The sequence below is a fragment of the Paenibacillus riograndensis SBR5 genome, assembly GCF_000981585.1.
Taxonomy (GTDB): Bacteria; Bacillota; Bacilli; order Paenibacillales; family Paenibacillaceae; genus Paenibacillus_AQ; species Paenibacillus_AQ riograndensis.
Genome location: NZ_LN831776.1, coordinates 72672 through 303357, shown reverse-complemented (window position 1 = coordinate 303357; position 230686 = coordinate 72672). Strand labels below are relative to the sequence as shown.

208 protein-coding genes, 13 tRNA genes, 6 rRNA genes, 3 other RNA genes, 1 pseudogene and 3 riboswitches (2 of these 234 only partly in view) are annotated in these 230686 nt (G+C 50.2%); of the genes and pseudogenes, 54 read left to right on the top strand and 177 right to left on the bottom strand.

Features of this window, described 5'->3' with window-relative positions; all coding sequences use genetic code 11:
* Both PRIO_RS01475 and PRIO_RS01470 read right to left on the bottom strand, forming a co-directional pair.
* On the bottom strand, positions 1 to 350 hold the beginning of the coding sequence (locus PRIO_RS01475) for a sensor histidine kinase (RefSeq protein WP_144412080.1). 1426 nt of this gene lie to the left of the window's left edge; the window shows 350 of its 1776 coding nt (coding positions 1-350); its start codon is at positions 348 to 350; its stop codon lies off the left edge, out of view.
* Between the two features lie 500 nt (positions 351 to 850).
* Positions 851 to 2194 (bottom strand): ABC transporter substrate-binding protein, encoded by a 1344-nt coding sequence (locus PRIO_RS01470; protein WP_020427546.1) that lies wholly within the window; start codon positions 2192 to 2194, stop codon positions 851 to 853.
* Between the two features lie 246 nt (positions 2195 to 2440).
* Here PRIO_RS01470 and PRIO_RS01465 point away from each other — a divergent pair, with 246 nt between their 5' ends.
* The 3 genes from PRIO_RS01465 (at position 2441) to PRIO_RS01455 (ending at position 6843) form a co-directional block, all read left to right on the top strand.
* On the top strand, positions 2441 to 3163 hold the full coding sequence (locus tag PRIO_RS01465; protein WP_020427547.1) for a GntR family transcriptional regulator: 723 nt from the start codon (positions 2441 to 2443) through the stop codon (positions 3161 to 3163).
* A gap of 267 nt (positions 3164 to 3430) precedes the next feature.
* Positions 3431 to 5815 carry a phosphoketolase family protein gene (locus PRIO_RS01460; RefSeq protein ID WP_020427548.1) on the top strand — a complete coding sequence of 795 codons (2385 nt, stop codon included), beginning with the start codon at positions 3431 to 3433 and terminating at the stop codon, positions 5813 to 5815.
* Between the two features lie 143 nt (positions 5816 to 5958).
* On the top strand, positions 5959 to 6843 hold the full coding sequence (locus PRIO_RS01455) for an Rpn family recombination-promoting nuclease/putative transposase (RefSeq protein ID WP_046506292.1): 885 nt from the start codon (positions 5959 to 5961) through the stop codon (positions 6841 to 6843).
* Positions 6844 to 7045: 202 nt separating this feature from the next.
* Here PRIO_RS01455 and PRIO_RS01450 read toward each other — a convergent pair whose 3' ends face one another.
* Entirely contained in the window at positions 7046 to 7894 is an 849-nt protein-coding gene (locus PRIO_RS01450) for a TIGR03915 family putative DNA repair protein (protein ID WP_020427551.1), read from the bottom strand.
* Positions 7894 to 9213, bottom strand: coding sequence for a putative DNA modification/repair radical SAM protein (locus PRIO_RS01445; protein WP_020427552.1), 1320 nt, complete (start codon positions 9211 to 9213; stop codon positions 7894 to 7896). The genes PRIO_RS01450 and PRIO_RS01445 overlap by 1 nt, the downstream gene beginning before the upstream one ends.
* Positions 9214 to 9400: 187 nt before the next feature.
* Here PRIO_RS01445 and PRIO_RS01440 point away from each other — a divergent pair, with 187 nt between their 5' ends.
* The 4 genes from PRIO_RS01440 to PRIO_RS01425 all read left to right on the top strand — a co-directional run bounded on the left by PRIO_RS01440 (position 9401) and on the right by PRIO_RS01425 (position 15018).
* A complete protein-coding gene (locus tag PRIO_RS01440) occupies positions 9401 to 9589 on the top strand; it encodes a hypothetical protein (protein ID WP_020427553.1) in 189 nt (62 codons plus the stop codon).
* Positions 9590 to 9812: 223 nt separating this feature from the next.
* The gene (locus PRIO_RS01435; RefSeq protein WP_020427554.1) at positions 9813 to 12602 is read left to right on the top strand and encodes a glycoside hydrolase family 3 C-terminal domain-containing protein; all 2790 of its coding nucleotides are present in this window, start codon (positions 9813 to 9815) and stop codon (positions 12600 to 12602) included.
* Positions 12603 to 12709: 107 nt separating this feature from the next.
* Positions 12710 to 13414 carry a guanylate kinase gene (locus PRIO_RS01430; RefSeq protein WP_231869802.1) on the top strand — a complete coding sequence of 235 codons (705 nt, stop codon included), beginning with the start codon at positions 12710 to 12712 and terminating at the stop codon, positions 13412 to 13414.
* Between the two features lie 320 nt (positions 13415 to 13734).
* Complete coding sequence (locus PRIO_RS01425; RefSeq protein ID WP_020427556.1) at positions 13735 to 15018, top strand: glycoside hydrolase family 18 protein; 1284 nt, start codon at positions 13735 to 13737, stop codon at positions 15016 to 15018.
* An 85-nt stretch (positions 15019 to 15103) separates the two neighbouring features.
* On the opposite strand, the gene PRIO_RS01420 is transcribed toward PRIO_RS01425, so the two are convergent.
* Complete coding sequence (locus tag PRIO_RS01420; RefSeq protein WP_020427557.1) at positions 15104 to 15511, bottom strand: LSm family protein; 408 nt, start codon at positions 15509 to 15511, stop codon at positions 15104 to 15106.
* 196 nt (positions 15512 to 15707) lie between these two features.
* Between PRIO_RS01420 and PRIO_RS01415 the strand changes: the two genes are divergently transcribed.
* Positions 15708 to 16613 (top strand): AraC family transcriptional regulator, encoded by a 906-nt coding sequence (locus PRIO_RS01415; RefSeq protein ID WP_020427558.1) that lies wholly within the window; start codon positions 15708 to 15710, stop codon positions 16611 to 16613.
* A gap of 83 nt (positions 16614 to 16696) precedes the next feature.
* Here PRIO_RS01415 and PRIO_RS33615 read toward each other — a convergent pair whose 3' ends face one another.
* Entirely contained in the window at positions 16697 to 18472 is a 1776-nt protein-coding gene (locus PRIO_RS33615) for a helix-turn-helix domain-containing protein (protein ID WP_020427559.1), read from the bottom strand.
* Between the two features lie 197 nt (positions 18473 to 18669).
* Between PRIO_RS33615 and PRIO_RS01405 the strand changes: the two genes are divergently transcribed.
* Positions 18670 to 18753, top strand: a tRNA-Leu gene (locus PRIO_RS01405).
* A gap of 291 nt (positions 18754 to 19044) precedes the next feature.
* Entirely contained in the window at positions 19045 to 20436 is a 1392-nt protein-coding gene (locus PRIO_RS01400) for an MATE family efflux transporter (protein ID WP_020427560.1), read from the top strand.
* A gap of 18 nt (positions 20437 to 20454) precedes the next feature.
* Here PRIO_RS01400 and PRIO_RS01395 read toward each other — a convergent pair whose 3' ends face one another.
* A complete protein-coding gene (locus PRIO_RS01395) occupies positions 20455 to 21660 on the bottom strand; it encodes an MFS transporter (protein ID WP_020427561.1) in 1206 nt (401 codons plus the stop codon).
* 282 nt (positions 21661 to 21942) lie between these two features.
* Between PRIO_RS01395 and PRIO_RS01390 the strand changes: the two genes are divergently transcribed.
* The gene (locus PRIO_RS01390; RefSeq protein WP_020427562.1) at positions 21943 to 22482 is read left to right on the top strand and encodes a PadR family transcriptional regulator; all 540 of its coding nucleotides are present in this window, start codon (positions 21943 to 21945) and stop codon (positions 22480 to 22482) included.
* Positions 22483 to 22573: 91 nt separating this feature from the next.
* Here PRIO_RS01390 and PRIO_RS01385 read toward each other — a convergent pair whose 3' ends face one another.
* The gene (locus tag PRIO_RS01385) at positions 22574 to 23860 is read right to left on the bottom strand and encodes a Gfo/Idh/MocA family oxidoreductase (RefSeq protein ID WP_020427563.1); all 1287 of its coding nucleotides are present in this window, start codon (positions 23858 to 23860) and stop codon (positions 22574 to 22576) included.
* A 174-nt stretch (positions 23861 to 24034) separates the two neighbouring features.
* Between PRIO_RS01385 and PRIO_RS01380 the strand changes: the two genes are divergently transcribed.
* A complete protein-coding gene (locus PRIO_RS01380; RefSeq protein ID WP_046506288.1) occupies positions 24035 to 24802 on the top strand; it encodes a helix-turn-helix transcriptional regulator in 768 nt (255 codons plus the stop codon).
* Positions 24803 to 24863: 61 nt separating this feature from the next.
* A complete protein-coding gene (locus PRIO_RS01375) occupies positions 24864 to 25289 on the top strand; it encodes a MaoC family dehydratase (RefSeq protein ID WP_020427565.1) in 426 nt (141 codons plus the stop codon).
* 169 nt (positions 25290 to 25458) lie between these two features.
* Here PRIO_RS01375 and PRIO_RS01370 read toward each other — a convergent pair whose 3' ends face one another.
* Positions 25459 to 26703: a SpoVR family protein gene (locus PRIO_RS01370; RefSeq protein WP_046500912.1), complete on the bottom strand. Its 1245-nt coding sequence runs from the start codon at positions 26701 to 26703 to the stop codon at positions 25459 to 25461.
* Positions 26704 to 26776: 73 nt separating this feature from the next.
* Positions 26777 to 28009: a sporulation protein YhbH gene (yhbH, locus tag PRIO_RS01365; RefSeq protein ID WP_020427568.1), complete on the bottom strand. Its 1233-nt coding sequence runs from the start codon at positions 28007 to 28009 to the stop codon at positions 26777 to 26779.
* 163 nt (positions 28010 to 28172) lie between these two features.
* Here yhbH and tnpB point away from each other — a divergent pair, with 163 nt between their 5' ends.
* Positions 28173 to 29252, top strand: a complete 1080-nt coding sequence (tnpB, locus tag PRIO_RS01360) for an IS200/IS605 family element RNA-guided endonuclease TnpB (protein ID WP_046500910.1) — start codon at positions 28173 to 28175, stop codon at positions 29250 to 29252.
* An 85-nt stretch (positions 29253 to 29337) separates the two neighbouring features.
* Here the strand turns inward: tnpB and PRIO_RS01355 are convergent, their stop codons facing one another.
* From PRIO_RS01355 to PRIO_RS01290, 14 genes are all read right to left on the bottom strand, one after another.
* Positions 29338 to 29733: an ATP-binding cassette domain-containing protein gene (locus PRIO_RS01355; RefSeq protein ID WP_020426491.1), complete on the bottom strand. Its 396-nt coding sequence runs from the start codon at positions 29731 to 29733 to the stop codon at positions 29338 to 29340.
* A gap of 81 nt (positions 29734 to 29814) precedes the next feature.
* The gene (locus PRIO_RS01350) at positions 29815 to 30168 is read right to left on the bottom strand and encodes a nitrous oxide-stimulated promoter family protein (protein ID WP_020426490.1); all 354 of its coding nucleotides are present in this window, start codon (positions 30166 to 30168) and stop codon (positions 29815 to 29817) included.
* 48 nt (positions 30169 to 30216) lie between these two features.
* Positions 30217 to 31179, bottom strand: a complete 963-nt coding sequence (locus PRIO_RS01345) for an amidohydrolase family protein (protein ID WP_020426489.1) — start codon at positions 31177 to 31179, stop codon at positions 30217 to 30219.
* A gap of 489 nt (positions 31180 to 31668) precedes the next feature.
* Positions 31669 to 33255 carry a glycoside hydrolase family 3 protein gene (locus PRIO_RS33610; protein ID WP_020426488.1) on the bottom strand — a complete coding sequence of 529 codons (1587 nt, stop codon included), beginning with the start codon at positions 33253 to 33255 and terminating at the stop codon, positions 31669 to 31671.
* Complete coding sequence (locus tag PRIO_RS01335) at positions 33252 to 34856, bottom strand: response regulator (RefSeq protein ID WP_020426487.1); 1605 nt, start codon at positions 34854 to 34856, stop codon at positions 33252 to 33254. The genes PRIO_RS33610 and PRIO_RS01335 overlap by 4 nt, the downstream gene beginning before the upstream one ends.
* Positions 34853 to 36655 (bottom strand): sensor histidine kinase, encoded by a 1803-nt coding sequence (locus PRIO_RS01330; protein ID WP_167345570.1) that lies wholly within the window; start codon positions 36653 to 36655, stop codon positions 34853 to 34855. The genes PRIO_RS01335 and PRIO_RS01330 overlap by 4 nt, the downstream gene beginning before the upstream one ends.
* Before the next feature lie 220 nt (positions 36656 to 36875).
* Positions 36876 to 38540, bottom strand: a complete 1665-nt coding sequence (locus PRIO_RS01325; RefSeq protein ID WP_046500902.1) for a type 2 periplasmic-binding domain-containing protein — start codon at positions 38538 to 38540, stop codon at positions 36876 to 36878.
* Positions 38541 to 38586: 46 nt separating this feature from the next.
* A complete protein-coding gene (locus PRIO_RS01320) occupies positions 38587 to 39474 on the bottom strand; it encodes a carbohydrate ABC transporter permease (RefSeq protein ID WP_020426484.1) in 888 nt (295 codons plus the stop codon).
* 24 nt (positions 39475 to 39498) lie between these two features.
* Complete coding sequence (locus tag PRIO_RS01315) at positions 39499 to 40455, bottom strand: ABC transporter permease (RefSeq protein ID WP_020426483.1); 957 nt, start codon at positions 40453 to 40455, stop codon at positions 39499 to 39501.
* A gap of 231 nt (positions 40456 to 40686) precedes the next feature.
* On the bottom strand, positions 40687 to 45474 hold the full coding sequence (locus tag PRIO_RS33605) for a polysaccharide lyase family 8 super-sandwich domain-containing protein (protein ID WP_231869801.1): 4788 nt from the start codon (positions 45472 to 45474) through the stop codon (positions 40687 to 40689).
* Between the two features lie 157 nt (positions 45475 to 45631).
* Positions 45632 to 46678, bottom strand: a complete 1047-nt coding sequence (locus tag PRIO_RS01305; RefSeq protein ID WP_020426481.1) for a glycoside hydrolase family 130 protein — start codon at positions 46676 to 46678, stop codon at positions 45632 to 45634.
* 32 nt (positions 46679 to 46710) lie between these two features.
* Positions 46711 to 48246, bottom strand: a complete 1536-nt coding sequence (locus PRIO_RS01300; RefSeq protein WP_020426480.1) for an extracellular solute-binding protein — start codon at positions 48244 to 48246, stop codon at positions 46711 to 46713.
* Between the two features lie 75 nt (positions 48247 to 48321).
* Positions 48322 to 49206: a carbohydrate ABC transporter permease gene (locus tag PRIO_RS01295; protein ID WP_020426479.1), complete on the bottom strand. Its 885-nt coding sequence runs from the start codon at positions 49204 to 49206 to the stop codon at positions 48322 to 48324.
* Between the two features lie 10 nt (positions 49207 to 49216).
* A complete protein-coding gene (locus PRIO_RS01290) occupies positions 49217 to 50155 on the bottom strand; it encodes an ABC transporter permease (protein WP_046500897.1) in 939 nt (312 codons plus the stop codon).
* Positions 50156 to 50410: 255 nt separating this feature from the next.
* Between PRIO_RS01290 and PRIO_RS01285 the strand changes: the two genes are divergently transcribed.
* The 6 genes from PRIO_RS01285 (at position 50411) to PRIO_RS01260 (ending at position 57581) form a co-directional block, all read left to right on the top strand.
* The gene (locus PRIO_RS01285; protein ID WP_081487097.1) at positions 50411 to 52741 is read left to right on the top strand and encodes an AraC family transcriptional regulator; all 2331 of its coding nucleotides are present in this window, start codon (positions 50411 to 50413) and stop codon (positions 52739 to 52741) included.
* 159 nt (positions 52742 to 52900) lie between these two features.
* Positions 52901 to 53206, top strand: a complete 306-nt coding sequence (locus PRIO_RS01280) for a hypothetical protein (RefSeq protein ID WP_020426476.1) — start codon at positions 52901 to 52903, stop codon at positions 53204 to 53206.
* Between the two features lie 494 nt (positions 53207 to 53700).
* The gene (locus PRIO_RS01275; RefSeq protein WP_020426475.1) at positions 53701 to 54096 is read left to right on the top strand and encodes a VOC family protein; all 396 of its coding nucleotides are present in this window, start codon (positions 53701 to 53703) and stop codon (positions 54094 to 54096) included.
* Between the two features lie 135 nt (positions 54097 to 54231).
* On the top strand, positions 54232 to 56676 hold the full coding sequence (locus PRIO_RS01270; protein ID WP_020426474.1) for a TOTE conflict system archaeo-eukaryotic primase domain-containing protein: 2445 nt from the start codon (positions 54232 to 54234) through the stop codon (positions 56674 to 56676).
* Between the two features lie 105 nt (positions 56677 to 56781).
* Positions 56782 to 56973 carry a hypothetical protein gene (locus PRIO_RS35305; protein ID WP_141639048.1) on the top strand — a complete coding sequence of 64 codons (192 nt, stop codon included), beginning with the start codon at positions 56782 to 56784 and terminating at the stop codon, positions 56971 to 56973.
* Positions 56974 to 57164: 191 nt separating this feature from the next.
* The gene (locus PRIO_RS01260; RefSeq protein WP_020426472.1) at positions 57165 to 57581 is read left to right on the top strand and encodes a VOC family protein; all 417 of its coding nucleotides are present in this window, start codon (positions 57165 to 57167) and stop codon (positions 57579 to 57581) included.
* Between the two features lie 18 nt (positions 57582 to 57599).
* On the opposite strand, the gene PRIO_RS37395 is transcribed toward PRIO_RS01260, so the two are convergent.
* The 3 genes from PRIO_RS37395 to PRIO_RS01250 all read right to left on the bottom strand — a co-directional run bounded on the left by PRIO_RS37395 (position 57600) and on the right by PRIO_RS01250 (position 58569).
* Entirely contained in the window at positions 57600 to 57758 is a 159-nt protein-coding gene (locus PRIO_RS37395) for an SRPBCC family protein (RefSeq protein ID WP_197545488.1), read from the bottom strand.
* 125 nt (positions 57759 to 57883) lie between these two features.
* Entirely contained in the window at positions 57884 to 58141 is a 258-nt protein-coding gene (locus PRIO_RS01255) for a hypothetical protein (RefSeq protein WP_020426471.1), read from the bottom strand.
* 56 nt (positions 58142 to 58197) lie between these two features.
* A complete protein-coding gene (locus tag PRIO_RS01250) occupies positions 58198 to 58569 on the bottom strand; it encodes a DUF6809 family protein (RefSeq protein WP_167345569.1) in 372 nt (123 codons plus the stop codon).
* Between the two features lie 207 nt (positions 58570 to 58776).
* Here PRIO_RS01250 and PRIO_RS01245 point away from each other — a divergent pair, with 207 nt between their 5' ends.
* Complete coding sequence (locus PRIO_RS01245; protein WP_046500889.1) at positions 58777 to 58959, top strand: hypothetical protein; 183 nt, start codon at positions 58777 to 58779, stop codon at positions 58957 to 58959.
* 277 nt (positions 58960 to 59236) lie between these two features.
* Here PRIO_RS01245 and PRIO_RS01240 read toward each other — a convergent pair whose 3' ends face one another.
* Together PRIO_RS01240 and PRIO_RS01235 are read right to left on the bottom strand one after the other, a co-directional pair.
* Positions 59237 to 59809, bottom strand: coding sequence for an ATPase (locus tag PRIO_RS01240; protein ID WP_020430877.1), 573 nt, complete (start codon positions 59807 to 59809; stop codon positions 59237 to 59239).
* Positions 59802 to 59999 (bottom strand): hypothetical protein, encoded by a 198-nt coding sequence (locus PRIO_RS01235; RefSeq protein WP_020430878.1) that lies wholly within the window; start codon positions 59997 to 59999, stop codon positions 59802 to 59804. Before PRIO_RS01235 ends, PRIO_RS01240 begins: the two co-directional genes overlap by 8 nt.
* A gap of 366 nt (positions 60000 to 60365) precedes the next feature.
* On the opposite strand from PRIO_RS01235, the gene PRIO_RS01230 reads away from it, so the two are divergent.
* The 3 genes from PRIO_RS01230 (at position 60366) to PRIO_RS36495 (ending at position 63532) form a co-directional block, all read left to right on the top strand.
* Positions 60366 to 61250, top strand: a complete 885-nt coding sequence (locus tag PRIO_RS01230) for a hypothetical protein (RefSeq protein WP_167345568.1) — start codon at positions 60366 to 60368, stop codon at positions 61248 to 61250.
* A gap of 14 nt (positions 61251 to 61264) precedes the next feature.
* Positions 61265 to 62308, top strand: a complete 1044-nt coding sequence (locus tag PRIO_RS01225) for a hypothetical protein (RefSeq protein ID WP_046500884.1) — start codon at positions 61265 to 61267, stop codon at positions 62306 to 62308.
* Between the two features lie 639 nt (positions 62309 to 62947).
* Positions 62948 to 63532, top strand: coding sequence for a hypothetical protein (locus PRIO_RS36495; protein WP_020425754.1), 585 nt, complete (start codon positions 62948 to 62950; stop codon positions 63530 to 63532).
* A 200-nt stretch (positions 63533 to 63732) separates the two neighbouring features.
* Here the strand turns inward: PRIO_RS36495 and ssrA (PRIO_RS34320) are convergent.
* Positions 63733 to 64039: a transfer-messenger RNA gene (ssrA, locus tag PRIO_RS34320) on the bottom strand.
* Between the two features lie 714 nt (positions 64040 to 64753).
* Positions 64754 to 65115, bottom strand: a pseudogene (locus tag PRIO_RS37575) (PD-(D/E)XK nuclease family transposase); the annotation flags it as partial.
* 97 nt (positions 65116 to 65212) lie between these two features.
* Here PRIO_RS37575 and PRIO_RS01205 point away from each other — a divergent pair.
* Together PRIO_RS01205 and PRIO_RS01200 are read left to right on the top strand one after the other, a co-directional pair.
* Positions 65213 to 65779, top strand: a complete 567-nt coding sequence (locus PRIO_RS01205; RefSeq protein WP_020425756.1) for a TetR/AcrR family transcriptional regulator — start codon at positions 65213 to 65215, stop codon at positions 65777 to 65779.
* A gap of 61 nt (positions 65780 to 65840) precedes the next feature.
* Positions 65841 to 67676, top strand: coding sequence for an alpha/beta fold hydrolase (locus PRIO_RS01200; RefSeq protein WP_020425757.1), 1836 nt, complete (start codon positions 65841 to 65843; stop codon positions 67674 to 67676).
* A 478-nt stretch (positions 67677 to 68154) separates the two neighbouring features.
* On the opposite strand, the gene PRIO_RS01195 is transcribed toward PRIO_RS01200, so the two are convergent.
* Positions 68155 to 68361 carry a hypothetical protein gene (locus PRIO_RS01195; RefSeq protein ID WP_020425758.1) on the bottom strand — a complete coding sequence of 69 codons (207 nt, stop codon included), beginning with the start codon at positions 68359 to 68361 and terminating at the stop codon, positions 68155 to 68157.
* Positions 68362 to 68531: 170 nt separating this feature from the next.
* Between PRIO_RS01195 and PRIO_RS01190 the strand changes: the two genes are divergently transcribed.
* On the top strand, positions 68532 to 68747 hold the full coding sequence (locus tag PRIO_RS01190) for a helix-turn-helix domain-containing protein (protein WP_020425759.1): 216 nt from the start codon (positions 68532 to 68534) through the stop codon (positions 68745 to 68747).
* 107 nt (positions 68748 to 68854) lie between these two features.
* On the opposite strand, the gene PRIO_RS01185 is transcribed toward PRIO_RS01190, so the two are convergent.
* Positions 68855 to 69073: a helix-turn-helix domain-containing protein gene (locus PRIO_RS01185; protein WP_020425760.1), complete on the bottom strand. Its 219-nt coding sequence runs from the start codon at positions 69071 to 69073 to the stop codon at positions 68855 to 68857.
* Between the two features lie 449 nt (positions 69074 to 69522).
* Here PRIO_RS01185 and PRIO_RS01180 point away from each other — a divergent pair, with 449 nt between their 5' ends.
* The 3 genes from PRIO_RS01180 to PRIO_RS01170 all read left to right on the top strand — a co-directional run bounded on the left by PRIO_RS01180 (position 69523) and on the right by PRIO_RS01170 (position 70864).
* Positions 69523 to 69756 (top strand): DUF7667 family protein, encoded by a 234-nt coding sequence (locus PRIO_RS01180; RefSeq protein WP_020425763.1) that lies wholly within the window; start codon positions 69523 to 69525, stop codon positions 69754 to 69756.
* On the top strand, positions 69753 to 69989 hold the full coding sequence (locus tag PRIO_RS01175) for a hypothetical protein (protein WP_020425764.1): 237 nt from the start codon (positions 69753 to 69755) through the stop codon (positions 69987 to 69989). Before PRIO_RS01180 ends, PRIO_RS01175 begins: the two co-directional genes overlap by 4 nt.
* A 134-nt stretch (positions 69990 to 70123) precedes the next feature.
* Positions 70124 to 70864 carry a stalk domain-containing protein gene (locus PRIO_RS01170; protein WP_020425765.1) on the top strand — a complete coding sequence of 247 codons (741 nt, stop codon included), beginning with the start codon at positions 70124 to 70126 and terminating at the stop codon, positions 70862 to 70864.
* A gap of 62 nt (positions 70865 to 70926) precedes the next feature.
* Here the strand turns inward: PRIO_RS01170 and PRIO_RS01165 are convergent, their stop codons facing one another.
* The 25 genes from PRIO_RS01165 to PRIO_RS01040 all read right to left on the bottom strand — a co-directional run bounded on the left by PRIO_RS01165 (position 70927) and on the right by PRIO_RS01040 (position 90840).
* Positions 70927 to 71781, bottom strand: coding sequence for a M15 family metallopeptidase (locus PRIO_RS01165; protein ID WP_052741401.1), 855 nt, complete (start codon positions 71779 to 71781; stop codon positions 70927 to 70929).
* On the bottom strand, positions 71781 to 72014 hold the full coding sequence (locus PRIO_RS01160; protein WP_020425752.1) for a hypothetical protein: 234 nt from the start codon (positions 72012 to 72014) through the stop codon (positions 71781 to 71783). The genes PRIO_RS01165 and PRIO_RS01160 overlap by 1 nt, the downstream gene beginning before the upstream one ends.
* Complete coding sequence (locus tag PRIO_RS01155; protein WP_020425751.1) at positions 72014 to 72400, bottom strand: hypothetical protein; 387 nt, start codon at positions 72398 to 72400, stop codon at positions 72014 to 72016. Before PRIO_RS01155 ends, PRIO_RS01160 begins: the two co-directional genes overlap by 1 nt.
* A gap of 7 nt (positions 72401 to 72407) precedes the next feature.
* Complete coding sequence (locus PRIO_RS01150) at positions 72408 to 73853, bottom strand: hypothetical protein (protein ID WP_020425750.1); 1446 nt, start codon at positions 73851 to 73853, stop codon at positions 72408 to 72410.
* 11 nt (positions 73854 to 73864) lie between these two features.
* Positions 73865 to 74212: a hypothetical protein gene (locus tag PRIO_RS01145; RefSeq protein ID WP_020425749.1), complete on the bottom strand. Its 348-nt coding sequence runs from the start codon at positions 74210 to 74212 to the stop codon at positions 73865 to 73867.
* 13 nt (positions 74213 to 74225) lie between these two features.
* Positions 74226 to 75335 carry a hypothetical protein gene (locus PRIO_RS01140; RefSeq protein WP_020425748.1) on the bottom strand — a complete coding sequence of 370 codons (1110 nt, stop codon included), beginning with the start codon at positions 75333 to 75335 and terminating at the stop codon, positions 74226 to 74228.
* A complete protein-coding gene (locus PRIO_RS01135) occupies positions 75336 to 77198 on the bottom strand; it encodes a hypothetical protein (protein WP_020425747.1) in 1863 nt (620 codons plus the stop codon). It abuts the gene before it with no gap.
* Positions 77199 to 77208: 10 nt separating this feature from the next.
* Entirely contained in the window at positions 77209 to 77553 is a 345-nt protein-coding gene (locus PRIO_RS01130; protein ID WP_020425746.1) for a DUF6711 family protein, read from the bottom strand.
* A gap of 10 nt (positions 77554 to 77563) precedes the next feature.
* Entirely contained in the window at positions 77564 to 80596 is a 3033-nt protein-coding gene (locus PRIO_RS33595; protein ID WP_020425745.1) for a phage tail protein, read from the bottom strand.
* Positions 80597 to 80899, bottom strand: a complete 303-nt coding sequence (locus PRIO_RS01120; RefSeq protein ID WP_231869920.1) for a Gp15 family bacteriophage protein — start codon at positions 80897 to 80899, stop codon at positions 80597 to 80599.
* Positions 80900 to 80942: 43 nt separating this feature from the next.
* Positions 80943 to 81251, bottom strand: a complete 309-nt coding sequence (locus PRIO_RS01115) for a hypothetical protein (protein ID WP_020425743.1) — start codon at positions 81249 to 81251, stop codon at positions 80943 to 80945.
* A 3-nt stretch (positions 81252 to 81254) separates the two neighbouring features.
* Positions 81255 to 81713: a phage tail tube protein gene (locus tag PRIO_RS01110; RefSeq protein ID WP_020425742.1), complete on the bottom strand. Its 459-nt coding sequence runs from the start codon at positions 81711 to 81713 to the stop codon at positions 81255 to 81257.
* A 7-nt stretch (positions 81714 to 81720) separates the two neighbouring features.
* Positions 81721 to 82110, bottom strand: a complete 390-nt coding sequence (locus PRIO_RS01105) for a minor capsid protein (RefSeq protein WP_020425741.1) — start codon at positions 82108 to 82110, stop codon at positions 81721 to 81723.
* Entirely contained in the window at positions 82107 to 82499 is a 393-nt protein-coding gene (locus tag PRIO_RS01100; RefSeq protein ID WP_020425740.1) for a hypothetical protein, read from the bottom strand. The genes PRIO_RS01105 and PRIO_RS01100 overlap by 4 nt, the downstream gene beginning before the upstream one ends.
* Entirely contained in the window at positions 82499 to 82828 is a 330-nt protein-coding gene (locus PRIO_RS01095; RefSeq protein WP_020425739.1) for a hypothetical protein, read from the bottom strand. Before PRIO_RS01095 ends, PRIO_RS01100 begins: the two co-directional genes overlap by 1 nt.
* Positions 82828 to 83193 (bottom strand): head-tail connector protein, encoded by a 366-nt coding sequence (locus tag PRIO_RS01090; RefSeq protein WP_020425738.1) that lies wholly within the window; start codon positions 83191 to 83193, stop codon positions 82828 to 82830. The genes PRIO_RS01095 and PRIO_RS01090 overlap by 1 nt, the downstream gene beginning before the upstream one ends.
* A 12-nt stretch (positions 83194 to 83205) precedes the next feature.
* A complete protein-coding gene (locus PRIO_RS34505; RefSeq protein ID WP_331709841.1) occupies positions 83206 to 83520 on the bottom strand; it encodes a head fiber protein in 315 nt (104 codons plus the stop codon).
* 39 nt (positions 83521 to 83559) lie between these two features.
* Complete coding sequence (locus PRIO_RS01075) at positions 83560 to 83793, bottom strand: hypothetical protein (RefSeq protein ID WP_020425998.1); 234 nt, start codon at positions 83791 to 83793, stop codon at positions 83560 to 83562.
* An 18-nt stretch (positions 83794 to 83811) separates the two neighbouring features.
* Positions 83812 to 84687: a hypothetical protein gene (locus PRIO_RS01070; RefSeq protein ID WP_020425997.1), complete on the bottom strand. Its 876-nt coding sequence runs from the start codon at positions 84685 to 84687 to the stop codon at positions 83812 to 83814.
* Positions 84688 to 84708: 21 nt separating this feature from the next.
* On the bottom strand, positions 84709 to 85305 hold the full coding sequence (locus PRIO_RS01065; RefSeq protein WP_020425996.1) for a phage scaffolding protein: 597 nt from the start codon (positions 85303 to 85305) through the stop codon (positions 84709 to 84711).
* Between the two features lie 142 nt (positions 85306 to 85447).
* Positions 85448 to 85651, bottom strand: a complete 204-nt coding sequence (locus tag PRIO_RS01060; RefSeq protein ID WP_141639038.1) for a hypothetical protein — start codon at positions 85649 to 85651, stop codon at positions 85448 to 85450.
* Complete coding sequence (locus PRIO_RS01055) at positions 85635 to 87203, bottom strand: phage minor capsid protein (protein ID WP_046500875.1); 1569 nt, start codon at positions 87201 to 87203, stop codon at positions 85635 to 85637. Before PRIO_RS01055 ends, PRIO_RS01060 begins: the two co-directional genes overlap by 17 nt.
* Positions 87200 to 88708 (bottom strand): phage capsid protein, encoded by a 1509-nt coding sequence (locus PRIO_RS01050; protein ID WP_020425905.1) that lies wholly within the window; start codon positions 88706 to 88708, stop codon positions 87200 to 87202. Before PRIO_RS01050 ends, PRIO_RS01055 begins: the two co-directional genes overlap by 4 nt.
* A gap of 4 nt (positions 88709 to 88712) precedes the next feature.
* Entirely contained in the window at positions 88713 to 90107 is a 1395-nt protein-coding gene (gene terL, locus PRIO_RS01045; protein ID WP_020425904.1) for a phage terminase large subunit, read from the bottom strand.
* Entirely contained in the window at positions 90100 to 90840 is a 741-nt protein-coding gene (locus PRIO_RS01040) for a terminase small subunit (RefSeq protein ID WP_020425903.1), read from the bottom strand. Before PRIO_RS01040 ends, terL begins: the two co-directional genes overlap by 8 nt.
* 102 nt (positions 90841 to 90942) lie before the next feature.
* Here PRIO_RS01040 and PRIO_RS01035 point away from each other — a divergent pair, with 102 nt between their 5' ends.
* Positions 90943 to 91452 (top strand): hypothetical protein, encoded by a 510-nt coding sequence (locus PRIO_RS01035; protein ID WP_046500873.1) that lies wholly within the window; start codon positions 90943 to 90945, stop codon positions 91450 to 91452.
* A gap of 221 nt (positions 91453 to 91673) precedes the next feature.
* Here PRIO_RS01035 and PRIO_RS01030 read toward each other — a convergent pair whose 3' ends face one another.
* The 5 genes from PRIO_RS01030 to PRIO_RS01010 form a co-directional block, all read right to left on the bottom strand.
* Complete coding sequence (locus PRIO_RS01030; RefSeq protein WP_020425902.1) at positions 91674 to 92276, bottom strand: hypothetical protein; 603 nt, start codon at positions 92274 to 92276, stop codon at positions 91674 to 91676.
* Positions 92277 to 92297: 21 nt separating this feature from the next.
* A complete protein-coding gene (locus PRIO_RS01025; protein ID WP_020425901.1) occupies positions 92298 to 93332 on the bottom strand; it encodes a hypothetical protein in 1035 nt (344 codons plus the stop codon).
* A 278-nt stretch (positions 93333 to 93610) separates the two neighbouring features.
* A complete protein-coding gene (locus tag PRIO_RS01020) occupies positions 93611 to 93835 on the bottom strand; it encodes a hypothetical protein (RefSeq protein ID WP_020425898.1) in 225 nt (74 codons plus the stop codon).
* 3 nt (positions 93836 to 93838) lie between these two features.
* A complete protein-coding gene (locus PRIO_RS01015) occupies positions 93839 to 94243 on the bottom strand; it encodes a RusA family crossover junction endodeoxyribonuclease (protein WP_020425897.1) in 405 nt (134 codons plus the stop codon).
* Positions 94244 to 94513: 270 nt separating this feature from the next.
* The gene (locus tag PRIO_RS01010) at positions 94514 to 96766 is read right to left on the bottom strand and encodes an AAA family ATPase (RefSeq protein ID WP_020425896.1); all 2253 of its coding nucleotides are present in this window, start codon (positions 96764 to 96766) and stop codon (positions 94514 to 94516) included.
* Between the two features lie 99 nt (positions 96767 to 96865).
* Between PRIO_RS01010 and PRIO_RS01005 the strand changes: the two genes are divergently transcribed.
* Positions 96866 to 97165 carry a hypothetical protein gene (locus PRIO_RS01005; protein WP_046500869.1) on the top strand — a complete coding sequence of 100 codons (300 nt, stop codon included), beginning with the start codon at positions 96866 to 96868 and terminating at the stop codon, positions 97163 to 97165.
* A 46-nt stretch (positions 97166 to 97211) separates the two neighbouring features.
* Here PRIO_RS01005 and PRIO_RS01000 read toward each other — a convergent pair whose 3' ends face one another.
* From PRIO_RS01000 to PRIO_RS36490, 12 genes are all read right to left on the bottom strand, one after another.
* Positions 97212 to 98792 carry a DEAD/DEAH box helicase gene (locus PRIO_RS01000; RefSeq protein WP_020426096.1) on the bottom strand — a complete coding sequence of 527 codons (1581 nt, stop codon included), beginning with the start codon at positions 98790 to 98792 and terminating at the stop codon, positions 97212 to 97214.
* A gap of 9 nt (positions 98793 to 98801) precedes the next feature.
* Complete coding sequence (locus PRIO_RS00995; protein WP_046500867.1) at positions 98802 to 99416, bottom strand: hypothetical protein; 615 nt, start codon at positions 99414 to 99416, stop codon at positions 98802 to 98804.
* A gap of 22 nt (positions 99417 to 99438) precedes the next feature.
* Positions 99439 to 100521, bottom strand: coding sequence for an ATP-binding protein (locus PRIO_RS00990; RefSeq protein WP_046500864.1), 1083 nt, complete (start codon positions 100519 to 100521; stop codon positions 99439 to 99441).
* Positions 100521 to 101858 (bottom strand): AAA family ATPase, encoded by a 1338-nt coding sequence (locus PRIO_RS00985; RefSeq protein ID WP_020426303.1) that lies wholly within the window; start codon positions 101856 to 101858, stop codon positions 100521 to 100523. The genes PRIO_RS00990 and PRIO_RS00985 overlap by 1 nt, the downstream gene beginning before the upstream one ends.
* A complete protein-coding gene (locus PRIO_RS00980; protein WP_020426304.1) occupies positions 101851 to 102213 on the bottom strand; it encodes a hypothetical protein in 363 nt (120 codons plus the stop codon). The genes PRIO_RS00985 and PRIO_RS00980 overlap by 8 nt, the downstream gene beginning before the upstream one ends.
* The gene (locus PRIO_RS00975) at positions 102210 to 102461 is read right to left on the bottom strand and encodes a hypothetical protein (protein ID WP_020426305.1); all 252 of its coding nucleotides are present in this window, start codon (positions 102459 to 102461) and stop codon (positions 102210 to 102212) included. The genes PRIO_RS00980 and PRIO_RS00975 overlap by 4 nt, the downstream gene beginning before the upstream one ends.
* A 15-nt stretch (positions 102462 to 102476) precedes the next feature.
* Entirely contained in the window at positions 102477 to 103175 is a 699-nt protein-coding gene (locus PRIO_RS33590) for a hypothetical protein (protein WP_020426306.1), read from the bottom strand.
* Between the two features lie 64 nt (positions 103176 to 103239).
* Positions 103240 to 103512 carry a hypothetical protein gene (locus PRIO_RS00965; RefSeq protein WP_020426307.1) on the bottom strand — a complete coding sequence of 91 codons (273 nt, stop codon included), beginning with the start codon at positions 103510 to 103512 and terminating at the stop codon, positions 103240 to 103242.
* Between the two features lie 26 nt (positions 103513 to 103538).
* The gene (locus PRIO_RS00960) at positions 103539 to 104090 is read right to left on the bottom strand and encodes a hypothetical protein (protein WP_020426308.1); all 552 of its coding nucleotides are present in this window, start codon (positions 104088 to 104090) and stop codon (positions 103539 to 103541) included.
* Positions 104087 to 104251 carry a hypothetical protein gene (locus PRIO_RS35860; RefSeq protein WP_020426309.1) on the bottom strand — a complete coding sequence of 55 codons (165 nt, stop codon included), beginning with the start codon at positions 104249 to 104251 and terminating at the stop codon, positions 104087 to 104089. The genes PRIO_RS00960 and PRIO_RS35860 overlap by 4 nt, the downstream gene beginning before the upstream one ends.
* A complete protein-coding gene (locus tag PRIO_RS37160) occupies positions 104248 to 104382 on the bottom strand; it encodes a hypothetical protein (protein WP_020426310.1) in 135 nt (44 codons plus the stop codon). Before PRIO_RS37160 ends, PRIO_RS35860 begins: the two co-directional genes overlap by 4 nt.
* Positions 104372 to 104743 (bottom strand): helix-turn-helix domain-containing protein, encoded by a 372-nt coding sequence (locus tag PRIO_RS36490; RefSeq protein ID WP_231869799.1) that lies wholly within the window; start codon positions 104741 to 104743, stop codon positions 104372 to 104374. Before PRIO_RS36490 ends, PRIO_RS37160 begins: the two co-directional genes overlap by 11 nt.
* A gap of 109 nt (positions 104744 to 104852) precedes the next feature.
* Here PRIO_RS36490 and PRIO_RS33585 point away from each other — a divergent pair, with 109 nt between their 5' ends.
* Entirely contained in the window at positions 104853 to 105443 is a 591-nt protein-coding gene (locus PRIO_RS33585) for a helix-turn-helix domain-containing protein (RefSeq protein ID WP_052741400.1), read from the top strand.
* A 23-nt stretch (positions 105444 to 105466) separates the two neighbouring features.
* Positions 105467 to 107011 (top strand): recombinase family protein, encoded by a 1545-nt coding sequence (locus PRIO_RS35855; protein ID WP_020427772.1) that lies wholly within the window; start codon positions 105467 to 105469, stop codon positions 107009 to 107011.
* Here the strand turns inward: PRIO_RS35855 and ssrA (PRIO_RS34305) are convergent.
* From ssrA (PRIO_RS34305) to PRIO_RS00895, 11 genes are all read right to left on the bottom strand, one after another.
* Positions 106972 to 107336, bottom strand: a transfer-messenger RNA (tmRNA) gene (gene ssrA, locus PRIO_RS34305). The genes PRIO_RS35855 and ssrA (PRIO_RS34305) overlap by 40 nt on opposite strands.
* 190 nt (positions 107337 to 107526) lie before the next feature.
* Complete coding sequence (gene smpB, locus PRIO_RS00940; protein ID WP_020427771.1) at positions 107527 to 108006, bottom strand: SsrA-binding protein SmpB; 480 nt, start codon at positions 108004 to 108006, stop codon at positions 107527 to 107529.
* Positions 108007 to 108731: 725 nt separating this feature from the next.
* Positions 108732 to 111581, bottom strand: coding sequence for a ribonuclease R (gene rnr / locus PRIO_RS00935; protein WP_046506247.1), 2850 nt, complete (start codon positions 111579 to 111581; stop codon positions 108732 to 108734).
* A gap of 251 nt (positions 111582 to 111832) precedes the next feature.
* Positions 111833 to 112066: a preprotein translocase subunit SecG gene (gene secG / locus PRIO_RS00930; RefSeq protein ID WP_020425581.1), complete on the bottom strand. Its 234-nt coding sequence runs from the start codon at positions 112064 to 112066 to the stop codon at positions 111833 to 111835.
* Between the two features lie 142 nt (positions 112067 to 112208).
* On the bottom strand, positions 112209 to 112475 hold the full coding sequence (locus PRIO_RS00925) for a YesK family protein (protein WP_081487068.1): 267 nt from the start codon (positions 112473 to 112475) through the stop codon (positions 112209 to 112211).
* Between the two features lie 110 nt (positions 112476 to 112585).
* Positions 112586 to 113872: a phosphopyruvate hydratase gene (gene eno, locus PRIO_RS00920; protein WP_020425583.1), complete on the bottom strand. Its 1287-nt coding sequence runs from the start codon at positions 113870 to 113872 to the stop codon at positions 112586 to 112588.
* Positions 113873 to 113919: 47 nt separating this feature from the next.
* Entirely contained in the window at positions 113920 to 115464 is a 1545-nt protein-coding gene (gpmI, locus tag PRIO_RS00915) for a 2,3-bisphosphoglycerate-independent phosphoglycerate mutase (protein ID WP_020425584.1), read from the bottom strand.
* Positions 115465 to 115466: 2 nt separating this feature from the next.
* A complete protein-coding gene (tpiA, locus tag PRIO_RS00910) occupies positions 115467 to 116222 on the bottom strand; it encodes a triose-phosphate isomerase (protein ID WP_020425585.1) in 756 nt (251 codons plus the stop codon).
* A 33-nt stretch (positions 116223 to 116255) separates the two neighbouring features.
* Complete coding sequence (locus tag PRIO_RS00905; protein WP_020425586.1) at positions 116256 to 117437, bottom strand: phosphoglycerate kinase; 1182 nt, start codon at positions 117435 to 117437, stop codon at positions 116256 to 116258.
* A 111-nt stretch (positions 117438 to 117548) separates the two neighbouring features.
* Positions 117549 to 118559: a type I glyceraldehyde-3-phosphate dehydrogenase gene (gene gap, locus PRIO_RS00900; RefSeq protein WP_020425587.1), complete on the bottom strand. Its 1011-nt coding sequence runs from the start codon at positions 118557 to 118559 to the stop codon at positions 117549 to 117551.
* A 116-nt stretch (positions 118560 to 118675) separates the two neighbouring features.
* Positions 118676 to 119728, bottom strand: a complete 1053-nt coding sequence (locus tag PRIO_RS00895; RefSeq protein ID WP_020425588.1) for a sugar-binding transcriptional regulator — start codon at positions 119726 to 119728, stop codon at positions 118676 to 118678.
* A 332-nt stretch (positions 119729 to 120060) separates the two neighbouring features.
* Here PRIO_RS00895 and PRIO_RS00890 point away from each other — a divergent pair.
* Both PRIO_RS00890 and clpP read left to right on the top strand, forming a co-directional pair.
* A tRNA-Arg gene (locus PRIO_RS00890) sits at positions 120061 to 120135 on the top strand.
* Positions 120136 to 120328: 193 nt separating this feature from the next.
* On the top strand, positions 120329 to 120925 hold the full coding sequence (clpP, locus tag PRIO_RS00885; RefSeq protein WP_020425589.1) for an ATP-dependent Clp endopeptidase proteolytic subunit ClpP: 597 nt from the start codon (positions 120329 to 120331) through the stop codon (positions 120923 to 120925).
* A 79-nt stretch (positions 120926 to 121004) separates the two neighbouring features.
* Here clpP and PRIO_RS00880 read toward each other — a convergent pair whose 3' ends face one another.
* From PRIO_RS00880 to PRIO_RS00770, 23 genes are all read right to left on the bottom strand, one after another.
* Positions 121005 to 121643 (bottom strand): GDSL-type esterase/lipase family protein, encoded by a 639-nt coding sequence (locus PRIO_RS00880; RefSeq protein WP_020425590.1) that lies wholly within the window; start codon positions 121641 to 121643, stop codon positions 121005 to 121007.
* 115 nt (positions 121644 to 121758) lie between these two features.
* Positions 121759 to 122871 (bottom strand): PdaC/SigV domain-containing protein, encoded by a 1113-nt coding sequence (locus tag PRIO_RS00875; RefSeq protein WP_020425591.1) that lies wholly within the window; start codon positions 122869 to 122871, stop codon positions 121759 to 121761.
* 288 nt (positions 122872 to 123159) lie between these two features.
* On the bottom strand, positions 123160 to 123918 hold the full coding sequence (locus PRIO_RS00870; RefSeq protein WP_020425592.1) for an SIMPL domain-containing protein: 759 nt from the start codon (positions 123916 to 123918) through the stop codon (positions 123160 to 123162).
* Between the two features lie 162 nt (positions 123919 to 124080).
* On the bottom strand, positions 124081 to 124350 hold the full coding sequence (locus tag PRIO_RS00865) for an HPr family phosphocarrier protein (protein ID WP_020425593.1): 270 nt from the start codon (positions 124348 to 124350) through the stop codon (positions 124081 to 124083).
* Positions 124351 to 124447: 97 nt separating this feature from the next.
* Positions 124448 to 125377, bottom strand: coding sequence for a DNA-binding protein WhiA (gene whiA, locus PRIO_RS00860; RefSeq protein WP_020425594.1), 930 nt, complete (start codon positions 125375 to 125377; stop codon positions 124448 to 124450).
* A gap of 32 nt (positions 125378 to 125409) precedes the next feature.
* A complete protein-coding gene (locus tag PRIO_RS00855; protein ID WP_167330785.1) occupies positions 125410 to 126345 on the bottom strand; it encodes a gluconeogenesis factor YvcK family protein in 936 nt (311 codons plus the stop codon).
* 56 nt (positions 126346 to 126401) lie between these two features.
* Positions 126402 to 127301 carry an RNase adapter RapZ gene (rapZ, locus tag PRIO_RS00850; protein WP_020425596.1) on the bottom strand — a complete coding sequence of 300 codons (900 nt, stop codon included), beginning with the start codon at positions 127299 to 127301 and terminating at the stop codon, positions 126402 to 126404.
* Positions 127302 to 127347: 46 nt separating this feature from the next.
* Positions 127348 to 128298: an ROK family glucokinase gene (locus tag PRIO_RS00845; protein ID WP_020425597.1), complete on the bottom strand. Its 951-nt coding sequence runs from the start codon at positions 128296 to 128298 to the stop codon at positions 127348 to 127350.
* 193 nt (positions 128299 to 128491) lie between these two features.
* Positions 128492 to 129751: a DUF438 domain-containing protein gene (locus PRIO_RS00840; RefSeq protein ID WP_020425598.1), complete on the bottom strand. Its 1260-nt coding sequence runs from the start codon at positions 129749 to 129751 to the stop codon at positions 128492 to 128494.
* Positions 129752 to 129768: 17 nt separating this feature from the next.
* Complete coding sequence (locus tag PRIO_RS00835) at positions 129769 to 129993, bottom strand: DUF1858 domain-containing protein (protein ID WP_020425599.1); 225 nt, start codon at positions 129991 to 129993, stop codon at positions 129769 to 129771.
* 232 nt (positions 129994 to 130225) lie between these two features.
* Entirely contained in the window at positions 130226 to 131920 is a 1695-nt protein-coding gene (thiC, locus tag PRIO_RS00830) for a phosphomethylpyrimidine synthase ThiC (protein WP_020425600.1), read from the bottom strand.
* Between the two features lie 216 nt (positions 131921 to 132136).
* A riboswitch (TPP riboswitch) is annotated at positions 132137 to 132242 on the bottom strand.
* Between the two features lie 74 nt (positions 132243 to 132316).
* On the bottom strand, positions 132317 to 133270 hold the full coding sequence (gene trxB, locus PRIO_RS00825) for a thioredoxin-disulfide reductase (RefSeq protein WP_020425601.1): 954 nt from the start codon (positions 133268 to 133270) through the stop codon (positions 132317 to 132319).
* Positions 133271 to 133289: 19 nt separating this feature from the next.
* Positions 133290 to 135023, bottom strand: a complete 1734-nt coding sequence (locus PRIO_RS00820; RefSeq protein ID WP_020425602.1) for a tetratricopeptide repeat protein — start codon at positions 135021 to 135023, stop codon at positions 133290 to 133292.
* Positions 135024 to 135294: 271 nt separating this feature from the next.
* Positions 135295 to 136239, bottom strand: coding sequence for a ribose-phosphate diphosphokinase (locus PRIO_RS00815; RefSeq protein WP_020425603.1), 945 nt, complete (start codon positions 136237 to 136239; stop codon positions 135295 to 135297).
* A 23-nt stretch (positions 136240 to 136262) separates the two neighbouring features.
* Entirely contained in the window at positions 136263 to 137090 is an 828-nt protein-coding gene (hisJ, locus tag PRIO_RS00810; RefSeq protein WP_020425604.1) for a histidinol-phosphatase HisJ, read from the bottom strand.
* Between the two features lie 15 nt (positions 137091 to 137105).
* Complete coding sequence (hisIE, locus tag PRIO_RS00805) at positions 137106 to 137837, bottom strand: bifunctional phosphoribosyl-AMP cyclohydrolase/phosphoribosyl-ATP diphosphatase HisIE (RefSeq protein WP_020425605.1); 732 nt, start codon at positions 137835 to 137837, stop codon at positions 137106 to 137108.
* A complete protein-coding gene (gene hisF / locus PRIO_RS00800; protein ID WP_020425606.1) occupies positions 137834 to 138592 on the bottom strand; it encodes an imidazole glycerol phosphate synthase subunit HisF in 759 nt (252 codons plus the stop codon). Before hisF ends, hisIE begins: the two co-directional genes overlap by 4 nt.
* A gap of 1482 nt (positions 138593 to 140074) precedes the next feature.
* On the bottom strand, positions 140075 to 140812 hold the full coding sequence (hisA, locus tag PRIO_RS00795; protein WP_020425608.1) for a 1-(5-phosphoribosyl)-5-[(5-phosphoribosylamino)methylideneamino]imidazole-4-carboxamide isomerase: 738 nt from the start codon (positions 140810 to 140812) through the stop codon (positions 140075 to 140077).
* Positions 140813 to 140852: 40 nt separating this feature from the next.
* Positions 140853 to 141476, bottom strand: a complete 624-nt coding sequence (gene hisH, locus PRIO_RS00790) for an imidazole glycerol phosphate synthase subunit HisH (protein WP_020425609.1) — start codon at positions 141474 to 141476, stop codon at positions 140853 to 140855.
* Complete coding sequence (gene hisB, locus PRIO_RS00785; RefSeq protein ID WP_020425610.1) at positions 141477 to 142088, bottom strand: imidazoleglycerol-phosphate dehydratase HisB; 612 nt, start codon at positions 142086 to 142088, stop codon at positions 141477 to 141479.
* Positions 142078 to 143385 (bottom strand): histidinol dehydrogenase, encoded by a 1308-nt coding sequence (hisD, locus tag PRIO_RS00780; RefSeq protein ID WP_020425611.1) that lies wholly within the window; start codon positions 143383 to 143385, stop codon positions 142078 to 142080. The genes hisB and hisD overlap by 11 nt, the downstream gene beginning before the upstream one ends.
* 22 nt (positions 143386 to 143407) lie before the next feature.
* Positions 143408 to 144064, bottom strand: coding sequence for an ATP phosphoribosyltransferase (gene hisG, locus PRIO_RS00775; RefSeq protein ID WP_020425612.1), 657 nt, complete (start codon positions 144062 to 144064; stop codon positions 143408 to 143410).
* A 384-nt stretch (positions 144065 to 144448) separates the two neighbouring features.
* Positions 144449 to 145666: an ATP phosphoribosyltransferase regulatory subunit gene (locus PRIO_RS00770; RefSeq protein ID WP_039785001.1), complete on the bottom strand. Its 1218-nt coding sequence runs from the start codon at positions 145664 to 145666 to the stop codon at positions 144449 to 144451.
* 321 nt (positions 145667 to 145987) lie between these two features.
* Between PRIO_RS00770 and gnd the strand changes: the two genes are divergently transcribed.
* The 4 genes from gnd (at position 145988) to gntK (ending at position 150875) form a co-directional block, all read left to right on the top strand.
* Positions 145988 to 146890 (top strand): phosphogluconate dehydrogenase (NAD(+)-dependent, decarboxylating), encoded by a 903-nt coding sequence (gene gnd, locus PRIO_RS00765; RefSeq protein ID WP_020425538.1) that lies wholly within the window; start codon positions 145988 to 145990, stop codon positions 146888 to 146890.
* A 136-nt stretch (positions 146891 to 147026) separates the two neighbouring features.
* Entirely contained in the window at positions 147027 to 147698 is a 672-nt protein-coding gene (locus tag PRIO_RS00760) for a GntR family transcriptional regulator (RefSeq protein ID WP_020425537.1), read from the top strand.
* A 153-nt stretch (positions 147699 to 147851) separates the two neighbouring features.
* Positions 147852 to 149213 (top strand): GntT/GntP/DsdX family permease, encoded by a 1362-nt coding sequence (locus PRIO_RS00755; protein WP_020425536.1) that lies wholly within the window; start codon positions 147852 to 147854, stop codon positions 149211 to 149213.
* 132 nt (positions 149214 to 149345) lie between these two features.
* The gene (gntK, locus tag PRIO_RS00750; RefSeq protein ID WP_039784999.1) at positions 149346 to 150875 is read left to right on the top strand and encodes a gluconokinase; all 1530 of its coding nucleotides are present in this window, start codon (positions 149346 to 149348) and stop codon (positions 150873 to 150875) included.
* Positions 150876 to 151085: 210 nt separating this feature from the next.
* On the opposite strand, the gene PRIO_RS00745 is transcribed toward gntK, so the two are convergent.
* From PRIO_RS00745 to rpoE, 36 genes are all read right to left on the bottom strand, one after another.
* Positions 151086 to 152237 carry an acyltransferase gene (locus PRIO_RS00745; RefSeq protein WP_020425534.1) on the bottom strand — a complete coding sequence of 384 codons (1152 nt, stop codon included), beginning with the start codon at positions 152235 to 152237 and terminating at the stop codon, positions 151086 to 151088.
* A 222-nt stretch (positions 152238 to 152459) separates the two neighbouring features.
* Complete coding sequence (locus PRIO_RS00740) at positions 152460 to 152984, bottom strand: acyltransferase (protein ID WP_020425533.1); 525 nt, start codon at positions 152982 to 152984, stop codon at positions 152460 to 152462.
* Positions 152981 to 153634, bottom strand: a complete 654-nt coding sequence (ppaX, locus tag PRIO_RS00735; RefSeq protein WP_020425532.1) for a pyrophosphatase PpaX — start codon at positions 153632 to 153634, stop codon at positions 152981 to 152983. The genes PRIO_RS00740 and ppaX overlap by 4 nt, the downstream gene beginning before the upstream one ends.
* A 7-nt stretch (positions 153635 to 153641) precedes the next feature.
* Complete coding sequence (gene lgt, locus PRIO_RS00730; protein ID WP_020425531.1) at positions 153642 to 154673, bottom strand: prolipoprotein diacylglyceryl transferase; 1032 nt, start codon at positions 154671 to 154673, stop codon at positions 153642 to 153644.
* Positions 154674 to 154685: 12 nt separating this feature from the next.
* Entirely contained in the window at positions 154686 to 155624 is a 939-nt protein-coding gene (hprK, locus tag PRIO_RS00725; protein WP_020425530.1) for an HPr(Ser) kinase/phosphatase, read from the bottom strand.
* A 332-nt stretch (positions 155625 to 155956) separates the two neighbouring features.
* A complete protein-coding gene (locus tag PRIO_RS00720; RefSeq protein ID WP_025709140.1) occupies positions 155957 to 157078 on the bottom strand; it encodes an ABC transporter ATP-binding protein in 1122 nt (373 codons plus the stop codon).
* 109 nt (positions 157079 to 157187) lie between these two features.
* A complete protein-coding gene (locus PRIO_RS00715; protein ID WP_020426165.1) occupies positions 157188 to 158282 on the bottom strand; it encodes a PucR family transcriptional regulator in 1095 nt (364 codons plus the stop codon).
* A gap of 391 nt (positions 158283 to 158673) precedes the next feature.
* Positions 158674 to 160074 (bottom strand): IS91 family transposase, encoded by a 1401-nt coding sequence (locus PRIO_RS00710; RefSeq protein WP_082118058.1) that lies wholly within the window; start codon positions 160072 to 160074, stop codon positions 158674 to 158676.
* A 37-nt stretch (positions 160075 to 160111) separates the two neighbouring features.
* The gene (gene ltrA / locus PRIO_RS00705; protein ID WP_020425999.1) at positions 160112 to 161404 is read right to left on the bottom strand and encodes a group II intron reverse transcriptase/maturase; all 1293 of its coding nucleotides are present in this window, start codon (positions 161402 to 161404) and stop codon (positions 160112 to 160114) included.
* Between the two features lie 584 nt (positions 161405 to 161988).
* Positions 161989 to 162061: transfer RNA gene (locus PRIO_RS00700), tRNA-Lys, on the bottom strand.
* Between the two features lie 7 nt (positions 162062 to 162068).
* Positions 162069 to 162154, bottom strand: a tRNA-Tyr gene (locus PRIO_RS00695).
* 6 nt (positions 162155 to 162160) lie between these two features.
* Positions 162161 to 162236 (bottom strand) — tRNA-Phe (locus PRIO_RS00690).
* Between the two features lie 26 nt (positions 162237 to 162262).
* A tRNA-Asp gene (locus tag PRIO_RS00685) sits at positions 162263 to 162340 on the bottom strand.
* Positions 162341 to 162355: 15 nt separating this feature from the next.
* A tRNA-Thr gene (locus PRIO_RS00680) sits at positions 162356 to 162431 on the bottom strand.
* 31 nt (positions 162432 to 162462) lie between these two features.
* Positions 162463 to 162538, bottom strand: a tRNA-Val gene (locus PRIO_RS00675).
* Positions 162539 to 162547: 9 nt separating this feature from the next.
* A tRNA-Met gene (locus PRIO_RS00670) sits at positions 162548 to 162624 on the bottom strand.
* 27 nt (positions 162625 to 162651) lie between these two features.
* Positions 162652 to 162743 (bottom strand) — tRNA-Ser (locus PRIO_RS00665).
* Positions 162744 to 162824: 81 nt separating this feature from the next.
* Positions 162825 to 165752, bottom strand: a 23S ribosomal RNA gene (locus PRIO_RS00660).
* A 246-nt stretch (positions 165753 to 165998) separates the two neighbouring features.
* Positions 165999 to 166074, bottom strand: a tRNA-Ala gene (locus tag PRIO_RS00655).
* A gap of 85 nt (positions 166075 to 166159) precedes the next feature.
* Positions 166160 to 166236 (bottom strand) — tRNA-Ile (locus PRIO_RS00650).
* A 47-nt stretch (positions 166237 to 166283) separates the two neighbouring features.
* Positions 166284 to 166400 (bottom strand): 5S ribosomal RNA (gene rrf, locus PRIO_RS00645).
* A gap of 123 nt (positions 166401 to 166523) precedes the next feature.
* A 16S ribosomal RNA gene (locus PRIO_RS00640) occupies positions 166524 to 168074 on the bottom strand.
* The 16S, 23S and 5S rRNA genes sit together here with 10 tRNA genes alongside, the layout of an rRNA operon.
* A 298-nt stretch (positions 168075 to 168372) precedes the next feature.
* On the bottom strand, positions 168373 to 168639 hold the full coding sequence (locus PRIO_RS00635; protein WP_020426332.1) for a pro-sigmaK processing inhibitor BofA family protein: 267 nt from the start codon (positions 168637 to 168639) through the stop codon (positions 168373 to 168375).
* Positions 168640 to 168670: 31 nt separating this feature from the next.
* Entirely contained in the window at positions 168671 to 168919 is a 249-nt protein-coding gene (locus PRIO_RS00630) for a hypothetical protein (protein ID WP_020426333.1), read from the bottom strand.
* Positions 168920 to 169812: 893 nt separating this feature from the next.
* The gene (gene recR / locus PRIO_RS00625; protein ID WP_020426416.1) at positions 169813 to 170412 is read right to left on the bottom strand and encodes a recombination mediator RecR; all 600 of its coding nucleotides are present in this window, start codon (positions 170410 to 170412) and stop codon (positions 169813 to 169815) included.
* Between the two features lie 36 nt (positions 170413 to 170448).
* Entirely contained in the window at positions 170449 to 170760 is a 312-nt protein-coding gene (locus tag PRIO_RS00620) for a YbaB/EbfC family nucleoid-associated protein (protein WP_020426415.1), read from the bottom strand.
* 46 nt (positions 170761 to 170806) lie between these two features.
* Positions 170807 to 172582 (bottom strand): DNA polymerase III subunit gamma/tau, encoded by a 1776-nt coding sequence (dnaX, locus tag PRIO_RS00615; RefSeq protein ID WP_020426414.1) that lies wholly within the window; start codon positions 172580 to 172582, stop codon positions 170807 to 170809.
* 137 nt (positions 172583 to 172719) lie between these two features.
* Positions 172720 to 172988: signal recognition particle sRNA large type (gene ffs / locus PRIO_RS34300), an RNA gene on the bottom strand.
* Positions 172989 to 173100: 112 nt separating this feature from the next.
* Positions 173101 to 173298: a 50S ribosomal protein L31 gene (gene rpmE / locus PRIO_RS00610; protein ID WP_020426413.1), complete on the bottom strand. Its 198-nt coding sequence runs from the start codon at positions 173296 to 173298 to the stop codon at positions 173101 to 173103.
* A gap of 119 nt (positions 173299 to 173417) precedes the next feature.
* Entirely contained in the window at positions 173418 to 174695 is a 1278-nt protein-coding gene (locus tag PRIO_RS00605) for a radical SAM family protein (protein WP_020426412.1), read from the bottom strand.
* Between the two features lie 24 nt (positions 174696 to 174719).
* Complete coding sequence (gene rho / locus PRIO_RS00600) at positions 174720 to 176078, bottom strand: transcription termination factor Rho (protein ID WP_046500839.1); 1359 nt, start codon at positions 176076 to 176078, stop codon at positions 174720 to 174722.
* 168 nt (positions 176079 to 176246) lie between these two features.
* The gene (locus tag PRIO_RS00595; protein WP_020428185.1) at positions 176247 to 177500 is read right to left on the bottom strand and encodes a UDP-N-acetylglucosamine 1-carboxyvinyltransferase; all 1254 of its coding nucleotides are present in this window, start codon (positions 177498 to 177500) and stop codon (positions 176247 to 176249) included.
* A gap of 315 nt (positions 177501 to 177815) precedes the next feature.
* Complete coding sequence (gene fba / locus PRIO_RS00590; protein WP_020428184.1) at positions 177816 to 178670, bottom strand: class II fructose-1,6-bisphosphate aldolase; 855 nt, start codon at positions 178668 to 178670, stop codon at positions 177816 to 177818.
* A 194-nt stretch (positions 178671 to 178864) separates the two neighbouring features.
* Positions 178865 to 179251 carry a response regulator gene (locus PRIO_RS00585; protein ID WP_020428183.1) on the bottom strand — a complete coding sequence of 129 codons (387 nt, stop codon included), beginning with the start codon at positions 179249 to 179251 and terminating at the stop codon, positions 178865 to 178867.
* 307 nt (positions 179252 to 179558) lie between these two features.
* The gene (locus PRIO_RS00580; RefSeq protein ID WP_020428182.1) at positions 179559 to 181166 is read right to left on the bottom strand and encodes a CTP synthase; all 1608 of its coding nucleotides are present in this window, start codon (positions 181164 to 181166) and stop codon (positions 179559 to 179561) included.
* 273 nt (positions 181167 to 181439) lie between these two features.
* Positions 181440 to 182003: a DNA-directed RNA polymerase subunit delta gene (rpoE, locus tag PRIO_RS00575; protein WP_020428181.1), complete on the bottom strand. Its 564-nt coding sequence runs from the start codon at positions 182001 to 182003 to the stop codon at positions 181440 to 181442.
* 402 nt (positions 182004 to 182405) lie between these two features.
* Between rpoE and PRIO_RS00570 the strand changes: the two genes are divergently transcribed.
* Positions 182406 to 183575 carry a S8 family peptidase gene (locus PRIO_RS00570; protein WP_046500837.1) on the top strand — a complete coding sequence of 390 codons (1170 nt, stop codon included), beginning with the start codon at positions 182406 to 182408 and terminating at the stop codon, positions 183573 to 183575.
* 519 nt (positions 183576 to 184094) lie between these two features.
* Here the strand turns inward: PRIO_RS00570 and argS are convergent.
* The 7 genes from argS to PRIO_RS00530 form a co-directional block, all read right to left on the bottom strand.
* The gene (gene argS / locus PRIO_RS00560; protein WP_020425575.1) at positions 184095 to 185780 is read right to left on the bottom strand and encodes an arginine--tRNA ligase; all 1686 of its coding nucleotides are present in this window, start codon (positions 185778 to 185780) and stop codon (positions 184095 to 184097) included.
* On the bottom strand, positions 185777 to 186220 hold the full coding sequence (locus tag PRIO_RS00555; RefSeq protein ID WP_020425576.1) for a YwiB family protein: 444 nt from the start codon (positions 186218 to 186220) through the stop codon (positions 185777 to 185779). Before PRIO_RS00555 ends, argS begins: the two co-directional genes overlap by 4 nt.
* 113 nt (positions 186221 to 186333) lie before the next feature.
* The gene (locus tag PRIO_RS00550) at positions 186334 to 187002 is read right to left on the bottom strand and encodes a hypothetical protein (RefSeq protein WP_020425577.1); all 669 of its coding nucleotides are present in this window, start codon (positions 187000 to 187002) and stop codon (positions 186334 to 186336) included.
* Positions 187003 to 187044: 42 nt separating this feature from the next.
* Positions 187045 to 187713: a GNAT family N-acetyltransferase gene (locus tag PRIO_RS00545; protein WP_046500833.1), complete on the bottom strand. Its 669-nt coding sequence runs from the start codon at positions 187711 to 187713 to the stop codon at positions 187045 to 187047.
* 15 nt (positions 187714 to 187728) lie between these two features.
* Positions 187729 to 188586, bottom strand: coding sequence for a carbon-nitrogen hydrolase family protein (locus tag PRIO_RS00540; RefSeq protein ID WP_020425579.1), 858 nt, complete (start codon positions 188584 to 188586; stop codon positions 187729 to 187731).
* Positions 188587 to 189394: 808 nt separating this feature from the next.
* The gene (gene ltrA, locus PRIO_RS00535; RefSeq protein WP_020425999.1) at positions 189395 to 190687 is read right to left on the bottom strand and encodes a group II intron reverse transcriptase/maturase; all 1293 of its coding nucleotides are present in this window, start codon (positions 190685 to 190687) and stop codon (positions 189395 to 189397) included.
* Between the two features lie 630 nt (positions 190688 to 191317).
* Complete coding sequence (locus tag PRIO_RS00530) at positions 191318 to 192505, bottom strand: beta propeller repeat protein (RefSeq protein ID WP_020425647.1); 1188 nt, start codon at positions 192503 to 192505, stop codon at positions 191318 to 191320.
* Between the two features lie 245 nt (positions 192506 to 192750).
* On the opposite strand from PRIO_RS00530, the gene PRIO_RS00525 reads away from it, so the two are divergent.
* From PRIO_RS00525 to PRIO_RS00515, 3 genes are all read left to right on the top strand, one after another.
* Positions 192751 to 194823 carry a transglycosylase domain-containing protein gene (locus PRIO_RS00525; RefSeq protein ID WP_020425646.1) on the top strand — a complete coding sequence of 691 codons (2073 nt, stop codon included), beginning with the start codon at positions 192751 to 192753 and terminating at the stop codon, positions 194821 to 194823.
* A gap of 102 nt (positions 194824 to 194925) precedes the next feature.
* Complete coding sequence (locus tag PRIO_RS00520) at positions 194926 to 195609, top strand: DNA-3-methyladenine glycosylase (protein WP_020425645.1); 684 nt, start codon at positions 194926 to 194928, stop codon at positions 195607 to 195609.
* A gap of 237 nt (positions 195610 to 195846) precedes the next feature.
* Positions 195847 to 196320 carry an AbrB/MazE/SpoVT family DNA-binding domain-containing protein gene (locus PRIO_RS00515; RefSeq protein WP_020425644.1) on the top strand — a complete coding sequence of 158 codons (474 nt, stop codon included), beginning with the start codon at positions 195847 to 195849 and terminating at the stop codon, positions 196318 to 196320.
* A 126-nt stretch (positions 196321 to 196446) separates the two neighbouring features.
* Here PRIO_RS00515 and PRIO_RS00510 read toward each other — a convergent pair whose 3' ends face one another.
* Entirely contained in the window at positions 196447 to 196953 is a 507-nt protein-coding gene (locus PRIO_RS00510) for a YwhD family protein (RefSeq protein ID WP_020425643.1), read from the bottom strand.
* Positions 196954 to 197057: 104 nt separating this feature from the next.
* Here PRIO_RS00510 and PRIO_RS00505 point away from each other — a divergent pair, with 104 nt between their 5' ends.
* From PRIO_RS00505 to PRIO_RS00480, 6 genes are all read left to right on the top strand, one after another.
* Positions 197058 to 199070 carry a M1 family metallopeptidase gene (locus tag PRIO_RS00505; RefSeq protein ID WP_020425642.1) on the top strand — a complete coding sequence of 671 codons (2013 nt, stop codon included), beginning with the start codon at positions 197058 to 197060 and terminating at the stop codon, positions 199068 to 199070.
* Positions 199071 to 199114: 44 nt separating this feature from the next.
* Positions 199115 to 199909, top strand: a complete 795-nt coding sequence (locus tag PRIO_RS00500; protein WP_020425641.1) for a hypothetical protein — start codon at positions 199115 to 199117, stop codon at positions 199907 to 199909.
* A gap of 219 nt (positions 199910 to 200128) precedes the next feature.
* Positions 200129 to 200266: riboswitch (cyclic di-AMP (ydaO/yuaA leader) on the top strand.
* A gap of 57 nt (positions 200267 to 200323) precedes the next feature.
* Positions 200324 to 200752: a C40 family peptidase gene (locus tag PRIO_RS00495; RefSeq protein ID WP_046506230.1), complete on the top strand. Its 429-nt coding sequence runs from the start codon at positions 200324 to 200326 to the stop codon at positions 200750 to 200752.
* A 385-nt stretch (positions 200753 to 201137) separates the two neighbouring features.
* Positions 201138 to 201280: riboswitch (cyclic di-AMP (ydaO/yuaA leader) on the top strand.
* A 5-nt stretch (positions 201281 to 201285) separates the two neighbouring features.
* A complete protein-coding gene (locus PRIO_RS00490; protein WP_020425639.1) occupies positions 201286 to 201777 on the top strand; it encodes a C40 family peptidase in 492 nt (163 codons plus the stop codon).
* Positions 201778 to 202035: 258 nt separating this feature from the next.
* Positions 202036 to 202521 (top strand): GNAT family N-acetyltransferase, encoded by a 486-nt coding sequence (locus PRIO_RS00485; protein ID WP_020425637.1) that lies wholly within the window; start codon positions 202036 to 202038, stop codon positions 202519 to 202521.
* A gap of 95 nt (positions 202522 to 202616) precedes the next feature.
* A complete protein-coding gene (locus tag PRIO_RS00480; protein ID WP_020425636.1) occupies positions 202617 to 202973 on the top strand; it encodes a c-type cytochrome in 357 nt (118 codons plus the stop codon).
* 129 nt (positions 202974 to 203102) lie between these two features.
* Here the strand turns inward: PRIO_RS00480 and PRIO_RS00475 are convergent, their stop codons facing one another.
* Together PRIO_RS00475 and PRIO_RS00470 are read right to left on the bottom strand one after the other, a co-directional pair.
* Complete coding sequence (locus tag PRIO_RS00475; protein WP_020425635.1) at positions 203103 to 203390, bottom strand: 4a-hydroxytetrahydrobiopterin dehydratase; 288 nt, start codon at positions 203388 to 203390, stop codon at positions 203103 to 203105.
* Between the two features lie 232 nt (positions 203391 to 203622).
* A complete protein-coding gene (locus PRIO_RS00470; protein ID WP_039785052.1) occupies positions 203623 to 203916 on the bottom strand; it encodes a hypothetical protein in 294 nt (97 codons plus the stop codon).
* 201 nt (positions 203917 to 204117) lie between these two features.
* On the opposite strand from PRIO_RS00470, the gene motA reads away from it, so the two are divergent.
* Both motA and motB read left to right on the top strand, forming a co-directional pair.
* Positions 204118 to 204918: a flagellar motor stator protein MotA gene (gene motA / locus PRIO_RS00465; protein WP_020425633.1), complete on the top strand. Its 801-nt coding sequence runs from the start codon at positions 204118 to 204120 to the stop codon at positions 204916 to 204918.
* Positions 204902 to 205714 carry a flagellar motor protein MotB gene (gene motB / locus PRIO_RS00460; RefSeq protein ID WP_020425632.1) on the top strand — a complete coding sequence of 271 codons (813 nt, stop codon included), beginning with the start codon at positions 204902 to 204904 and terminating at the stop codon, positions 205712 to 205714. The genes motA and motB overlap by 17 nt, the downstream gene beginning before the upstream one ends.
* Before the next feature lie 94 nt (positions 205715 to 205808).
* On the opposite strand, the gene rluF is transcribed toward motB, so the two are convergent.
* Both rluF and PRIO_RS00450 read right to left on the bottom strand, forming a co-directional pair.
* The gene (rluF, locus tag PRIO_RS00455; protein WP_039785048.1) at positions 205809 to 206510 is read right to left on the bottom strand and encodes a 23S rRNA pseudouridine(2604) synthase RluF; all 702 of its coding nucleotides are present in this window, start codon (positions 206508 to 206510) and stop codon (positions 205809 to 205811) included.
* A gap of 1 nt (position 206511) precedes the next feature.
* Positions 206512 to 208827 (bottom strand): ATP-binding protein, encoded by a 2316-nt coding sequence (locus PRIO_RS00450; RefSeq protein ID WP_020425630.1) that lies wholly within the window; start codon positions 208825 to 208827, stop codon positions 206512 to 206514.
* 304 nt (positions 208828 to 209131) lie between these two features.
* Between PRIO_RS00450 and tadA the strand changes: the two genes are divergently transcribed.
* Both tadA and PRIO_RS00440 read left to right on the top strand, forming a co-directional pair.
* Entirely contained in the window at positions 209132 to 209638 is a 507-nt protein-coding gene (gene tadA, locus PRIO_RS00445; RefSeq protein WP_020425629.1) for a tRNA adenosine(34) deaminase TadA, read from the top strand.
* An 11-nt stretch (positions 209639 to 209649) separates the two neighbouring features.
* Positions 209650 to 210213 carry a GNAT family N-acetyltransferase gene (locus PRIO_RS00440; RefSeq protein WP_020425628.1) on the top strand — a complete coding sequence of 188 codons (564 nt, stop codon included), beginning with the start codon at positions 209650 to 209652 and terminating at the stop codon, positions 210211 to 210213.
* Positions 210214 to 210324: 111 nt separating this feature from the next.
* Here the strand turns inward: PRIO_RS00440 and PRIO_RS00435 are convergent, their stop codons facing one another.
* The 20 genes from PRIO_RS00435 to PRIO_RS00340 all read right to left on the bottom strand — a co-directional run.
* Positions 210325 to 211422 (bottom strand): DUF6612 family protein, encoded by a 1098-nt coding sequence (locus tag PRIO_RS00435; RefSeq protein ID WP_046500821.1) that lies wholly within the window; start codon positions 211420 to 211422, stop codon positions 210325 to 210327.
* A 101-nt stretch (positions 211423 to 211523) separates the two neighbouring features.
* Positions 211524 to 211676 carry a small acid-soluble spore protein P gene (locus tag PRIO_RS00430; protein ID WP_020428195.1) on the bottom strand — a complete coding sequence of 51 codons (153 nt, stop codon included), beginning with the start codon at positions 211674 to 211676 and terminating at the stop codon, positions 211524 to 211526.
* A 15-nt stretch (positions 211677 to 211691) separates the two neighbouring features.
* Positions 211692 to 212033 (bottom strand): hypothetical protein, encoded by a 342-nt coding sequence (locus tag PRIO_RS00425; protein WP_020428196.1) that lies wholly within the window; start codon positions 212031 to 212033, stop codon positions 211692 to 211694.
* Between the two features lie 208 nt (positions 212034 to 212241).
* A tRNA-Ser gene (locus tag PRIO_RS00420) sits at positions 212242 to 212330 on the bottom strand.
* 64 nt (positions 212331 to 212394) lie between these two features.
* Positions 212395 to 213684, bottom strand: coding sequence for a serine--tRNA ligase (gene serS, locus PRIO_RS00415; RefSeq protein ID WP_020426077.1), 1290 nt, complete (start codon positions 213682 to 213684; stop codon positions 212395 to 212397).
* A gap of 85 nt (positions 213685 to 213769) precedes the next feature.
* Positions 213770 to 214354 carry a pyridoxal 5'-phosphate synthase glutaminase subunit PdxT gene (gene pdxT, locus PRIO_RS00410; protein WP_020426078.1) on the bottom strand — a complete coding sequence of 195 codons (585 nt, stop codon included), beginning with the start codon at positions 214352 to 214354 and terminating at the stop codon, positions 213770 to 213772.
* Positions 214355 to 214375: 21 nt separating this feature from the next.
* Positions 214376 to 215257, bottom strand: a complete 882-nt coding sequence (pdxS, locus tag PRIO_RS00405) for a pyridoxal 5'-phosphate synthase lyase subunit PdxS (RefSeq protein ID WP_039832652.1) — start codon at positions 215255 to 215257, stop codon at positions 214376 to 214378.
* Positions 215258 to 215368: 111 nt separating this feature from the next.
* Positions 215369 to 216727 carry a D-alanyl-D-alanine carboxypeptidase family protein gene (locus PRIO_RS00400; RefSeq protein ID WP_046506226.1) on the bottom strand — a complete coding sequence of 453 codons (1359 nt, stop codon included), beginning with the start codon at positions 216725 to 216727 and terminating at the stop codon, positions 215369 to 215371.
* Positions 216728 to 216889: 162 nt separating this feature from the next.
* Positions 216890 to 218347 (bottom strand): IMP dehydrogenase, encoded by a 1458-nt coding sequence (gene guaB, locus PRIO_RS00395; RefSeq protein WP_039785434.1) that lies wholly within the window; start codon positions 218345 to 218347, stop codon positions 216890 to 216892.
* An 881-nt stretch (positions 218348 to 219228) separates the two neighbouring features.
* Positions 219229 to 219345: ribosomal RNA gene (rrf, locus tag PRIO_RS00390) — 5S ribosomal RNA — on the bottom strand.
* 79 nt (positions 219346 to 219424) lie between these two features.
* A 23S ribosomal RNA gene (locus tag PRIO_RS00385) occupies positions 219425 to 222352 on the bottom strand.
* A gap of 327 nt (positions 222353 to 222679) precedes the next feature.
* A 16S ribosomal RNA gene (locus tag PRIO_RS00380) occupies positions 222680 to 224230 on the bottom strand.
* Between the two features lie 392 nt (positions 224231 to 224622).
* The gene (gene lysS / locus PRIO_RS00375; RefSeq protein WP_020425625.1) at positions 224623 to 226140 is read right to left on the bottom strand and encodes a lysine--tRNA ligase; all 1518 of its coding nucleotides are present in this window, start codon (positions 226138 to 226140) and stop codon (positions 224623 to 224625) included.
* A gap of 161 nt (positions 226141 to 226301) precedes the next feature.
* Positions 226302 to 226781, bottom strand: a complete 480-nt coding sequence (greA, locus tag PRIO_RS00370) for a transcription elongation factor GreA (protein ID WP_020425624.1) — start codon at positions 226779 to 226781, stop codon at positions 226302 to 226304.
* Between the two features lie 201 nt (positions 226782 to 226982).
* Positions 226983 to 227999 carry a tRNA dihydrouridine synthase DusB gene (gene dusB / locus PRIO_RS00365; RefSeq protein WP_020425623.1) on the bottom strand — a complete coding sequence of 339 codons (1017 nt, stop codon included), beginning with the start codon at positions 227997 to 227999 and terminating at the stop codon, positions 226983 to 226985.
* Positions 228000 to 228047: 48 nt separating this feature from the next.
* Positions 228048 to 228257: a helix-turn-helix domain-containing protein gene (locus tag PRIO_RS00360; protein WP_039785042.1), complete on the bottom strand. Its 210-nt coding sequence runs from the start codon at positions 228255 to 228257 to the stop codon at positions 228048 to 228050.
* Complete coding sequence (gene folK, locus PRIO_RS00355; RefSeq protein WP_020425621.1) at positions 228209 to 228760, bottom strand: 2-amino-4-hydroxy-6-hydroxymethyldihydropteridine diphosphokinase; 552 nt, start codon at positions 228758 to 228760, stop codon at positions 228209 to 228211. The genes PRIO_RS00360 and folK overlap by 49 nt, the downstream gene beginning before the upstream one ends.
* A gap of 10 nt (positions 228761 to 228770) precedes the next feature.
* A complete protein-coding gene (folB, locus tag PRIO_RS00350) occupies positions 228771 to 229133 on the bottom strand; it encodes a dihydroneopterin aldolase (protein ID WP_020425620.1) in 363 nt (120 codons plus the stop codon).
* Positions 229134 to 229183: 50 nt separating this feature from the next.
* On the bottom strand, positions 229184 to 230041 hold the full coding sequence (gene folP, locus PRIO_RS00345) for a dihydropteroate synthase (protein WP_020425619.1): 858 nt from the start codon (positions 230039 to 230041) through the stop codon (positions 229184 to 229186).
* Positions 230038 to 230686 carry the 3' portion of an aminotransferase class IV gene (locus PRIO_RS00340; protein ID WP_046500811.1) on the bottom strand. Its footprint extends 233 nt past the window's final position, so only the last 649 of its 882 coding nucleotides appear in the window; the start codon falls outside the window, past its right edge; it ends in the stop codon at positions 230038 to 230040. Before PRIO_RS00340 ends, folP begins: the two co-directional genes overlap by 4 nt.

Sequence of the window (230686 nt, the reverse complement as noted above, 5' to 3'; positions counted from 1 at the left end):
TTATAGAGAAAGAAGCTGTTATTCAGATTTTTGAAAATGTTCTCGATCCGCCTTTTATTTTCAAGCCCGCTTTGCTGTTCGGGATGGGTCAATACGGATTTTACCGTCTCATCCTGCTTGAGGAAGATTAGGGTTTTGAAGGCGATGCTGATCTGATCCTCCAGTGTCCGGTACATCTGCTCCAGCTGATAGTGGCTCTGCTGGCTGATTTTTTTCTGAACCAGGCTTTCAATACGCTGATAGTTGTATAAATTCAGAGCACAGAAGGGCAGCAGAATCAAAAAAACAAAGGCCGCGAACAAGCGGTATTTCAGCTTTTGGGGAATCAGTAAACGCATTAGTTTTGACACACGGATGCGACCTCCAATACGTTGTGGGTGTTGCCTAGATTATAGCATATTAAAAAAGCTGCAAACGCAATATTTAAAATTGTATGGTTTTGTTTCAGGAAAGGGGAGGTTGGGGAGGGGAAATACAAAGATTTGTTCTATTCGAAGCTGCCCTGCGGAACTTATTTTTCCGGAAAATCAACTATCGGGGACCCAAGCAAATTAGCTAACCTTTTTCCAACTAATGCTATATAGAGTGAACTCAAGATATTTACATTAGGGACTTCGTCGGGACTACGGAGAATGTTTGGACTTCCGGCCGCTGTTGTCTGCAGATTTCTTCAATTGATACCGCTGTTCGCGGTGGAAATCCGCAGACAAAGGCGGACGCATTCGCTCCTACAGTTCCAAACTTCCCCTCCATCCCTTTTCCCTATTGTTAGTTTTTTCAAGTTCGCTTTAAATAGAATCGGAAACGGCTGCACTGCACAGTTACAAAACGGCGGACAAACATTTCCTCTTTATTTCTTTTGCTTCAAAAAATTATTATGCCGTGCCACCATGGCGTCGATGGTCTGATTCAGCGACTGTGAACCAAGGAAGTATTTCTCGTACTCCTGGGAACGCAGATCCATGACTTCCTGCGGCAGACTGCGGACATAAGTCGGCGTCTTGTCATCGAACATGACATACATGAGTGAATCCAGGTCATAAGTATCGCGTTTATCACCGAGGAGGCTGTTCAGGGCATCGTCCTGGTTCGCATCCTTGGATGCCGGCAGTCTTCCCCCGGCAGCCATTGGCGCCATACCGCCATCGGAGTACCATTTCAGGAATTCCCAGGCTGCCTCTTGTTTTTTGGAATTGGCGTTAATGGAGATATAGTCTCCTAAGCCTCCGCGGGTCACATATTGGTCTGCACTGTCTGCAAGCCGGGGAACCTGGGCAAAGGCAATCTTGAAATCACGCGGGAAATCCGTGAAATTGTTCGAACTGCGCAGCAGCCAGGCCCCGATGTTGAGCATAGGCACTTCTCCGCTCAGGAATACCTGTTCAACCGGCATTTTGGAAGTCAATTGTTCTCCAAGCGGCGGTGTGGTCTTGTCCTCCTGCATCATTCCATTCAGCGTTTCCAGCCATTTCCGGACGAGGGGATGATCCAGATTAGAAGTACCGTCCGCTTTGGTGTAGCCCTCCTGCGACAGCACAGAATCAATAGGGTCCACGAACGGTTCCATATTCTGAATGAATCCGTATTTGTCGCCTACCTTCAGCTTTTTCGCGTATTCACGCAGCTCGTCCCAGGTCCAGTCCTTCGGAACCGGCAGGCCCGCAGCGTCAAGGGCATCTTTGTTCAGTGCAATGAAGAACGCGCTTTTTGTCGTGGGAACACCGTAATATTTGCCGTTAATCTTCCAGCCTTCAGCGTCACTGCCCATTTTTTCATCAATATTGTAATCAGTGAATGAGCTGAGGTCGAGCGCAAGATTGGATTCTACCCGTTTGGCCGCATGGGACACCGTATAGTTCACGAATAAATCTACATCCTGCCCGGTAACCATGGCTGTGTCGAGCTTGAGATTTCCGTCATCATCATTGACGAAGCGGACATATTCCACCTGAGTTTCGGGATGCGCCTTATTCCAATTATCGATAACCTCCTGCGGTCCCGACTCAGGCGGAACTCCGCCCCACATTTTTAGCGTAACCGTGCCTTTGGATGATCCAGAAGCATTTGTGCCAGCGCTTTCATTATTGGGAGCAGAAGAGCTGCTATTGCTGTTACCGTTGCCGGAACATCCTGCCAGCAGCCCTGTGAGAAGAACGAGCGATGTCATCCCCGCAAGCCATGTTTTCTTTTTCAAAAGCGACAACCTCCCTTATAAACTTTGTAGTACCGCTTACAAATCCAGAATAGCAGATCAGGAAAACGGCCAGAAGTAACAAAATAACAGAGTATATGGAACATAACTTTACAATAAAGACGCTTACACGAGCCACATTTGTAGGAAAACGTTCTATTTCGTCCGTCCGGTATGAACCCTGTCCTAATTATGATATATTTAATCGTGAATGTTTAGTTCTGTATAGATTTCAAAAAGGAGTACCCCATGAGCCAATTTGTCTATAAGCAAATTATTGATGACCTCAAAATGAAGATCTTTGCGGGACAGTTTGCCGATATGAGGTTGCCGGATGAACGCAGTCTCAGCGAAACTTACCAGGTGAGCCGCAGTTCGATCAAACGTGCGCTGATGAAGATGGAGAATTCGGGAATTATTTTCAAAAAAAGGGGCTCAGGCACCTTTATCAACCCGTTATACATAAAAAATGAATCGATCTTTAACTACGAGGGTACTAATCTGGGGGTTACCGACAACTTTCAGATGGATGGCAAAAAGCCTAAGGTCAAAGTGCTGAATTTCGAGGTGATCCGGCCTACGGAAGAGCTGCAGCGGGATTTGTTTTTGCAGCCCCATGATTTTGTATACAAAATTATCCGCCTGCGCCTGTTCGATGACGAGCCGTTTATGATCGAAACGGGCTATATTCCGATCAAAATTGTCCAGAATCTGGACCAGACGATTATCGAAGGCTCGATCTTTCATTATTTGGAGGAGTCGCGGAATCTGGCGGTGACCAAATCCTTTTTATCCATTTTTGCCGAGCCGTCCGGGACCCATGATCAAGAGCTGCTCCATCTGCAGGACAATGAACCTGTGGGGATTATGGAGGGAATATTCTTCCTGGATAATGGCACGCCCTTCGAATTTTCGCATATGCGGTTTCATTACAAATATCTGAAATTCAATACATTTGTATCGGTTCAATAACGTTCTGACGATCAGGCCGGGGAGGATTCCCTGGTCTTTTTTTGTATTTTTTAGGATACATAGATTCATACATTTAGTCACATATTTATAAAAATAAAGATTTTTTTACAAATAATTAGCTCCGTATTTTATACTATGTTCAAAATTTCACAAAATTGGACCGTATCAATTGTTAAAATGATTGAATTTTATAAACCCAGAGGTATGATGTACTTGTGGAAGTAATTAGGTTCAGAAAAAAGAAAAATGGATTAGGAGTGGATTGAAATGGGATTGTCAACTCTGCCTGTGGATTATTCATCAAAAACGTACTTGGCCAAACTCGACGCTTACTGGCGTGCAACTAACTACATATCGGTAGGACAGCTGTATTTGAAGGATAACCCGTTGTTAAGAGAACCATTGAAGGATGCAGATGTCAAGGTTAAGCCTATTGGACACTGGGGAACCATTCCCGGCCAGAACTTTATTTATGCCCATCTGAACCGCGTGATTTGCAAATATGATCTGGATATGTTCTATGTTGAAGGTCCGGGCCATGGCGGCCAGGTCATGGTATCCAACTCCTATCTGGATGGAAGCTACACCGAAATCTACCCGGAAATCACGCAGGATATCCCTGGTCTCAAAAAATTGTTCAAGCAATTCTCCTTCCCTGGCGGTGTGGCATCACATGCGGCTCCGGAAACTCCAGGGTCGATTCATGAAGGCGGAGAGCTCGGCTACTCCCTGTCCCACAGCGTGGGTGCGATTCTGGATAACCCGGATCTGATCTCTGCCGTGGTTGTGGGTGATGGTGAAGCTGAAACCGGACCGCTGGCGGCTTCCTGGCTCTCCAACCGGTTCATCAATCCGATTACAGACGGCGCAGTGCTGCCGATTCTGCATTTGAACGGCTTCAAGATCAGCAACCCGACTGTTCTGTCCCGGATGTCGAAAGAGGAGTTAACCGCTTATTTTACAGGCATGGGCTGGGAGCCTTTTTTTGTAGAAGGTGAAAATCCTGAACTGATGCATCCGGAAATGGCGAAGGTTCTGGACACCATCATCGAGCGAATTGCAGCAATCCAGAAGAACGCGCGTGAAAACAATGACACCACCCGCCCGGTATGGCCGATGCTTGTGTTCCGTACCCCTAAAGGCTGGACCGGCCCGAAAGAATGGGATAAAGTGCCGAACGAAGGCTCGTTCCGTGCCCACCAGGTTCCGATTCCAGTGGATCAGAAGAACATGAAGCACGCTCCTGCACTGCTCGATTGGCTGAACAGCTACAGACCGGAAGAATTATTCGACCAGAATGGCCGTTTGAATGCAGAGCTTGCTGAAATCCTGCCTACTGGCGACAGACGTATGGGAATGAATCCTGTAACGAACGCCGGCCACCTGATTAAAGACCTGCACAAACCCAATTTCCGCAACTATACACTCGATAACTCCGTTCCTGGGCAAGTGATTGCACAAGATATGGCAGTGCTGGGCAAATACCTGAAAGAGGTTGTAACGCTCAACGAAGAGAACCGCAACTTCAGAATTTTCGGACCGGATGAAACGATGTCGAACCGCCTGGGTCCTGTGTTTGAAGTGACCAAACGCCAATGGATGGATGAAATCAAGGAACCGCACGATGAATTCCTCGCTCCTTATGGCCGGGTGATTGATTCGCAGTTATCCGAGCATCAGGCTGAAGGATTCCTGGAAGGTTACGTATTGACAGGCCGCCACGGTTTCTTCGCAAGCTATGAAGCGTTCCTGCGTGTAGTGGACTCGATGATTACCCAGCACTTCAAATGGCTGCGCAAAGCGACAGACCAAAGCTGGCGTGCGGATATTCCGTCCCTGAATGTCATCGCAACATCGACAGTGTTCCAGCAGGACCATAATGGCTACACTCACCAGGACCCGGGGTTGCTCGGCCACTTGGCAGACAAGAAACCGGAATTTATCCGTGAATATTTGCCGGCGGATGCCAATACCCTGCTGGCTGTCTTCGATACGATCTTAAATGACCGTCAAAAGATCAACCTGATTGTGTCCTCCAAACATCCGCGCCCGCAATGGTTCTCGGCTGACGAAGCCCAAGAACTGGTGGACAAAGGACTGAAAATCATCGACTGGGCAAGCACAGACAAGGGTGGAGAGCCTGATGTGGTTATTGCTTCGTCCGGTACTGAGCCTACCATGGAGAGCCTGGCTGCCATTTCCATCCTGCATGAAAAGCTGCCTGGCCTGAAAATCCGCTACATCAACGTGGTTGATCTTCTGAAGCTGAGAAGCCAGAAGCTGGACCCGCGCGGTTTATCTGACGCTGAGTTTGATCGATTTTTCACAAAGGATAAACCTGTCATCTTCGCATTCCATGGCTATGAAGGTTTGATCAAGGATCTGTTCTTTGACCGCCACAACCATAACCTGCATGTGCACGGGTACCGTGAGAACGGCGATATTACCACACCATTTGATATGCGTGTACTGAATCAGATGGACCGCTTCGACCTGGCGAAGGAAGCTGTACTGAGCCTGCCGGATGCCGGTAAATATCAAGCGATTGCGGACGAAATGGATGCTATGGTGAAGAAGCACAACCAATATATCCGTGAAGAAGGCATCGACCTGCCAGAGGTAGAGAACTGGGTATGGAAGGCTTTGAACTAAAGGCATAAGGTTTGATCATCTTCATAGAAGACACTCTTCGGAGTGTCTTTTGTTTATGTCTGTGGCAACTTGTATGTAAAGGTCTGTCAGTGTATACAATGAATCTAGGAAGAATGATATAATTGCTGTATAAGATTGGAGTGATGACGGTGGAATTACTCGACGCACGGAACGACTTTATTTTTAAACGAATATTTGGCAGTGAGAATAATAAGGATGTCCTGCTGGCTTTTCTAAACAGTACGTTTATGGAAGCTGGGGAGTCCCCGCTTACTGAAATCACAATAATGAATCCATATACAGACAAAGATACTCCTGCAGAAAAACAGTCAATTCTAGATATTAAGGCTAAAACTGCGGAAGGCAAACGTATTAACATCGAGATGCAGTTGTTTAATCCCTATAATATGGAGAAACGTACTCTTTTTTATTGGAGTGAAATGTACTACCACCAGATTCAAAAGGGAGACAATTACAGCCAGTTGAAGAAGTGTGTAACGATCAATATTCTAAATTACTCTTGTTTGCCTAATGATCGCTATCATAACGTTTTTCACCTTCGTGAGGATCAGACTGGAATTTCTTTGATCGATGATTTGGAGATTCATGTTATGGAGCTAACGAAGTTGGAAGAACAGGCTGTTCCGGTTGCAGGTGGTTTAGTGAATTGGCTGCTGTTCTTGAAGGGTGTTGAACAACCCAATTGGGAGGTGTTGACCTTGAATGAACCGATGTTGAAAAAGGCAATGGACACACTGGAGTTCCTGAGTCAGGATGCCGCTACACGTATGGAATACGAAGCCCGGATGAAATATCTGCGTGATGAGGTTTCACGGATGGAAGGGGCTAAGTCAGAGGGTAGAGCAGAAGGTAGAGCAGAAGGTAGAGCAGAAGGTGCGCGAAAGAAGGCGGAGGATATGGCTCTTGAACTCCTAACCCTCGGAGTGGAGATTTCGGTTATCGTTAAAGCCTCGGGGCTTTCGGAACAGGAAATTCAAAGCTTGAGGTCGCAAACGGGGAGACACTAACCTTGAATGAACCGATGTTGAAAAAGGCGATGGGAAACGATGTGGACTTTGTAGTTCAGCTCACCGAATTACCGGAACAGGAAGTTAAGGCGTTAAGTAAAGAGATCAAGCCAAATAAAATATCCTTTAGTTTAAAGCGAAGCCTCCTGGATTTACGGGAGCTTCGCTTTTTTAGCTGTTATTTTTGTAGAAAAAAGGATTTCTACTGTGAGTTATCAACTTCCCCATGTTCCAGCCGTGGGGCACCTTCTTCCAGCTTCTTGCTGCTGCCTGTTGGCTTGCTGCCATTTGCTGCTGTTGTGCTGCCCTTCATCTCCGTAAGGTGCTTCCAGTACCGCTTGGGCATCAGCGAGGACCGCAGCCGGTCGTTCTTGCGCTCGCGGATGCCGATGGCGTTATAGAACCCCTTCCATAGGCGGCGGTATTCTTCCTCCGCAGCATCCGGCTCCGGCGGTATCCATTCCTCGAGCGGAATAATGGCCTGCTGTCCGGGCTGGTGGATAAGGGCCACGCGGTGGGTTTTGTCGTAAATCATGAAGCTTTCGCCGTAGTAGCGGTCGCAGAAATGATCCTGAATGACGGGCAGTACGAATCCCTTGGGCTCAATGACCGCCGCCATAACCGGACCGTACACGGAAAAGCGCACAAAACCCAGGTACAGATGTGCCTCCCGCCGAAGCTGCTGAACCGCCTTATGCAGGGTATTCACCGTATCGTCAGCAAGCATGTTCATTACCTTGCGGCCATGGGTGAAGCCAAGGTATAGAAAATTTAGCAGCAGCAGCTCCTTGTCCGGCGTGCATGACCAGAATCCCAGGCGCACGAGTTCCTCTGCCTCAGGGCAGATGCGCAGCGGGAGCGATTTCAGCACCCGGTCTGCTCTGCTGCTGTCGGTAGCAATCCATTTCGATTCCAGCAGCAGTCCTTGTTCTTCCCCGTCCGAATGGATGGCAAGCGGGGTTTCCTTCCATTGATAGCTCTCGAACACGCAGCACAGCAGGCCTTCAAAGCTGCCGTCATAAGTATAGGCCAACGCAGCCGGCTTAAACATTAAGGCCAGTCTCCTCTCTTATGCACCGCGGCCCCTGCCGCCGGCAATGCTGCCAGATCGGAGTCGTCGAAGAGGGTAAGCTGCTCGTACTGCGGCGGCTCTAACGCAGCAAGCTCCTGTCCGGACATCAGTGAACGCAGCAGAGTGTGTTCACTTACCTTCAGGCCCTCCAGCATTTTTCCTTTGCAGGTAATGAAAAATTGTGCGCGTTTGAGTACCACGCCAAGCTTCTTCAGGGCTGCGAAATCCAGTGCCCCGGCCCGGCGCGCCTTAACAATCCGCTGTGCGCTCCTTACACCGATTCCAGGCACCCGCAGCAGCTGTTCATACGCAGCACGGTTGATTTCAACCGGGAATTGTTCCCGGTGGTTCACCGCCCAGCTGCATTTGGGGTCCAGCAGGGGATTAAAGTTAGGCGCAGCTTCATCCAGCAACTCCCCCGCCTGAAAGCCGTAGAAGCGCAGCAGCCAATCGGCCTGATAGAGGCGGTGCTCCCGCAGGAGCGGCGGTTTGGTGTCTAGAGCGGGTAGGAGAGAATGCTCCACAACAGGGGTATAGGCAGAGAAAAAAACGCGCTTCAAGCCATACTTCCGGTAGAGCCCTTCGGTGAGGGTCAGGATACGGAAGTCCGTGTCAGGCGTAGCCCCTACAATCATCTGGGTGCTCTGGCCGGCGGGAGCGAAGCGGGGGGCGTGGTTATATTTGACGAGATCCGAGCGGTTCTCGTTAATCTTTTCCTTAATCAGGGACATAGGCTTCAGAATAGAGCTCTTACTTTTGTCGGGAGCCAGCCGGCCGAGGCTTTCCTGGGAAGGCAGCTCGATATTGACGCTCATGCGGTCAGCCAGCAAGCCAAGTCTGGACAGCAGCACATCATCTGCGCCGGGAATCGCCTTCACATGGATATAACCCCGGAAGTGGTAAGTGTTCCTCAGGAGCTCAAGAGCGGCAATCATTTGCTCGGTTGTATAATCGGGACTCCGCATAATCCCGGAGCTAAGAAACAGGCCTTCTATGTAATTGCGGCGGTAAAATTGCATGGTCAGATCTGCGAGTTCCTCCGGTGTCAATGCAGCCCGGCGTGTCTGGTTCGATTTACGGTTCACACAATAAGCGCAGTCGTATATGCAGCCGTTGGTCATCAGCACCTTAAGCAGTGAAATGCAGCGCCCATCTGCAGCAAAGCTGTGGCAAATCCCCATGCTGACCGCATTGCCCAGGCCGCCGGCCTGGTTTTTACGCTCGGAGCCGCTGGAGGTGCAGGCGACATCATATTTGGCCGAAGCCGTTAAAATTTCCAGTTTCTCCATCATATCCATACAGAATCCCCCTCATATTGGGAATTATATACCGAACATGTGTTCCTGTCAAAGGTAGATGGAGTGGATGATGCCGGGCTTTTTTGCGAAAATGTATGCGCATTCCTTCTTATGCTATAATAGCAACTAATAGCTAGGAGAAAAAATGATTAGTTGTCATAAATAATAGATTGGGAGTGTTAAGGGGATGAGAGGGTATAATATTTGGCGTCCGTTGATGCTGATTATGGTTGCGCTGCTTACGAGAACTTTGGTGAATAGCGTATGTCTCATGTTTGGGATGTCGCCGGATTCAGCTAGCAGTGTTGCGATGATCGGGATGATTATTGCCGCGCTGGTGATGTATAACCGGATGATGAAGCAGAGGAGGAAATAAAAAAATCTGGTCCGCAGCAGCGGTCAGATTTCCGGCAGCGGCAGTAGTAATAGCTTATTTGATATATTTAAATGGTCATACCGCCCCTTTGATTCTTGAAAGGGGATTCTTTATAGTAGTAGATATGCACGGGTTCGGGAAATCTTAGAAATTTCGGAAGGGACAAGCCCCTTTCTAAAGAACCTGCACTGGATAGGGAAATGACAATCAGGAGGAAACGAAATTGACTACACAGAATTTAGGAGTTCCATTAGAGGGTTTTGCAGAATTCAGCCGGACTGTAGGTGCAGAAGGCGCGGTGCTGCTGAGCAATGAAGGCCAGGTGCTTCCGCTGCGGAACGGGGAAACCGTTTCGGTGTTTGGCAGAACCCAGGTGAATTATTACCGCAGCGGCACAGGTTCGGGCGGGAGTGTGCGTGTCTCCTACACAACCAACCTGCTGGATGGGCTGCGCAGCAAAAAGAACCTAGCTGTCAACGAAGAGCTGGCGGCGGTCTATGAGAAGTGGATTGAGCACAATCCTTTTGACAACGGCGGCGGAGCCTGGGCGGCAGAGCCGTGGCACCAGAAGGAAATGCCTCTGACCGATGAGCTGGTAGCCCAGGCCAGAAGCAAGTCGGATAAGGCGATTATTATCATCGGACGCACAGCAGGGGAAGATCAGGATAATGCCGATGCGCCGGGAAGCTACCAGTTAACCGCGGACGAGCAGACGATGCTGAAGCAGGTAACGGCTTATTTTGAGCAGACCATCGTCGTGCTGAATGTGTCGAATATTATGGATATGAGCTGGCTGAACGATACCAGCTATGCGCATCCTATTCCTTGTGTGCTTTACTCCTGGCACGGCGGGATGGAGGGGGGCAATGCCATTGCCGACGTGCTGTCCGGGGAAGTGACGCCAAGCGGTAAATTAACCGATACCATCGCGCATTCCATCAACGATTATCCTTCAACTGCAAATTACGGCAATGAGTTCAAAAACTTCTATCAGGAAGATATCTATGTAGGCTACCGTTATTTTGAAACCTTCTGTCCGGAAAAAGTTCACTTCGAGTTCGGCTACGGGATATCTTATACCACCTTCAATATCGAGCCGGAAGAAGCCAGGCTGGTCAGCCGGGACGGTAAAAAATATGCTGAAATCGCGGTGAACGTAACCAATACAGGAACCGTTTATGCCGGGAAAGAGGTTGTCCAGGTCTATTACGAAGCACCGCAAGGCAAGCTGGGACAACCGGCCAAAGTGCTGGCGGCATTCGGCAAAACGGGGGTCCTCCAGCCGGGTGAGTCGCAGCGCCTCCTTGTGAGCTTCCCGGTTCATTCGATGGCCTCTTATGATGATGCCGGTGTGACCGGGCATCCTTCTGCTTATGTGCTGGAAGCGGGGACCTATCGTATTTATGCGGGAAGCAGCATCAAGAAACTGGCGGAAGTGCAGGTAGAGGGACGCAGCGGTTATGTGCTGGAAGCTCTGGAGGTGGTCGAACAGCTGCAGGAAGCGCTGGCGCCAACCGAAAGCTTTATGCGGATGAAGCCGGGCGCCCGGAAGGAAGACGGTTCCTATGAACTGCTCTATGTTGACGTACCGACGCGCAAGGTTTCGCTGAAAGAGCGGATTGAGCAGAATCTGCCCGCAACGCTTGAACAGACCGGCAATCAAGGTTATACCTTAAGAGATGTGCATGATGGAAAAGTAGACATGACCACCTTCATCGCCCAACTGAGCGACCAGGATCTGGCAGTCATCGTCAGAGGGGAAGGGATGAGCAGTCCGCTGGTTACACCGGGGACGGCTTCCGCTTTTGGCGGAGTCAGCGACCAATTGTTCAACTACGGCATTCCGGTAGCTTGTACGGCAGACGGCCCTTCGGGGATCCGGATGGACAGCGGACACAAGGCGACTCAGGTTCCAATCGGTACACTGCTTGCAGCCACCTGGAATGCAGAGCTGGTTGAAGAGCTGTATGTCATGGAAGGCCGGGAACTGGTCAGAAACGGTGTGGACACTTTGCTCGGACCGGGACTGAATATCCGCCGCAGTCCGCTTAATGGACGCAACTTTGAGTATTTTTCGGAGGACCCGCTGATTTCCGGAGTATTTGCAGCAGCGTGCACGCGCGGGATTATGAAAGGCGGCTCGAATGCCACCCTCAAGCACTTTGCCTGCAACAACCAGGAGAAGCACCGCAGCAAGGTGGATGCTATCGTATCTGAACGCGCGGTCCGTGAGATTTATCTGAAGGGCTTTGAGATTGCGGTAAAAGAGGGCGGCGCGAACTCGGTCATGACCTCCTATAATCCGGTTAACGGACATTGGGCTGCTTCGAACTATGACCTGAACACTACGATTCTTCGCGGCGAATGGGGGTTTCAGGGCATTGTGATGACCGACTGGTGGGCTATTATGAATGATGTTGTGGATGGAGGTCCCGCAGACCGCAAGAACACGAACTGGATGGTCCGTGCGCAAAATGACCTGTACATGGTGGTAAGCAACTATGGCTCCGAAGTCAACGCCTATGATGACAATACCCTGGACTCGCTGGACAATGGCACGCTGACCCGGGGCGAACTTCAGCGCTCTGCCATGAATATCTGCCGGTTCATCATGAATGCGCCGGTATTCTCAAGACCGCATGTGAGTGAGGAAACCGTCGAGAGCTTCAAGGCGAATCCCGCCCTTTCGGCTGAGCAGGCACAGTCGCTGGCCGGGAATGCACAGGTGAAGCCTGCCCCAGCCGGAACGACCGTTATCAAAGTGGAACAAGCGGGCGAGTACCGGATGATCGTAGGCATCATGAGCACCGAAACGGAATTGGCACAAAGTGCATGCAATGTGACCTTGAACGGTCAGATGCTGGCCACTATTCAGACGAACGGTACGGACGGCAGATGGATCAGACAGAAGCTGGTGAAGTTCCGGCTGGAAGCGGGCCTGTATGAAATGAAACTGGATTTCGTAAAGCCGGGCCTGCAGATCGACTGGATTGAATTCAAAGAGTTAAGATAATCAGCATGGATAAAAAGACGGCCGCGCTCTTACAGTGCGGCCGTCTTTATTTTTGGAGCCGGAGGGATTTGGGGATATTTGTCGAATTAGCTAGGTATAGCTTGCATGTGAAGGAGGTGAATCCCGGTGCCGCTGGTGAATTCTCCGGCAGGCATACGGGAGAGGCAATGTGGAACTGGCTGAGAACATCCAAAGCATCGGTGGCCAAGCTGGAGAATGTGGACCAGCATGCAGAGACGCCGGCAGAAACCTTCGGTCCCAAAATCATTATCATAACCGGAACAAGCGGTGCAGGGCGGAAGCGCACGGCCAAACAGCTTAGTGCCGCTCTTGGAATCCCCTATGTCATCCCCTATACTACACGTGCGATTCGTTCTCAAGAGCGGGACGGGGAGCATTATCATTTCATCTCTGAGGGTGACTTTCAGGCAATGGCCGATAAGCATGCGTTCATCCAGTCCGTCCATTTGGAGCGTGGGCGCTATGGCATTGCAGAGCTTGAGCTCGTGAAAGGGCTTGAACAGCATAATGCTGTCATTATTGTGGTGAATCATGAAGGCGCCCGGGCATTCCGGGAAAAATACGGCGAGAATGCCTTGCGGGTTTTTATATACGTGACGAAGAAGGATATCCAGCTGCGGCTGGAACGGGAAGCAGCTCCGTTTGATCTGATAGATGAATACTTGGGAAATTATACGGAGCAAGTAGTCTATAAAAGGGAAGCGGAGTTTTTAATTCAAAATATGGACCCGGAAGTCACGGTCCAGAGAATCAAGGAGTTTGTGGAAGCGAGAATATCGAGGCAGACGTAGAGTGCAGCAACCATATATAGACTGGAATGAAGGCACCCTTGAGGGGGTGTCTTCTTGCCGTTTATGGAGTGGCAGGAGAGAAAAGCTATGTTTAGAGCGGAAACAACGGCGGGCCAGGGCGGCTCCGGCCTGTCTTAGGCTGGATGTACCCATCTGCAGACAACGGGAATAGTGTGTATGTGTAGACCGCCCCTTGAAGAGGGGCGGTTTTTTTGGGGAGAGGGCCGTATGGTCTGGTCACTCGGCCCTAGCCGCATACCCTCCCGTTCAGCCGAATAAAATGTAATACGGTTATTCAAGGATTCGGAGAGGGTGGTACTATGCAAATTCATGTTGTGCAAGCAGGCCAATCGCTGTACGGCATCGCACAGGCCTATGGGGTAAACGCAGATGAGATTAGTGAAGCGAATAAGCTGTCCGCACCCGGCAGACTGGTGGTTGGACAAACGCTGGTGATTCCTATAACAGGTATGTATTACTGGGTCCAGCCAGGGGACAGCTTGTATACTATCGCCCGCAGGTTTGGTGTAGGCATGAGTGATTTGGCTGCAAGCAACCAGTTGTCGTTGAATCAGCCATTGCAGATAGGGTTTCGCTTATATATTCCGCCTGGACCGAAGCGGAAGGCCGAAATCAACGCCTACATAGAGCCAAGAGGGGAAGTGTCCCAAAGCCTGCAGAATGCTGCCGCAGAAGCTGCACCACATCTCACCTATCTGGCTCCTTTCAGTTTCCGGGTGCAGCGGGACGGCTCGCTTGAGGCGCCGCCTCTAGATGATCTGGTTTCGACTGCCGCACAACACCGCGTGACCATGATGATGGTCGTCACCAACCTGGAGAATGCCCGGTTCAGCTCCGGGCTGGGGCGGATCATTTTAAATGACCAGGCTGTTCAGAGCCGTTTGCTGGAAAACATCATCAGCACCGCGAAGAAGCTGGGCTTCCGGGACATCCACTTTGACTTTGAATTTCTCCGTCCGGAGGACCGCGAGGCGTATAATGCTTTTCTGCGCAAAGCAGCGGACCGGATTCATCAGGAGGGGTTCCTGCTGTCAACCGCTCTGGCCCCTAAGACCAGCAGGACCCAGACAGGTGCCTGGTACACTGCCCACGATTATAAGGTGCATGGCGAGGTCGCTGATTTTGTGATCATTATGACGTATGAGTGGGGGTATAGCGGAGGGCCGCCGATGCCGGTCTCGCCGATCGGACCTGTACGCAAGGTACTGGAATATGCCTTGAGTGAAATGCCGGGCTCCAAAATCATGATGGGACAGAACCTCTACGGCTATGACTGGACGTTGCCTTATGTTGCGGGCGGACCCTATGCCAAGGCAATAAGTCCCCAGGCGGCGATTGATCTGGCCAGAACCAGGAACGCTGCGATCCAGTACGACTATAAGGATCAGGCGCCGCATTTTGACTATACCGACGATGCCGGCAAGCCCCACAAGGTCTGGTTCGAGGATGCCCGGTCGATTCAGGCCAAATTCACGCTGCTGAAGGAGCTGGGCCTCCGGGGAATCAGCTACTGGAAGCTGGGGCTTCCATTTCCGCAGAACTGGCTGCTGATTGAGGATAACTTTCAGGTGGTCAAAAGATAAGCGGACCGGTTCATAGTTACAGACCCAGACCAAAAAGACACCTGCAGGGGTGTCTTTTGTGTTTTTGTTCATCTGGGCTACAAGCTTATCCGCCGGTTCCCATAAGCCCCTTCAGACCGTTAAAAAAGGGCCGGATGGTTTTGATCATACCGTAGCCCATCTTCATCACCGGCATCGCCTTTTGGATAAATCCCAGGAAGCGCAAGCCGCCGCTAAGCCCCGACGCTAAGCCTCCGCCTGCACCTGCTCCCGAACCTCCCAAGAGTGAACCGAGAAGCGGCATGAACGAGGAAACTTCAGCTTTTTGCTTACGGTTGGACGGTTTCCTGCCGGATTTCCGGGCTGTAGTTGTATAGGGTCTGGAGAGAATCAGCGCTTCCTTTTCCACCCCGGTGATATAACCTACATACGAACGTCCGTCATGAAGTGTAATGCAGACTGGCCGGCCCTTCAGCGCCTTGGCCCGCTTGCGGATCTTAGTTGGCTGTCCCATTTGCTATTCACCTCGTTGTACTATTTACTCCTATATTACTCAGGGAATGAGGTGCGGCTTGTGCGAATGGGAAAATTTTTTAGGGGGAAGGGGAGGAGAGGCCCTGTATAGAATTAAGGGCTAAAGCATTGCAATTCAAGTCAAAACTGCAACAGCCGGCTCTGCTAAGATCAATAGAGAAAGGAGGGAACACGACATGTACGAATGGAATGAGATGGTTCAGCTCATGGTGGATTGGGTCGACAGGGATCTTGCCACAGTGCCTTCGCTTCTGAAAATGTCAGAGCAGCTTGGCTACTCGCCATATTACTGCACGAAGCAGTTTCACTCGCTGACCGGGATGACGCTGCGGGACTACATCTGGCAGCGGAGAATCAGCCGCGCCGCTCTCGAACTGCGGGACACGGATGCCCGGATTCTGGACATTGCCTTGAAGTTCGGCTTTTCGTCACAGGAAGCGTTCTCACGGGCGTTTGTGAAAGCTTTTAAGATTTCGCCTCATGCTTACCGGAAGGCACCCAGGCCCATTCCGCTCGCGATTCGCCCGGAAGTGTTCTCCCCTTATCACTATCTAATCAAGGAGCGGGATAAGATGAGACAGGTGCATTTGCAGGAAGCGGAAATCAAGGTCGAGTTCATACCGGCCCATAAGTTCATTGGGATCTGGGATGCGGAGGTGAACAATTACGGCCAGTTCTGGGAGCACGGTCATGATTGTGACGAGGTGCCGGGAACGCTGGAAAGTATGTCCCATCATACGCTGCCCGGACAAATTGGCCAAACGGCGGGCTGGTTCTACCAGAACGGACGAAAAGGGTACCTGTATGGAATCCCTGTGGCGGCTGACTATAACGGGGAGATCCCGGAGGGAATGGAGGTCAGGGATATCCCTGAATCTGAGTATCTGGTCTTCTTCCACCCGCCGTTCGATTATCTGAAGGACAACGGAAAAGTGATGCAGACCGTGGAGCAGGTGGCCTGGAATTACAATCCGGAAAGCATGGGCTATCAGTGGGATGAGGATACTAAGCAGGATTATCAGCGTCATTTTCCGGAGGGATACGGGTATGCGGTGCTGCGGCCGGTGAAGAAGCTGGGGTAGGGTGCAGAGCCCATCAGGAAGTATTGCTTGAAAAAAAGAGAAGCGCTCCTGCGCTTCTCTTTAATTACCCTACATTTTTTCGGCTAATGTTGCAAGACTGCCTGTGTAAGCGCCTCTCCCCGAAGCTCCAAGGCTGCAACTGTCTGAAGCAGTTTGGCTTGCTGTTCCCGCTGTCCTCGGGTCCATAACTGTCTGGAAATGTCCGAATTAACGGAAGCCGGGTCAGTCATGCAATTATAATATCCTGCAAGTAACGCAGCGATCTGTGCGTATAATTCCGCCAGTTCGGACAGAGCTGTATATCCAGGACGGTTCCCCAGCAGCGGTAGAGATTCTTGCAGATAAGCCGCAGCGCTTCTTCGGGCATCGGTCAATCCCATCATGCAGAAGTGGTTCACCCCCAGCCTGCGCGCAAAGTCCTTGTCGCTTGCGTTCTTATACCAGGCATCATCCAAAAGCCCATCCTGCCAGACCTCAAAAGCCCTGTAACCAAGGCTGTAGTCTCCATTCCCGGCGGTATTCATCGAATCCACCCTAAAACTGAGCGAAGCATACAGATTATCCAATGCTGACGGGATATGCTCCTGGTTGCCTATACGAACAAGCATGTAAGGCCAATTGTCCACGTTCAGATAACCCTTGCTGACTTTCATGTATTCCAGAAACTCCGGATCATTGCGAAGCTTCTCAAAGGTTTCATCGTCAAAATAACTGCGGCACAGCAGAGTGCCGCCACCATCCAAATAGCCGGTGATCACTCCCCACTCGGGGGCGACCCGCAGGTTGATGGCTATAGGAAGCTGATGATTGCGGATGCTCTCCAAGATGTTGTGCTTTTCCAATTTGCGCTCCTCGGGATTCAGATTGTTGGCCCAAATGGCGGTTAGCCCATAGGCGTTAAACGCCGGATCGGAGTAGTTATAGGCCACAAGTGCATCGGTCGAGCTGTAGTCCCACATAGCTGTAAAAGCAATTCTCCAGCACGCTCCAGACACTCCCATAATCTGCTCATAGGTGGTATCCACTCCTCTTGCTGTCAGTGCCAGAAGAAGAGCCCCAGCCCAGGAGCAGTCCATTTCTCTGCCAAAGCCCAGCCGGCCTACCCCCTCTACAATGAAATGCTCATGGGGAGATTCTGTTCGGAAGAGCCGAGTCCGATCTGGAGTATAGTGAATCTGTTCACCTTCCGCGCAGCTTACCGCATGAATGCCCTCCTCATTCAAATATAGGAGCAGCAGATAATCGTTACCCTTATTGTCGATCAGACTTGGAAAAAGCTTATGACTGGCGGTGAGCTGTTTCCATTGAAAAAACTCATAATGTTTTATTTTGTTTAATACATTGCGGTTTGCCTGTTCATTGCCATAGGCGGCGAATATGATATCAAGCTCGCTTGGGCTGGAAGCATAGCCTGTGGAATGAAGATCAATGGTAAGCGGATCGTCATTAAGCACATAAGTGGCATAGACTCCAGAAGGAGTCTCATATTTCAGGAGCAGCAGCTTTAGGCGATCGCTCTTAATGGACTCTGGAAAAGTTGACTTATTGACTACAAGATTCAATCTGTTGCCGACAATAAGCTGATTCACAAAATGGGTGACATCATATGCCGCCTGACCATCGGTATAAACTGCGCTAAGAACGACCAGCTTCTGGGGCAGCAATATGCTGTCTATAGAGTGGCCCAATAAGCTGGACAATAGTGGAAGACTGGAGGTTTCAGGCAATGATTTACCGGTTTCCCATTTGGAAACCGCCTGGGCGCTGACATTTAACTGTTCCGCCAGTTGTTCCTGTGACATGTGTTTTTCTTTCCGGAGTCTGGCAATCCGCTTGCCCACTTGTTCGCTGTTGATCATATTACATCTCCCAAGATTCAATTCGACGTCGTAAGTCCATTATAATTTCATCCTCTTGAAAAAACAGGGATTAAAAGTTGGGTAGACGTATAAAGAAGCAACCACAGGTTGAACCAGGAATTCATGATCTTTATAAAAACACTTGCCCTCAATCCGAAATCATGATATATTACTTCTTGCGTTGCATTTCTTAATTTGCGGTCGTGGCGGAATTGGCAGACGCGCACGGTTCAGGTCCGTGTGGTAGCAATACCGTGGAGGTTCGAGTCCTCTCGACCGCATCATAACAAAGAAAGCTTCTGTACTGCTCATCCGGGCGGTGCAGAAGCTTTTTTTCGGTTCAATAAGACAGCACCGTTGAAGCTGTACGGGAGGAGGCCTGCTGCTTGCGGAAGCCGGAGGGAGATATGCCGCTTAGCTTATAAAATACCCTGTTAAACTGGGAGTCGCTGTTGAATCCGCGTTGCCCGGCGATCACGGAAATCTTGAGCCAAAAATATGATTCGCCTTGACTTATGCAGCTCATATGTTAGAATAGCGAGGCCCAAATTCTAATATAAAGAAGTGAAACTATGCTAGAGCCAAAGGTGAATGTGAAGCAGGGCCGCCTGTTTCTCGACAAGTATTTTTCCGGAGAATCCATTGACTACCGTCAAATCATATCGTTATTTCTTCCTATATTAGTAGACCAGGCCTTTGTGGTAGGGCTGAACGTCGTGAATACAGCGATGATCAGCTCTTCCGGAGTGGCGGCGATCAGTGCGGTGAATATGATAGATTCGCTGAATATTTTTCTGATCAGTGTGTTTATTGCCGTGTCAACAGGAGGTACGGTTGTAGTAGCGCAATACAAAGGCAGCGGAAACGAGCTAATGGTCTCCAAAGCCGCTGCAGGAGCCGTATCCTCCGTGTCGCTGATGGCCTTTGCCATCGGCTTGTTTGGCATTGTGTTCCACGGCCCCCTGCTGCATTTGCTGTTCGGCGCGGCTTCGCCGGAGGTCATGTCGAACGCCCGCACGTATCTGATCGGGAGCAGCCTGTCCTATCTGGGGATTGCTGTGATGGAGGCAGTATGCGGCGCGCTGCGCGGCATCGGACGGACCCGGGTCTCGCTCGTACTCTCACTGATTATGAACTTTTCGTATGTGCTGCTGAACTTTGTGTTCATCAACGGCTTGCATATGGGGGTGTTCGGGATGACCATTGCGATCAATGCCTCCCGGTATCTGGCGGCGGTCTGCTCGCTGATCTACCTGTTCCGGCTGGATAGCAGCCTGCGGGTGAAGATCCGGGACCTGCTGGCCCTCAACTGGACCATGATCAAAAGAATCATGTTCATCGGCCTGCCGTTTGCGGCGGAGCAGATGTTCTTCAACGGCGGCAAGATTCTGACGCAAATCTTCATTGTCAGCCTCGGCACCTATGCGATTGCCACGAATGCAATCTCTTCCTCACTCGCCGGGGTGATGCAGATTCCGGCCAATGCGTTGTCGCTGACCCTGATTACCGTTGTCGGCCAATGTATGGGCAGCCGGAATACGAAGGATGCGCGCAAATTCGTCAAATCCTTTCTATGGCTGTCTTCCGCCTCCTTTGCACTGATGGCGCTGCTGATCTTCCCGGTATTTAATCCCCTGGTATCGCTGTTTCATCCGCCGGAGGAGATTGTCCGGGATATCTTCATTGTTTTTCTCATTAACTCTATTGCCCAGATCCCGCTGTGGTCGGTCAGCTTTATTACTCCTTCCGCGCTTAGGGCGGCGGGTGATTCCAAGTTCACCTCCGTTGTATCCATGCTGTCCATGTGGCTGTTCCGCGTTGTGCTGGGCTACATTCTCGGCATCGTGCTGAATATGGGCATCATCGGGGTATGGCTGGCCATGAACTGTGAATGGGGCGTACGCGGCTTCATTTTCCTCCGGCGTTTTCTCGGGGAGAAGTGGGTTCAGCATAAGGTTATTTAAGGCAAGGGTTAAATTCCATTACCGGTCCTGAGCTTTGCTGTTTAACCGGGTAACCTCAGTTCTTCGGAAACTTGGAAGCATGATGAACATATACAAAAGTGCGGCACAACCTACAGAGAGATAGGAAAGCTTCAGCCCGAGGGCATCGGTCAGCACGCCGCTGGTCACTGGTCCTACAATCATTCCGAACGAGTAGGCTGTGTTATAGATGGCAAAGGTAATCCCATAGGAAGGAAGTCCGCTTTGTTCTGAAATGTCTGCAAGTGCAGGAAGACAAGGCGCAAGAACCATACCCATACTGATTCCCAGCAGTACCAGAGAAGCGGCCTGCATCCACATGGAATCGGGCAGAGCGGAGAGCGGCAGACTTATGGCAACTACTGCAAGTCCGATCAGCACAGCTTTTTTATACCCAATCCTGCTGGATAACTTGCCGATCCAAGGGGTGGCGAGCGCATAGGATAATGTAGGAATAGCGAATAACATTCCGATAAAACCCGGCTCCGCGTTGAATTTCTCCTGCAAATGCAGCGGCAGGGTAGGCTCCAATACACTGGGTATAGCCGAACCAATTATAACGACACCACTGATTAGCAGCAGACTGCGGTTGCGCAGCAAACCGAAAGATGAGAGGAACGTCCCCGATTTTCTTTCAGGTAAATCACGTAACAGAAAGATTCTAAGCACTCCATCAGCTATGGCCAGAACTGCAGCAAAGAGGAAAGGAAGTTTGTAACCGCCTAACTGATACATCCAGCCCCCTAAGCTAGGCCCAAGAAGGATTCCGGCAGCCTGACCTGACAAGGCGAGCCCCATGGCTTTGCCGCGCTCTTCGGAAGGATAAAGATCGGCAAGTATGGCTAATCCGGATGTCCAGGTAATCGCTGCGGCAAGTCCCTGCAGGGCTCTTGCTGCTATAAGCATCCAATATTCTTCGGCAAATGCAAACAATAGTGTAGCTGCAGCCAATCCAAGCAATCCCCACAGCATAGGGCCGCGTCGCCCAATCCGGTCTGATAACGCTCCAAATACAGGTGTTGCGATGAACAATGCGATTGCGTAGCTCCCAAAGAGCAAGCCGATTTCGGTCTGGGAGGCCCCAAGGGCGCTTGCATATTTCGGAAGAATGGGCACCACCAGCCCATAAATCAGCATATCCAAAAAAATCGCTATCCCGACGACGAACAGAGCTGATTTTTGTTTGGTTGGGGTAATCGTGTTCATAATAAGACCTTCTTTCGCTTTGTTGGTTGAAAATGTGATTAAACTATTCCCGTCTGCCCAATTGTTACTAAATGTATAATAATAAATATAGAATACTAAACATTTAGTATTGGATTTACGATTGTATTATAGCAACTAACCCATATTGTGTAAAGTGGGGCGAATGGGCGGATCCGTAATGAATTTTCTTTACAGATGAAAAGTTCAAATATAGAATTGAATGTAACAATTAATACTATATTTTTAGTACTATGAATTTACTATTTGAGCGGAGCGAAGATCATGACAGATGTAATGGTACTTGGACTATTATTAAAATATGGATCAATGTCCGGCTATGAGATTCAACAAAAGATGATATCTGCACAAACAGATAAATGGGCATACGTGCAGCCTGCGTCTATCTACCATGCCCTAAGAAAACTGGACAAAGATGAATTAGTCCGTCTGGAAAAGCTTGAGCAAACGGGCAATCGCTCAAAAGCCATTTATTCCATCACCTCCAAGGGGAAGCATGAATTTAACAGCATGTTGATCAGCTCGTTTAAGAAAGCTTCCGTTGTTTTCCCGTCCGCTTTGTATACAGTTCTTACGTTCATGGATGAAGCGCCGAAAGAAGAGATCATTGGAGCGCTGGAGGTACAGCAGCAGGCGATCCAGACTATATACGATGAAATGAAGGCGGGACAAAAGGAAAAGGAGAAGTATTCCGAGGTTTCAAAGAATGTACTGTTGATTTTCGAGAATATGTATGAGCAATGTGAAGTGCAATTGCAATTTTTACAGAAGCTTAAGCAGGATCTATTGAGTGATTTGCTGTAGCGGTAATCTGTATGCTCCATAAAAAAAGGCGTGCTCTCCGCTCTTGGCAGGAAGGCACGTCTTTGTGTGTTTTTTTAGACCGTTTTTGTTCTTACATCTTCCAGAGGTCATCCACCTTTACCGGCTGGCCGGTACGCATGGAGCGGTTGGCCGCAATCCCGGTCATGATCGACATGGCCCCATCCTTGTGCGAGGCTGCGCGGCCAAAGCGATCCTCCTGTTTCTTGTCGAAAATGTCGCGCAGCAACACCGGATCACCGCCCCCGTGGCCGCCTGCACTGCTTTCGAACTGGACGCGGTAAGGCTCCTTGAAGTGCGGGTAGATGGTAATGTTGACCCCCTCCAATGCGCCTTCATTTTCTTTTTTGCCGCCGGAATTGACGTAGGATTGTTCAGTGATGCGAACCTCCATACGGCCTTCCGTACCGTTGAAGACGATAATGAAGCCTTCCCAAGGCATATAAGCGTTCAGCGAATAATTCATAACGGTCTTATTCTTGTATTTGACCATTACATTCATGGTATCCTCGATGCTGATATTGTCGCCGAACACACTTTGGTCGCGCTGATACCCGTCTTCATGCTCGGCATCCAGATACATGCTTTTCAGGTGCTCGTTGCGGTCCAGATGGAGCGCGAAGGGATCATTCTCGGCAGCCTTGCTGCCATAAGCACGCTGATAGAATTCGGTGATGCCTCTTTTCTCTGCATTTTCCTTGCCGTAGAACCGCAGATCACCCATAGCGAAGACCGTATCCGGCCGGGAAGCCAGCCAGAAGTTCATCAGGTCGAAGTGATGCGTCGATTTATGCACCAGCAGGCCGCCGCTGTTCCGTTTGTCCCGGTGCCATCTGCGGAAATAATCCGCTCCATGCTGGGTGTTCAGCAGCCACTCGAAATTGACGGACAGGATTTCGCCCAGCACGCCGTCCATAATAATCTCGCGGATTTTTGTGTTATGCGGTGCGTAACGGTAGTTGAAGGTTACCCGCAGGTTCTTGCCGGTGCGCTCTATGGCATCAAAAATCTGCTGGCATTTCTCCTCGTCAATGGTCATCGGCTTCTCGGAAATGACATCACAGCCCAGCTCCATGGCCCGGATAATATACTTGTGATGCGTGCGGTCAATGGTCGTTACCAGTACGAAGTCAGGCCGGGTCTCTTCAATCATCAGGTCGAAATCCTCAGCCTTGTAGGTAGGCACCTCATGGTAGCCGTACTTGTCTGTCAGCATATGGTTAGCGAAATTCATCCGCGTCTGATTGACATCACAGAAGGCTGCCAGCTCGGAGGTTTCGTTGTAAACGGTAACAAGCGCGCCGTAAAAAAACTCGGCCCGGCCGCCGGTGCCGACGATTACATATTTCTTTTTGGACAAGGGGATCACTCCATTTACTTGGATTTGATTCTATTTTATAGTATAGAAAATGCGAAAAGTGAGCATTATTTAGTCCGATATAGATCAAAGTATGCATATTTTATCCTCGGTGGGTGGTGCAGTGTGGAGCCTTTTTTTCAGGTGGAGCAGCTTAGGCGGTCCGGTAATTTCAATATGGATACCGATCATTTCCATGATTCCTATGAAATCTATTATTTGCTGTCCGGGGAGCGGCATTATTATATCCATAACCGGATTTATGCCCTGCAGGCAGGCGACTTGGTCTTCATCAACAAAAATCAGCTGCACCGTACAACCAGCCGCAACCGCTCGCGGCATGAGCGGATTCTGGTCAATTTTGACGACCTGTTCCTGGAGCCTGCGGCAGGTCTTGTGCCGGATTTGGCGGAGATGTTCCAGGGAGAGAGCTTTTTACTCCGGCCCAACGCCCATGAGCAGGGGGAGATTGCGGATCTGTTCCAGGCGATGCTACAGGAGCAGCGGGAGGAAGCGCTGTGGAGCAGGCCGTATCTGCAGACTCTACTGCTTCAACTGCTGATCCGGCTGGACCGCATCCGTAAAGCGAAGCCGGCGGTGGTGATTCCCGAGCAAAGTGAGGCGCAGCGCCGGGTCTATGGTATCATTGAATATCTGGATGCCCATTATGGCGACAAGCTGACGCTTGGAGGCATTGCCGAGCATTTTTTCATCAGCTCTACGTATTTGTGCCGGACGTTCAAGCAGACGACAGGGTTTACAGTGATCGAATATCTGAATTATGTCCGCATCCGCGAGACGAAAACCCTGCTCCGGACAACGGATTGGCCTATGACCCGGATCGCCCGGGAGACGGGGTTCGACAGCATCGCCCATTTCGGGCGGGTATTTAAGGGACTCACCGGACGTTCGCCGCTGCAATACCGGAAGCAGAACCGGGGATAGTCCCCGAGGTGTAATCCAAAGCCGGTTATCTGGCATATCAAATCAGCTAAGAGGTGTTTTAATGAAGTTTCATGAATTTTATGCCGGACAGGTGTTTACAACCAAGTCTATAACCATAACTAAAGAGAGCATTACGGGTTTTGCAGCAGAGTTTGACCCGCAGTATATGCATTTGGATGAGGAAAAGGCGAAGCAAGGGAGATTCAATGGAATTATCGCTTCAGGAATACAAACGATGGCGGTCTCCTTTAAGCTCTGGGTTGAAACCGGTAGTTATGGGGATGATATTATTGCCGGAACGGCTATGAATCATCTGAAATTTATAAAACCCGTGTATCCAGAGGATGAATTGCATACCGTTGTTGAAGTGACTGGGCTAAAAGAAAAAAAGAACGGAACAGGGAGCGTTACTGTATGGCTGTCAACGTTCAACCAGAAGGATGAGAAGGTGTTTGAAGGCGAATTAACCGTTCTGGTTAAGCAGTGAAGTATAAATTTGCAATCCATCCGTTTGTGATGGCCGCACAACAACAAAAAGGTATCCCTTTCCCCTGGCGGGTAAGGAATACCTTTTTTAGATTTGTAATCACCGGTGGCTCTCCGGGGGAGGGAGGCCCCTTTTTTCTGCTGGTCAAAAAACAATGCTGTCCAACGTATCAGGCAAGCTGCTTGCCGTCATACATATACGTTTTTTCCTTGCCGCCTACCATGGTGCGCAGGTGCACTGTCCGGCCCCACAGCCGGTGGACCATTGGCAGGGTGCGTTCGATATATTTCCGGTCCAGCTCCAGCCCCTCATAGCGGTTGTACAGCAGCAGCTCGCCCCGGCCATGCAGGTCGTCGTCTTTGACGGTGAGATAAGGGAAGCCGCCATTGGTACGCGAACGGATCAGATTATCCTTAATTTCCTCCAGGTTTGTGGCTGTGACCTTGTAGTGCTGCTGTTCCTTCTTGAATACGAAAAGATCCATCTCCTCCGCCAGCTCGCGGGTCAGATAGTTGCGGATAAAGGACACATCCGATTCGATCTCGCGGATCTCGAAGAGCGCCTGCAGCCCTTCCCGCTTCTCGATATGCCGCAGCAACATCAGACCGAGATAGTAGGGATTGATTCGTCCCGGCGAGGGCTGAATGACGCCGGAATTCATTTTGGAAAATTCAATAATCTCTGAATCGCTGAGGTCCAGCTCCCGGACGAGCTTCAGATGCCAGTAGCTGGCCCAGCCCTCATTCATAATCTTCGTCTCCATCTGCGGCCAGAAGTACAGCATTTCGGCGCGGAGCATGTAGAGAATTTCCCGCTGCCATTCTTCCAGGTAGCGGCTCTCCGCAGCGATATAGCCGATCACATCCTTGACTTCGCCGCCGATCTCCCGGAAGCCGCCCGGCCGCCCGGAGCGGGCGGAGAATGGATCGATATGCTCCTGAATGGCGATCCCCGCATCCAGGAACCGCTCCACCTCATCGGTGCCGTACTCCTGTCCGAACCGGTCAATCCGTTCGGCAAATATCGCCATCCGGTTAATCATATTGCGGTCGGTGCCGCCGAACATGGCGTTGTTCTTGAAGAAATCACTGTGCCCCAGCACGTGGGCTACAATCAGCTTGTTCTGCAGCAGCGTGTTGCTGTCGAGCAGAAAGGCGTAGCAGGGGTCGGAATTGATCACCAGCTCATAGATTTTGCTGAGCCCGTGATCATACTCGGACTTCATGCGGTGATAGGCCTTGCCGAAGCTCCAGTGCGCGAACCGGGTAGGCATGCCGTAAGCGCCGATGGAGTAGAGCACCTCGGGCGGGCACATCTGATACCGCATGGAGAAGAAGTCTAGTCCGTGTTCAAGCGCCAGCCCGGTCAGATGCTCTACAGATTCCTCCAGCTGCCCGGTTTCATTGTCGGTCATCGCGCGGTGCCTCCTTTACGATAAGTTACGTGCGAGTCGGATGAATCTTGAATCCCTGAATCCCATAACCCCTTCAGCTCGCCAGCTCCTCCCCGAAGAAGGCTTGCAGGGTCTTGAGCACATCCTCCTTCTCCTTCAGGATCGAGCGGCTGAAGGCGGGGGAGGCGATGCCGGACATCGACTCCCACAGCTGCCTGCCCCCGTATACATGCTGGCGGATCTCGCCGTAGCCGAGCATATTCACGCGCTCCAGCAGCTCTTCTGCCAGACGGACGGTAACGGGGTTGTCGCTGTCCAGATTGTCGCCGTCCGAGAAATGAAAGGCGTAGGCATTATGCTGGCCCGGTGGATAGTCGGCCTCCAGAATGCGCAGCGCCAGCTCGTATACAGAGGAGCATTTGGTGCCGCCGCTTTCGCCTTTGTGGAAGAAGGACTCTTCGTCCACCTCCTTGGCGTCGGTGCTGTGTGACAGAAACCGGATCTGCACGTTCTCATATTTGGTCCGCAGAAAGCGGGTCATCCAGAAGAAAAAACTGCGCGCCACGTATTTCTCGAAGATCCCCATGGAGCCGGAGGTATCCATCATCGCCAGTACGACAGCGGAGGATTGGGGCTTCCGGATATCCTCCCAGGTCTTATAACGCAGGTCATCGCCGGTAATCGGCCCCAGCATGGTCCCGGAGCTGACGTACTGCGGCTCCGGCGGCGGATTCCAGTCCGACCTCACCGCTGCTGCATGCGACATGTACTGCCCGCCGCCCAGCGCCTGGCGTTTGATCGCTTCGAACAAGGTGCGCCGCTTGTCGACATTCGACATCATGCCCTGCTTGCGCACATCGTCGAAGCGGATGTCCTCTATGCTCAGATCCGGCGCAGCCTTCGGTTTCAGCCGGGGCAGCTTCAGATCCTCGAACACCAGCTCGGCCAGCTCGTCAATCGTCAGCTCCGCCTCATAGTAATCCTCACCGGGCTGCTCCCCAGCTTCATGTCCGCCTTTTCCTGGTCCGTCTGCACCATCAGCTCCGGCTTGGCCGATCACATCGCCGACCTGCGTGCCGCCTTGGCCTTGTCCGACCTGCGGCTCGTTCTGATAGTTGTAGCGGAACTTGGGTTCATCCAGACTGCGGATCGGCACTTTGATGATTTTATCGCCCTGGGGCATAATAATCGACTCTTCGCTGACCAGATCGGCGAGATTATGCCGGATGGCCTCTTTTACCTTGCGCTTATGACGTTCCTGGTCAATCTCTCCCTTGCGGTGCAGTGACCAGTCGTCGCGCGCGATCATGAACAAGCGGTTGTTCATGTCGTCCACCTCCCGCTTTAACCATCAGTCGCCAGAATTCCTAATTTCTAAAATTGTGGGATGAATGGTAACAGTCTTTCTTATCTAAAGGAAATTATCTTCCATAAATACGAACATTTGTGCTATGATGGATTCGTAAATTCCTGGAAAGGAGTTGCGAGGCATGTTCGTACTTAAAGCGTATAAGTATCGGATCTACCCCACCCATGAGCAACAACAATATCTGGCAAGGGTGTTCGGATGTGTCCGTTTTATCTACAACAAAATGCTTGCGGATAAGATCGAACACTATAAACAAACGGAGAAAATGCTCCATAATACACCTGCCAGGTACAAAAAAGAATACCCGTGGCTGAAAGAAGTGGACAGCCTGGCATTAGCAAACGTTCAGCTCAACCTGGAGAAAGCCTATAGGCATTTTTTTCGGGATAAGAACGTGGGTTTCCCTACATTCAAAAGCAAGAAAACGAACAACAATAGCTTCACAACGAACAATCAAAACGGAACGATAGCCATTGAAGCTGGAACGATTAAAATTCCGAAACTAAAGACAAGAATCCGAATCAAGGTACATCGTCCATTCTGGGGGCGAATCAAATCCTGCACCCTATCCAAAACACCATCAGGAAAATATTTTGCCTCCGTACGGGTAGAAACAGATATCGCTCCTTTGCCAAAAACAGAAAAGAAGATTGGCGTAGATCTGGGACTAAGAAACTTTGCGATTACTTCGTGTGGCGAAGTGATCGCAAATCCGAAACATTTTCGTCAATCTGAACAACGATTAGCCAAACTGCAAAAGGACTTGTCGAGAAAGAAGAAAGGAAGCCATAACCGAAATAAAGCACGTTTGAAGGTCGCCAAGCTTCATGAAAAAATAGCGAATCAGCGTAAAGACTTCTTGCACCAAACGTCAACCCAAATGATACGCGAAAACCAAGTGATCGTGATGGAAGACTTGCGTGTAAAGAACATGATGCAGAATCATAAATTAGCTAAAGCCATATCCGAAGTATCTTGGAGCATGTTTCGAGCGATGCTCGAATACAAGGCGAAGTGGTACGGGAGAACATTGATGATTGCCCCAAAACACTTTGCGAGCAGCCAAAGATGTTCCTGCTGCGGCTATAAAAACGCAGAAGTGAAGAACCTTGCGGTACGTGAATGGACTTGTCCTGAATGTAGTGTACAACACGACAGAGATGTAAACGCAGCTAAAAACTTACTACAATTAGCCATATAAAATGGCAACGATTGGGCTAGGAACTAGCCTCTAAGCTTGGGTAAACTTGGAGCAGTAGCTCTATTGACCAAGAAGCACCCACCTCTTAGGTGGTGTGTAGTTCACCTGGTTGCTGCTTCTTATCTGCCAACCCAAAGGTTTGTAGTAAAGCAGGTAAGTCCGCCGTTTTTTTATAGAGTGATTGCCACTGTGCACATGCGTCGGAAACGGTTAGTTTATCCTGGAAATGGGTTTCTTGAAACTGCACCCCTACTTGTTCAAATATCTCCTTCCGGTTGCGTATTGGCGATTTACCCACGATAACAAGCTCATCATAAGTGCTCTTTTCAATACCAAGCACTGCAGCAATGGTTGAAGACTTTCCTGCCCCGTTCGCCCCTAGTAATCCAAATGCTTGTCCCGGCTTTACTTCAAAGCTAATGAGATCGACAGCCTTTTTCTGACCGTATGTAACCGTCAAATTCCCAACCTTTAATACCATGCTCTAACCTCCTAAATAAATCTTAGGACGTCAGTATAACAAATGATCTATAGGGTGGTGTCTTACTGGAGGGTTTGATAGCTATCGTGAAATTGATTTTCTTAACCTATTGGGTATTGGGATATGCCTTATGGACTCCAAGGGATGATATAACAGCATCCACGGGCCTGAGAACCGCATAACTCCCTTGATTTTTTGACGGTAATCCGGTTTATAACAATGAATAGGACACTTCGCACAAGCCGTCTTCCCTTCACCGAATTTGCAGTGGGATAGTCTTTTCATAGCATACTCATTTAAGTTCCGGCATTCCTCACAGAGCTCTTTTTCACGATGTTTTTTCTTACAATATAGACGAATCATTTTTGCGACAATCTCTTTTTCCTTCCGAATTTTAGGGCCATCGTTCAACTGCTGATCCGCATCTGTTCTCATATAATGAAGCCTCCCTGCTCAATTGCACTTGAATCTGCCTTCGCTCAGTTACTCTTTAAGACCTGTCAGACGGATTTCATTTAGTTCCTCTGCGGTTATTGATCCGGATTTGTACAGATTCATATACTCCCGAGAAACGCTTTGATTAAAAATCAACAGATCATCCGTATTAATTGTCACCGGAATTCCAAAATCATATAGCTTGCGAATTGGATGTCTGCCGTAATTCTCCGCCACACCAAGCATAATATTGCTTGTTGGACAGACATTCAATTGAATATTATGATCGGACAGCCACCTCATAATCTGAGGTGAGCGGGCTGCCGCGATCCCATGGTGGACCTCTTGAAGCCCCAGCTCCTCAACAGCCTCCCTGACATCATCAGCAGCCCCAAATTCCCCCACGTGAGCTTTTAGAATCAGGCCCGCTGAATTTGCGGCTCTGTAGATGGATTTGAAGCATGCAATGGGCTGAGCAAGTTCATCACCGCAGATATCTATAGACCGAAACCACCGGAAAGCCAATAGTTCATCCATCCGTCCGTAGACTTCATCAATATCGCAGGCCCGATCCAAGGCCAGTTCCGGCAGAAATCGAGTTTTGGGCGCAAAACTTCGATGAAGATCATCAATTATCCGCGTAAAATGTTCCATCCCTCCCAATGAATCAATCTCATCGATCCCGAAGCTTAACGCCAATTTCTCTATGTGATCCCCGGCCGCCTGAACAAAGGAAGCCTCGATACGTTTCAAATAGCCATGAATACCGGGACAATGGCATTTTATATGTTCATCAAACCACTTCTGCATTCCATGCAAAGATTGAAAGGGTTTTGAAGGCGGCTGAATTTGAATGTTCGCCCATTCACCAATATATTGAATGGTCCCACCGCGTCCGGCGTGGTTGTGCAAATCGCTTTTCGGAATGGTTTGCAGATTCGTAAGAGAATCATTTATCAAGCTGTCCATAAATGCTTGTTTTATAGAGAACTCCTCCAGGCCGGCTGACACCCTAACAACTCCTTTAAGAGATATAAGAATAATATATAGCAATACTCCCACGCCACGAAATCACTGTCAAAGCATTTTGTCAGACAGGCGTTTCTGCGGGAAATATAAGGATGCTTTGTGGCGTGAAACATGAAAAGGGGAAAATTACGCCTATCTGGAAAAGGAAGAGATTCAGGCGGTCGTAAAATACAGCAGTTACCATAAAGAGAAGAGCAAAGCTTGGAAAGCGAATGTGAGTAAAATCGAGAATTGGACGTAAGTGAAGAAGGTTATGCCTTGGCCGTACGTCGAAATGAAGCAAGCTGCAATTGACCAAAAACAAAGAGCAACCTTTCTCCAATGACGGGAGAATAGTTGCTCTTTTGACCTTCTGCGGTTTAAAAATGAGAAGGATTTGTCTTTACTCATAGAAAGACTACTTTTGGGACATTATCATAAAATTTCCCATAAGTACATCCCGCTACTTGTTACGCCCTTTGTCCACCGGTATCAGTCGTGAGCAGCCAGTTCTCGGCGGATGGGTCTCTCCCCTGCAATGGTAGCGACGAGCAAGGAGGCGGTGCACTCAATATCTCCGTAAGTATTAATCAGTGTATCAATGGACGCGGTGTATTCTTTATGAATAAACGGATGGAAGTGAGATACAAAGATAACCGGGGTACCAAGCTTCGTCCAGCCTCCCATCATATTACGGGCAACCTCTCCGTGCAATCGGGTGACATTCAGGCCGTAATCCTGCCGGCTGCCGATCGAACAGAGAATGAGGTCATAGGTTCCGGGCAGCGCTGCGGTGAACAATCTTTCCGGGCCGGGATCAATCCACTGATCCACATGATCTGAATATTTTTCAAGCTCGGTTCTGATCCGGTCGTACATGCCAGTATAACGGTCAGCATAGTTCATGATAATGACATGCAGCACTCGTGTCTCACTCTTCAGCGGAAAAGGAACCCCGCCGGCGCGGTCTTTCACCAGTGTCAGACTCTCCGCCACGGCACGCTCAGCCAAACGCGTAATAGCATCGCGATCAGGTTGCTCCCGTTCCCGTACCGGTGCGGAATCTGCCGCGAGCAGCCCCATCTGCTCCTTCAGCGACAGTACACGGCAAGCGCGATCGATCAATGATTCCCGTGTCAGCTTGCCTTCGCTGTAACAGCGCTCCATTTCAAGGTAGAAGCGCTCCTCGATCCTGGGGAACAGCAGCATGTCGCAGCCATTCTCAAGCGCTGCCGCACAGGCATCGTAGTAATTCATGAAGCCTGCAATCCCGCCCATTTCCATCGCATCGGTCACAATCAGCCCCCGGAAGCCTAGTTCTCCGCGCAGCAAATCCTGGAGCAAGGCGCGAGATACTGTGGCAGGAGGATAGATTCCCCGCTCATCAGGGCTGTCAAATGCCGGCAAAGCGATATGCCCCGGCATCACCGCCATAGCGCCGGACTCAATCAACTCCCTAAAAACCCGTCCCGGTCCCTTGATCCATTCATCCGGTGACAGACGATTGACAGGCGTCGTCAAATGCTGGTCAAGCGTGTCGTAACCATCCCCCGGAAAATGCTTGATCGTAGCCATCATCCCGTTGTCCTGCAGCCCCCGCAAATATGCCCCGGCTATCTTGATGATCTGCTCCGGTCTCTGTCCGGCACTGCGGCTGGAAACAACCGGACTGTCAGGAACGATTGCCTGATCCACCACAGGAGAGAAGGTCCAGTTATAGCCTATTTGCCCGGCCTCCAGTGCGGCTGCGCGGCCGATTTCATACGCCAGCTCCGAAGAATCCGTCTGGCTTATCCCCATCATATGGGGAAAACGCTGCGCGCCCTGTATCATCTCGCCGGGGCCATTTTCCAGATCAGTGACAATAAATGGCGGGATTCCACAAGCCGAGCGAAACGACGCAATTTCCTCATTCAAGGCATCCTTCTCTCCCGAGAAGAAGAACATCGCTCCAAATTCAGACATTTGCTTCCCTATCCGCGCGTTGGTCGGACAACATACCTGATTCAACAGCCTGCGAAAGTCCCACTCTTCCGCCATCTCACGCAGTCGTGAAGAAGGCTCGATAATATATTTCATTCCTGAATATCCTCCTTTAGCTTTACCAGCAAGGTCGGGTTCTGCTTCAAACCGGCAGCCATCCGGTATTCAAGCGGAGATATTCCCTCTGCTTCCCGGAACACCTTATTGAAATGCTTCGGGTTCTCGAAACCAACCTTTGCGCTAACCTCGTATACTTTATATGCGCTGTTCTCCAGCAGCTCCTTCGCCTTAACGAGTCTTAACTTTTTTATATACTGGCTAAAGCTCATCCCCATATATTCCTTGAAGGCCGAACTGAAATAGGAGTAATTGAATGAGACATGGTTGGAAACCATCGCCAGGTTGAAATCGCTGCGATTATAATTTTGTTCAATGAAAAGAAGAGCTGCCTTCATTTCTCTCTGGTTGAGATGAGCCGATTTGATCCCCTTGATAAAATCATTCATTCGATTTAGAAGATTCTCCACCCCGTGATAGTAATCTTGAAAATGCGGCGAGTTGTACAAGTACCCAATCTGCCGGTACACTTTGATAATTTCTACCGCTTCCTTACCATAGACATTAAACGCCTTGTCGAAGATCAGCTCGTTGATCGCCGTACTAATTTCCTCCATATAAGAAATGTCATATAGAAGCATTTTCCGGTAATCCAACACCTGCGACAGCAGCGCCTGCATTTCCTGTTCGCGGCCGGTGCCAAGCATATTGCCGATTTTTACGATTTCCTCTGTCGGGATCTCGAAGTTTCGGGGCTTATCCTTGATTTGACTGTAACGGATAAGGCCTGTTGAGGACTTAAGGAAAAAATACCGCAGCGCCTTCAACGCCTGAGCATATGCGGTCTTGAATTGTTCCGCTTTGTCCATACGCTCGCTGCTTCCTATCTGACAAGCCAGAAGCCGGTCTTGTCCAAGATACTCCAAGAGCTTCCCCAGCCGCTGCTCGTCACGAATAACTACTAGGGATCTCCCCTCTTTGTCCAGAAAGTGGTACTCCTCTGCCAGCGCTTCCGTATGCAAAAATTCGTGAATGCGCGAATACAGCACGCCGCCCCCTTCGGTTCTGCCATTCGCTTCGGCCTCCTGAATTAGCCCTATGACATATCCCGCCTGCAGATCTTCGAGTCCGGCCCGATCCAGTCTTTCACTCAATTCTGGGCCTGCAATCTCAATATTCATCAGAATATAGTACATTTCATTTTGCCGGTAATCCTGCTCTCTCTGTGTTGCCTTGCTCAGCATGCCGTTAATGTCTTGCTCCCGTTTCAGCGCCTGTTCCAGCCGGGAAAAAGTCCCGCGCAGCTCGCTACGCACAATTGGCTTCAATAAATAATCCCTGACCCCGAAGCGGATCGCTTGCTTGGCGTATTCAAAATCATCGTAGCCGCTGATAATGACCACGACCGGCCGGTGTTCAAGCTGTTGGACGCGCCCGATCAAGGTGATACCGTCCATGACCGGCATCCGGATGTCGGTCATCATGATATCGAAGGCGGCCTGGTTCAACTGCTGCAGCGCTTCCTCCCCGTCTTCAGCAAAGAAATACCGATACATGCCAGGATACTCCCGCTCCAGCATAGCCCGAATCCCGAGGCGGATATTCTCCTCGTCATCTACGATTAGCAAGTTACGTGTCATTCCGCCAGCCCTCCCGAAAGAATCAAATAAGGAACTTTAATCGTAACCTTCGTATACTCCCCTTCGACACTCTCCAGCCATAACCCGCTGGTCTTCCCGTAATGCAATTGGATACGCAAATGAACATTTCGCAGCCCGATGCCACTTCCCGAAGTGTCATATGCAGAGTCCCCGTTGACAGGGGGCGCGTACATAGCCGCAGCAGCGGGATCCAACTGGAGAGCCAGATTGATGTTATACAGGCGTTCGGCGGAGATTCCCGCCCCGTTATCCCGGATCTCTATATACATGAAGTCATCCTGCTCGTAGGCATGAATCACGATCATTAAACCGCGTTTTCGCAATCCGGGGGCATTCATTCCGTATTTGAGCGCATTTTCCACAATCGGCTGCAGCGACATCTTCAGGATTTCCTGCTGACGGTATTGCTGACGAACGTCAAGGCGCAGCTCCAGTTTGCCGCCGTAACGGATATTCATGACCGCAATATAATTCTGAATATGCTGGATCTCTTCGTATAACCGCACATAGTGCGTCGTCCAGTGCAAATTATAGCGCAGCATCGCCCCAAGGGAGGTTAACGTATCCGAAATTACAAGCTGTCCCTCGATTTCCGCCAGCATTTTCAAATTTTCCAGCGTATTGTACAAAAAATGCGCATCGATCTGATTCTTGAGGGAATTCAGCTCCGCCTCCTTTGAAGAGGCCTGCTTGTTGACAGCCTCCGCAATCAGCTCATTGATTTTGCTCAACATTTGGCGGATGTGATTGCCGAGTTCGCCCACTTCATCGCCGCCAAGTTGAGGAATCTCAACATTGAAGTCACCCTGGCGGACCTTCTTCATTGAATCACGCAATAGATGCAGCCGTTTCAAAATCACGGATAGCAGCTTATACGTAATCAGGGAGAGGATCAGCACCAGCATTAGTGTAGCCCCGCCAATAGCCAGCCGGGTTTTATTCATGTCATTGTAGGACGATTCCAGCGAAACGACGCTCAGCAGCTTACTATCCAGCCTTTCGATGCTGGTATAGAGACATAAATACGGAATCCCCTCATGGGTGAACTGAAAATTCCCCTCACTTCCCTGAGTATGAAGCGCAAACTCGCTTCTGATGTCTTCCGGGGCTATTTTCTCGTAAAAGGAGGAGGTCCCGTTATAATACAGATGGGAATTACGGTCGATCGCAAGCAGCTGTGTGGAAGCCTCCTGCAGATTTCCGTAAATATTCGAGAAAAATACATCCAGCCGCATATTGACCTGCAAAAGCGCTAAATGCTGATCGAGCGGGTATTTGACTTCCCGAACCAGACTGGCGAAGTTCAAATAATCCTGACGTTCCCCTTCTGTACTGCCGCGCAGTTCTTCGGGGCCCCGATAGATCGTCCACCATACCGCCTCCGGCTGCGCATAAAATTCGTTTGCCCAGTTTTCCCCGGCGATGCGGCGCTCGTTATAAATAATCGGCCAGATTTCGCGGGCATACTTATTGCTTGTAAAGAATCGCAAATTGCTGATGTTAGGATTGTTGTACATAATATATTGCAAGTTATGGAACGAATGGGTGTTAAAATTAATCAGCTCTTCGGCTGTAAAATCCCGGTTGCTGAGCATGTAGTCCAACACTTCCCGGTCAGACAGAGCGAGCTGCGAAGTCAGCTCCATTGCCTCCATATTATTGAGAATATTGGCCTTTTCCGTATTAAGAAAATACTCGTTTTTATTAATGATACTCGTGATGCTATTTTGGTAGTTGACGCCGAGAATATAACCGGAAAACACCGTTGTCGGGATCAAAATAACGAGAATATATGTCAAAATCAGCTTGGCCTGAATGGAAAGACGCCCAATAAAACCGCTGAGAAAACGGAGCTTACTATTGATGTAATTTCTCAGTTGTCATCACTCCCGTTTCCCGGTGTTGTAAGGATCAGACAGGAATCAACAGGACGAAACCCGGGGAGCCGGCATTATGCCGATCTCCCCAGGTATAGGCTATCCTATTAGCTCAGGTCTGTTATTTCTTGAGCTTGGCAGCGTTTTGTTCAAACGCAGCCTGCTGGAAGGCTTGGATTTTATCCAAATCATGATCCTTGCGGTATTGCTGGAATTCGTTCCATGCTGCATCGAATTCGGCTTCTGACTTGGACAGAATGAGCTTAGGGAGTGTTTTGCCCCACTGGGTGTTAATCTTTCCGAGTGCAATCCCTTCCGGAGAAGATACTGCCGGATCCAGATTCGCATATACGGAATTGTCAGCCACTTTTCCGCGGGTCCAGTCCTCCGGTTGCTTAATCGGTTCCACCGATGCAGGAGCCCACTTCAGATTGAGTGCAGGATCCATCATCATCCAGAACGTATAGGAAGCACCGTATGTTTTGGCGAAGCCGGAACGGTCATTGTTATACATGTTGAGGACTTCCGGCAAAAATTGATCCTTCCCGTCAATCGTATCATAAGTAACGCCCTTCTCACCAAAGAACAAATCCTTGTTGCCTTCTTCACTGATGAGATACGTCAAGAAGTCGATCGCTCTTTCCTTGTCCTTCACTTTCTTGGAAATTAGAGTCAGCGCCCAGCCCGCAATGGACGGTCCGCCCAGCTTCGGCTGATCCAGCTTGGAGTTTCCCGGCCCGTCAACGGCAATATACACCGAATTCGGATCCTGCTGATAACGGGTAATATTCTGGTTCTGCAGATCGGAACGCGGGAACATCATCGAAAAATAACGGCCTTGCACGATCTTCTCTTCCATTTGCGGACGCTTGTCAATGAAGATATCCTTCGCGATCAACCCCTGATCATTGGCCTCACGGAACGTTTTCAGCCAGCGGATGTATTCCGGATCGGTAGAGCGATCGTACAGCTTGCCGTCTTTTTCATACGGAATGGCCAGGAAGTCCATCAGATTCGTTCCGAACGAGCCATTTCCAATATCCGTAAATTCTTGCGTCCCGAATGGAATGAGTGGCTGGCCGTTTACTTCCGGGAATTTCTCTTTGGCGGCCTTAAGGGCATTCAGAAAGCCTTCCGGTGTTCTCATATCCGGTTTGCCAATAGCTTCATAAATATCCTTGCGTACAAGGAATGTGTTGGAGGAGGTGAAGTTATCGCCATACTCCTTGAAATTGGATGGAGAACTGGACTGGTTCGGATAGCCATATACATTTCCGTCCTTCTCCGTGTACCATTTCAACTTGTCCGGATCGGCAACTTTGAAGAAATAAGGATCGTATTGATCCGCAAGCTCATTCAACGGCAGCACCAAGCCGCCTTGAACCATTTTATCAATCGCATCGGAGTTCCAATCCAACGTAATAAAGTCGGGCAGATTATTGGAGGCGATCATCGTATTCATCTTTTCATTTTCATTCCCGGCCGGAACGATAAAGTTAATATTAACACCGGTTTTTTTGGTGATGTACTGGGTAGTCTTGTCAACGCCCCATTTGTCGGCAAACCAGGAGTAGTTGAGATACCAATCGAATGTAATCGGTTTCGTTGAGCTCTTCCAGCCCGGCTCGTCAGCGTTGACCGTCTTTGCACCGTCGGAAGGTGCTGCCGTATCATTGGCGGATTTCGCTGTATTGCCGGTGTTGTTCCCGCCGCCTCCACAAGCGGTCAGGCCGACCGTAAGTGCCAGTGCTACTAGTGATGAGAGCCATTTTTTCGTTTTAACCATGGATGAATTCCCCTTTTCATATATTGTATTATGTTACCCAGCTGTCTTAGCCCTTGATCGAACCAATCATCATTCCCTTGACAAAGTACTTCTGCAGGAACGGATATACGATGACGATCGGAACGGTCGTAATCACCATGGTCGCCAGCTTAACCGACTGGGAGGTGACCGACTTTTGAATCGTGCCAGCCATCGCTGACACCATCTGGTTGGAACTGGATTCCGCAACAACCCTGTACAAGTAGGTCTGAATCGGCTGCAGACTGGAATTGTTGATATAAATCACGCCGGCAAAATAATCATTCCATTGATAAACCCCATGAAACAGGGCAATCGTGGCGACAACCGGCATCGATATGGGAATGATAACCCGGAAGAAAATTTTAAGCTCATTCGCTCCGTCAATCTTGGCCGCTTCCTCCAGCCCTTTAGGAATTTCCCGGAAAAAGGACATGAAAATAATCAGATCGTAGAAGCTGAAAGCAGCCGGCAAGATGTATACCCAGAAATTGTCCAGCAACCCAAGATCACGGATCAGCAGATAGGTTGGAATGAGACCGCCTCCAAAGAAAAGCGTAATCGTCCCCATTATCATGTACACCTTGCGCCCGATCAGTTCTTGACTGCACAAGGCATAGGCAACCATGGCAGTGAAGAAAACGTGAATGAGAGTACCAACCACGGTTTTGGCCACTGTGACCCCCATGGCCATCATAATACCATTATTGTTAAAAACCGCCCTGTAGTTGTCGAGACTGAATACCCTGGGCCACCAGTAAATATTGCCCAGCATGGCATCCATCCCCTCATTGAAGGAATTGACCAGTACATACCATACGGGATACAGAGTGGCGAAGCAGACAAGCAGCATTAGCAGGTTATTGAATATATCGAACGCCATTTCAGTGCCAGTTCTTCGTTGTAGCCGGAACATATTTGAATCTCCCCCTTGCCTGATTTAGAACAGCGACGTATTGTTGATCCGCTTTGTGACGCTGTTGCTTATCAGCAGCAGTAAAAGCGCAATGACCGACTTAACCAAACCTACCGCTGTAGAGTAAGAGAAACGGGCATTTTGCAGACCAGTCTGATAAATATAAATATCAATGACACTACTCGCACTTTCATTGAGTGAATTGCGAAGGACCATGATCTGATCAAAGTTGGAATTCAGTATTCCGCTGACTGCCAGAATGAACAGAATGGATACCGTTCCGGCGATGGATGGAAGCGTAATACTTTTGATGCGCTGAAAACGTCCTGCCCCGTCAATCTTGGCTGCTTCATACAACTCTGGTGAGATTCCCGAGATAGCCGCAAGATAGATAATCGCCGACCAGCCGAGCTCCTTCCAAATACTCGAAATTACGGCGATGCCCCAGAAATGCTTTGGCTCGGCGAGGAAGTTGACCGGTTCATGAATAAGATGCAGCTTCATTAGCAAGTGATTTATAATGCCTACATCCGCCAACCAAGTCGTTAGAATTCCGCCAAGAATGACCCAGGATAAAAAATACGGCAAATATGAAATGGTCTGAACGCTTTTTTTGAAGCGGACGGATCGCATCTCATTAAGCAGAATGGCAAACAGAATCGGTAAAGGAAACCCGATCAAAAGACGCAGCGCGCTGATACCCAGTGTGTTCTTGACCACATATCCCAAATTCTCATCTTCAAAGAACTCTCGAAAATGCTCCAGTCCCGCCCAGGGGGCGCTGCCTATCGAACCGATGATGTCATAATTTTTGAAAGCGATGACAATTCCGTACATGGGAAAATAGTTGAATACGATCATCCAGGCCACGCCAAGCAAGGCCATGATCTGCAAATAACGTTGTCTGTACATTCTGCGCAGGATTCCCCATTTTTTCTGGTTTATTCCGGGGTCCGCTGCGGCCTCCACTCCAGCCTTCATCCCAACCACACCCTCCTGTTTTATTTATTTAACTTCCAGCTGTAACCCCATTGTAGAGCAAGCTCGAATTCGACATAAGGCGTCATATTTTACGTTTGGTTTCTTTTTTTTGGACGTTTTAAACCGCTGATCCAGCCTTTTTCAAACTATTTAAATCTTAAAATGAAAAAAGAGACACCGGTTAAGGTGTCTCTGCTGAACCTCCATATGGGAACCAGCCACATCCATTTTTTATTCTTGATCCTTGGCTTCCAGCATCCTGAGCAGAACCGTGACTGTTTCCCCTCTCGTCGCGGCACTTTTCGGGAAGAAGCTGTTGTTGCCCTTACCCTGCATGATCCCCAGCTTCTTCATCTCGGCTGCCGCTCCGACAGCCCAGGCCGGTATGTCACGGTCATCCGCGAATCCGGCGGAACGGGCATCGGGTACGAGGTTTAATGCTCTCGCCAGCATTACGGCCATTTCCGATCTCGTCATAGGCGCATCTGGACGGAAGTTACTGTTCTTATCGCCCTGGATAAGCCCCAAGCTTACGGCTCGCGCAACGGCTGTCCGGGCCCACTGCCCGATCCGGTCCGCGTCCTTGAAGGACAGGACTGCTTCTTCGTTCTGAAGCTTCAGCGCTTTTGCCAGCATCACCGCGAATTCAGCGCGCGTCACCGTGCGATCGGGCCGGAACGAACCGTCCGTATAACCTGTGATAATTCCCTTCTTTTCTGCTTCCAGGATATTGGCTTCGGCCCAATGACCGCCAATATCCGCGAAGACATGACCGGGGACCGGAACGGCCGGCGTTACCGGACCATCTTTTGGATCATCCTTCGGAACATTAGGTGTTACCGGCGGGGTCACGGGAGCTCCTCCTCCCGAATTGCCTCCGCTTTCCCCGCTTCCGCCGTTTGAACGCTCGTTTACGGAAACGTTTATTTTCCCTGTAACGGACGGATTCGCAGTCAAGACGGCCGTAATCGTCACTTCTCCGGCTGCGGACGGTGCCGTCAAGACCGTGCTGAACCGGCCATTCGCGTCCGTTACTGCTTTAGCAGTCTGGATGCTGCCCGACGAAGCCGCGACTGCGACCTCCACGCCGGAGACCGGAAGATTGTCGCCGTCGTAGACGATTCCACCAATGGACACGTCGTCTCCGACCGTCACAGCAGACGGCGTCGCCTGAAGTTCAATTAGAACGGGTACTTGTATGGCCTTAATTACGGAAACGGTAATCGTATCCGTCACGGCTGGACTCGCGGTCAAGGCTGCCGTAATCGTCACTTCTCCGGCAGCAGACGGCGCTGTAAAGACCGTGCTGAACCGGCCGTTCGCGTCCGTTACAACTTTAGCAGTTTTGATGCTACCTGACGAAGCCGCGATTTCGACTTCCACGCCCGGGACCGGTAGATCGCCGCTGTCGTAGACGACTCCCGTCACGGACACGTTGTCTCCGACCGTCACGGCAGACGGTGTCTCCTGAAGTTCGATCCGGGCGGGCACTTGTACGACCCCATCTACGTAAACGGCAGTCGTCCCTCTCACGGACGGATTCGCGGTCAAGGCTGCCGTAATCGTCACTTCTCCGGCAGCAGACGGCGCTGTAAAGACCGTGCTGAACCGGCCGTTCGCATCCGTTACCGCAATGGAGTCATTGACGCTCCCCGATGCAGCCGCGATCTCGACCCCTACGCCGGATACCGGAAGATCGTCACTGTCGTAGACAGCTCCCGTCACGGACACTTTACCTCCGGATGTCACGGAAGACGGCGTTGCTTGAAGTTCGATTCGAGCGGGCACTTGTACGACCGGGTTCACGGACACGGTAACCGTACCCGTCACGGACGGACTTGCAGGGAGGACGACCGCAATCGTCACGTCTCCGGCTGCGGACGGCGCCGTAAAGACCGTGCTGAACCGGCCGTTCGTGTCCGTTACTGCTTTAGCAGTTTCGATGCTGCCCGATGCAGCCGCGATTTCGACCTCCACACCGGGGACCGGAAGGTCGCCGCCGTCGTAGACGACTCCCGTCACGGATACTTTGCCTTGGGCCGTCACGGAAGACGGTGTTGCTTGAAGTTCGATCCGGGCGGGAACCTTTTGTACGTTCTCTGTACCATACACTTTAAATTCCCAGAGCGAGTAGCCGTACGTGGTCGCTCTTTTCGTGCCATACATCCGAACATATCTTGCATTCACCGGTTCGAAGGAGATATCGTCGATGTCGCCGTCTCCGGTTGCGGTGCTGTAGACTGTCGTCCAGTCCGCCGTGTTGTCGGAAACCTGGATTTGGTACTCCTTCCCATAGGCACTTTCCCAATGCAGCATGACCTTCGCGATGGGCTGGCTGGAGCCAAGATCGACGTAAATCCACTGCGGATCGGCATAGTTAGATCCCCAACGGGTCGTCAATGAGCCATCGACCGCATTCCCGGGCGGCACGTCGGCGGCTTTGGCTGAGCTCGCCATCACCGGCTTGCCTTCGGCGAGATTGGGTGCCAACGCTTCATATACGTTAAATTCAGCGAGCGAGTAGCCGTCTCCGGTCCCCTGCTGTACACCAAGCATCCGGACGAACCTGGCACTGACCTTACCGAAAGAAATGTCGTCAATTCCGCCGTCCCCCATCGAAGTTGTATATACGTCCGTCCAGGTGACAGCATCGTCGGATACTTGAATTTTATAGCTTTTCCCGTACGCCTTCTCCCAATTTAGCCTAACTTTATTGATCGTATATTGATCCTGCAGATCAACATAAATCCATTCTTTGTCTGAAGCGTTCGAACTCCAATAGGAACTTCTGTATAGATCCGTAGCATTCGAGGCAAATTGCTTGCCTTGGCTGGAGGAAGCGGTCGCGCCTTTACTGTAAGCGAGATCGAACCCGCTGTCGTCACTAGCGGCACCCTCGTTTAGGGTCATGCTTCGGCCGGTAAACGTATCCTTGCCCAGTCTATAGGTTGTCGTGGTCTTTTCTCCGTCCCGGTTCAGCGTTACGTTCACTGTAATCCCCGGAGTTTCGGGATTAGCGACCGAGATACGGGCAGGTGTCACGGATTCGTCAATGATCACCATAGACGGATTATCAACGGTGACCGTCAAGCCGTCTCTTACCGTCACCGTCCCGGGCTGATAGAACAGCAATTCCGCAATGCCAAGAGAATTATGCCGGACAGCCTGAACCGATGGTGTATTCGAAAGAATACGGATCGGGTTCTCGCTCGCGTAGCTGCCGACCTCTTCGGGGGTTTTGTTTGGCAATACGATGTACTGATAGGAAGCGTCTGCCGGTTTCACGCCATGATCGAGCCAAATCGAAAAAATCGGCTTCGTGATCGGCTCCGTTGAACTTCCCGTGATGACGTCGCTCCATTGTCCGGTCTTCGTCTCCCGCTTCACTTGAAAATCCGTCGGATTCGGGAAAACATAGCCGACCTTATCATTATAGGCCCAGCGCCCGTTAGCTTGCTTCGTTCCGTCCGCGATTACCTCGCCGTCTACGAGCACATCGCCTACCGCCAGACTTTGGTTCAATGTCGTGTGGACCGGTGCGGCATTCGTCGAAGCGATGCCTGCGCCTAGCGCCACCATCTCATCATCGAAAAAAAAGTAGCCTTTTTTGCCGCTCGTACTCAGCTTGTTAAAATCAAACGCGGTGGCTCCATAACGCTCATTGGTCACGCCGCCTACAAACGTTTTGGGATTGTTGAAATTTCCATCCTTCGTGAGTACATATGGGGCCGTCGTGCCAGGAACATGAGCCCAGTCCATCAGCGGGTAAACGGGTCTGTATTCGTCGCCGGTTCTCTGAATGGCAGTGGCTCCCTGCGGCGTCCAGTACAACAGGTTATATCCGCTGGGATTAATGGTTCTCCATTCGCCGCCTTTGACCGTTTTGGAAGACATCTTGACCGTAATTCCATAATCATTTCGCATATGGGAGGAGACCAGCGTCTGCCATTGCGTTATGTTGTTGGCGTCCAGTCCGTTGCTCGTGCTCGTGCCGAAGCTGCGGATATTGTCAAGAAAACTCTTAAACTCCCCAGCCCGCTTCGGATTGGCCACCTGCATCCACTGCAGCGGATCTTCATAGAAGGTCAAAGCCGCGCTCGCATAATCCGGCCAATCGGGTCCATTCATCCCCATACCCAGATCGGCAACATCGCCTCTTACGAGGTACCTGGTGCCGTCCAGCAGGTAGGACGATAAGGAATCAATCGCCGCCTCACTGTAAGAGAAAGCGGTATCCGAGGTAATGTACGCCCAGAATGACATATCTCTGGCAAAGCTTCTTCCATAGCCCGTCGTATAATTCGTTTTGCCATGCATGAAAAAGGACATATCCGACTGGATTCCCGTCACAGTCGTCGTCACATTCGACAGCACGTTAAACGCTTCCACAGCGTTCCGGACGTTCTGGACATCCTCCAGCAATAAGCCGCGGATCATATAATTTTGGTTGTACCAGGACGAGTTGGCCCCATCGACAGTGTGCGGGCTGCTGTCTAACGTGCCGATAATATTGGAAACTTGCGCTGCAGTTAAATAGCCTTCACATAAAAGCGCGATTTTTCCCAATCTTAATTGTTTGCCGATTCCGGTCTCCCACCAGTTGGTTGAAGTCGGCTTTACCGTAAACCAATAGTCCAGCCCCTTTTGAATCCCCCCTAACAGGGTTTCATTATGATAGTATGGACCTTTCGGGTCAGCAAACGCCTGGGCCATCGATTGCATCCGGTCTAATGCAAGGTAAGGCGACCAGGCTCTCCCATTGGCGCTGGAGGTAGTACTCGCGTAATCTACATCCCCCCAGCTTCCATTAGCGTTTTGACTGGATAAGTAAGTGCCGGCCTGTGATTTGAAGGTCCATTCGACCCGGCCGTTCGTTCCGTCGTTTATGATATCTTTGGAGACGTAAAAATCAACAATCCGGTTTTTCATCAATTTCATCTCAGCGATCTCTTGCGAAGCATCCGCCGTCCCGGAAGTGCTCGCCGATGCAGGCGAATATAGCCATATGGACGATATCATTGAACAAACCATAACAAGACATGTCCACCTCATTACAAACCTTTGCTTTTTGTCAGCCATGCACATGCGCTCCTTTGCTTATCTAAACTCAAATCGTTGTTGATAGCGCTTTCCTTTTTACGGATTGAAGAAGGCAGTTCACACTGCCTCCAACCTTTTACAAAAGCGTATTATATATATCCTCTAGCGGTATGTCCGCCACTGCCATTACTTCGTCCGCAGCACCATAATACATGCGGACCGTTTGATCCAGCAGCAGGGCTCCGCACGAAAACACGACCTTACCGAAAAATCCATTCACCTCATATGCAGCTTCCGGCTCCAATACGGGTACACGGGATCTTGCGATCACCTTGGCAGGGTCATCCAAATCGAGCAGCACCGCGCCCATACAATAGCGATGCTTGCTGTCCGCTCCGTGGTACAGCGCAAGCCAGCCGCGTTCGGTTCGAATCGGAACCGCCCCGCCGCCCATTCGGGCCGAATCCCAGCCTTGTTCACTTAGCCCCATCAGGAAGCGATGGTTCCCCCAATGGTCGAGATCGGGCGATTCGGCGATCCACATCTCGGGAGAGCCAAACGATTTCGGTACCGGACGGTGTAAAGCGTAGTATTTGCCGTTAATTTTATCCGGGAATATCATGACATCCTTATTTTCGGGAGCCAGCATAAGTCCCCGGCGCTTGAATGTCCGAAAATCCCGGGTCTCCGCCAGCCCGGCGCCAACGCCCCGGGCGGAGGCGGAGCTGTAAGTGATATAATAGATGTCTCCGATTTGGGTCACGCGCGGATCTTCAATTCCCCACGCTTCCAGCGCGTGTTCCGGAAACAAGGCCGGCTGCGGCTCGATGTCGAAATGAATGCCGTCTTTGCTTCGCGCCACCCGCAGATGGGATAAGGATGTGAGCATGACCGTTTGTCCGTCCCTTGCTATGAAGCGCGAGTCGGAGAAATCATAGCCCGGATCGGTCTTGTCGTAGCGCTCTACAAGGACATCGGTGCCCGCTTCATTCAGCCGGGGGACGAGCACTTCGTCCGCCCGGTCCGATAACGGCGCTTCCGCAATGCGCAGTAAAAGGATAATTTCATCCCCAAACTGCGCAACGCCTGCATTAAACACACCCAGCACTCGAAAGTCGGGGCGGGAGGGGGCAACGTCCTCGATCCGTATAACAGGATTTTGCGCGCTGCGTTTTATGTTCATGTGAAATACCTCTTTCAGTATTTTTAGTGCTGTTATTTACCGGATGTGACGGCGTCGATTTGCGCCTGAATTTCATCGATCACTTTTTGTCCGCCGAGGCCCGCTATTTTTTTCTCCAGCGTCTTCTTGCCTTGATCGGCAGGCAGCACGCCTTGGCTAAGCGGCAGGAAGATTGAATCGTGAAGCGGAGTAATTTTGGCATATTCCGTCTTCACCTTTTCAGCGTTAAAGTTGAAGCCCGCCGTTGGACTAAGCGTGAAATTGGCCGGGTTGGTGGAGAAGTCGAACCACTTCTTGTCATCCTTCATCATCGTGTCCGGCGTGCGGTTCAACGTTGGCCGCCAGGTCAGCACATAGCCCGGGAATGAATATTTGGACAGCACCTTATAGCTCGAATCGCCGACAGGTTCCCAGTCCTTCCCTTGAATGCCGTATTCCATCAAATCGTGGTTTTCCTTAATGGACATCCAATTGACTACGTCCAGAGCTAAATCGGCATGCTCGGATGAAGCGGGGATGCACAGGAAATTCCATTGCTGGAAAGCGGTATACGGCTTGGCCTTATCACCGTTTGGAATGAAAATCTCAAGCTTGTCGCTGCCGTTCTGCAGCATTTCCGAATATTTCAATCCTTCCACACCATCCGCCGCATAATAGGTGGCCGCATATTTGCCTTGCTTGAACAGTGTTTCTGCATTTTGCTCCTGCGCGATATTTTTGGAAATGATGCCGTCCTTGTAGTATTTGGTGACGCGTTCATAACCATCGGCAATCATCGGACTTGCCCATTGACCGACTACTTTCTTGTCCTTAGTTGAATATGCGAACATGTTGACACCGATTTCGAGCACTTCATCGAGCGCCAGATTAGCGGAGTCGCTCAGGATAAACGGAAGTTTATCGGCTTTGATGCCGTTAAGGACGAAGGGCTTGACATCCTTCTCGTTTTCCTTGACCTTATACAAAAATTTCTCCAGATCGTCGAGCGTTTTCAACTCGGGAAGTCCGTATTTCTCGCGCAAATCTTTGCGGATCAGAAGGCCATATAGCTGGCCCTGGGTGGTACCAAGCGGAATCCCCATAATTTTTCCTTTGAATTTGTTATATTCCCACATTTCATCGGGAATGGATGCTTTTAGCTCCGGACGTTTGGCCACCTCGGCATCCAGTTCCTTTAAAGAATTGCCGTCGATCATCTGATTCATGGATAACCACGGGGCATCCAAATACATATCGAAGTCTTCCCCGGCAGACATCTTCACGGATACCGCATTCCCGTAATCGGACCACGGCAGGAAATTGATATTCAAGGCCGCCCCAACGTTGTCCTTTTTCAATTTGTCGTTGACCGCCTGCAGCACATCGTCAAAGCCCGCCGGTTTATCCCCCGGAAAATAAGCTTTCAACGTCACCGTTTCCTTCGATGCAGGTGCAGCGCTTTCCGCATTCGCTCCAGAACTCCCCTCATTGCCGCCAGTCTTCGTATTGCCTCCGCCGCAGCCGGCCAACATCAGTGACGATACCAATACCGCTGTCGTCGTCGTGCCAAACCATTTTTTTAACCTCATTCCGTTACCCTCCCATATCTATGGAAAAAATCTATGATTAACCGGGCTGATCCGGTTAATGCCGAAAATCCTCGTTTACCCTTTTACAGCTCCTACCGTTAGACCTTTGACGAAATACTTCTGAAGCATAGGATACAGCAAGACAATCGGGCCGATCGTCAGCACGGTTGTCGCCATGCGCACGCCATAGGTCGGCGGCGTCACAGCAATGGCTGCTGAGGCGGGAATGAGATTTTTGGCGGCTTCCATATTGGATACCATCCGGCGCAGAATCAGCTGCAGCGGGAATAACTTCTCATTATCCACGAACATCAACCCCATAAACCAGTCATTCCAGTAGTTCAGAGCATAGAAGAGACCCACAGAAGCCAGAATCGGCTTCGAGATCGGGATCATAATTTGAAAGAAAACTCTCATTTCATTCGCTCCGTCTATTCTTGCGGCTTCCTCCAATTCCTCGGGAATGGTGCGGAAGAAACTGACAAGCAAAAAGACAAGGAACGGCTGGCATAACATGGTTAAAACGAGCACCCAGATGGTATTCTGCAAATGCAGCCACTGACTGACTACAATATAAAATGGAATGATACCTCCGGAAAACAGCATAGGCAAGTAGCAAAAAAACAGAAAAGGTGTTTGCAGGACATTCCGTTTGTTAGCCAGAGAATAGCCGAGCATTGCGGAAATGCACAACGCGCTTAATGCGCCTACGACGGTGATAAAAATCGTGACCGCATAGCCGTTGAACAGCACATCCGATTGCAAAACTGCCTTATAAGCGTCCAGCGATAATTTTTGCGGAAATAAAGTATAGCCGTGCGCAATCAATTCCCCCTCGTCTGTAAAAGAGCCGATAATCATCAGCAGAAAAGGAAACAGACAAAATAAGGTGAACAACAAAATGAACGTATGGGCAGATACCGTAAAAGTTCGATCCGCAGCGCTCTGTTTCTGTCTCATAATTATTCTCCTAGAATAAAGCAGATTCTTTAGACACCCTTCGGGTTATCCAGTTGGCGGTAATGACGAAGATCAGACCCATGATCGACTGGAACAGGCCCACCGCCGAAGACATGCCGAAGTCATGCAGCTGTCTCATGGAACGGAATACGAAGGTGTCAATAACGTCGGTAGTCGGATACAGCATGGAGTTATCTCCAATGATGGCATAGATCATGGCAAAATCCCCGTTGAAAATCTTACCTACGGCCAGCAAAGTCATAATCATGATGGTAGGAACGAGCAGCGGCAGCGTAATGCGCAGCACAATCTGCAGCTTGGATGCCCCGTCAATCCGGGCAGCCTCGTACAAATCCTCCGATATGCCGGTAATCGCGGCCAGAAAAATAATCGAAAGATAACCGGCTCCTTGCCACACACGGATAACCGTCAGAATGTACGGCCAAAGCTTCGACTCAAACATCCAGTTGACCGGTTCCAAGCCGATATATTGCAGCCAGGTATTGATCATCGGCTCTTCCCCGCCGAATAAGGATTGGACAATCATTCCTACCACAATCCAGGACATAAAATAAGGAAGGAAAATGAGAGATTGCGAAATTCGTTTGAAATACTTATTGCGGATTTCATTGAACATAAGAGCAATTAAAATTGCAGCCACTGTAGTAAACAAAATGAACAGTATGTTCAACACCAGCGTGTTGCGCAGAATGACCCAGAAATCATCCGAAGTAAAAAAATAATCGAAGTTTTTAAAACCGACCCAATCGCTTCCCGTAATTCCTTTGGCAAAATTATAGTCCTTGAAGGCGATCATAATCCCGTATATGGGAAAATAACTGAACACGAGAAAAAACAGCAGCCCCGGCACGGCCATAGCATAAAGAAAAGGATTTTGAACAATATGCTTCAGCTTGGACCGTTTACTTGCGTTAAGTTGGTATTGCATCTTTTTATCTCCCCCCTTTCATCAAGACCGGCAATCGCATCAGCGTCCCGTTATCTATGCCGTTAACTTACCAAGCCCTTGCTGCAACGGCAATTCCGAAAAGCTCCAATTTCTCCTGCAAGCGCAGTTTTACGAACTTCCTAAAAACAACACTATTTCGAAAATAAACGATTCTGAAGACGGAAATGCCCGGTATGCTATAATTAATCTACATTTTATGAGCTCGACAGTTATGATTACGGAGGTTCCAGACCAATGAAATTCAGACATCCACTCCTCGCATCGCTGAAGAGGCATCCTACTTATATGAAGCTCATTTTTTATTTTGTCAGTGCAAACGTTCTGGTGCTGGGCATATCTTTTGCGCTGCTCTATTGGCAGTCTTCCAAAACGCTTCTGGAAGAGATCGGCGATCATTCCGAATCCCTGCTGGTGAACAGCGCCCAAAACACGGCGCGACTGATGGAATGGGCGCTGGAATTCAGCTTCTCCTCCAGCAATGACAGCACCCTTAAGGTATATGCCCTTTCGGATCAATACAGCGATTTTGAAACGTTCGAGGTGTGGAGCCGGCTTATGGACATTAAGAACGCCAATCCGGCTATCGATTCGGTATACCTCATCAACGATTACACGAATACGGTAGTCGATTCCAGACTTGGATTAAATGATGCGGAAGCTTTCTACGATCAGGACATTATTAAGCGCTTACGGAATCCAGTTACAGCGAACCACAGCGTTCTCATTCCAAGAACCTTGTCCCTCCCTCTTACCGGGAATAAGCCCAAAGAGGTGACGACCATCATCAGATTTTACGAAAAGGGCAGTTCCATCTCCGCTTTCGTTATGAATGTAGATACTGATAATCTCATGACCCTGCTTCAGAATAATTCGAATTATGCCAACAGGTCGGTTACGGTTCTGAATGACCGGGATGAGACGGTGTATAGCAGTACTCCTTTGAATCAGGAACAAATTGCGGAGCTCAGAAACCACGGGAGTAAGGGAGCAAGCGGATGGAAGCTCTTTCAGCCCCGGACTCAGGGAGAACAGCTAATGGTTTACGCAAGCGCCTCCATCAAAGGAATCCAGGATTGGACCTTTATCGAAACGATACCGAAGTCTGTCATTTTGGGAAAAATCACTGTTCTTCGCAACACAAGCCTGTTCTTGTTCTTCGCCCTGTTCGTAGCATCCTTAACCGTTATCGTTCTGATTTCCAAACGGGTGTACTCGCCTATTCAAGAACTGATTAGCCGAGTGATGCGGCAGCATCAAGCTGAAAAGCCCGGTCTAGGATATAGCACAAATGAACTTGACTACTTATCCAATGTGTTTATAGACCAACGTAATCAGATTAATGAACTGACCGAGCAATGGCGGCTTAATAAATTTTTGGGCAGAGAGAGGTTTTTACGGGATTTTCTGGGGGAGACCTACCATTCAGCAGAGGAAATAGGTTCTCAATTTCTAGAATGGGGAATCGATCTGCCCAAAGATCAGCTGTCGGTGGCCATCTTCCGGATTGACCACTTCTCGGAATTTTCGGAGACCTACCCGGAGAAGGACCGGCGTCTGCTCCGATTTGCGATGTCCAATATTATCCAAGAGTCGCTGCAATCGTCCAAGCACAAGCTGCAAACGGTGGACATGGGGGACGATCACGTGGCAGTTGTCTTATCCGCTCCATTGTCCGAAGAATATGCGAAGAAGCTGCAGGTATCCCAACAGTTAATAGAACAGTATTTGTCAGTGGGAACAACTGCCGCTTGGGGCAGGATACTGCCCAGCCTGACCGACATGCATGAGATATATATGGAGACGTATGAACTGACGCAGGAGCGGTTCCGGTTCGGACACAGAGCGCTCATCGTGAAAGCATGGCTGCCCGACGCGCCCGGAGAACTGTATCATCTGCCAGTGAACAAAGAGCGGCAGATCGCTCAGGCTCTTCCCAAGGGGAATGCGGATACGGTTCTGGAAGTTATACGCTCAGCCGTAGGCAAGCTGCGAGGCATGCCCTATTTTGAATGTAAAATGTCGTTGATTACCTTGTTTATGGATATACGCCGGCTCATGCAAGAGCACTCCGGCCAGCCGCTGCCCAGTTCATGGGGGCTGACTTCCATCGAGAAACAGATCACTCAGCAGGAGACGATGGAAAACGTGGTGCCATGGATAGAAGCATTGGTAACCAAGACGCTCGAAGACATTGTGGCTGCCCGCAGTCTGTCCAAAAACGTGGCCCTGATCGAGCAGGCGGACCGGTTCATTGAAGAACAATTAACCGATCCGAACCTGTCCGCAAAAATGCTGGCCGATCATTTGGGATTGTCCGTAAATTATTTCCGCAGTTTGTATAAAGCGGAGACAAACCAGTCCATTACGGACAAGATATCGGAGAAGCGCCTAAATTTCATATGTCAGGAGTTACTTGCCTCCGACTCGCCGATTGAGCCCATCGTTCAAAATTCCGGATTTTCGTCGCTGAACACGTTTTATTCCATCTTCAAAAAGATGTATGGAATGACACCGGCCCAATACCGGAAGAAGCATAGAAATGGCGATACTATGGAGAATATATAGATAATCTGATGCTCTAGTTTGGAGCGACCTGTCATGATATGGTCTATGAATTTGTTAGTGAGATCAAGCTGCTGGAAAGGAAGGATTCCCCATCGTCACTTCCATATAGGCTTCTGCATAGAATGGAGAAAACGCATGAATCAAAAGGAGGTAACGACCATGAGCTTGCAACAGCAGGGACAACAGGAACAAACACTGTTTCGAATGGATCCAACTACTAGGCAGAACTTAAAATCCATTCAAGATCATGTAGCCAATATAGCCAAAACCCATGGTAATTCACTTGTTCGAGTGGAGACGGTAGATGGTGATGTTTTTGAAGGACTACTTATCCTCTGCGAAAGAGGAATTCTATACTTAAGACTACCAAACCATATGACTGGTCGAGGTTTCTTTCCTGGTTTTCAAAGTGATGTTGTTTTACCCCTGGTGCTGTTCAATTTGCTCGCCATTTCATTAATATAGGCCTCCTCAAGCCTAATCCTCTAATTAAGGAGTGAAATCTTATGGCATTTATGCCGCCTCAAGGACCACAAGGAACAGTGCAGCCACCGTCCTCCCCTCCTCCACAATTCACACCAGCACAACCCGCTGCTACAGCGTTCGCCATCGACCCCGGAGCTATTTCCGGTTGTTTATTCCGTAACACATTTGTGTGGCTGAGAAATGGGGACGCGTTCTGGTTATTCCCAACTTTTGTAGGGCGTACATCCGTTGCAGGTTTTAGATGGACCGGCCGGATATGGGTGTTTACTGGAGTCGATCTCAGAAGCATTGTGTCATTTACATGTTTTTAAAAAAGAAAATAGTGACCCAGCACCTTACCGGTGCTGGGCTGGTGCTTGAAGCACTAACCCATTACTCGGTGTCTTTTAATTTTGATTAAATTTTATATATTTAGCGAAAAAGGAAAGTATAATAAAGGCATGATATTGGAAGTCAAAACACAGGAGGAGATCATGGGCCGATTAGTTCATTTCGAAATTCATGTAGATGATATGGAACGTGCTAAGAAGTTTTATGGTGAGGTATTCGGATGGACCTTTGAGGATTGGAGTGAATATGCTGGAATGCCCTATTTCGGAGCTACTACGGGAGATGCGGGTGAACTCGGCATCAATGGGGCTTTGATGCAGCGCCGGGGTGCGTCTCCAGAACCCGGACAAGCTATGAATGGTTATGCTTGTACTATGGGCGTGGAGGATTACGACTCTACTGAAGCAATAATTTTGAAACTTGGCGGCAAGCTCGCATTGCCGAAGTATGCATTACCTGGGATGGCGTGGCAGGGCTATTACCTGGACACCGAAGGGAATACATTCGGTATTCATCAGCCAGATAAGCATGCTAAATGAGGTTCCACTATCGTGTAGATCAAAGCCCAACCTCTCGGTTGGGCTTTTCAGATATGGAGCTAACCTGATGCCCGTCGTAAAACGGTCCGTTTTTTTACTGGTATAATAAAAAAAACAAATCACGAGGGCTTATCAATGGATAATATTGAAGATAAATATAGTGCAGCTCTGACGCAGATTAAAGAACTTAAGCAGGAAATCGCCCGGTTAAGAAGTCTGCTGGGGCTTGTAGATGATGACAATATAACAAGTACGAATGAGCAAATAACTTCTTATTTCACCTCTCCGGCAAAAGTACGCAAAGAACCAACTGTAGGAGAAACCAATGTTCACCAATACTCCACCGTAGGGGACAAGCTTGCCCTTTATAGAAGTTATTTTCGTGGCAGAGATGATGTATATCCGATTCGCTGGAGCAATAAGCAGGGAAAATCCGGATACTCGCCCGCCTGTTCCAATGAGTGGACTTCCGTTTGTGAGAAACCCCGAGTGAAATGCTCCGTTTGCAAACACCAGAGCTTCATGCCTCTTACAAGTGAAGTGCTGTCCGCCCACTTAGATGCAAGGCAGGACCGAACGATTGGTATATATCCCATGCTGCCGGATGAGACCTGCTGGTTTTTGGCCATGGATTTTGACAAGCATGATTGGAAGCAGGACGTTGCCGCTGTGATGCAGCTATGTAAAAGTCATGAAATCCCCGCGCTCTTAGAGCGCTCGCGTTCCGGCAATGGGGGGCACATCTGGATTTTCTTCCGTCAAAATATTGAGGCAGCGATCGCCAGAAGATTTGGAATGACTTTGCTGAGTTTAGCTATGAACAAAAGATATCAGATCGGCATGGAATCCTATGACCGCCTGTTTCCCAATCAGGATACGCTGCCCAAAGGCGGATTTGGCAACCTTATTGCTCTACCGCTTCAAGGCGGGCCGCGTAAACAGGGAAACAGCGTCTTTGTTGATGAACGCTTTGAGCCCTATGCTGACCAATGGGGTATATTATCCGAACTTGGCAGGATGGGCGAAGACGAGGTAAAGCAATTTATATACAAGCACGGGGAGCGCGGGCTTTTTAATAATGACGCCCTGATAGCAGCATCTGGCGATGAGGGGATCGGACTAGCAGAGGTACGGGAGAGCTGCGTTCAGGATGAGCCGGTGTTGATGGAAGCTTTGCCTGCTGAAATACAGATTCTATACTCAGACCGTCTGTATATCCTCAAGTCTGGACTTCCCTCAAGTGCGATTCATGCTCTGATCAAATTGGCGTCGTTCTCCAATCCCGATTTTTACAAAGCACAAGCGATGCGGCTCTCCACCTATGGTAAACCCCGGGTGATCTCATGCGCAGAGGATCTAGAGAGTTACATAGTTCTTCCAAGAGGATGCTTGCCGGAATTGTTATCCTTTTTCGAGCATAATCATGTGAAAGTATCCCTTGACGATCGGCGTTCCTCAGGAACTCCAATAGAAGCAGAATTCACCGGCACACTGACCACTCTTCAGGATACAGCAGCCAGAGCGATCCTTAACCGGGATATGGGCGTTCTCTCGGCGGCAACCGCATTCGGTAAAACCGTCGTAGCCGCCAGCATCATCGCTTCAAGAAAAACAAACACCCTTATTCTGGTGCACCGCCGGGAGCTTATGGAACAATGGCAGGAACGTTTGCAGACTTTTCTCGAAGTTCCTAAACATTCTATCGGTATGATCGGCGGCGGCAAAAACAAACGGACCGGCATTATCGACATTGCTGTCATTCAGAGCCTCAACTATAAAGGGAATGTTAAACCCTTCGTAAGTGAATACGGCCAAGTCATTGTGGATGAATGCCATCACGTATCAGCCTACAGCTTCGAACAGGTTCTGCGGGAAGTCAAAGCAAGATATGTATTTGGCCTAACTGCCACCCCTAAACGCCAGGACGGACAAGAAGCAATCGTACGATTCCAGCTTGGACCGGTGCTAATGAAGATAGACGCCAAAACCTTAAGCAGTTCCAGAGGATTTTCATTAAGAGTTGTGCCCCGGTATACCCATTTTCAAATCAAGCCGGAAGAAAAAGTGTCCGGTATTCAGGACATCTATCAGCTGCTTGTAGATAACGAAGAACGCAACACCCTTATTTTTGACGATTTGCTTACCTGCCTGGATGAAGGCCGCTCTCCGCTGCTGCTGGTTGAACGTACCGCCCATGCTGAATATTTTGCAAAGAGATTGCAGGCATTTGCCAAGAATGTGATTGTACTTAGCGGCAGAATGGGGAAAAAACAGAGAGAGGCCCTACGCGCCCAAATCGCTTCTATTCCAGACGATCAAGAACGTGTAGTTATCGCTACCGGCAAGCTGATCGGCGAAGGCTTCGACGATGCCAGACTGGACACCTTATTCCTTGTCCATCCTATCTCATGGTCAGGCACCTTGCAGCAATATGCAGGCCGTCTGCACCGAAGTCACGCGAATAAAGAAGAAGTAAAAATATATGATTATATCGACCTTCAGGTCCCTATGTTAATGGCGATGTTCAGGAAGAGAGTGAAGGGTTACCGGAAGATGGGGTATAAGGGGGCGGAGTTGTAGGAGCCACATTAGAATACTTCGCTTATTTGATTGGAGTAGGCGGGGATGAAAAGAGTGCAGCGTTTTATTTTGATGCAGAAAGAAATGTTGTAGGTGTGCCCTTTCTTGATCGCAAAGTCATCCACGCCAAGCACCAATCCGGTCATCGTTTTGGCTGCTGCCCAAGCTTTGGCTTGCATCTGCTCGCTAATCTGTGGAACGGCTTCCGCAGATCGGGCAGCTTTGAAGATGGGCGACGGAAGTGGCGTCGATATGAAGTTCATTGTGATCGACAAACAGAATCTGGCTTACGTGTAACTCTGGTATGTTGAGAAGTTCGTTGATATACTGGGTTTGCATTCGCTTACTCCTTTTGTTGTGGTTGGGGAATTACAACAATACAGGAGTGTCAGGAATCAAGTAGACCTATGGATTCCCGGATCGGCTTTCGTCTAAATAAACGAAGGCATCAATGACAACAAACCAATCTGACGATGAGGTGTTTAAAAATGGCATTAATGTCCACATTCACGAGCTTCAATCTGCCTGTAAACAACGTAGAACAATCTAAGGCGTTCTTCACCGGACTCGGATTCGAGCTCAACCCGCAATTCCCCGATAATGAGAAGTCGGTAGCCATCGTGATCGGCGACAACCTGCAGGTCATGCTGCTCACCAAAGAACTTTTAAAGTCGCTCACGCAGAAGGAAACCGTTGATACGGAAAAGTATGCGCAAATGACGATCGCATTGGCCTTCGAGAGCCGAGAAAAAGTGAATGAAATCGTGAATACTGCTGTCTCCTTGGGCGGGAAATCGTACGAAGAACCTGAGGATTATGGATTCATGTATCATTGGGCCTTCGAGGACTTGGACGGCCATATGTGGGCAATCAACTACATGAACACGGATGCAGCTCAAGGTTAAGGATAACGGAGAGCGCACTCATACTTGGATTAACAATGGAAGACGCCGGGCACCTTCCCCGGCGTCTTCTTCGCGATGATTAGTTTTGTTCGGTACAGGCTTTGAAATATTGTCCATAATCGCTTGCCAGCCTGCTTGCTGGAACTCGACGGGGTTGGAGCTTTCCGCGTCGAACATTTCAATGACCTTCGTCTCATTCCCTTGATCGACGAAAGTAATGCCTCGGTATCAAATTTATTTCCTGATAATGAAAATATTTATTTGTATCAAGGTTATCAGTCAATAAGAGGAAAATGTTATATTCATCTTGGACCTCTAATCCCCACATACCGTTCTCGCGCTACAACCTCAGGACGGGAGGTGTGAAAGAAACAATACTCTCTGTGAGGGTCTTCCTGGTGCAGTTCACTATACCGCTTCAATGCTTTGGTAGAGTCCTCATAGGAGTCGATCACGGACATCTCTTCAATAAAACGCTGGCCTTCCTTAGAATAGGCATTAGTCGCCTCAAGAACGACCCATTCATTCGGAAACCTCTCCTGAACTTCATCCCATCGCATCTTGGACACCTCCGGTTGAATAATTACTATTATTATAGCATGTCGGGTGCTAAATTCTAAACCAGAGTCTGACCTCCGCCCGATCTTTGGAGCTCTTTTATAAAGCGGTATCCTTCCAAAAATCCAATCACAAAAGCTTCCTCTTCTTCAAGACCCTGTTCTGTGCTCATAGCCTCCTCCATTAATCCGTACAATTCACATTGAGTCTCGTTCAAGCTACTGCGTAAGCGGTCAATTGCATAAGATGACTCTTCGCTAGCTTTTCTGATATGAGGATTGTTAGAACGCATTCCCCATATTTCAAGATGTCTTCTAGCAGCTACCTCGCTCAATATTTCTCTCATTCCATCAAGATAGGCATTTTCTAGTGCTGTATATTCAGACAACGTTTCTCTTTTCTTCGGAAAATGCTTTCCCACTGTGTCCATCCTTACCATTGATATACGACAAGCTCCCATTCCTATTCCCCCTTTCAAATCTACAATACTAGTGTTCCCTGTTTACTAGATTTAAAACAACGAACAGTGACAGATCAGCTAATAATTATACATAACAAGGTGAACAATAAAAAAGGAACAAATGTTCTTGTTTTATGTATCTATATACAGTAAAATACATTTAAAAGGAGGTGTGCTATGGCGACTTATATAGTAAATACGAATACAAAGGAAGTTCACAAAACCGCTAAAGTAGAGTCACGTTGCAGAATTGAAGAAATTAAACCATATCATAGAATTGATACTGATAATGCCCAAACTTACTTTACTCAAGGCTATAATGGCTGTAAATGGTGCTATCCAGAAAAGAATACTGGGTAAGCTATATAAATTAAATGAACCCGTATCTTGAAACCATATGGTTTGAGATTACGGGTTTATTTTCATTTTCCTTAGATTCTGAACCTTGCAAAGATGTATACACCTTTTTAGTTGAACCAGATTAGTCTTGCACTAAATAGCCACATAACGAAAAAAGACACCAGATAAGGTGTCTTCTACTTTACTCCATATGGAGCCGAGGGGAGTCGAACCCCTGTCCGAAGATAACGGCACATAAGTTTCTACGAGTGTAGTTACAGTTTTGATGTCAAATTGACTAATATCCAGAGACAATCGCTGCAGACCAGGCAGGTACATTCTCCACACAATAAACCATGTTGTTATGCTTTATTTCTGCAACAATTGTAGGTTCATAAGTATTATCAATGATAATAACTTGATCTGCAATGGCCAAAGCTGGCGTTAGATTCTGTAAAGATTGACCGTACCTCCAACGGATATCTTCTTCAGCAATCCAATGACCCCCCTGCTCCACACGTGAGGCAACACGATCTATATGCATTTGCACATCCTGAAGCCCAATATAATACATAACAATCTCATAACCGTTTTCTTTAGCAATTTGCATATGCTTCAGCACAAATGTACCTGACAACGTCGTTTCGATAGCAAAAGGTTGAGCTTGTTTAATGAGCGAGCGAATTCTTCTCACTGCTTCTCTTCCGGCAGAGAGGTCGGCACCTCTCGGGTTATCCGGCTTTAGTTCCCGGGCTATTTGATCAGGATCAACCAATTCACCTAACCAGCTCTTCATCTGCATGCTGAGCGTACTTTTTCCAGCCCCGTTAGTGCCGGCAAATACCGTCATTACGGGTCTTGTCTCAATCATGGTAGGCAAACTCTTGTCTCTTGCCGGCCGAGTCATAAACAATTTCGAACTTATTGCCTTCCGCATCCTCACGAACCCTTTTGTTGTTCTTTATATAGTAAATGGATGCTCCCGACTCTTTGGCTTGCTTACGTGCATATTGATTAGCCTTTTTGAGTATTTCTTGGAGTTGCTTGCGATCCACAGTCATTAGGACTAACCTCCGATTCGAATTTGGCTTTATTATAACATACCAAAAAGCCACCAACCAGAATACTGGTTAATGGCTTCTTTACTTACTCCATATGGAGCCGAGGGGAGTTGAACCCCTGTCCGAAGATAACGGCACATAAGCTTCTACGAGTGTAGTCACGGATTTGATGTCACCCTAGAAGCCCCCCGTAAAATGGAGCTTCTTTGGGCTAGCTAAATATCATTATATTTACAGTTTTTCTGTTACATTAGTGTTATAATTTATAATTAAACTATGCTTTCTAAGCCTTTATTATCTGGAATTTAACATTTAAAAATAAGGATTGAATAAAAGATGCAAAGATACTTATTAACTCCACCATTTTTGACTATAAATGAAGAAAACAATTTTTCCGATATTTGGGAATCTTTCTGTCTAAAATTACTTAAATTAAATTATAGAACTGATGAAATTGAGAGACGGCGGCCTCCTGAGCAGGGGATTGACCTGTACTACAAGAAAAACAAAACAGCTTTTCAATGTAAAAGTACATTAAAAGGAAGCAAATTCAACATTACAAATGCTTGTTCTTCTTTACGAGGTGCCATTCAATTAAAAAACATACTTCCTTGGTCAAATTATATAATCTGCTCTAACGAAAACTTAACAGGCGATCAGTTCACAAAACTCCAGTCCATTCATCCTGATATAGATATATATGGAAAAGATTATTGGATTGGTTTGTGTCAAAGATTTCCTGAACAAGTTAAAGCAAACTTTCGAGTATTATGCGAAATACCCGAAAACAGAATTTATTATGACTATCTATTGCAAATAAACGGGGAATTAGATGCTATTCAAGAAAAATTAAAGGGCAAACCAATCAATGTGTTATTTTATTATCACGGGCATGATCGAATATACAATTTGAAAATATCTAAAGAATTAAACGTTTCCATGTTGTTATTATTAGTCAGACGACTATTTAAACTTCACGAGATTACAAAGGAACATAAGGGAACTGTACAAATAAAACCTTATTTTTTAATTAACAATAATAGATTTGATGAAAAAACAGAACACGATTTAACAATGGAAGAGTTGGGATTAATAGATGGAAGTTGTATAACCTTGGGTTTAGATTTTCTTTTTCAAGGTAATCAGATTACTAGAAGTATAATGTATTTAAACAAAGATTTAAGTCCGCAGCTTCCCGATCAAAAAAGCATCATTAAAAATGTTTTTGTACGGTTCGATTCAACAATTTAGAAGGAGCTAATTGGATGGACTTCATGTTTGGCATCACAGAATTTTCAATTTTTAACGTTAGTACATCTCCCGAACACACTGGGTTCCAATATTTTAAAAACTATGCTATCAACTTAGTTGAGGAAATTAATAATGATCTGTCTTTAGAAAAAAAGTATCCATTTAGTTTCAATTTCCAAACATTATTTTTCTTTGATGGCGAAGCTTTCCACAAAGATGAAACTGATTATATTTCTATAAATGATGGCGTCGTATTTTCTACATTTGAAGTTTTTTATGAAATGCTTTGTCATTGTTCAGTATTACCTTATCTCCCTCCTAATGAGCTTATCTTTAATACTAATCTATACTATCATTTTGATAATGAACAATACGACTATACAATTAAGTATCCCTTTAATAAAGAAAGGAGGATAATAGCCGAGTATATGGCTATGTTTGCAATAAAGTTTATTATACTTCATGAAATTGGCCACCATTATAATGGACATATAATGTATCTTAATTCTTCAAATCACAAAACAAATGCATTAAATCATGAAAATTCATGTGTGAGCCTCTTAGATTTGCAGACTTTAGAAATGGATGCCGATGCTTTTGCCATTTCTAGATTAATATATGAGATATTAGTTTTACTTTCTGAAGATAACCGTATATGCCAGATTCTTAAGAGTATCGATGATATATTCACTTTATTTGTTATTTCCATACATACTTTATTTTTAATTTTCAAAAAGGAGGGGCAGGGGACTACTAATAGTCACTTTTCTCCTTACCTCCCTTCTTTTATAAGGAGTGCAATTAATATAGATTGTGCAAAGACTAACATTTTCTTCAAAGCGCAAGGAATCATTACCTCCGAAAAATTCTTGGAAATAGCAAAAAAATCTGTTTGTGATGCTGAGGAATACTTTTACTCTTTATATGGCATTAGTCATATCGATGATGCAAAAGATTTACTAGAGAGAGATACCTCACCTCAAATAAATATATTTAATAATTGGTCTGTATTGAGGAAAAAATTAGAGCCTTTTGCTCGTCTAAGACTTGCGGATTGATTTAGTTTTTTTCCAACTAATACACATTATTAGATAAGTTCATTATTAATAAGAACAGAATTAAGCACTAAAAGACACCCCTAAGGGTGTCTTTTAGGTATTCCTTATGGAGCCGAGGGGAGTCAAACCCCTGTCTGAAGATAACGGCACATAAGCCTCTACGAGTGTAGTTACAGTTTTGATGTCACCCTAGAAGCCCCCCGTAAAGGGGTATAAGTTGGTTCAGCCTGATCATCCAGACGGAGACCAAGTTTAGTACCCTACCCCTTTGCAGGTTGGATAAAGAGCGTGTCGAAGAGATTGTCGCAATTCTCCCTACACTGGTATTAGAAGGTGTCTGGAGAATACATCTCCACCATATAGCATGTATCCAAACGTTTATAGGTCTACTGGATCAGTTTAGTACCCAATGTTCAACTATTAAATACTCTCGACAGCAAGTTCATCTCCAAGTTGTTTATTCACAGAGATACAAAAAAACTCTACCTCACCCTGCGTTCAGCTTATGGAAACCAAAAATATATTTGAAAAGACTCTCGTATCAATTGGTTATAAATCCGTTTAGTATGCTTTAATACAGTACCTCCCTCCGCATTTTGGTATAGTTGGGTTAATAGCTTGTCAGCGGGGGGAGAACCTATGGATGAAGTCGTTCAGGTCATATATTCGCCAAGCGAAATATATAAGGTAGAAATCATTAAGCGTAACCGAGATGGCCTATTTACCTTTCTAATCTATAAGTGGATTGAGCATGATCCTGATGTAAAGGAAATCATGAATGAAGAGGGATTCTGGGGTCCTCTTTTCAGTCAGAAATCCTTATCAGATACTGCTGAACGGGCTATCCAAACAGCTATAGAGGCTCTGCAGAATGTATCAAGTGAGGATATCATTCTCACCGCAGAGAAGGAAGTACGCATGCATTCAACACTCAAAGAGCCATGGCACATACTAGAGGATCAATTTAAAGGAATGCTGGAGAAGGAGTTGGAAAGCGAACTGAGCGCAATGCATCGTTTGTTTCAAAAAGATCTAACAGCATTTGCTCGAAGTTATGCATCCGATGATGTATTATTCCATGAAATCAGCACAGGTCAATATTACCTTGTGCATCTGACTTGGAATCAGAACAAAAATGAGAGATTCCCGTCGTTCAGTGTCTTTTCCTCGTTTGATGATTTTATTAAATACTGCGAAGATACCTTTCAGTTCATTGAAGATTGATTAAAGCTTAGAGGATGATCACCCTGCAAACTCCAGAAGAAATTGAGCTATTAACCTTGTTGGGGTCGGAGCCAGAACTATTGTAACTGACTTTGGAATAAGATGAACTCATCCAGAACTTACAGCCAACCTCTATGAATAGAGAACAAAACAAAAAGACACCCATCAAGATGTCTTTCGCTGTTACTCCATATGGAGCCGAGGGGAGTCGAACCCCTGTCCGAAGATAACGCACATAAGTTTCTACGAGTGTAGTCACAGTTTTGATGTCACCCGAGTATCGCCCCGTAACCGGCTATAGGGTCAGCCTGATTATCTTCTTCTGCTGACCCCAGGCGGAGATCAGACAGCGTATCCCACTACTTGTTAGCCCCTATCCCTGTCACATGGGCGATGCAGGGTAGAAGCACGCACACAGGTTATTAAGCTGCGAAAGCGTAGTTGTTTTGTTGTTTGCCGTGTGTACGAGTCTTACCTGACGATGATTGACTCATGGATGTTATCCCCTCATAAGTAAGATAGATTATGCTTTGTTAAGCTTTTGAAGATGTCTCTGCAACTGTTGAGCGAAGTACTTTTCAAAGTAACGCCGCATATAGTACGTTGCATGTTCATCATCCAACTTCCAGCACCGGATAAAGTACGTGTACAGCACAGTGCCAGCCATACGAATGTGGCTGTTCATGACTAGTTGTCGCATCAGCACGGTTATGTCTTCAGGTAATCCTCACTTTTGGACCATTGTTATCCCCCCCCTTTTTGCCAAATGCTCGCTTGCCATTTTCGGCAAATGAGCTCATTCATGATTAATTATTGAGACACTATAGAAAAGTATGCTTCTGGTAAACCAAGATTCTAATCCATTGTTCACTTCGATAAATAGTTCTTAGTAGAACCCTTTTTTTAAATATCCAGGATAACGCAGTAAGTTTACATATTTTCAAAATACACATCCGCTATTTTAAGCAGGTATATTTTTTTAAAAAAACAGCACAAAAATATTTTATTTTAATTTTTGGAATCCTATAATAGCAAGCAATAACTGGTACAGGTCTACAATCGCATGGACATTCTTGTGTACTACGGAGTATTAAACGGTAATATACTCGCAGCAGTCCTCGAACACACTGCCTTCGGAGAGTTGCTATAAACGAAGCAAGGACCTGGGTGAGCCCTCCAGAATCCTTGTTTTCAATATGATCGGCTTAAAGAATAGGAATGTTACAACTTTATAGACTGGATTTCATCCTCACTAAGCCCGGTAGCCTTAGCTACAGCCGCATGATCCATCCCCATAGCTAACAAATTCCGTGCAACTTCTATTTTCCCTTTTTTTATACCCGCCATTTCCGCACTACCCAGCATGGACGCTTCATCGCCTTTTCTAATCCTGGTTCATTCATCTTCAGCACCTCCCAGTGTGATGTATCGGCACCTTTTAGAAACAACAGCCAATTGATGAGTCCGCCTTCAGACGAAACACTACGTTCATCCAGCTTCGGCAGCTCCAGGAAATGCACCTCAATGTCATCAATTAAGGATATCCCTGTACGGTTTTCCCGTAGATCAAATACGTTATGATATTAATCAAGAGTGGATCGTAAATGATCGAATTTATCTTCTTACTTGCAATGTTCGAATTAGTACTGTATAGTTCTAGTCATGACAAAGGTAAAATTAATGAATCAAAAACGTGTGATTGAAGTAGCGGCAACATTATTTTTAGAAAAGGGATTTGCTTATACAAGCATGGATGAATTAGTACGTGTAAGCAAAGTATCAAAATCTAATGTGTATTATCACTTCGCTGATAAGGAAGAATTGTTAGCAGGGGTCGTTGATTATTGGATTGAAACGTATGAGCGTGCAATGGATCAAATCCTTTCTCAGAACCAATTATCAGTTGAAGATCGTGTCCAGATGTTTCTAAAGCATTTATCGCAGGGAGTTCAGTCCAGAGAGTATAAGGGTAGCTGTCCATTTATTACGCTTTATATTCAAACTCCGGCACAAGCTACGCACATCAAAGAAAAAATAGGTCTCTTTTTCACAGGATTACAAATGAAAATCTCTCTATTACTACAACAAGGAGCAGAAAAAGGCGAGTTTAGAGATACGATTCATATTGACGAGGTAGCGGCACTTTTTATAACGAATCTTGAAGGAGCACTGTTTCTTGCAGAGACATTGAAGGATGCAACGGTGATCACGAAAACAGCCAGCCACTTTTTCAACTTGCTTCGATAAGAGAAGCATTTTTTTTACACAAAATTAGTACCATTCAGTACTAAAAAGGAGAGCGGATGTAGTGAGAACAATATTTTTAACAGGTGGAACAGGCTTTATTGGGAGGCAACTTGTGGAGGAGCTTCTTAAAGAGGAGGTTATGATTTTTCTTTTAGTGCGGTCAAAAAGTAAAGCAACACATGTTTTTCAGGAAAATGGTATTTTCAACGAGTCAGCCATGCACTTTATTGAAGGTGATTTGACGAAAACAGATTTAGGTTTAAGCGAGGAAGATAAGGAGAGGGTACTGAACACAGATGTTATTATTCACGCAGGCGGACAAATGGATATTCAAGCGACAACGCAAGAGGCAACCTCTGTATTTTTAAACGGTGCCAAGCATATCAGTGAACTCGCTAAACGTATCCATCAATTGAAGGGTTTGCAGCAATTCATTCATGTCGTTGGATATATGAGCCCCTTTGATGATCATAATAGCAAGGTTGCGATTGATGTGTTTAAAGAAGGGCACGACTATTTGAAAATAAAAAACCCTTATGAAAAAACCAAATTTTTAGCAGATCTGTATATTCGCCAGCAGGCATCCGCAATCGGCTATCCGCTGTCTGTGATTAATCCGCCAACCGTAGTCGGCAGCAGTACAACAGGGAGTACGGAGCAGATAGCAGGCTTAGGCTTGCTTGTGGAGAGTATGCGAAGAGGGCTGATGCCAGTTATTCCTGGAGGCAAGGGGTATAAATTACCACTTATTTCAAACGATGAGCTAGCGAAGTTTATTGTTCAGGTTGTTAAGCTGGAGACATCGTCTATTCAAACCTATACACTTGTTCCAGACAAACCGCTTGATCCGGATATATCTGAATTATTAGGCGTTATGTCAGAAAGTATGAATATGGCAGCACCTAAAATCTCTGTGCCCCTTCGCTTCATGAAGGCACTTATGAAAAGCGGGCTAAGTAAAATCACACAAATTCCATCGGATGGACTGAACTTTATTACAAATAGAAAGTTTTCAAATGATTTACCGAAAAAAATCATGGGGGAAGATTGGTTTAATAAGACGAGTGTTATGAATTTTTTCCCGGCCGTAGTAGCAGATTTGGATTATCGCTTGATGTACCCAAAAGTCCAGCATAATCATGCATTTGAACGAACCTTAATCGGAAACACTGTGATTTATCAAATACAAGGAGAGGGTAGGCCATTTATTTTATTCCACGGTTTGTTGAGTGATGGAGAGGATTTATTTCCTTTAGGACTAGAGCTTCATGAAAAAACGGGTCGACCCGTATGGATTCCGGATCTTCCAGGTTTAGGACGGTCCCCTTTTAAGCGGGAGACACCTCTTCTGGATCTCTATTTGAATGTAGTGAATGATTTATTAGGAAAAGCTACTCATGGCGCACATTGGATCGGCCATTCCTTCGGAGCGGTTATTCTGCTGGAAGCGTTAGGGCGAGAGTATATAGATACGAAGAATACTATTACTTTACTTCAGCCGCCTGTTGCGAAAAAAAATTCTAAATCGTTTAATGCTCCTCCATTTATGAACAAATGGGCATTGAAGTTAGCAACAGCTAATTCATTAGAACGTTATTTAATTGGTAATGGTCTGTTTGAAAATACGGAGAGCATTCCGAAACATTATATTGCAAAAATACGCAGCAGCTTTACTTCGCCTAGAATTTTAAATACAACTCTTCAGCTCAACCGGGTTCTATCGAAAGACTATCAGGGTGATTTCACCAAAGTACCAGGGTATAATCTTCATATTATTTGGGGAGATCAAGATAGACGCTATTCTGCTCCATTACATCTTGGTAAGGTTGATGTTGTTCCATATGGTCATCATTTTCCTCTTAACCATCCAAGGGAAACAGCTTCCTATATACTATGAAATATTATGATATTTAGAGGAGTGGTCTAGTATGCTCATTTCAGTACAACATATTCGGCACAAATGTCGAAGAGTTACTGTTGGAATAAGTCTATTTAAGTAAAAGTAATGCGAAGCAGCGAGCAAGTGAATACCTGTGTAACCCCGCAATTGAGCTGACGGAAAACGATAAATTTAAAACAGTGGTAGTCTGGGACTTCTTTTCTCCTCCTGGGCTGCCGCTTTTTTTATTATTGAGTCAGTCTATTACTGATCTAAGCCCCTGATACCGCGGCATAGCAAGCTCTTTAACTATCACGTATAGTCCAAAACAGCCACAGAAATGAAAAAAGACACCCGACAAGGTGTCTTCTACTTTACTCCATATGGAGCCGAAGTTACACTGTTGAAAACCCTGCAAGCTACATATAGAAGATAAAAGAGCCGCCCAGGTCATTCCTGTGGCGGTCCTTTAATGTTTTGCTCAAATGTCGGTTAATCATGACTTAATCCGTGTCTTAAGATCATCAACTATTCCGCTAGACAGAGTGTTTTCAAATTCTACGATATTGATCAACAACTCCTTCAATTCAGCTCCCAAATCTTTTCCTTCATATAAGTTCTGATCCACCTTCCACGCGATAAACATGCAGGCGGATTTTATATCTGCCGCCTGAGATAGATCCCCCAAATCAATGGCTCGCATCTATCGGCACCTCCGTTGTTATGAATTATGTATTAGGATTATATCATAGATTTACAAACAGGAACATGAGTTCGCTATTTCTAAACATTTTACCATATATGATTATTGGTATTCTTAACGTAATATGGTATAATTCGCTCGAAACCGACCTCTAAAAAGGAGGACCGTGAGTGAAGCTCTCCCGAGGGAGATGCCGACTAAGATACCTATTAGCCAGAGCCAAAATGACGCAAGCCGAATTATCACGTAGGGCTGAATATTCTCCAAAGCAAATCTCCAATTGGGTTAACGATAGGGAGATGATGTCTTATGACGCTGCCGCCACAGTAGCCCACGTTCTAGGGTGTCAAATGGAGGACTTATATGAGCTAATGTTATTGCCTTGAGCCGGTCGGCTCTCTCCCGGGATTTTGTATAGACATAGCTATACATTGTGAAACCTTTTTGTCGAAATCTACATACTTTTCCTGAGCAGCAAAAGAGCCGTCCAGGATCACTCCTGTGGCGGCTCTTCTACATACTCAATCAATTCTGAAATGTCTTTCAGTCCTAAAGCAATCATAATCTTATTGAGATTTTCGGGGGACCATGCTTTTGATTTGTTATCAGCCATATCTGAGATAGTGGGGTACCGTATTCCTGTCATTTTAGATAGTTGGTTTGCATTGAGCCTTTTTTCATAAAGTAGCTTGTCCAGTTTGAGTCTTAACATATGCTCACCTCGACTATAATATACCTGATTTCCGTAAAAAATTCAACGAACCTCGAATAATTATATACGATAATCGTTGACATATATACGAATATCGTATATAATTATAGATGTAGAGAGGAGGTGAACATATTGGATAAATCGAGACACGAAAGGCGGAAAGAGGAACGAGCTGAAACAGTCAAGACGGTGACGGCAATCATCGGCTTGATAAACTCAATCCTCACCCTCATCTACTTGCTGAGTAGGTAAGTTATCCCGAAACCTTGGCCCCGAAAGGGGCTAAGGCGTAGGGGGATGAAATACAAGGGCCGCCTTTCCTCTCAATTATAACATAACGATAAGGAGCGATGAAACGTGACCGTTAAACAAAAAATCACCTCGGTTATGACCTATGCCGCCCTGATAATAAGCGTTGCGAACATTATTATACTGCTGGTGAAGTGGTGATGCTGCCCGTACACGTAATACTTGCGGAGCTGTACCACGCCCAACCGTGGACCATGGAACAGTTGGTGGAGCTGCAGCAGTGTCTGGCCGTCAACGCCCGGTACTGCTGGGACACCCTTAAGCTGCGACAGCTCTCCAACATGGCGGCAGCCACAGAAGATGCCGCTTGGCTCAGTGAGCTGCACATCCGTGAAGAATCCCTTCGGCTGACCGGGAGGGCACCAACCTTATGAAGTGGGAAGAGTTGAAGCCGGAGCTGCCCGTGCGGATCGCGCCTGGCCACGAAAGCGGGTTTGGCGGTCGGACAGGAAAGGTTGTTACTGTCGGAACGTTTGAGGGCTACAGCAAGCGTATAGGCGCACTGGTGGACATCGGGGAGCCGTTGCTGCTGATTGTGGAGCCGGAAGCATTGGAGGAAGCATCAGAAGATCCGTTGCCCCCTGGGTGGGGAGAGTTTGAGGTTTAATACTTTAACCCCTGCCAACATAACTATGGTGGGGGATTTTTTTAGAGTGTACTATTATATGTAAAATAATATAGTAAATATTACCTATATTTGATAAACTATCTCCATCAAAACAATATGGAGGTACGATACATATGAAAAAAAAGAAATTGATTACCGCTGCTATTGCCAGCTTTGTCCTTGTCTCTTCATTTACCGCCGGAGCCTATGCAGCTACAAAGTTCAAGCTGATTGTAGATGGAAAGACTACGTCCGCTGATATTCAAGAGATTAAAGGCGCTCCTTACGTAGCACTGAAAGATGTTGGAAATCTATTAGGAGCAACTGTGAAGTATGACAGCAAAACCAAAACAGCCACTATTACCAGCAAAGGAAGCGCAACAACTGCCCCTTCTACGAATGACACAGGGCAGTCAAGCCGTACAAAGCCGGCAGCTATTGGATCTACTCAATCATTTACAGTCGATAGCGCTCTGAAAAAGTATACCGGTCAAGTTTCAATCACTCAAATCATACGCGGGGATGAAGCATGGAAAATGATCAGTGAAGCGAATTCGCTTAACAGCCCGGCAAAAGATGGCTATGAATATATTTTGGCAAAAGCGAATGTTAAGATTATTTCCAATAAAAAAAGTACGGATGCAGCGGTAGACGTTTGGAATGGAGATTTTAAGCTTGTTTCCAGTTCCGGAACCGATTACGACTATTTAATGTCAATAGTTCTCCCTGAACCCAATATAGACGCAAAGGTATATGCGGGTTCGTCCAAAGAGGGGTGGGTAGCATTTCAGGTCAAGAAGGATGATCCTTCACCGGTCATAAGTTTTGCTAGAAAGTATGACGGTTCTGGTGGTGTCTGGTTCAAAACAAACTAAAAAAAAGCCCTGCCGACTATTTTGGTCAGCAGGGCTTTTCATAATCCCAAACGCTTGGGATTTTATTTATCTCCTTTCAAGCGGGCCAAGCCCAACCGGTATAATACTGTAAAAATCCGCGCCTCTGTTTTTGTTGCCTTGTCCGGCGTATCAATGACCGGCTGACCGTTAATAACAGACGGCGTATCATGTAGCGCCTGAATGGCCTCCAAGGACCACTTTGGCGGAGTGGTATCTGTCAGCTCTAGGATTGCGGTACCCAACTCCTTGATCTCCCCTGCCTGCTGCAGGGCTTGCTCCTTAAGCACATCCTTGCTTTTGGTCAGACCCTCCACTGCCTGTGCCAGCTCCTTGACTTGCGCTTCCAGCTCTGCGATTTTACTCATATCCTCCGCTGCCTCCCCTTGTAATTTATCAATGACGGCATATGCCGCTTTTATCTGTGCTGCTGTTGGCTCCTTACCCGCCCGCAGCTGCGCCGTCGAAAGACCGAACACCATTTGAAAGTGTGGGAGGTCCTTAAAATTGGTCCAATCCCCGCCCCATTCAAAGCCCAGTGCCTTAGCCTCTTGCACAACCTCCGACCAATCCGCCACCTTATCACCGTCACCGTCCCGCGTCGTGTCCCAGGAGACACTAGACCCGTTCGGCAGCAGCAGCGCAAAATCTATAGCCAGACCATAATTGTGATAACTGGTCCCGCCTTTGGCATTAGTAACGATTTGGCCTGGCTTCGTGCGACCCTGCGCGTACAGCGCGTCTTGCTCCGCAATGGTCCGCAGGCCTTGGGTAATCACTATATTGACTTCCCGGGCATAACAGCGCTCAATGAGTGCCGTTGCAGCAGCTTTGACGACCGGCTGCAGGCCATCCAAGCGCTTTGCGGACTTAGCCTTTACTTGCTCTAAAGTCAGCATTATTTGCCCTCCTTTTTTTTGGCCAACTGGTATGTGCCCGTAGCCGATAGGCCTACGATAGAAATCTCTATGATTTTTTCCCGGATGGACGTCGGCACCAAAACAAAGACGGCTGCAATCCCTACAGCCGCCAGATTTACCCACTTAACTTTTAAACCCAGCCCTTTTGCTACACCGACATATGCCGCTACAAGAGTAGCTAGGGCCAGAGTCTCATCACTCAGCAAATCCATTACACATCACTCCTTTGCTTGTGGATTTCGCTAATACGTAAATGAGCTTGCTTTGCCGACTCCTCAACTCGCGTTACTCGCTCGGCCAGTACATCCGTCCGCTGCCCTTGCATCCGAACATCAGCCCGGATATCATCTACACCGCGCTTGATGTACTCAACGTCTGTACGCAGTGCAGCCCCGTTCCCGGCTTCCTGAGCAACGTCCTTTTTAAAGGCAGATGTTCGGGTTACCCATCCAAGTACAACTCCGCTTACTGCTGCAACTATTGCTGTAATCGTTGTAAGCTCCACATGATCCACCCCTATAAATAAGTAGCCCCCAGGCAGCAAAACACAATCTGAGGGCAAAATAAAAACGCCTGCTAAGGCGTATGGCTTTAACATAAGATATTTAGTTGTAAGCTACTTTTCCTCTTACAAATACAGTGCTATACCCTGCAGAGACAACAGATATCACTCTATATATTAGGCTGATTCTATTGTCTAAGTTAAATGGTTTCGCGAAAGTACCATTCATGCCAATGTCACTGTTACCCTGCCAACCACCGTGTGATTCTGGTGCCCCTGAAACTTCGCCGTCAGTTGTAATCTGCCTATTAACTCGGTCAATAAATAGACCAGATGAATCCTGCCAGTTAGAACCCTCTCCGCCCCAGCTATTTTCTGACAGAAGTAATTCTTGACCGTGTATATCCCTAAGAAGTAACTGAACTCTACCATTAAAACCGGATACAGAGCTTAATCGAGTAGAAACAATTCCAGCAAGTGAGACATTGGTCCATCCTGCAGGTATGCTAAAAATCTCAACGGTGGTCCCACTATCAAAACCCTGTACAAAGTTTATGGCAAAAGCCCCGCCAAAGTATTCCCGCATATTTCCCGTCATATCACCGATAACGACCCCCGCACGAACATTATTGGGGACAAGGCCCGGCACGGGGTAAGTCACCCAAGAATCTCCATTAAACCATCCGGCCGGCGGTCGAATGAAGAATCTGTCTCCTGACCATACAGTTACTGCGGTGCCTGGCATATGGTGGTTACGTGCTGAGTTATTAGCTATTCCGCCAGGAGTACCGAATATATCTCCGCCCTCAAGAATGTAATTTGATCTAAGCCAGCCATCAGCAGCTTGAAGTTGTGCTGTTGACACTCTTAATTCCCCTTCGCCCGAACCGCCTTTACGGTACCCCTTGCGCGGGTATACTGCCAAATCACCGTTACCCCATTTACCAGCTCCGAGCGCTGGGTCATTGTTTGACGTGATGTTTGGCATTGTCCCCGTAAACTCCCCGTTATCGTTTGTGAAATTGTAGGGCTCTAGAACATGCGCGGGCTGGGCCGTACCATTTCCCCCCGCGCTATCTGCCAAAAAATCCGGCCCTACTTTACGAAAAGAGTAAGGCTTACCTGCCAGCAGCCTGCCCGCAGGATAAGGGTTGCCCCTTTGATCTTTTAGAGGTACTGCACCCAGCCCGTCAACGTTTAATGTTGGGTTTGCTAGGTTGGTGTTTTGAGGAACCATCGTTACCCAAAAACCCTCATAGTACCCTGTGGGCTTTGGGGACAGCGACATTGTATAATCTTTATTACCTACGGCAGGGCCGAAACCCGGCTGCCGAATGTAGTTGAGATTTACCTGGTTAATCGACGCTTCAAGCCCCAAAACCCCGTTCTCAAGGTTATTCAGGTTCGCAGCATTCAACGGTGTTCCTGCCGCCAGTATCGTACCCTCTGCGGGCACCAGCGTAACAGTGCCATCAGGGTTATTTTCTAGTGTATAGGTCCGGGGCGTCTCGACCTCTCGATCTTCCCAGGTTGTACGATTATAAGCCACAACGTTCCCTCCTATCCATGATAATGCTGCCACAGCAGCAAAAGATTAAGTTCCCACCTATTGGCATCGGCATACCCAAATGGCTGCTCCGGCGTCCACGGCAGATCTCTGCCTACCCATCCCACCGGTGTGTATGGCTGCCTTAATTTATCTAAGTTGCTTTCGATACGTTTAAAATCGTCTTCGAAGGGCACCCACCATTCATTTCTTGTTGTCACGCCGGGCGTTATAGTTACTGCCACACCCTTCTCCTGCATGATAGAGACCATTTCCTTGATGTTGTTTTCAACCCGATCCATGTCACCATAGGCGTAATAGTCATTTGGTAGCCAGTCAACTTTGGGTGTGATCCACGCCATAGGGCCGCTCCTCCTACTTGTATTTAGATATGAGTATTTCAGCAGAAGCGAATTCCCCGCCGAGATACCCGAATATACCAAACGGTGTGAATGTGGCGTTTATGGCGCCCATCTGTTTAGTGTTACCGTCAGGCAGTACACCACGAACGGCCACAATAAAAGTATTATCCTTCGTCCATGTGGTGTCGGGGTAGTTCATGTTAAAATCTGTGGTATTGACAATGTCCGCCTTCACTACGGTTATGTCAGGAATGCGGCGCACACCAGACCAAGCATGTCCGTCAGAATCAACAGAAAATAATTCCTGCCATTTCTGGACGGTGTGAGGCTGATTCTTGGGCCTCTTCATCAAGACCCATTTAGTCGCTCCGTCCTCCATACTAGCGGTACCCGAACCGGGGTTAAATGAGCCGTTGTCGTAATAGTCTATATTTGACTTCATGCCCCAATAGTAACTGTTCCTAGCCTTCTGGTCACTGTCAAACAGACCGTGATAAGCATTCCAGAGAGTACCGTTATAGGCATAGACGTAAGTTGTTGGGTCTGTGCTGGGTATGTCGTTACCGCCCTGAAATTTACCCAACGATAAGCGTTTATAAGGGAACACCCCGTTACCATCAATTTCAAAGCCTGCGCCCCCAATCGTCATGCCCCCGTATGCATCAACCATGAAGGCATTTGTCCAACCTTTGAAAATACCGAACTCGGTCCATACCCCGTTAACCATATCGCCTATTTCTTCAGTTACTTTATCTCGCTCGGGGTCATCCTTGCCATAGGCATTGCGTCCATTAGCTTTCCATATATTAACACCCTGATTGATAAAGTCACCGAAATGTTCTTCACCAGGATATGTGCCCCCACCCTGCATCTGAAGGCCAAAAGAAAAGTTATCAAGATTAAACCGTTTATACCGTTTAGCATCGTGATCGTAATAAGCATTAATGAAAAGCCATACCTCTGTAAAGGGCAAGTCTCCGCGCATACCTGTAATAACATCAAGGTTGTATGGTGTACGCTCTGCTTCACTGTTTCGCGGAAACAGTGATATTGTACCCTCTGCCTTTATCGTCTGCTTTTTGTTACCGCTGCTGCTGCTTGACTGCACGCCCCATGTCTCCATTTAAACCGACCCCTTTGTCGATGAGTTGCCGCCAAGATAACCAGCAAAATTGTATTCCTGTTTTGTTATGCGCGACTGTTTTTTATGGCCAAAAATATCTTCGACCAGTACAATATCCCCGCACTCCAGGGCCGGGTTTTGTCGCCAGTTAATAGAGTATTCGGCACGCGCTGCGAACTCAGAAGAAATCCATTTTCCTACTGTTAAGGCATGATCAGCTGTATTAATTAAGGGGTTTTCAATAAGCAGTGTTACCCCCTCTTTGATGTTACTATTACCCAAACGATAAACCGTTACCGTGTCGGCCAGCACCTTGCCCGATATAACGATAGTGACTTCGCCATCTGCCGTTATGGATACGTCCATACCCGAATCGTAACGTTTTAATATAGCGTGGCTGGTGGCCCCGGTAAGATTGAGCATTGCAGAACTGGCTGTAACGGGGCTTTGATATTCAAAGAACACCGTAACCGTTCCCTTTACAGTCATAGTTGTATTTAATACTTGATCAAATTTATCCTCTTGATAAACTGTGACGGCCATATCTACGTTCTGAACGGGGTCAGCCAGCTTAATTTGAGGAACCTTATAAGCGTTGTCAAAGTCGATTCCCTTCATGAGATAATCGCCGTCAGCGTAAACATAGGTCTGCTTACCGGAAATCATACCAGGCTCCCCTGCAAAATTGAGAAAGGTTGTACGGGTGTCAATCTCAGCAAATCTACGGATAGTAGGTATTCCGCTATCACGATCCTGATACACCGCAGCCATACCCGCTATGCCGATGCACTGTAAGGCTTTTCTGGAACTGATTTTTGACTTGAAGCCTTGTGTGGGTATTGCCTGCAAACCGGGGTCAATGTTGTAAGCCGTAATGCCTGCTTTCAGGAAGATATCTTCTGCCAAGGCGTACAGATTTGTATTTGCCAAACTGATATAATCGGTTGTTTCAAGGGCATCAAGAAAATCACGTGCGGTAAATGTAGCCGTTGATGTACCTTCATCACTCTGCCAGTCAGTTAGATAATACCGTCTTATGTTGACATACTCATAAGTACCCGGTACGACTTCAAGCCCTATAGACAGGCTTACCTCTTGGTTTCGTTCAAGGAACCGATAATAGCCCTGCGGGTTAAGGATGTTGAATTGTCTGTCTGTATTGTCAATGGTGAATCTGATTTCGTTTGACGGCAGGGTGTCACCCACAACATTCATTTCCTCAAGCAAGGAAACTGACATCAGTTTATTCCCGTCATAGACTTGAATGGTGCCGAAGTCTATTTCTGTAATTCTCGCCCGGCGATTGCCCCGGCACCATTTTTTGATGGTTACTATTACCGTGTCATATTGAGCTATTGGGGTAGGGTAGATATAGGTAGATAAAGTATTCCCCGTGACGGATTCAAGGTGCACCTTCCCTTCGCCCTTCAAAAACTCAATGTCAAAGTCAACCGGGTATTCATTTGTCATCTGGTCAAAGGATATTGTCAACCCGATAGAGTCTATTGATTCTGCCAGCTTGATCTTAAGAAAAGGATTCTCTGCATACGTGGCGTTGTCATAGGCAATTACATCGCTCCACCAACCTACTTCGCTGTTTGTGTTCTGTGTCGGTTTTGGCATTATGCAGAAACTACCATCCATGCGCCAGTAACTACGCTCAAAGGTGGCATACTTCTTTGACATGGCCCGGCGCTTGTTTACGACTTGATTTGCCCGGCTCTGCGGAGCCTGGGAAGGCGCCTCAATAGAGGCAACTTTCCCGTAGGCTTCGTTGTTCAAAATCTGAAACTCCACTTGAGCAGACGTCTTTCTTTCAGGTGCGTATACGGCTTTTTTATAAAGATTAGATACCTTGAACATGGCCGCTTACCTACCTTTCAATGATGCTAAAAGATAACTCGTTGTATTGCACAATGCCGTTGGTGTAGTTCAATGCCCCGATGCTTCTATCCCCAGCGTAAAATGTGCCTGACCTTGTAGTCGCGTCTTCCGGATCTTGATATTGCACATTAAAAAACACCGGAGAGACCAGTCTCAATATGGTTGCATACTGGGATGGCGAAAGCATTTTCCAAGAAAGATCAATTTTTCGCTTGGTCGCTATTCGTTCAAGGAGCAACAGGCCATTGACGTTTCGCTCTCCCTTGCTCAAGTCCTGGATATACACCTGATATTTCGTCGGGGAGGGCAATGTGACGCCATTAATACTTATCATAATTTACCCCCTATCTGGCCGTGGTCACGTTTCGGATGATTGCGCTACCCGTACGTTTGTTCTCTTGTGCAAGGTACGGGGCCAATACCCTCGCCAAGGTTACGCCGTCGATTTGTAGGGTTGTCTCCTGTTGTGAGTATGGGTCTGACGTACTGCTTGAGGCTTGCCCCATCTGCATTGCAGTCAGTACGGCAGTACCTAAAGCGCTGGCTAGTTTATCGACAAACGGCGTGTTCTCCAAAGGTACCACAGCTTCGGTACCCCGTTCACCGATCTGCGCGATGGTAGGAGTACTGATGATACCGCCCCTAGCCAGAGGAGGTATATGATTCAGGTTGATGCCAATACTCCCGCCGCCAACTTTCTTACCAAACACATCAATTTCCGGTATATCGATACTAATACTATTCAAAGCGTCTATGACATGGTTGATGCCATCAATGATCAGGTTCAGCGGAATCTTAACGATACCCCAAAGGCTGTCAAATACACCCTTAAATATCTTCTTGACTCCTTCCCACGCCTTAGACCAGTTGCCCGTGAATACCCCCGTGACAAAATCGATCAAACCGTCAAGCGCATCCAGTAACCCAGATATGAATTCTCCTATACCTTCGATAACTGTCTTGACAATATTAAGGGCTATATTAAATCCTTTGACGAAAGCCGGGGCCAGTAGGTCGATAACGAAATTTATTAAAGGGCTGATAAAGTCATTGTAAATTTCCAGTGCTGACTCAATCAGCTTTGCTACCAGGTTAACAACTTTGTCGATAATTTTGCTTATAGTCCCTTCCCACAGCTCTTTCATGGTTTTCAAAAACGGTTCAATGATCGGCTTCAGCACTTCATCCCATAGCTTTTTCAGGGTATTTTTAACGTTATTCAGAAATTCCTTCACCCCATCAAGAATCTTCTGCCCGTGTTCATCCCAAGCTTTTTTAATGATGTCGAGTACATCAAGCACGATCTGTTTAATCAGATCAAATGTGGGTTTGATTAACGTATTGTAAATATCTACGATCATATCAACTGCCCATTCAAAAGCGCTTGACGCTTCCTGAAACGCGGTCACCAGTATGTCAGTAAATACTGGAGCAAGAACCTCTGTGATCTTTTGAGCGATGGGCATGATGAAGTCATTAACCGCGTAATCAACAAAAGGTATTAGGATTTCATTGAGTAGTTTGTCAACCGCTCCCCCGATCTGAGGCATTATTTCGAGAATTACATCCCGCAGCCTAGTAAACTGCGGCATCAAGGTGCCTTCCCACAACTCTTTGGCTCGCCCCGCAAAGTTTGTGAGTGTGTTAGTGAATACGTTAACAGCGTTTACCGCCGTATTTGTGATAACTGGAACAAAAGTTTCCACCACTGATTTAAATATCGGCATTACAAAATCGTTTGCGAAAAAGTCCGCTGCTGGCAGCAAAGTATCCTGGATAAGACTATTCACGGCCGTTGCCATTAGTGGCATATTTGAAACCAATGCGTTTTTCATGATTTCCATGTTTGGCAACCATGTGCTATTTGTCAGGTCTGTTAGAGTTGTGGTGAGATTCGCAAAGGTTTTATCCGCCAGATCAAAGGCTCCGACAAGTGCATCCGCGAAAACCGGAACAAAGTTTTGAAGAGTAGACGTTACTACTGTAGGGATAAAATCACCGACAATGTAAGTAGCCAACGGTTTCAGCACATCGTTCATTAAACGTAGGAACGTATTACCCATATTAGTTACAGACTGGTCGATAGGCGTCATTGCATCTATTAACGGCTGGAACAACGGCTGAACATTAACCCATGCGTCAGAAACAGCTTTTCGGGCAGTATTAAAGGAAACCTTCAACCCCTCAACCCATGCGGCTACCTTTGCATTAATCGGGTCTACATTAATGTCAGGTGCCCCCAAATCGATGTCCCCGAAGCCGCCCCCAAGACCTGCGCCTAGTCCAGCACCAACTCCAGCAACACTGCCCGCCGCATCATCCAGGGCACCTGCGGCGCTGTCCGCCAAAATATTGAGCTGGTCAAACCCAGCCAGGCTACCCTTAACATCCTTGCCTGCCTTCTTGGCCTTTTTGCCGGTCTTATCAGCTGCGCCGCCCAGATCACCCAGCGCACCAGCCGTGTCTCCTGCAGCTGTGCCCATGTCACTGATCGGCTGCGCGGCTACACCGCCAGAGGATCCGCCTGCAGCATTCCCAAAGATAAGCTCCGTGAATGCCTTGAAGTAGGCTGCGGCCACCTGCAGCTTAGCAATCAGCCAGTTCAGGCCGCGCAGGACAGGAGTCAGGATGTTGATAAAGCCTGCGCCCATCGTCCCCTGGAAAATTCGCCACTGCTCTCCCATGACCTTGACCTGGTTGGCCCAGCTATTTGACGTCCGGGCGAAGTCGCCCTGGGCGTCTGCTGTGGTCTTCATGAGGTAACTAGCCCGAAGAGTGGTCTGCTCCAGTTGAGACATACTGTTCCACGCTTTATCAATGCCCTGGGACATTGCGTATGCTTCCATGTTGGCCACGGACATATTAATCCCCAGCGCCTTCAGCGGCTCCGTTTCCCCGGTCATACCACTGAATACCTTCTCAAAAGCTTCTTGATTGGAAAGGTTATAAAAAGAGGCCATGTCCGCCGACAGTTCTGTCAACTGCTTAGACATTTGCTCCATTTGCAGCCCGGTCATTCCGGAAGATTTAAGCATGGCACCCATGGTAGAGGCGTATTTTTTTCCTGCCAGCTCCGACAGCCCGAAATCATCGATCAGACTTGTGGACCAGTTATTAATGTCCTGGGCCATTGCTCCAAAGGTCACATCTACAACGTTTTGCACTTCTTGCAGATCAGATGCCAGTCCGATGGCCGTCTTTCCGAAATGGACCAGCCCACCAACAGCAAAGGCCCCAGCGATAATCCCGCCAAGGCCTTTAAATGCACTTCCCACCATACCATTTGCCGTACCCGCTATGCCGGAGAGCTGGCGCTGGAAGGCTCCATAATTTAGCTCTAAATCTAAATCTATGCGTCCTGCGCTACTGCCTGCCATTTACACGCCACCTCCGAACATTCGGGCCATTGTAGCCTCTAATCTCTTCATTTGATTATCCAGGGCAACCTCATCCAGTAGCTTTAGCTTAGCCTGACGATTGCGCCAGTCATTGTATATCCGCCGCTGATCTGCGCTAAAAGACTTAATCACCTTCGGGTCCTTCTCCGAGCGGATAGTCACGATGCTACCCAGTGGAGTATCTGGCATCAGACCAGCTATAAGAGAGCAAAACTCGTCCCAAGGCATGTCCCCGTGCTGTCGAATACGGATACCATACTGTTTGGCCAAACTCGCTTCCACCAGAGGCCAATCCTCGCGCAAGTCATACCAGCTTTCTGTTCGATTACTGCTGTTGAAATCGGGCAGCGACTTCCTCAAACGATATGCCTTGCATGGCGGCCGTCACTCCAGACAAAAGTACCTTCAAGTTTTCGGCGCCCATTTTTCTAACCCCGATCTCTTTTGATGCTTTTTCGCCTAGTGCTCCTTCGAGTGCGGCAACCACCGCTTTAACACGTTGATCATCGGCCAGTTCTTCAAAGCGCATAACAGCTTCAACGGACTTATCAATCTCGTACTTTTTATTCCCGATCTGGAGTATACCTTTATCTTCTTTGGTGAATTTATCCGTAATATTAACAATGTTTGTCATTGATTATGCTCCTCCTCCGGCTGGTGCCGGTGAAAATGTTGGTTTACCATCAGACAACAATTCAAATTCCAAACCGTCAATGTTTGTGCTATCGCCGCCGGCCGGAGTGGTCAAGTTAATGACACAATCCATGGTCAGCTTCGCACCGCTTGGCATCGTCCATTCAAATTTAGTTTCAACTTCCTGACCGGTCCCGATCATCAGCCCCGCAACGTAGTCATTTCCAGGATCGCCGTAGTTACGTTTGCCACTAAAGCTGATGGTCAGGCCCTTACCAGTGACCGCCCGACGGGTCCAACCGCCCTGATCCATTGGAGACCACTCTTCCGTGTTACCATCAATAGCCGGGGCGAAGTTCTCCAGGTCCTTAATGGTAACCATATCCGCAGCAGCGGAACTGCGGCCCTTAATGCCGATTTTAAAAACGTTGTTATGAACGGGGAAAACACCTGTTCCTGCCATAATCTCACTACCTTTCGTAATAGATCGTGAACTCAATCACGTATTCGTATATCCCAGCATCATCTGTGCCCACGCTGACAGGTTCAGGCGTCCGCAGCTGGAAGTTAATCACCCGCTTACCTCCAATGACCGCAGACTGCCCAAATAGCGCAGCATAGACCTCCTGGGCCTTACGCTCCGCCGTATCTGCGTTTTTACTCCAATGTACCAGTATGGATACCGCTTTGACCGCATAACTGGTATTATCCAGCCCGCCTATAGCCAGTACCGGCGTACCGTTATTAATGTTATACAGGCTGATACATTGCTGCTTACTGGTATCTGCCTTTCCGATGTACCAATTCTGGCAATCCACCTGCGTCTTCAACCAATCCCTTACCGCTGCCAGTGTCATCATCGGATAAATCCCCCTGCCAGCTTCTTCAGCAATTCCTTAAAGGCCTTAGTCACGCCCCGGGTCTTCTTACCTTCAGCCCACGCCCGCAGCCATTCCCCTTGAGCGTGCCGGTTCTTATCTTTTCTAAAGCTGTATTCCGGATGCCAATAAAGCCGACGCGCGTATGGCGTATCATAGGTGATTGTTACCTTGCCCCGTTTGGACTTGCTGGCGTCGATTGTCGCGCTGCGCTCCAGCTCCCCGGTCTGCTTCGGCACCACCTCGGCGGCCATGATATCGGACAATATACTGTCCTTGGCTCCCTGGATGGTCAGCTCTAGCGCCCGGGCAGGTGCGCCACTCAGCCGCTGCATAGCCCGCGGATTCATCTTTGTCTTGACCTTGACCATTACATCAGCTCCAATTCCGTGCTGAACACGCTGCCGTCAGGGTTCGGCGGGCGTAAAGCGCTAAATATGTTCCGCTCGGCCCCGTCGATCCGCACAAGCCCCTCGATCAGTTCCCCGGGGAGTATATCCCCTTGAATAATCACTTTACCGGCCAGCGTCACCAGGCGGCGCTCTTTGTCCAGCTTCTGTTTGGATCTAGCGTCATATGAACAAAGCCCGCTGAAGATTAACTCTTCAACAGGCTCCCCATCTTCGCTTGTACGTGTCCTGAAGACTTCGACAGGCGTTTTTAATATCCACTTTGGAAACGGCAGCTTCCCACGCATCATCAACATAACCTCCTGCTCGTCAGCCCTGTGGAGGCTAGGAGGCTCGTCACGGCTTCCGTGGTCTGGATGCCTCCTGCTCCCTCTATTGCCTTGAACGACAGCGACACGCTACCGGCTGAGTAACCGGACAAGGGAAAGGTTAGGTAATCACCGTAGGCATGATAGAACTCTGCCTGCTGGCAGACCGCTTTTACCACCTTTAGCCGCTGGAAGGCCGTCAGACCCGCCATGCCGCGTGCTGCAATCCGGTTATAGGTCAGAGCGTCAATCTGATCACTGGCCCGCTCCAGGGCAGCAGGCAGCGCCTCTGTTGGGATACTGCCGTCACCATACTGTGCGTACTCCTCTACTGTTGCGTAAGCCATGGGATCACCTTCTTACGCCATAATGCCAGCTGCTTTAAGCTTGGCTAACATGGCATTAAGGTCAGCTACTACCCCCGCCACATCCGTAGCCGTACTATTGGCCTGTGTCGCTGCCTGCTTGACCCCACCAATAACGGATGCTGTTGCAGCAGGCAAGGTGTATGGTGTGCCAGCACCTATAGCCGTCCGTGCCGCAGCAGCATCCGCTCCAGCCGCAATTACTGCAGGTTTGCCTGTAATACTCGCCCAAGTTACCGATCCGCTACCGCCACCAGCCGGGTTCTCTTCCAGGTACTGAATCACCGCCCGGATCTTGCCGATTGGCATAGAACGCTTTTTTATATCCGCTATGGTGATTGCCATGGATTAAGCCTCCTTCTTTGTTGACTTCTTGGCATCGGCCAACTGTGTCTTAAGCTCTTCGATTTCATCAAGAGCCTTTTTGTGTTCAGCATAAGGCACTGTCTTTGCTGGTGAGGTTTCGACGGTTGCCAGCTTATCCCCGTCAACCTCCGCAATGTCATATCCCAGCTTCAGATAGTCCGCACGCTCGGCCTCATCAATCTTTAACTGGGTATTGCCTTTAACTGCATATAGCATGGTCATTCTCCTCTCTAATTAGGGCGCTACATTTATCTGAATAGCAGCCGCTTTACGCTCGATCAAGAACAAATCGGTGTAACGGCGGTTTTGGTACAAGAAACCGTCTCCGCCTGTATGACTTCCAGGCTCCCACAGGTAAATGGCAGTGTGTTTGATTGGAGCAAGGACACAGCTAGGGTGAATCAGGATCATATTGATTTGTTTGGCCCCTACGCCCGGAACCGCGCCGTTAGTGAAATCGTAGATTGTCTTCATGCGGCTGGATGGAACCTGGACCAGCGTCACATCGTCCAGCTTGCGAACAGAACGATCAACAGTACCGTTGTTGGACTGCACACTGATAAACCGCTGTACATCCTCTGCCTGCTTCAGCAGCTTGTAAATGGCAGGGGTCACATAAAGGATACGGCCTTCCAACGGGATTTCTGCCTCGTCCATATTCTCCATGAGCTGGTCGAAGACCTGAAGCGCATTAGCTGCTGTAATGACTGTAGTGTCCGGAGTCTTGCCCAGGGCCACATAATCCGCATAAATCTTGCTGTATCGGTATTTGTCCAGTTCAGGGATGGCCTGCTCGGTCTCAAAGACATTTGTCAGGTTTGCTGCAGATACGATTTGGTTCGTCTCATCCACGTCCATCGCGTCAACGTAAAATTCCACGTCACGGTCAAAGGTCAGCACCTTCAGCTCAAAATCATTTGATACGGCTTGCCGGTTCCACCCGCCTGCCCGGCTGTGGTTCTTATATCCCGCCACATCCAAGCGCGGAATCTTGATCGTTTTGGCGTTGACAAAGATCGCGTTCTGAGTGGTCAATCCACTTGATGTCAATTCCTTCGTGTATTTCTGCTGCAGCACCGTCAAAAAGCTGTCTACGTAGTTGTAAGGCATTTATACATCTCTCCTCGTTAATTAAAATTGCTTGCTATCTGCGACACCGAAAATGCTGGCCAGCTGTTCATTGGTTGCTTGTCCAGCTCCACTACCATTACCGCCGCCGCCAACACGAAAGCCGCCAGGACCTCCACCAGCACCAGGCTCATCAGGCTTGAACAGGTAAGCGTCAGAAGTCTTAAGCGTGGTTAACTGCTCATCCAGGCCCACCACCTTGCCGTCGTCACCAATCACCAGTTTGTTCTTGTCGATCAGCCCAGTGACGACCTTCTCGTTATGAACCTTGCCGTTTAGTGCGGCCGTGATGGCATTGTTCAAAGTCATGTCCTTCAGATCCGCTTCATATTTCTCCTTGGTGGTCTTGTTCTCGCCTTGTAGACGGGCAATCTCGGCTTTCAGCGTCTCGGAAGCACCTGCATCCTTGCTGAGTGCTTCAAGCTGTGTATCCCGGTCTGTGATGTCCTTCTCCAGCTTCTTCTTGGTATCAGTCAGCTCGTTGTATTGTGACTTCGGAACAAAATGCTTCGGCAGCTCTTTATTCACGTCACCAATTAGGCCGTCTACCTTCGATTCTTCAACGCCTGCTTTTTTCAGCAGTTCCTTCAGCCATTCCATTGTTCATCAACCTCCATAGATTTTTATAGCTGCTCTCCAGCTACGGGAGCGGGCCGCTATGCTCCGGCCCATGAGCAAATAGGCCCCGGCAGTCTCAACCGGAGCCCATCAAAAAAGCACCCTCGCTATATGCGTGAGTGCTTCAATCTTCTAAAACTTCGCAACTTACAATGTCAGGAATAGGTACTGATTCGTAATAGCCTTCCCCTGTTTTAATGCCGATTGAATCAAAATCTTCGTCACTGTCCAAGCCAACCTCATAGGTGATGAGCGGACCAATATAGACATCGCCGTCTTTATCCACCACTTTGACCCGCTCACCGATCAGATCATGATAATCCATCATTTCCCTTCCCTTTCTTTAGACTTGGGTAAGCCGGTACGACATGAACTCCATCTTTAGCATAATGAATCATGAACACAGTAGTATCAGCTTCCGCGCCTGTCAGATTGTTCACAGCTTTACCGATCACCGCATCATTGGTCATAATTGTTTCTTTATGGTTCCATTCACCTTTGTTGTTCAGCCTAATTTCGCCCGTACCCGCGTATTGCTTAACCAAGGGCTCAATCTGATCAGGTGGAATCGTAAGATACGATGGGCCAGTTTCTCCCTTCTTCTCGTACTTCGCCTGATATTGCTTATACTCATGTGTCCCTGGTATATGCTTGTTCTGCTGCCCTGTTAGAATTTTCTTTGGCTGAGCTTCCGAACGAATGTGCGCTCGGGTTTCCTTAATCTTGGCATTTTTAGCCGCCAATTTCAAGAGTTCATTATGTTCAGCCTGAGAAACACCGCCCAGGATTTTCTCTCGGTTTGGATCACGGCGCAGATGCTCGTTTGTCTTAAGATGATTTCTCAGCTTGCCCTGCCACTCCTTGACCTTAACGGCTGCTGCAGCTTGGTTGTCTGGGTCCACACTGCCAGCCTCGCGGCGCTTGTATCTGCGGATCTGCCGCTCCATGTACCGCTGGCGCTGTTCGGCCTTGTAGTTTGCCAAAGCTTCGGTATTGTCTACTGGCTCCGGCATCCGGCTGACGCCTGGCACAAATGTGGTCATGTTATGGCGACAGTGAGGGTGAAACAATCCGGCGGCCATTGCCTTGCTGAGTAGCGGATACGGACCATCAGAAGCCTTGCCACCGCTGTATACATCATCAATGTATACTTTACCCTGCCAGGGCAGGCACAGCTCTGAGCAGTTGTTATGAGCCGATACCACGACGAACGGATTGCCCATCTGCTGCCGCTTAGCTCCCTCCCCTGCAAAGACAGCGCGCTGGGAAGAGGCACGTAACGCCATCTCGGCATAGGAAGCGACATTCACTCGGCGCCCATTTGAATAGGTGATGTAATCTAATCCTTTATCCAGAAAGTCCCGTGTGGCCATATCAATAGCCTGGCCAAGAGAAGCAGCACCAGAATTTAGATAGACCTGGGACTTGAATATAGTTTGCCGAAATACATCGTCAGATTGCCGCAGAATGGCAAAGCGGGCAGCCTTAAGCTCACCCTGAGTCGCTTCTACCAGTGCATTGACGCGGCCTTCGTTCAGCTTGAAAAAGTTCTCGTCAGAAACATCAGGGATATTCAATTTGCGCGGCAGCGGCATGAATTTCCCCAGGAGTTTCATGGCTGTCCGCTTAATCCCCGCAAAGAAGCCCCCTTTGATCTCCTGCTCGACGGCCTGTTCGATAACAGGCTCTGCCTTCTTGACGATCTGAGCGGCCTCTTTCTTGTATTGCTGCAAATCCTCAAGCTTCTTCTGCTGCCATTGTGGCCATTTAAAGCCTAATTTCTTTTCCTCATTCTCATGACGGGTCAGATTCCGCTTCATGCTGGCTATCAGGTCAATCTCCATCTGAGCGTAGATACCGCGAATGTCATATTTCCTCATTCATCTTCGCCGCCCGTATCATCCTCATTCTCACCTGGAGGAGCGTCACGGTTAGCTCCTGGTTCGTCAAAGGTAGGTGGGGCCTGCTCCGCCTTCAGCCTGGCGACCTCCTCGGCCTTTTCCTCAGCGGTCCAGGTGTCGCCGTACATTTCCTCTACGGCACGTTCTATGGACATGACGCCAAATGTCCGCGCCTTGCCGACCGTCTCGACAACGGCGTCAAAGCTCGGGCTGGCATACTCCCCGAAGGTCACGCTGGCCTCATACTTGCCTGCTGCGCGGCTCTGCATCGTGTCATACACCTTTAGCACCGTCTGCACCAGCTGAGGAATGACCTCATTCAGCCGTTCCACGATCTTGCCCCGGGTGTATAACGTGGCCTTTTCCTTCTCCCGCTGGGCCTCCGCGTTATCGGTCTTTTTCAAGTCGATGCCTAAAGTGCTGGGCGATATAATGCCCTGCAGACACATGTCAACGGCTGAAGCGTAGGAAGCCACGAACGCCTCATAGAGGATCTGAGGCTGCACAAGGTTGATCTGCCCTTTGGCCTCCTCTGCAAAGGTGCTATTAATCCGAATAAACTGATTATCAAACGGGTTAGGTCGCATCAGCTCCCCGGTTTCTGGATTTTTCGGAATCATGTCCTCGGGAATGTATTTCTGTACCCGCCCGGAGCGTATTGCATCCATCCACTGGCTGACCACCTCATCAAGCGCGTCAAAATTGTCTGATTTGGTGTCAAACAGTGACTTCCCTCGACCTGGCCACTTGGTAGACTTAAACACCATGAGCGGCACAGCCATGATAAAGTCACCGTCATAAGTGATTTCCGGCTTGAGCTGGGCCGTCTCTGGCACAACGGATAGTGGCACCTCTTTGCCGTAGGCGTCAAGTAACCGGCTGCGGATGTACCCCAGCCCAAATGTCTCCTCCAACCGGTAATCCTTACTGCTCACGGTATAGTCCGTCCAGAAAATGACCTCCTGCAGCCTGCCACGGGTGCGCTTGTACTCTACTTGATCACCGCTGTAAAACTCTATCAGCGGATACTCACTTAGTTCCGGGTCCACCGTGATCTTGAACGCCCCATCCCCCACGAACAGCGCCTCTGTAACAGCCCCGGCCAGCAGCTCTGGAAAGTCGTTGTCCTCGCTGATCTTTTCCCATGTGGCCGTCTCAGCTTGCACCTTCAGGGTTATCGCGTCCATATCGGCAACCACAATATCAGAGAGCCGATCCGCCACCATGGCCGGGAGCCCGCTGTGAATCTTCCGGATGCCAAGGCCAGCCGTAGGCACCGCCGCCCAGAAGCGGGATTTTCCTACACTGTCTGTCACCGATTGCTTATAGAATTGATCCAGCTCGGACGGATCGCCACGATACCACAGCCGATTACGCAGCACGTTGGCTTTATAGCTGTACGGCTCCTGGATCGTGATAATCTGACTTTCCGGCGCCGGGTTGATCCTTAGCATTTTCATGACCATGTTCTTAAACCACCCCACTCTCTTAACCCCCTAACAGGAACATCGTTTCGGCTACACCGGTTGTGGCATCCGGCGCGTCATCATGAGCATTCTTGCCTTCCCGCTGATAGCTCGTCATGGCCTTGTAGTAGTCCGGCCAGCGATCCCGCCAGTTCACAGGGAAGTAGATATGCTGCATAACCCATGTCGCGTTACTGACGATTCTGGCCGTCTTATTCTTCGACTGGTGGAACCAGCTCACATCGGTCCGGTTACTCTTCAGCTCCGTTTCCAGAATACGCTTGATGTTCCGCGCAAAGGCCTTACCGCCGTTATTGGACTCAATGCGGGCCTTGTTGACCTTGAACGCAAAAAGAGCCTGCGCTGTGGCTGGCTCTGTAATCTCCATAGGTTGCTTAGTATATATGACGTCTAAGACATACGCCTCTTTCTGGTACACACCCCAGATGATGTTGCATAGGTAATCATCACCCTCGTCAGCGGAATCGCAATAAGCATAGATCCCCGTAAACAGCGGCTCGTCGTGGCCATCCGTGGGCAGCTGCGTGTACGTCTTAAAGCTGCTGTACAGTTTACCCTTGATATCTATCGGGATCTGCTGATAGTTTGCGCTGGCGATATCCTCCCCCATGGCCCGGGACTTCATTTCGTAAGAAGCGCGGGACAGGATGTCTGAACAGAGCATCGTACCATCATCCTGTAAAGCCTTCATGGTCAAGAGTCGTATCCGCTTATGTTCCTCAGCAAAATGCTCCAGCGCCCGCCCTGCAAGGTCTCCCGTGGCCCAGCGGGTCATGATGATGATTATCTTGCCGCCTTCTTCGAGCCGGGACAGCATCGTATTAACGAACCATTCCCAATGCTTCTCCAGTACGTTTTCGTTGTTGGCTTCCTCGGCGTTTTTGATCAGATCGTCGATCATGAGGATAGTTGCCCCGAAGCCGGTTGCCGTACCCGTGGGAGACGTGGCCAGATAGCTGTTATAACCACCCTCCAGGCTCCACAGGTTCATGGCCCCGTCCCCGCGCTTGATCCTCACCTGGGGGAAGATATCGCTGTATACGATCCGATTCTCATCAGCCTTGATAGTACCTATGCCATCCCGCACAGCCTTACTGAACGTGGTGGACAATGTTTCGTTGTAAGATCCTGTCATGACCTTCTCCATCAGATTCTTACCAAAGACCCACTGTGCAAACATCGAAGCGGTGCGGCTCTTCCCATGCCGGGGCGGTAGATTGACCACCAGTATATCGTCTGTGGATTCGTAGAACTCCTGCAGCTCCCCGCACAGGTCTATCAGATACTGCCGATCATCCCGGTAGAAATCTGGAGCCATGGCCTGGCAGAAGCTGAAAAACTCACGGCGGGCCAATTCCACACGGGCACCACGGCGGATTACGGTCAGATCAACCATCACGGGCCAGCTTCCGTAGTTCTTCAGTGGTCAAGTCCTTGTATGGGTTATTCATGTTAAGATCCACATTGCCACTGTGCTGCACCTTATCAACAAACATGCCAAGATGCCGCGCCACGTTTTCAAGGGCCTTGGCCTGGTCCTGCATGATAACCTCAATACCGTTCTTGTTCTCCTTAATCCCAGCATACAGGAGACGCGCCCCGCCTTTCAGCTTGCGGGTATCCTCGATATGCAGATCAGCGCGGCCCTCGCCTCGGCACTTCGGACATTTAGGGTGTGGATCAGCCAGGCGGTCAAAACCATACCCCCCGTCTTCAGATGGCAGAATCGCTTCGACAGGCCTATCCTGCTTCTTTGACTCGGATTCAGCGGAATCAATAGCATCCTTGACGGCCTGAGTATACTCCTCTTCGTCCAGCCATTGGTACTGATGATCCTTACCGTGACAGTACCGGCAGGCCAGACGGCGCAAATGGATCAGCTCATTAGGATCTGCAGTAGCAATATCCCACCAACGCTGCAGTACCATGTCAGCCGTAATCTCGGTGCGAGCTGCACGATGGCTTTGCGCCTCTCTGATCGCTTCCTGCACCTTAACATTACTTAACAGCCTGCTTGCCTGCTGTTCCGCCGTCTTGGGGCTGTATCCCGCTCGAATGGCCGCCTGCGTGGCGTTGAGGTCGATCAGGTATTCTTGCACGAAAAGCTTTTGTTTCGGTGTCAGCGCCATGTAGGCGGCCTCCTTTAATACTATGATTTTTAAATTTGTATGCATATTATGCTATCGGGGAAGCCAACATAAAGTCATAAATTAATTAGGAGGCCCATAAAAATGCTTACACAAAATCAACAAACAAACAATTCAGCTTTCAGATCCAACTTTTCAAACCACAATTCCTCCAGGATATTTGGTTTGACTTCAGCTAGCTCTTATGAAGTTTTCCCCCTTCCGGTGAATACTTCTGTACAAGCACCTTACAGTGAAAACTATATCCCTGAAAATGTTAAGGATACCAATATTAACACTTACTGGTATAATCCTTCATTTGCAGATAGTCTAGACATACAATTCCCGGATGCAACCAATGTTTCGGGATTATACATCACCACCCATTACGAAGGAGGGGCACCGGGAGTATTTTATTCTTTTGTTGTTTGGGGGATGAAATATGGAGGAGCTTATGATCAAGTCTCTGAACCTGTAACGTACTATGTTAAAAATTCCCAAATATTAACAATGCCTGTAATTAGATTATCAAAACCAGGTGCTTTTTTAACTCTAAAGTTAGAAATTACAAGTGACCAAGGTTTCATAGCAATTAATGACTTGAAACTTCTTTAGAAGGTTTAACACCCCGAGAAAATAGAAATGATACGCGTTGTGTTGTATAAAAACGAAACCATTGCCTGGAGATTAAAAGACAATGGTTTCGTTTAGATTTTAAACAATTTTAAGAGCCGCTTTCGAGCGGCTCTAACTCGTACTTATAATTCTCTCACAATATCATAATAACACGGAAATTATGGCTTGTGTTCCCTTTCCGTTCCCGTTTCATTCCCACCTTATTCTGCCAGTTTGATAAAGGCTGATATTGCATGCTTCTTCCACCGGAAGTAAACGCTCTTGGATAACGCCATTTCTTTCGCGACTTCTGACCAGTTTCGTCCGCTGATTACGTCCTGGTAAAGGATTCTGGAGTAATCCGGCTTATACCCTTCCAGAAGCGAAAGCAGATCATCAATCCGCTTGATCTCTGCCTGCAGATCCTGCAGCTCACTCAGTCGGTCCAGTACCTCGTCCAGATCGTACTTGCTGCCGGCGCGTGCATCGATCACCTTAGCAATCTTGGCCCTCAGCTCCTGCAGCAGCTCATCGTCCTCCTGGTAAGCTCCAATGTCGGAAATCGCGTTTCGCTGTGCCCGGACGCCTGCCGGGTAGAACGTCAGGTAGGCGTGCGCTGTAGCCTCCAACTCCTGATCACGCTTGCCAAGGTACATGTAACTGGGCAAGCCCCGCAGCCGCCGGTGAAGCTGCTGCAGATGGTCCTCCTCGGAAAGCCGGCTGATCTGAATCCCGCTGCCTATGCTGTATGTCCCCAGGGCCTGGATCCTCGCCAGCTTTGCCCGGTAGCTGGAGAGCTGGTCAATCACTTGCTGCTCTGTCATGTTGCCTGACCCCCTGTCGTATTATTCGCCGGAAGCTGTCAGCCGGTTCAAAATCCACTTGGCCCGCGTCAGATCCGCGATGCTCCGGTCCAGCAGGTGCACATCGCTGGCCGGCGCAGCTGCTAGAGTTTGAATTTCTCGTAACCGACGGATATCGTCACGCAGGTCTTCCACTTCGGCCACCAGATCATCCCGCTCGGTGATCAAGCGATTGACTTCCTCCTGAAGCCCGTCGCACTCCGTTGCAAGCTGGTCGATGGATTGAGCATACTGGCTGCAGCGGGTCTCGGTCTGCTCCAGATCGAGCTCGGCTGCTTCCCGCGCTGCAATGGCCCCGTCGCGCGCTGCTGTAAGCCGCTCGATCTTGGCCATAGACTCCTCGGCAGCCTTGCCGGCAAGGGCTACCGCTTCAACAGCCTTTTTCCTCTGCTCTTCTCCCCACTCACAAGCTGCATCCTTTTCCTTCTTCCAGCCCGCTGCTTGGACCTTCCAGTGTTCGACCTCTGCCTTCAGGCGCTCGACCTCTCCCGCCTGATGCCCCACCGGCGGCAGTGCCTCTTTTTCGCGGAGCAATTGGGTTTCCCTGGGCGACTCACCTGCAAGCAGCTCCTGCGCTTTGACTGCGTTAATGCCTCTCAAATCCCACTTCTTCACCCAGAAAGACAGCGTATTGTATTTCATCCCCCACGCCTTTTCCACGCTGGCCACCGTCTCCCCTGAAGCAATCTGCTCCAGAAATATCTGCTTGGTCAGCCCGCTGCTGGGTCCCTCTTTGCTCATTCGTTGACCTGTCATATTCTGTTCCTCCTCAGTATTTTGGCTTTGTTGTTTCGGGGGAAACCGATCTTCTCTTGGATTGTGTGCTACCGGCTTTTTGAATGCTTTATCCCGTTTCGTGGCCGGATACTTCTGCCGGACCTCTTCCAGCTCCTCCGGCGTCAGCGTATATTCCCGGACGGTGCCGGAACCGTATGACTTGTATTCAATCGCTTGGTTGGGTATTGATGTGCCGGAGTAACCCACCCGTGACCCGTTGGTTCGGTCAATCATTGACATAACTGGTGCACCCCCTTAGCGGTTGTGGTACCCCACTTGAGCTGCCGCTTTCTGAGTGGCGGATCCGGGAGAGTCAGGAAGACCTCTCCGATCACCTTGCCACTATCATCTGTGATGAACTCCCACGGAATATCCTGAAAGAAAGGGTCAGGACTCATCCAGATCATCCTCTCTGTTTATTGTTAATTGCTCAGCTATCCAGCCACAGCACGGGCAGCGGTATACATTTGGTTTGATCTCCGTCATATCAGCAGCGCACTCCAGGCAAACCAAAATCATTACCCTCGTCCCCTCTGCTGTTCATACACCTCTTCCAGCCATTCGATCATCATCAGCATTTGCTTGATGGCCAGCCGGTGGTCGTTATATTTGCAGCAGATCGCGCCGGTGGAGTCAGCGACCCATTGCCAAAAGTCCGGGCTCTGCATCCCATGCCGGGCGGCTGCCTCGTTGACCTGCTGCGTCCACAGGTACACATCCCAGAACAGTGCCTTATAGTCCACGGCCTACAGCTCCTCGATTTTGATATAAATGCCCGGCAGCTTCGCCCAGAACTTTTCTATGATTTCGCTTGCCACAAGCGCGTCATCTTTCCAGAACCCTAAATTTGTCATAATGTCGAATGGCAGCTTATTCAGGTTGTGAGTGTCAGGTTTGGTCTTCTTCCACTCCCCGTCATAGTGCTTGCTGCCTTCTGGAATCGGAAACAGCCACTTCACTGTTACCCGGAGTGCCACACCGGAATATTTCTTCTGCGGAACATGTTTTCCAAGGTGAGCCGTCAGCTTCGCCCTCGCGGCCTTCAAGTCGTCCGGCTCGTAGAATACTGGCTTACCATCGACGACAGCAACCTGCTTCTCTTGATGTGTAGCGGTCGGTGGTTTCATCGGCATGAAGAACTCAGTCGGCATATCGTCACCTTCCATTTTTTTACTTTTAACTTTTTTTTCGCGGTGATAAATGTAGGGGAGGGGGAAGGGGGATTTTTATACCCCCTTCCCTTATCCTTATATATTTATATATAGTGGTCGCCACCACATATTGCGGCAATCATGACGTATCAGAATCCCCGCAACTTATTGCGGAATTGCGGCGACCATGTTTCGCAATTTGCGGCAATCATTAATTTATGGTCGCCGCAACATTTTGCAATGACCATGAAACGATGATCGCCGCCGCAATTACTCTTCTTCTTTTTTAACAATTCGGAAACCCAATGAACGATCAATTTCATAGCCATACCGTTTAATCCAATCTCTAACGGTGCGTTCGGCAACCTCTTTTCCGGTTGATCCATACCATGCTATGACATCTAAAACAGTAGGCGGCTCACCGAAATTACAATTGCTTACCACGTCCGCGAACTCATCCGCTTTGCTCCGGCGCTCCTCCTTGGCCTTGTTCTTCCGCTTCCCGGTAGCCTTCTGCCATGGCGGTTTGGACTCACCTTCCGGCTCGATATCCTTCAGGCTGCCCGTGTCATCAACGCGATGCACCGGATACTGGAACCACATATTGACCGGCTTGAACTTGGCGTATTCCCGCAGCGTTCCTTCCACACGCCACGCCGAACGCGCCCGGACGGCCTCAAGCGCTTGCTCTATGGTCGGCTTGATAGTCTCCATGACATGTGGCATCGCTCGTTTGGCGTGATCCTCCATAGCCTTCGCGCTGAGCTCATCATCCTGCGATACCTGTTCCTGCAGGTACGCCGGGTTATACTGCTGGAACAGCCCTTTGTACATGCTGCAGATCGCCTTGTTCTCTTCCTGCATGTACAGCGCCTCGGTGACCTCCAGCTCCACCAGGTCAATCAGAGCGTCTGGATCGCGGGCGAATACGCCGCTGCCGGAAGCCCGGTCCATCGACTTTTTGCCACCCTGAGAGCCTTTGCTGTGATGATGGCAGTAAATGACACTGGCCCCCAGCTCCGTGGCAATCTTGTCAAACTGGTTCGTAAAGTGGGCCATCTGGTCGGCGCTGTTTTCATCCCCAGTCAACACCTTATAAATGGGATCGATGATGACCGCAATATAGTTCTTCTTGGCCGCCCGCCGGATCAGCTTCGGCGCCAGCTTATCCATCGGTACCGACTTACCACGCAGGTTCCAAATGTCTATGTTCCCGATGTTATGAGGCGGCATCCCCAGCGCTCTGTATACGTCCTTGAAGCGGTGCAGGGCACTGGCCCGGTCCAGCTCCAGATTGACATATAGGACCTTGCCCTTCGTGCATTGCCAGGCCAGCCACTTAATGCCCTCGGCTATAGCGATGCTCAGCTCAATCAGTGCGAAGCTCTTCCCAGCCTTCGACGGTCCAGCCATGAGCATTTTATGACCTTGCCGAAGCATCCCTTCTATTAAAGGAGGAGCCAACGGCGGCATGTTGTCCCATGATTCTGTCAGGCTCTCCGGATCGGGCAGATCATCATTGATGCCTTCAATCCATTCATGCCATTCCGCCCAGCTCGCCTTGCCCAGATTGGTGTCCACGATGAATTGCTTCTTTCCGTTCCGCTCCACTCCCGGCATCCGGGACAGCCGGGACGGGTTACGGTTTTGCTTGTCGATGGCCAGACCGTTCCGCCGGCAGATATCATAGAGGTAATCCACCCGCTTGCGGTACTCGTCGTAATTGGCAGCCTCTACCCTGACAATGGCGTGCAGGCTCTTCCCGCCGCTGTAGACCATAACGGCAATCGGCAGTTCCAGCTCCCGCATGACAGCGTTCTGCTTTTCAATGTCCATAGTGTCGGACTCGACAAGGGCATACCGGAACTCCGTCACGTTCTCGTTCTTCACGCCTTTGCCATCCAGCGGATTGAATCGTATCCAGGCCCCCGCTTCCGGCTTGTAATCCCCGAATACTTGCCCGATATCGCCGTCACACATATGCAGCAGCTCAATCAGCTCCCCCGCCGTCCGGTCGTATGCGCCTTTGTTGGGTAGCCATTTCCCTTCTTCACTTTGCCAGGCTTCTGTCACATAGCCCACATTTTCAGAAGCTTCAAATAAAGCGCCTATATACGTTGTTATCTGCTGCACTGGGTTCCATTCGGCGGGTTCATGAATCTCTTTCCCTTCAATCCAATTCTTATCCACGACGACATAATCACCGGAGCTGCCGGAAATCTCATCGTCCCAATCCAGTTCCCGGTCATAAGCGGAGCGCGGCAGCCAGCCGTTATCCTTGGCCATCTGCGTGATGGTCGCCCCGGTCACCGGATTGCCGTTACCCTCGAAGCTGGTCCACTTTTTAAAGCATTCGCCCGGATGGTACCGCCCGCCGTCCCGCCGGCTCCACTCGTCCCAGTCGCTGGCTGTGTATCCTTCATACTTGAGGGCCATGCCAACATTGACCCACTCCTGGTAATTCAGGTATGACGGATCAACATGTTCCAACAAGGTTGTGAGGTTTAATTTTTTTTCGAACATATGCTTTACCTCTCATTGGCTCATTTTGTCAAATATTTCTTGATGTTAAAAATAAGTGATACTATACTAGCTTTATATAACGAAGGAGGGTACATAAAAATGAATCTAATAATTCAACAATATGTTCATCTGAAAGATAAACATAAGTTTCGTGATTCTTTGACAGCTCGTAAACTCTATGCCGATGTCGATTTTCTGCCTAGAATTGGAGATGCAATAGAAGATAGTGTCTATCATAGAAATGACCCTGCTTATACAGTTACAGAAGCATCCTTTAATTATGAAGAAAATTATTATCTTGCTTATCTCGAAACCGTATCTATTGATTCTGAAGATAGAAACATTATTGAGGAAAGAAAGGAAATCTATAAAGCCCATGGGTGGGAAGTATTAAATTAACAGCATTTTATTTTTGGCTGGAGGGAATATTTCCTCCAGGTTTTTTCTATTCCCCGCGATATTCTTTAGGATTGATGCCTTCCGGAACCCGCCACCCGTTTCCGGCAATGCGGTCAATCAGGCGCTTGGCGTGATCAAACGACCAGGTACCGACATGCTCAAAGCCACGATTCTCCAGGAAGCGAATCTGCTTCGGTGTGGTCAACCCCTCGGAACGGCGTTTATCCAAGCGCTCCAGCAGCTTCGTTGCTTTGCCGGCATTATCGATGGCTTCAGGCAGGATGCCCAGCTTCTCCAGGGTCTTTACCTGCGCTTCGGACGGCGGCGACATTTCCCAGCCGAATGAGGGTACATATCCAGATAAATCCTCTGCTTGGATACTCATTTCAAACTGCAGCGGATCAACCAGCTTTGCCTTGCGGCGCTTCATTTCGGCCAGCTGTTTGGCCAAAGCTTCCTCGCGCTGCGCAACGACATCTTCAGAGGCCTGCTTCTCAACCTTTTCCAGATCTAACGCAATGCCCGCCTGCTCGATCTGCTGAGTCATGGCCTGGGCAACTTCCTCATTCTCTGCAATCAAATGGGCCGGGTGACAAAGCTCATGCCGCTCCGTGTGCCACAGAAAATCCAGCAGCAGCAGCTCCTCCTTGCCTGGGAATAGCCGGGTACCGCGCCCAACCATCTGACTGTACAAGCTGCGAACCTTCGTCGGCCGCAATACCACGATGCAATCCACGCTGGGGCAATCCCAGCCCTCTGTCAGCAGCATGGAATTACACAGAACGTTATACTTACCTGCATCGTAATCGGCCAGTATCTCTGCCCGGTCCTGCGAGTCACCGTTGACTTCGGCGGCCCGGAAGCCGACCGCATTTAATATAGAAGTGAATTTTTGGCTGGTCTTCACCAGCGGCAAGAATACGACAATCTTTCTGTCCTTGGCCACCCTCCACATTTCGCCGGCGATGGAATCCAAGTATGGGTCTAGCGCCGTACCCAAGTCGCTGCTTTTAAAATCCCCAGCCTGTTGACCGACTGTGGACAAGTCCAGCTTCAGCGGAATCGTCATGGCCTTGATCGGACTTAGAAAACCCTCTTTGATGGCTTTGGGCAGTGTGTACTCATAAGCTAGGCTTTCAAAGTAGGAACCTAGGTTTCTCATGTCCCCACGGTCCGGCGTGGCCGTGACGCCCAGCACATTGGCCTCTTTGAAATAGTCCAGTACCCGCTGATAGCTGTCTGATAAGCAATGGTGAGCCTCATCTATGATGATGGTGTCAAAATGGTCAGCGGCAAACTGCTGCAGCCGTTTATCACGCATCATGGTCTGCACGCTGCCGACCACGACACGGTACCAGCTTCCAATGGAAGTTTGCTCGGCCTTTTCGGTCGCGCATCCCAGCCCGGTAGACTTTGCCAGCTTATCGGCTGCTTGGTCCAGCAGTTCCCCCCGGTGAGCCAGGACAAGCACACGCTCGCCCAGCTTTACCCGATCTTCAATCACTTTGGAAAATACAATCGTCTTCCCGCAGCCGGTGGGGAGGACCAGGAGCGTCCGTCGGACGCCCTTCTCCCACTCCGCTTGAATTGATTCGCGGGAGTCTTGTTGATATGGTCTAAGTTCCATGGCAGCCACCTAAAACTGTCCGTTAGACCAGTTACCGCCTCGCTGAGGCGGCGGAGAGTCCGGGAACGGGGCCTGCTGATACTGCGGCTGATTGTACGCTGCTCCGCCTTGAGGCTGCTGGTACTGTGGTTGTTGGTACTGCTGCGGTTGCTGATATTGCTGTTGTGGCTGATATTGCTGCGGAGGCTGTCCTGCAGGCTGTTCGTCTGCCGGGTAGAAACTCTTGACCTGGTTGTTGGTCCGCTCTTCTCCGTCCCGCCCCCTGAACTTGTTGACCTCCAGCTTAAGCCGACCTTTGGAGCCTATAACCGTCTGCCAGTTCATTTTCAACTTTTCGCCCTTCCTTTTCTGGCCGATCCCTGCGAAAAAGTTAGAAAGCAAGCCCTCGGTCTTGGTGTGCAAAAATAAATTATGGAAGATAACCACATCCCCATGCTCTTGCGAATGCACGGTCAGCTCAATCTTCGCCTGGTTGCAGGCAGGCATCTTATCGGAGCCATTGAAGCGCCCGCGCTCAAATTTCGTAACGGTGAACGGGTAATCCCCGGCCGGCAGCAGGGTAAACTCCCCGCCGTCTTTTTCAATAGTGTCGTCCCAACCTAATTCGCGTTCTTGTTCACTCATGTATAAGTCCTCCTAGAAGTTTTTAATTAAATGGAACAGCTTTCCGATTGTTTTGAATCATCCCTAAAACTGACGACCAGGCTGCCACCAGCACACCCTCCACAAACCCGGGGTCATAGTTGGCGATTGGCGTATCTACCGGGTAATAGTTGCGTTGAAAAACAGCCTGCTGTATCTCCGATTCCGTCACCTGGTGCAGGGTCATCAGTTCCCGCAGCGCCGGCGGGATATTTGAGTTCAGGCTAGGTGTCGGTGGTGCAGTGTTTACGGGAGCTGGAATATTATTTGGAATATTTCCTGTTTGATTTACTGTTTGCGCTGACTGTTGCGGCGGTGTTACTGATGCCTGCTGTTGTTGTGATGGGTTAGTCGTTGGTGCCGGAGTATTGAAGATATGAGCGATATGGCCATAATCCAGTGGAAACTCATCCGGCAGCCCATGGCGGTTTTTCGCATCCCACGCGGGGTGGTGCGTGGCGTAGACGGTGCGCACGCCGCCCTGGGCCTTGTTCTTCTTGCCTTCCTTGTCCGTGGCAATGGAGAACGTCTTATAATTGATGAATAGAACCATATCGGCCCATTCCTTGACCAGTGGCGCCGTCCGGCTTGCTGTCTTTTGGCCAAGCTTGAGCTGATAACGATCATAGGCGCCCATTTCGTCCGGCTGCTCAAATTTCACAATCTGAGCGTGAGCAATCAGCACAACATGGATACCGGCATCCACGACATCACTGAGCAGGTTGAGCATACGGCCCAGCTCCTCGGAGACGAAAATATACCCTTTCCCATATCCGAAGTCTTCAATGCCGTTCTTTTGGTGCGTCGAACATACGCTTTCTACACAGAGCATTTCCGCCCAATCAATGGTATCGATGATGAGGGTCCCATATTGTCCGCCTTGCCATACCCATTTGACCTGCTGTTTGAGCATTTCCCAGCTCGAAGGTTTCGGCAGCCGTGCCACATCCATTTCCGTGGTGGAGCCTTCAGTATCAATAAAGATAGGGCGTGGGAATTGAGCAGCCAAGGAAGACTTGCCGACCCCCTCCGGCCCATAAATAACAACCTTCTTGGCCTTCTGAACCTTACCAGTAATGACCTGCATTAAAATTCACCTGCTTTCCAAGTTGGGGGAGCAACCGCTTCGTTCCACCCGTCTCCCGGATCGATTTCGCCCGGCAACTGCTGAAGGGTTACGCCTTCCTGCCCGGCAACATAGCCGTCCTCGATGATGATGCTGCACTCTTCGCCGGTGCTGACCCTGGTGGCAATGGCTTGCAGCCCCTCTTGCTCCAGCCAGGCACCAAACTCCTGCAAGGTGTCCATATCCATCTGCTCCAGCTTATCAAGTAGGATAAAGCCGCATTCTGGTTTCAGACGCCGTACGATAGCCGTGGCGACTTTCAGCTGATCGGATCCGCTCATGTTATCCCAGCACTGGCCGTTGTACTTAAGCTCCCCATTCTCTACGGTCAATCCCGGCAGCGGCAAATCAGCGTTCGTCAGGAGGTCCGTTTTCTGCTGGCGCACCGTATTGATCTCAGTGGTCAGCGCATCATACTGCTGCCGGTAATCGCTGGCATCCGTTTCGGCCTTGTCTTTATCCAGATTGGCGCGGACTTTACGATTGATTTCGTCGATCTGCTGGATGTTGGTCTCCAGCTCTGCAGTCGATTCATCGTGAAGCTGTAGAGCGTCTTTCTGGGCTGCCGCCAGATCCACACCCGTTTGAGCATACTTTGCTTCTGCATCTGCCAGCATCGCCTTCAACCGCTCAACCTCCTGTCCCTGGTTGGCATACAATGCCTGGAACTGTGTCAGCCGCTGCCGTTTTAGTTGGTTCTCCCCGTTGCGGGCAAGAATTGCCTGCTGCTGCTGGATCAGATCCGAAGCGGAGACAGGCTCCTTCGGCGCATCCGGGAAGTACGTCTGTTCCTTGGCAAACTTGGCCTTCTGGTCAGCAATCTGGCCGATGGCGTGGCGGCGATTATATACCTCCTGCTCTTTGACCTCCAGCTCGTGGAGTTGCTGCCCCACGCCAATGATCTGCAGGAGAATGTTGGCCTTTTCCTTGTTGGTGGAGCCCATGAACTTTGGAAGATTAATCGCCAACTCTTCCACGAAGCTATCCAGGAGCATCTGCCCACCCTTCTGGCCGTTCGGATCGACCACCTTCAGGTCGCTGTTCTTGCCCTTCCGCTCCACGATCAGCCCGTTTGAAAGTGTCAGGTGGAGGTATGGGGGGATGGCCGAATCCTCTCTTGCGGCCTGCGAAGGGCGGTACTTGTTCCCGCCTAGCGCCCAGGCGATGGCATCCAGCACGCTGGTTTTACCCTGGTTGTTCTTGCCGCCGACTAAGGTTAGCCCGCTTGCTGTCGGCTCTATTTTCACGGCTTTGACCCGTTTGACGTTCTCGATTTCGAGCTTATTGATTTTAATCATGACGACCCTCCTTTGAAGTGAGTGGCGGCATCCGATCCTGCGCAGGTCCAGACAGGACTCCAAGTGGCATCACAAAGCCTCTTTCCGAAGGTGACCCATCATCCTTGAAGCAACCAATGCAAGATTCGTTTCCGTCACGATAGGTAATACGCAGACATGGAGTGGCCCAGGAAGATTCATTAATACCACCAATCAATTCGACGGTTTCTAAGTCACGAACAAATCCTTCTTGGTCGTTGAACACTTCTTCAGCGGTCCAGAACCAATCCTCATACATTCCAAGTGCCGCCTCTTGAATCTGTTCCCGGTCCTGTTCGATCAAGAGTTTGGCTTTCTGAAAATCATAGGCTTTCATTCTGACACCACCGCCCGATTCCAGTCTTCACGGTCAATCGATATGATGAAGCGAATCTTATCCGGCATCGCTTGGAAGCAATCTACTGCCACATCATCATCTACAGCGATTTTCAAAAATCCGGAGCGCTTAGTATTAGAACGTGCAACCTCCATTAAAGCCGGCTTCACAAGCTGAAGGTTCACTTTTTCTGGATCGATTGTAGCCAGAACTTCACCGATAGATTTTCTCTTCACTTGATTTTCCATTGTGCTCCCCCCCCCTTAATTGTCGAACCAGAATACAATACGAGCGCTCTCCGGATCGTCCCCGGCCAGCTCGGCCAGCTTCGGAAGCGACCAACTGCACCATTTACCCAAAGCATCCCGGAGCGACTTGTTCCAGTGGATCAGCGTGTAATATTGACGCGGATCACCGAACAGGAAGCCGTCACGAATACCTTCCTTCATTTCTTTGTTGGAAATGTATTTGGTTCCGCCCCCGCCTACGCCGCCGCTCCACATTGACGGTTCGCCATCTTCCAGGTACTTCTTGAATTGCTCAACTCCGACCCAGCCCTCGCGGGTGATGGTCTGATCCCAGTTGTAGGCAAGCAGTTCGGCAGCCGTCAGCCAGGAATGGCTATGGCCGTCACCGCCCCAACTTTCCGCCGATTCTCCAGCTTCTGGTGAAATATCTTCCGGGAGCCCTTTAGGATTGGAAACAGGCTTCAGGTCATGCGCAGCACGTACACCGGCCAAGACTTCAAAAAGTAGATAATGGCGACCATCATAGATATAATCCATTGTTCCCTGACGCAGTTCTTCAAGGAGACGTTCCCAATAAGCAGATGATTCGCCGCGCTCCTTGGATTTATCAATGAAACCCCGCACTTCTTCGATTTCCGGCTCATTGACACCCCGCTCCACTTGCCAAACTCCATTGATCCGCTTCTCCACAAACAAATGAATATCGCATCCCATACTTGATTTCTCCTTCTGGCCAGTGGTACACTGACCTCAACTATTATTTTTTCTTGTGGACGATTCAGACGGTTGCAGCCGATGGATCGTCTTTTTCATGTATCGCCTTCTCCAAAGTGGACAGCAGATTCACCAAATCATCCGGCGGCATCTGTTCAATCAGGAAGTCCCTCAGCTTCTCGACTTCATCAATCTTGATCTGCTTCGGCGGTACGTATGCCCCAGACATCGTACTTTCTGCTTCAAACAGGTGCAGCTGCTTGCCACCCACCACCGGGTTATCGATCATCACCGCAACCATTCCCCAGCCCAGCGGCTTCGTTACAGGTTCATTCATTCGCTTTTTCACCCCCTTTCATGGTCTTACAGGTATTCTTGAAGTGGCTTAGTGCCGCCGTACAGCTCGAAGTTCGTCATGATGAAGTTTTCCAGTTCTTCACGGGTCAACCCATCATGCTCCGTCAGCGTCTCATCGAAATACATCCTCTGTAACGGTTCATGGAATCTAGGATATGATTTTTCAATGATGTTCTGAATTGCCTGCCAGTGATGAGCAAACCCACATTCATAGAAAGTGTTGCTCTCCACATCCAGCACTCCGAGACCGGTTATTCCGTATCCCCTCTTCTTGAAGTCAATCTCAAGCTGTTGGTATTCCGGCTGTTCAAATATGATGTCAAAAATCAGTTTCCCGTCTTTCCGCCAATCTGCTAGGGTGATAGCTTCAAGCTCATGGCGTTTCGTGTACTCCTGAAGCAGATTTTCCAAACCTTCATCGGATAACTTCGCAAGGTATTCATAACAAGCAAATTGCTTGGCTTTGTAGAACCTCCCTTGAATTGTCTCTTCTACATGTCGTTGCAGCACGATCCGTACAAGTCTTAAAGGATCATAGGTAAAATGTAGCGTCTTCACTGGCCTGCCTCCATTTCAGCGATTTCCTTATCCAACCACCAGACCGCGGCTTCCGGCTCATCGACAATCAGTCGGCCATTAAGTAGTTGCCAGCGTCTGCGGCGAAGCTCCAGCCGGCGCCACACGTGATCAGCTGATTCGGCTTGCTGGTTAATAGTCACGGGGTAGCTCCTTTCTCGGCAGCTTCCTGTTTCAGAATCTCGTTCACGACGATCCGCGCCCACATATCGACTAACCGCTGAGGCTCCGGATGAGGAATAAGCTTTATGGTCGTTTTAATTTCAGCTTTCATGAACAACCTCGCTTTCCATACCGAGCATCTTTGCGATTAATGGCTTCTGTCTCTCTCCCGGACGAGTTCCTTTGAAAATTTCAGAAACGTAGGTAACAGAAACGCCAAGCTCGCTTGCAACATCTTTCATTTTGATTTTCTTCTGAAGCATGACCTTTCTTGCCTCAGCTCCAAACTCGCTATAATGCGTCATATTCTCGACCTCCTTCGTAAAAATTTGTAAAAAATCAGCTAAATTGTTGACTCCTGACCGAAAATATTCTATTATCGTTAGGAAGGCATAACCAAATAAACGTCGTTGGGGAACGATTTTTAAATGTGGGATACTATCCCTCTGGTTTTTTGTTGCCTTTTTTGCCATCAATTAAGCTGTTGATGTAATAATAACCGATTATAATCGGTAGGTCAATAAACAATTAGATTATAATCAGTTTTACATTGGATTATTATCTATTTTAGGAGTGTATGGAGTGGAAATAGTTGATAACATAAAAAATCTCTGTTATAAAAACGGCACGACGATTCCAAAGCTAGAAAAAGAACTCGGCTTTGGCAACGGTACAATTTACAATTGGATAAAAAGTTCACCCTCACTAGAAAAACTACAAAAAGTAGCCAGTTATTTTAAAGTAACCATTGATGATCTTGTAGGGTGGGGACATATCTATGATCTGGGCAGTTATATTGAGGATGAAAGAGAAGCTCAAAACGTATCCTTGGAAGACTTATCTACTGCAATTCAGATTTCACCGGAATCCCTTTCTCAAATAGAAAATAATAAGATTCCTTTAACCTCTGAATTACTAGGAAATATCACCAGGTACTTGGGGATGACAGTCCAGGAATTTTTAATTAAATATGAAATGTACGAAGGCGCTATCACCCAATACTATAAAGGTGACATAAATGCTTACCTAGATTATTTGAAACATGAGGAAGAAACTGTACAGATCAATAAACCTAACATTGACGAAGAAGATTGGACAGATAAAGAGCTTGAGGAATTAAAACGGTTTAAGGAGTTTTTAAGGATGAAAAGGGATCACAATACCGAAAAGTGAGTGGCGCTTTAAGGAGGATATCTATGCCATCTACCAACAAATTAATTCGCGCCGTTGCTTACCCGCGATACAGTTCTGACAACCAACGTGAAGAGTCCATTGTGGCCCAAATGCGGGCTATAGAGGCTTATTGCCAGCAGAAGGGTTATGTACTTGTTAACGCTTACCCTGACGAAGAGAAGACTGCCACAACTGATAGACGTCCCAACTTTCAGAGAATGATAGAAGATTCGAATAAAAAACTTTTTGATGTCGTTATTGTACATAAACTGGATCGCTTCGCACGGAATCGCTACGATTCTGCACATTATAAACGGGTCCTGAAACGGAACGGTGTCCGGGTTGAATCGGTCCTGGAACACTTGGACAATTCCCCGGAATCGGTCATACTGGAATCGGTTCTAGAGGGTATGGCCGAATACTACTCTCTCAACCTTTCCCGAGAAGTTCGTAAGGGCTTGCGCGAGAATGCCGAGCAGGGGACGCATACCGGCGGACGGCCCCCATACGGCTTGAAAGTCAATCCCGTAACCCGTATGCTGGAGATAGACGAGCAGACTTACAAGGCCGTACAAATATATTTTGATGGTATTGAAGCAGACTTATCCAATGACCAGATTGCGGCAATATTAAATGAAAAAGGATACAGAACCCTAAACGACCGTTCTTTCACCAGCAGCAGTTTTGCCACCTGGGGGCACAACCGAAAATATAAGGGCGATTATACTTATGACGTTTCAGCTCCGAAGGATGAAGATGGGAAACGGAATACCAATAATAAAAAGCCACAAGAAGAACAGGTACTGCATGAAGGCAGAATACCAGCTATCATATCGTCAGAGCAATGGGATCGAGTATACCGGAAACTGCAGGATCGGAAAAGAAAGCCAGGGAGGATGAAAGCCAAAGTGAATTACCTACTGACAGGTAAGATTTATTGCGGAGCTTGCGGGGCGTTATATTCTGGAAACTCTTATACTAACAAAAAAAGCAGCGAAGGCACCGTTCTGACCTACTACAAATGCCAGGATAAGTGCGGGAATACGAGTGTGCGCAAAGATGACATTGAAGCTATGGTTATCCAGCGATTGATTGAAGTATGTTTTTCCGGTGAAGGCATACAAGAGATAATCGACAAAGTGCAGGAACTCTACCAGAAGGAGAAGCAACAATCTGTAAATGACATCGAACCTATTAAGCGTGAACTGGCTGAACTTGAAGGCAAATTAAAGAATTGGATTGAAGCGCTTGGTGCCGGCATAAAAACGGTCATAGAAAATATTAAACAGGCCGAGCAGCGCAAGGAAGCTTTGGAGTATGAGTTGGATCGAGCTGAAGTCATGCAGCGCGTAGCCGTTCTTGATGATACCCAAATTCGGTCCATCATTGAAATGAAAAAGAACCTCCTCCTTTCCGGCAATGAAGACGAAAAGAAGCAGGTTCTTCAGGAATACGTTGACCGTGTAGTAATCCAACCTTCTAGCGATATTAATCGCTTTGAAGCTGAAATCACGTACAGGGTTTTCACCAATGGAGCCGAGGGGAGTCGAACCCCTGTCCGAAGATAACGGCACATAAGCTTCTACGAGTGTAGTTACAGTTTTGATGTCACCCGAGTATCGCCCCGTAACCGGCTATACGTTGGGTCAGCCTGATTATCTTCTTCTGCTGACCCCAGGCGGAGACCAGACAGCGTATCCCACTACTTGTTAGCCCCTATCCCTGTCACATGGGCGATGCAGGGTAGAAGCACGCTCACAGGTTATTAAGCTGCAAAAGCGTAGTTGTTTTGTTGTTTGCCGTTTAATAGGCTTTAGCGTTGATGAAGCGGACGCGTCCCCACTACTCGCTGCTCATGCTCGAACTACCCCCGTCGAATCCAAGAACGGCCCCTCATTAGAAAAGGGCGCTTCGGATCAGCGGATCTTCCAGCAAGAGAGATCCAGACAGCCTCTGTCCCAGAGGACTGTCACGAAGCAAAAATCTTACTTACACAGTATAGCACATTTATCAACACTTTAACACGTAGGTTAAAGGAATTGAAGGGCAGATCTGGAACGGCAGGAAGAGCCGGGTAATCGGCTTATCTGGCGATCTTTTGCTTCTCGCGCAGCGCACGCTGGATGTCGCGTTGAGCGTCTTTTTTGGCGGCGGTATCGCGTTTGTCATATTGCTTCTTCCCTTTACCCAGGCCGATCAGCAGCTTCGCATAGCCATTGCGCACATAGATCTTCAGCGGCACTATCGAATAGCCTTCCTGCTTGGACTGGCCGAGCAGCTTGTGAATCTGCACCTTATGCATCAGCAGCTTGCGTGTGCGCGTCGGATCAGAAGGATTATTGCGGTTCCCCTGTTCAAAAGGGCTGATATGCATATTGTGCACATGAATTTCGCCGTTCCGAATGGTGGCAAACGCGTCGCCAATGTTAGCGCGGCCGTTACGCAGCGACTTGATTTCAGTGCCGGTCAGCACCAAGCCCGCTTCATAAGTGTCCTCGATAAAATAATCATGGGAAGCCTTTTTGTTCTGGGCGAGCACTTTCCCGTCTGCTTTTTTACCCATGAAAGTCACCCCTTGCATCGAATGTCCCGTTTGAACAGAGTCAAACGTCAGATCTATATTGTACCAAAAGCGCTTACGCTAACGCAAGAAAGGATGACCACCGAACCGAACAGAAGCTCATCTATCTCTGCAATAATAGAGGGATTGGTATGGCGGCACAGACGTCTCATGCTAATTTAGGAACAAACATGGCCACGCAATCCTTGGCTGGATAAGGTAGCCGATTTGGATTTCAGTATAGCGTTGCCTGGAGAACCCTTTATGAATCCTCCGCAATGCCAAGTGGAAAAAGGATCACTAATTGGCTTGAACACCCCGGTCTCCGCAGCCTAAGTTGGAAAAAGGATCACTAATTCAGCTCATTTCGCTCCTTACGAAGGAATATGGCTAAATTAAGTTTCCTTTTTCCACTTAAACCTCACAATTGTTGATTCTGGGGAGAAATAAGTTCCCTTTTTCCAACTAACCCTGCTCGCCTGCTACTTCACCAGCGCTAGTTGGGAAAAGGCGATCGATCCGAATAATTCCCGACCTTTTGGGTGAATTCGCTCAAATTCATATCTATTTATCCCCAACTTTATACACATCTTATCCACAAGAAGGGGAAATCATAATTCCCCAATTGTTTAGATAAGGGGAATCTTCGCTTCCCTCAAACATTTATAACTCTGTCAAAAAGGCGCTGCTCCCTCACACAGGAAGCAGCGCCTCTTATTGTACCTCGTTTACTCTTGCGTTTTTTTCTTCTTCTTGCGGCGGCCGCTGCCCTCAGGATTGCCGCTCTTGTCGCTCCGCTCCACGTTGCCCGGCGTTACGGAAGGGCTGATGAAGACGCCGCCCTTTTTATTCTTTTTGCGGCGGCTCTTGCCTCCGCCGCCGTTGGCCGCTGCCCCGCTGCCGAGATCCTCGCGGCTGCGGAACCGCGTGCTGGCGTCCACGCCGCGCAGCTCGCTGATCTGCTCGCCGGCAGGGGCGCCATAGCCGCCCTTGCCGGAGCCGAAGCCGAAGCTGATGCCGCGTCCCCCGGCACTGCCTCCGGCCTCACCGCCGCGGCCACGCCCGCCGCTGCGGTCCCGCTCCCGCGGCGTGCCGGCACCGCCAGCCTCGCCGCGGTTCACGGCCGCGAAGGCCCGGCGCGCTGCCTCTGCCGGGCCGCCGCCCCCGCGCTTGCCGCGGCCGCCAGCCGGCGCACCGCCGCTGGCTTCCTCCGCTGCGCGGGGCGCTTCTCCGGCGCGTGCTGCCGCGCCGGACTTGCCCTTGCCGGCGTGTGCAGCGCCGCCGGCCTTCCCCCGGCCCGCTGCGCTGCCGGGCTTGCCTTTCCCGCCGGCGCGGCCCTTGCCGCCGGCTTTGCTGCCGAACGGCTTGGCGAAGCCGCCGCCAGCACGGCCACCCTTGCCTCCACGCCCGCCGAAGCTGCGGTGTTCACCTGCCGCGCGCGGCTTCATGTCGACCAGCTCAAAGTCAATCGTATGGTCGTCCATGTTGACCTTGGCGACACGGATCTTCACCTCGTCGCCAATGCGGAACACCTTCGAGGTGCGCTCGCCAATGAGCGCCATATGGGCTTCGTCGAAGTGGTAATAATCATCGCTCAGCGCGCTGAGGCGGATTAAGCCTTCGACGGTATTTTCCAGCTCGATGAACATCCCGAAGCTGGTCACGCTGCTGACCATGGCGTCGAATTCCTCGCCAACCTTGTCCTGCATGAACTCAGCCTTCTTGAGCTGCTCCGTATCCCGTTCAGCCTCTACCGCCACACGCTCGCGTTCCGAGGACTGCTGCGCGATCTCCGGCATCCGGCTGGCGAGATATTCATGGCGTTTCTCCGTCAGCGCTCCGCCGTTCTCAATAACCTCCCGCATGACACGGTGAATCACAAGGTCGGGATAACGCCGGATCGGCGAGGTGAAATGGGAATAAAATTCCGCAGCCAGCCCGAAGTGGCCTGTGCTCTCAGCATCATACTTCGCCTGCTTCATGGAGCGCAGCATCATGGTACTGATGACGGTCTGTTCCTTCGTCCCCTGAATCTGCTCCAGCAGATCCTGCAGCGCGCGCGGATGCACCGAATTGCCCCGGCCTTTGACATGATAGCCAAAGTTCGCCGCAAAAGCCATGAAGTTCTGCAGCTTCTCCGGGTCCGGATCTTCGTGAATCCGGTACAGGAACGGCACCTTCAGCCAGTGGAAATGCTCTGCAACCGTTTCGTTCGCCGCCAGCATGAACTCCTCGATAATCTGCTCAGCCACGGAACGCTCGCGTTTCACGATATCTATCGCCTTGCCGTTCTCATCGACGATAATCTTGCTCTCTTCGAAGTCGAAATCAACTGCACCTCGGCGCATCCGCGCACCACGCAGCTTCATCGCCAGCTCTTTCATCAGGCGGAAATCCTCAATCAGTGGACTATAACGCTCCAGCAGCTCGGGATCTTCGTCTTCAACGATTTTGCGGACATCCGAGTAGGTCATTCTTTCCTTCGTACGGATAACGCTCGTAAAGACATCATGCTTCACGACCTTCATATGCTCGTCGAATTCCATCTCACAGGACATCGTTAGCCGGTCCACCTTGGGATTCAAGCTGCAGATGCCGTTCGACAAACGATGCGGCAGCATGGGGATAACCCGGTCCACCAGATACACGCTGCACCCGCGGTCAAAAGCTTCCTTATCCAGCTCAGACCCTTCACGCACATAATAACCGACGTCCGCAATATGCACGCCCAGCTTGTAGTGGCCGTTCTCCAGACGCGATACATTCACGGCATCATCCAGATCCTTGGCGTCCGCACCGTCGATGGTGACAATGTTCAGCCCGCGCAGATCGCGGCGGCCCTGCTGGATAATTTCTTCCTCCGTAATGGAATCAGGAGCCTGCTCCGCTTCACGCATCACTTCAGCCGGAAAAGCCTCCGGGAGCTGATGCTTCCGGATCACCGACAGAATATCCACACCCGGGTCATCTTTATGGCCCAGGATCTCAATGATTTCCCCCTCTGCCGCAGCCCGGCCTTCCGGGTAATTTACAATGCGGACAACGACTTTTTCCCCGTCAACTGCACCCTTGAAGGATTGCTTTGGAATAAAAATATCCCGGTTAATCCGCTTATCATCAGGCAGCACAAAACCATAGTTCTCCAGGCTTTGGAACACACCTACAGTCTGCAGCACCCCTCTTTTAACGATCCGCACAACTTCGCCTTCCATACGCCCGCCGGACGGGCTTCGCGAGGTAATGCGCACCAGCACGATATCACCGTTCATCGCACCCTTCAGATCATTGGCATTCATATAAATATCAGGATGATCGCGGTCATCGGGAATCAGAAAAGCAAACCCCTTCGCATGAGCCTGTACACGTCCGCGCACCAAATCCATCCGTTCCGGTACCCCGTAGCGGGCATTCCGGGTCAGTATCATTCTTCCATCCTGCTCAAGTGCAAGCAGCAATTCCTCAAACGCTTTGAACGACTCGCTGTCCTCTAATGCGAAATGACTCACCAGTTCGTCATAAGTGAGCGGCTTATAAGCGGTCTCCCGCATAAAATCCAGTAATTGTTCCTGTGTTATCAACTTCGTCACCTCGGCCCTCCGCAGCATTTCGTATGCCGCTGGCATATATGTATGTCTTGTCCTACAATGCCTGTGTGTATTCCAGTAAATTTTACCTATACATACTCATACCCTAGTATACACGAAATTAATCCCAGGCATCCCTGTAATGATCAGCCGCAGGTTAACGGAAACACAAATTTAATTATCCGCAACAAAAAAGCCCCTGCCCCATTCCATTCAGAACAGAGCAAAGGCTTAATGTACGTTATCTAGTCAACAAGGACAGCCACCAGAATTGACATAATAAAAAATCCTGCTGCCAGTCCAACTGTTACACGCTGCAGTACGAGTTCCATACCACGTGCTTTTGTCTTACCAAAGAGATGCTCAGCACCGCCGGAGATGGCACCGGAAAGACCTGCGCTTTTCCCTTTCTGCAGAAGAACGACCGCAATTAGACCGACGGAAAAAATCAGGAGCAATACTTTCAAAAAGATATCCATTCACTTCCACCTCCTACGTCCAAGCATCACTATCTATGCTAATTTAGGTTTTACGTTTCATAAACAGCATTTTAATTTTATCATAGCCATGATACGAATACAACTGTACAAATCGGGTTCTCCTTATAACTTTAGCGATTTCTTAGGTTTGTCTCCTGAACGAGCCCAGAAACAGCAATAGCAGCATGGAGATCACAATCACAGGCACGGAAAAGAAGGCATACCCCATTCCCTCCCACCCTCCAATTACGGAAAAGCTGCAGACCAGCAAAATTGCACCGCCTATCAACCCTACCAGCCCTGGATAAAAGATGAAGCCCTTCATCTGGCCTCCCCTTCGTGACAGCAACCAGCTGATCAGCACCAGGAGCATTCCCACCCCTATGCCGGATATAATTGCGTTCATCATCCCACTCCTTCCATTTATCCACAATTATAGAATACCTTTTCAGAGTAGAGGATGCAAAAAAAGAGCCTGCCGATACGGCAGACTCTTTAGAAAACTTAGCTCAAAAGCAATTATCTTTTGAGGTTGTAGAAGGATTTTAGGCCGTTGTATTGAGCCAATTCACCCAGTTCATCTTCGATGCGAAGCAATTGGTTGTATTTAGCGATACGGTCTGTACGGGAAGGAGCACCTGTTTTGATCTGGCCGGCATTGGTGGCCACAGCGATATCAGCGATAGTGCTGTCTTCGGACTCACCGGAACGGTGGGAGATAACAGCAGTGTAGCCAGCGCGTTTTGCCATTTCAATAGCGTCGAAGGTTTCAGTCAAAGTACCGATTTGGTTAACTTTGATCAGAATGGAGTTACCGATGCCTTCTTCGATCCCTTTGTTCAGACGTTCAGTGTTGGTTACGAACAGGTCATCCCCAACGAGCTGGATTCTGTTGCCCAATTTTTCGGTGAGCAATTTCCAGCCTTCCCAGTCATCTTCGGAGCAGCCATCTTCGATGGTGATGATTGGGTATTTGTCAGCCCAGGAAGTGAGCAGGTCAACGAATTCAGCTGGAGTGAAGGATTTGCCTTCGCCTTCCAGGTGGTACTTGCCGTCTTTGAAGAACTCGGTGCTCGCTACGTCCATACCCAGGAATACATCAACGCCCGGTTTGTAGCCGGCTTTTTCGATAGCTTCCATGATGGAGGACAATGCATCTTCGTTGGAAGTGAAGTTAGGAGCGAATCCGCCTTCGTCGCCAACTGCAGTGTTCAGGCCTTTGCCTTTAAGTACGGATTTCAGCGCATGGAAGATTTCAGCGCCTGTACGCAGAGCTTCTTTGAAGCTAGGTGCGCCAACTGGCAGAACCATGAACTCTTGTACGTCAACGTTGTTGTCGGCATGAGCGCCGCCGTTAACGATGTTCATCATTGGAACTGGAAGCTGTTTCGCGTTGAATCCGCCCAGGTATACATACAAAGGCACATCCAGAGCTGCTGCAGCAGCGCGGGCTACGGCCATGGATACAGCCAGAATTGCGTTCGCGCCCAGTTTACCTTTGTTGTGAGTCCCATCCAGGGTGATCATCAGTTTGTCGATGCCCAGCTGATCCAGAGCGTCCATACCGATTACTTCTGGAGCGATGATTTCATTCACGTTCTCAACAGCTTTCAGAACGCCTTTGCCCAGGTAGCGGTTTTTGTCTTCGTCGCGAAGCTCTACAGCTTCGTGAGCGCCAGTGGAAGCGCCGGAAGGAACGATTGCGCGGCCTTTAGCACCGGATTCCAGATAAACGTCAACCTCTACAGTAGGGTTACCACGGGAGTCGAGGACTTCGCGAGCGTACACATCAGAAATAATAGTCATGTAAGTTAATCTCCTTTTAACATGGGTTATAGTCTTGCAGGTACTGCCTATTTGCGGCTGGCAATCATGGATTGGCCGGTCATTTCCGCAGGCTGCGGAAGTCCCATCAGATCCAGGATCGTTGGTGCCACATCTGCGAGAATGCCGGATTCACGCAGTACAACATTTTCAGTTGTTACGATGAAAGGAACCGGGTTGGTGGTGTGAGCCGTGAACGGACGTCCCTGCTCGTCAAACACCATATCCGCGTTGCCGTGGTCGGCAATGATGATGGCAACGCCGCCTTTGGCAACTACGGCATCCACAACCTTGCCCACGCATTCATCCGTAACTTCTACAGCCTTGATGGTTGGTTCCAGCATGCCGGAGTGTCCTACCATGTCAGGGTTCGCAAAGTTAAGGATAATGGCATCCTGTCTGTCTGCTTCGATTTCCGCTACGCAGGCCGCCGCCACTTCGTAGGCGCTCATCTCTGGCTTAAGATCATAGGTTGCCACTTTCGGGGAATTGATCAGGATGCGGGTTTCGCCTGGAAGCTCCTCATCACGTCCGCCGCTGAAGAAGAAGGTTACGTGCGGATACTTTTCGGTTTCCGCGATACGCAGCTGCTTCTTGTTCTGCTGTACAAGCACTTCACCCAGCGTATTGTCCAGGTTCTTCGGCGAGTACGCCACGTAGCCCTGAACCGTTTCACTGAAGGTAGTCAAACATACAAAATGCAGGTTTTGCGGGAACAAAGGACCCCGGTCGAAGCCGCGGAAATCCGAGTTTGTGAATACCTGCGACAGCTGGATGGCACGGTCCGGGCGGAAGTTGAGGAACACGACGGAATCGCCGCTCTCTACTGTCGCTGTCGGTTTGCCTTCGCTGTCCACAATCACGCTAGGCTCAACAAATTCATCGTACACAGAGTTTTGGTAGGATGCAGTGATCGCCTGCAGCGCATCGGTATATTTCGGTCCTTCGCCGTAGACCATCGCGCGGTAAGCCTTCTCTACACGTTCCCAGCGCTTGTCACGGTCCATCGCGAAATAACGTCCGGATACTGTAGCGATTTTGCCTACGCCTACTTCCTCAATCTTGGCGATCAGATCCTTAATGAACTTCTGTCCGCTGTCAGGAGGTACATCGCGTCCATCCATGAAAGCATGGATATACACATCGTGCATATCTTCTTTCTTGGCCAGATCGAGCATGGCAAACAAATGATTAATATGGCTATGTACCCCTCCGTCGGATACCAGCGCATACAGGTGAAGCTTCTTGCCGGTTGACTTGGCGCTTCTTACAGCGGCAACCAGAGTTTCGTTCTCAAAGAATTCCCCTTCACGAATCGACTTGTCGATACGGGTCAGGTCCTGATACACGATCCGGCCGGCTCCGATGTTAAGGTGACCCACTTCGGAGTTACCCATCTGTCCTTCCGGCAGACCCACAGCTTCGCCGCAAGCGGTGAGCGTGGTGTTCGGATACTGCTTCAGGTAACGGTCATAGTTCGGCTTGTTGGCTTGGGCAACAGCGTTGCCTTCAGTCGTATTGCGCAGACCGAAACCATCCATGATGATCAAAGCAACGGGTTTGGGTGCTGACATCCTTACTTCGCCCCCTCAACCAATGAAACGAACGAAGCAGGCTGCAGGCTGGCACCGCCGACGAGCGCGCCGTCGATGTCGCTTTGACTCATGTACTCCGTAACATTCTCCGGCTTCACACTGCCGCCGTATTGGATACGAACCGCTTCAGCCGTCGCTTGATCGTACAGGTCTTTTACAAGTGTACGGATATAGGCGATAACTTCGTTAGCATCCTGGGAAGTGGAGGATTTGCCTGTTCCGATAGCCCAGATAGGCTCATAGGCAATGACTACACTTGCAGCCTGCTCAGCGCTAAGGCCGGCAAATGCGCCTTCGGTTTGAACTTTGCAGACAGCTTTCGTCTGGTCGGCTTCACGCTCTTCGAGCTTTTCGCCTACGCAGACAATTGGAGTAATGCCGTGGCGGAATGCCGCATGCATCTTCTTGTTCACGATTTCGTCCGTTTCACCAAAGTATGCACGGCGTTCGGAGTGGCCGATAATAACATAATCTACGCCAAGATCCTTCAGCATTACGCCGCTGATTTCGCCTGTGTAAGCTCCGTTATCTTCGAAGTGCAGGTTCTGTGCACCGATCTTGATGCTGGTCCCCTTTGCCGCTGCAACCAGTGCAGGCAGGTTCGTAAATGGCGCGCAGATTACAGTCTCTACGCCTTCCACTTCGGCCCGGCCTTTGACTTCAGCGAAAAAGCCTTCCGCTTCGGAAACTGTTTTGAACATCTTCCAGTTACCGGCGATAATAGGTGTTCTGCTCATAGTAATGAAATGCCTCCTTCTACCTTCTACGTCTTACTTGTCGTTCAGTGCTTCTACGCCAGGGAGCGCTTTGCCTTCCATGAACTCGAGTGATGCGCCGCCGCCAGTGGAGATATGATCCATTTGGTCAGCCAGGTGGAATTTCTCTGCTGCTGCTGCGGAATCTCCGCCGCCAATTACAGTGTAGCCTTCTGTAGTCGCGCAAGCCTTGGCTACAGCGAGTGTACCTTCGGCAAAAATATCGATTTCGAATACGCCCATCGGTCCGTTCCAAACCACCAGTTTGGAGTTTTTGATGATGTCGGCATAAATTTCACGAGTTTTAGGACCGATGTCCAGACCTTCCCAGCCAGCCGGGATATCCGTTACATCAACCACTTTGGTGTTGGCATCCGCACCGAACTTGTCAGCTACAACAACGTCAACCGGAAGCACGAAGTTTTTGCCCAGTTTTTTGGCCTTCTCGATAAATCCGAGAGCCGCATCAATCTTATCGTTGTCTACCAGCGAGTTTCCGATTTCGTAGCCTTGAGCTTTGGTGAACGTGTAGGACAGACCGCCGCCGATCAGAACGTTGTCAGCCAGAGTCAGCAGGTTGTCGATAACGTCAATTTTGTCTTTCACTTTAGAGCCGCCGATGATGGCAGTGAAAGGGCGTTCCGGATTGGAAAGAGCTTTGCCCAGAACATTCAGTTCTTTCTCCATCAGCAGGCCCGATACAGCCGGCAGGAAGTGAGCGATGCCTTCTGTGGAAGCATGTGCACGGTGAGCCGCGCCGAATGCATCATTAACGAACAGGTCAGCCAGTTCTGCGAACTGCTTAGCCAGTTCAGGATCGTTCTTTTCTTCGCCCGGATAGAAACGGACATTCTCAAGCACAAGCACATCGCCGTCTTTCAGTTCAGCGATTTTTGCTTTTACGGCTTCGCCGATTGCTTCATCAGCCTTAGCCACCGGTTTGCCGAGCAGCTCGGACAGACGCACAGCAGCAACAGTAAGGCGCATGGAATCTACGAATTGGCCTTTAGGACGGCCCATGTGACTGGCCAGAATGACCTTTGCACCGTTCTCAATCAGGTATTTAATCGTTGGAAGGGTTTCGCGGATACGGGTATCATCAGTGATCTTTCCGTCTTCCACTGGCACGTTGAAATCGACACGCACGAATACGCGTTTGCCTTTTACTTCTACATCACGGACACTTTTTTTGTTCATGATTACTTTTCCTCCACACCCAAAATTGGTCATTCACGAATCCATTTAGAAAGAGCGGAAACAAGGAACTTCTGTTTCCGCTCTATAGATGCCGCTTATGGGAAATCGGTATTACTTAGCCAGCTTAGCGAAGTGTTCCAAAGTGCGAACGAGCTGTGCAGTGTAGGACATTTCATTGTCGTACCAAGCAACAGTTTTTACCAGTTGTTTGTCGCCAACAGTCATAACCTTAGTCTGTGTAGCATCGAACAGGGAACCGAAAGTCATACCCTTGATGTCGGAAGATACGATTTCATCTTCAGTGTAGCCATAAGTGTCTGGGTCGGAAGCTGCTTTCATCGCTGCGTTCAGTTCTTCAACAGTTACGTTCTTTTCAAGAACAGTAACCAGCTCAGTCAGGGAACCAGTAGCTACAGGCACACGTTGTGCTGCGCCGTCCAGTTTGCCTTTCAGTGCAGGAATTACCAGACCGATAGCTTTGGCAGCACCGGTAGTGTTAGGAACGATGTTCTCAGCAGCAGCGCGGGCGCGTCTGAAGTCGCCTTTAGCGTGTGGAGCATCCAGTGTGTTCTGGTCGCCGGTGTAAGCGTGGATGGTAGTCATCAAGCCTTCAACGATTCCGAACTTGTCGTTCAGGACTTTTGCCATTGGAGCCAGGCAGTTAGTTGTGCAAGATGCGCCGGAGATTACAGTTTCAGTACCATCCAGTACGTCATGGTTAACGTTGTATACAACGGTCTTCATGTCGCCGGTAGCTGGAGCGGAGATTACTACTTTTTTAGCTCCGCCTTTCAGGTGCTTCTCAGCTGCTTCTTTAGTTGTGAAGAAACCTGTGCATTCCAGAACGATGTCAACGCCGAGGTCACCCCAAGGCAGTTCTTCCGGATTGCGGTTCGCCAGAACCTTAACTTCTTTGCCGTTCACTTTGAAGAAGCCGTCATGCACTTCAACTTCTCCCTGGAATTTACCTTGAGTTGTATCATATTTAAGCAAATGAGCAAGCATCTTAGCATCAGTCAAGTCGTTGATGGCTACCACTTCGATACCTTCTACATTTTGAATACGGCGGAATGCAAGGCGTCCAATACGTCCAAAACCGTTAATACCAACTTTTACACTCATTGAATAGTTCCTCCTAGATTTCGTTTTATTTATTCAAGACAAGCCGTTAAGCTTGTCAAGACAACAATGTTAAGTATAATGCATAATACCTTGACTTGCTCCCCATATATTGGAAACTATAGGACCGTATGGTTCTGATTGTCAATTTCCTTGCCGATTTCGACAGCAGCCGCCTCATCGGTAACGAGGATATCCTCCTGCCCAAAGCGCAGCATCGCATGAATTGCTTTTGCCTTGCGTTTGCCGCCAGCAATACCGATAACCACTTCGGTGCGGATAATATCTTCCAGGCGGAGCCCCATAGTCAGCATGGTATGGACAACCTGACCCTCTTCGTTAAAATAATAGCCGAACGATTCGGCAACCGCTCCTTCTTCCTGGATTTCCGCGATAGTTGCCTCATCCAGCTTACGGCGTCGGGTCATTTCCATGGCATCTCCAATACCATGCACAATAATACGCGATCTGCGGATGATTTGCACGATCTCCCCTATGTTGAAGTCGAGCGCCAATGACTGGTACGCATCTTCACTTAGTAAATCAGGTACATGGAGGAGGCGGTAATTGGCTCCAATCCTCTTGGCCATTGTTGAAGCAATCGTATTGGCCTGAATTTCCATGCTCTCACCCAGCCCTCCACGTGCCGGGACAACCCAGGCATTCTTATAGGAAAGGGGGATTGGTAGTGTGAGCTGGTCTGCCATTTCAGCGAGTGTTGAACCCCCGGTAACGGCAACAGTATCTTCGGAACGCAGTACGCCGAGCAATGCCTTGGCGCCCGCGCGTCCCAGTTCACGCTTGGTGAACGGCGACGTTTCGCAATCACCGGGTACAACAATAACTTTGTTCAGACCATACGTTGTACGAATTTTCTCCTCCAGATCATCCAGGCCAAACAGGCTCTTGGCGATTGGCTCCAGCAGGTCAAGCAGTCTGCGTCCGGCATCGCTTACGCGCATGCCTACGCTCTCGATCTCAATGAGCCCTTGCGATTTCAGAAGATCCGTCTCGGCGCGCAGTACCCGCTCGGTCATATCAAGCGAAGCGGCCAGCGTTCTGCGCCCAATAATATCGGACAGCATGATCTGATGCAGAATCGTGTAACGTCTCTTAAGGGTTTCCATGAGATCAGGCAGAAGCTGCTTTTGGATTTCTAATAAATTACGCATGCTTTCACTCCTGCAACTTCGTCTTCCTCTTATTCCCTTGTCCATGGTCTTAAAACGTCCCGGGTTAACTTTTTAAGTCCCACCCATATTCTACCCAAATATTACGCGGAGTGCAAGTCTTCCGAGAGTATAATTCTCAACCTCTTTTCATCTTATACATCTGCCTCATGAAGGAATGTCCTGAAAGCCCTGCGATTTGCATACATAATTCCGCTCCAAAACTACCTCCCAGCACCGATAGATATCAAAGGAGGGCCTGAAAAAGATATTTTTGCAGCAGCAGAATTAATCCGTTGCAATTGAGCCATAAATAGATTATAATAATTTTTGTTGCGCCCGTGGTCCAATGGATATGACGTAGGCCTCCGAAGCCTGAGATCCAAGTTCGATTCTTGGCGGGCGCGCCATTAATTCCTTTTTTGTACATAATTTAGCAATGCCCACGTATAGTATTTAACCAAAGAGCCGCTGGTTGGCTCTTTTTTTATTAACTGAGTTTGACTTTCTTTGACTTTTTGTTTGAATTTGTTTATCATGTGGTTATTACGGTAACAGTAACAATGAACACATTCGAAGAACCAATTCAAGGAGGTTTTCCACGTGAGTTATATTCCTATGGTAGTAGAACAGAGCAACCGCGGCGAGCGCGCTTATGACATCTATTCCCGCCTGCTGAAGGACCGCATCATTTTCCTCGGAACGGAGGTTAATGACGTGGTAGCCAATTCCATCATTGCACAAATGCTCTTCCTGGCTGCCGAGGATCCGGATAAGGACATTCACCTGTATGTGAACAGCCCTGGCGGTTCTATTACAGCCGGAATGGCTATATTTGATACAATGCAGTACATCAAACCGGATGTTTCCACGATTTGTGTGGGCATGGCCGCTTCCATGGGAGCCTTCCTGCTGAATGCCGGTGCCAAGGGCAAACGCTTCGCGCTGCCAAACAGTGAAATTATGATTCACCAGCCGCTGGGCGGTGCTCAAGGACAGGCTACGGACATCGAAATCCGTGCCCGCCGTATCCTTAAGCTTCGCGACAAGCTGAACCATATCCTGGCAGAGCGTACCGGCCAGCCGCTGGAACGCATCGAGAAGGATACAGACCGCGACTACTTTATGAGTGCTGTGGATGCAGCGGAATATGGTATTGTCGATAAGGTTATCGAAAAGACGCTTCCTTCAGGCGTCTAAAATCCAAGCAAACATAAGAAGAGGCTGCCCGGACCAATGGTCCGGTGCAGCCTCTTCTTATGTTTGGCTTAACTGTATGTCATCCCAGCCGCCAGTAACCCAGAGAATCCAGCTTACCGGCGATTACACGGTAACCTCGCCCATTGGGATGCACATGATCCAGGGACAGCAGGCTGCGCTCATTGCCGGCAAACTCATGGTAGATGGAGGCAAACCCGCATACACCGCTGCTGTAGCCCGCAGCAAAGGCGTTAAACTGACGCACCCAGTCTGTCGCTTCCGTTAGCTGAGGATAGGGATTATAAAGCCCTACTATACGGATGATATAGGGCTGCCGGCTGCCGTACTTCAATTGCCGGAGCGAACCCATAATCCCACCGAAATTTCTTTTGCATTCGCGGAGCGCCCTTGCCAGCGCAGGAGACAGATCACCCGGACGAAATGACACAGCTTTGGCTGCCTTGATCAGATCGTTCCCGCCAATCGACAAAGTAATGATCTCTGCATTCCGGATGGACTGGCGGAATATGGGGTCACTGCCCAGACGCTGCTCCAGCGCAGCCGTAGTTAATCCATTGATGCCAAGATTCACAGCGCCTACGGGCTCACGCAACCGTCCCTCAGCCATTCTGCGGTACACCGGCACAAATCCGTTGCCAGGCAGCGCCCCGAATCCGGTCGTTAAAGAATCGCCAATGGCCGTGTACTGATAGCTCATCTCTTCTTTCCTCCCCGCAATAAGCTGGTTTCTCTTTTAGCTTATGAACAGGAGAGGCATTAGGAAACCGGAAGGTGTCCATACACGGCATCTGCGGAGCGGCCAATGTACTCTTTTATCGCAAATTGTTCGATTTCAGTCCAGCGAACGGGCTGCTGCCGTCCGGCAGCAATTCCTTAAAGGTGAACTCAAACTGAGGGAATCCGGCCGCATATGCAGTGTATTCATAGAGCTGGAAGAAGACGACCATTTTCCCGTCTTTCACATAAAAGTTCTTCTCCGTGTTAAGGCCGTTGAAACCGCCCAGGTAGCCGCCGTCCGCCTTAATCAGCCTGGACAGCTTGGCATTTAGCTCTTTTTTATAGTTAGGGTTGGCCTTCAGCACATCCCCGATCAGCAGACGTTTGCCGTCCTTCAGAGAGAAGGTAAACGCATTGCGGTAGGTCATACCATGAGCCCCTCCGTTGTACTCGTACTGCTGCGTAATAATACTTAGGATGCCGTCCTGATTGTAAGTGATCACGTATCCGCCGTCATATTCATAGGGCCGGTCATCTGAAGGTTTGTTCGCAATTTCTTTTTCCGCTTCGGCTGCAAACTTGGTAAAGGTCTGCTTGATCGTGTCATTGATTGTTTTCTGCGCCGCGGCATTCGCCAGTCCAGACACTTGCGGGTAGTCCAGCTTGACCGGTGCGTCTTTATGGTCCTTGGCGATGCTCTCCGTCTTGATGGTGATCGCATTTTGCGGTTTGCTGACCACATTCAGCCGGCCCGAAGCCGCATTCCAATCCCCTTTGTATCCCAGAAAATCGCTGATCAGATTAAATGGAACGAACAAACGGTTATTGATGTTTTTGCCCTCATATTCATTCAGATAAAAGTTGTTGACCGAGATGGAGCTCCCGTATTCGTTAACTGTCAGCTTAACCTTAGCTGTTCCTTTGCCGATCGTATAGGCTTTTTCCGCTTTATCATAGGTTAAAGGCATGCCCAGGGAATCCCGCAGAAACGTGAGCGGAACCCAGACTTTACCCTCACGGACCATACCGGTCTGCGGGGTAATCGTCCCGTTCACCTTCAGCACAACCAGGGATTGATTGGCCTTGGATTGTACCGTCGCTGCTGCAGCCTGACCGGCCTCTGCGGGCAACAGCCCTCCACCGAGCAAAACTCCTGCTGCCACAATGCCTGCGCCCCATTTACGGGCCTGCTTCTTCATATTCTTCATAATAGTATCCCCTTCCGCTGGTATGTTGACAGCCTTGATGTGATTTCCATAATATCAAAGCGGCAGCTTGCTTGCTGTCCCCATTCACTCTTCCCATTATAAAGACATTAGAGATGGCGGTTGTTACAAAGCCCCTTACAATTTTTTAAGCTTCGCCGGTGATTCCAGGTCTGCTTATTACATTTCTTTAAACAAAATGAGAGATTTCGCAACCATTCGCAGCCAAAAAATAAAAGAGGCACTGCTCCGCTGTACCCAGCAGAAGAAGCGCCTCTTGACGAGTTTTGTTTATTTCAGCTCATACATTACGCTAAGCTGGGTTGAGACTCTGACTTCCCCGGGTTCAACGTAGGTGCCGCCGGCTGCATCTGCCACGGATTTGGCCATCGCTGCATTCTCCATATAAACGACCGGGTTATTGCCGTCATCGTTCTGCGTAACCGTAATCACTTGGCCCAGGCTCCGCTTGGCTGCTTTGGCAATGACTCCGGCTTTGGCATCCGCATTCGCCATGGCTTTCTCAATCACCTGCGCCTCTAAAGCGGAAGGATTCTCGATTGCAAATTGGGTATTTCCGATGTTGTTCGCTCCTGCCGCAGAAGCCGCATCGAGCAGCTGTCCAACCTTGTTCAGATCACGATAGGTGACCTTCAGCGAATGCTGGGCAATATACCCTTTGATCTGCTGACCCTCTTTTTCACTATAGGTGTAGTTCGGCTGCACGATGAATTGTGTGCTCTGGATATCCTTGTCTGCAATGCCCCAAGTCGTCTTCAGCAATGTTGAAATCTTACTGATCTTGCCTCCAATGATCTTCTGTGCTTCTTCCGCTGATGCTGCCGTAGCGTTAACCCCAATCGACAGATAGACGACATCCGGCTTGAGCGAGAGTTCACCCTTGCCGATGACACTCACAACATTTCTCTGGACATCCTCGGCGGCGTAAGCCTTTTCAGGACCTTGAATCACTCCACCCAAAGCCATACCTCCTATCATCAAACTTCCTGCCAGCATTACTGCTCCGAGCTTTTTACTCCATGCCTTCATGTTTGCCATCCCCTTTCGTTAATTGAAATTGTTGTTATGTACCCTCTAGACGGAGCGGCTTGGCAAAAGTTGCATAGCATCAATGGTTGCGTAAAAAAATTAATTAAAAAAAGCCCCAAAGGGCTTTTTGTCATACCATTTAAAAGTACGGTCCTGCAACAATTACTGGTTCTCAAGCTCTTCTTTGCTGACAAGACTTGTCAAAGCGGTTACAGCTTGATCCGCATCGGCGCCATCCGCGCTGATAAAAATCTCCGTGCCGGAACTGATCGCCAGGCTCATAATACCCATGATGCTTTTAGCGTTCACTTTTTTATCGTCTTTTTCGACGAATATCTCCGACGAGAATTTGTTAGCTTCCTGCACGAACAATGCTGCCGGCCGAGCGTGAAGACCCGTCTTCAACCGTACAACTACCGGGTGCTTTGTCATGAAACGCTTACCCCCTATTTGAGATCTGCCCAAAAATTTCACATTAATTTTATAATATTATATCATTATAACCTCAACCACACTAGAAAAAAAATATTCAGCCGCCCCGGACCTTATCCGCCAGCTCGTCAATTTTGCGGAGACGGTGGTTTACTCCCGATTTACTCACGGTACCCTTCAGCATTTCGCCGACTTCCTTAAGGTTAATATCCGGGTGTGCCAGTCTGATCTCAGCTACCTCGCGCAGCTTATCCGGCAGGCTTTCCAGTCCCACTTCACGCTGCAGCAGCTTGATGTTCTCGATCTGCCGCACCGCCGCGCTGATGGTCTTGTTGAGGTTGGCCGTTTCGCAGTTGACGATCCGGTTAACGGAATTGCGCATATCGCGCATAATCCGCACATCCTCGAACTTGAACAACGCTTGATGGGCGCCGATCAGACTCAGGAACTCGATAATCTTCTCGCCTTCCTTGATGTACAGAATGAAGCCCTTTTTACGCTCGATGCAGCGGGCATTCAGATGAAACTCACCCGCCAGCTCCACCAGAGCCTTGCAGTGCTCCTCATACATCGAAGCAATCTCCAGATGGTAGGAAGACCCTTCCGGATTGTTGACCGAACCTCCAGCCATAAATGCCCCGCGCAGATAAGCGCGCTTGCAGCAGTTCTTGCCGATAATCTCCGGATCGATCCCATCGGTGAAGATGAAGCCCTCGGAGACGATCCGCAAGTCCTTGAGAATCTCCTGGACACGGCTTGGAATTCGGACGATATAGACATTATTCTTCTTCAAACGCATTTTTTTACGCACGAGCAGCTCGATATGGACCTGGTAATATTTCTTAAGTAAAGAATATACCCGCCTTGCAATCGCGGCGTTCTCCGTCGAAATGTCGAGAACTACCTTTTTGCTTGAAAGCTGCACGGAACCGTTCATCCGGATCAGCGCGGACATCTCCGCTTTCTCGCAGCAAGGCTGGCTCTCCACCATCGTCAGCTCTTTTTTGGTAAGGGCCGCAAAAGACAAGGGGCTCACCTCTTTCATGTTCCTAAATAAACTTATCTGGAAGTCCAGTCCTGCACAAGCTGGTAAATATGATGACTGAGCTTATCTGTATCATGCCTCAGATAGGTCTTGAATAATACCAGCTTGTCAGCAATAACCTTATACCCGTTGCCATCCACGATCTCACGGTCAAGCTGTACCGGACGGGCACCCTTTTCCGCATACTTGACCTGCACCTGCTCGGGAATTTCCCCGTCGTTCACGATCACATAATCGAATAAATGCAATCCAACATGATCATAAACAGCCTGAAGATGGTCGCTGACGGTATAGTTGTCCGTTTCGCCGGGCTGGGTCATCACGTTGCAGACAAAAATTTTGATCGCATCCGAGGCTACAATGGCCTCCGCCAGCTTAGGTACAAGCAGATTGGGCAGGATGCTCGTATACAGGCTGCCCGGACCGCACAGGATGGCGTCGGCATTGCGGATCGCCTCCAGGGCCTCCGGCAGCGGCTCAACATCCTCCGGCTCCAGGAAGACCCGTTTGATGACACCGCCGGCTTCCGGAATTTTGGACTCGCCGGTGATAATGGAGCCGTCAGCCATCTCGGCATGCAGCACTACGGCTTCACCGGCAGCAGGCAGCACCCGGCCGCGCACGGCGAATAACCGGCTAAGCTCCCGGACTGCAGTAACAAAATCGCCGGAAATATCCGTAAGCGCCGCCAGAATCAGATTCCCCAGGCTGTGCCCGGCTAACCCTTCACCACTGCTGAAGCGGTATCTCATGATCTGGGCCATGAGCGGTTCTACATCAGCCATTGCTGTCAGTACATTGCGGATATCGCCGGGGGGCGGCATTTGCAGTTCACTGCGCAGTATGCCGGAACTTCCCCCGTCATCCGCCACAGTCACTATCGCTGTAATATCAAGCGGCTTTTCCTTCAAACCGCGAAGCATAACAGACAACCCCGTACCCCCACCCATGACGACGATACGCGGACGCTGTCCTTGTTCTTCAGCCACTATTGATCCCTTCTCTCTTAATGCCGATCACGCTCGGAATCCCGGTGGCTGACCGCTACCGCTTCCGTCTCGCTAACCCCCAGCATCTTGCCCAGATATTCTGATATCGCCACAGAGCGGTGTTTGCCGCCTGTGCAGCCAATGCCGATAATAATCTGGGACTTGCCTTCTTTCCGGTATTGCGGAATCAGGAAGTGAAGCATATCCAGCAGTTTGGTCAGAAATACCTGTGTTTCCGGCCATTTCATTACATAATCGTATACCTCGCTGTCCTGGCCCGTCTTAGGCCGCAGCTGATCCACATAATGCGGATTAGGCAAAAAGCGAACATCAAACACGAGGTCTGCGTCGATCGGAATCCCGTATTTGAAGCCAAACGAGGTAATGTTGACAGAAAGGGTGCTTTTGCCCAAATGGGAAAAACGTGAGACGATCCTTTCCTTCAGCTGAACCGGCTTCATGCTGCTGGTATCCAAACACAGGGTAGCTGAATTCTTCAGCTCCTCCAGCATTTGGCGTTCCAGACGGATGCCGTCAAGCGGCATGCCTTTGGGTGCCAGCGGATGATGCCGCCGGCTCTCCTTGTAGCGCTGTACCAGTACGGAATCCGTTGCATCCAGGAACAGAATTTCGAAGCCGATCGTAGACTCATCCTTGATATAGGATAGCGATTCCGACAAAGCTGTGAAAAACTCTCTGCCGCGCAAATCGATAACAAGCGCCACCTTGGCAATTTTCCCTTTCGACTGCTCTATCAGCTCGGCGAACTTGGGAATCAGCACCGGCGGCAAATTATCCACACAGAAGAATCCGAGATCCTCCAGGCTCTGCACAGCAATTGTCTTGCCTGCACCTGACATGCCCGTAATAATAATCAGGGTGGCTCCACCGGGCGGTGATTGTTCCAATTCGGTCATCGAAGCGCCCCCTCCCTATCCATAGTATATGAATAATTCCAGCTGCTTAAGAACGCAGCAAAAGACCTGCGGCACCGATAATACCCGCATCATTTCCCAGCTCGGCAGGCACGATTGTCACACCGGTCTGCAGCGGGGCCGGAGCCAGCTTGGCGAACACGCGGCGGACCTCGTCAAAGAGAATGTCTCCGGCTTTGGAGACACCGCCGCCGACGATAAACACTTCGGGATTCAGCACCGCTGCAACAGCAGCCATGGATTTGCCCAGATAGAACGCAGCACGGTTCACAATCCGCAGAGCCACTTCGTCTCCGGCCTTAGCCGCATCAAATACCTCTTTGGCTGCAATCTTCTCTACCATGGACAGCGAGGTGCGGTCGCCGCGGCTTACAGCATCATTAGCCATGCGGATAATACCCGTAGCAGAGGAAACCGTTTCCAGGCAGCCCATATTGCCGCAGCCGCATTGAATAGCTTCCAGGTCAGGCACTACAGAAATATGCCCTAGCTCGCCGGCAAGTCCTGCAAACCCTTGATACACCTTGCCGTTAATAATAATTCCGCCGCCGACACCGGTGCCCAGCGTGTAGCACACGCAGTTCTCCACACCGCGTCCCGCGCCGCTCCAGGCCTCGCCCAGCGCAGCCACATTGGCGTCATTGTCTATTTTGACTGGCTTGTTCAAACGACCTTCCAGAATGGATCGGATCGGCACATCTCTAAAACCTATGTTAGGCGCAAGGATGATAATTCCTTCACGAATATTCGTAAACCCGGCCAGGCCCGCTCCTACACCGGCAAGCTGATCCCAAGAGTACGGGGAGTCCTCCACAATCTGACGCACATACTTTTCGATATTATCGATGACGGCATCGACGCCATCCGCAGTCCCCGTAGGCCCCTCATAGGTATGCAGCAGGTTCCCTTCGGCATTGCAGATTCCAACCTTAATCGTGGTTCCACCTAAGTCAACGCCAACGTAGATACTTTCAGACATGTAACAAGCCACCTTTTTCTATGCTAAAATAGTTAATCCTACGTACCCACTATAATAGAAGGTACCCCTGCGGTCAAGGAAAGGCGGCACACCCGGCCATATAAGGCGGCTGGTATTTTTTATGCAAAAAGAAACGGCTTGGCCGTCCTCCAAAAGAGGCGGCTTCCGTTTCTCCAGACGTTTGAACTATGCGCTATTCCGACAAAATCCGTTTTTGCCCCTCCAGTGCGCGGATCGGCGCGATATTCTGGGTGAATTCAAGCGTGCCCATGTATTTTCCCGCTTCATCACGGACAGCGAAATAACGGATGTAGATAAATTTATCTTTGATGGCAATCCAGAAATCCTCAGCATCCTTGCGGCCTGCCTTGAAATCGGCCAATAGCTTTTCTACCACGTGCACGCTTTGCGGCGGATGGCAGTTCTGCACCGTGCGTCCAATGACCGCCTTGGTGCGGGCAAAAATACGCTCTTTACCATGCGAGAAGTAGCGGACTACGTCATTTTCGTCAATAAACGTCAGGTCGACCGGCAAATGGTTCAGCACTGTTTCCAGCTGATGCAGCGACAACAGACCCGTTTCGAAGCGGATAAAGCCCTGAGGAGCCACTCCTCCCTCCTGCGCTGGCGCTGCAGCGCCTTCCGGTTCCGGGGCACGCTCAGGAATCCATTCCTGCTCGGGCGCAGCCAGGCAGAAGCCAATTTCATCGCTTTCGCGGGCGATTTTGACCCATTCATCCTCAGTCAGTTTGTCGAGCGCCATCGGCAGCAGGATGTTTTCTTCCTTAAAAATCATTTCATTTACTTCCTGAATAATGTTCGCCAGCAGAGCACCAAGCTCCTCGGCTTCCCCGTTGTAAGAACTGAGCGCGGCTTTGGCCTGCTTAATCATGCTGCGGATACCGTCATCCACTCCCCACATCACCTTGGTGGGACCATAGATGCCGTATTTCTCAAGATAGGGAAACAGCAGATTCTCTTTGCGGCTGTAGTGCTTGTCGAGATCGAGCAGCAGGCTCAGATCCTCCAGCAGCTTGAACCTCATCTCTTCCGTGCCGCTTCTTAGGAATTTATCGGTATGAAGCTGGAGGCGGAAGTTCACAAGACGTTCAATCTCGCGGTTCTCCAGCTTGAAGGTGTGTACGGGATGCCCCGGCTGTTCCTCCGGTTTATTGGACCGGTGAATCTCCTGGATCGACCCTTTGAAAATGGCCGTGTGCACAGAGCACAGGCGCTGCACCTCCTCTACAGGAATCCCCTCTTCCGTCATCAGTGAATGCTCCATAGCCGAAATTTCCGCTACCGTAACATCGCCTACCGCTTCTGCAAAACGCGCCTTGACTTCCTCCACACTTTTTCCGGCATGCAGCTCCTTGATAATTTCCCTAAGCATGGCTTGGCGGCGTGTCTGCTCGGGAACATCCACTTCCCGGTTGTTAATCAGTTCGCTCATTGTACTCTCTCCTTTATTCACATAATCTCGAAGCCATGGCGTTCAAAAGCTTGCCGGACGATTTCGCGATTCATTTTCTTCATTGTGATTCCTTTGGACAGGGTCATGAACCGGCCTGCCGTCTGCAGCATGCCTGGCTTGGTGATATCGCGGAACCCCAGCTCCACCATAATATCTACGACCTCCGGATAACGGCTGACCAGCTCAAATATGGACTCATCCATGTTAAGGCCTTTGCTCATTGCGCTCTCCTCCTGCAGCTTAACCTCGGGCTAATTGATAACCTTTCTCAACACCAGCTTAGCATAGGGCACAGAGGCGGATTGTGATTGCAATCACAAATTCATAAACTTAATAACACTGACCAAATGATTGAATTGCCACGTGGATACGGAATGACATGTATATAGAAAAAAGCTGTCCCCTCCGCATGTTATAGCGTCGGAAACAGCCTCTTGGAAAGGTTGCTGCAGGTTATAGCATTCTGCTCAGCCTGGACGAATTGCGGATATCGTGCGAGATCCGCATGCTGCAAAATTTGGGGCCGCACATCGAGCAGAAATGCGCTGTTTTGGCGCCTTCCGCCGGAAGCGTCTCATCATGGTACTCCAGCGCGCGTTCCGGGTCCAGCGACAAGTGGAACTGGTCTCGCCACCGGAACTCGAACCGCGCCTTGGAGAGTGCGTTGTCCCGATCCTGCGCGCCCGGATGCCCCTTGGCCAAGTCAGCGGCATGTGCAGCGATTTTGTAAGTAATGACACCTTCGCGCACATCGTTCTTGTTCGGCAGGCCCAGATGCTCCTTCGGGGTAACGTAGCAGAGCATCGCTGTCCCGAACCAGCCGATCATTGCCGCACCGATTGCCGATGTAATATGGTCATAGCCGGGGGCAATATCCGTGGTCAGCGGACCGAGTGTGTAAAAAGGCGCTTCCCGGCAAAGCTCCAGCTGCTTATCCATATTCTCCTTGATCCTGTGCATCGGCACATGGCCTGGACCTTCCACCATCACCTGAACGTCATGCTTCCAGGCCAGCGCCGTCAGCTCCCCCAGCGTCTCCAGTTCAGCAAACTGGGCCTCATCATTGGCATCGGCGATGGAGCCCGGGCGGAGTCCGTCTCCCAGGGAAAAGGCGACATCATAAGTTTTCATAATCTCGCAAATCTCCTCAAAATGCGTATATAAAAAGTTCTCCTGATCATGGGCAAGGCACCAGGCCGCCATAATGGAACCCCCCCGTGAGACAATTCCCGTCATTCTGCCGGCCGTAAGGGGAATATAGCGCTTCAGCACCCCGGCATGAATGGTGAAGTAATCCACACCTTGCTCCGCCTGTTCAATGAGCGTGTCGCGGTACAGCTCCCAGGTCAAATCCTCAGCGATTCCTTTTACCTTCTCCAGCGCCTGGTAGATGGGCACTGTACCGATTGGAACCGGCGAGTTGCGGATAATCCATTCGCGGGTGGCATGGATTTTTGCACCGGTGGAGAGGTCCATAATCGTGTCGGCCCCCCAGCGTGTTGCCCACCTCATCTTCTCCACTTCTTCATCGATAGATGAAGATACGGCAGAATTTCCAATGTTCGCATTGATCTTGACCAGGAAATTACGCCCGATGATCATCGGCTCACTCTCGGGATGGTTGAGATTGGACGGGATAATCGCCCGGCCTGCCGCGACCTCGTCCCTTACGAATTCAGGCCGGGTGTTCTCACGGATGGCGATATACTCCATCTCCGGTGTAATGATCCCCTGCCGCGCATAGTGCAGCTGGGTGACATTGCGGCCCTCACGCGCTCTTAACGGACGCCGCTTCAAGCCGGAATAGCCTTCTTCCGGCAACCCGTCCACAGTTCTTCCGTTATCCCCGGGCTGCACGGCTCTCCCGGCGTATTCTTCTGAATCTCCGCGTTCCGCAATCCAGCATAACCGGTGCGGCGGAAGCCCCTTGCGGATATCGGTCTCTTGTCCGTCGTCCGTATAAATCCCGCTGGTATCATAGACACGCAGCGGCGCATTGTCCGAATCTCCCGCCACGCCCTCAGTCCGGCTGAGACAGATTTCACGCATCGGCACTTGAATATCCGGGCGTGAGCCCTCTACATACACCTTGCGGCTCGCGGGGAATCCTGAAAGGTTAACCTCTTCCTTCTTTACTGAATCTGACATTCTTATCTCCTCCTCTATGCCCTATGAGCAATGTGCAGATAAGATAATCACGCAGCAAGCCGAAACGGCTGCACCGTCCTTGCATAAGGAAGTTACCGTTTCAGCGAGAATTAAAAGGATAATTTATAGCGCAGAGCCTATAAATTCTTATAATTCAAAAAGCCGCTCCACCTGGAGCGGCTTTATTCAGGAACAGCCAAAGAAGGCTGCGCTAAAAAAGGTCCGACTCCACTTTCCTACGCTGGTATGATCCAGATCAGGTTCAAGGGTCCGGGAATCAGTTATCCCGTCTCAGCCTATTCAGGCTCCCCTAGTGGGTATCTTATCTAATTAAATACAATTTACATGGATTGGTATTTTGTGTCAATGAAATTTTTTGCTGACTGAGCGCCTCCGTTACTTATCCAGCGTTTCGCTCCAGTCATGCACCATCGAGCCTTCCAGATATTTCTCGGCATCCATGGCGGCCATGCAGCCGGTCCCGGCAGCCGAGATCGCCTGGCGGTAACGGGTGTCCTGCACATCGCCGCAAGCAAACACGCCCGGAATGTTGGTTTCTGTTGTACCCGGATTCACCACGATATAGCCGTTAGCATCGGTAGTGATCTGCCCGCCCAGGAAGGCCGTGTTCGGTGTATGGCCGATAGCGACAAATACGCCATCCGCTTCCACAAGCTCTTCAGCCCCCGTCTCATTGTTGCGGACCTTCAGTCCCTTCACCCCGGTATCCCCGATGGCGACTTCAAGCGGCGTGCGGTTCAGTGCCCAGGCCACCTTGCTGTTCTCCCGCACGCGGTCTTGCATGATCTTCGAAGCGCGCAGCTCCGAACGGCGGTGGACCAGGGTCACGCTGGAAGCGAACCGCGTCAGGAAGCTTGCTTCCTCCATGGCGGAGTCGCCGCCGCCAACCACTACAATCTTTTTGCCGCGGAAGAAGAACCCGTCGCAAGTAGCGCAGGTGCTGACCCCGCGTCCGACATTGTCCTGCTCTCCGGGGATGCCCAGGTACCTCGCCGAAGCCCCGGTCGAAATAATTACGGTCTCTGCTTCCAGCACACCCAAGCCATCCACGGTTATCTTGAACGGGCGCTGTGAGAAGTCCACAGCCTCCACCCAGCCATTCTTAAATTGAGCCCCAAAGCGCTCTGCCTGCTTGCGCATGTTATCCATCAGATCCGGACCCAGGATGCCGTCAGGAAAACCAGGGAAGTTCTCTACCTCTGTCGTTGTAGTCAATTGTCCTCCCGGCTGCAGGCCTTCAATAACAAGGGGGCTGAGATTGGCACGTGCCAGGTAAATCGCGGCAGTCAGTCCTGCCGGGCCTGTTCCGATTACAATGGTTTTGTACATGAGTATATCCTCCTTAGGGTCAGATATTTTCCGTAAAAGGCGGCAAAACGTCGCCTGCCGCCCCGTCCTGCGGGAACCCGCATACTTGATGAATACGCCGCGCGTACCGGCTTACCATGGAAACCGAAACGCTGTAGCACTGGGCAGCCTCACGATAGGTAAGCGGATAGCCGTGCAGCTTGGCGGTTAAATATTCCAGAGCCGCACACCAGCCGGCAGTATGCCTAAACAAGGGGACATCCGGGTAGAGACGGCTGATGAACTGCTTCCAGAGGAGCTCGGCATCCTTCTTCAGAACGGCATCATAACGCCGGTCCATCACGGCAGCTGTCTGGTCAATAACCCGCTGCCAGTCCTCTTTCCATTCCGGCAGTCCCTTATACCCTGGCACAGCCGGTTCCTGAACGGCATTCTGGATCGCGCTCTCCTCAGGCCTGCCCCCGATCAGCCGCTGCAGGCCGAGAAGCGCACTCTCCTGAAGCGGCTCCTGCCCCCCGGCTCCCTTAAGCACCTCGGACAGTTCATCGTCCCCGATCCAGCGGAGCGCCTCTGTCACCTGAAGCTTCGTACTTGCATCGCCGTAACGCAGCGCCCAGAAGAACGAAGCGCGCAGCAGCGGATTATTCCGCACCTCTTCCGAGAAGCTGTCCATGTTGTTCTTCCACTGCTTGAGCTGCTCCTGAAAAGGCAGCTGATAATTATAGCTTACCGGAGGCAGCGGCCGGCCCTCGGCCTGTGCCAGCTGTAGCTGGGACAGGAAAAACTTCGGTACTGCCGACTCAGGGTCCAGCTTCGCGGCCATCTGCCAGCAGCGTACCGCCTCGCTCACAAATCCGCTGTTGCTTGCCGCCGCCGCGCAGTAATGGTACAAGCTGGCATCACCACCGACCTCTTCATCCTTCAACAGGCGGCGGAAGTGTCCGTAGGCCGTTCTGTGCTTGCCCAGAATCCCCATCGTTGTAGCCATTTTGAATACATGCTCCTGGTGAAAAGGCACTGTGGCTTCCAGCATGCCCACCAGCCCCGCCAGCTGCTCCCGGTCGCCCGCATACTGCAGGAAAATAGCCATGTTGCATAGTGCATGGAGATTGCCCGGGTCTTGCGCAAGCACTTCGTCAAGGCATTCCTTGGCTTTGGCAAAGCGGCCCATGTAGAAATAGGCAAGAGCCAGATTGTTATGCGCCGCGAGGAAATCGGGGATGTTCTGCACAATTTCTTCAAGCAGCGTGACTGCTTGCGGAAACTTTCCTTCCTCGAGCAGGCTGCGTGCTCTGTCGTGCTCCACTACACCTTCCCGGCTGCGGATCCGGACCAGCGGAGCCGGACGGTTCAGCTCATATTGCAGCAGCTCCATCAGTTCTTCAGACTCGGCTATGAACTCTCCGTTCGCATCCTCCTGAAGATAGGTGACCAGACTGCGCTCGGCCTCTTCAAAGCTTTCCATATTTGCATAGTTATTAGCCATATAGAAGTGGCATTCCGTCATAGAGGGGTCAACTTCCTCCAAAACATGGGTCAAAATGTCGTTGGAAGCCTCATATTTGCCCATCTCGGATAATATACCCGCCATATTGCAATGATTCACCGGGTTTTCCGGTTCATATTCAACAGCTTTGCGAAAATTCTTCAATGCCTTATCATATTGAAAGCGGTCCAATGACCGTACGGCTCTTTCAAAGAAAAAATTGGCATCCAGAGTAACGGGAATCACGTTGCCATTCTCCACGTCATTCTCTGAAGTTCTCTCAATCATGGAAGCAAGGCACCTCCCTTTGTAAGCTTCCTTATCCTCACGAAAAATAGGAGAGCGGCGGTAAATCTCTGCCTTGGCTCCCATTTAAGTACCGTCGTTGCCATTTATGGTCCCGACTGTCTCCAAACAGTATACCACAGTTGACTGGGGGATTCTCAAGCTCGGAAGGAAGTCTCCAGGAGGTAAAAGCTTGAAAAACCATCCCAACCCATCCGGCATGATTGATTTACCCCGCCCGCTTCTTGTCTCTCCATAAAGAAGACGCAGGAACCTAAATTCCCGCGTCTATGAACAGCTTGTCAATGGAACCGCCTTCGATAATAATGCGTGTGGCTTCAGCCAGCATAGGCGCTACGGAGAGCACAGTGAAGCGGCTGGAATGATCATCCGGCAGCGCAATAGAATCGGTAACGACAATTTCATCTATATTAGGGTGAACCATACGGCTCAAGGCGTCTCCGGAAAAAAGACCATGGGTGGCACAAACGATGCTGTTCCTGGCCCCCCGCTCCTTCAGGCCTTCCACCACATTCACAATCGTCGTTCCCGTATCAATCAGGTCCTCGATAATGATGGGCGTCCGTCCTTCTACATCGCCAATCACATGCGTAATTACCGATTCGTTGTGAGCCGGGCGTTTCTTGATCATAATGGCAAACGGCGAATCCAGACGGCTGGCCAGCTTCTCGGCCATGGAGGCACGGCCCGCATCCGGTGACACAACCACCAGGTCGGATAAGCCCTTCACCTTCAGATATCCGCTAATCAGATCAAGTGCCGTCAAGTGATCCACCGGAATGTTGAAAAAGCCTTGAATCGCCGCCGCATGCAGATCAATCGTAATCACACGGGTGGCTCCTGCGGTCGTAAGCACATCGGCCACCATCTTGGCTGAAATCGGCTCGCGCGGCGCAGATTTCCGCTCCTGCCGGGCATAGCCGTAATAAGGCACGATAATATTAACCGTTCTCGCCGATGCGCGTTTGGCGGCATCGATCATGACCAGCAGCTCTACGAACAGCTCATTTATGGGATGGGCGAGGGATTGCACCAAAAATACGTCACAGTTCCGGATGCTCTCTTCATAATGCACATAAATCTCGCCGCTCTTGAAGCGGGTCAGCTTAATCTGGCCCAGCGGGGCACCCAGACGCTCCGCAATATCTGCGGCCAGCTTCGGATTCGACGAACCGGAAAAAATACGCAATTGATGCATAGTGCCCTCCTGGGGATCAAAATTTATAGTTCAAACGGGACCAATGTGCGGACACGCCCCTCAAACACTGCCAGCCTGCGGAACCCTGTGCGCCACAGCAGGCTGCGCGCTTCCTGCAGGCCGTCTCCCAGCTTCAAGGGATCATGGGCGTCAGAGCCAAGGGTGAGCGGGATGCCCAGCTCCAGCGCCTGCTGGAGCACATGCTCCGCGGGGAACATCTCCGCGCAGGGCTTGGTAAGCCCTGAAGCGTTGAGTTCCATCGCTATGCCGCTGCCGGCTATTGCCTTCAGCGCTTCCAGCTCCAGTGCCCGCACCTCGGCCTTGCCCTCCTGTGTCTGTGGACCGTAGCCAAACCGTTTGATAACATCCATATGTCCTATAATATCATATAATCCCGATAACGCCGACTTCCGCACCGCATCATAATACCGGCGGTAGACCTCCATCACATCCCGGCCTTCCCAGCCTCCGGTCTGGCGAAAGTCCGTGATATCCCATTCTCCGAGAAAATGCACCGACCCGATCAGATAATCCCACGGATACGGTGACAAAAGCTCGCGGATTTGCTCCTCATACCCTTCGATATAATCGGCTTCCAGCCCGACCCGCAGCTCAATTCTCCCGCGATAGCGTTCTTTCAGATTCAAACATTCTTCAACGTAACGGGGAAGCTCAGACAGCGGCATAGCCATCTCAGGATAGTAGCTCTCGGGGTCCACATGGATAAGCGGCAGGTGGTCCGACAGTCCGAGCTGCTCCAGTCCCAGTTCAATCCCCCGCTGAACATATTCTTCTAATGTCCCTACCGCGTGGCCGCAGCGTTCATGGTGGGTATGATAATCAATACGCATGCTGAAGGCTCCTTCCTAATCGCGGCGGGGCCGTTCATGGCGGAGGCTCAGCTCATCCATAATCTCATCCAGCGGCAGCTTGCGCTCCTGCAGCAGCACCAGCAGATGATAGATCAGGTCGCTGACCTCGAGGCGCAGCTCGGCATTATCTTTATTTTTGGCAGCGATGATCGTTTCGGAAGCTTCTTCGCCTACCTTTTTAAGAATCTTGTCAACCCCCTTGTCGAACAGGTAGGTCGTATAGGCGCCTTCCGGACGCTCAGCTTCCCGCTCGGCAATCACTCGTTCCAGCTCGCCCAGTACCGCAAACCGCGCACTGTCGTTCAGCCCTGGCCGGGCAGAGACTGCTTCCGGGCCTCCCTTAGCCCCTTTTGCTGCTGCAGGATTGCTCAGCGGAAGCTCGCGGAAGAAACAGGAGGTTTCTCCTGTATGACATGCCGGCCCTTCCGGTACCACCTTCACCAGCAGCGTATCGCTGTCGCAGTCATAATGAATCGAAGTAATGGCCTGGGTATTACCCGAGGTCCCTCCCTTATGCCACAGCTCGCCGCGCGAACGGCTCCAGAACCAGGTCTGCCCGCTCTCCAGCGAGAGCTGCAGCGATTCTTTGTTCATATAGGCAAACATTAAGACTTCCAGGCTGTCCGCATCCTGCACTACGGCAGGCAGCAGTCCGGCTTCATTCCAGCGGATGCCCTCCAGCACCTCTTGCTGGCTTAAGACTTTGTTTTGTTCGGCTTCGCTCATCGGATCTCTACCCCTTTTTGCTTCAGATCTGCTTTTAAATCAGGAATGGCAATCTCTTTATAGTGAAAAATCGTCGCCGCCAGTCCCGCATCGGCTTTGCCTTCGGTAAATACATCATAAAAATGCTCCATCTTTCCCGCTCCCCCGGAGGCAATTACAGGAATGGTGAGCAGGTCGCTGACCGCTGCGGTCAGCTTCAGATCGAAGCCGTCCTTGGTGCCGTCCGCATCCATGCTGGTCAGCAGAATTTCGCCCGCTCCCAGCTTCTCGGCCTCCTTGGCCCAGGCCAGCGCACGGATTCCCGTAGGCTTGCGTCCGCCGTGCGTGTATACTTCCCATTCGCCCCAAGCCTCATTATATTTGGCATCCATCGCCACTACAATGCACTGCGCGCCGAAACGGCGAGCTCCTTCAAGAATGAGCTGCGGATTGTTGACAGCTGCGGTATTGATGCCGATTTTGTCCGCACCGGCACGCAGGATGCGCTTCATATCCTCCGCTGTGGAGATCCCTCCGCCTACTGTGAACGGAATGGCGATTTCACCGGCGGTCTGCCGCACAACTTCCACCATCGTGGCCCGGCCTTCGACAGAAGCGGAAATATCGAGAAACACAAGCTCATCTGCGCCCTCCCGGTCATACAGTGCCGCCAGCTCCACCGGATCCCCGGCATCGCGCAGATTCACAAAATTCACGCCCTTGACTACCCGCCCGTCCTTCACATCCAGACAGGGAATGATGCGTTTGGCTAACATGAAATAACCCCTTTCTATAGTTTTCGAGTGAAAACTTTTTTCGATCCAACTCTGTCGATCCCCCTAAGAAATTTCGATCCCCCTAAAAGTTTTCGATCCCCCTAAATCCCCCTTAGCCAAGGGGGACCCCAAGGGCCCCGGCCCTCTGGACACCCGGACGGCTGGCGTGGGCGGAGGTTGTGCGTTCCCGGGCGACTGTGAGCTATAGAGCGCTAACCCCTGCGGGGCCGCTTCAACGGCAGAGCACCTGCAAGGGTAAAACAACTGCAAAAGGCATTACAAATGCTAAAGGCAATACAGCTGCAAAGGCATTACACCTTTAAGGGCAAAACACCTTTAAAACCTAAGACCGTAAAACATTATAAGTGCATTATGACTTGAACAGGAGATTTGAAAGCTTGGGGAACGCAATACAGTTCATTAGGAACTAAAGCTAAGTGGAAAAAGTAAAACTAATTTGCTGAAATTCCGGCTACAGCAGGTTTTAGTTGGATTTTGTACACCTAATTCATGCATATTTATCCTACACATCCGCTTTTAGCTGAATTAGTTTAGTGATACTTTTTCCAACATAGGCTTCTCCATAAGTTGAATGATCCCGATTAGTGGTACTTTTTCCAACATAGCCTTCTCCATAAGCCATACGATCTCGATTAGTGATACTTTTTCCAACATAGGTTACTCCATAAGCCGAATAAGCCCGATTGTGATCCCTTTTCCCACTAGGGTGACTGCTCTGTTCATAAGCTCGTTTAATTCAATCTCTATAGATCAAAAAACAAGTACCAGCCCAAAAACACTCGTTCAAACCGAAAAACAAACCTTCGTGTTCCACGTTTTGGCCCCTGGCGGGGTCGGCGGCTCGCACCGCCTGCGAAATGCTAGTAATGGTACGCCTAACTGCATCTGTGTGAGCATTAAACAAACTTTGACCCCGGCTTGAGCGTCAAACTCAACATGATTGCACTTTGTACAACAGATAACACATAAATCAGCCAAAAAATCCAAACTACTGCACTCTGTACAGCAGAATCGAGCCAAAATGGCAATTTAGACCAGATTCTCTGAAATCAATTGCACGAAATACAGCAGAAGGCGATCATACGCATAACAGTGAGCTTTCTATTGCAGAAAGTGCAATCATTTCATAAACGCCTAGTCAACCAACATGACCTTGAGGGCCTAACTGCATAACGTACAATTATTTACTCGGCTTTTAGGCAGTCCATTAGTTTAAATGTATTTCGTACAACTAAATTTCGGCAATCTCCCGCACATGGTCTATCCACCTATTTATAGCTGTACGAAATGCAATTAAAGTTCCCTTCAGACCCTTTCAACTGAAATTAAATGTACGAAATACAGTTAAGCTTCCCACGAAATCCAGAAGGTAAGAGAACACAAGTAGCTCCTGAATATATCCGAAAAAAATTCATGCGGGTAGGTGAACATCGCGGCGCTCTGCAGCCCTATAACCTCTGCCTACTTGCTGTCCAGTGCCTGAAGCGCTTCGGCCAGATCAATATTGCCGGTGTACAGCGCTTTGCCGACAATTGCGCCGCCGATACCGCTGCCGCTATGTACGCTCAGACGCAGCAGGTCGTCCAGACTCGTTACACCGCCCGAAGCAATAACGGTTTTGCCGCTGGTGGCAGCCATGGACAGGATACCCTCGATGTTGGGTCCCTGCATCATACCGTCGCGTGAGATGTCGGTGTAGATGAAAGTTTCAGCCCCTTTGGAGGCCAGCTCCTTGGCCAAGTCCTCCGCCCGCACCTCGGAGGTGTTCAGCCAGCCATGAGTGGCTACATAACCACCCCGGGCATCAATGCCGATCGCAACCTTGTCACCGTATTTGGCAAGCACAGCCTCTGTGAACGCATGATCGTTAATAGCCGCAGTACCGATAATGACCCGGCTGACGCCGAGACCCAGCAGCTTCTCCACATCCGCAAGCGTACGGAGCCCTCCGCCTACCTGCACTGGGACGCCCGCGTTTTTGGCAATCGCCCCGATGATGGCATCATTCACCGGATGTCCGGCTTTGGCCCCGTCCAAATCGACGAGATGAATAAATTTCCCGCCCTGTTCTTCCCACGATTTGGCCACGCTCACCGGGCTGTCATTGTATATGGTTTCCTGATTGTAGTCACCCTGCTGCAGTCTGACGCATTTTCCATCCCGGATATCAATTGCCGGATATACGATAAAAGAAGACATGTGGCGCTCCCACTTTCGTTACAATATAGTTATAGCGGGCTTACGCCCGCGGGCCCTTCAGTTTCAAAAAATTGCCCAGCAGCTTCATCCCCAGCTCTCCGCTTTTCTCCGGATGAAACTGCATGCCGTAAACATTCTCCCGGCCTACAATAGCCGTAACCGGATGCCCGTAATCTGTGACAGCAAGCAGATCGCTCTGCTGTGCCATGATGGCATGGAAGGAATGGACAAAATATACATGCCCTGCTTCAAGCCCCGTGAACAGCGGACTCTGTGGCTGCAGAAAGTCCAGCTTGTTCCAGCCCATATGCGGCACTTTGTAGCCCTCACGGGGAGCAAAACGTACCACCGAGCCGGGCAGAAGATTTAAGCCTTCATGAGTGCCGTATTCTTCGCTGCTGCTGAACAGCAGCTGCATGCCGAGGCATATCCCCAGCAAAGGCTGTCCTGAGGCCGCGGCTTCTTGGACCACAGCATCCAGCCCGCTCTCCCGCAGATGCTCCATCGCATCGCCAAACGCACCGACTCCCGGCAGAATGACGCTATCAGCAGCCAGAATCTCCCCGGCCTTCCCCGTCACAAGACTTTTATACCCGAGTCGTTCCACCGCCTTGCTGACACTATGCAGATTGCCCATGCCGTAATCGACGATTGCAACCGTCATCTACAGCACTCCCTTCGTGGAAGGCACACCCTTCACGCGCGGGTCAATCAGTGTGGCTTCATCCAGCGCCCGTCCCAGCGCCTTGAATACCGCTTCGATCATATGATGAGTATTGGAGCCGTAGTGTACGATTACATGCAGCGTAATCCGTGCTTCCAGCGCGAACTTCCACAGAAATTCATGCACCAGCTCTGTTGAAAAGCTGCCCACCTGCTGTGAAGGATACGTTGCCCGGTACTCAAAATGCGGCCGGTTGCTGATGTCGATGACCACTTGAGCCAGCGCCTCATCCATAGGGATGAAGACATTGGCGTAGCGTTTGATGCCTTTTTTGTCACCCAGCGCTTCACGGAATGCCTGGCCCAGACAGATGCCAATGTCTTCTACCGTGTGGTGGTCATCAATGTCGATGTCGCCCCGCGCCTGCACAGACAGATCGAACTGGCCGTGCTTCGTGAATAAATCCAGCATATGATTCAGAAACGGCACATCCGTCTCCAGCTCCGAGACCCCGCTGCCATCTACGGCCAGGGACAGCTTAATATCCGTTTCGTTAGTTTTGCGGCTGAGTCCAGCCTTGCGCACAGCTCCAGCCTCGTTATTACTCTCCATTCCCGTCTCCACCCTTCGCTTCGTTCTGTAGTCGGATCTCTATTGCCCGCGCATGGCCTTCCAGCCCCTCGCGCCGGGCCAGTTCTATAATCGTTGCCCCGTCCTGCAGCAGTGCTTCTTTGCTGTAATAGATCAGGCTGGATTTCTTAATGAAATCATCCACATCTACCGGCGACGAGAACCGCGCTGTGCCGTTGGTCGGAATAATATGGTTCGGCCCGGCAAAATAATCCCCCACCGGCTCCGAGCTGTACGGTCCCAGGAATACGGCTCCGGCATTCTCGATGCTGCCCAGCAGGCCCATCGGGTCCTCTGTAACAATCTCCAGATGCTCCGGCGCCAGCCGGTTCACTACGGAGATTCCCTCTGCCAGCGAGTCCACGACGATGATCGCGCCGTAGTTGTCTACGGAAGCGCGGGCGATCGCCTCGCGCGGAAGCTCCCGCAGCTGCCGTTCCACTTCGGCAGCGACTGCCTCCGCCAAGCGCTGCGATGGCGTGACCAGGATGGCCGAGGCCATTTCGTCGTGCTCGGCCTGCGAGAGCAGGTCGGCCGCGACGTAGGCGGCCTCGGCGGTATCGTCGGCGAGCACGACGATCTCGCTCGGTCCGGCGATGCTGTCGATGTCGACAGCGCCGTAGACCTCGCGTTTGGCCAGGGCTACGTAGATGTTCCCTGGCCCGCAGATCTTATCGACCGGCGCGATGGACGCCGTGCCGAAGGCCAGTGCGGCGATCGCCTGCGCGCCGCCCACGCGGTAGATCTCGTTCACGCCGGCTTCGGCGGCGGCCACGAGAATGTAAGGATCGATGCCCTCCGTGCCGCCCGTCGACGGCGGAGTGACCATCACGATCTCCGGAACGCCGGCGATCTGGGCCGGAATGACGTTCATCAGCACCGAGGACGGATAGGCCGCCTTGCCGCCGGGAACATAGACGCCCACGCGTTTCAGCGGGCGGATGATCTGGCCGAGGATCGTGCCGTCCGGCTGCAGATCCATCCAGGAATTGCGTTTCTGCCGGGCATGAAACGCCCGGATATTGGCTGCGGCGGCGCGGATCGCCGTCACGAAGGATTCCTCCACCCGGCCATACGCCGCCTGGAGCTCCTCCTCCGTCACACGCAGCCCGGCAGCCGTGAGTGCCGCACCGTCAAAACGCTCCGTATAGCGGAGCAGTGCGGCATCGCCTTCCTGTTTGATATCGGCCACGATTTCCTTCACAGCCTTATTCTGCTCAGGCGTTCCGTATTCCACTTCACGCTGAAGCTTAAATTCCTTACTCGATTGAACCTTCACCGCTGCTTCCCCCTTTTGCTCCTTAGCGCTCTACTCCGCCTGTTGCCAGTCCCGGTCCGGTGATAACCGCCTGCAGGCGGTCGCACAGCTGCTGAATCTCTTCATTCTTCATCCGGTAGCTTACACGGTTGGCCACAAGCCGGCTCGTAATCTCGAAGATGCTCTTCATCTCCACCAGTCCGTTATCCTTCAGCGTCTGTCCGGTCTCCACCATATCGACGATACGGTCGGCAAGGCCGATCAGCGGCGCAAGCTCAATGGAGCCGTTCAGCTTCACAACCTCCACCTGCTGCCCCTGTTCGCGGAAATAACGCGAGGCCACATTCGGATATTTTGTCGCCACCCGCTGCTGAATGCCCGGCTGCCAGTTCGGCAGGCCGATAATCGACATCCGGCAGCGCGCGATTCCCAAATCCAGCAGCTCGTAGACGTCGCGGTTCTCCTCCAGCAGCACATCCTTGCCCACAATGCCGATATCTGCTACTCCATATTCCACATAAGTCGGTACATCCACCGGCTTGGCCAGGATGAACTCCATTCCCGCTTCCGGCAAGGATATCACCAGCTTGCGCGACTCTTCGCCATCCGGCGGAATCGGCAGTCCCGCTTGGCGGAACAGCTCCGCCGCTTTATTGTAAATCCGCCCTTTCGGCATGGCCACCTTCAATATCTGCGACATGATCATAGACCTCCATTTCCATATCCTTGCCTATATATAGGTCGAACCTGATATTCTATCAATCCAGAATGCTATATAAGTTGAACTTTAATTTTACATTGTGGGGTGTGGTCGTCACTGCAGGGAATGTTTGGACTTCCAGCCGCTGTTGTCGTAAGAATTTCTTGATTGGAACCGCCTTTTGCGGTTGAAATCCGGTGACTGATTATGCTTCCGATGCTAGCTTTCCTACGGAAAGCTTTCAGGCGGACGCTACCGCTCTGTAAGTATCCAAACTTCCCCTCCGCACTTCTACCCTTTTTATGAATTCTTTAAGTTTAACTTATATAGAGGCACCCTGCTGCTTCGGCACATTTCATCCCGGTAACCTTACTCACCCTCTTCTCAGCCGTGCTCGCTGACAAAAGACACAAACGTATAAATCTCCCCGTACTTGTCGCCCTCCGCTTCAACCGTATCCGTGTCCAGACGCTTCACCGTTTTGAGATCGCCGGGCTCTGCCGCCAGCCGCGTCACTACCACATGCCCTTCAGCCCGCAGACGCGCCGCCTCCGCCAGGCCTTCTTTGCGCCTTGGAGCGTCATACTGGATCAGAATCGGCAGCTCTTCCTCTTCCGGCACACCGGATACACCGTCCAGAATACGGTTCGTCTTCAAGGAGAAGCCCGTCGAAGGAACAGGGCGTCCGAACTGCTGCAGCAGATTGTCATAACGGCCGCCGCTGCATACCGGAAATCCCAGCTCCGAGGCGTAGCCCTCGAAGGTCATGCCTGTATAATAGGAGAAGTCGCCGATCATCGTCAGGTCAATCAGCACATGCTGTGAAACCCCGTATGACACCAGCACTTCCCACACCTTGCATAGATGCTCAATGGAGGCCCGGGCCAGCGGATGGCTGCTGAGCTCAAGCGCCTGGCCGCAGATTTCCTTGCCTCCCCGCAGCCGCAGCAGCCCGTCCAGCTCATTCTTCTGCGCCTCGGACAGCTCCAGACGCCGCAGTGTCTCGCGGAACGCCACATAATCGCGGTTCAGCAGATGGCTCTTAAGCTCCTCCTGCGCGTCAGGAAGACCGGCAACCGCCTCTTGGAACAGCCCGTCGAGGAAGCCGACATGCCCCATGGCGATTTTGAAGGACTTCACACCGGCGGCCTGCAGCGAGGAAATTGCCAGTGCCACAACCTCGGCATCCGCCTCCGGTGAATCGTCTCCGACCAGCTCAACCCCGGTCTGAAAAAATTCCGCCTCCCGCCCCGCTTCCTCCTCAATCGCCCGGAACACGTTGGCGTGATAAGACAAGCGGAGCGGCAGCGGCTCGTCTTTTAACAGAGAGGAAACCACACGCGCCACCGGCGCTGTCATCTCGGAGCGCAGCACCAGGGCTTGCCCGCGGTTATTAAGCAATTTATAGAGCTTCTGGTCCGATGTGGAGCTGGCCACGCCGACCGTGTCGTAGTATTCCAAAGTGGGCGTAATCATCTGCCGGTACCCCCAGCGGCTCATGCAGTGCAGCACATCCTTCTCAATCTTGCGCAGCTTGGTCACTGCACGCGGGAGATAGTCACGCACGCCGGCCGGCTTCTCGAATCCCTTGGGTTTGGACATCTTCATTGGTCACCTCATCAGATATCTTCAATAATGTAGACGAACACTTTATTATGGTAAAGTGGTAGCAAAGTAAAGTAGTGGCAATATCGTATCACGGACCACCCTTTACGTCAATTGACCTTTGTTATATAGAATAGCATTTATTGCTTACATATAGAGTGAAGTTAAGATTTTTATATATTGCGCCTTCCTTCACCTGAATATGAACCGCTTACAAAATTACTCTTTACAAAGTATTAACCCCAGTAGTAAGATACAAACTAAGTTGTATACAAGTACACAAGTTAATCACTATTTTCTGTTAAGGAGTGAATGGCATTGAAATTAGGTATGATCGGACTGGGCAAGATGGGTTACAACCTGGCACTGAACCTGCTGAACCATGGGCATGATCTTGTGGTAAGCGATATCAATCCGCAAAGGGGACTGCAATTGGCCGAGCGCGGGGCGCTTCCCGCTTCATCCCTGGAGGATATGGTCACGAAGCTGGAGCATCCCCGAATTCTCTGGGTCATGGTTCCGGCCGGAGAGATCGTAACAGGAGTTATTGACACCCTTGCCGGGCTGCTTGAAGCAGGCGATATCATCATCGACGGCGGGAATTCCCATTATAAAGAATCCATCGTGCGCTCAGGGAAGCTGCGTGAACGGGGCATTTATTTGTTTGACGCCGGCACATCCGGGGGAACGGAAGGCGCGGAGCATGGTGCTTGTTTCATGGTTGGCGGTGATGCTGAAGTATTCACAGTAATTGAGCCCTTATTCCGCGATCTGGCAGTGGAGCGGGGGTATCTCTACTCGGGGGAAAGCGGCAGCGGCCATTTTCTGAAAATGGTCCACAACGGCATTGAGTACGGGATGATGCAGTCGATTGCCGAGGGCTTTGAGCTGCTGGAGAAAAGCAGTTTTGACTATAACTATGAGAATGTCGCACAATTGTGGTCAAACGGCTCTGTGATCCGCGGCTGGCTGATGGAGCTTGCGCAGAATGCTTTTGCCAAAGACCCGAAGCTCTCCGGTATACGCGGGGTGATGCACAGCTCCGGAGAAGGAAAATGGACGGTTCAAACCGCTCTTGATCTTGAAACCAGCACACCGGTTATTGCCCTATCGCTTCTGATGCGGTACCGTTCCCTGGAGGACGATACTTTCCATGGCAAAGTAGTCGCCGCCCTCCGTAATGAATTCGGCGGCCACGCCGTTGTGCAGGGGGAACAATAACTTCATAACTGCAAAATGAGCTCCGTGCAGGACAAAAGGCATGTTAAACTGATGGAACCGTGAAGACATTGTATGCTAAAATTAAGGGAATGCCAGGACTTAGCTTACAACTAATCACATAGAGGAGTCGTTTTACATGCATTATCCTGCCACTTGGCTGCAAGGAGCCTCCCTTGGAGAATCGATTGCCTGTGAACTCAGGCTGCAAATTATTAATGAACACATCAAACCGGGCGAGGTGCTTTCCGAGAACCGGATTGCTGCCGATTTTGGGACCAGCCGTTCCCCTGTCAGGGAAGCGCTTAAATCCTTGTCTGGCGAGGGACTGATCCGTCTGGAAAGAATGGGAGCCGTAGTGGTGGGCCTGAATATCAAGGACGTCAAAGAGTTGTATGATGTGCGCTACCTCATCGAGAGTTTTGCCCAGCAAAGACTGGCCGTTAATATACAGGATGCCTTAATCCAGCAGCTTGAACAATCCATCGACAAGATGAAGCTGGCCGTCAAACACAATGATTATGTGGAGTTTGCGCTCCAGGACTTTTCTTTTCACGAAGCTATTGTCACAGAAGCCAATCACACCCGGATTCTTCACCTGTGGAACAGCATCCGCTACATCGTGATGACCGTCATTCTGATTACTACAGAAAAAGGCTTCACCCTCGGGGAAGCACGCATGAATTGGGTGGCAGATAAACACCGGACGGTTGTAGAGGCCCTTCGTTCAGGAGATCCTGAGACTATACACAAGGTGGTTAAGGAGTATTTCGCCGACTCTGGAGAAACGCTGATTCGCAGCCTTCCCTAAATACTCTTCTTTCAGCAAAGGCCCGCCTTTGTTTTGATCATGTTGTCGACAAGTATACAAATAGATTATTTTATTGAAAGCGCTCAATCTGGTTATCCTACAACTTAAGCTATGTGCTACACGTGAAACCACAATAGAGAGGACACGCTCACTATGGATAGTTTATTCGGACTTAGTCATAATGCGACATTGCTTATCTGGACATTGCTTGTCATTGTTTTTCTGGTTATGCTTATCGCCAGATTCAAGTGGAACCCGTTCGTCACGCTGCTTCTCTCTGCCTTGGCCCTTGGCTTGCTTGCAGGGATGGAGTACCCGTCTTTGATCAAGTCGATTACCGGCGGGCTTGGCGGAACACTGGGCACGATCGCGATTGTTATAGGCCTAGGTACGATGCTGGGAAAAATGATGGCCGAATCCGGCGGTGCGGAGCGAATTGCGGATACGCTGGTTGACCGTTTTGGAGAGAAAAGGGTCCACTACGCTATGATGCTGGTAGGTTTTGTTGTCGGAATCCCCGTATTTTTTGAAGTTGGCTTAATTCTGCTGATCCCCGTGGTCTTTATGGTGGCACGCAAAACAAAAATGCCGCTCCTGCAAATCGGAATCCCGATTCTGGCCGGCTTGTCCACCGTCCACGGCCTTGTGCCGCCGCATCCGGCGCCTATGATTGCCATTGGTGCCTACGGTGCAAATTTGGGTAAAACGATTCTGTATTCCATGATTGTAGGTCTGCCCACGGCGATTATTGCCGGACCGTTATTCGGTAAATTCATAGGCAAACGGATACGCGTGGAGCCTCCCCGGGAGCTGGCTGAGCAATTCGCCGCCAAAAGCGTCCGGGAACTTCCCGGTTTCGGGATTACTCTGTTAACGATTCTATTGCCCGTTATATTGATGCTAATGGGATCAGTTGCTGATATTATAGATCCTGAGGCCTCTAGCGCCTTTACGCCTTTTGCCAAATTTATCGGACATGAGATCATTGCACTGCTTATCGCAGCCGTTTTTTCCTTCTTCTCGCTGGGTTTTGCACGCGGCTTCAAGAAAGAAGAAATCTCCCGTTTTACAAGTGAATGTCTGGCACCGACAGCTTCCATTATTCTGATTATCGGGGGCGGCGGAGCGTTCAAGCAGGTGTTGATCGACAGCGGAGTCGGCGGAGCCATTGCGGCTTTGGCCACCCAAACCCATGTAAATATAATATTTTTCGCATGGCTGATTGCTGCCTTGATCCGAGTAGCTACCGGTTCAGCCACTGTGGCCATGACTACTGCTGCCGGCATCATCGCTCCTGTCCTTGCCGTAACCCCTGGTGTGAACATCGAATTGGCAGTGCTTGCTACGGGTGCCGGATCGCTGGTCTTATCCCATGTCAATGATGCCGGCTTCTGGATGATCAAAGAATTTTTTGGCATGTCTGTCGTACAGACCTTAAAATCATGGACGGTGATGGAAACCATTCTCTCCGTAGTGGGTCTAACCTTCATCATGATTCTCAGCATCTTTGTCTAAAGCACTGCCAATACCTTATACTTTTTACATCTCTAGCATATCAGGATAGCGGAACGGGGCGGCTGCAGGTTTACCCGGCCCGCTTTCCTTATTTTCATCAGAAAGAAGGTCTGAGAATTGGGCACATCCTATATGATCGGCGTCGATATTGGAACTACAAGCACAAAGGCTGTTCTCTTTGAGGAAAATGGCAGAATCACCGCTCAAGCAAATCAGGGCTACCCGCTGCACACCCCTTCACCTTCGGTAGCAGAGCAGGACCCGGAGCAAATCCTGAGCGCTGTATTTCATACGATTTCAACGGTAATGAAGGACAGTGCCGTACGTCCGGATTCCGTTCTTTTTCTGTCATTCAGCTCCGCCATGCACAGTGTGATTGCTGTAGACCGTACAGGCAATCCTCTGACGCCCTGCATTACCTGGGCAGATAACCGCAGCGCCGGCTGTGCCGCCCGCCTGCGGGACGAACTGGGCGGCCATGCGCTGTATCTGCGTACAGGCACGCCTATCCACCCCATGTCTCCCCTCACGAAGCTGATGTGGCTGGGCGAGGAACAGCCGGACCTGTTCCGCCAGACATTCAAATTCATTTCCATCAAAGAATATATCTTCGCCAAGCTATTTGGTGAATACGTCATAGACTATTCCATTGCCTCTTCCACAGGCATGTTCAATTTGCAGCAGCTCGGCTGGGATGAAGAAGCTTTGCATATTGCCGGCATTACTGCAGAGCGTCTCTCCAAACCTGTTCCCACCACCCGGATCATGCAGGGGCTGCTGCCAGGGATGGCTGAGCGGCTCGGACTGCTGCCGTCTACTCCTTTTATTGTAGGGGCCACCGACGGTGTACTCTCCAATCTTGGTGTCGGCGCCATTAAGCCGGGGGTCGTCGCTGCCACAATCGGCACCAGCGGAGCCATCCGCACGGTCGTGGACCGTCCGCTTACCGATCCCAAGGGACGGATCTTCTGTTATGCCCTGACCGAGAAGCACTGGGTCATCGGCGGCCCGGTGAACAATGGCGGCCTGCTCTTCCGCTGGGTCCGGGATGAGTTTGCCGCCTCCGAGGTGGAGACAGCGAAGCGCCTCGGCATTGACCCCTATGAGGTGCTGACGCGGATTGCCGAGCAGGTGCCGCCGGGCAGCAATGGCCTGCTCTTTCACCCCTACCTGACCGGAGAACGCGCGCCGCTGTGGAATCCCGATGCCCGGGGCTCCTTTTTCGGGCTGACGATGAATCACCACAAAGAGCATATGATCCGCTCCGTGCTGGAGGGAGTCATCTTCAATATGTACACCGTACTGCTGGCCATGGAGGAGCAGATTGGGCGGCCTGCCAAAATTCATGCCACCGGCGGCTTCGCCCGCTCCTCACTGTGGCGGCAGATGATGGCCGATATTTTCGACCAGGAGGTTGTCATTCCGGAGAGCTTCGAAAGCTCTTGTCTGGGCGCGGTCGTGCTGGGCCTTTACGCGACCGGACGCACAGACTCCTTTGACATTGTATTCAGCATGATCGGCTCAACCCATCAGCATCAACCGGTGAAGGAGCACGCCCGCGTCTACAAGCAGCTGCTGCCCATCTATATCTCCCTATTCCGCAGCCTGGAGAGCCAGTATCAGGCCATCGCTGAATTCCAGCGGGAGCAGGCCGGGGAATAAGAACCCGGCAAGAATCCGGCTGCTCCCGTCCTTATACAAAACGCCGACCAAACCGCAAAATTGCGGGCAGTCGGCGCTTTTTTTAAATATAAGAATTTCTATGCTTCACGCTATAAATTATCCTTCTATTTCCCGCTGAAACGGTTACCGTCCTAATAAGGACGGCGTAGCCGTTTCTACTTGTTCATATAATTTCATCTTATACTTAAGCTACAGGGCTGCTTTCTTCTGCGGCTTATGCGGTCCGGAGCCAAAGACCACCCAGGCCGGCTTCACATACCGGAAGACCACGGCTACAACGAGCCAGGAGCCTAGCAATGCTACAAGCCATCCACCGGCAATGGCAGCCGTATACGCAAGTGAACCCCCGTGAAACGGAAGTTTTCTGTATAGGAACAGCAGTGCCGGATGAAGCAGATAGATCCCAAAAGAACAGGCACCGATAGAGATCAGCATACGGCTCAGCACACGCCGGCCTGTGCCATACAGCAGGAAAGACAGCTGCAGCAGCACAATGCAGGAGAGCAGCGCATGAAGATTGGAGAAGCCCTCATACCACAGACTGTTAATCACCGTTTTCTTCGTGTAGCTGTTGAACCACAGTTCCACATGTATGATCCCGGCAGCAGCCCATAGTACCCACAGCACAATCCACCCGGGTCCTTTACCCGAAAGCCAACCCTCACGCGAAAGAATCAGCCATCGTTTCAAGGTTCCATAATAAACTGCAATGGCCGCCCCGAGCAGAAAGTAGGAGAAGTAGGTAATAGACAGACTGCCTTTGGACAGGTGCCAGTATCCATGATTCGTCATATATTTGTTCAGCAGCACGAATCCCCATTGCAGCAGCAGCCCGATCAGCGGGGCCCAGGCCGCAAGCCGCCGGACCTTTTGCAGACACCATAACATAAGCGGAAACAGCACATAGAACTGGATAATGATAATAATATAGTACAGATGCGTATACGCTGTCCCGGTAAGCAGATATTTGCCAAGCTTGTGGGCCATCTCATCCAGAGGCAGATTCCAGGTATGGCCTGCGGTCATTTTCAGGATAAAGTACATGAGCGAAAATACAACATAAGGCACAATAATATAAATCAGTCTCCGGCTATAGAACTTTCCCAGTGTTTTTCCCGTTAACGGCCGGTCGATATAATTGTAGAACAGCACAAATCCGCTCAAAAAGACGAACGACGGCACAGCAAATTGGCTGAACTTGTTGATGAACAGAAACGGATGGAACATCGAGGTGTCCAGTGTCTCCGCCAGTGTGCGTGAAGTGGCATGTATAGCAATCACCGCAAGAATCGCAATTGCCCTAAATATATCCAGCTGTGGAATTCTTTCCTTTTGTCCCATTCCATATCCTCCTGTATAACTGCACACCTAAGGTGCCTTTTTCAAAAACAATCAAATACTTGCATTACGCCCCATATGCAGAATACGCCTATCCTTTAAGTATAACGCCCGCTCGTGTTGCTGGACACTGAGAGGTTGCTTAATCTTTGACTATTTTTGTTGTCAAAACAAAGCCCCGCAGCTCCTGCGTGAGTGCACGCAACCATACTGCAGGGCAACCTTTCACATAACATCATTATCTTCGGAGTCATCCCTATCATTCCTGGCCGACGGACGCAGCTCCCTGAGCGGGTTGCCCCCGACAAAGGAACCTGCCGCCACATCCTTGTGCACTACTGATCCGGCCGCTATAACCGCCCCATCTCCGATGATTACGCCAGGAAGAATCGTCGTATTGGCACCGATCAGTACATTTTCACCGATAATGACTTCACCCAGCCGGTATTCCTTGATCAGGTATTCATGGGCCAAAATTGTGGTATTATAGCCGATCACAGAGTTTTCGCCCACCGTAATCTTTTCCGGGAAAAATACATCTACCATCGCCATGAGCCCAAACGCAGTGTGCTTGCCCACCTTCATGCCCAGGACGTTACGGTATATCCAGTTCTTAACCGGCAGAATCGGACAATAACGGGCAATCTGTATAAAGATAAAATTACGCACACCTTTCCACGGGCTGACCGTGCGGTAGATGTACCAAAGGGAGTTGTGCCCTTCCACGGGATAGCGGGTTACTCTTCTCACGGTTCCATCGTCCCCTGGTCCACGATACCGAAGATGTCCTTCATATCATGGATGATATAATCGGGCTCATATTTGCGCAATACGTCTTCACCTTTTAGCGACCAGGCTACTGCAGCTACACAGACACCAGCCGCTTTGGCGGACTGGATATCGACAGGGCTGTCTCCAACCATCAGCGTTCTCCGCGGGTCAACGCCGAGGTTGCTGACAGCCTTCAGAACCGGCTCTGCGTGAGGCTTTGGCTGAACTACATCGTTTACCGTCACAATGGTCTCCATGTACTTCAGCAGATCGAACATCTCCAGCGCCTTGATTGTGGTCGGACGAATCTTCGTCGTCACAATCCCCAGCTTGATGCCGCGGCCCGCAAGCTCCTCCATTATCTCATTCACATGGGGAAAAGAGCCAATCAGCTCATCGTGGTGAGCATAATTATAGGAACGGTAAGACAGCTCCAGCGCGCTGGTATCTTCCAGGCCGGAAAAAGCACTCAACTGCTGATGCAGCGTAGTCCCCATATAGGGAATAATCTGCTCCCGGGTCAGCGGGGGCAGATTATTCTCCTTCAGTGTGTGCATGAACGAGTTGATAATCAGCTCGTTAGTATTTACAATCGTTCCGTCCAGATCAAACAGTATACATTCTATCATTAATCAGCTACTCCTTCGGTAATTCATCCGGCGTTTTCTCCGGCTCCGGTTGTCTAACCTGTGGAGCACTCTGCGGCGTATGGGCGGCACTTTCTGGAACTACAGCATCCGCTGCGGCAGCCTTGGTGCTGACAATAGGATCGGAGTAATGGTCCTTAGGCTGACCTGTTACCCGCCGGACAATGATTAGTATTATAGCCGCTAAGATAGTCAGCAGCGCTAAAAGCTGCGAGCTGCGGATATTTCCATAAGCCGGATCAAGATATCCCTGTTCGAAACCAAGCCACTTCATTGGCGACCATAATCCGTTCAGGAAGGAGGCCAGTCCGCTGTTCCCCTTGAAAGCCAGGCTGTCTGTACGCAGTGCTTCGATAAAGAAGCGTCCGATGGAATACCAAATGAAATAAGACAGGAAAATCTCGCCTGCACGCACAAACTTTTGCCGGCGCAGCACCATCAGCAGTAAAATGCCCAGCAGGCTCCAGAGTGATTCATACAGGAAAGTCGGATGATGGAAGGCATCTCCTATGTACATCTGGTTCACTATAAAGTCAGGAAGATGCAGCTTGTCGCGCAGGAAAGATTCCTCCACAACGCCACCATAGGCTTCCTGGTTCACGAAATTCCCCCAGCGTCCGATCATCTGGCCCGCAAGCAGTCCGGGTGCGCAAATATCTGCAATGCGCCAGAACGCATACCCTTTGTAGCGGAAATAAATAATACCGCAAATTATAGCTCCGATCAGAGCACCATAGATTGCGATTCCGCCGTTCCAGATCTTGAAGACATCAATAAGGTTGTCCTTGTAATCCTCCCATTTGAAAGCCACAAAATAAATCCGCGCACCAATGATCGCAGACGGCACACCGAGCAGCAGCATATCCATGAAAAATTCCTGCGGAATGTTGAAACGCTTGCCTTCTTGGATCGCCAAAAACAACCCGGCCAATGCGCCGACACCCAGTATCAAACCATACCAGTGAACCGGCAGTGAACCGATGGAGAAGACAATCGGATCAATCGCTAACGAAAAAAACATGCTCTCACACTCCTAGTCCAAATCATCCATGTCTTCAGATATGGTGGCAGTAAGCTTATTGGTGAACTGCAACGCCGCATTGAAGCCCATCTGCTTCAAACGATAGTTCATTGCCGCCACTTCGATAATAACTGCAAGGTTACGTCCTGGGCGTACGGGAATCGTAACAAGCGGCACATCTGTATCGATAATCCGTGTCGTTTCCTCATCCAGTCCGAGCCGGTCATATTGCTTGTCCTGCTGCCAGGCTTCCAGTCTGACTACCAGCGTAATGCGTTTATGATTGCGGATCGCCCCTGCGCCAAACAATGTCATTACATTGATTATACCGACACCGCGGATTTCCAGCAGGTGGCGGATAAGCTCCGGAGCCGTCCCGTGCAGCTGGTTATCCGAGGTTTGGCGGATTTCTACCGCGTCATCGGCAATCAGACGGTGCCCCCGTTTTACAAGCTCAAGCGCTGTCTCACTTTTACCGATGCCGCTACTGCCTGTAATCAGCATACCCACACCGTATACATCACAGAGAACGCCATGAATCGTGGCTGTAGGCGCCAGACGGCCTTCCAAAAAGCTGGTTAGCCTGCTGGAAAATATCGTAGTCGCCATAGAGCTGCGCAGCACCGGCAATCCTTTTTCGTTGCTTATATCAATAAGCTCCTGCGGTACATCAAGTGCTCTTGTAATCACGATACAAGGTGTATTATCATTACAGATCCCGCGAATCCGGCTTTTACGTTCTTCGTCCGGCAGCATGGAGAAAAAAGCCAGCTCGGTCTTGCCCAGCAGTTGAACACGTTCTTCAGGGTAATATTCAAAATAACCAGCCATTTCCAGACCGGGACGATTCAAATCATCCACTGTAATCGGTCTCTTCAAACCCTCATGTCCGGAAACAACCTCTAACTGAAAATTCTGCACCAATTCAGATACTTTTACCTTCTTAGCCATGTGTGTCCGTCCTTTCGTCACCAGCGGCGGTAACCGCTCGCCCGCATTTGGTTAATAACAGTTCCTATCCCAGCCGCAGGTAATTCTCCTGCTATCTTAATGGATAACGCCTATGAATGCAATCATAATAGCCTTGTTCCTTCTGTCGGACTCAGCAAAAAAGCAGGGCTCTCAAGAGCCGTGGTATGCAAAAAATAAACAGCCCCACATTGTGGGGCCATGGCTTTCCGTCCAAAATCATGCGCTGTATAGAAAGCCCCCAAAATATAGCTGCTTCTGTTTATTAAAAAAGCCGCCTTCTCAGGCGGCTTTCTTCAAACGGTTACGCTATCTTATCCGAGCAGAACGTTAAGTTCGGATTCCTTGTCGAAGATGTGGATTTTGTTCATGTCGATCGCCAATTTTGGCTTGCTGCCTTCACGGGTAGTGGAACGTCCATCTACACGGGCGATTACAGTGCCGGCACCAAGGCCGCTCAAGTACAAGAGCATTTCATGACCCAGGTTTTCAGTAACATCAACCAGAGAAGTGAAGATCGTGTTCGGAGAAGCTTCCAGGAATACTGGTTCTTCGTGAATATCTTCCGGACGAACACCCATGATTACTTCTTTGCCGATATAGCCTTTGTTGCGCAGCAGTGTAGCTTTGCCGCCTGGTACTTCAACATCAAGGTTCTCTGCACGGAAGCGTACGGCGCCGCCAACATCAGATAGTGTACCATTGATAAAGTTCATTGTAGGGGAACCGATAAATCCGGCTACGAACAGGTTTGTTGGCTCATTGTACAACTCTTCAGGAGAAGCAGCTTGTTGAATGATACCATCATACATAACTACGATACGGTCACCCATTGTCATAGCTTCTGTCTGGTCATGTGTTACATAGATACAAGTGGTTTCAAGACGTTTAACCAGCTTAGTGATTTCAGCACGCATCTGACCACGAAGTTTAGCATCCAAGTTGGAGAGAGGTTCATCCATCAGGAAGACTTGCGGATCACGTACGATCGCGCGGCCCAGAGCGACACGTTGGCGTTGACCACCGGACAATGCTTTTGGTTTACGGTCAAGCAAATGTTCGATATCGAGGATTTTCGCAGCTTCGCGAACTTTTTTGTCGATTTCTTCTTTTTTCACTTTACGCAGTTTCAAACCGAATGCCATGTTCTGATACACACTCATGTGCGGATACAAGGCGTAGGATTGGAATACCATCGCGATATCGCGGTCTTTAGGAGCTACATCATTGACTACACGGTCGCCAATGTACATCTTACCTTCGGAGATTTCTTCCAGACCGGCAATCATACGCAGGGTTGTGGATTTACCGCAACCGGATGGTCCGACCAATACCAGAAATTCCTTATCTTTAATATCAAGATTGATATCGATTACTGTTGCTTTATCGGAACCCGGGTATTTTTTGAAAATATGCTCTAAACGAACGCCTGCCATTGTATTTCCCCCTCGAGTCAATTATTGGATTAAAAAATAAATCGCTTTCTTGTATATTTATCTTACTCCAGACATGCCGCGCTGGCTATTTGTAACGTTCACAAAAAACCTATTTTCTTTTCGTCACTTTATACAATAACATGGCTAACTTCACAATAGCCGCATCTCCAAAGCTCCGGACATCCGCTCCGGTCTCCTGTTTGATCTTGTCCAGCCTGTACAGCAGGGTATTCCGGTGGATATAGAGCTTTTTGGCTGTTTCACTGACATTGCAGTCCATCTCAAAAAAAGTCTCCAAAGTAAGCAGCATTTCCTTGTCCGCGAGCACAGGGGAATAGTCCCCGATCTGACCAAGCAGTTGCCTGCGGCGCTCATCGGGAATGCTGTTAACCAGCCGCTCCATATGAAGCTCCCATGGCAGGTGAATGTAGTCCCCAACCTGAAAAATCCGGCCCAATATAATGGTTTCGCGCAACAAGGCTACCGCTCCGGTTAACCCTTTCACTGGAATAATGGCAGGTGCTACCGCCAGATGGAAAACCCCAACCCACTCGCTGGCAATCAGCTCATGCAGTCCCATACAGGTCTGCGCCAGCAGGTCATCAGCACTCTCTTCCTCGTCTTCCTTATCATCCCCGCCGGTGAGCAGTTCCTTACGGGCTAAAATTAACCATTCCTTCTCCTGCAGGGGGATAAGCAGAATTTCATTCTCGAAATAACTGCGCAGCAGCTTCATCAGAGAACGGTAGGTGACCTGCGGATTATGAACATTTTCGCTGACCAGCAGGAAAGGGATCATCTCTCCAACCAGCCGTCCCTTCAAAGTCATTTCGTCAGGGATTTCCGCCTCATTCTTTTCCTGCTCCAATTGGGCATTCAACCACCCGCTGAGCTGGCGGGCCTCAATTTCCCCTTCTTCCTTCAGGCCCGTTGCCTTAAGAGCGATTGCGAAATTTCTTGCCGCATAGTTAACCAGCTGCACCTCCATTGGAGTCAGCCCATCCAGCTCCAGCCAAATTGCTGTTACCCGTCCATCATTCTCATACAAAGGCACCCATAAACGTCCCTCATGCACCACAGGCTGATCCTGATCTTCCGCACCCATACCAAAAAGGGAAGCCGAATGCTGCCTCCCAAGCTGTTTGATTCCGGTTCTCTTTCCGGTGAGCTGCTCCAATTTTTGACGCAAAACCTCACTATCCATCGTCACCATACTCCACCACTTTTGCTCTTTTCGCCTATTTTATCACATTTTTCAACAAGATGCGCCTTAGACACTATTAGGGTTAGCGCAGCTTGGCTGGCAAACTTCACTCGGATGAACATATAATTTCTATAAAAGAACAAAATCACCCTGGCGGGTGAATAACCTTCTAGCCAACGGTCATTTGTCCGCTGGCTCTTCTTTTCTCACCAAGGTTCCATTACAAACCGGACAGAAGAACTCCGGGGATGCTCCAGCTTCAAGTTCATACGAACACTCTGCCACTATAAATTCAGGGACAGGATCTACCATCCCACATTCTACGCAGACATAATCAATCCATACCTCAGGTTCTTCCTCCCATGGCTCCCACAAATCCCATTCGCTCGGGTTATCCTGTTCGTTCTTTTGTCCTCGTACTTTTCCCACCTTTTCTCATCCCCCATTTCTTTTGGTTTGCGTATTCTCGCTCCTCGTCATAATAATAAATTCGCCCATATTCTGCATGCCAAATCACCACAAGCAACATCCGGTGCTTGCAGCATGGACAGCGCATCGGGTCTCGCCCGTAGCTTTCCAACATCCGCTGGCGGTAACTTTTTTTCTTTCGTTCTTCCGCAGGAAACGTCATTTCGATTTGTTTATGTACCATGAACCGCCACAGATTAATCACCTTCTGCGACTCTTTGTTTTTTCCTCTGCTATATAGACCATAGCGGCCCACCATCCGGAAATGCTTCGGGGGGATGTGCTGGACCAAATCATAGATAAATTTCATTACTGGCGACACGACGTCCACCCGTTTCCCTGTTCGGTGATCCTTGTACCAGTAGTGTACCTTGTGGTAGTCATAGCTGACTACACGGTACTCTGCAATCGCCGGGCGCGCTAAGTAACGCCCTATATATTTCGCGGCTCCCCGGGCATCTTTCATCCGCTGCTCCGCATTTACGTAGAACCCCTGCGGATAACGCTGGTATAGCTCATTCACCAGTCCCTTTATCCATTCTTCCTTCGGATACCATTTCATCATTAAATCCAGAAGTAGCTTCTGCCACGCTTTCCGCAAGTACTCATAGGAGATATACTCTACCTTTTTCCACTCCTTGTTCTGCTCTAGCGCACCTTCTGTGATTAATGTATGGATATGTGGGTTGAATTTTAAATCTCTTCCAAACGTATGAATCACTGTAATGACACCGACTTCATATTTCTTGCTCTTGTTTTTCCGCCGGTAATAATATTGAATGACCTTGGCCACTTGCTTACTCAGTTCATTTAACTTGTGTCGGTCTTGAAAAAATACCTTGCGCAATTCTTGCGGCACCGTAAATACCATGTGACGATGAGGTACATTTAGGATTCGCTCTTGCTGCTTTTCCGCCCATTCATCCGTATATTTCTTCCCACATCCATGACAAAAGCGGCTTTTACAGGTAAAGCAAATAAACACGGGCTCCGGTGCTCCCTTCGTGCATCCCTTGCACTCATATCTGGCATAGCCCATATCCCGTGTGCCACAGCGTATCGCTTTATTCACGGTTTCCGTGATGCTGCTATGAAGTCCTTTGGGCAAGTGATGTCCGTGCATTTCCATGAATCCATGAAAGTGATCTTTTAGAATCTGCCGGATGATTCCTCGTTTCTTCCACGTCTCCTGGTTCTTCACGTTCATCCCTCCTACCTTTTTCATCGGAGTTATCCACATTTTTTTGCATTGCATAATTTCAGAGTAAAGGGCTGGTGCAACCCAGCCCCTCCTCATCAAACCGTACGTGAGGTTTTCCCTCATACGGCTTTCCGATGTTCGTCATTCATGGGCATGCAGATTACAATAGCGTTTTTAGTCCATATTGGATGGTCAAATATTTAACTTCTGACCTGGACCTCATCCATCTCCCGCGTTGTCTCTTCTTCGCGTACCACCGGGTTAATCTTTGCAAAATATACCAATCCAGTTTCGCTAATCTCTTTTGGCTGTAGTTCGTGTAGTAATAATTTCTCCATCCTTGAATCTTTGGATTGAGCCATTCCACCTGTTCCGCCAACGTTCTTGAGCGCATGCTCGGAGGGGCTAATCTTTCTTTGACCACGCCTCGGATGCGCTCCTCTGCCTTTTTCGTTAGCCATTGCTGTGTGGTGTAATATACCTTCCCTTGGGAAGTTTCTGCTTTCGTTTTTCGATGGTGCATTCCTAAAAAGTCGAATCCTTCGTCTCCTGTCCACAGGCCTACAATGCGGGTTTTGGTCGGATGTAGAGTTAACTCCAGACGTTCCATGATTCTGCTTATGAGCTCATAGGCATGTTCGGCGTCCTTTTTCGTTTTACAGACTACGACGAAATCGTCTGCATACCTGGTCAGTTCCCCCAATCCACTTCCGTGTTTCTCCCATAGCCGGTCAAAGTAGTTCAAGTAGATATTCGCCAACAGCGGTGAGATGACGCCACCTTGTGGTGTCCCTAAATCGGAACGCCTCACGTTTCCTTCTTCCATAACTCCCGCCTGAAGCCATTTCCGTATTAACTTCAAGATTCTCCTGTCATTGATACGCATCTGTACCAGTTTCATGAGCTTCTCTTGATTAATGTTGTCGAAGTAACCTTGGATATCGACGTCGACTACCCAATTTCCTTTGCGGTTGCAGGCTTTCCGGATTCGTTCCAGCGCTCCTTTCGCACTTCGCTTCGGGCGAAATCCGAAGGATACTTCTTCGAAGTCTGCTTCGAAGATGGGCTCAATCACGAGTTTGGTTGCCATCTGTATGACTCGGTCGCGCACGGTGGGTATGCCCAGCGGCCTTGGCTTCCCGTCTTTCTTTGGGATATAGTGCCGCCGCACAGGCTGCGGATGGTAGCTGCCTTCTTTCAATTCTCGCTCACAGGTCTTAAGGAAGTTCGTTTCTCCTCGTTCCTCGATGTCTGCGAGCGTCACGGCATCTACTCCTGCTGCTCCCTTATTCGCTTTCACCCGTTTCCAGGCTTCACACAGCACATCCGGGCGGTAGACCTTGTCATACAGCGCATGAAATTTACGCTTCTTGTTCTCCTTGGCCGCATGACCTAGCTTTTCTTGGAGTTCTTGAACTTTTTCCTTTGGTGTCGTTAGCCCTTTGGCATTCACTCACTCGTACCTCCTCCAAAAGCATAAACAAAGCAGGGCTCCTTCCCTCCCTAAGGTTATGTTGTCCTTAGGTTCTTCGGTATTATGAGCCCCTCGGACTCCCTTCCCACAGACGGTTCATTTCATCTTTTGGACTTATAGAGCGTCTCTTTACGGGTTTCTAAAAAAAAAATTCCTCCCGTGTGGGGGAGGGTCTCCCCAGTTCACTGCGTCTTCTTTCCTTCCATGCCGATCCCCATACGCCGGAGGATTCTTCACTGCCGTTCCAAGTTCTCTGCAGCTTCCGTGGTCTTCACCCGTATAGGCGAGGCTCGACTTCCTCTCTCCCCCCTTGCGGGGCCTTTGTGACGACGCGGCAGGATTCACTTCATGTTACGGCCTAGCAGGTTGCTCGCCCTGTCTCTGACCGGACTTTTGTCGATGCGCTTCTACGCACAGATTTCGCCGTACGCAGGCATCCCAGCTACACGGGGGCTTGGCCCCTCCCGTGACCGGACTTTCACCGGCTAGAAGATACGTGCTTTCTGGGCACGCCCTAAACAACAAAAAAGCCATCACCGAATGGTGATGACTTTCGATTGGAATGAGCCATGAAGGACTCGAACCTTCGACACCCTGATTAAAAGTCAGGTGCTCTACCAACTGAGCTAATGGCTCATAAAAATGGTGGAGGCTGATGGATTCGAACCACCGAACACGTACGTGAGCAGATTTACAGTCTGATGCGTTTGGCCACTTCGCTAAGCCTCCGTAATATGGTGGCGCGGGACGGAATCGAACCGCCGACACAAGGATTTTCAGTCCTTTGCTCTACCGACTGAGCTACCGAGCCATAAAACAAACCATTAAAAACAAAAATGGCGGAACCGACGGGATTCGAACCCGCGATCTCCTGCGTGACAGGCAGGCATGTTAGGCCAACTACACCACGGTTCCGCATTTGTAATAAAATGGTGCCGGCGAGAGGACTTGAACCCCCAACCTACTGATTACAAGTCAGTTGCTCTACCAGTTGAGCTACACCGGCACGGTGTAAAGGTAAAATTAAAACATAAAGATGGTGGAGGCTGAGGGGTTCGAACCCCCGACCCTCTGCTTGTAAGGCAGATGCTCTCCCAGCTGAGCTAAGCCTCCAGGTATGTATGGTAGCGGCAGAGGGGATCGAACCCCCGACCTCACGGGTATGAACCGTACGCTCTAGCCAGCTGAGCTACGCCGCCACAATAACATAATTAATGGATTTAAGATGGCGGAGAGAGAGGGATTCGAACCCTCGCACCGCTTACGCAGTCTAACCCCTTAGCAGAGGGTCCCCTTATAGCCACTTGGGTATCTCTCCAATTGATATAGCCATGTAAATCCATACAGGAATTTGATTCCTGAAAACTGAATCCGAAACGAAATCTGCATTTTAGTTTTTTTGGATAAGCCCTCGACCGATTAGTATTGGTCAGCTCAACACGTTGCCGTGCTTCCACCTCCAACCTATCTACCTCGTCGTCTTCAAGGGGTCTTACATACTGGGAAATCTCATCTTGAGGGGGGCTTCACGCTTAGATGCTTTCAGCGCTTATCCCGTCCGTACGTAGCTACCCAGCCATGCTCCTGGCGGAACAACTGGTGCACCAGCGGTACGTCCATCCCGGTCCTCTCGTACTAAGGACAGCTCCTCTCAAATTTCCTACGCCCACGACAGATAGGGACCGAACTGTCTCACGACGTTCTGAACCCAGCTCGCGTACCGCTTTAATGGGCGAACAGCCCAACCCTTGGGACCTACTTCAGCCCCAGGATGCGATGAGCCGACATCGAGGTGCCAAACCTCCCCGTCGATGTGGACTCTTGGGGGAGATAAGCCTGTTATCCCCAGGGTAGCTTTTATCCGTTGAGCGATGGCCCTTCCATGCGGTACCACCGGATCACTAAGTCCGACTTTCGTCCCTGCTCGACTTGTAGGTCTCGCAGTCAAGCTCCCTTCTGCCTTTGCACTCTTCGAATGATTTCCAACCATTCTGAGGGAACCTTTGAACGCCTCCGTTACTCTTTAGGAGGCGACCGCCCCAGTCAAACTGCCCGCCTGACACGGTCCCCGTACCCGTTTAGGGTACCAGGTTAGAACCTAGATACGATCAGGGTGGTATCCCAACGGCGCCTCCACCGAAGCTTGCGCTCCGGCTTCTACGGCTCCCACCTATCCTGTACAGATCGTACCCAAATTCAATATCAAGCTGCAGTAAAGCTCCATGGGGTCTTTCCGTCTTGTCGCGGGTAACCTGCATCTTCACAGGTATTAAAATTTCACCGGATCTCTCGTTGAGACAGCGCCCAAGTCGTTACGCCATTCGTGCGGGTCAGAATTTACCTGACAAGGAATTTCGCTACCTTAGGACCGTTATAGTTACGGCCGCCGTTTACTGGGGCTTCGGTTCACAGCTTCGGAGTTGCCTCCTAACCGCTCCCCTTAACCTTCCAGCACCGGGCAGGCGTCAGCCCGTATACTTCGCCTTGCGGCTTCGCACAGACCTGTGTTTTTGCTAAACAGTCGCTTGGGCCTTTTCACTGCGGCCCCCTCGGGCTATTCACCCTACCGAGGCACCCCTTCTCCCGAAGTTACGGGGTCATTTTGCCGAGTTCCTTAACGAGAGTTCTTCCGCGCGCCTTAGAATTCTCTTCTCGCCTACCTGTGTCGGTTTGCGGTACGGGCACCTTCTCCTGGCTAGAGGCTTTTCTTGGCAGTGTGAGATCATGACCTTCGCTACTGTAATTTTCGCTCCCCATCACAGCCCAGCCTTACGGTGTGCGGATTTGCCTACACACCAGCCTCACTGCTTGGACGGACATCCATCAGTCCGCGTCACTACCCTCCTGCGTCACCCCATCGCTCGTAGCGGATTACGGTGGTACAGTAATTTCAAACTGTTGTCCTTCGACTACGCCTGTCGGCCTCGCCTTAGGTCCCGACTTACCCTGAGCGGACGAGCCTTCCTCAGGAAACCTTGGGCTTTCGGCGGATCAGATTCTCACTGATCTTTTCGTTACTCATACCGGCATTCTCACTTGTATGCAGTCCAGCGCTCCTTCCGGTCAACCTTCAATCTACATACAACGCTCCCCTACCCCTGATGCAAAGCATCAAGCCATAGCTTCGGTGGTGTGTTTAGCCCCGTTACATTTTCGGCGCAGAGTCACTCGACCAGTGAGCTATTACGCACTCTTTCAATGGTGGCTGCTTCTAAGCCAACATCCTGGTTGTCTGTGCAACTCCACATCCTTTCCCACTTAACACACACTTGGGGACCTTAGCTGATGGTCTGGGCTGTTTCCCTTTTGACAATGGATCTTAGCACTCACTGTCTGACTCCCGGCAAGAAGTCCATGGCATTCGGAGTTTGACTGAGCTTGGTAACCCTTGCGGGCCCCGCACCCAATCAGTGCTCTACCTCCACGACTCCATTCACCGAGGCTAGCCCTAAAGCTATTTCGGGGAGAACCAGCTATCTCCGAGTTCGATTGGAATTTCTCCGCTACCCCCACCTCATCCCCGCACTTTTCAACGTACGTGGGTTCGGGCCTCCAGTGCGTGTTACCGCACCTTCACCCTGGACAGGGGTAGATCACACGGTTTCGGGTCTACGTCCACATACTCAGTCGCCCTATTCAGACTCGCTTTCGCTGCGGCTCCGGCTTCTCACCTTAACCTTGCATGTTAAACGTAACTCGCCGGTTCATTCTACAAAAGGCACGCCATCACCCCTAAAATGGGCTCTGACTTCTTGTAAGCACACGGTTTCAGGTTCTCTTTCACTCCCCTTCCGGGGTGCTTTTCACCTTTCCCTCACGGTACTGTTTCACTATCGGTCGCCAGGTAGTATTTAGCCTTAGCAGATGGTCCTGCCGGATTCATACGGGGTTTCACGTGCCCCGCACTACTCGGGATCCGTCTCGGAGAGAAAGCTATTTGAGCTACAGGGCTTTTACCTCTATCGCGGGCCTTTCCAGACCTCTTCGCCTATACCTTTCCTTTGTAACTCCATGTGAGACGTCCCACAACCCCAAGGAGCAAGCTCCTTGGTTTAGGCTGTTCCGCGTTCGCTCGCCGCTACTGACGGAATCACTATTGTTTTCTCTTCCTCAGGGTACTTAGATGTTTCAGTTCCCCTGGTCTGCCTCTTCACACCCTATGAATTCAGGTGTGAGTGACTGCGAATTACCACAGCCGGGTTTCCCCATTCGGACACCCCCGGATCAAAGCTTGCTTACAGCTCCCCGAGGCAGTTTCGTTGTTCGCCACGTCCTTCGTCGGCTCCTGGCGCCTAGGCATCCTCCGTGTGCTCTTATTAGCTTAACCATCGCGTAGATAGTTTCGCTTGTTCGCTCCGCTTGAGTTCCGATCCTGTTCACTGCTTACGCAATTTACAAGGGGATCTCCACTCAAAAGTCGCTGCACAATCGAAAATCTTCGCTTCCAGCATACTAATAACTATTTCAACTTGTTCACACAAGTTTCAGCTAAAAGATGTTCTAAAACGCATTTTCGTTTCGATATCCAGTTTTCAAGGATCAAGTTCTTGCATATACTTTTTTGAAACAAGTTTGGTGGAGCCAAGCGGGATCGAACCGCTGACCTCCTGCTTGCAAGGCAGGCGCTCTCCCAGCTGAGCTATGGCCCCATACATTCACCCCAAAAAATGAGGTGCAGCTTCGAGGTTGATTCCGAGTACTTTCCGGGGACCCCTACTTACTTATGTTGTTATATGGTGGGCCTTGGTGGACTCGAACCACCGACCTCACCCTTATCAGAGGTGCGCTCTAACCAACTGAGCTAAAAGCCCATATAACATAGATAACATAAGGAAATCAATCAAGGGATTGATTGTCCGCTTGGCGGCGTCCTACTCTCCCAGGACCCTTCGGTCCAAGTACCATCGGCGCTGGAGGGCTTAACGGTCGTGTTCGGGATGGGTACGTGTGGAACCCCTCCGCTATCGCCACCAAACGTATACGAAAGAGACTTGCTCTTTCAAAACTGAACACGAGTGAGTGTTTGAACCCGAGGGTTCTAATGGAAGCTTACACTTCCGATTTGAATGTTCTCATTGCAGAGAACGATTCTCCATAGAAAGGAGGTGATCCAGCCGCACCTTCCGATACGGCTACCTTGTTACGACTTCACCCCAATCATCTACCCCACCTTCGGCGGCTGGCCCCCTTGCGGGTTACCCCACCGACTTCGGGTGTTGTAAACTCTCGTGGTGTGACGGGCGGTGTGTACAAGACCCGGGAACGTATTCACCGCGGCATGCTGATCCGCGATTACTAGCAATTCCGACTTCATGCAGGCGAGTTGCAGCCTGCAATCCGAACTGAGACCGGCTTTGCTGGGATTGGCTCCACCTCGCGGCTTCGCTTCCCGTTGTACCGGCCATTGTAGTACGTGTGTAGCCCAGGTCATAAGGGGCATGATGATTTGACGTCATCCCCACCTTCCTCCGGTTTGTCACCGGCAGTCACTCTAGAGTGCCCAGCCTTACCTGCTGGCAACTAAAGTCAAGGGTTGCGCTCGTTGCGGGACTTAACCCAACATCTCACGACACGAGCTGACGACAACCATGCACCACCTGTCTCAACTTTCCCCGAAGGGCACCTAATGCATCTCTGCTTCGTTAGTTGGATGTCAAGACCTGGTAAGGTTCTTCGCGTTGCTTCGAATTAAACCACATACTCCACTGCTTGTGCGGGTCCCCGTCAATTCCTTTGAGTTTCAGTCTTGCGACCGTACTCCCCAGGCGGAGTGCTTACTGTGTTAACTTCGGCACCAAGGGTATCGAAACCCCTAACACCTAGCACTCATCGTTTACGGCGTGGACTACCAGGGTATCTAATCCTGTTTGCTCCCCACGCTTTCGCGCCTCAGCGTCAGTTACAGCCCAGAAAGTCGCCTTCGCCACTGGTGTTCCTCCACATCTCTACGCATTTCACCGCTACACGTGGAATTCCACTTTCCTCTTCTGTACTCAAGCTGCCCAGTTTCCAGTGCGACCCCAGGTTGAGCCCAAGGTTTAAACACCAGACTTAAGCAGCCGCCTGCGCGCGCTTTACGCCCAATAATTCCGGACAACGCTTGCCCCCTACGTATTACCGCGGCTGCTGGCACGTAGTTAGCCGGGGCTTTCTTCTCAGGTACCGTCACTCCGGTAGCAGTTACTCTACCGGACGTTCTTCCCTGGCAACAGAGCTTTACGATCCGAAAACCTTCATCACTCACGCGGCGTTGCTCCGTCAGGCTTTCGCCCATTGCGGAAGATTCCCTACTGCTGCCTCCCGTAGGAGTCTGGGCCGTGTCTCAGTCCCAGTGTGGCCGTTCACCCTCTCAGGTCGGCTACGCATCGTCGCCTTGGTAGGCCGTTACCCCACCAACTAGCTAATGCGCCGCAGGCCCATCCTCTAGCAGCAGATTGCTCCGCCTTTCATCCTTATCCCAGGTGGGTTAAGGAATTATCCGGTATTAGCTACCGTTTCCGGTAGTTATCCCAGTCTAGAGGGTAGGTTGCCTACGTGTTACTCACCCGTCCGCCGCTAAGCTTATCCCGAAGGATAAACTCCGCTCGACTTGCATGTATTAGGCACGCCGCCAGCGTTCGTCCTGAGCCAGGATCAAACTCTCCAATTGGTATTGAAAAGAGCGATAGCTCATTTTGAAACATCTGACGAGAATTTGCATTCTCATTTTTGGATCTCACTTGCGTGAAATCCCACTCACTCGTTGTTCAGTTTTCAAAGATCAATGCCTTTCTCACTTCATCGTTGCTTGTCAGCAGCGACCTTTATAATATATCACAGCGCCTTCTTTTTAGTCAAGCGTTTTTTTAATTTAATTTTTCGCTTGGCTTATCGGCAAGCTATCATAGGATATCCTGTCCAAAGGGCCGAGACTTAATGTATCACAGATTCAGAACCCGCGTCAACCTTTAAAACAAAGTTAATTTCAAACCCATAAGCATCAGCACTCCCGGAAGACCAAGAACCGTTACAGCACCTATAGTGGCAGGGTTCAGGGGAATATATATATCCGTTAGCAAGCCCGAAAAATTCACTATATAAATGCCCAGCGCAGCCAGAAGGAGATGTGTACCGAAGAGGCTGAGCCAAGCCCAGCCCAATTTTTTTTTGAAAACAATAAGCAGTAATAAAAGTCCGGATAGAACCAGCACTGCCAGTGCGGCCATTCTTAACATGACAATCCTCCTTTTTTTCCACCAACGTTACTTAGAGCTGAGCGCGGTTAAGCCCCAGGCTTTTGGCATGCTTCAGATGGATCTGATATTTTCGCTCAGCGGCTTCCAGAATATAAATGGCATAGTCGATCTGATCCTGTCCCTTCGCCTCATCAAACATCAGATACGCCCTCTCCCACTCGGAGTGTGCCTGTTGAACTTCGAGGAACACGTTCCAATGATCATCGTCTATTCTTTTTTGTTCCCCGTCGGCCTGCCTCCTAATACTCCACCATCCCATTCCAGACTCCTCCTTATATGAACAAGTTCTGGGCATAATACTCAATCCTCACCCTCGTATATTCTCATTCATATCGAAACAGGGACAAACTTAGAACCAGTATGGCGGCAAAATAAGCGGGAATTTTCTGCACAGAATGTTCTCTGCCTTAAAAAAACATGAAATTCAGGAACAAAAACGGCTGTGCGGTCCTCCACGGGACAGCGCAGCCGTCTTGGTTCTAGCGTTACCTGGAGAACGACTCCCCATGAATCCTACGGCAACTCTTTAAGTGGAAAAAGGGACACTAATTTGCCGGAGTACCCTATCCTCGGGCAGATGAAGTGGAAAAAGGGACACTAATTCAGCCCATTTCGCCATTGGACCAGAAATGTGGCCCAATTAGATTTACTTTTTCCACTTCAATCTCAGAATTTCTTAATTTCCGGAAAAATAAGTTCCCTTTTTCCAACTAGCACCTGCGAAGAAGCCGGTAAAGACGGATCGCCCTATTCCTTCGCGTTCGATCCACAGCCGTTACGGACAGGAAAGCCGTTATGGAGAGAAGATTCGGCTATTCCGCAAGACTAACGGACTGAGATGCCTTTATTTCTCCCTTTCCCCTTGATTCCAGGCTCAATTGAACGTTATAACGTCTCCTCGGTCCGTAACCGCTGAAAAAACAAGATTTTTGGCAAAATAAGATCCCCTCTGTCCGCTGCAGTCCGCGGATGGAGCCCTATCCTCCTGCATCGCTTATATTCCTGTTAGGCTTCCAAGATATCCACATTTTTTTACACTGTATTACAGTTAAAGGGGGAAGTCAGTTTCCCCAAAACATATAAATTCTTATCATTCAAAAAAAAGGAGCCCCAAGGGGCTCCTTTGATGAAATGATATTGCGCCTGAACTGCTTAGAACAGCTCACGGCGGCCTTCGAGGGCCTTGGACAAGGTTACCTCATCCGCATACTCCAAATCGCCGCCTACAGGCAGTCCATGGGCTATCCTGGTGATTTTGATCTCGAAAGGCCGGACCAGGCGGGAGATATACATCGCTGTGGCTTCACCCTCAATATTGGGATTGGTGGCCATAATAAGCTCCTTCACTCTCTCATCACTCAGACGGGTCAGCAGCTCCTTCAAGCGGATATCATCCGGACCTATGCCTTCCATTGGTGAGATTGCCCCTTGCAGCACATGGTAATAGCCGTCGAATTCCTTGGTCCGTTCAATAGCCACCAGATCCTTGGAGTCCTGGACTACACAGATTACGGAGGCATCGCGGGTTTTGTCCTGACAGATCCGGCAGGGATCGGTATCCGTAATATTGCAGCAGACCGAGCAGTAATGAAGATTGCGTTTGACGCTGACCAGCGCCTTGGCAAAATCAATAACCTCGTCTTCCTTCATATTCAGCACATGAAAAGCAAGCCGGGTGGCTGACTTCGGACCAATTCCGGGCAAACGCGTAAAAGCTTCAATCAGCTTGGCTAGCGGTTCTGGATAATACAAATTAATGGTTCTCCTTTGGACTGGATGAAGTAAGGTCTAGAACAAGCCAGGGATCTTCATTCCTCCGGTAAATTTACCCATATCATTATTCGCCAGCTCTTCCGCTTGGGTGAGAGCATCATTTACCGCAGTAATCACTAGATCCTGCAGCATTTCGATATCATCGGGATCTACAGCCTCAGGCTTGATCTGGATCGAGAGCAGCTTTTTGTGGCCGTTGACTTGGACTGTTACCACACCGCCGCCGGATGATCCTTCAATGGTCTTGCTGCCCAGTTCCTCTTGGGCTTTGAGCATTTGCTCCTGCATTTTTTTGACCTGCTTCATCATTTGGTTCATATTGTTCATACATCGTCTCTCCTTTGGAATGCGCACTTGGCGCTGATAGGCTTAACTATTCTTTTATGACAACAAGGTCTTCCCCAAAGAGCTGGATCGCCTCGTCAATCCATGGTTCAGTCCGGGTATCCCCCGTTTCGTGTTCATGCTCCAATTGAAGTTCCTCTGTACTGGTCTGCGCAGCAGTTTTCGTTGCAGCCTCGTTCCAGTCGCGGAGCATCATCGTCACAAGCCGGTAAGGTTTGCCCAGACGGGCCGCAAATACGTTCTCAATTACCTGTCTGTTCGCAGGTTTCTCAGTGGTATCACGGTGAATTGTATTCTTAAAGGCAACCAGCACAGCGTCTTCCATAACAGCCACAGGCTCTCCGTCGACAAACCAGGCGTGAACCGTGACCTTCTCTTCCTTCACACCCTGCAGGACAACACTCCACTTTTTATACACTTCCGCAAAATCGGGGCTGTCCTTGCCCGCAATAAACTTATCCAGCTGCGGCGGCAGCTTGGAAGGAGAGGATACCCGCGGCGCAGGCGCCTGGGCAGGCTGTCTGCCTTGATTGCCCTGCTCTCCGCGTCCTCCACCGGACATGGCGCCGGACTGCATAGCCTGCTCCAGCTTCTTCTCCAAGGCAGCAATCTGCCGTTTGAGATGTTCCAGTTCACCGGAGTCCACAGCTGCAGCATTGCCGCCAACTACATGGGAAGAAGCCGCTTGCGGAGTAGTCCCGTGCGGGGAACCCTCTTGCTGCTGCAGGCTGCAGAGCTTCATCAGCGCTACTTCAAACAAGGTTTGCGGATGCGTAGCGTACTTCATCTCCCCCAGATAACGGGTCAGCGTCTCTACGATCAGAAACAGCCGGTCCCGGGTAAATGCCGCCGCCATATCACGGAAGTCCGCCGGATTCAGTACACGGTCCGTTAGTTGATCGGCTCCCGGCACCATCTTGATCATCAGTAAATCGCGGAAATAATACAGCAGGTTCTCCAGACATTTATCAGCACTCTTGCCTTCGTGCATAAGCTGCTCGACCAGCTCCAGAAGCAGTCCCATATCCCCTTCCAGAATGGCCGTAGCCAGGCGTGCAAATTGTTCGGAGGGAATCCCTCCGGTCATGCCCAGCACTTGTTGATAGGTGACTTGGCCATCTGTAAAGGAAGAAATCTGGTCCAGTATACTGAGCGCATCGCGCATCCCGCCATCGGAAAGGCGGGCAATATACTGCAGCGCATCTGAGTCCGCCGAAATCCCTTCCTTCTGGCAGATCGCTGTTAAGTGAGCTGTCTGCTCTTCCAGTGACACCCGGCGAAAATCAAAACGCTGGCAGCGGGAAATAATCGTTGCCGGCAATTTATGCGGTTCTGTGGTCGCCAGAATAAACATCACATGCGGAGGCGGCTCCTCCAGCGTCTTCAGCAGCGCATTAAAAGCTTCTGTAGTCAGCATATGCACTTCATCAATAATATACACTTTACGGCGAACTTCGGTAGGCGCATATTTCACCTTGTCCCGGAGATCACGTATCTCTTCAACGCCCCGGTTCGACGCTGCGTCAATTTCCTGCACATCCATGACATTCCCCGCGGTGATCCGCAGACAGGATGGGCATTCATTGCATGGCTCAGCGCCTTCACTGCGCTCGCAATTGACAGCTTTGGCGAGCACTTTGGCGGCACTTGTCTTGCCTGTACCCCGCGGTCCGCTGAACAGATAGGCATGCGAAACCCGCTGTTCACGAATTGCATTCTGCAGCGTCTGAATAATGTGCTGTTGTCCTACCATGTCATGAAACGACTGCGGCCGCCAGGCACGATACAGCGCGATATGTTCCACTATGCATTACCCTCTCTTAAGCTGCCGCTTTCGGCAATTTGTCGCTAATTTATTATACTATATACACCAGACTTTGACCAAAAACAAAAAAGCATCTCCGCCTGTGGCAAAGATACTGTTATGGATAATATGTAAAACCGCGCACCTGTTATTGATGGCTGCGATCCAAGCGGCAACCCTACAACACTGCTCGGGCTAGGCCACCCTCCGGCACAAGAGTAAACTTACTTATGGCTGCTTCCTTCCGGACCTGACCAGGTTCATAAGCACTCATTGCGGAGGACCCAACCGTCAACACAGCCCGTAGGAACCAAGGCCTCACATCGACAGCACCTCTAACAGGAATTCAACCTCGCTACAGCGGATTGCGAGTTACAGGGCACCGCTACCTCCCCGTCTAGCACGGCGAAGATAAGTATAGCCTACGTGCGGGCAAAAATCAACTCCAGATAAAGGATAAGCCCCCGGCATAATATCCGGGGGCCGGTATGATCCATAACTGCTAAAGTGCAACTGGTTTAGATACCATATTTTTTCTTAAATTTATCAACACGGCCACCGGCATCCATGAACTTCTGCTTGCCCGTGAAGAACGGGTGGCAGCTGGAGCAAATTTCGACACGCAGCTCTGCCTTTACAGAACCGGTCTCGAAGGTATTGCCACACGCACAGGTTACCTTGGTTACATTGTACTTGGGTTGAATTGCTGATTGCATATAAACCTCACCTCTCGTGCCCTAAGCCTCATGCGGGCCTAGAGTTATTAAAATATCTAAGCGGTATTTTAGCACGAAAGGATAGACTCTGCAATATGTCTGTATCCCGCTTATTTATGCTAGATTTTCACCCGCCGCTGCTTGGCCCGGGCCAAATCTGCAGGCGGCACATGGGTATACGAACCTATGACAACATCCGGAAGCTCTTCACGGAAAATCTCCAGCATCGTCTTCATTCCCAGAATCTCTCCTTGAGCCGGGGGTATTAATTCCAGGTAGCTCTCCGGGTCAATATTGAGGTTGCGCATTTGTATCAGCTTCAGGTCTGTACGTCTAACGAATTCCACCATCGCCTCAATCTCTTCTTCGCGGTCCGTGACCCCCGGAAAGATCAGGTAATTGATTGATGTATACACACCCTGTGAAGCTGCGTATTTCAGAGACTTCTCGACATTAGCTAACGTATAGCCACGCGGTTTGTAATAAGCATTATAGTGGTCATCCAGCGCGCTGATTGTACTGACACGCATTAAATCCAGTCCGGCATCAACGATGCCGCGAATATGATCGCTTAGGCCGGCATTCGTATTAATGTTGATGTAGCCCATATCTGTAATGGACCGGACTTCACGAATCGCCTCGATAATAAGCTTTGCTTGAGTAGACGGTTCACCTTCACAGCCCTGGCCGAAGCTGATTATGGACTGGGGCGTTTTCAGATGCTCCAGCATTACCTCTGAAATCTCATTCACCGTAGGGCGAAAGTTCATTCGTGTCTGCGGCGATACAAAGCCGCTGTCGTCCGGCTGTTCGGAAATACAGCCGAAGCATCCGGCATTGCAGGAATAGGAAACAGGAACCGCTCCTTCCCACCGCCCCAAAAAGGTGTTGGAGGAGGTCAGACATTCGTAGCCAAGTGCACAATTGGAAAGGTGGCCGTAAAGACGGTTCCCCGGGTACTTGGCAGTTAAACTGCCCACTCCAGCTTCAACATCCTCCCGATCACAATTAAGCGGATTCCACTGCTCGGGATCATCCGTAAGATCCGCAGCCACGTAAAAGCCGCCATCTTTCCACACTACTGCGGAATAGCCGAAAAGTGGAAGCTTATACGACTTGTCTGTCTTGACGTAGCCGGGAAGACACAGACGGGTAAAGCCTTGCGGCAGCAATGCTCCCACCGCCTGCGATCCTTCCGGCAACGGCAGCATTTCACCTGTCTTAGGGTTCATGCCCACTGCGCGCGTATTAGGCAACCCTACCAGGGTGGCCCCTTCAGGCAGCGGTATTAACTCTTCCTCCAGCATCTCAACAATCATATCCCCGCTGCGGGCCAAACCGTACAGCTCGGAATGATCATATACGTTTCCTTGTTCGTCGGCATATACCAAATACATGTTAGTCTCCTCTTATTCTCGTTCTCAGGTGGTGGGCACTGAAGGCGTCTTCGGCCGGGATGTCCGGCGTGCGGACGAGCCGCTGTTCGAGGTTCCGCCATTGCTTGCCGTTCCGCTTGGAGACGAAGATTCCTTATTCCCCGCAACATCAAAGGAGGCCAGGAATTCGGCATTCGTCTTGCTGTCACGCAGCTTTTTCAGGAAGCCTTCCACAAAATCGTAGGACTCGTTCATATTTTTGCGAATTGCCCAGATGGTGTCCAGCTCTTCCTTGCTCAGCAGCACCTCTTCGCGGCGCGTGCCGGAACGGCGGATATCAATGGCCGGGAAGATGCGGCGTTCTGCCAGCTTGCGGTCCAAATGAAGCTCCATGTTCCCTGTACCTTTAAATTCTTCATAAATAATATCATCCATCCGTGAACCGGTATCAATAAGCGCCGTTGCGAGTATGGTGAGGCTTCCGCCTTCCTCCACATTCCGCGCAGACCCAAAAAACCGTTTGGGGCGATGGAATGCCGCCGGATCAATACCGCCGCTCAGTGTGCGCCCGGATGGAGGCACAACCAAGTTGTAGGCACGCGCGAGCCGGGTAATACTATCCAGCAAAATGACAACATCCTTCTTATGCTCTACTAAACGCAAAGCCCGCTGCAGTACAAGCTCGGCTACCTTGATATGGTTCTCTGGAAGCTCATCAAAGGTAGATGCCACAACTTCGCCCTTCACAGAACGCTGCATATCCGTTACTTCCTCGGGACGTTCATCAATCAGCAATACGAACAGAGCAATTTCAGGATTGTTAGTGGAAATGCTGTTGGCAATTTCTTTTAGGAGGAGCGTTTTCCCTGCTTTGGGAGGTGCTACAATCAAACCGCGCTGCCCCAGACCAACAGGAGCAAGCAAATCCATAATTCGGGTAGACAATTGTGTAGGGGATGTTTCAAGCGGCAGCTTATCTTGCGGATAAAGAGGTGTCAGCGCCGGAAAATGCAAACGCTCTGCTGCACTGGCAGGATTCTCGCCGTTGACGGCGTTGACTTGAAGCAATCCGAAGTAGCGTTCATTCTCTTTGGGAGTGCGGCATTTGCCGGATACGAGATCGCCGCTTCTAAGATCGAACTTGCGAATCTGGGAAGCCGATATATAAATATCTTCCGCGCTGGGCAAGTAGTTAATCGGCCTTAGAAAACCATAGCCCTCAGGCAAAATTTCGAGCACACCTTCCATAAACATGAGCCCGCTCTGTTCCGCCTGAGCCCGGAGGATGGCAAAAATCAGCTCCCGTTTTTTTAGCGTCCCGTAGTATGGAATCTGGTATTTTTTCGCCAGCTTATACAAATCGGTCAGCTTCATTTCTTCCAAATCGGAAATTTGAAGATCCATGTAATAACCACCTATTCAATTTTTATAATAATAAGTTCTTCTAGCAAGATAGACGGGAAAATAGAAGTCTATTAAATTGCTTATTAGGATAGCATTACCCAATTTGGAAGGGAATATGCAGGCCGGGAGCAAAAAAACACCCCTTCCACACCATCGGATTATCCTAAACTATTCGTTCTCGCGCCATACGTCGGCTCCCAAATTACGCAAGTTGCTGACCAGATTGTCGTAACCACGGTCGATAAATTCCACACCGGTAACCTCGGTAATTCCTTCCTCCACCGTAAGTCCGGCAATCACAAGCGCTGCGCCTGCACGCAGATCGGCAGCTTTGACCTTCGCAGCATTCAGCCTGCTTCCCTCAATAATGGCGGAACGTCCTTCGACACGGATTTTGGCGCCCATACGCACCAGTTCCGGCACATGCTTAAACCGGTTGCTGTATACAAAATCACTGAGCACACTGACCCCTTCTGCCTGGGTAAGCATACTTGTCATTGGGGATTGCAAATCGGTGGCAAATCCGGGGTATATCAGTGCTTTTACATCAGCATGCTCGTATTTGCCCTGGCCGATGACCCGGATGCTCTCATCCAGTTCTTCAATATTCACGCCCATCTCCAGGAGCTTGGCCGTCAGCGCCTCCAAATGCTTCGGGATCACATTATCTATCAATACATTGCCGCGCGTAGCTGCAGCAGCAATCATATATGTTCCAGCTTGAATACGGTCGGGAATGATGGAATGACGGCAGCCGTGCATTTCCGTGACCCCTTCGATCCGGATCGTTTCAGTTCCCGCGCCCTTAATAACAGCGCCCATGGAGTTCAAGAGGGTTGCTACATCTATAATCTCAGGCTCTTTAGCCGCATTTTCAATAATTGTTGAGCCCTTGGCGCGTGAAGCCGCAAGCATAATGTTAATAGTGGCACCTACGCTGGATACGTCCAGATAGATTTTGGCGCCGCGCAGTTCCTTGGCATACAAGTGAATAGAGCCATGATCGTTGGTGACAGTCGCACCCAGCGCTTCAAAGCCCTTAATGTGCTGGTCAATCGGACGGGGTTCAAAATTGCAGCCCCCGGGAAGACCAATCGTTGCCTCCTTAAATCTTCCAAGAAGCGCTCCCATCATATAATACGAGGCCCGGAGTTTCTTCACCGGTCCGTTAGGCATTGGAATGGATACGATACGGGAGGGATTAATTCTCATCTGGCTGCCTGTCCAGGAAACCGTGGCTCCAAGCTCTTCCAGAATTTCGGAGTATACAGCTACATCGCTAAGGGACGGCAAGTTATCCAGAACAACTTCAGACTCGGCCAAAATCGCCGCAGGAATAAGCGCAATCGCACTATTCTTCGCTCCACTGATGGTGACAACGCCTTCTAAAGGACGTCCACCGCCAATCATTAATTTTTCCATAAATTTATCCGGTTCCCCCTACGTGTATTGCAGCTTGCCCTGGCAATACCTGCTGTGGCTTTGTTGGCAATGAAGTTAGAAACGGCTGCGCCGCCCTTACAACAAGGACGGCGCCCGTTTCCGCAAGCAAATACAAGGACAGGTTACCGCCGTAAGCGAATAACTCCTTATATTAAATGGAAAGACACCGGCTAGGCGGTGCTCTCCACATATAATCTATTCAGCTGGACGACATTACAGTAATCTGTTGTTGCAAACAGGTGGAGAGGTACAGAGACAGCCCTAAGTAAGCCTGTCCGCTTTCCTCTGAATGGATTAGGCTTTGTTGCTGGAGCCGAACTCGCGGATTTTGCCGATAACGGTCTGTTTGATAGCTTCGCGGCCTGGTGCGATGAATGTACGCGGATCGTAAGCATCCGGTTTTGCAGCCAGCACTTCGCGAACAACCTTAGCAAATGCGATCTGGTTCTCAGTGTTTACGTTGATTTTGGAAGTACCCAGGGAGATGGATTTCTTGATGTCATGCTCTGGAATACCAGTTCCGCCGTGCAGAACCAATGGAAGTTTAACCGCATCACGGATTTCTTCCATTTCTTTGAACCCAAGGTTAGGCTCGCCATGGTAAGGGCCATGTACGGAACCAAGCGCAGGAGCCAAGGTATCGATGCCTGTTTCTTTGACGATACGCACGCATTCGTTCAGGTCCGCATACTGAATGCCGCCGATAACGTCATCTTCCTGTCCGCCGACAGTACCCACTTCAGCTTCTACAGAAACACCTTTTGCATGAGCATAATCTACAACTTTTTTGGTCATTTCGATATTCTCATCAATTGGGTGATGGGAACCGTCGATCATTACAGATGTGAATCCGGCATCAATCGCTTCTTTACATTTGTCAAAGCTGGAACCGTGATCCAGGTGAATGGCAACCGGTACAGTGATCTTCATGTCATGGATAAGACCTTCAACCATCTTCACAACGGTGTAGAATCCGCCCATGTGACGGGCTGCGCCTTCGGATACGCCAAGGATTACTGGTGACTTCTCTTCTTCTGCGGCACCAAGAATCGCTTGAGTCCACTCCAGGTTGTTGATGTTGTACTGGCCTACTGCGTATTTTCCTTGTAGTGCTTTGTTTAACATGTCTGTCATCGATACTAATGGCATGGTTTCAATCCTCCTAAAATATTGGGTTGCTTATATAAGCCGACATCACATACAGGCCTATTATAGCACATCCTGTGTCAAATACTAAATAGGATACACAAAAAAATGTCCCGCCGGGACGATATTCGGCCAACCCATACTTCAGGCAGATTAATCCTCTCTAGAATATCCATAACAGAACATTCCCAAACTACTTAGCTGCATTGGTCTATAGACTTATTGTTAAGGTGCATGTTCACAGCTATCCGCATCTCATCGATGTCAAACGGCTTAGTAAAATGCATTAGCGCTCCCAGCTTGGTCGCCTCCTTAATCATATCCAGTTCACCGTAAGCTGTCATCATAATGACCTTGATAGCCGGATTGATCTCCTTCAAATGCTTCAGGATCTCAAGTCCGTCCATCCCCGGAATTTTCATATCGAGCAAGACCAGGTCGGGCGATTCGCTGCGGACAATGTCCAATGCCAGTTTTCCGTTAGCGGCTTGAAATGTGGCATACCCTTCACTATTAAATACTTCCATGAGGAGAATTCGGATTCCGTTCTGATCATCGACAATTAACACTTTTTTCTTTTCCATACCATACCCTCCCAGAATTTGAAGCAGATTGTCCATACCGCGCGCACGTACAGTTAATGACCCCTTCACAAAACAAGTCTATACGAAACCTATTATTCGTTCCTTATAGTCAAAATCCTGCTAATTGGTTAAAATGCGTAAATCTATGTCATTTTATGGACTGGAACCAGTCAGCGATAAGGAGACATTTCATGCTCAAAATGGGGGTACCAGAGGATGATTTGTGGCGTGAAACCTATAAACCCTCGTATTTTAAAGAAAGCCTCCAGGGCGGAGGCTCGGCAGGACAAATTTACAGGTCTTTGGATTACAATTGTTCGGAATGAGTCAGCGACGCTTTGACAAATTCACGGAAAAGCGGCTGCGGACGGTTCGGACGGGAGGTAAACTCTGGATGGAACTGTACCGAGAGGAACCACGGATGGCCCGGAAGCTCGACGATCTCCACCAGACGGCCATCCGGAGAGGTTCCGGAGATTACGAGGCCGGCTTTTTCAATCTCATCACGGTAGGCGTTGTTGAACTCATACCGGTGACGGTGGCGTTCATATACCAATTCATCATCGTAGCAGGACATTGCCAGTGATTCAGGAAGAAGCTTACATGGGTAAAGACCAAGACGCATAGTTCCGCCCATGTCTTCGATATCCTTCTGCTCCGGCAGCAGGTCAATCAGCGGGTGCAGTGTAGCCGGATCAATCTCCGAGCTGTTCGCACCTGCCAGTCCCAGAATGGAACGGCCGTATTCAATAACGGAAACCTGCATCCCAAGGCAGATACCGAAGAACGGAATGGATTGTTCACGGGCATAACGAATGGCAGAAATCTTGCCTTCGATCCCCCGGTCCCCGAAGCCGCCTGGAACGAGAATGCCGCCGATGCCGCCCAGCAATTCGCCGACATTCTCGTCGGTAACAAGCTCAGCATCCACCCAGCGGACCTTCACCTCGGCATTGGCCGCAAAGCCGGCATGCGAAAGGGACTCCACTACACTCAAATAAGCATCATGCAGGGCTACATATTTACCGACGATGGCGATTTCAACCGTGCGCTCCAGCTTCTGGATCCGGCCCAGCATATTTTCCCATTCGCGCATATCCGGAGCAGGTGTCGTCAGCTTCAAATGATTGACTACAATTTCGTCCAGCCCTTCATCCCGAAGGTTGAGCGGCACTTCATACAAGGTCGATGCATCGCGGCATTCCACCACTGCATTGGCATCGATATCGCAGAACAGGGCGATTTTGGCCTTCATGTCATCAGAAAGCGCATATTCCGTGCGGCAGACAATGACATTCGGCTGAATCCCGATACTGCGCAGTTCCTTGACGCTGTGCTGAGTCGGTTTGGTTTTAACTTCTCCGGCAGCCTTGATATACGGAATCAGGGTGACATGAATGTACATCACATTCTCACGGCCGATGTCACTTTTGATCTGACGGATTGCTTCCAGAAACGGCAAGCTCTCGATATCGCCCACGGTACCGCCGATTTCGGTAATCACTACATCGGACCCGGTTTCACGTCCAGCGCGGAATACGCGTTCCTTGATCTCGTTCGTGATATGCGGAATCACTTGAACCGTGCCGCCCAAATATTCCCCGCGGCGCTCTTTGCTGATGACCGAGGAATAGATCTTGCCAGTAGTCACGTTGCTGTTCTTCGAGAGATTGATGTCAATAAACCGTTCATAGTGCCCAAGGTCCAGGTCAGTTTCCGCCCCATCGTCGGTTACGAACACTTCGCCATGCTGATAAGGACTCATGGTTCCAGGGTCTACATTAATATAAGGATCGAATTTTTGAATCGTCACCTTCAAACCTCTGTTCTTGAGCAGCCTGCCCAGGGAAGCGGCGGTAATCCCTTTGCCCAGGGAAGACACGACACCACCCGTTACAAAAATATACTTTGTCACTGTATAACCCTCCTAAATAAAGTCCAGAAATTCAGGCGACGCTTGGTGTTTATCGTACCCTTTTTTCCATTATCAAAACAGGGAACCCACAAGTTACTTCTTAAATAGATCCCGGAAAAACCCTCCAAAAAAAACAAAAAAGTGACACCCGTAGAACCGGGGCACTTTTTATTTTTGAAAACAATATTAACTTTCATTATAAGCCCATGCAATAGTTTACTCTGACGATCCCACCCATGTCAAGGGAGGAATTTCGCCTGATTGCAATCTATTCTAATAGTTGTCGTTCTCGTCCTCATCATCGGCATCTTCATCGTCGCCGTCTTCGGAATCCTCATCATCCACGTCGTCTTCGTCGATGTCATCTTCGTCGATTACAACATCTTCGTCAACTTCTTCTTCGCTGTCGTCGTCGGAATAGAGGTCGTCACGATCTTCATCGATAGCGTCGAAATCCTCTTCTTCTGCTGCGTAGTTATCTTCCTCTTCTGCGAAGTCGTCATCCTCCAGATCGTCATCCTCGTCATTGATAATACGCGGACGTTTGGAGTTGCCGACCGGGTCATCGGAGCGTTCCAGCGGATACCAGCGTTTCAATCCCCACAGGTTGGTTCCGACGCAGGCAAACCGCCCGTCAATGTTGATCTCGGTATATAACTGTGCAATAGTATCGTTCGTTTGTTCTTCTGTCATCCCGCGCAGCTTGGCCACTTCGACCATCAGGTCACGGTAATAATAGGGTGTATTGGCTGCTTTGAGCACCAGAAAAGCCAGGTCCACCATCGGCATTTCTTTTACTTTCTCGGGGTCCAGCTTTAAATTGAGTGGCGTACTCACTAAAGGACACTTCCTCTCACGCTTTGTTCACATTACCGTTAATTTCTATTCCATAATATCCATTAACAAAACTAAGTAAAACCTATTTGGCAGCAAATTGCAAGTCAAAACCGTCCTGCAGAATTATGTATTCCCAGACTTCCCGGAAAACCCGTTCCTTCCTCTCATTAAAAAGGCGGAGGTACTCCCTCCGCGCATGACTGTATCCACGCCAAGGATCGGCTCCTTACGGGATGTTGCAAAGAGAACCCTGCGGCCCTCTTCCGTTTATTTTATGTTAAGGTCCGCTTTTTGACACGATGGGCAGCCCATTTCGCCAAAAAAGGGCAAGTTCCCATTCGGACGTCCGCCTCCTTTCATACAATATGTCAGCACGGCACCGAGGAGGGGACGGCGTAACTTATGGATTACTACAGATTTTGGCAGATACTGCTTAATGAGATATCGGCTGCCCCCAAAAATGCCGACCGGCGCATCGTTACCTTCAAAGATGCCCGCCAGTATGCCGGAGCGCTGTCAGAGTGGAAATCGCTGAAGGCGAAAACACCGGGACTGCGGCGAGTGCAGATGTCCCCGCTGATCCGGGCATTTTTTGTGCCTGCTGCCGGAGCAGGTAAGCTGCTCCAAACCTTTGAAGATGCCCTGTGTATCGAAGAGGATGCACGGATACAAGTCCACGCGGCGGCCCCTGAAAAATCGGGCGCCTCCTTAATGCCCTGGGGCGTTAAAGCGATTCATGCCCCGCAGGCCTGGTCCAGATCCACCGGGGTGCACGTGAAAATCGGTGTCATTGATACAGGGGCCGACTACCGGCATCCGGATCTCAAGCATTCGCTGGCCTCCGGCGTGAACCTGCTGTACCGCGGCATGCTCCCTTTCGATGACAATGGACACGGCACCCATATCGCCGGAACGCTGGCAGCGGCCGGCGGCACCCGCGGCATGATGGGTGTGGCGCCACGGGCGCAGCTGTATCCGGTCAAGGCTTTTGACCATAACGGCTCGGCTTATGTGTCCGATATTGTGCTGGGCATCGACTGGTGCGTACAGAACAGGATCGATATTATTAATATGAGCTTCGGCATGAAGACCCGAAGCAAAGCCCTTCACGATGTGGTGATCAAGGCCTACCGGGCCGGGATCGCCATCATCGCTTCCTCCGGCAACGACGGCAAACGCGGCGGGGATTATCCCGCCCGCTACCCCGAGACGATCGCCGTCGGCGCCTTGGACCGAAGGCACCGCGTCGCGGCCTTCAGCAACCGCGGTCCGTATATTGATGTATACGGACCCGGGGAAAGCGTGACCTCCTGCTGGCTGAAGGAGGGCTACAAAGAGATGAGCGGCACCTCCATGGCGACCTCGCATGTCACGGGAGCCGCCGCCTTGCTGCTCGCGCTGCGCCCGGGGCTCTCGCCACGGGAGCTGAAGCTGCTCCTGCGCCGCACGGCCTCGCCGGTGCGGCTGCGCAAGGGCCAGCGCCGCGCAGCCTTGGGCGGCGGCGCGGCCGATGCCCTGCGCCTGCTGCGGGCAGGCGCGCGGGCGAAGCGGGCCGCCGCTGCGAAGGCATAGCGGCGGCGGCACTTGGGCCGCGGGCGGCCATCCGGACGCGGCCTGCGGACCACGGCGGACCCGACGGGCCGTGGGCGGGCGCGTCGGGCCGGATGGGCCGCCGCGGCGGCGGCCTGCGGCGGGCCGCTGGGCGGTTGCGCTGGGCCGCGTCGGGCCGCAGGCAGCTTTGACCGGACTGCCGGAGGTAGGCCCGGCACTTGGGTTCCTCTGCGAACTCAATGAGTTCCCTTCACGATTTATCCGCCGCTGATGCGGACAGGAAATCCGTTAATCGGGGGAATTCGTCCATTCAGCAGGACAAGCGGACTGCGATCTGAATCCGCCCGAAAATCGGACTTTTTCGCAAAATAAGGTATTCTCTGTCCGCTTCATTCTTCATTTGCTGATGGGCCCGATTCTCCTGAGCCGCCTATATCATCTGAAGCTTCCGAGCATTTTGTAGCTTGTACAATATCCTAAACAAAACCAAAGCTCCGCCCCAAACACACGGGGCGGAGCTTTTGGTACGAAGCCGGACGGTTACATCCGGTCCGGTGCGGTAACACCAACGAGGCGCAGCACGTTGGCGATTGTGGTCCGCGCCGCGCCCAGCAGGGCAAGTCGGGCCAGGGTCTGGGCGGCATCTTCGGTGATGACGCGCTCCGCTTTGTAGTAGCTGTGGAACAGCGAAGCCAGATCGTACACATAGCGGATCAGGCGGTGCGGTGCATAGCTGCTTGCGGCTATCCCGATCTCCGCCGGCAATTCGCCGATTTTGCGCAGAAGGGCATATTCATGTTCAGCGGTGAGCTTGGCATAATCGATTTCGGCAACATCCGGAAGCACAATCCCCTGCTCCTCCGCCTGGCGGAAAATACTGCAGATCCGCGCATGCGCGTACTGCACATAGAAAACAGGATTTTCATTGGAAGTGGAAATAGCCAGATCCATATCGAAGTCCAGATGTGAATCCATGCTGCGCATGGTGAAGAAATAGCGGATGGCGTCGATTCCGACTTCGTCCATCAGGTCTTCCATCGTAACCGCTTTGCCCGTGCGTTTGGACATTTTGACCTTTTCGCCGTTCTGGAAGAGACTGACCATTTGGGCAATCAGCACAACCAGCTTTTCCGGATCATTGCCAAGCGCCGACATGGCCGCCTTCATCCGGGGAATATAGCCGTGGTGGTCGGCGCCCCAGATGTTGATCATTGTATCGTAGCCCCGGCCATATTTGTCGTTGTGATAAGCGATATCCGGCGTCAGGTAGGTGTAGGTCCCATCATTCTTAATCAGCACGCGGTCCTTGTCGTCGCCGTATTTGGTCGTTTGCAGCCAGGTGGCCCCATCTTGCTCGTAGACTTCGCCGCGCTCGCGCAGCTCATCCAGGGAACGCAGCACTTCACCGTTCTCGTACAGCGAGGTTTCGCTGAACCAGATATCGAAGCCTACGCGGAAGCGGGTGAGGTCGCGTTTGATTTTGTCCAGCTCCTTGGTGAGACCATAGGTGCGGAAGAATGCCGCCCGGTCGCCCGGTGTCATGGACAGCAGAGCGTCGCCTTTTTCAGCCACCAGCTCTTTGGCAAAACCCTTGATGTCTTCCCCGTGATAGCCGTCCTCCGGCATTTCCGCCGGCTGTCCCAGCTCCTGAAGGTAACGGGCTTCGATGGATTTGCACAGGTTGGCGACCTGGTTCCCGGCATCATTGATGTAATACTCGCGGGTTACCTCGTAGCCGGCAAAATCCAGCACGTTGCAGAGCGCGTCGCCGACAGCTGCCCCGCGGGCATGCCCCAGATGAAGGCTGCCGGTAGGATTGGCGCTGACAAATTCCATTTCGACCCTTTGGCCCTGGCCTGCATCGATGCGGCCATAATTGTCACCCTGTTCGGCTACGAGAGCGATCACCGGGTAGAGGTAGCTTTTGGACAGCGTAAAGTTGATGAAGCCCGGTCCGGCAATTTCAGCCTTTTCAATAGAAGCAGCGTTCTTGTCCAGATGCCCGATAATCGCTTCAGCAATCTGACGCGGATTACGTTTGGCAATCTTGGTGAGCTGCATCGCAGCATTGGTTGCCAGGTCCCCGTGGGCTTTGTCTTTCGGCACCTCCAGCACAATGGCCGGAAGCTCCTCTCTAGTAACCAGGCCAGCGGCGATAATAGCCCCAGCCACCGCTTCCCTCAACCGTTCATTGGCTAACCGAAGCGGGTTTTGACTTTGTGTCATGATTGTGGTTCCTCCTGTATATGCAAACTTATAGCGAACTGTCCAGATAATTCCCCGTACACGTAGAGATCATATTCCCACGCAACCGCAAGCGATTTTCCAGCGCGCTTCACGTCCAGCTTCCGGGTGTCTGTGGAGAGATTAAACTGTGTATAAGGCGAGCGGTAGAATCCCGGCAGACGTTGTCCCGGCTCAAAGGACTGCTCTGACTGGACGCCGCCGTGACGGATCAGCTTGAGCCCGTTGTCTGTAATCTTCACGGTGGTGCGGACGGAAACCGCCTCGTCCTTGGGTCCTGGCTGCGTTTCTTCATAACGGAGATAGAGCTGATTGCCTCTGGTGATAACTTCGCCTGCTGCGCGCACCACGTTCCGTTCTCCGCCCTGCACGCTCTCCAGTGTTACGGATACGCCGTATTTGTCGGACTCTGATTCAGTCATCACACGTTCCTCGCTTGTTCATACTTATATTCATCTAAGGCATATTCGCTTTCCCATTGTACACTATATCCAGATCGGGAGGGCAATTCAATGGCTTTCGCCTCTAAAAATAATCACAACGGCAGCAGCGACACTGCGTCCCTGCCCTTAAGCTGCTCTACCATAGATGTCCAGGCCTCAGGCTTATCCGCCAGCACTGCGTAATAACGGGTCAGAAAACCGGCAACCAAAGCCGCCTCTATCTGCTCCAAATTCTCATCGCCGGGCATAAAACAAAGATCCAGACCCGCTACCGCCTCACCGTCCCCCTGCCATGAAGGATGAACATATGGGAAGTCGAGACGCTTATAGCCCAGATGCGACAGCACCTCGCGGCGGACAAACGGGTCCATGGGCTTAATGCCGCCAAAAGCATGCTCTACCCGGTACGGGTCGTAAATCTCGGCAAACATGCCAAACAGCTCCTTGCCGTTGTCAGCCGCCAGCTTCTGCAGGTCTTTCAGACGGTGCTGCGCCAGAAAGCGGCCGACTCCCAGGCCCTCACGGCCTATAATCGTGAAATCGGTCATGGCCACATTCCAGTCGCTGTAGTAACGGTATTCCGTGGTGCCAACAACCGAACCCTCATGCACCGCAGCAAACACACGGATGCCGGGATCTTCCAGCGGCTCCTTCCATAAGCTGTATTCAAGCACTTCCTCGGGAGGGAACACTTCTGACAACAGGTTATGCACTTGTCTGAACAAAGGGTCAGCGACACTGGTAATTCTGCTATACTCCATACTCAAATATCTCCTCCGCTTCTGAACTAAACACTTCATTACTTATAGAAAAGGATTCCGCCACTCCATGAGTGCAGCGTAATTGCCCGACTCCTCATCTTCCAGATAATCAGCCACTACCCCGACCGGCGACCGGCCGCAGCGCAGCAGGAAAGTAATCACCGGATCAGACCACTTCCCGGCCACCACTCCGGCCAGATACTCCTCCGCTGACATCCTGGAGGCCTGCAGATGATAGCCGGGCATCCGGCCCGCTCCCAGCAGCCGCTCCAGCTTCTGCTCCACCACAGCGTGATACAGCGACTGCACCAGCTCTTTACCCAGCCCCAGCTTGCGGTATTTGGGTCGGACGCACAGATCAGCGATATACAGCGTGTTCCCGTCCGGCTGGTGCGTAGTAATATATCCATCTGCCGTAACCTCCGACCAGGTATGCTGAAGCGCCGGAGCCTTAGGGTCAAAACGGATTTTCAGGCCCGTTACCGAGCCTGCCAGTTCCCCGTTCACCTCTACACATAAAGCACCTTCCGGAAAAAGAGTCACATGATTCAGCAGCTGCTCCCGGTTCCACCACAATTCAGCAGGATAGGGCGGCGGAAAAGCCTCAGACTGAATGGTAATCAGTTCCGTAAAATCAGCCTCCGTGTAGGACCGGATCACCGCAGGCACCGGGATTTTGCCGTCAAAAGCGTAGAAACTCTTGTAATACATGCCTTCTCTTCCTCCCTACGTCCAGTCGGTGTACAGATCCGTCCGGCGGTCGCGCCATGTGGTCACGGACCCGCGTTCACGGACGCGGTACAGCAGCTCCAGATCCAGATCGGCGGTGATGATCATATCGCTGTTAATTTCCCCCTCGGCCAGCAGCCCTTGTGGAGGGAACGGAATATCATTGGGCGTAATCACCGCTGCCTGGCCAAAGTTAGCCCGCATCAGGTCCACGGTGGGCAGTGAGCCTACGGTGCCTGTCAGCACGACATAGACTTGATTTTCTACCGCCCGGGCATGGCTGGTGTATCTTACCCGGTGGAAGCCGTGGCGATCATCTGTGCAGGATGGGCAGAAGATCACATCCGCCCCCTTGGCGCGGGCCATACGCACGATCTCCGGAAATTCAATATCGTAGCAGGTCAGCATGGCGATGGTTCCTTTGTCCGTCTGGAACACCTCCAGCCCTTCCCCCGCCCCCATATTCCAACCCTCTACTTCAGCGGGCGTGATATGCAGCTTAGCCTGCTCGGCAATTCTCCCGTCCGGATAAAAAAGATGGGCCACATTATAAAGCTTGCCGTTCCGTCGCAGTACATGGGTGCCGCCAATGATATGCACCGCATATTTTTGGGCATACCCGGCAAACAGCTCCCGGTAACGGTCTGTAAACTGCGGCAGATCCTCTATAGTGAGGGCTTTTCCCTGCTCATCGCCAATGGACATCAGCTGTGTCGTCAAAAATTCGGGGAACAGGATGAATTCCGCACCGTACTCTCCGGCTGTTTTGATGTAATGCTCGCACTCAGCGGCAAACTCCCCGAAGGAGGAAATGGTATGCAAATGATACTGGACAGCAGATACGCGAAAAGCCATGGGCGGCAATCCTCCTAAACGTCGTGATATGGGCGCACATTCATTAAAGTACCTAAAATTTTACCATAACCGGCCGCAAAATCACATCTTCCCCCCTTATGAAACGTATCTCACCAAGCCGTGCATAGCGGATATACATAAAACTTTCTAGACAAGCTCCAGCTTCGCCTTTTAATTTCCACAATGTATACCCACTTGTTGTACAATTCACAAGATTTTTGTCCGTTTAGCGTACTTAGGACACAGATTGTTGTATAACGTACAAGATGTTCACCCATTTGGCCTGCATAAAACACACTTTGTTGTATTCCGTGCAAGGTTTTCGAGGGTTAACACCTTTGGGAAACCCTTTATGTGTCCTTCAGCAATTCCAAGTGGAAAAAGGATAACTAATTTGCCCGAATCTCCTGTTCTCCGCAGGTTAAGTGGAAAAAGGGTAACTAATTCAGCTCATTTCGCCCCTAACTAAGTTATATGGCCCAATTAAGTTCCCTTTTTCCACTTCAATCTCACAATTGTTGATTTCTGAGAGAAATAAGTTTCCTTTTTCCAACTAGCACTGTTCACCTGCTTCTTGGCCAGCGTTAGTGGGAAAAAGGCGAATCGAATCCGGCTGATTTCGCCCGTTTATGGGTGAGTTTGCTGCCCTCCTACTTATCCCCAGTTTTATACACACCTTATCCACAACTTAAAAAAATCATAATTTCTAGAGTAAAGGGCTGGTGCAACCCAGCCCCTCCTCATCAAACCGTACGTGAGGTTTTCCCTCATACGGCTTTCCGATGTTCGTCATTCATGGGCATGCAGATTACAATAGCGTTTTTAGTCCATATTGGATGGTCAAATATTTAACTTCTGACCTGGACCTCATCCATCTCCCGCGTTGTCTCTTCTTCGCGTACCACCGGGTTAATCTTTGCAAAATATACCAATCCAGTTTCGCTAATCTCTTTTGGCTGTAGTTCGTGTAGTAATAATTTCTCCATCCTTGAATCTTTGGATTGAGCCATTCCACCTGTTCCGCCAACGTTCTTGAGCGCATGCTCGGAGGGGCTAATCTTTCTTTGACCACGCCTCGGATGCGCTCCTCTGCCTTTTTCGTTAGCCATTGCTGTGTGGTGTAATATACCTTCCCTTGGGAAGTTTCTGCTTTCGTTTTTCGATGGTGCATTCCTAAAAAGTCGAATCCTTCGTCTCCTGTCCACAGGCCTACAATGCGGGTTTTGGTCGGATGTAGAGTTAACTCCAGACGTTCCATGATTCTGCTTATGAGCTCATAGGCATGTTCGGCGTCCTTTTTCGTTTTACAGACTACGACGAAATCGTCTGCATACCTGGTCAGTTCCCCCAATCCACTTCCGTGTTTCTCCCATAGCCGGTCAAAGTAGTTCAAGTAGATATTCGCCAACAGCGGTGAGATGACGCCACCTTGTGGTGTCCCTAAATCGGAACGCCTCACGTTTCCTTCTTCCATAACTCCCGCCTGAAGCCATTTCCGTATTAACTTCAAGATTCTCCTGTCATTGATACGCATCTGTACCAGTTTCATGAGCTTCTCTTGATTAATGTTGTCGAAGTAACCTTGGATATCGACGTCGACTACCCAATTTCCTTTGCGGTTGCAGGCTTTCCGGATTCGTTCCAGCGCTCCTTTCGCACTTCGCTTCGGGCGAAATCCGAAGGATACTTCTTCGAAGTCTGCTTCGAAGATGGGCTCAATCACGAGTTTGGTTGCCATCTGTATGACTCGGTCGCGCACGGTGGGTATGCCCAGCGGCCTTGGCTTCCCGTCTTTCTTTGGGATATAGTGCCGCCGCACAGGCTGCGGATGGTAGCTGCCTTCTTTCAATTCTCGCTCACAGGTCTTAAGGAAGTTCGTTTCTCCTCGTTCCTCGATGTCTGCGAGCGTCACGGCATCTACTCCTGCTGCTCCCTTATTCGCTTTCACCCGTTTCCAGGCTTCACACAGCACATCCGGGCGGTAGACCTTGTCATACAGCGCATGAAATTTACGCTTCTTGTTCTCCTTGGCCGCATGACCTAGCTTTTCTTGGAGTTCTTGAACTTTTTCCTTTGGTGTCGTTAGCCCTTTGGCATTCACTCACTCGTACCTCCTCCAAAAGCATAAACAAAGCAGGGCTCCTTCCCTCCCTAAGGTTATGTTGTCCTTAGGTTCTTCGGTATTATGAGCCCCTCGGACTCCCTTCCCACAGACGGTTCATTTCATCTTTTGGACTTATAGAGCGTCTCTTTACGGGTTTCTAAAAAAAAAATTCCTCCCGTGTGGGGGAGGGTCTCCCCAGTTCACTGCGTCTTCTTTCCTTCCATGCCGATCCCCATACGCCGGAGGATTCTTCACTGCCGTTCCAAGTTCTCTGCAGCTTCCGTGGTCTTCACCCGTATAGGCGAGGCTCGACTTCCTCTCTCCCCCCTTGCGGGGCCTTTGTGACGACGCGGCAGGATTCACTTCATGTTACGGCCTAGCAGGTTGCTCGCCCTGTCTCTGACCGGACTTTTGTCGATGCGCTTCTACGCACAGATTTCGCCGTACGCAGGCATCCCAGCTACACGGGGGCTTGGCCCCTCCCGTGACCGGACTTTCACCGGCTAGAAGATACGTGCTTTCTGGGCACGCCCTACACTACAAAAAAGCAGCTCCAGTTAACGGAGCCGCTTCAGCTTGCAAAGTGCGCATATTCCTCAATGTGTTGGTCTCAAAGCGGACCCCGGCCTATTGTTCTGTCCCCTTAAAAGCGAATTTCAGCTTCCAGGTAGAGCCGCCGTCTTCAGTTGCATACAGGGAGGAAGCATTCTGTCCCCGGACAGCCATCCAGCCTTCTGTAACACCTGTGAAGGAAATGAGCCCGTCGTAACCAGGAATCGCCGGAAGATTGGTCCACTTCTTGCCCCCGTTGTAGGTACGTCCAACGGCTACTTTCTCGGCTGCCGGAGAGAACCCGAACAGAAAAGCGGCACTGCTGCCGACCAGCTGCATATTACCGGGCTTGCCGGAAGCCGGCCCCGTTGTCAGCTGCGCTGCGCCGTTGCCCGGTGCAGGTCCGCCGCCGGCAGTGTTCTGTGCAATGACACGGCTCCAGCTTTTGCCCTTGTTGCTGCTGGCATAGAGCGAATAGGAGGTCTGCGACATCCCTGATCCGCCATACAGCAGAGCGTACACCTGATCACCGTTTGCATATACCCTTCCAGACTCGGGATAGGCAAAAGCTGATTTTAGCGAAAGCGACCAAGTGGCCCCTCCATCGGAGGTTTTCATAATCCGGTAGCCGGCCCCAGGGGCAACTACAACTGCATACCCGCTGCTAGCGCTGGTGAACTCCGCACTGCGGGTGTTGGCGGGAGTCGGGATAAGACGCCAGGTGCGTCCTCCGTCCTTCGTGTAATAGGTGGAGGCCAGGCTGTAGCCAAAGCCCTGCTTGTTGTCCTTAAAGTCAATTCTGTCGAAGACAGTTGCCGTATCGGTCAGCCTTTTCCAGGTAGAGCCGCCATCCGCGGTGGCAATGAGGTAGGCCGCCGCTGTACCCTTCACGGAAGCCAGGGCCCAGCCATGAACATTATCCGGAAAATCAATTTGCCTGAAACTCCACTGTCCCTTATAGATCTCCTGAAAGTGACAGCCTCCGTCGGAGGTTCCAATCATGAATCCGTTGCCTGCTGCCCGGCCGGTATCGGCATTCAGAAATTGAATGTCGGAGAAATTCAGCGGTGCGGTCCCGGACGCAGCATGCTCAGCCTGCAGCCCTTTCAGCAATCCATGATCACCGGTGCTGCACGCCGGTACTGCCGCTTGCGCCGCAGCAGCCTGGGCCGGTGGAGCGGACAGTCCCCACGCAGAGGCCGCCAAAAGAACTGCCGACAGAAGGGCCAACGGGCCTTGATATATTTTTTTAGTCCAATTCATAGTTACACCTCTATCTCCTTATTGATCCAGCCATTCCTAAAGGTACTACTCTGTTATACTGCTCCATCCCTTCCCCTATCAACCAGGATAAAGTCACAATCTGACAACAATTTGGTTACTACTTGGGCCGGCATAATGAAACGCCAACCTTTTCGGGGAAGTCCTCCAGCTGTTATGAATATCCAGGCCCTTCCTTCCCCATAATGAGAATTGACAAGCCAAACTAATCAAAGGAGCCTGATGTCATGCCGCGCGAACCTGTTGCCCCTCCGAAACCCAAACACCGCCTCCGCCGGCTGTCCCGGCTGCTGGCTGTAATGGGTGTGCTTTATGTACTGGCGGCTGGCGGGCTGCTCGGATACCTCTACCATAAGGATCTCCCGCCGATCGCTGATGATATCCGCTCCAAGCTGCTTGATTCCCGCGGAAATGTGCTAACCACCTTCACTACGGATGGCCGCAGCCGGGAGCCCGTAACACTTAATCAGATTTCACCGCTGCTCATACAGGCTACGCTTGCGGTGGAGGACCGCAAATTCTACAAACACTCCGGCTTTGATGTCAAGGGCATGGGCCGGGCTGTGCTTGCCAATCTGGAGTCAGGCGACCGCACACAAGGGGCCAGCACTCTAACCCAGCAGCTTGCGCGCAATCTCTACCTCTCCCATGAGAAGACCTGGACCCGCAAGGCAAAGGAAGCCCTGTATACGATGCAGCTTGAGATGAAATACAGCAAAGACGAAATTCTGAATATGTATCTGAACCAAATTTATTATGGCCACGGCGCCTACGGCATTGAAGCAGCCTCACAGATGTATTTTGGCAAGGCGGCGGCTGACCTTGATCTGGCGGAGAGTGCAATCCTTGCCGGTATCCCTAAAGGACCGACCTACTATTCCCCCTATACTCATATGGACAATGCCAAGAAACGGCAGCGGATTATATTAGCCGCCATGACAGAAGTGGGTGATATTACCGAAGCTCAGGCAACAGCAGCCAGGCTGGAAACCCTAAGCTTCAAGCCGCAGGGAGAAAAGAATACCCTTGCTGCTGCGCCTTATTTCCGCGACTATGTCCGCAGTCTGGCCACCGACACCCTGCATATCAGCAGCGAAGAGCTGGATCAGGGGGGGCTGAATGTATATACAACGCTAGATCCCGATATGCAGCAGGCGGCCGAAGACGCTGTAGAGAAGGGAATGGACCCCTCCGGCGATCTGGAGACTGCGCTTGTATCCATTGACCCCCGTACCGGCTATATCAAAGCCATGGTCGGGGGCAAAAACTACCGCACCAACCAGTTCAACCATGCACTGGCCACTACCCGTCAGCCCGGGTCTTCCTTTAAACCCATCATGTATTTAACCGCGCTGTCCTCCAAGAGCATGACGGGACTGTCCGTCTTCAACAGCCAGCCGACACTGTTCCACTATGATAATGACCGCAAGACCTATCAGCCCAAAAATTTCGGGGACAAGTATCTGGGGGAAATCAACATGCGCCAGGCAATTGCCGCCTCCGACAATATTTATGCGGTGAACACGATTATGAAAGTAGGCGCGGACAAGGTGGCAGACATGGCGGCAAAGATGGGCATAGACAGTCCCCTGCAGACCGTACCATCGCTGGCTCTGGGCACATCGCCGGTGAGTCCGCTGGAAATGGCGTCTGCATTCGCCGTTATCGGCGGAGGCGGAGTAAAGCTTCCGGTCACGGCAATCCTGAAAATTACCGATGCGAATGGAAAGCTTCTATATGAAGCCCCGCAGACGCAGGGCGAGAAGGTTGTAGAGCCGGCGGCGGCGTATGTGCTGACCCGGCTGATGGAAGGAGTATTTGAGAGCGGCGGGACAGGCAATCGCGTTGCCTCCATGATCAAGCGTCCTGTTGCCGGGAAAACCGGGACTACCGACACCGACGGCTGGATGGTAGGCTTCACGCCCGAGCTGTCCACAGCCGTCTGGGTCGGCTATGACAAAGGGCGGGATATTGCCACTGCCGATGGACGGCGCGCTGCCCCGATCTTTGCCCAGTTTACGGAAAAAGCGCTGGAAAACGTTCCGCCGAAAATTTTCCCGATTCCTGACGGAGTGGTCAGCGTATATGTCAATCCGCAATCCGGCAAGCTGGCTACGGCGGCCTGTCCCGAGAAAGTGCTGGAAACCTTCATCAGCGGCACGGAACCCAAGGAATACTGCGATCAGCACGGTGCAGGCGGTGCCGTAAGTCCTCCTGACGGAAGCGGGGAGCCTCCGGCGGAGGACATCAAAGAAGAGCATTCACTGTGGAAGGATATCAAACGCTGGTGGCTGAATTAATCCGGGTTGCTTCACTGCGGCTCATGCGATACGATGGGACCAATCGACCGGGAGGATAGGGATGAAGGTTCCGGGACCCGGGTTGTGAGGTGCCATTACTCGATGAATTTGAAGAATAACTCTGACGGCAGAGAAGGTCCACCGTCCAGAAATTTGCTGTCCCCTGATCTATATAAGCTCACAGCGCTCCAGGCCGGACCGCTTCTTCTGGGACAGCATCTCGTCCGGCGGACCGAGGACGGAGAGATCCGCTGCCGGATTGTGGAGACAGAAAGCTATGGCGGCGCAGAAGATAAAGGCAGCCACGCCTACGGCGGACGCCGCACAGCCCGTACCGAGGTCATGTTCAGCGCTGGAGGAACAGCCTATGTGTATCTCATTTACGGTATGTACCATTGCGTTAATGTTGTAACTGCCGCCGAACATGATCCTCATGCTGTACTGATTCGCGCGGTAGAGCCGCTTACCAGTACAGACGCTGCGCGGATGGCGGCTTACCGCGGCATCACGGTCAAGAAGCCCTCCAGCCTGTCCGGCGGGCCGGGCAAGCTGTGCCGGGCGCTGCGTATTGACAAAAGCCTGAACGGATGCCGGCTGGATGACCCGCTTGGACCGCTGTGGCTTGAGCAGGGAGATTCGCCGGAACACCTGGATATTGCCGCAGCACCGAGAATCAACATTCCTTATGCCGAAGAGTATGCTCCGCTTCCCTGGCGTTTCTATCTCAGAGGGAATCCTTATGTCTCTGTTATTGATAAACAGGCGGAGCCCTTTTCCCTCAGCTAAAAGTTAGGTGATGCTGTTTCGGCGGCTCAAAAATGGGTTAAAAACAAACGAACCCTAACTCATCTCTCCTTTGGGACTTCCCAAATGGAGAGATTTTTAAATTCAGGGGAATATTTTTCCTGAATTTAGCAAAAAACTCTATATATGAATGCGCTTTCCCCGTTCTCATAACTTACAATTACTGCTATAATCATAAATATCCACAAAAAATAAAAAGATGTAAATGAGGGACATGGGATGAAGGATACAGGCATGATCCGGAGTTTAGACAGTCTTGGCAGAATTGTGGTTCCCGTAGAAATCCGCATGACACGAAATATTGACATTGGGGATCCTATCGAGTTTTTCATTTTGGATGAAGAAATCATCGTACTCAGAAAGTACACCTCAACTGAATGCACGTTCTGCAGAAGCCTCGATCATGTCAGCTACTATAAGGACCAGTTCATTTGCAACAGCTGTCTGAAAGAGCTCGGCAATCCAGACCGGACGGCCGATGAGGCCGTTCAGCTGCAAAGTCCCGCAGAGATTACTCCTGAACCCGGCCGCGGGGGGCGGCGGAGCAAAACAGAGGAAATGAGTCAACGCTTGGAGAAGGCCATAGAAGATCACCCCTATGCTAATCAGAAGGAGCTTGCCGAGGTTCTTGGCATCAGTCAGGCCCGGGTAAGCCAGCTCAAGCGCAAGCTTAACCTGCTCAGCAGATCATAAACTGTATACCCGCACCCTGCAGTTTTATACAACATACAAACAGCCAAGCTCTCCTGAAGGGAGGAGCTTGGCTGTTTATGTGATGCAGACTCAATAGTCTTATGCCATACAATGGCGGGTTATCGCTTATTCTGACAGCGCAGCTTTGAGTTCAGCGGTGGAAGCATCCCACCACTCCGCATTATGGGCAATCAGCAATGCCTTCAATGCAGCCTTGTCCGCTGCACCAAGCCCCTCCAGAATCACTCTCCGCTTCAGGGCAGAATCGAGCTTGTTCACATGATCGGCAAGAATCTTCCAGCCTCTGCGGGCTTCGGTGTCAATCCACATCTCGCAGGCTGTGACTCCGCCATAGGACTGGCCTTCAGGCGTACGGTCTACAGCTACCCATACCACCCACACCTGTCTTCCGTTCGGAACATCTTCACGGTTCGGACTGAATTTAATGCCCTTCTCCACTTTGCTCTTGGCATGCATGGCACCGATATCGATAACGGCTTCACCGCCGTCAATAATGACCGGCGATACATTGTTCAAATCGATGGAGCCTGCGCCGAATCCCTTATGCTTGCTTTTGGCATTCACGATATTCAGAGCCATCGGTTTTTTGCCCTCTGGTTGGTTGTTATCCACAAGTGCACATCCTTCCTTCTCACTAATAATTTAATTTTAGCTAATAATGCGGCGAATGCAAACATATACATCCCGTAGATGCTTGTCACGGGAGGAATCACAGTATGAAGCCATTGTCATTTAGGTACACCCTCATCTTTGCGGCCCTGGCCACCCTCGCCCTTCTGGGAGGTGGAATCTGGGCTCTTTCAGGGCATAACCCGGCCGTTCAGACTGCGGCTGCTCCCAAAGAGGCCAAGTCCCCCGCAGCCGTACAGATCAAAGCACCACAGCCCGTTCTCCCTGAGAGCAGGCCGCTCCCCGTATCGGAGGCCCTAAGCCAGCGGGTGACCGAATATCATCTTGAAGCGCAGCTGCTCCCCTCAACGGGGTCGCTGACGGCTTCAGAGACGGTCACCTGGACCCACCCCGGCCGAAAACCGGTACAAGACCTCTACTTCCACTTGTATCCGAATGCCTTTGCCTCCAAAGATACCACCTTCATGAAGGAATCCGGGGGAAAGCTCCGCGGGGATACCATGCCTGCAAATGGCTATGGCAGCATGACCCTGACGGATTTGCGGACCAGTGACGGCATCTCGCTCATGCAGCGGCTGCAGTATGTACAACCTGATGATGGCAACGTGCATGACAAAACACTGGTCAAGGTGCATCTCCCGCAGCCGGTCAATGGGGGAGAAAGCGTCACACTGAAGCTGAAATTTACAGTAGCACTGCCCAAAATATTCGCGCGTATGGGGGTCTCAGGTAACTTTATAATGGCTGGACAATGGTTCCCCAAAATTAGTGTCTATGAGCCAGCCGGCACCCGGGGCGTGAAGCAGGAAGGCTGGAATCTGCATCAGTACCACGGCACCTCCGAATTCTACAGCGATTTCGGGATCTATAATGTTACCCTTTCTGTACCCTCCAATTACACCGTGGCGGCAACCGGCTTTCCGGTGAAGACCGCCAAATTGAAGCAGGGCCAGAAAATCTACAAGTTCTATGCCGATGATGTCCATGACTTCGCCTGGGCTGCCTCCCCCGACTTCCTGGTTGCAGAGGAGGCCTTCTCGTCATCGGAGGTGCCCGGGGTAAGGATCAAGCTCTACCTGGACCCGCTGCATAAGGACTTGCAGGAACGGTATTTCCAGGCTGCCAAAGCTGCCCTGAACACATTCAGCAAATGGTATGGTCCTTATCCGTACTCCACACTTTCTATCGTGGTCCCGCCCAAAGAGGGAAGCGGTGCAGGCGGGATGGAGTACCCCACACTGGTAACCGCCTCCAGTGCATCTGAAAATGTGCCGGGAACCCAGCTGGAGCGGACCATTATCCATGAAATCGGGCATCAGTTTTTTTACGGCATGGTGGCCAGCAATGAATTTGAAGAGGCCTGGCTCGATGAGAGCTTCACCTCCTACGCGGAAGACCGGCTAATGGAGCAGGAATACGGGGTGGCGTCCAACCTCCCGCTTCAGGCCAGTCTGGTGCCCTCCGCACAGCCGCTTACACTGGAAACTTGGAAATACACCGGAGATGATGCCTATACCCGCAACATCTACATTAGGGGCAAGCTGGTGCTGAAAGACATTGAACATCAGGTCGGAACCAAAACGATGGATGCCATCTTGGCCGCTTATGCCCGCAAATACCGTTTCCGTCACCCGTCAACTGCGGACTTCCAGAGGACGGTGGAAAAGGTGACTAAAAAATCATGGCAAACGTATTTCGATCATTATGTATACAGTGGCGGCGCTCCTGATTTTGCTATAAATCATATTGCAAATACTATCAGCAAAGCAGGGGCGGACAACGAAGACTCCCGCTATGAATCTTCAGTTAACGTAAGCAATAAAGGCAGCTGGTACGGGGATGTGCCGGTAAAGTTTACCTTCTCTGACGGATATACCGTTCAAAGATATTGGAATGGGGAAAGCAAGCAAACGACATTTCAGCTGTCCTACAAAGCGCCGCTCCTGTCGGCAGAGATTGATCCGGAGCACTCCGTTCTTCTGGAAAGCAAGCATCTGAACAATTTCAGACTCGCCGAACTGGAGCCTGATACGCTCTCACGCTGGACGCTCAGCATGACCAACCTGATTGAAAATCTGCTCGGCACTCTTGTCTGGTGAGGTGAAGGATTGTGAAAAGATCGATAAGTTGCGGCTGGCACAGCATGAAAGAGCAATTATATATATTGATCCTGTTATTTATTTACCGGCTTTTCTGGGGCTATTTCATGTACAAGTTTGTCAAAAGCGCCGTGGTTCCCGTGCTTCTGCGCTACCCGGACCAGCATGCGGGAGGCAGCGGGCTGGGCAGACTGCTGTACTATGTGGAGGGGCAATTCGCTCTGGGTTCGGACCCGGCGGTTCAGCATTGGCTCTGGATGCTTCTGGCACTGAGCGCAGCAAGATTGCTGGTCTCCCCCTTCATCCGCGCAGGGCTGCTCCACGAGCTGCATCAGGAGCGCAAGGGCGAGCGCGGAATGTTCTTTTTTCCGGGCATGCGGCTGTATGGGCTTCCGGTGATGCTGTTCAGTCTTATAGAATGGGTGCTGGCAGCCCTGCCCTTGTACTGGCTTTTTCCCAAAATGTACAACCTGCTGCTAAGCGGCATTCTGGATTACAGACAGCTGCTGAAGCTGGTTCCTTACGTCCTGGCATGGCTTGTGTATCTGTTCTTCATCCGGAAGCTGTTGCTCTACATGCAGTTCGGGTATACAGCCGGTACAGGAATACTTCCATCCCTGCTGGTGTGCCTGAAGGTCATTGTTCCATCTGTGGGACTCTCCCTTGTGCTGGGAGCATGCGGGCTGGTGATGATGCTTATTTGCGGAGCAACCGCGCTGCTTAGTCCCGGATTGCCGGCCTTTCTGCTCCGCCAGTTCTCTCCGCTGCCCACTACACTGTTCAAAATGTGGGGAATCGCCGCCCAGTATCATCTCTGGCGCAGTAAAACATTTCCGTAATAATAGAGCCGCTTAACCGGCATAATAAAAGAGTCGCTACTCCTTACCGGGAGCGGGACTCTTTTTTTGGGTTACAAAGTGATAAAGAGTATTTGCAAAACTGTAAATCCTCTGGTACAATGATGCCTGTACTACTAGTAACAAATTTGTAATCTTTAAGTTACAGCTTATAAACCACATTTAACTTGAGCATTAAAGCTTGTCACACACGCTCTTCTGGTGCATATAACGCCAAATTCCCTGCACCGGGAAGCGGGGGAACCATATCTTGGGTGAATTGATCTCGCTTTAGAGGGGTCATAGGGGACCTTCTACCGAATCCTTAAGCTAACCTCGCAGGCCTTGGAAGGAGTACATCATTTGAAAAGTCAGAATTTCAAGAAGAAATGCACCGCAGCAGCACTTGGATTAGTGATGGTATTCACATTTGGAGCTGGCAGCGCTTTCGCCGACTCCAAAATGGACACAGTTATCGCCAAAACAATCGGAACGACCTATAAATTCGGGGGCACCAGCACCAGCGGTTTCGACTGCTCCGGATTCACGAGGTATGTATTCAAAAATGTCGGACTTACCCTGCCACGCACTTCCAAAGCTCAATTCAGCGTTGGCACCCCTGTATCCCGCAACAACTTGCGTTCAGGCGACCTCGTTTTCTTTAACACCTTTGGTTCGGGAGTTTCCCATGTCGGCATTTATGTCGGTAATGGCAAATTCGCGCAATCCTCCAGTTCACGCGGCGTTACGATAACTTCACTGAGCCAAGCCTACTGGGCCAACCGCTACGTTGGCGCCAAACGAGTGATGAGCACTACAGCGTACCAGGCTGTTGCCTACGATTGATAAACGTTATTCCCCTCAATATTACTGCCTCTAACAACTAAATGTAACTTATACGAACCCGGACTGATTATTGCCGTAATCATTTCCGGGTTTTTCCTTTTCCTTATTCTCCCTTTTACACGTTTTGGAGGTCTTTGAAACACCTTTTTGCTAAATATTCCAAAAAAATCTCCCATACAGCTTACGCAGCGCGTAAAATGGGCCCTCAAGAATAGATTTTTGTCTCGTCACACGGAAAAAATATGCATTATTATGCTTTAAATGATTGCCAAGAGCTTCTGTCTTTGTTACAATTACTGCAGTGAGTTGATAGTAACATTTTTGTAATTATTCAAAGTTAATTTACAAACTTTTTGTCATGTATTGATCCGCAAGCTAATCCTAATCAACAGTCGAGCCGAGTTCCTTAATCATTAGGGAAACGGGGGAACCGATTTTGGGTGAATTGACCTCCTATTCACAGAGGGGTCATAGGGGACCTTCAACCGAACCCTTAAGCTAACCTCGTAGGCAATTGGAAGGGGTATTTACTTTTGAAGAAGAAGCTGGCATCAGCCTTACTGAGCTTTTCCATTATCCTTACCATCGGAGCAGGAAGCGCTTTCGCAGACTCCAAAATGGATCAGGTTATCGACAAAGCCATCGGAACAAGATACGTATCCGGCGGAATATCGACTAACGGATTTGATTGCTCCGGGTTTACGATGTATGTTTTTGATAAAATCGGAATCAACCTTCCTCACCAGTCCGGGTCCCAATACCAAATGGGAACTGCTATATCGCGTGATAACATCAGACCGGGCGATCTCGTATTCTTCAATACAAGCGGCAACGGCGTATCCCATGTCGGCATTTATGTCGGTGAAGGCAAATTCGCACATGCATCTTCTAAACGCGGTGTAACCGTCAGCTCGTTGAATGACAGCTACTACGTCAACCGCTACGTTGGCGCCAAACGAATTATGAGCACAGATGCTTATCAGAATGTAGCTTCCGACTCCCAAGACAACGACGATGTGCAATAAACAGCACTTGTAATTCCAAAAGGCTCTTCTCCAGGATTTTTGCCGAAATTCTGGAGGGGGCTTTTTTTGCCTACAAGAAATATTTACCCTGCTCATGATCTGCCAAACACAAAAACCCCTAATTTTCGCTATTTTCCAAAATAATATTCCGCAATTGTCAAGGCTTCACTTCCTCTTAAAGTTTATTCGCTCCAAAAGGGTGGTTATGTATATAATTAAAGATATAACGCTTCACTTTGGATGGGAGGCCGATACCTGATGATTAGTTCCCCCGCAACCTTTTACAGTGTTCCTATGGATGTTGCCCACGCTGCCAAAATATGCCAATGGGTTTATAAGCCTCCGTATAATATTTACGGCTGGATGTCCTGGGAGCAGATGGAGGCTTTGGGCGTTGAGTTCGGTGATCCCCGGCTTCGAAGTGAGCAATATGTCTCGGTGGTGAACGGTCAGGGCACGCTCTGCGGCTTCGCGCAGTTCTTCCCAATGGAAGGCGTAGTCCGGCTTGGAGTCGGTATGCGGCCTGATCTGTGCGGACATGGCATGGGGCATCTGTTCATGAATGCTGTCGTCAAGGAGGCTCTGAAACGTTATCCGGACCGCGAAATTGATCTGGAGGTGCTGACGTGGAACCAACGGGCCATACGCGCTTATCAAAAAAGCGGATTTACCATTACAGATACCTATGAACGCCGGACTCCCACGGGCGATAAGCCTTTTTATTGTATGGTCTATGATAAATAGCACAAATCAGCCGATTATTTGTTACAAACCCTATGATAACGCTTTACCTTCTTGTATAATGTAGACAGCAGCTTACATGGAGGGGACGGATACAGATGCAGAAATGGATCATGAGCGGTTTATTTTTTGCCGCCTGTGCCTTTGCGGTAGTCTTAATGTTTACTTTGCCGGGCAAAGCCGAAGTCGCTGAGGAGAACAAGCCAACTATGCCGGAAGTACAGCTGGATGCGGCGGGGGCTGAGGCCACTGTGAAGGCTAATTGCATTACCTGCCATGGGGATCAGCTCCAGGGTGGTGTAGGACCCAGCCTGCAGCAGGAAGGCGGCAAGCATGATGCTGAGGAGATCTTTACCATTGTGACTAAGGGCCGCGGACAAATGCCTTCCTTCAAGGATAAGCTGGCCCCGGAGGAGATCGCTAATGTAGCCATGTGGCTTGCAGAGAAGAAGTAGCTTCACTTACACTTCACAGAAGAATGAGCACAAAATGCCCGTGCAAGGATGATGCTGATCCTATGCAGGGCATTTTTTATATAAGGGTTATAATGAACTCTCATTCGGACCGATTCGATCGGGCTTGGGTTAACGGTTCTTCTCAAAGGCCTCGTTAAATTCATGGGCCTGCCGGATATCCAACGTGGTAAGCCCCTCTTCTTCTGCCGCAGACAGGCGGAGAAAGACCGTTTTATAATCGACTGTAATATGCGGATGATGCTCGAATGCTTCCGATATGGCGGCCACCTCATCCACAAAAGCAATCCCCTTCATGTATTCATTGAACATGTATTTGCGCACCAGAGTATTCTGCTCCAGCTTCCATCCTTCCAGCTTGCTCACCTGCTCCCGCAGCTCCTCTTCCGTAAATTGCAATGTTCTTCCTCCCTTACTAAATTAACAGCAAAAGCCTTGCAGCTCTATTACCAGTGGCGTTGTTGCCTGAAACAAAACATCCCTCAGCTTATAGAAAGTCCAAGGGATGCGCCAGGATGAGGTTTTTTTGGTTTAATGTATTCACAAATCCCAGCAAATAGTACTCGGCTTCATCAATTTTACCACGTGGCGCAGGCTGCGGGCAAACCGCCCTCCGGCACCTGCCTGTCCCCTAGACCAGAAGGACTGAAGCCAGATCCTCTTCGCCAAGCAAAATATTGATCCGGTGTGTCTCCTTGTCATAGATCACAACTCCGCTGCCCACCTCGATCACCGGCTCATTGCCCAGGGCGTAGAACAGATCCTCAGCAAGTGCTTCCCAGACTTCCAGCTTCGACTCCTGAGGCAATCCCTGCCACTCATCAGGCTCCATTTCAAAAAATACATACCCGTCGGAAATTCTCCCTACCGCTTCCGTCAGCTCACTCAGAATTTCACTGTAATCCCTGCCGTGCTTCACACCCACATCAATCACTCCGTTTTCTCCACAGATGAATAATATCCTACCCTACTCATTATAGCCGAAAAAATGACTTCACAAAAAAGGGAATGCTGTCGATAAATAAGAATATACGTGATTGGTCAGGCAGATGCCCCACCGCTGTTCATGGATGATACACGCGGTACAGTCGGACCACTTCTTAATTCTCATGGACGAGGTGCATAAATGGAAATTTCAACAATAATCGGTTTGATTTTTGGTCTGGTTACAATAGTATGGGGGATGTTTCTTAAGGGTGCTCCACTGCATGCCTTAAATGCTCCCGCCGCTTATGTAATTATCCTCCTGGGTACAGCCGCATCCATATTCATGGCTTTCCCGTTCTCGGAAGTCAAAAAAATCCCTAAGCTGTTTAAGTTAATCTTTGTAAAGCAAAAAATGGTCAGCAAATCGGAACTCATTACCATGTTCATGGAGTGGGCTTCCATCACCCGCCGCGAAGGTCTGCTTGCCCTGGAATCCAAGGTCGATGAAATCGAGGATAACTTTCTCCGAAACGGCATGCGGATGATTATCGACGGTAACGATCAGGAATTTGTCCGGGATGTATTAATGGAAGATATTCACGCTACTGAAGATAGACATAAAGCCGGAGCGCTTATTTTCTCCCAAGCCGGCATGTACGCTCCAACGCTGGGGGTACTCGGGGCCGTTATCGGGCTGATTGCCGCACTATCGGATATGAGTGCCATGGAAAAACTGGCTCACGCTATCGGCGCAGCCTTCATCGCTACACTGGTCGGTATCTTTACAGGTTACGTGCTCTGGCATCCCATTTCGAATAAGCTGAAGCGGCTGTCCAAGCGGGAAATTGAGGTTAGGCTGATGATGGTGGAAGGATTGTTGTCCATTCAGTCCGGGGTATCCACAATCGCCATCAACCAGAAGCTGTCCGTCTTCCTCACTCCGTTGGAACGTGCAAAGCTGAGTGACAAGGAGGGGGCTTCCAGTGAGCAAAAAGACTAGACATGAGGAGCACGAAGAGCATGCCGACGAATCCTGGCTGCTGCCCTATTCTGACTTAATGACGCTGCTGGTTGCTCTGTTCCTCGTTATGTACGCCATGAGTGCAACAGATGCCAAAAAATTTGAAGAAATGGCACAGGCCTTCAGTTCGGCACTGAATGGCGGGTCTGGAGTGCTGGAATACCGGTCTGATGCCCCCACAAATACTCAGCTGGATCAGGGCAAAGAAGATAAAATGAACAGTGTCGTTGCTCCTAATACCGGCAAAGCCGATATCGCCAAGCTCCGCCAGAAGGAACAGGAGGAGCTCGAGAAGCTGAAGAAACAATTTGACCAGTATATTAAGAACAACGGTCTGACCGATTTGCTCAGCACCAAGCTGAATCAATCCCAGCTGACCATCACCATCAGCGATAACGCCTTGTTCTCCTCAGGACAAGCTGTAGTTAAGGATGAATCCCGTCAGCTGGCCAAATCCATCTCCACCATGCTGCAGCAATTTCCGAATTATGAAGTTCTGGTAGAGGGCCACACGGATAATATCCCAATCTCCAATAGCGAGTATCCCTCCAACTGGGATCTCAGTGTCGCCCGTGCGCTGCAATTCATGAAAATTCTGCTGCTGAACCCCTATCTGGACCCGGTTAAGTTCAGTCCTATCGGGTATGGGGAATATCATCCGGTCGCTGACAATTCTACGGCAGCCGGACGCGCGAAAAACCGGCGTGTGGAAGTCTCCATCCTTCGCAAATATCAGGACGTAACCGAAACTACACCAGTTACACCCAGCAATTAAAGATTTGGACAAAAATAAAGAGCTGCTCTGAAGCGTCTAAACGCTCCTCAGAACAGCTCTTTTTACGTTCATCTTATAGTGTCCGTTGACGCCGTTATTGCAGCTGATAGTTCAGCATAGCTCCCAGCTCCATCTTCTCCGGGGCAGTCAGCTCACGCCATTCCCCGGTCTGCAGGGAACCCAGGTGGATATTCATCACCCTGATGCGCTGCAGCCGCCGGACCTCATAACCAAAAGCAGCACACATGCGGCGGATCTGCCGGTTTTTGCCTTCCGTCAGAATAATCCGGAACACCCGCTCACTGATCCGAGTCACTTGACAGGGAAGCGTACGGCTGCCCAGGATCTTGACCCCGCTGGACATCCCCGTAACAAAGGATGGAGTAACCGGCCGATCCACAGTTACGATATATTCCTTCTCATGCTTGCCCTCAGCCCGTAATATCTTGTTAACAATATCCCCGTCATTGGTCAGCAGGATTAACCCCTCGGAATCTTTATCCAGTCTGCCGATGGGGAATATCCGCTCATGATGTCCGACAAAATCGACAATATTCCCCTGGATATGTGCTTCTGTCGTAGAAGTAATACCCACTGGCTTATTCAACGCGATGTAGACAACCTTGCTGCCCGTTTCAAGGCGTTTGCCGTCTATGCGCACATCATCACCCGGCTCAGCCTGGCTGCCAAGCACAGCACGCTCTCCGTTGATGGTGACTCTGCCGCCTTCCACCAGCTTATCTGCTTCACGCCGTGAGCAGAACCCTGTCTCACTGATGAATTTATTAATTCTCACTTCAATCTTCACTCCGTTCTTCGTTCATAGCCTGCCCGGGAGTATGCTCTCCGGCTTCGGGCAGTTTAATGGTAACCTGAGCACCGCTCCCGTATTCACTGTGTATTTCCAGGCTCCCCTTATGGGATTGGATAATCCGCTGGCTGACCATCAGTCCAAGGCCCGTTCCCGTCTCCTTGTTGGTAAAGAACGGCTCCCCTAACTTCGGCAGTATTTCCTCGGGAACCCCTTCACCCTCGTCGGAGATGACAATCACTACAGTACCGTCAATGATTTGTTGCTCCAGTATAATTGTGCCTCCGTCAGGCATGGCCTCAATTGCATTTTTGACAATGTTGATAAACACCTGCTTCAGCTGGTTTTCTTCACAGTGGACCGTTGCCGGCTGCTGGGAAAACCGGGCCTCGAATTCAATGCCGAACAGATGCGCCTGGCTGTCCAGAAGAGAGATCACATCACCCAGAATGAGCCGGACGTCCCTAAGCTGAAAATGCACGGCCTGCGGCTTGGCCAAGATCAAAAATTCACTCACGATCATGTTAATCCGCTCCAGCTCCGAGAGCATAAGTTCAATATGAAGCGGCACCAGAATCTGCTTCTCCTGTTGAAGCTGCAGAAATCCCCTCAGGGTGGTTAACGGGTTACGGATCTCATGGGCAACCCCGGCGGCAAGCTGGCCGACCGTAGTCAGCTTCTCAGAGCGTCTCAGCAGCTCCTCCATCCGGTTGCGCTCCGTCATATCACGCGAGACATGGACAAAAGACTGCGGATTGCCATCCTCGTCACGGATAACCGAGCTGCTGACGCTGACTTCCACGAGCGAGCCGTCGCGCTTCAGCCTGATGGTTTCCAGCGGCGGCAGAACCGCTCCGTTCTTCAGCTCCCTCAGTCTGGTTTCCTCCTGCTTCTGCGCCGTGGCAGGCACCAGGTATGGCGTCTTATCCGACACATCGTCCGCACTCCAGCCATACAGCTCTTCGAAAGCCCGGTTCGTACTGAGAATCCGTCCGTCCATGTCCATGGTATGAATGGCATCTGAAGTGCCGTTAATGACCGATTCCAGCCGTTCCTTGACGGCGCGGTTCTCTTCCAGCGTCTGTCCCAGCCGGTTGGTATGCTGCAGCAGATGGGAGGTCATGGCATTGATACGGTGTGCCAGCTGCCCCAGCTCATCACGGCTATCCACTTTAAGCGGAGGCTCAAATTTGCCCCGGGCCACATCGTTAACTTTTGCCAGGATATGCTGAATCGGCCGGGTAACAATACCCGCAAGGATATAGCTCGCCGCAAAAAAAACTACCAGCAGAATAATCGATGTAGTCACATTATTGATCAGCTGCTCTTTGATTACAGAGGAAATAACCGAATAATCCATAACTACACTGATGACGTAATCCTCCACGCCCGGCTGCGTAATAGGAATAAAGGTTTTCAGCACTCTTTTACCCAGCGCCTGCGTGTCCAGTGTCAGAGGGCTGCCGCTGCTAAGAGCTTCCATAACAGCCGTCTTGTCCTCTTCTACATTGCCATAAATGTATGTGCCATACTTAATCGCCCGGCTTCTCAGCTTCTGATTTGTAGGATCACTGCCATCCGGGAGCATAGTGGATACTCCAAAGGTTTTGGGATTGATCCCTGTGACCTCCAGAATGCCCGGATTAACCTCCTTGGACTGGCGGACAATCTCATCGGGATTCATAATCTTGACATAATCACTTACGGCGGTGCTGCGGATGTAAGGATCTATAATGTAATTGCTCTTTTGATCATAGTAGTATCCCCACTTCTCGATAAACTTCGGATTGGAGGTAGAATATTCAAAGGGCCCTGACCAAAAATGCTCAAAGCTCTGCCCCTGCTCAACGGAAACCTCCTGACCCGCAAACAGCTCCAAAAATGCCACGTACCAATAGCCCATACCTTTGGTAGACAGACCAATCTCACCGGGATCTGAGGATCTGGCTACAACCACATCATCCTCAGTCTTGACCAGGAGCGAAATATTAGACACTCCCAGTTTGTGGGCCAGCGCAACCAGTTGAGCGTCCTTCACATTCTTAATATCGGGATCAAGCTCTTTGGAAGCCAGAATAGCGGTCAATCTGAGGTTCTGGGCAATTTGATGCTGGACATAATTAGAGCTATAGCTGCTCTGCTCGACCGAAACGGCAATCTGTCTGGCGGCCATCTTCATATTCTTCACACTTTCATTGCGAAGGTTGCTCCGGGCGGCATGAAGATTAAGTGTTAGATTAAGCGCCAGAATTAAGAGCACCGATCCGAAAATGATTGCCGATAACTTAGTTTTTATGGACAAGCTGTATTTTCACCTCTTACCGCTGGTAAATCCTAGCGGAGCATTCAAACATTATCATACCTTTTGCCTCCCCATTTGAAAAGACATTTCACTCTCGCTGGCTGTTTCGGGAAATATTGAATTATGCAGACACTTTCTCTACAATGGATAAGAAACCATCCACAGGTTATACACATATAAACATTTTATCAGATTGCGATGTGCACAATTTTGTGTATAAGTCGAGCCTTATCCACAGAGTTGTACACAATTTGTTAAGAACGAATATTTGTTCGTTGCACAAGGGGCATTTACAGAAGGGAAGATGAGCTTGAACAGTATAAATGATGAACTGTCCTCTGAGGAATTGGCGGTTCATGAATATTGGATGAAAGAAGCAATTGCGGAGGCCCGCAAAGCGGAAGCTTTAGGCGAGGTTCCCATAGGAGCCGTAGTTGTCCGTGATGGAAAGATTATCGGCCGCGGCTATAACCTGCGGGAGACAACGATGGATTCCACCGCCCATGCGGAGATGGTTGCGATTCGTGAAGCCAGTGCCTTGCTTGGTTCGTGGCGTCTCCTGGATTGCCACCTGTACGTTACCTTGGAGCCCTGCCCTATGTGTGCAGGGGCCATGGTCCAGTCCAGAGTGCCGCTTACGGTCTTCGGCACCCCGGATCCCAAAGCCGGCTGTGCAGGCACACTCATGAATCTTCTGAAGGAACCGCGCTTTAATCACCGCACCGAGGTCATTCAAGGTATATTGCAGCAGGAATGCGCTGGACTGCTGACCACTTTTTTCCAGCAGCTGCGCAAGAAATCTTCAAAGTAAGGAGAACCCCCATGAATCAGAAGTTATATGACACGTCACATGGCATTTATATTTCTCTGCTCCAGGTCCAGGATGCTGATGTACTCCTCCGGCTGCGGCTGCGCAATAAAGAACATCATCAACCCTTTGAACCGCTGCGGGACGAGGACTACTTCACACTGGAGAGCCAGCAGCGGCTCATTGCTCAGCGTGTGGAGGACTCCCTGGAGGACCGGGGCTACATGTTCGGTATATTTTTACTTGATGGCATGCTGATTGGACAGATTACGATCTCTAATGTAGTACGTGGGGTTGGACAGTTTGCGGATATAGGCTATTTCATTGATTATGCGCTGCAGGGACAAGGATACACCAGCGCAGCCGTAGGCCTTATCCTGAAGTTCGCCTTCCGCTCCCTTGGCCTGCATAGAGTGCAAGCCGCCATTCTGCTTCATAATCACGGCTCCCGCCGGGTCTTGGAGAAGAACGGGTTCCTGGCTGAGGGCATAGCCCGCCGTTTTATTAAAATAAATGGACAATGGCAGGATCACCGCACTTACGCTATTCTCGCTGATGATGTCCGGCCACAGGAGTAATGACAAATTTCCCCGGTACAAGCTCTCCCCCTATTATGGATATCATAAAAAATCCCGCACAAGCGCGAAGACTTCGCACAGATGCGGGATTTTTGATTTCAAACTGCCTGCTTAGTAGGAGCTGCCGATGCTTCCAAATTCCTGCTGCAGCTCATCCATCGTAATAACATCGTCTCCCTGAGGAATGCCGATGGTGAAGGTCTGCTTTTCATTGATTTTACTGTATTGATTGCTGGCGGTTAAGGACAAGCTGACATTCTCGCCCTTGTCTGGATCGTTCACCTTAATGTCCATCAGAAGATCCTGATACACCGGAAAATCATCTTTGTTGATCGCTGTATTCAGATTGAATTTGTTGATGGTCAGATATTTGCCTAAATCGGCCAAGTCCTTATCGAATTCTGCGCGGGCATCACTGGAATTCAGCTCTTCTTTGAATTTAGCCATGTCGGCATCGTCAATTTTCAGAACATCCTTATATTCCGGTTTGCTCACGATATCGATAATCTTCGGCAAGGCATTATTTACAAGAATCGTAAGCGCCTCTTTGACGTTGTCATTGGTTACGTTGAACTGAACCACCTGATCTGCTTCCACACCCTCGGGCAAAGCGGCGTCCTTCGGCTTAATGTTCTTGAAGTATGTTGTATCATCATACTCGCCCATCAATGTGTTAAGCACCTCATTGGAGAGCTTCTGCATCTTCTGAGTATCAAGAGAACCAGGATTCCATTCGGTTCCTCCCTGCTCAGCCAGCTCCTTCAGATCAAGCTCTACAAACTTGCCGACCACTGTTTCCGGAAGCGGCAGGAATGGGATCGACGGTATTTTGAAATATACCTTCTCCTTAGTTATGACCATTGGAATCGTGAAGGACATCGTCATATCACCCTTCAGATTGAGTACCATCGTCATTTCGGTCTGCATTGGATCTGCCTGATAAACACCGTCAATAGTGATATCGGCGTTTTTCAGCATACTGAGCACCTGGGCTGTTGACCCATCCGACTCGCCGTTTGCCGGCGCATCTATAGCCAGATTATTAATCACCAGCTTACTCTTCATCTCATACGATTTCAGAGTGGTCGCTTTGATCGCAGCAGATTTCAGTGCCTCCTTAGGCGCTTGCTCCTTGTTGGCGCAGCCGGGTAAAATTACTGCAGCGGTTAGCAGCAGTGCGGCAGCGGACAACCCCCATTTTCTCTTCATTAAAAATCTCCTCTCCCATGTAAACTATTTCTTCCCTCCCTTATGATAAACCATTTGGCAATTTTGAGAAACATTTCTTTCTTAAAATCACTCTAAAAAAATCAGCCTTGACGGTTATGATGATCTACATGGTTAGCCTGCTTAACCTTTTTGGAGCCGGAAAGCGGTTCAGGTCCGGAGAACTTATGTTCCTTCCGGCGCTCCTGATGGTTATCTTCCGAACCTGGCGCAGGCATGCTTTTGGGTTTGCTCATTTGTAGGTTTGCCTCCTAGGGATTGGTCAGGTCTTGAAGCGCCTGGGCGCATTCATGAATCTGTCTGGTGTACCGCTGGGCCAAAAGCTGAACTGCATCGGAGCGTTCATCCGTCTGGCGTCCAGCTTCTTCGGCATCAATTAGACTTACTGCAACCTCACGGCTGTCGACATAAGTACAACGAAAGTCCAGGGAATACGCCTGACGTCCGGCAGCATTAAAATGAACCAGCAGACTGCTAGGGTCCGCTGCATCACCCTGTACGCTAAAGCTGTCTCCATCCTCCATTAAAGCAGGCAGACGCTCCTGCCAAGCAGACACCAGACTTTGCTGATCCAGCTGTAATTCTCGGTTCATCGTTATTATCAGCCTCCTTCCCTATTACATTGCGGAGAAAAGGAGGTTTTTATACTTGGCGGCACCGGTTCCCGGACCGCTCCTCCTCCTCCGTGAGGCAAGGACCCTTGCCCAGGGACCTCAATATATACTTTCTGAAGATGTAAAAAAGCCGCCTTCCAAGGAAGGCAGCTTCTATCTTCATGTATTGAATTCATTTCTGAAGGAATGGCGGAGAGGATGGGATTCGAACCCATGTGGGCTTGCACCCTAACGGTTTTCAAGACCGCCCCGTTATGACCGCTTCGGTACCTCTCCAATGCATCAAAATTTCACATGCATTAGAAAGTATACCACACAGAGCAAGCCTTCGCAAGTATAATTATTGAGCAGCCTTCGGACTGATCGCTTTCACATTCCGCATATACGGCTGCAGTACTGCAGGAATCAATACTGTACCGTCTTCCTGCTGATAATTCTCCAGAATAGCGGCTACCGTACGGCCAACAGCAAGTGCGGAGCCATTCAGTGTATGGACAAATTCCGGCTTAGCTTTAGGCTCCTTGCGGTACCGGATGTTAGCCCGTCTGGCCTGGAAGTCCTCTGTATTCGAGCAGGAGGAGATTTCACGGTACATACCGCTCTCTGGCAGCCACACCTCAAGATCGTACGTCTTAGCAGAAGTGAAGCCCATATCGCCCGTACAGAGGCCCAGTACGCGATATGGCAGTTCCAGGAGCTGCAGCACACGTTCAGCGTCCGCCGTCATCTTCTCCAGTTCCTCATATGAGGTTTCTGGTGTGGTGAGCTTCACCAGTTCCACCTTGTTGAACTGATGCTGGCGGATCAGCCCGCGTGTATCCCGGCCGGCCGAGCCTGCTTCAGAACGGAAACAAGAGCTGTAGGCCACATGATACTTCGGCAAATCTGCAGCCGTCAGAATTTCCTCCCGGTAGTAATTCGTCACTGGAACCTCAGCAGTAGGTATCAGATAATATTCGGTATCCCGCAGCTTGAAGAGATCCTCCTCGAACTTAGGAAGCTGGCCGGTACCGTATAGGCTGTCCTTATTAACAATATAAGGCGGCAGCATCTCCTCATAATTATGTTCCCCGCTGTGAAGATCCATCATGAAGTTGATCAGTGCACGTTCCAGACGCGCTCCAAGCCCCTTGTAAAAAGCAAAACGAGAGCCTGTGACCTTGGCAGCGGCTTCAAAGTCAATGATATCCAGCTGCTGTGCCAGCTCCCAATGCGACTTCGGTGTAAATCCAAACTCACGCGGCTGCGACCACCGGCGGATTTCCACATTCTCTTCCTCGGACTTGCCTACGGGCACCGATTCATGAGGGATATTAGGAATGTTCATGGTTAATTCCTCAATACGGGTCTCCAGCTCTCTTACTTCATCGTCCAGCTCTTTAATCCGGTCAGATACGGTGCGCATCTCAGCAATTAGATCATCCGCAGGCTCACCGTTCTTCTTCTTTTTCGCCACTTCACCAGATACAGTATTACGGCGGTTCTTCAGCCCCTCCGTTTCCTGCAGCAGCTCACGGCGGCGCAGATCCAGCTGGGGAAATCCGGCAATCAATTCAAGCGATTTACCTCTCTTATTCAATGCTTCTTCTACTCTGGCATAATCACTGCGCAATATCTTTACATCCAGCACAAAGTTTCCCTCCTGAAAACAGCCCAAACCCTTTCAATATGCTGTTCACAGCCTTGAAAGAGTCGGAATGTTCTTATATGCAGTTCTATTGATTGGCTGCTGCGCTATGCTCTACCATGTCAGCAAAGTATTGGTGCAGCCTATAATCATCTGTCAACTCCGGATGAAAAGAGGATACAAGCAAATTCCCCTGTCGGGCAGTCACAATCTCATCCTTATAGACCGTGAGTACATCCACATCCGGTCCAACCTCTGTAATGAGCGGCGCACGAATAAAGACAGCACGTACCGGCTCGTCGATCCCTTTGACATCCAGATCACATTCAAAACTTTCGCGCTGGCGTCCAAAGGCATTCCGGGCAACTGTAATGTCCATCAGCTCTAAATGTGCGGGCTCGCCGCCATCAATACGCTTAGCCAGTACGATCATTCCGGCGCATGTTCCAAAAACAGGCTTACCCCGGCCGGCAAAATCACGAATCGCCTCAATAAAGCCATATTTGCGCATGAGCTTGCCAATCGTCGTGCTCTCACCGCCCGGAATGATCAATCCCTCGATCTCTTCCAGCTGCTCTGCGCGTTTAATGGGCAGGCCTTGCGCCCCGGTCTTTTCTATACTAACAATATGCTCTGTTACTGCGCCTTGAAGCGCCAGCACCCCTATCTTCATCGGAACAACCTTCTCTCTACATTAACGGCCGCGCTCCGACATGCGTTCTGCCGGCGACAATGAGGCAATATCGATCCCCTTCATCGGGGTACCGAGGTTCTTGGATACTTCAGCAATCAATTTATAGTCCGTGAAGTGAGTAGTAGCCTCAACGATTGCACGGGCAAACTTCTCAGGATTATCGGATTTGAAAATACCGGAGCCCACAAAAACACCATCCGCTCCCAGATGCATCATCAAAGCAGCATCAGCCGGAGTTGCCACACCGCCTGCAGCAAAGTTAACTACCGGCAGTTTTCCCAATTCATGAACTTCAAGAAGCAAATCGTAGGGAACACCGAGAGTCTTGGCTTCATTATAGAGCTCGTCCAATGAAAGATTGGTTACTTTACGGATCTGGCTGTTAATATAGCGCATATGACGTACAGCCTCAACAATGTTGCCGGTTCCTGGCTCGCCTTTGGTACGGATCATGGATGCACCTTCATTAATGCGGCGTAGAGCTTCGCCCAGATCTTTGGCTCCACATACAAACGGAACAGTAAATTCACGCTTGTTAATATGGAACACTTCATCAGCGGGAGTCAGCACTTCACTCTCATCCAAATAATCCACACCGAGGGATTCCAGAACCTTCGCTTCTACATAATGTCCGATACGGGCTTTGGCCATCACGGGGATGCTTACTACCTTGATAACCTCTTCCACAATGGTAGGGTCGGCCATCCGGGCCACTCCGCCTGCTGCACGAATATCAGAAGGGACGCGTTCCAGAGCCATAACGGCTACTGCTCCCGCAGCCTCAGCAATTTTTGCCTGTTCTGCATTCATGACGTCCATAATGACGCCGCCTTTTTGCATTTCTGCCATGCCTCTTTTTACTCGCGATGTTCCTGTTTCCATGACCAAGCCTCCCGAATAAACTACTTAATTTAACATATCATTTTACCGCAAGACAGCTATATATACAATCTATTTACTCGGAATTCCTCCTGTAACGGTATGTTTCAGCCGTTAGAACAAGTTCTTAATTCCTTTAAACAGATCGCCAAAAAACTCTCCAATTGCTCTCATCAGCAGCTTGAACCAGCCTGCCTTCTCCGCTTCTTCAGCTGTAATCAGGTTAACGGTCTTCTCTTGAACTTGAGTAATACCTTCTACCTGGTAGGAGTAAGTCACTTTGCCCACCTTGCTGGCTCCGGCAATCGGTGCAACCAACGTTGCCGGATCATTGATGACCACAGCGGTTTTGATCTGTGGGGATGCAGTACCCTTAGGCACGATAAAAGTAACGCCGGCATCCGTCACAACAGGGACAGTTTTGTTTTTGCCTTTTAACACAGGAACGGTTTCGTTGCCTGCAATGACAGCCTTAGGCGCTACAACCTGCTTAACCTCAAAATTATTGAAGCCAAAATCAAGCACCTTCTTCGTTTCCGTGAACCGGTGCGGCTCCGAATCTGCCCCCATTACAACACTAATCAGCCGCATGCCATCCCGTACAGCAGTACCGGTGAAGCAGTTGCCAGCGTCATTAGTATGTCCAGTCTTCAAACCATCAAGCCCCGGATAAGCGTAAGCTTTGAAGTTGGTAACATTCTTGTTCGCTTCCAGCATCCAGTTATAGTTAATCATCGGCGCTTTATCGCGATCACGGAATTTGTAGGACTGAATGGTCGTAAAATCTGTGAAATCCGGATGGTCGGTGACAATATGTTTGGCGAGAATGGCCGCATCCATAGCGGACATTACCGTTTCACGATCTGTGTCAGGCTGGAACTTTGCAGGCATATCCGCCCGGTTCAAGCCGGTGGAATTGATGAAATAGGCCGTCTTCATTCCCATCTTCTGAGCAGTTTCGTTCATCATAGCAACGAACTCCTGCTCAGATCCGGCAACCTCTTCTGCCAAAGCTACCGTAGCATCATTTGCAGAGCCTACCGCCATGGCTATGTATAGCTCTTTGACTGTGTGTTCGTCACCTTGTGCCAGAAAAATACGCGAACCAATCTGCTTGGACGCATTCTCCTGTACCACGACTTTCTGATCCCATGATAACTGGCCTTTGTTAACGGCTTCGGTGACGAGGTACTCGGTCATCATTTTGGTCATGCTTGCCGGTGGCAGGGGCACATCTGCATTTAGCGACAAGAGCACCTCACCGGTGGTAGGCTCCAGCAGAACGGCAGATCTCAGTTTCAATCCCAACGACTCTACCGAAGGAATCTTGGCTGCAGTTGCTTTGGCCTTTGTTTTATTGGTAGCTGCTGTGCCTGATTCTGTGGTTGCCGGTGTCTTCACCGCATCAGCCAGCGCGGAATTTACGGGAGAAGCGAGGATATTTAAAAGCAGACCTACTGTCGCTGTCTTCATTACAAATTGCTTACCGCTGAATTTATGCTTGTACTTCAATGATTTACTCTCCTTTTGACCTCATATCGTTGCTTGTTCTATTCTAACACAGGGGTATCTGCAAAAAAAGACAGACAGGACGAAATTCGTCCTGCCTGCCCTCAAAATGTCGCTTAACTTGTACTATAGGGAGTAGTTAGGAGCTTCCTTAGTAATTTGTACGTCATGCGGGTGACTCTCGCGCAGACCGGCTCCGGTAATCCGGATAAAGGAAGTGTCGTTGCGAAGCTCCGTCAGTGTCTTGGTTCCGCAATACCCCATACCTGAACGAAGTCCGCCTAGAAGCTGATGAACCGTATCCGAAAGCGATCCTTTAAAAGCTACACGGCCTTCAATACCTTCAGGAACCAGCTTCTTATCATCATCCTGGAAATAACGGTCTTTACTGCCTTGCTTCATGGCGCTCATACTGCCCATGCCACGATAGACTTTGAATTTACGTCCCTGATAAATTTCGGATTCCCCAGGGCTTTCTTCCGTACCCGCGAACAAACTGCCCATCATGACAGCAGATGCTCCTGCAGCAATAGCCTTGGTAATCTCTCCGGAGTATTTGATTCCGCCGTCTGCGATAATAGGAATACCGTATTCACGGGCTACCGTTGCACAATCATAAATGGCTGTAATTTGAGGTACGCCAATACCGGCGATTACGCGAGTTGTACAGATCGATCCAGGTCCAATCCCAACCTTGACCACCGAAGCTCCGGCTTCAATCAGTTCACGGGTAGCTTCCCCGGTGGCTACATTGCCAGCTACAATGGTAAGATCCGGATACAGCTCGCGCAACTTGCGGACGGCATCAATGATATTGATATGATGGCCATGTGCAGAGTCTACAGTAATAAGGTCGACCCCGGCTTTTATCAAAGCTTCTGTCCGTTCGAACGTATCCTTGGATATTCCAATTGCTGCGCCTACGAGCAGCCGGCCCTGCGCATCCTTAGCACCATTCGGGAATTGGATGGCCTTCTCGATATCTTTTATAGTAATCAGACCCTTAAGAATGTTGTTCTCATCCACCAGGGGCAGTTTCTCAATCTTATGGCGCTGCAGGATGACTTCAGCTTCCTGGAGCGTAGTGCCCACAGCAGCTGTTACCAGGTTCTCATGCGTCATGACTTCTTTGATCTGAATATTGAAGTCATGGATAAAGCGCAAATCTCTGTTGGTCAAAATACCAACCAGTTTGTTGCCTTCATCTACGATAGGCACACCGGAAATACGGTATTTACCCATCAGGACTTCAGCGTCGGATACCCAGTGGTCTGGAGTAAGCGAAAAAGGATTCGTGATAACGCCACTCTCGGAGCGCTTCACACGGTCTACCTCTTCCGCCTGCTGCTCCACGGACATATTCTTATGAATAATACCGATGCCGCCCTCACGTGCAATGGCGATTGCCATGGCTGCTTCAGTGACCGTATCCATACCCGCGCTCATCAAAGGAATGTTCAGCTTCACATTCTTGCTCAGTACCGTAGACAAATCCACTTCCTTCGGCAGCACCTCGGATTTACGCGGCACCAGCAGCACATCATCAAAAGTTAATCCTTCTTTGCCAAACTTATCTTCCCACACCTGGGTCATTCCTCCTCAAAATTGTATTTATTCTAAACGCCTGCAAACATTATAAATGAAGAAACCAGAGTTAAAGTCCATACCCGGCAGACACCGGGAAAGACTTGTAAGCTGCACGTTTTCGTATCTTCAGATAAGGTTTGAGATGCTTGTCCAAAAATATATTATTGCCATCTTAGCAAAGGGTTTTTGGCCTGTCAAGAATATTACATCAGGGAGGAGGTTATTCCGGAAACAGTTGCCGAGTAAGCGAATTCTTGGACGAAAGTCCGTTTGGAGTGGACAGTTCACAAACCAGATATAGTCCGATACGATCCCGATGCAAATCTCTTTCTCATTAGGTCAGAACTCATATTCTATTGCATTCTCTGCAGCAGATTAACCCCTAAATCAGTCGAAAAGCTCCATCAATTGCACTCTGTAACAAACAAAATCACCCTAGCGGATGAATAGCAGCACGGGGGTTACGGCCGCAGGGATTTCCCCGCCACTCCAAAATCAACGGGGGCATACTGAAGACGTGTCGCCCTATTCCTTCACGATCGATCCGCAGCCGTTGCGGACAGGAATGCCGTTATTGATAGAAGATTCGTCTATTCCGCAGGTTAACGGACTCAGATGCCTTTATTTGTCCCTTTTCCCTTTTATTCCAGACTCCATCGAACGATATAACGGCTCCTCAGTCTGTAACTGCTGAAAAAACAGGGTTTTTTACAAAATAAGGGCTCCTCAGTCTGCTTCAGTCCGCGGATCAAGCCCAATTCTCCTGCATTGCTTATATCCTCTGAAGCTTCAAAGATATCCACAGTAAAGGGAAACCCTATTTTCTTATACAATACACAAAAAAAGCCACTGTCGATTACTCAACAATGGCTTCATGTGCTTGGCGGCGTCCTACTCTCCCAGGACCCTTCGGTCCAAGTACCATCGGCGCTGGAGGGCTTAACGGTCGTGTTCGGGATGGGTACGCGTGGAACCCCTCCGCTATCGCCACCAAACGGGCACTTGCGGTGCAAATGCTTCAGGAATTTGATTGCCTGAAAACTGAATCCGAAACGAAAACTGCATTTTAGTTATTTGGATAAGCCCTCGACCGATTAGTATTGGTCAGCTCCACACGTTGCCGTGCTTCCACCTCCAACCTATCTACCTCGTCGTCTTCAAGGGGTCTTACATGCTGGGAAATCTCATCTTGAGGGGGGCTTCACGCTTAGATGCTTTCAGCGCTTATCCCGTCCGTACGTAGCTACCCAGCCATGCTCCTGGCGGAACAACTGGTGCACCAGCGGTACGTCCATCCCGGTCCTCTCGTACTAAGGACAGCTCCTCTCAAATTTCCTACGCCCACGACAGATAGGGACCGAACTGTCTCACGACGTTCTGAACCCAGCTCGCGTACCGCTTTAATGGGCGAACAGCCCAACCCTTGGGACCTACTTCAGCCCCAGGATGCGATGAGCCGACATCGAGGTGCCAAACCTCCCCGTCGATGTGGACTCTTGGGGGAGATAAGCCTGTTATCCCCAGGGTAGCTTTTATCCGTTGAGCGATGGCCCTTCCATGCGGTACCACCGGATCACTAAGTCCGACTTTCGTCCCTGCTCGACTTGTTGGTCTCGCAGTCAAGCTCCCTTCTGCCTTTGCACTCTTCGAATGATTTCCAACCATTCTGAGGGAACCTTTGAACGCCTCCGTTACTCTTTAGGAGGCGACCGCCCCAGTCAAACTGCCCGCCTGACACGGTCCCCGTACCCGTTTAGGGTACCAGGTTAGAACCTAGATACGATCAGGGTGGTATCCCAACGGCGCCTCCACCGAAGCTTGCGCTCCGGCTTCTACGGCTCCCACCTATCCTGTACAGATCGTACCCAAATTCAATATCAAGCTGCAGTAAAGCTCCATGGGGTCTTTCCGTCTTGTCGCGGGTAACCTGCATCTTCACAGGTATTAAAATTTCACCGGATCTCTCGTTGAGACAGCGCCCAAGTCGTTACGCCATTCGTGCGGGTCAGAATTTACCTGACAAGGAATTTCGCTACCTTAGGACCGTTATAGTTACGGCCGCCGTTTACTGGGGCTTCGGTTCACAGCTTCGGAGTTGCCTCCTAACCGCTCCCCTTAACCTTCCAGCACCGGGCAGGCGTCAGCCCGTATACTTCGCCTTGCGGCTTCGCACAGACCTGTGTTTTTGCTAAACAGTCGCTTGGGCCTTTTCACTGCGGCCCCCTCGGGCTATTCACCCTACCGAGGCACCCCTTCTCCCGAAGTTACGGGGTCATTTTGCCGAGTTCCTTAACGAGAGTTCTTCCGCGCGCCTTAGAATTCTCTTCTCGCCTACCTGTGTCGGTTTGCGGTACGGGCACCTTCTCCTGGCTAGAGGCTTTTCTTGGCAGTGTGAGATCATGACCTTCGCTACTGTAATTTTCGCTCCCCATCACAGCCCAGCCTTACGGTGTGCGGATTTGCCTACACACCAGCCTCACTGCTTGGACGGACATCCATCAGTCCGCGTCACTACCCTCCTGCGTCACCCCATCGCTCGTAGCGGATTACGGTGGTACAGTAATTTCAAACTGTTGTCCTTCGACTACGCCTGTCGGCCTCGCCTTAGGTCCCGACTTACCCTGAGCGGACGAGCCTTCCTCAGGAAACCTTGGGCTTTCGGCGGATCAGATTCTCACTGATCTTTTCGTTACTCATACCGGCATTCTCACTTGTGTAATGTCCAGCTGTCCTTCCGGTCAACCTTCAACCCTTACACAACGCTCCCCTACCCCTGATGCAAAGCATCAAGCCATAGCTTCGGTGGTGTGTTTAGCCCCGTTACATTTTCGGCGCAGAGTCACTCGACCAGTGAGCTATTACGCACTCTTTCAATGGTGGCTGCTTCTAAGCCAACATCCTGGTTGTCTGTGCAACTCCACATCCTTTCCCACTTAACACACACTTGGGGACCTTAGCTGATGGTCTGGGCTGTTTCCCTTTTGACAATGGATCTTAGCACTCACTGTCTGACTCCCGGCAAGAAGTCCATGGCATTCGGAGTTTGACTGAGCTTGGTAACCCTTGCGGGCCCCGCACCCAATCAGTGCTCTACCTCCACGACTCCATTCACCGAGGCTAGCCCTAAAGCTATTTCGGGGAGAACCAGCTATCTCCGAGTTCGATTGGAATTTCTCCGCTACCCCCACCTCATCCCCGCACTTTTCAACGTACGTGGGTTCGGGCCTCCAGTGCGTGTTACCGCACCTTCACCCTGGACAGGGGTAGATCACACGGTTTCGGGTCTACGTCCACATACTCAGTCGCCCTATTCAGACTCGCTTTCGCTGCGGCTCCGGCTTCTCACCTTAACCTTGCATGTTAAACGTAACTCGCCGGTTCATTCTACAAAAGGCACGCCATCATCCATATAGAGGACTCTGACTTCTTGTAAGCACACGGTTTCAGGTTCTCTTTCACTCCCCTTCCGGGGTGCTTTTCACCTTTCCCTCACGGTACTGTTTCACTATCGGTCGCCAGGTAGTATTTAGCCTTAGCAGATGGTCCTGCCGGATTCATACGGGGTTTCACGTGCCCCGCACTACTCGGGATCCGTCTCGGAGAGAAAGCTATTTGAGCTACAGGGCTTTTACCTCTATCGCGGGCCTTTCCAGACCTCTTCGCCTATAACTTTCCTTTGTAACTCCATGTGAGACGTCCCACAACCCCAAGGAGCAAGCTCCTTGGTTTAGGCTGTTCCGCGTTCGCTCGCCGCTACTGACGGAATCACTATTGTTTTCTCTTCCTCAGGGTACTTAGATGTTTCAGTTCCCCTGGTCTGCCTCTTCATACCCTATGTATTCAGGTATGAGTGACTGCGAATTACCACAGCCGGGTTTCCCCATTCGGACACCCCCGGATCAAAGCTTGCTTACAGCTCCCCGAGGCAGTTTCGTTGTTCGCCACGTCCTTCGTCGGCTCCTGGCGCCTAGGCATCCTCCGTGTGCTCTTATTAGCTTAACCATTGCGTTTTCCCGTAGGGAAAATCGCTAGCATCACTAAAATATTGAAACTTGCTTACACAAGTTCAGCTTAAAGGAATGTTCTAAAACGCATTTTCGTTTCGGTATCCAGTTTTCAAGGATCAAGTGTTTCCGGATTTAACTCCGGAAGAAGATCATATCATGTTTCCGAGCTGCTTGGCTACAAGCAAGTTCTGGAAACCAATATGTCCTTTGAGAGTTTAAACTCTCAAAACTGAGCAACGAGTGAGTAACAGGCCTAAACCTGAGTTTTGGAAGCAAAGCTTCCGATTTGAATGTTCTCATTGCAGAGAACGATTCTCCATAGAAAGGAGGTGATCCAGCCGCACCTTCCGATACGGCTACCTTGTTACGACTTCACCCCAATCATCTACCCCACCTTCGGCGGCTGGCCCCCTTGCGGGTTACCCCACCGACTTCGGGTGTTGTAAACTCTCGTGGTGTGACGGGCGGTGTGTACAAGACCCGGGAACGTATTCACCGCGGCATGCTGATCCGCGATTACTAGCAATTCCGACTTCATGCAGGCGAGTTGCAGCCTGCAATCCGAACTGAGACCGGCTTTGCTGGGATTGGCTCCACCTCGCGGCTTCGCTTCCCGTTGTACCGGCCATTGTAGTACGTGTGTAGCCCAGGTCATAAGGGGCATGATGATTTGACGTCATCCCCACCTTCCTCCGGTTTGTCACCGGCAGTCACTCTAGAGTGCCCAGCCTTACCTGCTGGCAACTAAAGTCAAGGGTTGCGCTCGTTGCGGGACTTAACCCAACATCTCACGACACGAGCTGACGACAACCATGCACCACCTGTCTCAACTTTCCCCGAAGGGCACCTAATGCATCTCTGCTTCGTTAGTTGGATGTCAAGACCTGGTAAGGTTCTTCGCGTTGCTTCGAATTAAACCACATACTCCACTGCTTGTGCGGGTCCCCGTCAATTCCTTTGAGTTTCAGTCTTGCGACCGTACTCCCCAGGCGGAGTGCTTACTGTGTTAACTTCGGCACCAAGGGTATCGAAACCCCTAACACCTAGCACTCATCGTTTACGGCGTGGACTACCAGGGTATCTAATCCTGTTTGCTCCCCACGCTTTCGCGCCTCAGCGTCAGTTACAGCCCAGAAAGTCGCCTTCGCCACTGGTGTTCCTCCACATCTCTACGCATTTCACCGCTACACGTGGAATTCCACTTTCCTCTTCTGTACTCAAGCTGCCCAGTTTCCAGTGCGACCCCAGGTTGAGCCCAAGGTTTAAACACCAGACTTAAGCAGCCGCCTGCGCGCGCTTTACGCCCAATAATTCCGGACAACGCTTGCCCCCTACGTATTACCGCGGCTGCTGGCACGTAGTTAGCCGGGGCTTTCTTCTCAGGTACCGTCACTCCGGTAGCAGTTACTCTACCGGACGTTCTTCCCTGGCAACAGAGCTTTACGATCCGAAAACCTTCATCACTCACGCGGCGTTGCTCCGTCAGGCTTTCGCCCATTGCGGAAGATTCCCTACTGCTGCCTCCCGTAGGAGTCTGGGCCGTGTCTCAGTCCCAGTGTGGCCGTTCACCCTCTCAGGTCGGCTACGCATCGTCGCCTTGGTAGGCCGTTACCCCACCAACTAGCTAATGCGCCGCAGGCCCATCCTTTAGTAGCAGATTGCTCCGCCTTTCATCCCAAACCCAGGAGGGTCAAGGAATTATCCGGTATTAGCTACCGTTTCCGGTAGTTATCCCAGTCTAGAGGGTAGGTTGCCTACGTGTTACTCACCCGTCCGCCGCTAAGCTTACCCCGAAGGATAAACTCCGCTCGACTTGCATGTATTAGGCACGCCGCCAGCGTTCGTCCTGAGCCAGGATCAAACTCTCCAATTGGTATTGAAAAGAGCGATAGCTCATTTTGAAACATCTGACGAGAATTTGCATTCTCTGATGAAATTTCAAAAGCGTGAAACACGCTGTGAAACTCATCTGTTTTGGATCTCACTTGCGTGAAATCCCACTCACTCGTTGTTCAGTTTTCAAAGATCAAACTCGTTGTAGGCGATGATTATCTCGTCACCAGCAACTCTTATAATATATCACGTTCGGCCGATTAATGCAAGCTCTTTTTTAATTTCTTTTCGAGCTCGGCGTTTAACTTTCATGGCCGGAATAAGAATATACCATGTACAGAGATTCATTGCAAGCATTATTTTTCAATTCACAACGCCTAAGGAAGCTGCATCCTCGCAGCCCCCTCAGGATCATGAAGACAGCCTTGGCAATTACTCCATACGGTTGCGCATATGCGGGAACAGCAGCACATCACGGATCGATGCAGCATCGGTAAGCAGCATGATCAGCCGGTCCACACCGATTCCGAGTCCGCCTGTAGGCGGCATTCCATATTCAAGAGCACGAATGAAGTCGTCGTCCATTTCATGCGCTTCATCGTTGCCTTTTTCCTTCTCCTGAATCTGTGCCTCAAAGCGCTGACGCTGGTCGATTGGATCATTCAGCTCGCTAAACGCATTCGCATGCTCCCGGGCCACGATAAACAGCTCAAAGCGGTCCGTAAAGCGCGGGTCCTGATCGTTCTTTTTGGCGAGCGGGGAGATTTCAACCGGGTGTCCAGTAACAAAAGTCGGCTGAATCAGTGTTTCTTCTACAAATTGCTCAAAGAAGGCATTCAGGATATGTCCAAAGGTCATGTGCTTCTCAACCGGCACACGGTGTTCCTTCGCCAAACGCTGAGCTTCTTCATCCGTCATATGAACGCCAAAATCGACACCTGTCACCTCTTTGACAGCATCCACCATGGATACACGGCGCCACTGCGGGGTCAGGTCTACTTCCTGGCCTTGGTAATTAATCTTCTGTGTACCCAGAACCTCCTGGGCGATATGAGCAATCATGCTCTCGGTCAGGTGCATAATATCCTTATAGTCGGCATAAGCTTCGTACAGCTCAATCATTGTAAATTCCGGATTGTGGCGTGTTGAAATGCCTTCATTGCGGTATACGCGGCCAATTTCATACACTTTTTCCAAACCGCCCACGATGAGACGCTTCAGATGCAATTCGATCGCAATACGCATATACAGCTGCATATCGAGTGTATTATGGTGAGTAATGAACGGGCGGGCTGCAGCTCCTCCGGCGATGGCATGGAGGGTTGGCGTTTCTACCTCAAGGTAGCCAAGCGAATCCAGATAACGGCGCATCGATTGGATGATCCGTGAACGGGTAATGAAGGTCTGCTGAACCTCCGGGTTGATAATCAGATCCACATAACGCTGGCGGTAGCGCAGTTCTACATCTTTCAGGCCATGATATTTCTCGGGCAGCGGAAGCAGCGATTTGGATAGAACCTCAAGGTTATGCACCTTAATAGAGGTTTCTCCGGTTCTGGTTTTGAACACTGTACCGCGAACGCCGATAATATCCCCCAGATCAAGAACGGTAAACGCAGCATATTGCGCTTCGGAAATACTGTCCTGACGGACATAGATTTGGATCTTTCCGCTAAGGTCCTGAATGTGCGCAAAGCTGGCTTTTCCCATTACACGCTTAGCCATAATACGGCCGGCAATGCTGACTTCGAGGTTAAGCTCATCCAGTTCCTCTTTGGTCTGTCCATCATACTTGTCCATAATATCTCCGGCACCTGCCGTACGCTCATACTTCTTGCCAAATGGATCGATTCCCAGCGCACGAAGCTCGTCCAGTTTGCCGCGGCGGATGGTTAGAAGCTCACTAAGCTCTTTTTCCGTATTCTCCGCAGTGTTCATTTCCTCGGTCATGTCTTTCATCCTCTCTTACTCACTCTGTCAACTACACAAGAAGAAACGGTTCCGTCCCTATGCAAGAGGACAGCCCGTTCCCGTACAAATACAAGCTGTATGTGTTTGTGAAAAAAGCTTCCCTAAGGAAGCTTTCTTGACTTATTCCTTATCGGTACCTATTACTTCATTCTAATATCAAGAATTTTATATTGAATGACGCCTGCAGGAACACTAACATCAACAATGGTGCCAACCTTTTTACCAATAATGGCCCGGCCTACCGGACTTTCGTTCGAAATCTTATTATTAAGCGGATCGGATTCGGCGGTACCCACAATCGTATATTCCATCACGTCGCCATATTCCAAATCCTCGACGCTTACGGTAACCCCAATGCTCACCACATCGGTAACGATTTCGTCGCTGTTGATGATACGCGCATTACGGAGCATTTTTTCCAATGTAATAATACGGCCTTCAATAAAAGCCTGCTCGTTCTTTGCGTCTTCGTATTCCGAGTTCTCACTAATATCCCCGTAGCCAATCGCTACTTTGATCCGTTCAGCGACCTCACGGCGTTTTACGGATTTGAGGGTCTCCAGTTCTTCTTCCAGACGCTTAAGTCCGTCCGGTGTAAGGATGACTTCTTTATCGCTCATCTCAACCGATTCTCCTGTCGTATACATTTATTGAAAACACCATACTATATGCGAAGCTGGAGGGATCAGAACCCTCCTTCTGCATTGCCACTGCTGTAACGGCGATTTTATACTGTGAAATTATATTGGAACCGCTACAAAATGTCAATGATGCCCCATATAATGTTCGTGTGTTACGCAAAAAGACAGGAGTTTCTGGATTTAAACCGCAGTCAGCGAGGGATTGAGGCCTTCCTGCTCTTCCTCTTCTTTAAGCTGTGTGACAAATTGGTTCAATATCCGCACCATTTCATCGCGCTTGGTTTCTTCCATAATGACATCCTTCACACGGGCAGCGGCCTTCATGCCTTTCAGATACCAGGCCATATGTTTGCGCATTTCCCGGACAGCGACTGCTTCGCCCTTCAGACTGATGAGACGGTCCATATGAAGAATGGCTACTTTGATCTTTTCCTCCGGACCAGGCTCAGGCATCAGCTCACCTGTGTTCAGGTACTGAATGGTACGGTACAGCATCCATGGGTTGCCCAACGCCCCGCGTCCAATCATGACACCGTCGCAGCCGGTCTGATCGAGCATCGCCCGCGCATCCTCCGGCGTATTTACATCCCCATTGCCGATAACCGGAATTGAAACCGCCTCTTTGGCCATACGGATGTACTTCCAATCGGCATGACCGGTGTAGAGCTGCTCACGGGTCCGCCCATGAACACTCACGGCCTGGCCACCGGCACGTTCAACGGCACGCGCATTGTCCTCGACAAAAATATGCTCACTGTCCCAGCCAATCCGCATTTTTACCGTTACCGGCTTATCTACGGCGTCCACGACTGCGGATACCATCTCGTAGATTTTGTCGGGATTCAGCAGCCAGCGCGCTCCCGCATCGCATTTGGTCACTTTGGGTACAGGGCAGCCCATATTAATGTCGATAATATCGGCATTCGTTTCTTTATCAACGACCTTAGCCGCTTCAACCAGGGACTTCCGGTCACCGCCAAATATTTGGAGGCTCAGCGGCTTCTCCCGCTCATCCACAAACAGCATCTCGCGCGTACGCAGATTGCCGTGCAGAATCGCCTTATCACTGACCATTTCGGCGCAGACCAGGCCGGTTCCAAATTCTTTGGCAATTAGACGAAATGCCGGATTGCACACGCCGGCCATAGGCGCAAGCACGACCTGGTTCTTCATCTCAATGCCGCCAATCTTCAGCATGTTGCATTCACTTCCTTAATTGGTTTGTTGGATCTATGATAACGTCCCTCAGGTAGAGGGGTTGGCCAATTCGTCGACGGCAATTCCAAGAACGTCCGCAATTTTATTTAAAATTTGATCTTCCAAACGTCTGTTGCCCCTTTCCACTGCGCCAAGCACAGCCAAGGATATTCCGACAGAATCCGCCAGTTCCTGCTGAGTGTATCCCTTCAGCTTCCGGAATGCTCTGACCCGCCGTCCCATACGTTTGTTGTCCACAAGCGAATTCCTTCCCTTCCGTCAATGTCTTGTAGCGCTGCTGTTATAAACTGCCGGAGTCCGGAAGACTCTTCTTTTTGTGGTACGACATCATTCAGTGGAATAAGCACAAATGCCCGCTCCAGCATCCGGGGATGCGGCAGCGTCAGATCGGGCGTATCGAAGCTCTGGTTCTCCACCCACAACAAATCCAAATCAACCGTTCTCGGTCCATAGCGGACATCCCGGACACGGCCCAGCTGACTTTCGATGTCCAGCATCTCGTGAAGCAGCGCCTCCGGTGCAAGGGTTGTGCGGAGGACTGCCGCCATATTCAAAAACTGCGGCTGGTCCAGATAACCGACAGGCTCCGTTTCGTACACACTTGAACAGCGGACCACTTCAATCCCGGCATGCTGATTCAGCCTGTTCAATGCTTCCTTCAGGGTTCCCTCACGGTCGCCCAAATTAGCCCCTAAAGCAATATAAGCCTCTGATGCCTCAGAGGTAGAATGTATGGTCATTACAGAGTTCTCACTTTCTGGTTCTGTGCAGTTCTACGGTCACTCCCTGAAAGTGAATGTCGAACGGCGGATGCGGCTTGGTCACCTTCACCGTTACTGCATTGATAACAGTATAAGTGTCCAGTAACGAGGATGCAATATATTCAGCCAATGCTTCTATGAGTTTAAATGATTTTGTTTCGACAATCTTTTTGACAAGGAAATGTACTTCGGCATAATTTACGGTAAGCGTAAGATCATCACTGCGGCCAGCAGCCTGCAGATCAAGCTCAAGCTCCAGGTCAACGTAAAAGCGCTGGCCAAGCTTGCGCTCCTCTTCAAACACTCCGTGGTAACCATAGTACTCCATACGGTGCAGTGTCATTTTATCCATGCGGGTTCCCTGCCTTCTGATATCTGATTTTCGCTCCGGTGGTTCATCGATTATTCAAGCGCCAAGGGCGCCGCAGCATAAAGCATGGCATCGCACATCTGCACAGTCCGCTTAATTCTGGCTACATCGTGTACCCGCACGATTTGGCACCCTTGGGCAATTCCGAATGCCACGGTAGCGGCCGTGCCTTCAACCACATCATCCGGCGGGAGATCCAGTACGGTGCGAATGAATTTTTTGCGGGAGGTGGCCAGCAGCAGCGGATATCCAAGCTCTGTCAGACGGTCCAAATTCATCATGGTCTGAAGGTTCTCTGCATAGTCCTTGGCAAAACCGATTCCGGGATCAAGAATAATGTTCTCCCGCTTCACTCCCGCAGCCAATGCCTGCTTCACGCTGTCCCCAAGATCGGCACACATGTCACTGACCAGCTCCCGGTAATTACGTTCACGGCGGTTGTGCATTAAAATAACCGGACAGCCCGCTTCCGCAGCTACTGGTGCCATATCCGGGTCAGCTTTGGCGCCCCACACATCGTTAATAATGTGAGCACCTGCTTGAATGGCCCGGCGGGCCACTTCTGCCTTATAGGTGTCGATGGATAAAACCAGTTGGGGAGCTGCACGGTGAATACTCTCAATGACCGGCAGCACGCGGGCCAGTTCTTCTTCCAGACCTACCGGCTGATGGCCGGGCCGCGTTGATTCACCGCCAATATCAATAATATCGGCACCCTCTTCCGCCATTTGCAGCGCATGTTCGACGGCCTTTTCCGGTTCAGCCCACAATCCCCCATCAGAAAAAGAATCAGGGGTGACGTTCAGGATGCCCATAATCAGCGTTCGTTCACCCAGCGCCAGCTCTGCGGCCCCCAGGCGGTAATTCCGTTTGTATATCAAGGGTCTCATTCCGGTAATCCCGTCCTTTCCCTATATGCTTCCAGCAACAACGCCGTAATTCTTCCGCAGCATCCGCCGCTGACGGTCTGCCGCTCATTTGCACGCCATAGTGTTGTAACCGGAACAATCTCCTGCACCGAATTGGTAAGGAAAATCTCATCCGCTTCTGCAAGCTGTTCCCACCGGTACATACCTGCTTCCATCCGGATTCCAGCAGCCAGTGCCAGCTCCAAAACCATTTCCCGGGTAATTCCCGGCAGAATGCCTGCTGCGATGTCCGGGGTATAGAGCACATTATCGGTAATGAAAAAAATATTGCTGACAATGCCCTCGGCAACCATGCCTTGGGCGGTCAGCATTAGTCCTTCCGCACCGTATGCCGCTGAGGCATAACCTGCCAGTTCACGCTTTGCGAGTATATTGTTCATGTAGTGCAGCGACTTCAAGCGCACCGGCCCCTCCGGTGTATTCCGCGGCAGGTTCAACAGCTGCAGCCCCTTGCCTTCCCGGTAGAGACTGTCCGGCAGATGCGGCAGCTCTTTGATGTAGAGCAGATGGTTAGGCTGGCTGTAGTCTCCGGCAGGCAGTCCCAAAATATCTTTACCGGCTGTTACGGTGTAACGGATATAGGCATCCTGTAATTCATTTTTGCCC

Excerpts from the sequence above, each read along its gene's own strand:
- PRIO_RS00495 (WP_046506230.1), top strand. The coding sequence starts at position 200,324 with ATGGTATTCACATTTGGAGCTGGCAGCGCTTTCGCCGACTCCAAAATG.
- PRIO_RS01010 (WP_020425896.1), bottom strand. The coding sequence starts at position 96,766 with ATGTTCGAAAAAAAATTAAACCTCACAACCTTGTTGGAACATGTTGAT.
- rpmE (WP_020426413.1), bottom strand. The coding sequence starts at position 173,298 with ATGCAATCAGCAATTCAACCCAAGTACAATGTAACCAAGGTAACCTGT.
- PRIO_RS01465 (WP_020427547.1), top strand. The coding sequence starts at position 2,441 with ATGAGCCAATTTGTCTATAAGCAAATTATTGATGACCTCAAAATGAAG.
- gpmI (WP_020425584.1), bottom strand. The coding sequence starts at position 115,464 with ATGTCAGCACCCAAACCCGTTGCTTTGATCATCATGGATGGTTTCGGT.
- PRIO_RS33590 (WP_020426306.1), bottom strand. The coding sequence starts at position 103,175 with ATGGGATGCGATATTCATTTGTTTGTGGAGAAGCGGATCAATGGAGTT.
- PRIO_RS00745 (WP_020425534.1), bottom strand. The coding sequence starts at position 152,237 with ATGGGACAAAAGGAAAGAATTCCACAGCTGGATATATTTAGGGCAATT.
- PRIO_RS01460 (WP_020427548.1), top strand. The coding sequence starts at position 3,431 with ATGGGATTGTCAACTCTGCCTGTGGATTATTCATCAAAAACGTACTTG.
- PRIO_RS01040 (WP_020425903.1), bottom strand. The coding sequence starts at position 90,840 with ATGGCGCTGACACCGAAACAAAAGCTTTTCGTGCAAGAATACCTGATC.
- PRIO_RS01070 (WP_020425997.1), bottom strand. The coding sequence starts at position 84,687 with ATGCCTTACAACTACGTAGACAGCTTTTTGACGGTGCTGCAGCAGAAA.
- hisA (WP_020425608.1), bottom strand. The coding sequence starts at position 140,812 with ATGTCTTCTTTTATCGTATATCCGGCAATTGATATCCGGGATGGAAAA.
- tnpB (WP_046500910.1), top strand. The coding sequence starts at position 28,173 with ATGTTCGTACTTAAAGCGTATAAGTATCGGATCTACCCCACCCATGAG.
- PRIO_RS01145 (WP_020425749.1), bottom strand. The coding sequence starts at position 74,212 with ATGGCGTGGATCACACCCAAAGTTGACTGGCTACCAAATGACTATTAC.
- PRIO_RS01195 (WP_020425758.1), bottom strand. The coding sequence starts at position 68,361 with ATGCGAGCCATTGATTTGGGGGATCTATCTCAGGCGGCAGATATAAAA.
- trxB (WP_020425601.1), bottom strand. The coding sequence starts at position 133,270 with ATGTACAAAACCATTGTAATCGGAACAGGCCCGGCAGGACTGACTGCC.
- PRIO_RS01165 (WP_052741401.1), bottom strand. The coding sequence starts at position 71,781 with ATGCTGACTTTAGAGCAAGTAAAGGCTAAGTCCGCAAAGCGCTTGGAT.
- PRIO_RS01055 (WP_046500875.1), bottom strand. The coding sequence starts at position 87,203 with ATGAGGAAATATGACATTCGCGGTATCTACGCTCAGATGGAGATTGAC.
- PRIO_RS00835 (WP_020425599.1), bottom strand. The coding sequence starts at position 129,993 with ATGAGCAAAGGCCTTAACATGGATGAGTCCATATTTGAGCTGGTCAGC.
- dusB (WP_020425623.1), bottom strand. The coding sequence starts at position 227,999 with ATGCTGAAGATTGGCGGCATTGAGATGAAGAACCAGGTCGTGCTTGCG.
- PRIO_RS00845 (WP_020425597.1), bottom strand. The coding sequence starts at position 128,298 with ATGTCTGAAAGTATCTACGTTGGCGTTGACTTAGGTGGAACCACGATT.
- PRIO_RS00585 (WP_020428183.1), bottom strand. The coding sequence starts at position 179,251 with ATGGAAAAGAAAAAAGTGTTAATTGTCGATGATCAGAACGGAATCCGA.
- PRIO_RS01160 (WP_020425752.1), bottom strand. The coding sequence starts at position 72,014 with ATGGATTTGCTGAGTGATGAGACTCTGGCCCTAGCTACTCTTGTAGCG.
- PRIO_RS00720 (WP_025709140.1), bottom strand. The coding sequence starts at position 157,078 with ATGGCAGGCGTTCGTTTAGAGCATATTTTCAAAAAATACCCGGGTTCC.
- PRIO_RS00755 (WP_020425536.1), top strand. The coding sequence starts at position 147,852 with ATGGATAGTTTATTCGGACTTAGTCATAATGCGACATTGCTTATCTGG.
- folK (WP_020425621.1), bottom strand. The coding sequence starts at position 228,760 with ATGACCATACATTCTACCTCTGAGGCATCAGAGGCTTATATTGCTTTA.
- PRIO_RS00870 (WP_020425592.1), bottom strand. The coding sequence starts at position 123,918 with ATGAAGGCATGGAGTAAAAAGCTCGGAGCAGTAATGCTGGCAGGAAGT.
- PRIO_RS01075 (WP_020425998.1), bottom strand. The coding sequence starts at position 83,793 with ATGCTATATGCAGTTAAAGGCAATACCCAGTTAAAGATTGATGAGGCC.
- PRIO_RS35855 (WP_020427772.1), top strand. The coding sequence starts at position 105,467 with ATGCCATCTACCAACAAATTAATTCGCGCCGTTGCTTACCCGCGATAC.
- hisJ (WP_020425604.1), bottom strand. The coding sequence starts at position 137,090 with ATGCGTATTGATTATCATACCCACCATGAACGCTGCGGCCACGCGGTA.
- yhbH (WP_020427568.1), bottom strand. The coding sequence starts at position 28,009 with ATGAACAACCGCTTGTTCATGATCGCGCGCGACGACTGGTCACTGCAC.
- PRIO_RS00400 (WP_046506226.1), bottom strand. The coding sequence starts at position 216,727 with ATGAAGACAGCGACAGTAGGTCTGCTTTTAAATATCCTCGCTTCTCCC.
- PRIO_RS00505 (WP_020425642.1), top strand. The coding sequence starts at position 197,058 with ATGAAGCCATTGTCATTTAGGTACACCCTCATCTTTGCGGCCCTGGCC.
- PRIO_RS00715 (WP_020426165.1), bottom strand. The coding sequence starts at position 158,282 with ATGGATAGTGAGGTTTTGCGTCAAAAATTGGAGCAGCTCACCGGAAAG.
- PRIO_RS01355 (WP_020426491.1), bottom strand. The coding sequence starts at position 29,733 with ATGGTATTAAAGGTTGGGAATTTGACGGTTACATACGGTCAGAAAAAG.
- PRIO_RS01235 (WP_020430878.1), bottom strand. The coding sequence starts at position 59,999 with ATGACTGTGGATCGCAAGCAACTCCAAGAAATACTCAAAAAGGCTAAT.
- PRIO_RS01175 (WP_020425764.1), top strand. The coding sequence starts at position 69,753 with ATGAAGTGGGAAGAGTTGAAGCCGGAGCTGCCCGTGCGGATCGCGCCT.
- PRIO_RS01005 (WP_046500869.1), top strand. The coding sequence starts at position 96,866 with ATGAATCTAATAATTCAACAATATGTTCATCTGAAAGATAAACATAAG.
- PRIO_RS01255 (WP_020426471.1), bottom strand. The coding sequence starts at position 58,141 with ATGCGATGGGATGAAGTTCAGGAGAGGTTTCCGAATGAATGGGTCGTT.
- PRIO_RS01170 (WP_020425765.1), top strand. The coding sequence starts at position 70,124 with ATGAAAAAAAAGAAATTGATTACCGCTGCTATTGCCAGCTTTGTCCTT.
- PRIO_RS00595 (WP_020428185.1), bottom strand. The coding sequence starts at position 177,500 with ATGGAAAAATTAATGATTGGCGGTGGACGTCCTTTAGAAGGCGTTGTC.
- gntK (WP_039784999.1), top strand. The coding sequence starts at position 149,346 with ATGATCGGCGTCGATATTGGAACTACAAGCACAAAGGCTGTTCTCTTT.
- PRIO_RS00540 (WP_020425579.1), bottom strand. The coding sequence starts at position 188,586 with ATGGCTTTTCGCGTATCTGCTGTCCAGTATCATTTGCATACCATTTCC.
- PRIO_RS01060 (WP_141639038.1), bottom strand. The coding sequence starts at position 85,651 with ATGATGGATTATCATGATCTGATCGGTGAGCGGGTCAAAGTGGTGGAT.
- PRIO_RS01100 (WP_020425740.1), bottom strand. The coding sequence starts at position 82,499 with ATGGTCAAGGTCAAGACAAAGATGAATCCGCGGGCTATGCAGCGGCTG.
- PRIO_RS01115 (WP_020425743.1), bottom strand. The coding sequence starts at position 81,251 with ATGACAAACATTGTTAATATTACGGATAAATTCACCAAAGAAGATAAA.
- PRIO_RS01000 (WP_020426096.1), bottom strand. The coding sequence starts at position 98,792 with ATGGAACTTAGACCATATCAACAAGACTCCCGCGAATCAATTCAAGCG.
- terL (WP_020425904.1), bottom strand. The coding sequence starts at position 90,107 with ATGGTTGATCTGACCGTAATCCGCCGTGGTGCCCGTGTGGAATTGGCC.
- PRIO_RS01095 (WP_020425739.1), bottom strand. The coding sequence starts at position 82,828 with ATGATGCGTGGGAAGCTGCCGTTTCCAAAGTGGATATTAAAAACGCCT.
- PRIO_RS00710 (WP_082118058.1), bottom strand. The coding sequence starts at position 160,074 with ATGAGGGAAAACCTCACGTACGGTTTGATGAGGAGGGGCTGGGTTGCA.
- PRIO_RS01135 (WP_020425747.1), bottom strand. The coding sequence starts at position 77,198 with ATGTTCAAGGTATCTAATCTTTATAAAAAAGCCGTATACGCACCTGAA.
- PRIO_RS01315 (WP_020426483.1), bottom strand. The coding sequence starts at position 40,455 with ATGAAGGCTGGAGTGGAGGCCGCAGCGGACCCCGGAATAAACCAGAAA.
- gap (WP_020425587.1), bottom strand. The coding sequence starts at position 118,559 with ATGAGTGTAAAAGTTGGTATTAACGGTTTTGGACGTATTGGACGCCTT.
- greA (WP_020425624.1), bottom strand. The coding sequence starts at position 226,781 with ATGAGCGATAAAGAAGTCATCCTTACACCGGACGGACTTAAGCGTCTG.
- PRIO_RS00550 (WP_020425577.1), bottom strand. The coding sequence starts at position 187,002 with ATGGAGTATAGCAGAATTACCAGTGTCGCTGACCCTTTGTTCAGACAA.
- PRIO_RS01140 (WP_020425748.1), bottom strand. The coding sequence starts at position 75,335 with ATGGAGACATGGGGCGTGCAGTCAAGCAGCAGCAGCGGTAACAAAAAG.
- PRIO_RS01445 (WP_020427552.1), bottom strand. The coding sequence starts at position 9,213 with ATGGATATGATGGAGAAACTGGAAATTTTAACGGCTTCGGCCAAATAT.
- PRIO_RS36495 (WP_020425754.1), top strand. The coding sequence starts at position 62,948 with ATGGATGAAGTCGTTCAGGTCATATATTCGCCAAGCGAAATATATAAG.
- PRIO_RS01105 (WP_020425741.1), bottom strand. The coding sequence starts at position 82,110 with ATGATGACACTGGCAGCGGTAAGGGATTGGTTGAAGACGCAGGTGGAT.
- PRIO_RS01285 (WP_081487097.1), top strand. The coding sequence starts at position 50,411 with ATGAAATTCAGACATCCACTCCTCGCATCGCTGAAGAGGCATCCTACT.
- PRIO_RS00760 (WP_020425537.1), top strand. The coding sequence starts at position 147,027 with ATGCATTATCCTGCCACTTGGCTGCAAGGAGCCTCCCTTGGAGAATCG.
- PRIO_RS34505 (WP_331709841.1), bottom strand. The coding sequence starts at position 83,520 with ATGCCAATCGGCAAGATCCGGGCGGTGATTCAGTACCTGGAAGAGAAC.
- PRIO_RS00980 (WP_020426304.1), bottom strand. The coding sequence starts at position 102,213 with ATGAAAGCCTATGATTTTCAGAAAGCCAAACTCTTGATCGAACAGGAC.
- motA (WP_020425633.1), top strand. The coding sequence starts at position 204,118 with ATGGAAATTTCAACAATAATCGGTTTGATTTTTGGTCTGGTTACAATA.
- PRIO_RS01375 (WP_020427565.1), top strand. The coding sequence starts at position 24,864 with ATGAAGTTTCATGAATTTTATGCCGGACAGGTGTTTACAACCAAGTCT.
- lysS (WP_020425625.1), bottom strand. The coding sequence starts at position 226,140 with ATGACCGAGGAAATGAACACTGCGGAGAATACGGAAAAAGAGCTTAGT.
- hisH (WP_020425609.1), bottom strand. The coding sequence starts at position 141,476 with ATGACGGTTGCAATCGTCGATTACGGCATGGGCAATCTGCATAGTGTC.
- PRIO_RS01025 (WP_020425901.1), bottom strand. The coding sequence starts at position 93,332 with ATGTCAATGATTGACCGAACCAACGGGTCACGGGTGGGTTACTCCGGC.
- argS (WP_020425575.1), bottom strand. The coding sequence starts at position 185,780 with ATGACACAAAGTCAAAACCCGCTTCGGTTAGCCAATGAACGGTTGAGG.
- PRIO_RS37395 (WP_197545488.1), bottom strand. The coding sequence starts at position 57,758 with ATGTTCGACGCGGAAAGCTCCAACCCCGTCGAGTTCCAGCAAGCAGGC.
- PRIO_RS00605 (WP_020426412.1), bottom strand. The coding sequence starts at position 174,695 with ATGTATTTGGTATATGCCGACGAACAAGGAAACGTATATGATCATTCC.
- ppaX (WP_020425532.1), bottom strand. The coding sequence starts at position 153,634 with ATGATAGAATGTATACTGTTTGATCTGGACGGAACGATTGTAAATACT.
- PRIO_RS00965 (WP_020426307.1), bottom strand. The coding sequence starts at position 103,512 with ATGAATGAACCTGTAACGAAGCCGCTGGGCTGGGGAATGGTTGCGGTG.
- PRIO_RS01065 (WP_020425996.1), bottom strand. The coding sequence starts at position 85,305 with ATGGAATGGCTGAAGGAACTGCTGAAAAAAGCAGGCGTTGAAGAATCG.
- hisIE (WP_020425605.1), bottom strand. The coding sequence starts at position 137,837 with ATGAGCGAAGCCGAACAAAACAAAGTCTTAAGCCAGCAAGAGGTGCTG.
- PRIO_RS00925 (WP_081487068.1), bottom strand. The coding sequence starts at position 112,475 with ATGATGAACGCAATTATATCCGGCATAGGGGTGGGAATGCTCCTGGTG.
- PRIO_RS00570 (WP_046500837.1), top strand. The coding sequence starts at position 182,406 with ATGGATTACTACAGATTTTGGCAGATACTGCTTAATGAGATATCGGCT.
- PRIO_RS00880 (WP_020425590.1), bottom strand. The coding sequence starts at position 121,643 with ATGAGCTATCAGTACACGGCCATTGGCGATTCTTTAACGACCGGATTC.
- PRIO_RS01320 (WP_020426484.1), bottom strand. The coding sequence starts at position 39,474 with ATGTTCCGGCTACAACGAAGAACTGGCACTGAAATGGCGTTCGATATA.
- hprK (WP_020425530.1), bottom strand. The coding sequence starts at position 155,624 with ATGGCTAAGAAGGTAAAAGTATCTGAATTGGTGCAGAATTTTCAGTTA.
- PRIO_RS00635 (WP_020426332.1), bottom strand. The coding sequence starts at position 168,639 with ATGTTAAGAATGGCCGCACTGGCAGTGCTGGTTCTATCCGGACTTTTA.
- secG (WP_020425581.1), bottom strand. The coding sequence starts at position 112,066 with ATGGATATCTTTTTGAAAGTATTGCTCCTGATTTTTTCCGTCGGTCTA.
- PRIO_RS01240 (WP_020430877.1), bottom strand. The coding sequence starts at position 59,809 with ATGATTGAGACAAGACCCGTAATGACGGTATTTGCCGGCACTAACGGG.
- PRIO_RS00485 (WP_020425637.1), top strand. The coding sequence starts at position 202,036 with ATGATTAGTTCCCCCGCAACCTTTTACAGTGTTCCTATGGATGTTGCC.
- pdxT (WP_020426078.1), bottom strand. The coding sequence starts at position 214,354 with ATGAAGATAGGGGTGCTGGCGCTTCAAGGCGCAGTAACAGAGCATATT.
- PRIO_RS33610 (WP_020426488.1), bottom strand. The coding sequence starts at position 33,255 with ATGAAATATATTATCGAGCCTTCTTCACGACTGCGTGAGATGGCGGAA.
- PRIO_RS01395 (WP_020427561.1), bottom strand. The coding sequence starts at position 21,660 with ATGAACACGATTACCCCAACCAAACAAAAATCAGCTCTGTTCGTCGTC.
- PRIO_RS00855 (WP_167330785.1), bottom strand. The coding sequence starts at position 126,345 with ATGGGTGGGGGTACGGGGTTGTCTGTTATGCTTCGCGGTTTGAAGGAA.
- PRIO_RS00820 (WP_020425602.1), bottom strand. The coding sequence starts at position 135,023 with ATGATTGAGAGAACTTCAGAGAATGACGTGGAGAATGGCAACGTGATT.
- PRIO_RS00435 (WP_046500821.1), bottom strand. The coding sequence starts at position 211,422 with ATGAAGAGAAAATGGGGGTTGTCCGCTGCCGCACTGCTGCTAACCGCT.
- eno (WP_020425583.1), bottom strand. The coding sequence starts at position 113,872 with ATGACTATTATTTCTGATGTGTACGCTCGCGAAGTCCTCGACTCCCGT.
- tadA (WP_020425629.1), top strand. The coding sequence starts at position 209,132 with ATGAGCTTGAACAGTATAAATGATGAACTGTCCTCTGAGGAATTGGCG.
- PRIO_RS01180 (WP_020425763.1), top strand. The coding sequence starts at position 69,523 with ATGCTGCCCGTACACGTAATACTTGCGGAGCTGTACCACGCCCAACCG.
- PRIO_RS01155 (WP_020425751.1), bottom strand. The coding sequence starts at position 72,400 with ATGTTAAAGCCATACGCCTTAGCAGGCGTTTTTATTTTGCCCTCAGAT.
- PRIO_RS01030 (WP_020425902.1), bottom strand. The coding sequence starts at position 92,276 with ATGACAGAGCAGCAAGTGATTGACCAGCTCTCCAGCTACCGGGCAAAG.
- PRIO_RS00815 (WP_020425603.1), bottom strand. The coding sequence starts at position 136,239 with ATGCATCAATTGCGTATTTTTTCCGGTTCGTCGAATCCGAAGCTGGCC.
- hisF (WP_020425606.1), bottom strand. The coding sequence starts at position 138,592 with ATGTTAGCCAAACGCATCATTCCCTGTCTGGATGTGAAGGACGGGCGG.
- PRIO_RS01295 (WP_020426479.1), bottom strand. The coding sequence starts at position 49,206 with ATGAGACAGAAACAGAGCGCTGCGGATCGAACTTTTACGGTATCTGCC.
- PRIO_RS00430 (WP_020428195.1), bottom strand. The coding sequence starts at position 211,676 with ATGAGCAAACCCAAAAGCATGCCTGCGCCAGGTTCGGAAGATAACCAT.
- hisG (WP_020425612.1), bottom strand. The coding sequence starts at position 144,064 with ATGTCGCAGATATTGAAGGTGGCCATGCCGAAAGGGCGGATTTACAAT.
- PRIO_RS01380 (WP_046506288.1), top strand. The coding sequence starts at position 24,035 with ATGGATACCGATCATTTCCATGATTCCTATGAAATCTATTATTTGCTG.
- PRIO_RS00525 (WP_020425646.1), top strand. The coding sequence starts at position 192,751 with ATGCCGCGCGAACCTGTTGCCCCTCCGAAACCCAAACACCGCCTCCGC.
- PRIO_RS00865 (WP_020425593.1), bottom strand. The coding sequence starts at position 124,350 with ATGACAAAGCACCCGGTAGTTGTACGGTTGAAGACGGGTCTTCACGCT.
- PRIO_RS01275 (WP_020426475.1), top strand. The coding sequence starts at position 53,701 with ATGGGCCGATTAGTTCATTTCGAAATTCATGTAGATGATATGGAACGT.
- PRIO_RS00515 (WP_020425644.1), top strand. The coding sequence starts at position 195,847 with ATGAAGGATACAGGCATGATCCGGAGTTTAGACAGTCTTGGCAGAATT.
- PRIO_RS00630 (WP_020426333.1), bottom strand. The coding sequence starts at position 168,919 with ATGGGATGGTGGAGTATTAGGAGGCAGGCCGACGGGGAACAAAAAAGA.
- PRIO_RS00620 (WP_020426415.1), bottom strand. The coding sequence starts at position 170,760 with ATGAACAATATGAACCAAATGATGAAGCAGGTCAAAAAAATGCAGGAG.
- PRIO_RS00985 (WP_020426303.1), bottom strand. The coding sequence starts at position 101,858 with ATGATTAAAATCAATAAGCTCGAAATCGAGAACGTCAAACGGGTCAAA.
- PRIO_RS00875 (WP_020425591.1), bottom strand. The coding sequence starts at position 122,871 with ATGAAGAATATGAAGAAGCAGGCCCGTAAATGGGGCGCAGGCATTGTG.
- folB (WP_020425620.1), bottom strand. The coding sequence starts at position 229,133 with ATGGATAAAATGACACTGCACCGTATGGAGTACTATGGTTACCACGGA.
- PRIO_RS01110 (WP_020425742.1), bottom strand. The coding sequence starts at position 81,713 with ATGGCAGGAACAGGTGTTTTCCCCGTTCATAACAACGTTTTTAAAATC.
- PRIO_RS00840 (WP_020425598.1), bottom strand. The coding sequence starts at position 129,751 with ATGAGCGAACTGATTAACAACCGGGAAGTGGATGTTCCCGAGCAGACA.
- PRIO_RS00545 (WP_046500833.1), bottom strand. The coding sequence starts at position 187,713 with ATGTATTACAAGAGTTTCTACGCTTTTGACGGCAAAATCCCGGTGCCT.
- tpiA (WP_020425585.1), bottom strand. The coding sequence starts at position 116,222 with ATGAGCAGAACACCTATTATCGCCGGTAACTGGAAGATGTTCAAAACA.
- PRIO_RS01090 (WP_020425738.1), bottom strand. The coding sequence starts at position 83,193 with ATGGCTTACGCAACAGTAGAGGAGTACGCACAGTATGGTGACGGCAGT.
- PRIO_RS01400 (WP_020427560.1), top strand. The coding sequence starts at position 19,045 with ATGCTAGAGCCAAAGGTGAATGTGAAGCAGGGCCGCCTGTTTCTCGAC.
- PRIO_RS01260 (WP_020426472.1), top strand. The coding sequence starts at position 57,165 with ATGGCATTAATGTCCACATTCACGAGCTTCAATCTGCCTGTAAACAAC.
- PRIO_RS36490 (WP_231869799.1), bottom strand. The coding sequence starts at position 104,743 with ATGGCAAAAAAGGCAACAAAAAACCAGAGGGATAGTATCCCACATTTA.
- PRIO_RS00440 (WP_020425628.1), top strand. The coding sequence starts at position 209,650 with ATGAATCAGAAGTTATATGACACGTCACATGGCATTTATATTTCTCTG.
- PRIO_RS00895 (WP_020425588.1), bottom strand. The coding sequence starts at position 119,728 with ATGCGTAATTTATTAGAAATCCAAAAGCAGCTTCTGCCTGATCTCATG.
- PRIO_RS01300 (WP_020426480.1), bottom strand. The coding sequence starts at position 48,246 with ATGAGGTTAAAAAAATGGTTTGGCACGACGACGACAGCGGTATTGGTA.
- PRIO_RS01290 (WP_046500897.1), bottom strand. The coding sequence starts at position 50,155 with ATGCAATACCAACTTAACGCAAGTAAACGGTCCAAGCTGAAGCATATT.
- pdxS (WP_039832652.1), bottom strand. The coding sequence starts at position 215,257 with ATGGAAACAGGAACATCGCGAGTAAAAAGAGGCATGGCAGAAATGCAA.
- PRIO_RS01415 (WP_020427558.1), top strand. The coding sequence starts at position 15,708 with ATGTACGAATGGAATGAGATGGTTCAGCTCATGGTGGATTGGGTCGAC.
- PRIO_RS01225 (WP_046500884.1), top strand. The coding sequence starts at position 61,265 with ATGGACTTCATGTTTGGCATCACAGAATTTTCAATTTTTAACGTTAGT.
- PRIO_RS00480 (WP_020425636.1), top strand. The coding sequence starts at position 202,617 with ATGCAGAAATGGATCATGAGCGGTTTATTTTTTGCCGCCTGTGCCTTT.
- PRIO_RS00555 (WP_020425576.1), bottom strand. The coding sequence starts at position 186,220 with ATGACTGAATCAGAGTCCGACAAATACGGCGTATCCGTAACACTGGAG.
- PRIO_RS37160 (WP_020426310.1), bottom strand. The coding sequence starts at position 104,382 with ATGAAAGCTGAAATTAAAACGACCATAAAGCTTATTCCTCATCCGGAG.
- PRIO_RS00530 (WP_020425647.1), bottom strand. The coding sequence starts at position 192,505 with ATGAATTGGACTAAAAAAATATATCAAGGCCCGTTGGCCCTTCTGTCG.
- PRIO_RS01425 (WP_020427556.1), top strand. The coding sequence starts at position 13,735 with ATGCAAATTCATGTTGTGCAAGCAGGCCAATCGCTGTACGGCATCGCA.
- PRIO_RS01185 (WP_020425760.1), bottom strand. The coding sequence starts at position 69,073 with ATGTTAAGACTCAAACTGGACAAGCTACTTTATGAAAAAAGGCTCAAT.
- PRIO_RS01440 (WP_020427553.1), top strand. The coding sequence starts at position 9,401 with ATGAGAGGGTATAATATTTGGCGTCCGTTGATGCTGATTATGGTTGCG.
- PRIO_RS01205 (WP_020425756.1), top strand. The coding sequence starts at position 65,213 with ATGAATCAAAAACGTGTGATTGAAGTAGCGGCAACATTATTTTTAGAA.
- rapZ (WP_020425596.1), bottom strand. The coding sequence starts at position 127,301 with ATGACCGAATTGGAACAATCACCGCCCGGTGGAGCCACCCTGATTATT.
- PRIO_RS00770 (WP_039785001.1), bottom strand. The coding sequence starts at position 145,666 with ATGTCCAAACCCAAGGGATTCGAGAAGCCGGCCGGCGTGCGTGACTAT.
- PRIO_RS01270 (WP_020426474.1), top strand. The coding sequence starts at position 54,232 with ATGGATAATATTGAAGATAAATATAGTGCAGCTCTGACGCAGATTAAA.
- PRIO_RS01390 (WP_020427562.1), top strand. The coding sequence starts at position 21,943 with ATGACAGATGTAATGGTACTTGGACTATTATTAAAATATGGATCAATG.
- PRIO_RS00500 (WP_020425641.1), top strand. The coding sequence starts at position 199,115 with ATGAAAGAGCAATTATATATATTGATCCTGTTATTTATTTACCGGCTT.
- smpB (WP_020427771.1), bottom strand. The coding sequence starts at position 108,006 with ATGGGTAAAAAAGCAGACGGGAAAGTGCTCGCCCAGAACAAAAAGGCT.
- PRIO_RS01015 (WP_020425897.1), bottom strand. The coding sequence starts at position 94,243 with ATGCCGACTGAGTTCTTCATGCCGATGAAACCACCGACCGCTACACAT.
- thiC (WP_020425600.1), bottom strand. The coding sequence starts at position 131,920 with ATGTCAGATTCAGTAAAGAAGGAAGAGGTTAACCTTTCAGGATTCCCC.
- PRIO_RS01280 (WP_020426476.1), top strand. The coding sequence starts at position 52,901 with ATGAGCTTGCAACAGCAGGGACAACAGGAACAAACACTGTTTCGAATG.
- PRIO_RS01420 (WP_020427557.1), bottom strand. The coding sequence starts at position 15,511 with ATGGGACAGCCAACTAAGATCCGCAAGCGGGCCAAGGCGCTGAAGGGC.
- hisB (WP_020425610.1), bottom strand. The coding sequence starts at position 142,088 with ATGGAGAGTAATAACGAGGCTGGAGCTGTGCGCAAGGCTGGACTCAGC.
- PRIO_RS33615 (WP_020427559.1), bottom strand. The coding sequence starts at position 18,472 with ATGATCAACAGCGAACAAGTGGGCAAGCGGATTGCCAGACTCCGGAAA.
- PRIO_RS33595 (WP_020425745.1), bottom strand. The coding sequence starts at position 80,596 with ATGGCAGGCAGTAGCGCAGGACGCATAGATTTAGATTTAGAGCTAAAT.
- rho (WP_046500839.1), bottom strand. The coding sequence starts at position 176,078 with ATGGATCTTCAAATTTCCGATTTGGAAGAAATGAAGCTGACCGATTTG.
- PRIO_RS01035 (WP_046500873.1), top strand. The coding sequence starts at position 90,943 with ATGCTTACACAAAATCAACAAACAAACAATTCAGCTTTCAGATCCAAC.
- PRIO_RS01325 (WP_046500902.1), bottom strand. The coding sequence starts at position 38,540 with ATGGTTAAAACGAAAAAATGGCTCTCATCACTAGTAGCACTGGCACTT.
- PRIO_RS01350 (WP_020426490.1), bottom strand. The coding sequence starts at position 30,168 with ATGAGAACAGATGCGGATCAGCAGTTGAACGATGGCCCTAAAATTCGG.
- PRIO_RS00995 (WP_046500867.1), bottom strand. The coding sequence starts at position 99,416 with ATGAGTGAACAAGAACGCGAATTAGGTTGGGACGACACTATTGAAAAA.
- PRIO_RS01305 (WP_020426481.1), bottom strand. The coding sequence starts at position 46,678 with ATGAACATAAAACGCAGCGCGCAAAATCCTGTTATACGGATCGAGGAC.
- PRIO_RS01370 (WP_046500912.1), bottom strand. The coding sequence starts at position 26,703 with ATGACCGACAATGAAACCGGGCAGCTGGAGGAATCTGTAGAGCATCTG.
- PRIO_RS33605 (WP_231869801.1), bottom strand. The coding sequence starts at position 45,474 with ATGATATCGTCCATATGGCTATATTCGCCTGCATCGGCGAGCACTTCC.
- lgt (WP_020425531.1), bottom strand. The coding sequence starts at position 154,673 with ATGTTTTTTTCGTTAGCGATTGATCCGATTGTCTTCTCCATCGGTTCA.
- PRIO_RS01245 (WP_046500889.1), top strand. The coding sequence starts at position 58,777 with ATGGCGACTTATATAGTAAATACGAATACAAAGGAAGTTCACAAAACC.
- fba (WP_020428184.1), bottom strand. The coding sequence starts at position 178,670 with ATGCCATTAGTATCGATGACAGACATGTTAAACAAAGCACTACAAGGA.
- PRIO_RS01130 (WP_020425746.1), bottom strand. The coding sequence starts at position 77,553 with ATGATAAGTATTAATGGCGTCACATTGCCCTCCCCGACGAAATATCAG.
- PRIO_RS00425 (WP_020428196.1), bottom strand. The coding sequence starts at position 212,033 with ATGAACCGAGAATTACAGCTGGATCAGCAAAGTCTGGTGTCTGCTTGG.
- PRIO_RS01455 (WP_046506292.1), top strand. The coding sequence starts at position 5,959 with ATGACGGTGGAATTACTCGACGCACGGAACGACTTTATTTTTAAACGA.
- PRIO_RS00520 (WP_020425645.1), top strand. The coding sequence starts at position 194,926 with ATGAATTTGAAGAATAACTCTGACGGCAGAGAAGGTCCACCGTCCAGA.
- PRIO_RS01250 (WP_167345569.1), bottom strand. The coding sequence starts at position 58,569 with ATGGACACAGTGGGAAAGCATTTTCCGAAGAAAAGAGAAACGTTGTCT.
- PRIO_RS00990 (WP_046500864.1), bottom strand. The coding sequence starts at position 100,521 with ATGCAGGTCATTACTGGTAAGGTTCAGAAGGCCAAGAAGGTTGTTATT.
- PRIO_RS00905 (WP_020425586.1), bottom strand. The coding sequence starts at position 117,437 with ATGAACAAAAAAAGTGTCCGTGATGTAGAAGTAAAAGGCAAACGCGTA.
- PRIO_RS01335 (WP_020426487.1), bottom strand. The coding sequence starts at position 34,856 with ATGACACGTAACTTGCTAATCGTAGATGACGAGGAGAATATCCGCCTC.
- PRIO_RS01450 (WP_020427551.1), bottom strand. The coding sequence starts at position 7,894 with ATGTTTAAGCCGGCTGCGTTGGCCTATACTTATGACGGCAGCTTTGAA.
- PRIO_RS00975 (WP_020426305.1), bottom strand. The coding sequence starts at position 102,461 with ATGGAAAATCAAGTGAAGAGAAAATCTATCGGTGAAGTTCTGGCTACA.
- folP (WP_020425619.1), bottom strand. The coding sequence starts at position 230,041 with ATGAGACCCTTGATATACAAACGGAATTACCGCCTGGGGGCCGCAGAG.